At 68.8% G+C, this 215948-nt stretch carries 155 protein-coding genes, 15 tRNA genes and 4 pseudogenes; 86 read left to right on the top strand and 88 right to left on the bottom strand.

Annotation, left to right across the window (positions count from 1 at the left end):
- Nucleotides 1-14: 14 nt before the first annotated feature.
- A complete protein-coding gene (locus HUA76_RS31815) occupies nt 15-7757 on the top strand; it encodes an amino acid adenylation domain-containing protein (RefSeq protein ID WP_371823544.1) in 7743 nt (2580 codons plus the stop codon).
- Here HUA76_RS31815 and HUA76_RS31810 read toward each other — a convergent pair.
- A complete protein-coding gene (locus HUA76_RS31810) occupies nt 7754-11518 on the bottom strand; it encodes a type I polyketide synthase (RefSeq protein ID WP_174462933.1) in 3765 nt (1254 codons plus the stop codon). The two genes, HUA76_RS31815 and HUA76_RS31810, sit on opposite strands and share 4 nt — an antisense overlap.
- Before the next feature lie 104 nt (nt 11519-11622).
- Between HUA76_RS31810 and HUA76_RS31805 the strand changes: the two genes are divergently transcribed.
- Nucleotides 11623-15636, top strand: coding sequence for a non-ribosomal peptide synthetase (locus HUA76_RS31805; protein WP_174462932.1), 4014 nt, complete (start codon nt 11623-11625; stop codon nt 15634-15636).
- Between the two features lie 75 nt (nt 15637-15711).
- Here HUA76_RS31805 and HUA76_RS31800 read toward each other — a convergent pair whose 3' ends face one another.
- Complete coding sequence (locus HUA76_RS31800; RefSeq protein ID WP_371745662.1) at nt 15712-16155, bottom strand: hypothetical protein; 444 nt, start codon at nt 16153-16155, stop codon at nt 15712-15714.
- A 52-nt stretch (nt 16156-16207) separates the two neighbouring features.
- Nucleotides 16208-17860 (bottom strand): GTPase HflX, encoded by a 1653-nt coding sequence (gene hflX / locus HUA76_RS31795; protein ID WP_174454758.1) that lies wholly within the window; start codon nt 17858-17860, stop codon nt 16208-16210.
- Nucleotides 17861-18024: 164 nt separating this feature from the next.
- Here hflX and proB point away from each other — a divergent pair, with 164 nt between their 5' ends.
- Nucleotides 18025-19152 carry a glutamate 5-kinase gene (proB, locus tag HUA76_RS31790; RefSeq protein WP_371745663.1) on the top strand — a complete coding sequence of 376 codons (1128 nt, stop codon included), beginning with the start codon at nt 18025-18027 and terminating at the stop codon, nt 19150-19152.
- A gap of 25 nt (nt 19153-19177) precedes the next feature.
- On the opposite strand, the gene HUA76_RS31785 is transcribed toward proB, so the two are convergent.
- Nucleotides 19178-19642, bottom strand: a complete 465-nt coding sequence (locus tag HUA76_RS31785; protein ID WP_141642701.1) for a hypothetical protein — start codon at nt 19640-19642, stop codon at nt 19178-19180.
- A 247-nt stretch (nt 19643-19889) separates the two neighbouring features.
- Between HUA76_RS31785 and HUA76_RS31780 the strand changes: the two genes are divergently transcribed.
- The 5 genes from HUA76_RS31780 to acnA all read left to right on the top strand — a co-directional run bounded on the left by HUA76_RS31780 (nt 19890) and on the right by acnA (nt 27774).
- Nucleotides 19890-20918: a YafY family protein gene (locus tag HUA76_RS31780; RefSeq protein WP_174454759.1), complete on the top strand. Its 1029-nt coding sequence runs from the start codon at nt 19890-19892 to the stop codon at nt 20916-20918.
- Nucleotides 20915-21844 carry a WYL domain-containing protein gene (locus HUA76_RS31775; RefSeq protein ID WP_174462931.1) on the top strand — a complete coding sequence of 310 codons (930 nt, stop codon included), beginning with the start codon at nt 20915-20917 and terminating at the stop codon, nt 21842-21844. The genes HUA76_RS31780 and HUA76_RS31775 overlap by 4 nt, the downstream gene beginning before the upstream one ends.
- Before the next feature lie 7 nt (nt 21845-21851).
- On the top strand, nt 21852-23444 hold the full coding sequence (locus tag HUA76_RS31770; RefSeq protein ID WP_141642698.1) for an FHA domain-containing protein: 1593 nt from the start codon (nt 21852-21854) through the stop codon (nt 23442-23444).
- Nucleotides 23445-23563: 119 nt separating this feature from the next.
- Entirely contained in the window at nt 23564-24832 is a 1269-nt protein-coding gene (locus tag HUA76_RS31765; protein WP_174462930.1) for a phosphatidylserine/phosphatidylglycerophosphate/cardiolipin synthase family protein, read from the top strand.
- A 209-nt stretch (nt 24833-25041) separates the two neighbouring features.
- Nucleotides 25042-27774 (top strand): aconitate hydratase AcnA, encoded by a 2733-nt coding sequence (acnA, locus tag HUA76_RS31760; protein WP_141642697.1) that lies wholly within the window; start codon nt 25042-25044, stop codon nt 27772-27774.
- 96 nt (nt 27775-27870) lie between these two features.
- Here acnA and HUA76_RS31755 read toward each other — a convergent pair whose 3' ends face one another.
- From HUA76_RS31755 to HUA76_RS31730, 6 genes are all read right to left on the bottom strand, one after another.
- Nucleotides 27871-28293, bottom strand: coding sequence for an HD domain-containing protein (locus HUA76_RS31755; protein ID WP_174462929.1), 423 nt, complete (start codon nt 28291-28293; stop codon nt 27871-27873).
- 54 nt (nt 28294-28347) lie between these two features.
- Nucleotides 28348-28965 (bottom strand): hypothetical protein, encoded by a 618-nt coding sequence (locus HUA76_RS31750; protein WP_174454761.1) that lies wholly within the window; start codon nt 28963-28965, stop codon nt 28348-28350.
- 5 nt (nt 28966-28970) lie between these two features.
- Nucleotides 28971-30047: a PilW family protein gene (locus tag HUA76_RS31745; RefSeq protein ID WP_141642694.1), complete on the bottom strand. Its 1077-nt coding sequence runs from the start codon at nt 30045-30047 to the stop codon at nt 28971-28973.
- Entirely contained in the window at nt 30044-30625 is a 582-nt protein-coding gene (locus HUA76_RS31740; RefSeq protein ID WP_174454763.1) for a type II secretion system protein J, read from the bottom strand. The genes HUA76_RS31745 and HUA76_RS31740 overlap by 4 nt, the downstream gene beginning before the upstream one ends.
- Entirely contained in the window at nt 30622-34863 is a 4242-nt protein-coding gene (locus HUA76_RS31735) for a hypothetical protein (protein WP_174454764.1), read from the bottom strand. Before HUA76_RS31735 ends, HUA76_RS31740 begins: the two co-directional genes overlap by 4 nt.
- Nucleotides 34864-35075: 212 nt before the next feature.
- Nucleotides 35076-35450 (bottom strand): peptide chain release factor-like protein, encoded by a 375-nt coding sequence (locus HUA76_RS31730; RefSeq protein ID WP_141642691.1) that lies wholly within the window; start codon nt 35448-35450, stop codon nt 35076-35078.
- A 256-nt stretch (nt 35451-35706) separates the two neighbouring features.
- On the opposite strand from HUA76_RS31730, the gene HUA76_RS31725 reads away from it, so the two are divergent.
- Together HUA76_RS31725 and HUA76_RS31720 are read left to right on the top strand one after the other, a co-directional pair.
- The gene (locus tag HUA76_RS31725) at nt 35707-36255 is read left to right on the top strand and encodes a YceI family protein (RefSeq protein WP_141642690.1); all 549 of its coding nucleotides are present in this window, start codon (nt 35707-35709) and stop codon (nt 36253-36255) included.
- A gap of 161 nt (nt 36256-36416) precedes the next feature.
- Complete coding sequence (locus tag HUA76_RS31720) at nt 36417-37112, top strand: pirin family protein (protein ID WP_174454765.1); 696 nt, start codon at nt 36417-36419, stop codon at nt 37110-37112.
- A gap of 88 nt (nt 37113-37200) precedes the next feature.
- Here HUA76_RS31720 and HUA76_RS31715 read toward each other — a convergent pair whose 3' ends face one another.
- The gene (locus HUA76_RS31715; RefSeq protein WP_174466611.1) at nt 37201-37905 is read right to left on the bottom strand and encodes a hypothetical protein; all 705 of its coding nucleotides are present in this window, start codon (nt 37903-37905) and stop codon (nt 37201-37203) included.
- Nucleotides 37906-38183: 278 nt separating this feature from the next.
- Here HUA76_RS31715 and HUA76_RS31710 point away from each other — a divergent pair, with 278 nt between their 5' ends.
- The gene (locus HUA76_RS31710; RefSeq protein WP_174462928.1) at nt 38184-39443 is read left to right on the top strand and encodes a VWA domain-containing protein; all 1260 of its coding nucleotides are present in this window, start codon (nt 38184-38186) and stop codon (nt 39441-39443) included.
- A gap of 66 nt (nt 39444-39509) precedes the next feature.
- Here HUA76_RS31710 and HUA76_RS31705 read toward each other — a convergent pair whose 3' ends face one another.
- The 4 genes from HUA76_RS31705 to HUA76_RS31690 all read right to left on the bottom strand — a co-directional run bounded on the left by HUA76_RS31705 (nt 39510) and on the right by HUA76_RS31690 (nt 42813).
- Nucleotides 39510-41165, bottom strand: coding sequence for a hypothetical protein (locus HUA76_RS31705; RefSeq protein WP_174454767.1), 1656 nt, complete (start codon nt 41163-41165; stop codon nt 39510-39512).
- Nucleotides 41162-41980, bottom strand: a complete 819-nt coding sequence (locus HUA76_RS31700) for an ABC transporter ATP-binding protein (RefSeq protein WP_141642686.1) — start codon at nt 41978-41980, stop codon at nt 41162-41164. Before HUA76_RS31700 ends, HUA76_RS31705 begins: the two co-directional genes overlap by 4 nt.
- 71 nt (nt 41981-42051) lie before the next feature.
- Nucleotides 42052-42429, bottom strand: coding sequence for a response regulator (locus tag HUA76_RS31695; RefSeq protein WP_141642685.1), 378 nt, complete (start codon nt 42427-42429; stop codon nt 42052-42054).
- 141 nt (nt 42430-42570) lie between these two features.
- Nucleotides 42571-42813: a hypothetical protein gene (locus tag HUA76_RS31690; protein ID WP_141642684.1), complete on the bottom strand. Its 243-nt coding sequence runs from the start codon at nt 42811-42813 to the stop codon at nt 42571-42573.
- A gap of 296 nt (nt 42814-43109) precedes the next feature.
- Between HUA76_RS31690 and HUA76_RS31685 the strand changes: the two genes are divergently transcribed.
- Nucleotides 43110-43388: a hypothetical protein gene (locus HUA76_RS31685; protein ID WP_141642683.1), complete on the top strand. Its 279-nt coding sequence runs from the start codon at nt 43110-43112 to the stop codon at nt 43386-43388.
- A gap of 111 nt (nt 43389-43499) precedes the next feature.
- Here HUA76_RS31685 and HUA76_RS31680 read toward each other — a convergent pair whose 3' ends face one another.
- From HUA76_RS31680 to ggt, 3 genes are all read right to left on the bottom strand, one after another.
- Entirely contained in the window at nt 43500-45395 is a 1896-nt protein-coding gene (locus HUA76_RS31680) for a M3 family metallopeptidase (RefSeq protein WP_174462994.1), read from the bottom strand.
- A 333-nt stretch (nt 45396-45728) separates the two neighbouring features.
- Nucleotides 45729-46511 carry a TatD family hydrolase gene (locus HUA76_RS31675; RefSeq protein WP_174454768.1) on the bottom strand — a complete coding sequence of 261 codons (783 nt, stop codon included), beginning with the start codon at nt 46509-46511 and terminating at the stop codon, nt 45729-45731.
- Between the two features lie 4 nt (nt 46512-46515).
- Entirely contained in the window at nt 46516-48225 is a 1710-nt protein-coding gene (ggt, locus tag HUA76_RS31670; protein WP_174462993.1) for a gamma-glutamyltransferase, read from the bottom strand.
- 551 nt (nt 48226-48776) lie between these two features.
- On the opposite strand from ggt, the gene glmU reads away from it, so the two are divergent.
- Nucleotides 48777-50186, top strand: coding sequence for a bifunctional UDP-N-acetylglucosamine diphosphorylase/glucosamine-1-phosphate N-acetyltransferase GlmU (glmU, locus tag HUA76_RS31665; RefSeq protein WP_220137960.1), 1410 nt, complete (start codon nt 48777-48779; stop codon nt 50184-50186).
- A 109-nt stretch (nt 50187-50295) separates the two neighbouring features.
- Nucleotides 50296-52131: a glutamine--fructose-6-phosphate transaminase (isomerizing) gene (gene glmS / locus HUA76_RS31660; protein ID WP_141649119.1), complete on the top strand. Its 1836-nt coding sequence runs from the start codon at nt 50296-50298 to the stop codon at nt 52129-52131.
- 102 nt (nt 52132-52233) lie between these two features.
- On the opposite strand, the gene HUA76_RS31655 is transcribed toward glmS, so the two are convergent.
- Genes HUA76_RS31655 through HUA76_RS31640 form a run of 4 tightly spaced genes read right to left on the bottom strand, consistent with a single transcriptional unit; the run spans nt 52234 to nt 54246 of the window.
- Nucleotides 52234-52683: a hypothetical protein gene (locus tag HUA76_RS31655; protein ID WP_174462927.1), complete on the bottom strand. Its 450-nt coding sequence runs from the start codon at nt 52681-52683 to the stop codon at nt 52234-52236.
- The gene (locus HUA76_RS31650; RefSeq protein WP_141648873.1) at nt 52680-53174 is read right to left on the bottom strand and encodes a DUF3106 domain-containing protein; all 495 of its coding nucleotides are present in this window, start codon (nt 53172-53174) and stop codon (nt 52680-52682) included. Before HUA76_RS31650 ends, HUA76_RS31655 begins: the two co-directional genes overlap by 4 nt.
- The gene (locus HUA76_RS31645) at nt 53171-53647 is read right to left on the bottom strand and encodes an anti-sigma factor (protein ID WP_174462926.1); all 477 of its coding nucleotides are present in this window, start codon (nt 53645-53647) and stop codon (nt 53171-53173) included. Before HUA76_RS31645 ends, HUA76_RS31650 begins: the two co-directional genes overlap by 4 nt.
- Nucleotides 53644-54246: an RNA polymerase sigma factor gene (locus HUA76_RS31640; protein ID WP_371823543.1), complete on the bottom strand. Its 603-nt coding sequence runs from the start codon at nt 54244-54246 to the stop codon at nt 53644-53646. Before HUA76_RS31640 ends, HUA76_RS31645 begins: the two co-directional genes overlap by 4 nt.
- 84 nt (nt 54247-54330) lie before the next feature.
- Here HUA76_RS31640 and HUA76_RS31635 point away from each other — a divergent pair, with 84 nt between their 5' ends.
- From HUA76_RS31635 to HUA76_RS31610, 6 genes are all read left to right on the top strand, one after another.
- Nucleotides 54331-55104, top strand: a complete 774-nt coding sequence (locus tag HUA76_RS31635; RefSeq protein WP_174462924.1) for a hypothetical protein — start codon at nt 54331-54333, stop codon at nt 55102-55104.
- 117 nt (nt 55105-55221) lie between these two features.
- Entirely contained in the window at nt 55222-56313 is a 1092-nt protein-coding gene (gene recA / locus HUA76_RS31630) for a recombinase RecA (RefSeq protein WP_141648877.1), read from the top strand.
- 237 nt (nt 56314-56550) lie between these two features.
- The gene (locus HUA76_RS31625) at nt 56551-58707 is read left to right on the top strand and encodes an alkaline phosphatase (protein WP_246137822.1); all 2157 of its coding nucleotides are present in this window, start codon (nt 56551-56553) and stop codon (nt 58705-58707) included.
- Between the two features lie 205 nt (nt 58708-58912).
- Nucleotides 58913-59077, top strand: coding sequence for a class I lanthipeptide (locus HUA76_RS31620; RefSeq protein ID WP_174454774.1), 165 nt, complete (start codon nt 58913-58915; stop codon nt 59075-59077).
- Nucleotides 59078-59208: 131 nt separating this feature from the next.
- Complete coding sequence (locus tag HUA76_RS31615) at nt 59209-59754, top strand: GNAT family N-acetyltransferase (protein ID WP_174462922.1); 546 nt, start codon at nt 59209-59211, stop codon at nt 59752-59754.
- A gap of 45 nt (nt 59755-59799) precedes the next feature.
- Nucleotides 59800-62196: a Tex family protein gene (locus HUA76_RS31610; RefSeq protein WP_174462921.1), complete on the top strand. Its 2397-nt coding sequence runs from the start codon at nt 59800-59802 to the stop codon at nt 62194-62196.
- A gap of 94 nt (nt 62197-62290) precedes the next feature.
- Here the strand turns inward: HUA76_RS31610 and HUA76_RS31605 are convergent, their stop codons facing one another.
- The 3 genes from HUA76_RS31605 to HUA76_RS31595 all read right to left on the bottom strand — a co-directional run bounded on the left by HUA76_RS31605 (nt 62291) and on the right by HUA76_RS31595 (nt 65863).
- Complete coding sequence (locus HUA76_RS31605; protein ID WP_174462920.1) at nt 62291-62581, bottom strand: hypothetical protein; 291 nt, start codon at nt 62579-62581, stop codon at nt 62291-62293.
- A 307-nt stretch (nt 62582-62888) separates the two neighbouring features.
- Entirely contained in the window at nt 62889-64007 is a 1119-nt protein-coding gene (locus tag HUA76_RS31600) for a hypothetical protein (protein ID WP_174454778.1), read from the bottom strand.
- Nucleotides 64007-65863 (bottom strand): HSP90 family protein, encoded by a 1857-nt coding sequence (locus HUA76_RS31595; RefSeq protein WP_174454779.1) that lies wholly within the window; start codon nt 65861-65863, stop codon nt 64007-64009. Before HUA76_RS31595 ends, HUA76_RS31600 begins: the two co-directional genes overlap by 1 nt.
- Before the next feature lie 229 nt (nt 65864-66092).
- On the opposite strand from HUA76_RS31595, the gene HUA76_RS31590 reads away from it, so the two are divergent.
- Together HUA76_RS31590 and HUA76_RS31585 are read left to right on the top strand one after the other, a co-directional pair.
- Nucleotides 66093-66953, top strand: coding sequence for a metal-dependent hydrolase (locus HUA76_RS31590; RefSeq protein ID WP_174462919.1), 861 nt, complete (start codon nt 66093-66095; stop codon nt 66951-66953).
- A gap of 225 nt (nt 66954-67178) precedes the next feature.
- A complete protein-coding gene (locus HUA76_RS31585) occupies nt 67179-68504 on the top strand; it encodes a TerB family tellurite resistance protein (protein WP_254614606.1) in 1326 nt (441 codons plus the stop codon).
- A gap of 75 nt (nt 68505-68579) precedes the next feature.
- Here the strand turns inward: HUA76_RS31585 and HUA76_RS31580 are convergent, their stop codons facing one another.
- Nucleotides 68580-68783: a hypothetical protein gene (locus HUA76_RS31580; protein WP_141648459.1), complete on the bottom strand. Its 204-nt coding sequence runs from the start codon at nt 68781-68783 to the stop codon at nt 68580-68582.
- Nucleotides 68784-69093: 310 nt separating this feature from the next.
- On the opposite strand from HUA76_RS31580, the gene HUA76_RS31575 reads away from it, so the two are divergent.
- Together HUA76_RS31575 and HUA76_RS31570 are read left to right on the top strand one after the other, a co-directional pair.
- Complete coding sequence (locus HUA76_RS31575; protein WP_174454781.1) at nt 69094-69810, top strand: alpha/beta hydrolase; 717 nt, start codon at nt 69094-69096, stop codon at nt 69808-69810.
- A gap of 22 nt (nt 69811-69832) precedes the next feature.
- A complete protein-coding gene (locus HUA76_RS31570; RefSeq protein ID WP_174454782.1) occupies nt 69833-71953 on the top strand; it encodes an FUSC family protein in 2121 nt (706 codons plus the stop codon).
- A gap of 172 nt (nt 71954-72125) precedes the next feature.
- Here HUA76_RS31570 and HUA76_RS31565 read toward each other — a convergent pair whose 3' ends face one another.
- Complete coding sequence (locus tag HUA76_RS31565) at nt 72126-73574, bottom strand: HEAT repeat domain-containing protein (RefSeq protein WP_305794253.1); 1449 nt, start codon at nt 73572-73574, stop codon at nt 72126-72128.
- A 251-nt stretch (nt 73575-73825) separates the two neighbouring features.
- On the opposite strand from HUA76_RS31565, the gene HUA76_RS31560 reads away from it, so the two are divergent.
- Genes HUA76_RS31560 through rsmB form a run of 4 tightly spaced genes read left to right on the top strand, consistent with a single transcriptional unit; the run spans nt 73826 to nt 77690 of the window.
- Nucleotides 73826-74407, top strand: coding sequence for a signal protein (locus HUA76_RS31560; protein ID WP_141648463.1), 582 nt, complete (start codon nt 73826-73828; stop codon nt 74405-74407).
- 28 nt (nt 74408-74435) lie between these two features.
- Nucleotides 74436-75371 carry a methionyl-tRNA formyltransferase gene (gene fmt, locus HUA76_RS31555; RefSeq protein WP_174462916.1) on the top strand — a complete coding sequence of 312 codons (936 nt, stop codon included), beginning with the start codon at nt 74436-74438 and terminating at the stop codon, nt 75369-75371.
- A 43-nt stretch (nt 75372-75414) separates the two neighbouring features.
- Entirely contained in the window at nt 75415-76377 is a 963-nt protein-coding gene (locus HUA76_RS31550; protein WP_254614605.1) for a type II 3-dehydroquinate dehydratase, read from the top strand.
- Complete coding sequence (rsmB, locus tag HUA76_RS31545; protein ID WP_174462915.1) at nt 76374-77690, top strand: 16S rRNA (cytosine(967)-C(5))-methyltransferase RsmB; 1317 nt, start codon at nt 76374-76376, stop codon at nt 77688-77690. The genes HUA76_RS31550 and rsmB overlap by 4 nt, the downstream gene beginning before the upstream one ends.
- 3 nt (nt 77691-77693) lie before the next feature.
- Here rsmB and HUA76_RS31540 read toward each other — a convergent pair whose 3' ends face one another.
- Together HUA76_RS31540 and HUA76_RS31535 are read right to left on the bottom strand one after the other, a co-directional pair.
- On the bottom strand, nt 77694-78599 hold the full coding sequence (locus HUA76_RS31540) for a LysR family transcriptional regulator (protein WP_141648466.1): 906 nt from the start codon (nt 78597-78599) through the stop codon (nt 77694-77696).
- A 149-nt stretch (nt 78600-78748) separates the two neighbouring features.
- Nucleotides 78749-79042, bottom strand: a complete 294-nt coding sequence (locus tag HUA76_RS31535; RefSeq protein WP_174454785.1) for a hypothetical protein — start codon at nt 79040-79042, stop codon at nt 78749-78751.
- Nucleotides 79043-79117: 75 nt separating this feature from the next.
- On the opposite strand from HUA76_RS31535, the gene HUA76_RS31530 reads away from it, so the two are divergent.
- Nucleotides 79118-80215 carry an MJ1255/VC2487 family glycosyltransferase gene (locus tag HUA76_RS31530; RefSeq protein WP_254614604.1) on the top strand — a complete coding sequence of 366 codons (1098 nt, stop codon included), beginning with the start codon at nt 79118-79120 and terminating at the stop codon, nt 80213-80215.
- A 9-nt stretch (nt 80216-80224) separates the two neighbouring features.
- On the opposite strand, the gene HUA76_RS31525 is transcribed toward HUA76_RS31530, so the two are convergent.
- Together HUA76_RS31525 and HUA76_RS31520 are read right to left on the bottom strand one after the other, a co-directional pair.
- Complete coding sequence (locus tag HUA76_RS31525; RefSeq protein WP_174462913.1) at nt 80225-81274, bottom strand: SDR family oxidoreductase; 1050 nt, start codon at nt 81272-81274, stop codon at nt 80225-80227.
- Between the two features lie 21 nt (nt 81275-81295).
- A complete protein-coding gene (locus HUA76_RS31520; protein WP_141646500.1) occupies nt 81296-81772 on the bottom strand; it encodes a peroxiredoxin in 477 nt (158 codons plus the stop codon).
- A gap of 165 nt (nt 81773-81937) precedes the next feature.
- Between HUA76_RS31520 and HUA76_RS31515 the strand changes: the two genes are divergently transcribed.
- The 3 genes from HUA76_RS31515 to HUA76_RS31505 all read left to right on the top strand — a co-directional run bounded on the left by HUA76_RS31515 (nt 81938) and on the right by HUA76_RS31505 (nt 85455).
- The gene (locus HUA76_RS31515; RefSeq protein WP_174462912.1) at nt 81938-83056 is read left to right on the top strand and encodes an aminotransferase class I/II-fold pyridoxal phosphate-dependent enzyme; all 1119 of its coding nucleotides are present in this window, start codon (nt 81938-81940) and stop codon (nt 83054-83056) included.
- Between the two features lie 194 nt (nt 83057-83250).
- On the top strand, nt 83251-84135 hold the full coding sequence (locus HUA76_RS31510) for a hypothetical protein (RefSeq protein ID WP_174454789.1): 885 nt from the start codon (nt 83251-83253) through the stop codon (nt 84133-84135).
- 21 nt (nt 84136-84156) lie between these two features.
- Complete coding sequence (locus HUA76_RS31505; RefSeq protein ID WP_174454790.1) at nt 84157-85455, top strand: choice-of-anchor X domain-containing protein; 1299 nt, start codon at nt 84157-84159, stop codon at nt 85453-85455.
- 69 nt (nt 85456-85524) lie between these two features.
- Here the strand turns inward: HUA76_RS31505 and HUA76_RS31500 are convergent, their stop codons facing one another.
- Nucleotides 85525-86682, bottom strand: coding sequence for a hypothetical protein (locus tag HUA76_RS31500; RefSeq protein ID WP_174462911.1), 1158 nt, complete (start codon nt 86680-86682; stop codon nt 85525-85527).
- A gap of 335 nt (nt 86683-87017) precedes the next feature.
- Here HUA76_RS31500 and HUA76_RS31495 point away from each other — a divergent pair, with 335 nt between their 5' ends.
- Nucleotides 87018-87764: a PP2C family serine/threonine-protein phosphatase gene (locus tag HUA76_RS31495; RefSeq protein WP_174454792.1), complete on the top strand. Its 747-nt coding sequence runs from the start codon at nt 87018-87020 to the stop codon at nt 87762-87764.
- A 147-nt stretch (nt 87765-87911) separates the two neighbouring features.
- The gene (locus HUA76_RS31490; RefSeq protein ID WP_174462910.1) at nt 87912-89738 is read left to right on the top strand and encodes a methyl-accepting chemotaxis protein; all 1827 of its coding nucleotides are present in this window, start codon (nt 87912-87914) and stop codon (nt 89736-89738) included.
- 25 nt (nt 89739-89763) lie between these two features.
- On the opposite strand, the gene HUA76_RS31485 is transcribed toward HUA76_RS31490, so the two are convergent.
- Together HUA76_RS31485 and HUA76_RS31480 are read right to left on the bottom strand one after the other, a co-directional pair.
- Nucleotides 89764-90525: an SDR family NAD(P)-dependent oxidoreductase gene (locus tag HUA76_RS31485; RefSeq protein WP_141646495.1), complete on the bottom strand. Its 762-nt coding sequence runs from the start codon at nt 90523-90525 to the stop codon at nt 89764-89766.
- Nucleotides 90526-90576: 51 nt separating this feature from the next.
- Complete coding sequence (locus tag HUA76_RS31480) at nt 90577-91383, bottom strand: sterol desaturase family protein (protein ID WP_174462909.1); 807 nt, start codon at nt 91381-91383, stop codon at nt 90577-90579.
- 109 nt (nt 91384-91492) lie between these two features.
- On the opposite strand from HUA76_RS31480, the gene HUA76_RS31475 reads away from it, so the two are divergent.
- Entirely contained in the window at nt 91493-92674 is a 1182-nt protein-coding gene (locus tag HUA76_RS31475; RefSeq protein WP_174462908.1) for an acyl-CoA dehydrogenase family protein, read from the top strand.
- A 70-nt stretch (nt 92675-92744) separates the two neighbouring features.
- Here the strand turns inward: HUA76_RS31475 and HUA76_RS31470 are convergent, their stop codons facing one another.
- Nucleotides 92745-93644, bottom strand: coding sequence for a DUF2058 family protein (locus HUA76_RS31470; RefSeq protein WP_174462907.1), 900 nt, complete (start codon nt 93642-93644; stop codon nt 92745-92747).
- Nucleotides 93645-93750: 106 nt separating this feature from the next.
- Here HUA76_RS31470 and HUA76_RS31465 point away from each other — a divergent pair, with 106 nt between their 5' ends.
- From HUA76_RS31465 to HUA76_RS31455, 3 genes are all read left to right on the top strand, one after another.
- Nucleotides 93751-94788: a hypothetical protein gene (locus HUA76_RS31465; RefSeq protein WP_141646491.1), complete on the top strand. Its 1038-nt coding sequence runs from the start codon at nt 93751-93753 to the stop codon at nt 94786-94788.
- A gap of 327 nt (nt 94789-95115) precedes the next feature.
- Nucleotides 95116-95643: a hypothetical protein gene (locus HUA76_RS31460; RefSeq protein ID WP_141646490.1), complete on the top strand. Its 528-nt coding sequence runs from the start codon at nt 95116-95118 to the stop codon at nt 95641-95643.
- Nucleotides 95644-95789: 146 nt separating this feature from the next.
- Nucleotides 95790-96134 carry a hypothetical protein gene (locus HUA76_RS31455; RefSeq protein WP_141646503.1) on the top strand — a complete coding sequence of 115 codons (345 nt, stop codon included), beginning with the start codon at nt 95790-95792 and terminating at the stop codon, nt 96132-96134.
- Between the two features lie 18 nt (nt 96135-96152).
- On the opposite strand, the gene HUA76_RS31450 is transcribed toward HUA76_RS31455, so the two are convergent.
- Nucleotides 96153-97673, bottom strand: coding sequence for a peptidase M3 (locus HUA76_RS31450; RefSeq protein WP_174462906.1), 1521 nt, complete (start codon nt 97671-97673; stop codon nt 96153-96155).
- A gap of 174 nt (nt 97674-97847) precedes the next feature.
- Between HUA76_RS31450 and HUA76_RS31445 the strand changes: the two genes are divergently transcribed.
- The gene (locus tag HUA76_RS31445) at nt 97848-98768 is read left to right on the top strand and encodes an RluA family pseudouridine synthase (RefSeq protein ID WP_174454796.1); all 921 of its coding nucleotides are present in this window, start codon (nt 97848-97850) and stop codon (nt 98766-98768) included.
- Here HUA76_RS31445 and HUA76_RS31440 read toward each other — a convergent pair.
- Nucleotides 98719-99165, bottom strand: a complete 447-nt coding sequence (locus HUA76_RS31440; RefSeq protein ID WP_174454878.1) for a glycosyltransferase — start codon at nt 99163-99165, stop codon at nt 98719-98721. The two genes, HUA76_RS31445 and HUA76_RS31440, sit on opposite strands and share 50 nt — an antisense overlap.
- A 2731-nt stretch (nt 99166-101896) precedes the next feature.
- Between HUA76_RS31440 and HUA76_RS31435 the strand changes: the two genes are divergently transcribed.
- A complete protein-coding gene (locus HUA76_RS31435; protein ID WP_174462905.1) occupies nt 101897-105661 on the top strand; it encodes a hypothetical protein in 3765 nt (1254 codons plus the stop codon).
- A gap of 3 nt (nt 105662-105664) precedes the next feature.
- Here HUA76_RS31435 and HUA76_RS31430 read toward each other — a convergent pair whose 3' ends face one another.
- Nucleotides 105665-106516, bottom strand: a complete 852-nt coding sequence (locus HUA76_RS31430; protein ID WP_141648657.1) for a hypothetical protein — start codon at nt 106514-106516, stop codon at nt 105665-105667.
- A gap of 60 nt (nt 106517-106576) precedes the next feature.
- Here HUA76_RS31430 and galU point away from each other — a divergent pair, with 60 nt between their 5' ends.
- The 3 genes from galU (at nt 106577) to HUA76_RS31415 (ending at nt 109035) form a co-directional block, all read left to right on the top strand.
- The gene (galU, locus tag HUA76_RS31425; protein WP_174454797.1) at nt 106577-107479 is read left to right on the top strand and encodes a UTP--glucose-1-phosphate uridylyltransferase GalU; all 903 of its coding nucleotides are present in this window, start codon (nt 106577-106579) and stop codon (nt 107477-107479) included.
- Nucleotides 107476-108231, top strand: a complete 756-nt coding sequence (locus tag HUA76_RS31420; protein ID WP_141648655.1) for a hypothetical protein — start codon at nt 107476-107478, stop codon at nt 108229-108231. Before galU ends, HUA76_RS31420 begins: the two co-directional genes overlap by 4 nt.
- A gap of 180 nt (nt 108232-108411) precedes the next feature.
- Nucleotides 108412-109035, top strand: a complete 624-nt coding sequence (locus HUA76_RS31415; RefSeq protein ID WP_174454798.1) for a glutathione S-transferase family protein — start codon at nt 108412-108414, stop codon at nt 109033-109035.
- Nucleotides 109036-109103: 68 nt separating this feature from the next.
- On the opposite strand, the gene HUA76_RS31410 is transcribed toward HUA76_RS31415, so the two are convergent.
- Nucleotides 109104-109763, bottom strand: coding sequence for an N-acetyltransferase (locus tag HUA76_RS31410; RefSeq protein WP_174462904.1), 660 nt, complete (start codon nt 109761-109763; stop codon nt 109104-109106).
- Nucleotides 109764-109891: 128 nt separating this feature from the next.
- Between HUA76_RS31410 and HUA76_RS31405 the strand changes: the two genes are divergently transcribed.
- From HUA76_RS31405 to def, 5 genes are all read left to right on the top strand, one after another.
- On the top strand, nt 109892-110443 hold the full coding sequence (locus tag HUA76_RS31405) for a GNAT family N-acetyltransferase (RefSeq protein ID WP_174462903.1): 552 nt from the start codon (nt 109892-109894) through the stop codon (nt 110441-110443).
- A gap of 156 nt (nt 110444-110599) precedes the next feature.
- Entirely contained in the window at nt 110600-113656 is a 3057-nt protein-coding gene (locus HUA76_RS31400; RefSeq protein WP_174462902.1) for a sensor histidine kinase, read from the top strand.
- Nucleotides 113657-113869: 213 nt separating this feature from the next.
- Complete coding sequence (gene priA / locus HUA76_RS31395; RefSeq protein WP_174462901.1) at nt 113870-116263, top strand: primosomal protein N'; 2394 nt, start codon at nt 113870-113872, stop codon at nt 116261-116263.
- Between the two features lie 15 nt (nt 116264-116278).
- Entirely contained in the window at nt 116279-123496 is a 7218-nt protein-coding gene (locus tag HUA76_RS31390; RefSeq protein ID WP_174462868.1) for a DnaJ domain-containing protein, read from the top strand.
- An 88-nt stretch (nt 123497-123584) separates the two neighbouring features.
- Nucleotides 123585-124118, top strand: a complete 534-nt coding sequence (gene def / locus HUA76_RS31385; protein WP_141648714.1) for a peptide deformylase — start codon at nt 123585-123587, stop codon at nt 124116-124118.
- Here def and nth read toward each other — a convergent pair.
- Nucleotides 124072-124794, bottom strand: a complete 723-nt coding sequence (gene nth, locus HUA76_RS31380) for an endonuclease III (protein ID WP_371823542.1) — start codon at nt 124792-124794, stop codon at nt 124072-124074. The two genes, def and nth, sit on opposite strands and share 47 nt — an antisense overlap.
- A gap of 48 nt (nt 124795-124842) precedes the next feature.
- On the opposite strand from nth, the gene ltaE reads away from it, so the two are divergent.
- Nucleotides 124843-125868, top strand: a complete 1026-nt coding sequence (gene ltaE, locus HUA76_RS31375) for a low-specificity L-threonine aldolase (RefSeq protein WP_174454803.1) — start codon at nt 124843-124845, stop codon at nt 125866-125868.
- A gap of 157 nt (nt 125869-126025) precedes the next feature.
- Nucleotides 126026-126991 carry a M23 family metallopeptidase gene (locus HUA76_RS31370; protein WP_174462900.1) on the top strand — a complete coding sequence of 322 codons (966 nt, stop codon included), beginning with the start codon at nt 126026-126028 and terminating at the stop codon, nt 126989-126991.
- A gap of 113 nt (nt 126992-127104) precedes the next feature.
- Here the strand turns inward: HUA76_RS31370 and HUA76_RS31365 are convergent, their stop codons facing one another.
- On the bottom strand, nt 127105-127374 hold the full coding sequence (locus HUA76_RS31365) for an HU family DNA-binding protein (protein ID WP_002635502.1): 270 nt from the start codon (nt 127372-127374) through the stop codon (nt 127105-127107).
- Between the two features lie 327 nt (nt 127375-127701).
- On the opposite strand from HUA76_RS31365, the gene HUA76_RS31360 reads away from it, so the two are divergent.
- A complete protein-coding gene (locus HUA76_RS31360) occupies nt 127702-129534 on the top strand; it encodes a DUF1565 domain-containing protein (protein ID WP_254614633.1) in 1833 nt (610 codons plus the stop codon).
- Here HUA76_RS31360 and HUA76_RS31355 read toward each other — a convergent pair whose 3' ends face one another.
- Nucleotides 129535-130659 (bottom strand): alpha/beta fold hydrolase, encoded by a 1125-nt coding sequence (locus HUA76_RS31355; protein ID WP_141647768.1) that lies wholly within the window; start codon nt 130657-130659, stop codon nt 129535-129537.
- 119 nt (nt 130660-130778) lie between these two features.
- Between HUA76_RS31355 and pssA the strand changes: the two genes are divergently transcribed.
- The 4 genes from pssA (at nt 130779) to HUA76_RS31335 (ending at nt 135173) form a co-directional block, all read left to right on the top strand.
- The gene (gene pssA, locus HUA76_RS31350; protein ID WP_141647767.1) at nt 130779-131639 is read left to right on the top strand and encodes a CDP-diacylglycerol--serine O-phosphatidyltransferase; all 861 of its coding nucleotides are present in this window, start codon (nt 130779-130781) and stop codon (nt 131637-131639) included.
- 246 nt (nt 131640-131885) lie between these two features.
- Nucleotides 131886-133148, top strand: a complete 1263-nt coding sequence (locus tag HUA76_RS31345) for a CinA family nicotinamide mononucleotide deamidase-related protein (protein WP_174462899.1) — start codon at nt 131886-131888, stop codon at nt 133146-133148.
- Nucleotides 133145-134611: a hypothetical protein gene (locus tag HUA76_RS31340; RefSeq protein WP_174462898.1), complete on the top strand. Its 1467-nt coding sequence runs from the start codon at nt 133145-133147 to the stop codon at nt 134609-134611. The genes HUA76_RS31345 and HUA76_RS31340 overlap by 4 nt, the downstream gene beginning before the upstream one ends.
- A 58-nt stretch (nt 134612-134669) precedes the next feature.
- Entirely contained in the window at nt 134670-135173 is a 504-nt protein-coding gene (locus tag HUA76_RS31335; RefSeq protein WP_141647764.1) for a DUF1285 domain-containing protein, read from the top strand.
- On the opposite strand, the gene recA (HUA76_RS31330) is transcribed toward HUA76_RS31335, so the two are convergent.
- Nucleotides 135170-136198 (bottom strand): recombinase RecA, encoded by a 1029-nt coding sequence (gene recA, locus HUA76_RS31330; protein ID WP_174454809.1) that lies wholly within the window; start codon nt 136196-136198, stop codon nt 135170-135172. The genes HUA76_RS31335 and recA (HUA76_RS31330) overlap by 4 nt on opposite strands.
- A gap of 491 nt (nt 136199-136689) precedes the next feature.
- Between recA (HUA76_RS31330) and HUA76_RS31325 the strand changes: the two genes are divergently transcribed.
- Nucleotides 136690-138072, top strand: coding sequence for an NAD(P)/FAD-dependent oxidoreductase (locus HUA76_RS31325; RefSeq protein ID WP_174454810.1), 1383 nt, complete (start codon nt 136690-136692; stop codon nt 138070-138072).
- Between the two features lie 12 nt (nt 138073-138084).
- On the opposite strand, the gene HUA76_RS31320 is transcribed toward HUA76_RS31325, so the two are convergent.
- Nucleotides 138085-139713 (bottom strand): YifB family Mg chelatase-like AAA ATPase, encoded by a 1629-nt coding sequence (locus HUA76_RS31320; RefSeq protein WP_174462897.1) that lies wholly within the window; start codon nt 139711-139713, stop codon nt 138085-138087.
- Nucleotides 139714-139998: 285 nt separating this feature from the next.
- On the opposite strand from HUA76_RS31320, the gene HUA76_RS31315 reads away from it, so the two are divergent.
- Nucleotides 139999-140589, top strand: a complete 591-nt coding sequence (locus HUA76_RS31315) for a hypothetical protein (RefSeq protein WP_246137702.1) — start codon at nt 139999-140001, stop codon at nt 140587-140589.
- Here the strand turns inward: HUA76_RS31315 and HUA76_RS31310 are convergent.
- From HUA76_RS31310 to HUA76_RS31290, 5 genes are all read right to left on the bottom strand, one after another.
- Nucleotides 140490-141113 (bottom strand): DUF2378 family protein, encoded by a 624-nt coding sequence (locus HUA76_RS31310; protein ID WP_141647759.1) that lies wholly within the window; start codon nt 141111-141113, stop codon nt 140490-140492. The two genes, HUA76_RS31315 and HUA76_RS31310, sit on opposite strands and share 100 nt — an antisense overlap.
- A gap of 80 nt (nt 141114-141193) precedes the next feature.
- Nucleotides 141194-141700 carry a biopolymer transporter ExbD gene (locus HUA76_RS31305; RefSeq protein WP_141647758.1) on the bottom strand — a complete coding sequence of 169 codons (507 nt, stop codon included), beginning with the start codon at nt 141698-141700 and terminating at the stop codon, nt 141194-141196.
- Nucleotides 141700-142113, bottom strand: a complete 414-nt coding sequence (locus HUA76_RS31300; protein ID WP_141647757.1) for a biopolymer transporter ExbD — start codon at nt 142111-142113, stop codon at nt 141700-141702. The genes HUA76_RS31305 and HUA76_RS31300 overlap by 1 nt, the downstream gene beginning before the upstream one ends.
- A 128-nt stretch (nt 142114-142241) precedes the next feature.
- Nucleotides 142242-142925: a MotA/TolQ/ExbB proton channel family protein gene (locus tag HUA76_RS31295; RefSeq protein WP_141647756.1), complete on the bottom strand. Its 684-nt coding sequence runs from the start codon at nt 142923-142925 to the stop codon at nt 142242-142244.
- A 68-nt stretch (nt 142926-142993) separates the two neighbouring features.
- Complete coding sequence (locus tag HUA76_RS31290; RefSeq protein ID WP_174462896.1) at nt 142994-143746, bottom strand: energy transducer TonB; 753 nt, start codon at nt 143744-143746, stop codon at nt 142994-142996.
- Nucleotides 143747-143977: 231 nt separating this feature from the next.
- On the opposite strand from HUA76_RS31290, the gene HUA76_RS31285 reads away from it, so the two are divergent.
- From HUA76_RS31285 to HUA76_RS31270, 4 genes are all read left to right on the top strand, one after another.
- The gene (locus HUA76_RS31285; RefSeq protein WP_174462895.1) at nt 143978-147190 is read left to right on the top strand and encodes a TonB-dependent receptor; all 3213 of its coding nucleotides are present in this window, start codon (nt 143978-143980) and stop codon (nt 147188-147190) included.
- Between the two features lie 36 nt (nt 147191-147226).
- Nucleotides 147227-147943, top strand: a complete 717-nt coding sequence (locus HUA76_RS31280; protein ID WP_174454814.1) for a hypothetical protein — start codon at nt 147227-147229, stop codon at nt 147941-147943.
- A 137-nt stretch (nt 147944-148080) separates the two neighbouring features.
- Entirely contained in the window at nt 148081-149625 is a 1545-nt protein-coding gene (locus tag HUA76_RS31275; RefSeq protein ID WP_141646520.1) for a radical SAM protein, read from the top strand.
- A gap of 94 nt (nt 149626-149719) precedes the next feature.
- The gene (locus HUA76_RS31270; RefSeq protein WP_174462894.1) at nt 149720-150637 is read left to right on the top strand and encodes a hypothetical protein; all 918 of its coding nucleotides are present in this window, start codon (nt 149720-149722) and stop codon (nt 150635-150637) included.
- 303 nt (nt 150638-150940) lie between these two features.
- On the opposite strand, the gene HUA76_RS31265 is transcribed toward HUA76_RS31270, so the two are convergent.
- Both HUA76_RS31265 and HUA76_RS31260 read right to left on the bottom strand, forming a co-directional pair.
- Nucleotides 150941-151663, bottom strand: a complete 723-nt coding sequence (locus HUA76_RS31265) for a hypothetical protein (RefSeq protein ID WP_254614601.1) — start codon at nt 151661-151663, stop codon at nt 150941-150943.
- Between the two features lie 3 nt (nt 151664-151666).
- A complete protein-coding gene (locus HUA76_RS31260) occupies nt 151667-152245 on the bottom strand; it encodes a DUF4920 domain-containing protein (RefSeq protein ID WP_174462893.1) in 579 nt (192 codons plus the stop codon).
- An 89-nt stretch (nt 152246-152334) separates the two neighbouring features.
- On the opposite strand from HUA76_RS31260, the gene HUA76_RS31255 reads away from it, so the two are divergent.
- Both HUA76_RS31255 and plsY read left to right on the top strand, forming a co-directional pair.
- Nucleotides 152335-152766 carry a DUF2752 domain-containing protein gene (locus HUA76_RS31255; RefSeq protein ID WP_141646518.1) on the top strand — a complete coding sequence of 144 codons (432 nt, stop codon included), beginning with the start codon at nt 152335-152337 and terminating at the stop codon, nt 152764-152766.
- A gap of 9 nt (nt 152767-152775) precedes the next feature.
- Nucleotides 152776-153354: a glycerol-3-phosphate 1-O-acyltransferase PlsY gene (plsY, locus tag HUA76_RS31250; RefSeq protein ID WP_141646517.1), complete on the top strand. Its 579-nt coding sequence runs from the start codon at nt 152776-152778 to the stop codon at nt 153352-153354.
- Here the strand turns inward: plsY and HUA76_RS31245 are convergent.
- The 3 genes from HUA76_RS31245 to HUA76_RS31235 form a co-directional block, all read right to left on the bottom strand.
- Nucleotides 153271-154518 (bottom strand): class I SAM-dependent RNA methyltransferase, encoded by a 1248-nt coding sequence (locus HUA76_RS31245; RefSeq protein WP_141646516.1) that lies wholly within the window; start codon nt 154516-154518, stop codon nt 153271-153273. The two genes, plsY and HUA76_RS31245, sit on opposite strands and share 84 nt — an antisense overlap.
- Nucleotides 154519-154569: 51 nt before the next feature.
- Nucleotides 154570-154854, bottom strand: coding sequence for an antibiotic biosynthesis monooxygenase (locus HUA76_RS31240; RefSeq protein WP_141646515.1), 285 nt, complete (start codon nt 154852-154854; stop codon nt 154570-154572).
- Between the two features lie 105 nt (nt 154855-154959).
- Entirely contained in the window at nt 154960-158031 is a 3072-nt protein-coding gene (locus tag HUA76_RS31235) for a DNA translocase FtsK 4TM domain-containing protein (protein WP_174462892.1), read from the bottom strand.
- A gap of 203 nt (nt 158032-158234) precedes the next feature.
- Here HUA76_RS31235 and HUA76_RS31230 point away from each other — a divergent pair, with 203 nt between their 5' ends.
- Genes HUA76_RS31230 through gatB form a run of 4 tightly spaced genes read left to right on the top strand, consistent with a single transcriptional unit; the run spans nt 158235 to nt 161827 of the window.
- Nucleotides 158235-158564 (top strand): zf-TFIIB domain-containing protein, encoded by a 330-nt coding sequence (locus tag HUA76_RS31230; protein ID WP_141646513.1) that lies wholly within the window; start codon nt 158235-158237, stop codon nt 158562-158564.
- 25 nt (nt 158565-158589) lie between these two features.
- Nucleotides 158590-158877: an Asp-tRNA(Asn)/Glu-tRNA(Gln) amidotransferase subunit GatC gene (gene gatC, locus HUA76_RS31225; RefSeq protein ID WP_141646512.1), complete on the top strand. Its 288-nt coding sequence runs from the start codon at nt 158590-158592 to the stop codon at nt 158875-158877.
- Nucleotides 158878-158897: 20 nt separating this feature from the next.
- Nucleotides 158898-160358, top strand: a complete 1461-nt coding sequence (gene gatA, locus HUA76_RS31220; RefSeq protein WP_174462891.1) for an Asp-tRNA(Asn)/Glu-tRNA(Gln) amidotransferase subunit GatA — start codon at nt 158898-158900, stop codon at nt 160356-160358.
- Between the two features lie 29 nt (nt 160359-160387).
- Entirely contained in the window at nt 160388-161827 is a 1440-nt protein-coding gene (gene gatB / locus HUA76_RS31215) for an Asp-tRNA(Asn)/Glu-tRNA(Gln) amidotransferase subunit GatB (protein WP_174462890.1), read from the top strand.
- Here the strand turns inward: gatB and HUA76_RS31210 are convergent, their stop codons facing one another.
- Nucleotides 161828-162892 (bottom strand): carbon-nitrogen hydrolase family protein, encoded by a 1065-nt coding sequence (locus HUA76_RS31210; RefSeq protein WP_174462889.1) that lies wholly within the window; start codon nt 162890-162892, stop codon nt 161828-161830.
- Nucleotides 162893-162954: 62 nt separating this feature from the next.
- Nucleotides 162955-163917: an isopenicillin N synthase family oxygenase gene (locus tag HUA76_RS31205; protein ID WP_174454823.1), complete on the bottom strand. Its 963-nt coding sequence runs from the start codon at nt 163915-163917 to the stop codon at nt 162955-162957.
- Nucleotides 163918-164095: 178 nt separating this feature from the next.
- Here HUA76_RS31205 and HUA76_RS45735 point away from each other — a divergent pair, with 178 nt between their 5' ends.
- Nucleotides 164096-166633 (top strand): protein kinase, encoded by a 2538-nt coding sequence (locus HUA76_RS45735; protein ID WP_254614600.1) that lies wholly within the window; start codon nt 164096-164098, stop codon nt 166631-166633.
- Nucleotides 166634-166671: 38 nt separating this feature from the next.
- Here HUA76_RS45735 and HUA76_RS31190 read toward each other — a convergent pair whose 3' ends face one another.
- Nucleotides 166672-167031 (bottom strand): hypothetical protein, encoded by a 360-nt coding sequence (locus HUA76_RS31190; RefSeq protein WP_141646507.1) that lies wholly within the window; start codon nt 167029-167031, stop codon nt 166672-166674.
- Between the two features lie 260 nt (nt 167032-167291).
- Here HUA76_RS31190 and rplU point away from each other — a divergent pair, with 260 nt between their 5' ends.
- The 6 genes from rplU to HUA76_RS45730 all read left to right on the top strand — a co-directional run bounded on the left by rplU (nt 167292) and on the right by HUA76_RS45730 (nt 173027).
- Nucleotides 167292-167600, top strand: coding sequence for a 50S ribosomal protein L21 (gene rplU / locus HUA76_RS31185; RefSeq protein WP_141646506.1), 309 nt, complete (start codon nt 167292-167294; stop codon nt 167598-167600).
- Between the two features lie 38 nt (nt 167601-167638).
- Nucleotides 167639-167911 (top strand): 50S ribosomal protein L27, encoded by a 273-nt coding sequence (rpmA, locus tag HUA76_RS31180; protein ID WP_141646505.1) that lies wholly within the window; start codon nt 167639-167641, stop codon nt 167909-167911.
- Between the two features lie 129 nt (nt 167912-168040).
- Nucleotides 168041-169561: a GTPase ObgE gene (obgE, locus tag HUA76_RS31175; protein WP_174462888.1), complete on the top strand. Its 1521-nt coding sequence runs from the start codon at nt 168041-168043 to the stop codon at nt 169559-169561.
- Nucleotides 169562-169565: 4 nt separating this feature from the next.
- A complete protein-coding gene (locus tag HUA76_RS31170; RefSeq protein WP_141646006.1) occupies nt 169566-170246 on the top strand; it encodes an RNA methyltransferase in 681 nt (226 codons plus the stop codon).
- Between the two features lie 77 nt (nt 170247-170323).
- Nucleotides 170324-171220 carry an outer membrane lipoprotein carrier protein LolA gene (locus HUA76_RS31165; RefSeq protein WP_174462887.1) on the top strand — a complete coding sequence of 299 codons (897 nt, stop codon included), beginning with the start codon at nt 170324-170326 and terminating at the stop codon, nt 171218-171220.
- Between the two features lie 10 nt (nt 171221-171230).
- A complete protein-coding gene (locus HUA76_RS45730) occupies nt 171231-173027 on the top strand; it encodes a hypothetical protein (protein WP_371823541.1) in 1797 nt (598 codons plus the stop codon).
- A 102-nt stretch (nt 173028-173129) separates the two neighbouring features.
- On the opposite strand, the gene rimO is transcribed toward HUA76_RS45730, so the two are convergent.
- From rimO to HUA76_RS31120, 7 genes are all read right to left on the bottom strand, one after another.
- Nucleotides 173130-174527, bottom strand: coding sequence for a 30S ribosomal protein S12 methylthiotransferase RimO (rimO, locus tag HUA76_RS31150; RefSeq protein ID WP_217440474.1), 1398 nt, complete (start codon nt 174525-174527; stop codon nt 173130-173132).
- A gap of 32 nt (nt 174528-174559) precedes the next feature.
- Nucleotides 174560-175672 carry a hypothetical protein gene (locus HUA76_RS31145; protein ID WP_174462886.1) on the bottom strand — a complete coding sequence of 371 codons (1113 nt, stop codon included), beginning with the start codon at nt 175670-175672 and terminating at the stop codon, nt 174560-174562.
- Between the two features lie 8 nt (nt 175673-175680).
- Nucleotides 175681-176178, bottom strand: coding sequence for a YajQ family cyclic di-GMP-binding protein (locus tag HUA76_RS31140; protein ID WP_141646009.1), 498 nt, complete (start codon nt 176176-176178; stop codon nt 175681-175683).
- A gap of 24 nt (nt 176179-176202) precedes the next feature.
- Complete coding sequence (locus HUA76_RS31135; RefSeq protein ID WP_141646010.1) at nt 176203-177843, bottom strand: ribonuclease J; 1641 nt, start codon at nt 177841-177843, stop codon at nt 176203-176205.
- A gap of 58 nt (nt 177844-177901) precedes the next feature.
- Nucleotides 177902-178342 carry a hypothetical protein gene (locus HUA76_RS31130; protein WP_174462885.1) on the bottom strand — a complete coding sequence of 147 codons (441 nt, stop codon included), beginning with the start codon at nt 178340-178342 and terminating at the stop codon, nt 177902-177904.
- Nucleotides 178343-178486: 144 nt separating this feature from the next.
- Nucleotides 178487-181288: a tetratricopeptide repeat protein gene (locus HUA76_RS31125; RefSeq protein ID WP_371823540.1), complete on the bottom strand. Its 2802-nt coding sequence runs from the start codon at nt 181286-181288 to the stop codon at nt 178487-178489.
- A 1182-nt stretch (nt 181289-182470) separates the two neighbouring features.
- Nucleotides 182471-183685, bottom strand: a complete 1215-nt coding sequence (locus HUA76_RS31120) for a polysaccharide deacetylase family protein (protein ID WP_174462884.1) — start codon at nt 183683-183685, stop codon at nt 182471-182473.
- Nucleotides 183686-183908: 223 nt separating this feature from the next.
- Here HUA76_RS31120 and HUA76_RS31115 point away from each other — a divergent pair, with 223 nt between their 5' ends.
- Entirely contained in the window at nt 183909-184481 is a 573-nt protein-coding gene (locus HUA76_RS31115) for a hypothetical protein (protein WP_174462883.1), read from the top strand.
- A 313-nt stretch (nt 184482-184794) separates the two neighbouring features.
- Nucleotides 184795-188841 carry a CARDB domain-containing protein gene (locus HUA76_RS31110; protein ID WP_174462882.1) on the top strand — a complete coding sequence of 1349 codons (4047 nt, stop codon included), beginning with the start codon at nt 184795-184797 and terminating at the stop codon, nt 188839-188841.
- 63 nt (nt 188842-188904) lie between these two features.
- On the opposite strand, the gene HUA76_RS31105 is transcribed toward HUA76_RS31110, so the two are convergent.
- From HUA76_RS31105 to HUA76_RS31020, 18 genes are all read right to left on the bottom strand, one after another.
- A complete protein-coding gene (locus HUA76_RS31105; RefSeq protein ID WP_174454830.1) occupies nt 188905-191724 on the bottom strand; it encodes an AAA family ATPase in 2820 nt (939 codons plus the stop codon).
- A 123-nt stretch (nt 191725-191847) separates the two neighbouring features.
- The gene (locus tag HUA76_RS31100; protein WP_174462881.1) at nt 191848-192465 is read right to left on the bottom strand and encodes a cytochrome C; all 618 of its coding nucleotides are present in this window, start codon (nt 192463-192465) and stop codon (nt 191848-191850) included.
- Between the two features lie 254 nt (nt 192466-192719).
- Nucleotides 192720-192804: transfer RNA gene (locus HUA76_RS31095), tRNA-Ser, on the bottom strand.
- A 253-nt stretch (nt 192805-193057) separates the two neighbouring features.
- The gene (locus HUA76_RS31090) at nt 193058-193600 is read right to left on the bottom strand and encodes an HNH endonuclease (RefSeq protein ID WP_141646017.1); all 543 of its coding nucleotides are present in this window, start codon (nt 193598-193600) and stop codon (nt 193058-193060) included.
- A 20-nt stretch (nt 193601-193620) separates the two neighbouring features.
- Nucleotides 193621-193694: transfer RNA gene (locus tag HUA76_RS31085), tRNA-Leu, on the bottom strand.
- 55 nt (nt 193695-193749) lie between these two features.
- Nucleotides 193750-193823, bottom strand: a tRNA-Leu gene (locus HUA76_RS31080).
- A gap of 100 nt (nt 193824-193923) precedes the next feature.
- Nucleotides 193924-193994 (bottom strand) — tRNA-Met (locus HUA76_RS31075).
- 18 nt (nt 193995-194012) lie between these two features.
- Nucleotides 194013-194087: transfer RNA gene (locus tag HUA76_RS31070), tRNA-Arg, on the bottom strand.
- A 21-nt stretch (nt 194088-194108) separates the two neighbouring features.
- Nucleotides 194109-194182: transfer RNA gene (locus HUA76_RS31065), tRNA-Arg, on the bottom strand.
- A gap of 6 nt (nt 194183-194188) precedes the next feature.
- Nucleotides 194189-194260 (bottom strand) — tRNA-Ala (locus tag HUA76_RS31060).
- Nucleotides 194261-194291: 31 nt separating this feature from the next.
- Nucleotides 194292-194365: transfer RNA gene (locus HUA76_RS31055), tRNA-Thr, on the bottom strand.
- A 100-nt stretch (nt 194366-194465) separates the two neighbouring features.
- Nucleotides 194466-194538: transfer RNA gene (locus HUA76_RS31050), tRNA-Phe, on the bottom strand.
- A 13-nt stretch (nt 194539-194551) separates the two neighbouring features.
- Nucleotides 194552-194621 (bottom strand) — tRNA-Cys (locus tag HUA76_RS31045).
- Nucleotides 194622-194640: 19 nt separating this feature from the next.
- Nucleotides 194641-194712 (bottom strand) — tRNA-Asn (locus HUA76_RS31040).
- Nucleotides 194713-194731: 19 nt separating this feature from the next.
- Nucleotides 194732-194804, bottom strand: a tRNA-Gln gene (locus tag HUA76_RS31035).
- Between the two features lie 5 nt (nt 194805-194809).
- A tRNA-Lys gene (locus tag HUA76_RS31030) sits at nt 194810-194880 on the bottom strand.
- Between the two features lie 287 nt (nt 194881-195167).
- Entirely contained in the window at nt 195168-195326 is a 159-nt protein-coding gene (locus tag HUA76_RS31025; RefSeq protein WP_174454832.1) for a hypothetical protein, read from the bottom strand.
- Between the two features lie 477 nt (nt 195327-195803).
- Entirely contained in the window at nt 195804-198719 is a 2916-nt protein-coding gene (locus HUA76_RS31020) for a cell wall anchor protein (RefSeq protein ID WP_174462880.1), read from the bottom strand.
- A 933-nt stretch (nt 198720-199652) separates the two neighbouring features.
- On the opposite strand from HUA76_RS31020, the pseudogene HUA76_RS46560 reads away from it, so the two are divergent.
- Nucleotides 199653-201241: pseudogene (locus HUA76_RS46560) on the top strand (IS3 family transposase).
- A gap of 408 nt (nt 201242-201649) precedes the next feature.
- Here HUA76_RS46560 and HUA76_RS31005 read toward each other — a convergent pair.
- Nucleotides 201650-201734, bottom strand: a tRNA-Tyr gene (locus tag HUA76_RS31005).
- A 468-nt stretch (nt 201735-202202) separates the two neighbouring features.
- Here HUA76_RS31005 and HUA76_RS31000 point away from each other — a divergent pair.
- Both HUA76_RS31000 and HUA76_RS30995 read left to right on the top strand, forming a co-directional pair.
- Nucleotides 202203-203447 (top strand): hypothetical protein, encoded by a 1245-nt coding sequence (locus HUA76_RS31000; protein ID WP_174462877.1) that lies wholly within the window; start codon nt 202203-202205, stop codon nt 203445-203447.
- A 297-nt stretch (nt 203448-203744) separates the two neighbouring features.
- A pseudogene (locus tag HUA76_RS30995) lies at nt 203745-203858 on the top strand (IS30 family transposase); the annotation flags it as partial.
- A gap of 382 nt (nt 203859-204240) precedes the next feature.
- Here HUA76_RS30995 and HUA76_RS30990 read toward each other — a convergent pair.
- Together HUA76_RS30990 and HUA76_RS45725 are read right to left on the bottom strand one after the other, a co-directional pair.
- Nucleotides 204241-205053 carry a hypothetical protein gene (locus HUA76_RS30990; protein WP_174462876.1) on the bottom strand — a complete coding sequence of 271 codons (813 nt, stop codon included), beginning with the start codon at nt 205051-205053 and terminating at the stop codon, nt 204241-204243.
- A gap of 483 nt (nt 205054-205536) precedes the next feature.
- Nucleotides 205537-206016 (bottom strand): annotated as a pseudogene (locus HUA76_RS45725) (AT hook motif domain protein); the annotation flags it as partial.
- Nucleotides 206017-206282: 266 nt separating this feature from the next.
- Between HUA76_RS45725 and istA the strand changes: the two are divergent.
- On the top strand, nt 206283-207872 hold the full coding sequence (istA, locus tag HUA76_RS30980; RefSeq protein ID WP_174462875.1) for an IS21 family transposase: 1590 nt from the start codon (nt 206283-206285) through the stop codon (nt 207870-207872).
- Nucleotides 207859-208626, top strand: coding sequence for an IS21-like element helper ATPase IstB (gene istB / locus HUA76_RS30975; RefSeq protein WP_163871124.1), 768 nt, complete (start codon nt 207859-207861; stop codon nt 208624-208626). The genes istA and istB overlap by 14 nt, the downstream gene beginning before the upstream one ends.
- A gap of 133 nt (nt 208627-208759) precedes the next feature.
- Here the strand turns inward: istB and HUA76_RS30970 are convergent.
- The 3 genes and pseudogenes from HUA76_RS30970 to HUA76_RS30960 all read right to left on the bottom strand — a co-directional run.
- Nucleotides 208760-209242 (bottom strand): annotated as a pseudogene (locus tag HUA76_RS30970) (AT hook motif domain protein); the annotation flags it as partial.
- 400 nt (nt 209243-209642) lie between these two features.
- Entirely contained in the window at nt 209643-210893 is a 1251-nt protein-coding gene (locus HUA76_RS30965; protein WP_174462874.1) for a hypothetical protein, read from the bottom strand.
- Nucleotides 210894-212028: 1135 nt separating this feature from the next.
- Nucleotides 212029-212114 (bottom strand) — tRNA-Phe (locus HUA76_RS30960).
- Nucleotides 212115-212378: 264 nt separating this feature from the next.
- Here HUA76_RS30960 and HUA76_RS30955 point away from each other — a divergent pair.
- The 5 genes from HUA76_RS30955 to tnpB all read left to right on the top strand — a co-directional run bounded on the left by HUA76_RS30955 (nt 212379) and on the right by tnpB (nt 215834).
- Entirely contained in the window at nt 212379-213617 is a 1239-nt protein-coding gene (locus HUA76_RS30955) for a hypothetical protein (RefSeq protein ID WP_174462873.1), read from the top strand.
- A gap of 445 nt (nt 213618-214062) precedes the next feature.
- Nucleotides 214063-214650 carry a transposase gene (locus tag HUA76_RS30950; protein ID WP_371823539.1) on the top strand — a complete coding sequence of 196 codons (588 nt, stop codon included), beginning with the start codon at nt 214063-214065 and terminating at the stop codon, nt 214648-214650.
- Between the two features lie 158 nt (nt 214651-214808).
- Complete coding sequence (locus tag HUA76_RS30945; protein ID WP_174462871.1) at nt 214809-215198, top strand: hypothetical protein; 390 nt, start codon at nt 214809-214811, stop codon at nt 215196-215198.
- Between the two features lie 91 nt (nt 215199-215289).
- A complete protein-coding gene (locus HUA76_RS30940) occupies nt 215290-215646 on the top strand; it encodes an IS66 family insertion sequence element accessory protein TnpB (RefSeq protein WP_174462870.1) in 357 nt (118 codons plus the stop codon).
- A complete protein-coding gene (gene tnpB / locus HUA76_RS30935; RefSeq protein WP_174462869.1) occupies nt 215646-215834 on the top strand; it encodes an IS66 family insertion sequence element accessory protein TnpB in 189 nt (62 codons plus the stop codon). The genes HUA76_RS30940 and tnpB overlap by 1 nt, the downstream gene beginning before the upstream one ends.
- Nucleotides 215835-215948 lie beyond the last annotated feature (114 nt).

Below are 215948 nucleotides of genomic sequence, written 5' to 3'. Positions count from 1 at the left end.
TGCCGGAGTTGCCGGTGCAGTACGCGGACTACGCGGTGTGGCAGCGGGAGTGGCTGAAGGGGGAGGTGTTGGAGGAGCAGTTGTCGTGGTGGAGGGCGAGGCTGGCGGGAGCCCCAGAGGTGCTGGAGGTGCCGACGGACCGACCGAGGCCGGCGGTGCAGGGGTATCGCGGTGCGAGCGTGGCGGTGAAGCTGTCCTCGGAGCTGAGCGAGAAGCTGAAGTGCTTGAGTCGGCAGGAGGGCGTGACGCTGTACATGACGCTGCTGGCGGGCTTCCAGGTGTTGCTGGCGCGCTACAGCGGACAGTGGGACGTGGTGGTGGGTTCGCCGGTGTCTGGGCGGACGACGAAGGAAGTGGAGGGCTTGATTGGCTTCTTCGTGAACACGCTGGTGGTGAGGACGGAGGCGTCGAGCGAGCTGACATTCCGCGAGATGTTGGGGCGTGTGAAGGAGTCGGTGCTGGGAGCCTTCGGGCACCAAGAGGTGCCGTTCGAGAAGCTGGTGGAGGCGTTGCAGTCGAGCCGTGACTTGAGTCGCGCGCCCCTGGTCCAGATTGCCTTCGGCTTGAACGGGCCCGCTGAGTTGCCGGCGCTGCCGGGGTTGTCCTCGGTTGAGGTGACGTACGAGCCGGGCATGGCGAAGTTCGACCTCGCGCTGTCGGTGCGTGAGGACGCGGAGGACCTGACGGGCTTCTGGGAACTCAACACGGACCTGTTCGACGCGGCGACCGTGGAGCGCATGGCGGCGCACTTCCAGCAAGTGCTGGAGGCGGCGGTGGAGAATCCGGAGGCGAGGCTGAACGCGCTTCCGATGTCGGGGCACCAAGAAGTGCCGGTGAAGGTGCCGGTTGTTCGTCTCCAGGCTCGGCGGTTGGACCGGCTGGCTCCGGAGGTCGTGCCGGAGGGGTTCATTGCTCCGCGGACGGCCATCGAGGAGCTGGTGGCGGCAGTCTGGGCTCCACTGCTGGGCGTGAGGCACGTGGGGGCCGAAGACAACTTCTTCGAGCGGGGAGGGCACTCGCTGCTGGTGATGCAGGTGGCCTCGCGGCTGCGCGAGGTGTTGGGCCGAGAGGTGTCGGTGCGGACGCTCTTCGAGGCGCCCACTGTCGCCACGCTGGCCAGGAGCCTGGAGAGCGGTGGTACCGGGCAAGGACGGCCAGCGCTGGTGCCCACGACTCGCACGGAGGCTCCGCCCCAGTCGTTCGCACAGCAGCGCCTGTGGTTCCTGGACCGGCTGGAGCCGAACAGCCCGCTCTACAACATTCCCCTCGCGATACGACTGACGGGGGCGATGGACGTCGCCGCCCTGGAGCGCTCCTTCCACACGTTGGTCCGTCGCCACGAGTCCCTGCGGACGACCTTCGAGCAAGGCGACCAAGGGGCGGTGCAGCACATCCAGCCCTTCGCGCCAGTGCCGCTGCGAGTGGTGGACCTGAGTGGCCTCCCTAGCGAGACCCGAGAGCAACAGGCGCTCCGACTGGGGGGCGAGGAAGGACGGCGCCCGTTCGACCTGGGAACGGGCCCGCTGCTGCGAGTGACGCTGTTGAAGCTGAGCGAGCAGGAGCACGTGTTGGTGCTGGTGCTGCACCACATCGTCGCGGACGGCTGGTCGATGGGCGTGCTCACGAAGGAGCTGGAGACGCTCTACAGCTCCTTCGTGAAGGGCGAGGCCGCAACGTTGCCGGAGTTGCCGGTGCAGTACGCGGACTACGCGGTGTGGCAGCGGGAGTGGCTGAAGGGGGAGGTGTTGGAGGAGCAGTTGTCGTGGTGGAGGGCGAGGCTGGCGGGAGCCCCAGAGGTGCTGGAGGTGCCGACGGACCGACCGAGGCCGGCGGTGCAGGGGTATCGCGGTGCGAGCGTGGCGGTGAAGCTGTCCTCGGAGCTGAGCGAGAAGCTGAAGTGCTTGAGTCGGCAGGAGGGCGTGACGCTGTACATGACGCTGCTGGCGGGCTTCCAGGTGTTGCTGGCGCGCTACAGCGGACAGTGGGACGTGGTGGTGGGTTCGCCGGTGTCTGGGCGGACGACGAAGGAAGTGGAGGGCTTGATTGGCTTCTTCGTGAACACGCTGGTGGTGAGGACGGAGGCGTCGAGCGAGCTGACATTCCGGGAGATGCTGAGGCGTGTCCGGGACGCGGTCCTGGGCGCGCTCACGCACCAGGAGGTGCCGTTCGAGAAGCTGGTGGACGCGTTGCAGTTGTCTCGCGACTTGAGCCGCTCGCCGTTGGTGCAGGTGTCCTTCGCGCTCCAGAGTGCGCCGTCGGGGGCCCTCTCGTTGCCGGGGCTCACGCAGCAGCCGATGGACCTGGGAACGAGGACCGCCAAGTTCGACCTCGCGTTGTCCATGGGAGAGGACGCGGAGGGACTGTCAGGCACCTGGGAGCTGAACACGGACCTATACGACACGGCGACCGTGGAGCGCATGGCGACGCACTACCAGCGGTTGCTGGAGGCGGTCGTCGAGGTGCCGGAGGCGACCCTGCGTGCGCTGCCGATGCCTGGGCATCGCGAGGTGCAGGAGAAGGCTGTCGGTTCCCGCATCCAGTCACGCCAAGGCGAGCGCGTGATTCCGGAGCAGGGGTTGGAGGACTTCATCGCGCCCAGGACCGCGATGGAGGAGCTGGTGGCGGAGACCTGGGTCCCGCTGCTGGGCGTGAAGCGGTTGGGCGCGGAGGACAACTTCTTCGAGCGGGGAGGGCACTCGCTGCTGGTGATGCAAGCCGCGTCGCGGCTGCGAGCGGCGTTGGGGCACGAGGTTCCGGTGCGCATGCTCTTCGAGGCACCCACGGTGTCCTCGTTGGCCACGAGTCTGTCCGTGTTGGCGCGGGGTGGGCTCGGGGTTCGGAGTCCGCCGCTGCTCCCCGCATCGCGGGTGGATGCACCACCCCTGTCTTTCGCGCAGCAGCGCTTGTGGTTCCTCGACCGGCTGGAGCCGAACAGCCCGCTCTACAACATCGCCCTGGCCGTGACGATGGAGGGCGTGCTCGACATTGGCGCGCTGGAGAAGGCGTTCCATGCGCTGGTTCACCGCCACGAGTCCCTGAGGACGACGGTCCGACAGGTTGCGCTCGGTGCGGTCCAGCACATCAGTCCTTCCATGGCGGTCCCGCTGCCCGTGGTGGACCTGCGCGGGCTGCCCGTGGAGGCCCGAGCGCATGAAGCCTTGAGGCTCGGGATGCAGGAGGAACGGCGTCCTTTCGACCTGGGCACGGGTCCGCTGCTGCGAGTGACGCTGCTGAAGCTGAGCGAGCAGGAGCATGTGCTGGTGCTGGTACTGCACCACATCGTGTCCGACGGTTGGTCGATGGGCGTGCTCACGAAGGAGCTGGAGGCGCTCTACACCGCCCATGCGAAGGGCGGGGACGCGGCGTTGCCGGAGTTGCCCGTGCAGTACGCGGACTACGCGGTGTGGCAGCGAGAGTGGCTGAAGGGGGAGGTGCTGGAGGAGCAGTTGTCGTGGTGGAGGGCGAGGTTGGAGGGCGCCCCCGAAGCGCTGGAGCTGCCGACCGACCGACCGAGGCCCGCGGTGCAGGGGCATCGTGGCGCGAGCGTGGCGGTGAGGCTGTCCTTCGAGCTGAGCGAGAAGCTGAAGCAGTTGAGCCGGCGGGAAGGTGTGACGCTGTACATGTCACTGCTGGCGGTGTTCCAGGTGCTGCTGGCGCGCTACAGCGGACAGTGGGACGTGGTGGTGGGTTCGCCGGTGTCTGGGCGGACGACGAAGGAAGTGGAGGGGCTGATTGGCTTCTTCGTGAACACGCTGGTGGTGAGGACGGAGGCGTCACGTGCGCTGACGTACCGGGAGCTGCTGGCCCAGGTCCGGGAGTCGGTGCTGGGCGCCTTCGCGCATCAGGAAGTGCCGTTCGAGAAGCTGGTGGACGCGTTGCAGTTGTCTCGAGACTTGAGCCGCTCGCCGTTGGTGCAGGTGTCCTTCGCGCTCCAGAGTGCGCCGTCGGGGGACCTGTCGTTGCCAGGGCTCGCGCTGCGTCCGCTGGACCTGGGGACGCAGGTGGCGAAGTTCGACCTCGCGTTGTCCGTGCGAGAGGACGCGGAGGGAATGGCGGGGTACTGGGTGTTCAACACGGACCTGTTCGACACGGAGACCGTGGAGCGCCTGGCCATCCACTACGAGCGGTTGCTGGAGTCCGCCGTGGCGATGCCCGAAGCGCGGCTGGATGCGCTCGGGATGCCTGGGCACATTGAAGTGCCGGAGAGGACGCCGTCCGCTCGCATCCACGCCCATCGCACGGAGCGGCAGGATTCCGAGCAGATGTCGGAGTCCTTCATCGCGCCCAGGACGGCGATGGAGGAGCGGGTGGCGGAGATCTGGGCTCCGTTGCTTGGCGTGAAGCGCGTTGGCGCGGAGGACAACTTCTTCGAGCGAGGAGGGCACTCGCTGCTGGTGATGCAGGTGGCCTCGCGGTTGCGCGAGCTGCTGGGCCGCGACGTGCCAGTGCGGGTGCTCTTCGAGGCACCCACGGTGTCCGCGCTGGCCTCTCGATTGGATGAACTCTTGAAGGACGGACTCAGGGCAGGTCGTCCAGAGTTGGTCCGCACGGAACGGACGGAGGCACTGCCTCAGTCGTTCGCGCAGCAGCGCTTGTGGTTCCTCGACCGGTTGGAGCCGGGTGGCTCGCTCTACAACATCGCGCTCGCGATGAAACTGGAGGGCGTGCTCGACGTGAAGGCTCTGGAGCGTGCCTTCAATGAGCTGGTCCGTCGTCACGAGACCCTGAGGACGACCTTCCATCAGCATGCGCAGGGGGCCGTGCAGCGCATCCACGCCGCCGCGTCCCTGCCGTTGTCCGTGGTGGACCTGAGTGGCCTCCCCGTCGAAACCCGAGAGCAAGAGGCCCTCCGACTGGGCGCCGAAGAAGGACGGCGTCCGTTCGACTTGAGCGCGGGCCCGCTGCTGCGAGTGGCGCTGCTGAAGCTGAGCGAGCAGGAGCACGTCCTGGTGCTGGTGCTGCACCACATCGTGTCCGATGGCTGGTCCACGTGGGTGCTCACGAAGGAATTGGAGACGCTCTACGGCGCCTACGTGAAGGGCGAGGCCGCGACGCTGCCGGAGTTGCCCGTGCAGTACGTGGACTACGCGGTGTGGCAGCGGGAGTGGCTGACGGGGGAGGTGCTGGAGCAGCAGTTGTCGTGGTGGGGGACGAAGCTGGCGGGAGTCCCCGAAGCGCTGGAGGTGCCCACGGACCGGCCGAGGCCGGCGGTGCAGGGGTACCAGGGCGCGAGCGTGGCGGTGAAGCTGTCCTCTGAGCTGAGCGAGAAGTTGAAGCAACTGAGCCTGCGAGAGGGCGTGACGCTGTACATGACGCTGCTGGCGGGCTTCCAGGTGCTGCTGGCGCGCTACAGCGGCCAGTGGGACGTGGTGGTGGGCTCGCCAGTGTCGGGGCGGACGACGAAGGCGGTGGAGGGGCTGATTGGCTTCTTCGTGAACACGCTGGTGGTGAGGACGGAAGCGTCGGGTGAGCTGACGTTCCGGGAGATGTTGGGGCGTGTGAAGGAGTCGGTGCTAGGGGCCTTTGGGCACCAGGAAGTGCCGTTCGAGAAGCTGGTGGAGGCGCTGAACCTGAAGCGCGACATGAGTCGCGCGCCGTTGGTCCAGGTGGTGTTCCAGCTCTTGAACACGCCTTCGGGAGACCTGTCGTTGTCCGGTCTCACGCAACGCCCGTTGGACCTGGGGCTTCGCGCCGCCAAGGTCGACCTCGCGCTGGGATTGAGAGAGACCGCCAACGGTATCGAGGGAGGCCTCGAGTTCAGCAGCGACCTGTACGACGTCGCGACCATGGAGCGCTTCGGAGAGCACCTGGAGCGCCTGCTGGAAGGCGCGGTGACCGAGCCGGGCCGGCGACTGCGAGACCTTCCGCTTCTGAGTGTGTCCTCACGGCAGTCGCTGCTGGCACGGGGCGGCAGCGAAGCGCCCTTCGAGGGTGAGTGCCTGCACCGGTTGTTCGAGGCCCAGGTCGCACGAACGCCCGAGGCTGTGGCGGTCGAGATGGAGGGGCAGACGCTGACCTACGCCCAGCTCGACCGGAGAGCCCACAAGTTGGCCACAGTGTTGCGCAAGTGGGGCGTGAGGCCCGACGTGGTGGTGGGCCTGTGCCTGGGGCCGAGCCTCGACTGGGTCGTGGCGATGCTCGCCATCCTCAAGGCGGGCGGCGCCTACCTGCCGATGGACCCGGAGCATCCACCGGAGCGCCTCGCGTACATGTTGGATGACGCGAAGGTCGCGCTGCTGGTGTCGCGCTCGGAAGAGGCGTCGCAACTCGCCTACTCGGGGGCCACCGTGTTGCTGGATGAAATCGGTGAGCTCGATGACCTGGTGGGCGCGGAGTCGCTGGCGCCCGAAGTCACGGCGCGAAACCTCGCGTATGTCATCTACACGTCGGGGAGCACAGGGCGCCCGAAGGGGACGCTGCTTGCGCACCGGGGCGCGGCGAACCTGGCTGAGTCCTTCCCCTCGGTGCTCGGCGGTCTTGGCCCGGGCGACAGGACGTTGATGTTCGCGACGGTGAGCTTCGATGCCTCCGTGGCGGAGGTCTTCCCCGCACTGCTGAACGGGGCGACGCTGGTCCTGGCGCGGCGCGCGCAGATGGCACCTGGAAGGCCATTGACGGAGTTGCTCGCGCGCGAGCGAATCTCCGTGGCGACCCTGCCGCCGTCGGTCCTGGCGATGATGCCGGTGGTCGAGCTTCCCAGGCTTCGAGTCCTGCTCTCCGCCGGCGAGTCCTGCACCGAGGAACTGGTGGCACGGTGGAGCCCGGGGCGACGTTTCATCAATGGCTATGGCCCGACGGAAGGAACGGTGGCCGCGACCTGGGGCGAGTGCTTCCCGGGAACACGTCCCACGATTGGCAGGCCGTTGCGCAACGTGGTGGTGCGGGTGATGGATGACGCGGGCAATCTGGCTCCCACGGGAGTCTGGGGCGAGCTGTACCTCGGTGGCGTGGGACTGGCGCGAGGGTACCTGGGGCGTCCGGACCTGACGGCCGAGCGCTTCGTCCCGGACCCGTATGGTGAAGGGGGACGGCTGTATCGAACGGGTGACGTGGTGCGGCTGCTCGAAGACGGAAGGTTCGAGTACCTGCGCCGCGCCGATGCCCAGGTGAAGGTGCGCGGTGTGCGCGTCGAGCCCGCGGAGGCGAGTGCCGCGCTCGCGGCGCATCCGGAGGTCCGCTCCGCCGTGGTCATGGGCCGGGAAGACACGCCGGGAGACATGCGGTTGGTGGCGTATGTGGTGCCGACGGAGGAGGCCACGTTGACGGCCGATGTGCTGCGCGCGTGGTTGAAGCGCTCATTGCCGGAGCCGTGGATTCCGTCGGTGTTCGTGGTGCTGCGCGAGTTGCCGCTCACACCGAATGGGAAGGTGGACTGGAATGCGTTGCCCTCGCCCGAGGCGCACCGGCCAGAGCTGAGCGGTGGTTACGTCGAGCCTCAAGAAGGCCTGGAGCAGGTGATCGCCCAACTGGTGGCGGAGGTGCTGAAGCTGGACCGCGTGGGCGCGGACGACAACTTCTTCGACCTGGGCGGCAACTCGCTCCTGCTCCAGATGTTGCAGATGAAGTTGGAGGAGCGACTGGGGCGCAAGGTGCCGTTGGTGTCGCTGCTCCAGTTCCCCACCGTGCGCACGCTCGCCGCTCAGTTGGGGCCCGCACCGGAGCCGGAGGCGCCTCGTCAGCCCGCGACTTCCGGAGACAGACGTGAGGGCCTCCAGCGATTGGCACAGCAGCGGCGGCGCCGGCCGGGCTCGGATTAGCGCAGCAAGCGCGCCAATTTTGCTCCGAGCACCTCGACATGGGGTGCTTGCAGCATCGTGTGGTGATCGCCAGGGACGACCTCCACGCGCGCCGCCGCGTCCAGGTCCAACCAGCCAAGCTCCGGGTGAGGTGGGAAGCCAGGAGGTGGCTGTTGGGCGCGGAAGTATTGGAACTCGCCTCCGCTCCAGCGCGGCGGCACGTAGAGACTCAATGCCCGCGTGTTCGCGCGCAGCACGTCCAGTTGTCTGCGGGCCGCTTCGAATTCCGAGAAGGGGGGCTCGATACCGTCCCGCGCCGCTTCCTCCTGGAGCAGGCGGAACTGCTCTTCGACGGACAAGTCCTTCGGCCACTCGGTGGAAGGTGTGAACGTCTTCCCCGCGCGGAAGGTCAGCAGCGAGACCTGGTCCGCGAGTTCCACGGAGACGTGCCCAGGTGGCGGCGTGTCCAGGAGCGCGCAAAGGGGCACGCTGTCGCCTTCAGCCGACAGTCGGCGCGCCATCTCGTAGGCGATGGTTCCACCCAGGGATGCACCCACGAGCAGATAGGGACCTCGGGGCCGTACGGTGCGAAGCGCAGTGAGGTAGTGCTCCGCCATCTGCTCCACGGTGGTGTGGCACGTGGTGCCCGAGTTGAGTCCCACAGACTCGAAGCCGTACATGGGCCGCTCGGGAGCGAGGTGTCTCGCCAGCTCACGGTAGAAGAGCACCTGTCCACCGGCTGCATGCACGAAGAAGACGGGCACCCCGTGAGTTCCCTCCTGGAGTCGCACGAGGCAACTGGGGGCCGTGGGTGCGGTGTCGCGAGCACCTTCTCCAATGCGCGCGGCGAGTCGCGCGATGGTGGGAGATTCCAGCACGGCCTTCAGTGGAAGCCGCGCTCCAAGTCGGTCCTCGATACGGGCACTCAATCGCAAGGCGAGGAGGGAGTCGCCACCCAGCGCGAAGAAGTCGTCATGGATGCCGATGTTCTCCAGGTGGAACGTGAGCCGGAAGCACTCGAGCAACACCTGCTCCGTGGCATCGCGAGGCGCCGAGGCGCGCGGGCCCTCGTCGCGACCCATGGCGGGCCGCACTTCTTCGCGGGCTTCCACGGCACGAGTGGTCGAGGGCGCCGTGGGAGCCGTGGCGGGCTCAATCCAGTGTCGCTCCCGGTCGAAGCTGTAGCCCGGCAGTGGGACGCGTCGGCGCCGCTCTCCGGCGCGGAAGCGCTCCCAGTCGATGGTGATGCCCGCGAGCCAGGCCTCTCCGAGTGACGCGAGTGGATGCGGGGGCTGCTCGGCGGAGGCGGACGCCAACGTGGAGAGGACGGGCTGCGAGGTGCGGGTCGGATGTCGCCGCGCGAGCGAAGACAGCGCCGTGCCCGGGCCAACTTCGATGAAGGCGCGGTCTCCCGTGGAGAGCAGCAGGTGAAGTCCGTCGGAGAAGCGGACTGTCTCGCGCAGATGGCGGCACCAGTACAGTGGGTCCGCTGCTTCGCGCTCGCCGAGCCAGCGCCCGGTGACGCTCGACACCACGGGCAACTTGGGGGCACGGGGGGAGAAGCGGGAGACCACGCGTGCGAAGTCCGCCAGATGTGGTTCGAGCATCACCGAGTGCGCCGCGCGACTCATACGCAGTCTCCGCGTCTCGACGCCTCGCGTGGCGAGCGCGGTCTCCAGGGCATCGAGCGCCTCCAGCGGGCCCGAGAGGACGCAGTCGGAGGGTGTGTTGATGGCCGCCACGGACAGCAGGGGATTCAGCAGGGGCTCCACCTGGGCCAGCGGCGCGAGGACCGCCGTCATCCCGCCAGGAGGGAGCCGCTCCATGATTCTGCCGCGCGCGGCGACCAGCTCCAACGCCTCTTCGAGCGTGAAGACTCCGGCCAGACAGGCCGCGACGTACTCGCCCAGGGAATGGCCGAACAGCGCCTCGGGCTGGACACCCCGGGACAGCCAGAGCTGCGCCAGCGCCCAGTCACAGGTGAACAGCGCCGCCTGGGTCCACACCGGACGTGCCAGCTCACGAGCCGCCGTGTCGTAGCGCTCCGGGGGCGCGAACATCACCTCGCGCAGGTCACCACCGAGCGGGGCATGCAGCAATGCGGCACATCGGTCCACGGCTTCGCGGAACGCGGGCTCACCGAGCAGCTCCGCGCCCATGTTCACTCGCTGCGTGCCTCCGCCCGGGAACAGGAAGACGGCGCTTCTTCGCTCTGCTTCATCGAAGGCGGTGCGAGGTCGAAGTGGGTCGCCCTGGTGCCTCAAGCGCGCGGAGGTCTCCGAGAGCGTGCTCGCGGTGACGAAGCGTCGCCAGCCGAAGCGATTGCGTCCGACTTGAAGGGTGTGGGCCACGTCCGCGAGCGCGGCCTGGGTGTGGCCCAGGTGCTCGGACAGCTCCGTGGTCATCCGCTCCAGCGCGGTCTCGGACCTGGCCGACAGCAACACCAGTTGTTGTTCCGCACGAGGCGGGTCGCTCGCCGGAGTGGGGGCCTCTTCGAGCACGACGTGTACGTTGGTGCCGCCCATGCCGAACGAACTCACCCCCGCGCGTCGAGGGCCCGCGCTGTTCCAGGGACGAGGCTCGGCCACGACGTAGAAGGGACTGCCCGCGAGCTCCAGCAGGGGATTGGGCTGACGGAAGTGGACGGTGGGCGGAAGCTGTCGGTGCTCCAGCGCCAGCACCGCCTTGATGAGTCCGGACACTCCGGCCGCCGCGTCGAGATGGCCCAGGTTGCTCTTCACCGAGCCCAGGCCGATGGTGCCGGGGGCCACGCCTTGGAAGACCTGCTTGAGCGCGGTGACCTCGACAGGGTCTCCCAGCGGCGTGCCCGTGCCGTGGGCTTCGATGAAGGAGATGGAGCGGGGTTCGACTCCGGCCAGGGCCAGTGCATCGCTGATGGCGGCGACCTGCCCGGAGACGGACGGCGCGGTGAAGCCCGCCTTGCTGCTGCCATCGTTGTTGGCGGCGGAGCCGAGGATGACCGCGCGAATCGGGTCTCCATCCGCGAGCGCGTCCTCCAGTCGCTTGAGGAGCACCACGCCGACACCGTTGCCCGGCACGGTGCCCGCCGCCTGGGAGTCGAAGGCGCGGCAGTGTCCATCAGGTGAGGAGATGCCTCCCTCCTGCGTGGGGTACGCGACGAGCTGCGGAGAGCGCACGGCCGCGCCTCCCGCGAGCGCGAGGTTGCACTCCCCCGCGAGCAGCGCCTGACAGGCGAGGTGCACCGCGGTCAGCGATGTGGAGCACGCCGTCTGCACCGTCATCGCGGGCCCGGTGAGGTTCAGCTTGTAGGCCACGCGCGTCGCCAGGAAGTCGCTGTGCGTCCCGAGGATGCTCTCCGTCCAGTCGCTGGAGCGCCGCTCCATGCTGGGCAGGACGTTCGTCAGGAGATAGGTGCTGAGCGAAGCGCCGCCATAGATGCCCACGTGCAGCGGCCGGGCCCGCGCGGCATACCCCGCGGACTCGAGCGCCCCCCAACAGCACTCCATGAAGAGGCGTTGCTGGGGGTCGAGCTGCTCGGCCTCGCGAGGGGAGTAGCCGAAGAAGCGCGCGTCGAAGAGGTCGGCATCCGCGATGACACCCGCCGCCGCGACCCAACCTTCGTCCGAGGGAAGTCCGGCCTTCGCGCGCTGCTCGGCATCCAGCACCGTGACGGATTCAACGCCCGAGATGAGGTTGGACCAGAAGCGCCGTGCGTCCGAAGCGCCCGGAAAGCGCAGCGACAGCCCGACGATGGCGATAGCCGTCGGGCCGGGCGGCTCATGAGACACGTTCTCACCCATCCCCGGACTAGAGCATGGCTGGATGCGCGAGTTGAACGTGGATGGCCTCGTACGCTGATAAAACTGATTTAAGCTGGAATAACAGTCGCTGCGGAGGGTCCGCCATGAGTGCGCCCGAGGTGAAGCGAGAGGTAGTGAAGGTGCGTGGCCTGCCCCCGTTGGTGCCCGTGCCGAGGGACTCGCCTCCGCCGTTGTCCTTCGCCCAGCAGCGCCTGTGGTTCCTCGCGCAGGTGGACGCGGGTGGCTACTCCTACAACGTGCCCTTCTTCGCGCGACTGAAGGGACGGCTCGACGTGGTGGCGCTCGAGCGCGCCCTGTCGGCGCTGGTGATGCGGCATGAAGTCCTGCGCACCACGTTTGGTGAAGAGGCGGGGCGGCCGGTGCAGCGCATCGCGCCCGACGCCGCGGTGACGTTGCTCGTGGAGCCCGTGGCAGGAGAGGACGAGGTCCTGCGCCACGCCGAGGCAGAGGCGCGTCGCCCGTTCGACCTGAGCGCCGGGCCGATGCTGCGCGCGCGGTTGTTGAGGGTGAGCGAGGACGAGCACGTGCTGATGTTGATGCTCCATCACGTCTCGTGTGACGGATGGTCCATGGGGGTGATGGAGCGCGAGCTGCGCGAGCTGTATGGCGCCTTCACCGAGGGACGCGCGCCGACGTTGCCCGGGTTGGCGGTGCAGTACGCGGACTATGCGCTGTGGCAGCGCGAGTGGCTGAAGGGGGAAGTGCTGGAGTCGCAGCTCGCGTGGTGGAAGGCGCTGCTGTCGGGAGCCTCGCCCGCGCTGGAGCTGCCCGTGGACCGGCCGAGGCCGCCGGTGCAGACGTTTCAGGGGGCTACTGTGGTGATGCCCCTCTCGCCGTCGCTCTCGCAAGCGGTGAAGACGCGAGGCCGCGCCGAGGGTGTGACGCCGTTCATGCTGTTGCTGGCGGGCTTCCAGGTGTTGCTGTCCCGGTACAGCGGCCAACGGGACGTGGTGGTGGGGATGCCCATCTCCGGGCGGAACCGACGCGAGTTGGAGAGCCTCATCGGTTTCTTCGTCAACACGCTCGCGCCGAGGCTGGACGTGGATGGGGAGGAGTCCTTCCGGGCGATGCTCGGACGGGTGCATCGGATGTGTCTGGGGGCCTACTCGAATCAGGACGTCCCGTTCGAGACGGTGGTCGAGGCGATGCGGCCGGTTCGGGACTTGAGTCGTTCACCGTTGTTCCAGGTGATGTTCGTCATCGAGGGACCGCGCGCCCTGCCGTCCCTGCCCGGGCTCACGGCGAGTCAGGTGGTCTTCGACTCCGGCATGGCGAAGTTCGACCTCACGTTCTTCCTGCGAGAGACGGCCGAGGGCTGGGTCGGAATCTGGGAGTACAACAAGGCGCTGTTCGACGAGGCGACCCTGCGGCGGATGGCGGGTCACTACGTCACGCTGATGGAGGGACTCCTCGCGGACCCAGGGCGCCGCGTCGGCGATGTGTCGTTGCTGGATGATGCGGAGCGGCGCGCGTTGCTGCGTGAGTGGAGTGGACGCGCGGATTCGAGCGCCGTGCCCGGCTTGATGCACGCGTGGGTCGAGGCGCAGGTGATGCGCTCGCCCGATGCCGTGGCCGTGACGGACGGACAGTCGTCGCTGACGTACGCGAGCCTGGAGCGGCGTGCGAATCAGCTCGCGCATCACCTGCTGGCGTTGGGCGTACGGCCCGGAGGCACGGTGGGCCTGTGCCTGGAGCGGGCCTCCCTGGAGATGCCGGTGGCGGTGCTGGCGACGCTGAAGGCCGGCGCGGCCTTCCTCCCGTTGGACCCGAGCTATCCATCACAGCGCCTGGAGCAGATGTTGGAGGACACGGGTGCGCCCGTGGTGCTGGTGCACGGTGCGCTGGAGCGCGCGTTGCCCGAGCGCACGGGGACACGGCGCGTCCGGTTGGAAGAGGAGGCGGGACGGATCGAGGCGCGGCCCATGCACGCTCCGGCCGTTCCGCTCTCACCGGAGACTCCCTGTTACTTCGTCTACACGTCGGGGAGCACGGGGCGGCCGAAGGGCATCCTCATGTCCCATCGCGCGGTGGGGAACATGCTGCGCTGGTTGCTCGCGCGCACCGTGGACGCGGGAGCGACGACGCTCCAGTTCGCCTCGCTGAACTTCGATGTGTCGTTCCAGGAGTTGTTCGGGACGTGGTGCCTGGGAGGCACCGTGCTGCTCGTGGGGGAGGAGGAGCGAAGGGACCCGGTGGCCTTGCTGCGACGCATGGTGACTCACGGCGTGGGGCGGTTGTACCTGCCCTTCGTGGCGCTCCAGGCGTTGTGCGAGGTGGCGCAACACGAAGCCGTGCTGCCGCCGCTGCGCGAAGTGGTGACGGCGGGTGAGCAGCTGCAGGTGACTCCCGCGCTGGTGTCCTTCTTCGAGCGGCTGCCGGGGTGCGTGCTGGAGAATCAGTACGGCCCTTCGGAGGCCCACGTCGTCACGGCCTGGAGGGCGCATGGACCGCCCGCGACGTGGCCCGCGCTGCCTCCGGTAGGCGTGCCCATCTCGAACGTGAAGGTGTACGTGCTCGACGAGCGGGGTGCTCCGAGTCCCGTGGGTGTGGTGGGAGAGGTGTACGTCGGGGGCGCGAGTCTCGCGCACGGTTACTGGGAGCGGGCGGAGCTGACGGCGGACCGGTTCATTCCGGATGCGCTGAGTGACGAGCCGGGCGCGAGGCTGTACCGCACGGGGGACAAGGCGCGGTGGTTGGGGGATGGGAATCTGGAGTTCCTGGGGCGGGTGGACGGGCAGGTGAAGGTGCGCGGCTTCCGAGTGGAGCTGGGCGAGGTGGAGGTGGCGCTGAAGGCGCTGCCGGGTGTGAAGGACGCGGTGGTGGTGGTGCAGCAGGAGGAGGGTGGGGAGAAGCGACTGGTGGGCTACGTGGTGCACGCGGAGCCGTGGGACGCGGAGGCGTTGAGGTCGCGACTGGAGCAACGGCTGCCGGAGTACCTGGTGCCGAGTGTCCTGGTGCGCCTGGAGGCCCTGCCGCTGGCTCCCACGGGCAAGGTGGACCGCAAGGCGCTGCCCGCACCGGGACGCCATCAGCTCGCGTCACGGAGGGCGCACGAAGGTCCGCGCGACGAGCTGGAGCGGATGCTGGTGCGCGTGTGGGAAGAGGTGCTGGGCGTGAGCCCCGTGGGGGTGACAGAGGACTTCTTCGCGCTGGGCGGCCACTCGCTGATGGCCATTCGATTGCTCGCACGCATCCGGGGCGCGGTGGGCAGGGTGCTGCCGGTGGCAACGCTCTTCCATCGCGCGACGGTGGAACATGTCGCGTCCGTGTTGCGTCGGGAGTCCGCGATGTCCGCTTGGAGTCCGCTGGTGCGATTGCAGGAGGGACAGGGACAGCGGCCCTTCTTCTGTGTGCACGCGGTGGGCGGAACGGTCCTGAGTTACGCGGAGCTGGCGAAGTCGTTGGGTCCCGAGCAGCCGTTCTTCGGGCTCCAGTCGCAGGGGCTGGAGGGAGATGTGCCTCCGTGCGAGCTCATCCCGGAGATGGCGAGCCTCTATCTCTCAGCGATGAGGGAGGTTCAGCCACGCGGGCCGTATCGGCTCGGAGGTTGGTCGATGGGGGCCAGCATCGCGTGGGAGATGGCGCACCAGCTCCAGCAGCAAGGCGAGCGGATAGAGGTGCTCGCGCTCATCGACGGCTTCGTGCGTCCGTTCGATGGAGAGGGCGCGGCGCCTGGGCACGATGAGGCCCGGCGCTTCGGCGCGATGTTCTACACGGACCTGATGCGCGCGGCGGGGAACGCTGTCGCGATGACCGACGAGGAACTCGCGCGAGAGGACCCCGAGACGCTGATGCGCACCCTGGCGGCGGCGAACCCGAGCGGAGTCCAGTCACTCGAAGCCCTGCGCCGGGTCTTCGAGGTGAACCTCCTGGCGGCGTGGCGCTACGTGCCGGCTCCCTACTCGGGGCCTGTCATCTCCATCGAGGCCACGGGCACCACGCGTGTGCACGGCTGGGAGCAGGTGGCGACGGGCGAACTCACCGTCCACGCGATTCCGGGTGACCACTACTCCATCTTGCGCGGCCCCGACGTGACACGGCTCGCGTCACTGCTTCGTGAGCACCTCGGGCGGGCTCGAGACCTCACGACGCGGTGAGGATGGCGGCATCCCGGAATCGCATCCCAGGCTCGAATGGCACGCCGCCGGATGCTCGAAGCAACCCCGGACCGCTCAGTACCGGCGGACGCTCGGCTCCGGGCCGGAGCCTCGGATGCGCCAGACGGTGAGGCGCTGCGAGTTGGTGTGGCTCACCACCATGCCGTCCTGCTGCATCTGCTCCAGCAGGCGGTTCGTCTTCAGTCGGTCCAGTCCCACGGCCTTCGCCAGGACGTCACCGGGGAGGCCGGTGATGTTGCGGCGCAGCTCGTTGACGATGGCCTTCTTGAACTCGTTCTTCTGCAGGCCGTCCAGGTCCTGCGTCTTCCACGCCTGGAGGACGCCCGCGGTGATGAGCACCAGCGTCAGCACCGCCACCAGCGGGTAGATGATGTGGCTGTTCTGCTCCAGAATCTCGAAGTACTTCGGAGACATGGAGGAGACAGGACGGGTGTAGTCCGGAACTATCTGCGCGAGCAGGCCGGAGAGCTGCAAGGACAATGCGGGAAAGGTCGCCACGGCTCCCCAACTCTAGGGGGAGCCGCGCCTGCCCCGCAACTCGCACGCCGCGTCAGATGACGCCCATGGCCTCGGAGGCGCCCTCGGCGAACAGCGTCGTGTCCGCCTTGGCCAACAACGTGGCGAGCCCCTCGCGCGACTGGGCGCTGATGGCCACCCCGCCCCGCGAGCGCAACAGCGCCTCCACTTCCTCCGCCGGCATCAGGTCCGCCTTGTTCCAGACCATCAACCGGGGCTTCTCCATCAAATCCAGCGACGAGAGGATCTTCTCCACTGCCTCCACCTGCTCGTCCCGCGCCGGGTCCGCCGCGTCCACCACGTGCAGCAGCAGCGTCGCGTCGTACAGCTCTTCCAGCGTGGCGCGGAAGGCCGCCACCAGGTCCTTGGGCAGGTCCCTGATGAAGCCCACCGTGTCGGTGATGATGACCTCGCGCTCCTGAGGGAAGCGCAGCCGGCGGCTCGTCGGGTCCAGCGTGGCGAACAGCTTGTTCTCCGCCAGCACCTGCGCGTTGGTAATCGCGTTGAGCAGCGTGGACTTGCCCGCGTTGGTGTAGCCGACGATGGAGATGACCGGCAGCTCGCGCCGGTTGCGCTGTGCACGCCGCACGCTGCGCTCCTTCCCAATCGCGTCGATGCGCTTCTCCAGATGCGTGATTCGCTCGCGCACCCGGCGTCGGTCGATTTCGAGCTTCGTCTCGCCAGGGCCTCGCCCGCCGATTCCACCCGCGAGCCGGCTGAGCGAGTCGTCGCTCTGCACCAGCCGGGGCAGCCGGTACTTCAGCTGCGCCAGCTCCACCTGGAGCTTGCCCTCCGCGCTCTGTGCCCGCTGCGCGAAGATGTCGAGGATGAGCTGCGTGCGGTCCAGAATCTTGAGGCTGGTGGCCTCGCCGATGTGGCGCCCCTGCGAGGGGGTGAGGTCCTTGTCGAAGATGAGCAGGTCCACCATGGACTGCATGGAGCGCAGGTTGAGGTCTTCCAACTTGCCCCGGCCGATGAGGTAGCGAGGGTCCGCCTCGCGCTTCACCTGGAGCACGCTGTCGACGACCTCCACCCCCGCGGTGCGGGCCAGCTCGCGCAGCTCCGCGAGGCTCGCTTCCGCCCGCCCCCGGTTCCCGTCCAGGCACACCGCGACGAGGATGGCCTTCTCCCGCCCGCCCACCGCGCGCGCCGCCGCCTTGCGGCTGAACTCCTCCTCCAGCGCGCCCAGCGTGTCCGTCAGGTCCGGCTGCTCGCCGTGTACGGAGGGCAGGGTGGAGACGTGCCAGAACTCGCCGGTGCCGTTCTCCGGCACCAGATAGGCGTAGTGCAGCACGCCCGGCAGGCCCTCCTGGCCCACGCCCACGGCGGCCACGCAATCCAGGCGCAGGAGCGCGAGGTCCGTCAGGTCGTCCTTGGTGAGCGGTTCGCTCTTGAGGTGCGTATGCACCAGCCGCAGGCCACGCAGACGCACCTGGCCCGCGCGGGCACGGCCAATGTCGGGCAACTCGAGCTTGTGGGCGTTGCCCACCACCACGTGCTCGATTTCACCCTTGCGGTTGATGAGCACGCCCACCTGGCGGTTCGTCTCGTGGGACAGCTCGGTGAGGTGGCGGGCGAGCTCGGGCGACACGATTTCGTGTGGAGACACGCGCCGGCGGAAGGTGTTGCGCAGCCGGTGTTGCTCGTTCGCCTTGAGGCCCAGGGTGTTGCCGAAGATTTCCTTCAAACGCTTGCTCCTCTGACGAGGACCGGCCGTCCTCGTCCTTCCCGGCACTGTATACGGCGCCGCGTCCGGGTGGCTGACACCGCCGTTGCCGGCCGGATTGCCGGAACCGTAGTGAACACACGGCCCTTGCGCGCTGTTTCCATTTCCGTCCTAGGCTGCCGTGCGTGAGTCACTCGGGACGTAACGCCCTGCGCGCCGCGAAGCGCGTGGTCGTGAAGATCGGCACCAACGCCCTCACCCATGCCACCGGCCGCTTCAACCGCGAGCACTTCGTGGCGCTGGGCAGGGACTTGCTGTGGGCGGCCCAGGGCCGCGAGCTGGTGGTGGTGTCCAGCGGCGCCATCGCCCTGGGCGTGGAGCGACTGGGCCTGTCCGCTCGGCCGAGGGACATCCCAGGCAAGCAGGCGTGCGCCGCGGTGGGACAGAGCCGGCTCATGCAGGCCTACGAGGACGTCTTCGGGGGGCAGGGGCAGGTGGTGGCGCAGGTGCTCCTCACCCACGAGGACATGCGTGACAGGCGGCGCTACCTCAACGTGAAGCACACGCTGGAGCGCCTGCTGTCCGCCAGTGTGGTGCCCGTCATCAACGAGAACGACACCGTCTCCGTGGATGAGCTGAAGTTCGGCGACAACGACACGCTCGCGGGACTGGTCGCGGGCGTGGTGGAGGCCGATGCCCTCGTGCTCCTCTCCGACGTGGATGGCCTGCACACCGCCGACCCGCGACGGGACGCGGGGGCCCGCCTGCTGGAGACGGTGGAGGCGGTGACTCCCGAGGTCCTGGCACTCGCCGGAGGCACCTCCAGTGGCGTGGGCACGGGCGGCATGGCGACCAAGGTCCGCGCCGTCGCGAGCGCCGCGGAGCAGGGCATCCGGGGCGTCATCACCTCCGGCTCCGTGCCCGGCCGCCTGCGCGCCGTGCTGGAGGGCGAGCCCGTGGGCACCCTCTTCGAACCCACGGGAGCGCGCAGGGGTTCGCGTGCCGCGTGGATTGCCCATGCGCTGCGCCCGCTGGGCACACTCACCGTGGATGCCGGGGCACGCGAGGCCATCGTCCAGGGCAAGCGCAGCCTGCTGCCCAGCGGGGTGCGCGGCGTGGAGGGGGACTTCGACCGGGGCGACCCGGTGGATCTGGCGGACGAGTCGGGAGCGGTGTTCGCGCGGGGCCTCGCCTCGTACGACGCCCTGGAGCTGAGGCGCATCGCCGGACGGCGGACGTCCGACATCGAGTCGGTGCTGGGCTACCGCTACCTGGACGAAGCCGTGCACCGCGACGACCTGGCGGTGCTCTAGCGCTGCTGGACGGGAGGGACGCGGGTCAGATGGAGCAGGCGGAGGAGCCGTTGCCGCCATCCGTGCCCAGCTGCATCAGCGCGCGGAACTCCGGAGAGTCCACCTTCATCAGGAGCAGGGACACTTCCAGCTCCCCGGGCACGCGGCCGAGCTGCAGCTTGCGCTGCTGCCCGTGGAGGAGCGCGAGCTCGGAGTGGCCCTTGGCTTCTGGCAGGAGCAGGTCCAACTGGAGGAGGAACGATTCGCCGTCCGCGCGGGGCATCAGCACCAGTCGGTAGTCGGCGAGCGGAGCTCCGGGCCGGCGGCGCTCGGCGCGCAGCGTGCGACCCGTCTCTCCCAGGAGCTTGGGCTGGGCCACCAGTCGGCCTTCGCGCCAGACTTCCACGGCGAAGTAGAGAGGCTCGGCTCCAGCGGACGAAGGCATCACCCCACAGGCCAGCCCCAACAGCAGTGCCAGCCCGGCAACCACGTTACGGAAGGTGCGGTACATGGTGAGGTCCCTTCTGAAGCTGGCGCAGGAATATCCCAAGTCGCGCCCGTAGTGCGAGCCCTCCTTGGGAGGTCTTCGGGTTCCTACCCGAATGACAAATATCACACAGATGAATACCTGCTTGCCTGTTCAGTCAAGGCCAGCTAACTGCCTGCCCCCCTCGCCGACCGGGCCGCTGTTTCCCACTGTCACGTACCCCTTCCTTGACCCCCCGGGGTCCGCCCGGCATCGTCGCCGATCTTCCCGAATGGACCGCACCGAACGCATCCTCGACCTCGTAGCCCTCTTGCTCGACGCCCGCGAGCCCATCTCATGGGCGGAGCTGCGCGAGCACTTCCCCGCTGACTACGGAGGTTCGGACGACGCCGCCGAGCGCAAGTTCGAGCGCGACAAGGCGGAGCTGGTGGAACTGGGCTTTCCGCTCACCTACGTCCAGGGCGATGACGAGCGCCGCGATGGCTACATCGTGGACCGTGACGCCTACTACCTGCCGGAGGCGGACCTGACGAAGGAGGAGCTGGCCGTGCTCTACGCCGCCGGCTCCGCGGCGCTCGCGTCCGGCGTCTTCCCCGGCAGGGATGACCTGGCGCACGCGCTGCGCAAGATTGGCTTCTTCGCGGGCGAGTCGCTGCCCACGCCCAGGGTCCGCATGGAGCTGGGCGCCACCCAGGCGGGACAGGAGAAGGAGGTCTCCGCCCGCCTCGAGCAGCTCTGGGACGCCTGCGCCTCGCGCAAGTGGGTGGAGATGTCCTACGCCAGCCCCAAGCACCCGGGCACCACGCAGCGCAAGGTGGACCCCTACGGGCTCGCGTTGCGGCGGGGCGTCTGGACGCTCGTGGGCCACTGCCACCTGCGCGGCGGCCTGCGCACGTTCCATGTCCACCGCGTGCGCGAGCTGAAGGCGAACACCGCCCGTCCTCGCACGCCGGACTTCCAGGTGCCGGAGGACTTCTCGCTCGACAACCACGTGGCGTACTTCCCGTGGCAGCACCGCTTCCACGAGCCGCTGGAGGTCGTGCTGCGGCTGTCGGGTGCGCTGGCGTCGCGCGCCTCGGGCCTGTTCCCGGGCGCGGTGCTGGAGCCGGTGGCGGAGGGCGGTGTCACGCTCGCGCGGCTGAAGGTGAGCTTCCTGGATGGGCTCACGCGCTTCTGCCTCTCGCTGGGGGCGGACTGTGTCGTGGAGGGGCCGGAGAGTGCCCGGTCGCGGCTGCGGGAGATGGCCGCGCGCGTCGCCAACCGTCACGCGGACGCGCTGGAAGACAAGGTGAGCGCATGAGCAACGTCCACGAGCGGCTCCGCCGCCTGCTGTTCCTCGTCCCGTATGTGTCCAAGCACCCCGGCGTCACGGTGGAGGCGCTCGCGCGAGCCCTCAACATCAGCCGCGAGGACCTGCTGGAGGAGCTGGACCTGCTCACGTGCGTGGGCCGGCCACCCTTCAACCCGGACGACTACATCGACATCTACGTGGACAATGACCGCGTCTACGTGGACCTGGACCAGCGCCTGTTCGCGCCGCCCCGGCTGACCGCGGGAGAGGCCGCCGCGCTGGCCGCCTCGGCGGAGCTGTTGCGCCCGGCCTCCGGCGACGCGCTCCAGAGCGCCCTCCAGAAGCTGGAGCATGTGCTCCCACCCCAGGTGCGTGAGCGCTACCGGGAGATGTACCGGAAGATTGACGCCTCCACGGAGGCGCCCCAGGCGCTGGGGCCGCTCACCCGCGCCATTCTCGAAAGACGAGAAGTCACGTTCGGCTATGCCAGCCCGGGCCGGGCCGCCGAGCCGCGCCGGGTGCGTCCGTATGAGCTGCTCAGCCACCGGGGACAGTGGTATCTCCAGGGCTTCTGCCACACCCGGCAGGACGCTCGCCTGTTCCGGCTGGACCGGATGGAAGACCTCACCGTTACCGAAACGCCATTTCTCCCCCCGCCCGACGCCCGGGCGGACGTTCCCAACCCGGCCCGGAGCAGCTCCGAGGCGTCCGTGCGCGTGCGGTTCTCGCCCGTGGCGGCGCCCTATGTGAAGGAGCGCTTCGGCCAGGACGCTCGCCCGCTGGCCGATGGGGGCGTGGAAGTCCTCGTGGCCGGTGACAGCGAGCGCTGGCTCACGCAGTGGGTGCTGTCGTTTGGCGGCGAGGCGGAGGTGATGGAACCGGTCTCCGCGCGAGCGGCCGTTGCCCGAGCGGCGCGTGCCTCGATAGGATTGTAGGGCCCCCATGCCTTTCCAGCTGACGATCTCCGAGGGAAAAGACGCCGGCAAGGAGTTCGTCTTCGACCAGGACTCCGTGCTCATCGGTCGTACGTCCGAATGTGACGTCGTGCTGTACGACCCGGGCGTGTCCCGCAAACATTGCCGCCTGTTCCTCGACGGCGACGCCTACAGCGTCGAGGACCAGGGCAGCGCCAACGGCACCTTGCTCAACGGCACTGCGGTGCAGACGCAGGCCCTGGAGGACGGCGACAAGCTGACCCTGGGGCCGGTGACGTTCGTCTTCGCCCTGATGACGGATGAGCCCTCCACCGGCGAGGAGGAAGTGCCCGCCGGGGCGGAGGACGGCGCGAACAGCACCCGCATCGTCTCCGTGGACGCGCTGAAGCGTCAGCGCAACAAGGGCGTGGCCCTGGCTCCCGAGGGCGCGGACGAGGAGGCCCTGGAGGAGATGCGCCAGGGCGCCACGCGCAACAACCTGCGAGCGCTGCGGCCCGCGGGGCAGAGTGGCGCACGCGCGGCGCTGGCCGCGTCGTCGGAGCCCGCGGCCATCGAGAAGGCACCCTCGTCGGCCCCCGTGCCTCGCCGTCCTCCGGCGACCTCCTCCGCGCCCGTGCGCGCGCGGCCGTCCTCCAATGCCGGTGCGGGCAGCGGCCTGTCCGCCGCCGAGCGCGCCCGCATCCGCCGTGAGTCTCCGGGCCTGGTGGCGAGCGCGAAGCTGTTCTGGGCGGACGCGAGCAACATGGTGCGCGGCGGCCTGGTGGGCGGCGCTGTCACCGTGGTGCTGGGACTCTTCGGCCTGTTGTACTGGCTGGTGCTCAGCGGCGCGGACACGGGACCGGTGGGCGAGGAGCCCTCGGTGCTCACCCAGCAGCCCATCCGCGACTCGTTCGGCCTGGGGCCCGACGTGACCTGGGCCCGGGCGGACATGAAGATTTTCGAGTGGGAGTACACCGCCGCCACCAAGGCCGTGGTCATCCTCCACTACCAGTCGCAGGGCATCTCCAAGGACGAGGTGATGGTCAGCGTCAACGGCGTGGACGTGGGCAAGGTGCCCCCGGACACGCTGGCCAGCCAGGACCGCTCGCTGGAGCTGATGATTCCGTCCCAGCACCTGAAGAAGGGCGAGCCCAACCGCATCGTCTTCGACAACACCAAGAATCCGCCGGGCGAGGACCCCTGGCGTATCTGGAACGTGTGGGTCGAGCGCGCGCTGTTGCCGGACCTGCTGCCCGAGGAGCTGCTGCGTCAGGCCACCGAGTCCTACAAGCGCGGCCGGAAGAACAACGACACGCCGGACATTGGCGCCCGCAACCGCTACGAGGCGTGGAAGTCCTTCCGCGAGGCGTGGCTGATGCTGGAGGCCCACCCGGAGCCCAAGCCGGACCTCTACTACGAGGCCCAGGAGCGCATGAAGGTGGCGCAGCAGGAGCTGGACCGGACCTGCGCCAAGCTGCTGCTGGAGGTGGAGGGCTACTACAACCAGGGCAACTACAAGGCCGCTTCCGCCACCCTGGACCACGTGAAGCAGTACTTCCCGGAGTTTGACCAGCCGTGTGCCACCCGCGCCGAGAACAAGCGCGGAGAGTACGGGCTGTAGCCGCCCCCCAGCTTTCGCGAGCTTGCACCGTCCCGCACCGGACGGTGCATCACCCTGGAGGGCCGTTCAGGCGGCCCTTCGGGTTGCCGCTCCGTGGCGCCGTCCTCACCGTGAGGACCATGCGCGACCTGGAGGTGATGAGCGAGAGGACGGGAGTGTCGGGAGAGGCGCTTCCCAAGCCCGGCTGTGCCCAGAGCCCCCTGCCAGAGCGAGCGCCCGTCTGGAGCCCCGGTGTCTCCGGCCTGCTCCTGGCGCGCTACTACCTGCCGCGCGGCCACGCGGTGACTCGGGGCAACGCGTGCGTGCTCCTGCGCGACGGCGTGGAGGCGTATCCGGCGATGCTGGAGGCCATCCGGCGGGCCCGGCGCTATATCCGCCTGGAGACGTACATGTTCATCACCGACGCCGTCGGTGAGCTGTTCGGCACGGCGCTCGCGGAGGCCGCCGAGCGCGGCGTGCACGTGAAGGTGCTCTACGACGCGGTGGGCTCCTGGACGAGCCGGAAGGGCTACTTCGAGGAGCTGCGCCAGCGCGGCGTGGACATCCGCCCCTTCAAGCCCTTCAACCTGTCGCACGGCTGGCGACACCTGCTGCGCCGGGACCACCGCAAAATCCTCGTCGTGGACGGCGAGGTCGCCTTCACCGGCGGGGTGAACATCTCCGCGCACTGGGCCCCGGAAGGGGAGGGCGCCGGGTGGCGCGACGACGTGCTGCGAATCGAGGGCCCCGCGGTGCACGCCCTGGAGCGGCGCTTCCTGGCCACCTGGCGGATGATGTTCCAGAACCGCATCCACCGCTGGGCGTCCGGGCTGCAGCACCGCCTGCGCCGGCGTCGGGCCGCGTCCCCGCGAGGCGCCACGGGGCTGGCGGTGCTGTCCAGCCGGCGGAGCATCCACCGCGCCTATCTGCACGCCATCCAGCGCTCCCGGCGCAGCGTGCTCATCGCCGCGGCGTACTTCGTGCCGGACCGCAAGCTCGTCGCCGCCCTGCGCGACGCGGCCCGGCGGGGCGTGGAGGTGAGCCTGCTCCTCAACGCCCGCAGCGACCACCCCCTGCTGGAGTTCGTCACCCGGGCCTTCTACGAGAAGCTCCTGGGGGCGGGGGTGCGCATCTTCGAGTGGCAGCGCGGTGTGCTCCACGCGAAGACGGCCGTGGTGGACGGGGCCTGGGGCACCATCGGCTCCTTCAACCTGGAGCGGCTGAGCCTGGCCTTCAACCACGAGGTGAACGCCGTGTTCGCCGACCCCAAGCTGGGCCAGGAACTGGAGGACTCCTTCCGAGCGGACTGCGGTGATTGCCGCGAGGTGACGCTGGCGGAATTCCGCCGCCGGCCCCTCTGGCGCAAGCTGCTGGAGCGCGCCCTGTACAGCCTGCGCAAGGTGTTCTGAGGGACGCGGTCTTGTCCCCGGCCCGCCGCGCCGTTACGGACAGGGTGTCTCAGACGACATTCCCCAGGGGGACGCATGGTTCCGATGAGCGGGGCTGGACTCTTGCTGGGTCAACAGTCCATCGCCGGATGCGCGTGCAGGAACCCTTTGCAACGCGTCAAAGGCGATCCTAGAAGTCCCCACATCCTGCGCACGGAAGGGCACCGCACATGACCGACAGTTTCGGCACGAAGTCCAAGCTCCAGGTGGGCTCGGCCACCTATGACTACTTCAGCCTGAGCAAGCTGGCCAAGGCACATCCCTCGGTGGATCGCCTTCCCTTCTCGTTGAAGGTGCTGCTGGAGAACCTGCTGCGCAACGAGGATGGCCGCGTCGTCAAGCGTGAGCACGTCGAGAAGATGCTGGCGTGGGACCCCAAGGCCACCCCGGACGTGGAGATTTCCTTCCACCCCGCGCGCGTGCTCCTCCAGGACTTCACCGGCGTGCCCGCCGTGGTGGACATGGCGGCGATGCGCGAGGCCCTGGCCACCATGGGTGGCGACCCCGCCAAAATCAATCCGCGCAACCCCGCCGACCTGGTCATCGACCACTCGGTGCAGATCGACTCCTTCGCCACGACGGCGGCCTTCAAGGAGAACGCGGAGCTGGAGTTCGAGCGCAACCGCGAGCGCTACGCCTTCCTGCGCTGGGGACAGAGCGCGTTCAAGGGCTTTGGCGTCGTCCCGCCGGACATCGGCATCTGCCACCAGGTGAATCTGGAGTTCCTGGCGCAGGTGACGTTCCGTCAGGGCACCACGGTGTACCCGGACACGCTGGTGGGCACCGACAGCCACACGACGATGATCAACGGCCTGGGCGTGGTGGGCTGGGGCGTGGGCGGCATCGAGGCGGAGGCCGCGCTGCTCGGCCAGCCGATTACGATGCTCATCCCCCAGGTGGTGGGCTTCAAGCTCACCGGCGCGCTGCCCGCGGGCGCCACCGCGACGGACCTGGTGCTCACCGTCACGCAGATGCTTCGCAAGAAGGGCGTGGTCGGCAAGTTCGTGGAGTTCTTCGGCACCGGCCTCAAGGGCCTGTCCCTCCCGGACCGCGCCACCATCGCGAACATGGCGCCCGAGTACGGGGCGACCATCGGCTTCTTCCCCGTGGACGAGGAGAGCCTCAACTACCTGCGCTTCACCGGCCGTCCCGACGCCGTCGTCGCCCTCACGGAGTCCTACGCCAAGGAGCAGGGCCTGTGGCGCAAGGATGACGCGCCGGAGCCGCTCTTCACCGACACGCTGGAGCTGGACCTGGCCACGGTGGTCCCCAGCCTCGCGGGCCCCAAGCGTCCGCAGGACCGCGTCCCGCTGACGGACATGAAGTCCGGCTACGAGAAGTCGCTCGTGGAGATGCTCGCGGCCGGCAAGAGCAAGGGCGAGGACGACGAGGGTGGCGGCAAGGCCAAGGCCCCCGCGGCCCAGGTCCCTCCTGAGCGGCTGGCGCAGACCGTCACCGTGAAGCAGGGCCGGGAGAGCTACCAACTGGGCCACGGCGCGGTGGTGATTGCGTCGATTACGTCCTGCACCAACACGTCCAACCCGGCGGTGCTGGTGGGCGCGGGCCTGCTCGCGAAGAAGGCCGTGGAGAAGGGCCTCAACCCCAAGCCCTGGGTGAAGACGAGCCTGGCGCCTGGCAGCCGCGTCGTCACCGAGTACCTGCGTGACTCGGGCCTGTTGCCCTACCTGGAGGCCGTCGGCTTCCACGTGGTGGGCTACGGCTGCACCACGTGCATCGGCAACTCCGGTCCGCTGACGGAGCCCGTCGCCAACGCCGTCGTCGAGGGAGACCTCGTCGTCGCCGCGGTGCTCTCCGGCAACCGCAACTTCGAGGGCCGCATCAACCCGCACGTGCGCATGAACTACCTGGCCAGCCCTCCGCTGGTGGTGGCCTACGCGCTCGCCGGCGAGGTGGGGCTGGACATGGACAAGGAGCCGCTGGGCCTGGACCCCAATGGCCGCCCCGTGTTCCTCAAGGACATCTGGCCCACCAACGAGGAAATCAAGACGGTCATCCGCGCGTCGGTGAAGCCCGAGCAGTTCCGCAGCCAGTACGCCAACGCCATGGACGGCGACGCGCTCTGGCAGCAGCTGCCCGTGGGCAAGGGCTCCACGTTCCAGTGGGACATCAAGTCCACCTACGTGCGCAAGCCGCCCTTCTTCGAGAACCTCCCGAAGGAGCCCAAGGCCACGCAGGACATCAAGGGCGCGCGCGTGCTGGCGCTCCTGGGTGACTCCGTGACGACGGACCACATCTCGCCCGCAGGCAACATCGCCAAGACGAGCCCGGCGGCCAAGTACCTGATGGCGGAGGGCGTGGAGCCCAAGGACTTCAACTCCTACGGCGCGCGTCGCGGCAACCACGAGGTGATGGTGCGCGGCACCTTCGCCAACATCCGCCTGAAGAACCTGCTCGTGCCCGGCGTGGAGGGTGGCGTCACCGTGCACATCCCCACCCGCGAGCGGATGAGCATCTACGACGCCTCCATGAAGTACCAGGCGGACAACACCGCGCTGGTGGTGCTGGCCGGCGCCGAGTACGGCACGGGCTCCAGCCGTGACTGGGCGGCCAAGGGCACGCAGTTGCTCGGCGTGAAGGCCGTCATCGCCAAGAGCTTCGAGCGCATCCACCGCTCCAACCTCGTGGGCATGGGCGTGCTGCCCCTGCAGTTCGAGGCGGGCCAGGACGCGCAGTCGCTCGGCCTCACCGGCCACGAGACGTTCGAAATCACGGGCATCGCGCAGGATTTGGCGCCGCAGAAGAAGCTCACCGTGAAGGCCACGGGTGAGGGCGGCACCAAGGAGTTCACCGCGGTGTGCCGCATCGACACGCCGAACGAGCTCGACTACTACCGGCACGGCGGCATCCTCCAGTACGTGCTGCGCCAGCTCGCGAAGGCGTAGTCCCGGAAGACAGAGACCGGCACCCGCTTTCCTCGGCGGGTGCGGGACTCGCACAGCGGCCCGGAGTGCCCATGTGGCGCTCCGGGCCGTCGTGTCTCAGAGCTCCTTGAGCCGGGCCCAGGCGGCGCGGTAGCGGGCCAGCCGCTCCGTGTCCTTGGCCGTCACCGCGGTGAGCCGGCGCACGTCCATGTTGTCTTCCAGGTCCGCGAGCTTCACCCGCCGCGCCAGCGCGTCCGGACGCAGGCGCTCGATGAAGGCCTCGTACGTCTCGTGCTCCCGCCGCGTGAGGCCCTCCAGCGCGCGCAGCACTTGCTCCGGATATCCCTGCTCCCGCAGCCGCTCCAGCGTCCAGGGCGTGTCCTCCACCACGTCGTGAAGGATTGCGACGGTGCGCTCCTCCTCCGTCTCCAGCCGCATCATCAGCCGCAGCGGGTGCAGGATGTAGGGCTGGCCCGCCTTGTCCCGCTGGCCGCGGTGCGCCTCCACGGCGAGGGCAATCGCGTCTTCGAGGGTGGGCATTCCAGGTGTCCTTCGTGAGGCGCGGCGTCGAGGTCGGCGGAAGTCAGGGCCGCGTCAGTTGTGGTTGCCGGAGCCCGTTCCCGTGGTGCCCTGGGACGTGTTGGCGCCGCCTCCGCCGTTGTAGCTGAGCAGTCCCTCGAGCGCGAGGGTGGTGGGGCTCTGCGTCCCGTCGCTGCGGCGGGGGCGCAGCGTCTTGGAGATGCACACCGCGCCAACGACGACCACCTGGTCATTGTCGCGCCGCCAGTTGGGGGCGACGGGGTCGAACTCGTCCTCGTTGTCGCGGATGTAGAGGTACACGTCGTCCTCGCCGTCACCGTCCACGTCGGCGAAGAGGGCGCGCTTCGCGGTGCGCAGCGCGGTGGAGAACGGGTCCGCGGGCGTCGGGTTGAACGTGGAGCGCACCGGGTCGTGGATGGTCGGCGCGGCGAGATAGGTGTTCCAGTTCGAGTAGTTGCGCCCGTAGTAGCTGCGCGCGAGCTGGAGACCGCTCTCCGCGCAGCTCTGCCGCTGGCCGGTGCGGCTGCTGGCGACGGCGCGCACGCGCTCACCGCCCGCGTACACCATGAGGCTGGCGACCAGGCCCAGCAGCACGGTGACGAGCATGACCACGACAATCAACGTGGCGCCGCGAGCGGCGCGGTGGAAGGGCTTGCGCGACTTGGGGCTCATGGCGCTCACAGGTTGGCGGCCGCCAGGTTGGGCAGCTCCAGACGGCGGGTGTAGAGGCTGCGGTAGAAGCCATCCGCGGCGACGGCGGCCGGCGGCACGTGGTTCTCCGTGGTGATGGGCTTGTCGTCCGCCAGCACCGCGGTGCTCTGCGTGTTGCGGCGCGGGTTGCGGCCGGTGGCCACCACGCTGACGCGCACCGTGCGCAGGCCCGGCTCGAAGCCGGAGCCCAGCCCGTGCCGCCACGTGTACTGGGACGGGTCCTCCTGGCCCGAGGCGTCGAAGCCGAAGGCCACCTGCAGGTCCTCCACGTTCTCCTGCACGACGAAGGGCGGGGTCGCCGCCGGCTCCGAGAAGGGCCTGCCCAGCGCATCCGCCACCAGCCTGCCTTCCGTGCGCAAGAGCGACGGCCGTCCCGACGTGGGGTGGGGGCCGATGAAGAAGTGCACCAGCCGCACCGGATAGACGAGGTCCCCGCTCTGGTAGCCGCCCTTCTCCGGCGCGTTGGAGAAGCCCACCGTCCCCGCCTCGGCGTAGTTCACCTGGCCCGGCACGCCTGGAGACGGCGGGGTGACGACGATGTTGGAGATGAGCGCGGCGCTCGTCATGTTGCTGACCAGGTGGAGCGAGGTCGGCTTGAGGCTCTGCGTGCACGTCACCTGGAGCGCGCCTGTGCCGGGGCGCACCACGGAGACCGCGGCGCCGGGCGTGACGCAGGGCTCGCCCAGGTAGTCGCGGTCCGGCACCACCAGCCACAAGTCGTCGCTGCCGTTGGCGGTGGGCGTGTTGGGAGTGGTGCCCAGGCCGGTGGTGCCGTCGCGGCCGAAGATGGCGCTGACACGCACGGGCACACCGGCCTGCCGCACCCAGATGCCGCCGGGCGCGCCCGCGCCGGCCTGGCGCACCATGCTCATGATGGCCTCGCCCGCGAACCGGGAGGCGTCATGGCTGTCGGCCGTGTGCTCCGTGTTGTGGACGATGCGGCTGCCCGCCATCATCAGCGCCGCCGCGGCCGCGATGATGATGGCCGTGAGGGCCAGGGCGACCATCGTCTCCAGCAGGGTCATTCCTCGCCGGGCTCTCATTGGACGAACACCTCGTTGTGGAACTGGGCGCGCTCCGCGGTGTCGCCCTTGCGCACGACGCGGGTCCAGACCGTCACGGGCCGCGAGCCCGCGGGAAGGAGCGCGGAGGCCGCGGTGGGCACGTCGAGCGGCAGGCCGGTCGTCACGAGAATCTCCCGGCAGTACGTGCCGTCCGGCAGCGAGGCGTCGTTGCACGCCGTGTTGGCGGGGATGCCCGCGAGCGGCTCCACCTGGCCGGTGGCGGACAGCTTGAAGTACGCCCCGGAGCTGGGGTCACCGGCCACGGGCACGCTCGGGTCCGCCCGCCACGGCGCGGTGCCGGGAGCAATCTTGGTGGGGGCCAGCGTGGGACGCGCCACCGCCTGCGCGAGCAGCGGGCCCTTGGCGGCCAGCCACAGCCGCTGCGTGCTCGCCTCGAGCAGGTGTCGCTTCACCTGGAGCAACTGCCCGTCGTGCACGTCGCGCGAGGCGAACACCATTCCGCCCACCGCGCCGGTGGCGGCGAGCGCCAACACCATCATCGCGATGAGCACTTCGATGAGACTGGAGCCCCGAGGGGCGCGAGGATGTGAGTTCATTCGAAGAACCTCTGGCTCCAGTTGAGCAGCCGGAAGATGAAGCCACCCTGGCCATTGACGCGCAGTTCCTCGTTCGGGCTGGAGGGGCCCTTGGCGCCGGAGTTGTCGATGCGCGTGTTGGTGATGCGGCTGACCTCCAGCCCCACCACGTAGTCTTGCGACGAGGCGCCGTTCTCGCGGTGGTACACCGTGACGCCTCCGAAGTTGGCCAGGTTCAGGCCGGACAGGTTCGTGGCCGCGGCGCTGGCCGAGGTGGCGGTGTTGCCCAAATCCAGCTTCCAGGTGTTGCCGGACATCATCCCGTCGAGCGCCATCAGGTCGCCCAGCTTCCCGTTGGCCGTGCTGAAGTACGCGGTGCGTCCCGCAACGGTGATGTTGCCGTAGATGTGTCGGGGACCCGCGAAGGACAGGGGGAAGGGGGCGGGCTCCTGGAGCACGCCCTGGTTCTCGGCCAGGGTGTGCGCGCTCGAGGCCGTAATCGGGGCGTTGTTCAGCTTGAAGCCGTCCACGCCCATGGGCAGCCGCCGCTTGCGGTCCAGCATCGCCAGGTGCACCTGGCCCGCGGCACCCGGCTGCACCCAGTCCACGCCGCCCGTGCCCACCATGGCGATGAGCTCACCCTCGTAGCCCTTCAGGGCGGTGCCGGTGGTGATGTCCTGCGGCAGCCGCGCCAGCGCCACGTTGGTGGTGATGGGCCGGCGCTCGGTGTCGGTGGAGTCGGTGTCCAGCGCGGAGTACTTGCACGGCGATGTCTCCGAGCACGAGGGGCCCAGGCGCAGCACGTTGGAGTTCTGCCCGGTGGCGCCGTCCAGCTCCCACAGCCGTCCCTCCATGTCGCCCACGTACAGGCGCGAGGCGCCGCCTGTGTCCGTCAGCACGGTGGGCGCGGTGGGCGAGGTGTTGTCCACCCAGCTCTGCGTGTAGTCCTGCTCCCACTGCCACAGCTTCTGGCCGGTGGCGGCGTCGATGGCGAAGACCTCCATGCCGAACGCGGGCGCGCCGGAGGCGCCCGAGCTGCTGGAGGCGACGAACACGGCATAGACGGGCTCCAGGCCCTGGCGCACCACGCCCACGGACAGACCGCGCGTGCCGCCCAGGCCCCCGTAGTTGTAGAGGCCGGAGGGCTCACGGCCCGGGTCCGCCTGGGGCGCCATGAGGAAGCGCGCGTCCTTCTCCTTCCACTTCACCGCCCACTGCGTGCCGCCCGTGTCGCGGTCCGCCAGCTCCACCGGCGCGAACGCCGGGACGGCGCCCGTCTGCGCGTGGCTGCCCACCAGGTGCCACAGCAGCACCGGGCGCAACGGGTTCGTGATGTCCATGGCGAACAAGTCCCGGCCCGGGTTGCCCACGTTGGCCACGAGCACCGTGTGCCACTCGCGCTTGCCGCTGCCCACGAAGTCCGCGAAGACGTCCATCACCACCGGCGCGCTGTTGACGCGCGCGTTGTTGCTGCGCAGCCACGGAATCTGCGTGGCCGGCAGGAAGCTCCACAGCTCCGTGCCCCGAGCCGGCGTCGCGCCGCCGAGGAAGCTCTGGCTCCAGTTCTTCGGGAAGGCGGAGGCCGCGGGGCTGACGTTCGGGAAGGACAGCGTCTCCGCCGGGCCGTCGTAGCCAGCGCCGCCCGACACGTAGAAGGCGTGGAGCTGGCCGTCCAGGCCCGCCGCGTACGCCACGGTGGGGCGGGGCGCGCCCTGGTCCGGGATGTTCGCGCTGGCCTTCACCACCGCGGGCGCGGAGTGGACGAAGCCGCCCAGGTGCGCGCGGTTGTCCGCCTCGTCGTTGTTGCACTGGCTGTCGGAGGGCTCGAGGATGGGCGTGCCCGAGGCGTCGTTCCCCGAGCTGGTGGCGATGCAGAAGCCGCGCACGCGCTGGAGCAGCTGCGCCACCGCGTCGAAGTCCGCGGTGTGCTTCGCCTTGTTGACGGCCTCCGTGCTCTGCCCGAAGTCGGTGCCCGGCAGCTGCGGGGAGTACTGCACCGCCTGCTGCAAGTCGCACACGCCATCGCCCGTCGGGGTGGTGATGAAGTCGAAGCGCGACGTGCCGTCGGGGTTCTGGGCCTCGCCCAGCTTCAGCACGTCCACGCAGCCCGAGTTGGGGGCGGTGCCGTAGTTGGCGTTGATGTCGGTGCCGTCCACGTTTTGCGGCTTCCAGCCCACCTGGAGCACCCCGCGCGGAGCGCGCAGGCCAGCGCCCAGCGAGGGATTGGTCCGCACCTGTCCACCGAAGTAGGTGAAGAGGTTGCGCTCGCCGGGGCGGGGCAGCGCGGTGTCCGCGTCCCACAGGGTGGAGGAGTCCAGGTTGCTCTCGCCCGTGGCGAGCGCGTCGCCGCCGATGAGCGAGTGGGCGCGCAGGTGGCCCGGGAAGTATGGGAACACCCACTGCGAACCCTGGGCGTGCACGTACGTGTCCACGCCGGGCGGATAACCCGACACCGCGTCGTAGGTGGCCGCGAACACCAGGGCGCGAGACCCGTCGGAGTCGCTGCCGTTGGTGTCGTCGAAGGCGACGGGCGCGGAGAGGGCGCGCTCGCTGCTCAGGGGCTCGGAGCCGAGGTTGAGCAGCGTGTTGAGCACGATGCGCGTGCCGGGGACGCTCGACTTGAAGTCGTGGCCCGCGAGATAGACGATGGTCGCCTTCTTCGGGTCATTGTCCTTCTGGTTGAAGCTGAAGAAGTCGTGCCCGCGCCGGTTGTCCTCCGCGACCTGGGCGGCGTTGTCGAAGACGTGCTCGTCCTTGTGGCCGTACCAGCTCACCGCCAGACGGCGCACCCCGTCCTTGTAAGTCACGCGGTAGTTCTCCGTGTGGCCCACCACGCTGTTGAAGCGGAAGTCTCCCATCTGGGAGAACGGGTCTCCGGCGTTGGGGTAGAGGATGCATTCCTGCCGGTTGGCCAGCGGCTGGGCCATGTAGTCCGGGTCCGTGCAGTTGCGCCCGTCCCAGTCATCGCCATCGCTGAGCTTGTTGTACTGGAAGTTGCTCGCCCCCTGGAACCGGGAGCTGAGCACCGGCGTGTTGTCCGGGCGCCTCGTCGTCTCGTAGGACCAGATGCTCGCGCACTCGGCGAACAGGCCGTTGCCGCGCTGGTTGGTGAAGTGCGCGATGTTGTTGAGGGCGTTCTCGCGCTGCGTCGTCGCGCCGTCGCCGTTGGCCACGTACTCATTGCGGGCTTCGTTTCCGATTTCCCAGTGGGGCGCCCAGAACACCTTGTAGCGAGGCTTCTGGGTGACGGGGTCCACCGCGTTGAGCAGCCCCTTGGTGAAGGTGGCCGTGGAGATGAGGTCCACGTTGGCGTGGAGCGCGTCGTAGATGAGGCCGGGCTTCTTGTTGTTGAGCGTGCAGCCCGACGTCGTCCCCTCGGGGCAACCACCGGCTCCCGGGAAGTCCAGGCCCGCGTTGCGCAGGTAGTCGTCCAACATGCCGCCCTTCACCAGGGGGTCTCCGTTGCTGTTCTTGCCGTCGGACAAGTCCAGCAGGGCGATTCTGGGCGGGACGCGGTTGATGCGGCGGGCCACTGGCGCGGTGAACTCGATGGTGGCCTGGTGCATGCGCACGTGGTGGCAGCCGCTGTTGTTCTTGAAGGTGGCGCAGTCGTTCGCGCACGCGGTGCGGAACTTCTCCGGGGACAGGTCGCCGGTGCCGTCGCGGATGAAGTCGATGACGTACTTGGCATCCGCCGCGTCGATGATGAAGGCGCCGCCCATGTACCGCACCGTGCTGAAGCGCGGGCCGGTGACGGTGTTGTTCAGCGTCGCGGCGGTGAAGAACGGGCGGGCGTTGGCGGCCGTGGTGGTGAAGTTCTCGATGGCGCCGTACGGATAGATGCCGGTGGCGGGGAGCGCGCTGCCGTAGTTCACCGGCACCACGGGCTGCTCCGCGGTGTTGGTGATGGTGAAGTCGCAGCCGTCGTTCCACCGCGTGTCGTTGACGGGCGCCGGCGGTGTGTGGCGGTTGGTGGGCACGCACCGGTTGGGCGACGCCTTCAAATCATTGATGGCCAGATACACCGTCACCGGGTGGCTGGCGTTGGCGCCTCCTGGCTGGTTCGACTGGAGGATGCGCCACACCAGTCCGTACGCGGACAGCGAGCCGCAGCCCCGCTGGAAGGTGGCCTGCTCGGGAATGATGAGCGCGCCGCGACTGAAGGTGACGAGGTCCGTCGCCGAGGCGGGCAGTGCCACCAGCAAGGACATGGCGACGAGCGCGCGCCACAGCGTGGAAGAAGGGGGCCGAGGAGTCATGGGGTGCTCCCACCGGGGGTGAACCGACCCAATCCGGGTCAGCTTCGCCACCTCTCTGCACGCCATATGCCCGGGTGCGCCGCGCGCTCGCCCCGAGGACCGCCTCGAAAAATTGCCAGTGCGCCTGTACGCCTGGGAGGTGTGCGGCTATGCAAAGTTTGCGAGTCCGCAATCGTTTGCGTAGCAGCGCCTTCAGGGGTGCGGGGCTGGTTTCACCAGTCCGACTTGCCCCGCAGCGTCTTCTTCTCCGACGTGCGCTTCTTGCCTTCCAGGCGTCGGCGCTTGGCGCCCGCGGTGGGGCGCGTGGCCCTGCGGACCTTGGGCACGAAGGTGAGGGCGCGCAGGCCCTCTCGGAGTCGGTCCAACGCGACGCCCTTGTTCTGAGTCTGGCTGCGGCGCTCGGTGGCGGTGACGGAGAGCTCCGTGGCGCCGTGGGTGAGGCGCACGCCGCTGGCGGTGGTGTTGCGGTGCTGGCCGCCCGGACCGGAGGCGATGAAGTAGTCCACCTCGCACGCCTTCAGCAGGGCCTCGTCATCGAGCGCCAGGGCGTCCAGCGCGGCTTGTCGGCGTATCGGTGAGGTGGTCATGGCGTCTCTCAAAGTAGCCCTCGACGCCCGTGCCGTGCACCGACTGACTGCTCCCGCCCGGCGCGTACGCGGGCCCTCGGAGGCTCCCTGGTTTCCATCCTTCCGGGGGCGCTCTCTTCTTGAGAGGGTGATTGTATCAAATTGATATGGATGGTGGGCGTTCCCGAGGCGTTCTTAAGTAATTCCAGTGGGTTGGGGTGTGGCCCGGCTGTTGCTCTATGGGTGGCCAGACGCGGTAAGCACAGGAGAAACGAACATGGCCATCAAGACCTGGCAGCTGGATACGACGCACACGACGGTGGGTTTCATGGTTCGCCACATGGTGGTGGCGAAGGTGCACGGCCGCTTCACGCGGTTCGAGGGCAAGGTGGAGGTGAATGGGGATGACCTGGCGCAGGGCTCGGCCGAGGTGAAGATTGACGTGTCGAGCATCGACACGGGCGTGGAGCAGCGTGACAACCACCTGCGCTCGCCGGACTTCTTCGACGCGGCGGCCTTCCCCAAGCTCATCTTCCGCAGCAAGCGCGTGCAGGACGCGGGCAAGGGCCACTACCGCGTGGTGGGTGACCTGACGATTCGCGACGTCACGCGCGAAGTGGTGCTGGAGACGGAGCTGCTCGGGAAGGTGAAGGACCCGTGGGGCAACGAGCGACTGGCCTTCCAGGCGAGCACCAGCATCGACCGCAAGGACTTCGGCCTCTCATGGAACCAGGCGCTGGAGGCAGGCGGGCTGCTGGTGGGTGAGCGTGTGGATATCACCCTGGACGTGCAGGCGGTGGCGGTGGCGGCGGAGAAGGCGGCGTGAAGAAGCCGACGGCGGGACGCCCGCTCACCCGAAGGTCCGTGGCGGGCGGGTTGGTGGTCGGTGCTTCGGGCCTCGTGGGTGGCGGGCTCCTGTCGCGCCCCGCAACGCGGGGTGGGGTTGATGCATCTGAGTTGCAGTTTTAAAGGAAAGGGAGGCAGGCGATGATCTTCGTTCGAAATGCAGAGGAAAGAGGCCATGCCAACCACGGCTGGTTGGACACGCACCACACGTTCTCCTTCGCGGACTACTACGACCCGGACTTCATGGGGTACAGGACGCTGAGGGTCATCAACGAGGACACGGTGGCGCCCAACCGCGGGTTCGGGATGCACCCGCACCGGGACATGGAGATCATCACCTACGTGCTGGGCGGCCAGGTGGAGCACCGCGACAGCATGGGGACCGAGGCGGTCATCAAGCCCGGCGAGGTGCAGCGGATGAGCGCGGGGACGGGCGTGGTGCACAGCGAGATGAACAACTTCTCGGAGCCGCTGCACATGCTGCAGATCTGGGTCGTCCCGAGCGAGAAGGGCCTGAAGCCGGGTTACGAGCAGAAGGCGTTCGACGTGAAGGAGCGCCAGGGCCGCTTCCGGGTGGTGGCGTCGCCGGATGGGCGGGAGGGCTCGCTGACGGTGCACCAGGACCTGGTGCTGCACGGCACGCTGCTGGGCGCGGGTGAGAAGGCGGAGTACGCGCTCGCTCCGGGACGGCACGCGTGGCTGCAGGTGGCGCGGGGTTCGGGCACCCTCAACGGGGTGAAGGTGAAGGCGGGCGACGGGGTGGCGGTGTCGGCCGAGGACAAGCTGGTGCTCACCGCCGAGGCGCCGGTGGAGGCCCTGCTGTTCGACATGGCCTGAGCGTACGAATCTGGGCCGGGTGGCGAGGGCTGAGAGGCCCCTGCTCCCCGGCCCTCGTGCGTTTCGAGGGGCGGGCGTGTCGTCCCGACTAGCGGATGTTGAGCGTGAGGCCCGTCTTGGCCTGGCGTCCGTCCTCGCTGGTGGCGATGACGGTGATGGGTACGGGGAGTCGCGTGAGGCTGCTCTGCGTGTAGATGAGGAAGTTGACGGTGGTCTGGTCCGCGGCGACGACCACGGGCTGGGCGGAGATTCTCCGGGTGGGCGACTCGACGGTGAGCGTCACCGGACCGGCGAACGGGGCAATCCGGTTCACCGTGACTCCGACGAACTCGTTCGCGCCCGCGAGCACGGTGATCTGCCGGGGCTCCAGGGTGATGGAGAAATCTGGCTGCGCCACGGTCGGCGGAAGGACGACGACGTAGAACGTGGCGCCCGACGCGAAGTCCTTCACGCTGTCCGTCGCCAGCAGCAGCATCCGCTGGGTGCCGGTGACCTGGATGTCCTGGGCGACGGCGACGGTGACGGGCGTGGTGATGGTCGTCTCGCCCTCGGGGAGCACGACCTCGGGCGTGAGGGTGATGCCGTCGGGTTGGGACTCCAGATTCACCCGGAGCTCTCCGGGCTGGTCTCCCACGCGGTCCAGCGTCAGGTCGAACTGCGCGGACTCACCTGGCATGAGGCTGACCGCTTCAGGCGCGGTGATTTGGACCCGGTAGTAAGGCGAGTTGCTGTTGCAGGAGGCGGCGAACAGGCAGCCGAGGATGAAGAGGCTTCGGCGGATGACGGGCATCATGGTCGTGGGTCTCCCGGGGTCGTCGCAGCATGAAACCCCCGTCTCCGTCGGGCAAGCCGGCTGGAAGGCCAGCGTGCGCGGAGCGACACCGGCCGTGCGCTCTGGAAAAGACGTGAGGGGCTTCGTGGGGAAAGTGACGACGTCCAACCCTCGCTGGGGCCGGACATTCCTTGGGGCGAGGTGTGGGGACCGGAGGACTCGTGTCGGGGACGTAGAACTTCGGGCGGGGTGGTTCGTTCACTGAGACGAACAGACCCCTTCCATTCCCGGAGTACTTCATGGACCTCAAGTCCCTGTCGCGGGCCGTGCTGTCGGCCGCGCTCGCCACCAGTTTGTCCGCTGCCCCCGCCCTGGCCGAGTCCGCCGTCCCCGTGCGGCCTGGCGCCGTGGCTCCCAAGGCGCCCCCAGCGGTGAAGCCTTCCCAGGAGCAGCCCCCGGCGGTGAAGCCCATCCAGGAGGCGCCGCCCCAGGACGCGAAGGTGAAGGCGCCCCGCCCTGAAATCGAGGTGGTCTTCGTGCTCGACACCACGGGCTCGATGAGCGGCCTGCTGGAGGGCGCGAAGGCGAAAATCTACTCCATCGCGTCTCGCATCGCGCAGGGCCGGCCCACGCCGCACCTGAAGGTCGGCCTGGTGGCGTACCGCGACGTGGGGGACGACTATGTGACGAAGCGGTTCGACCTGAGCGACGACCTGGACACGGTGTTCGCGAACCTGCGGCGCTTCGAGGCGGGCGGCGGAGGCGACACGCCCGAGCACGTGGGCCGGGGTCTGGGCGAGGCGGTGTCGAAGCTGTCGTGGAACCAGGACCGGTCGGTGATGAAGGCCATCTTCCTGGTGGGCGACGCGCCTCCGGCGAAGCACAACGACGACTGGGACTTCAAGCACTGGGCCAAGCGCGCCCGCGAGCAGCACATCGTGGTGAACACCGTGCGTTGCGGCTCGGACGAGGAGACGCAGACGGCGTGGAAGTACGTGGCGAAGCTGACGGACGGCACGTTCGACTCCATCGACCAGTCGGGCGGCATGGTGGCGGTGGCGACGCCGTATGACGCGGAGCTGGCGAAGGTGAACTCGGCGCTGGCGTCGAAGACGCTCTACACGGGCAAGGCGGAGGTGCAGACGGCGAACAAGGCCCGCGCCGAGGCCATGGCGGAGCTGGCTCCGGAGGCCGCGGCCGAGCGCATCAGCTACATGCGCAAGACGAGCGGCAGCGGCTCGCCTGGTGCGCCCGCGCCGAGCAGCGCGCCCAAGGCCGTGGGCGGAGCGGTGGACCTGGTCTCCGCGCCCGCGGCGCTGGCGAGCGTGCGTGACGACGAACTGCCCTCGGAGCTGAAGGGCCTGAGCGTGGAGGGGCGGGCGAAGAAGGTGAAGCAGCTCGCCGACGAGAAGAAGGACCTGGAGACGCAGGCGTCCAAGCTCGCCGCCGAGCGCGAGGCGTGGCTCGCGAAGAACCGTCCGGAGAAGGAGGACGCCTTCGACGCCAACGTGATGAAGGGCGTCAAGGCCCAGGCCGCCAAGCACGGCGTGGCGTACTGAGCCGCGCTTCGCTCGAGACACCCAGGGGCCGTGGTTCGCCTTTCCAGGCGGCCACGGCCCTTTTCGCTATTCGCGCGTCACCGCCTGGAGGATGACTTCGCGGCGCCGGTCCAGCAGGCGCAGCGCCAGGGGCAGCGAGCCCCGGTAGATGACCAGGTTGAGGCCCGCGCACAGGGCAATCATCGCCGCGGACTGCCAGGAAGGGCCGTCCTTCCCCGCCAGCTTCAACGCCCAGCCAAAGGGCATGCAGCCGACGCTCGCCGCGACGATGCCCAGCATGGACGCCGTCAGCGGCACCTTGTCGCGCCGCTTGAGGCTCGCGTGGAACTTCACCGGGAAGTAGAGCGAGAGGAAGTTGCCGGCGGCCATCAGCACCGGCACGACGCCCAGCACCGCGGCCAGGGCGCACGCGATGTCCACCGCCGTCCCGAAGCCGAAGTACACCCGGTAGAAGACGGCCACCATCAGCGCCATGCCGAGCGCCGCCGCCGCCTGCACCTGATTCTTCGCGCGCAGCACGTCCGCCAGGTCCAACGGCGCCGCGAGGAACGCCGCGAAGCCCTGGCCGTCATAGGCGAAGGTGTTCTGGGAGAACGTCGACGCAATCACCACCGCGCCGTAGATGCACAGGCCGCCCATCAGCCACGCGTCCGCGGAGCGACCCAGCAGGAAGACGAACAAGTCCCGCCCGGACAGGAGCTTCAGGAGGATGGCCAGGATGAAGGGCACCGACGCGAGCAGGCGCGCGCGCGGGTTGCGCCACAAGTCCAGCGCCTCGCGCGTCACCAGCGTGGAGAAGCGCGTGCGCGTGCGCTCGAACGGGTTGCTGTCCTTCGCGTCCTTCATCTGCGGCCCCGCGCGTCCCGACTGCCGGTGGAAGCGCATCAGCAGCGCGTATGCCACCGCCATGCCCACGGCCGCGAAGAACAGCAGGCCCAACGCCTCCGCCATCGCCACGCGCGGGCGGAACCAGGCGAGCTGTCCCAGGCCGTCTCCGAAGAAGCCCGGAGGCACGCGCCCCAGCGCCACCGCCGCGTTGATGATGAGCGACATGTCCAGCGCGTCCACGCCGTCCTCGCCCACCGCCGTCAGCCACGAGGTGTCGATGGGCGGAATGAACGACGCGGCGATGAGGAACGCCAGCAGGCCGCCGCCCATGATTTCCGCGCTGCGCTTCTCTCGCAGCACGTTGATGACGGCGTACAGCGCCACGCGGCTCCACGCGGCGCAGAGGAACGCGAACAACACGTAGAGCACCACCGCCAGCCACGGTGCCCACAAGGGATAGACGGACGCGAAGCCCAGCGCGGCGCCCGTGAGCGGCGCGTAGAACACCAGCGCGCGCGGCTCGAAGAGGCTGGCCACCGTGGAGGCGATGAGCAGTCGGAACGGGGAGATGGGGAAGGCCGCGTACCGGCTCAGCTCCGAGTGGTCATCCACGCCAGCGGACAACAGCGGCCAGGTCACCCACACGGAGAAGGTGACGAAGCACAGCAGGTTGAGGATGAAGTAGGGCCAGACGTCGCTCTCCACGACGGGCTTGAGCCGCATCAGTGCGAAGAAGAACAGGCCGAAGAACAGGCCCGGCGCGCTCGACGCGACGAACGAGCCCACCGCGAGCAGGCGGCTCTTGCCCGGCCCCTGGTTCAACCCGATGTTGAAGCGCAGCCCCCACAACAGCCACAGGTGCCGGAAGAAACCGGGAACGGCGGGGCGGCTCATGCCGGCTCCCGCAGCGGGACGACGGGAGCGGGGGCCTCGCCGTAGAACGACAGCCGCGCGTTGCGCGACGACGGCACGGCGATGAGCTTCTCGAACACCGCCTCCAGCGAAGAACAGTCGTAGCGCTGGAGCAGGGAGGACACCGGTCCCTGGTCCAGCATGCGTCCGGCCTGGATGATGCCCGCGTGGGTGGCCAGCCGGTCCGCGATCTCCAGCACATGCGTGGTGAGCAGCAGCGTGACGCCGCGCCGGCTCAGCTCGCGCAAGAGTTCGCGGATGACGCCCGCCGCCAGCACGTCGATGCCCTCGAAGGGTTCGTCCAGCAACACCAGCTCCGGTGCGTGGATCAACGCCGCGGCGATGGCGAGCCGCCGCCGCATGCCCTTGGAGTACTCGGAGACGAGCGAGCCCGCCTTGTACGTCAGCTCCGTCAGCTCCAGGAGCTCCGTGGCCCGCGCCCCGGCCTCGTCGCCGTCCAGGCCGTACATGCGCGCGCAGAAGGTGAGGTACTGCCTGCCGGTGAGCCGCTCGAAGAGGCTCAGCTCCTCCGGCACCACGCCCACGCGGCGCTTCACCTCCATGGGCTTTTGCACCGCGTCCACGCCGAGCATGCGGATGGAGCCCGCGTCGGGGCCGTACACGCCTGTCAGGAGCGCGATGCTGGTGGACTTCCCGGCGCCGTTGGGGCCCAGGTACGCATAGAAGGCCCCCTTGGGTATCTGGAGGTCCAGGCCGTTGAGCGCGGTGAAGCCACCAAAGCGCTTGATCAGCCCGCGCGCGTCGACGGCGAGGTCATCGGAAGGGGAGGGCGTCATGAAGTGACGCCATCACACCCGAGCCCGGCCCCCGGCGACAATCCCCACCCGGCGCGCCGGGCACGGAATCCTCAGTGGACGAAGGCCATCTCCGGCGGGCCGACAATCTGCTGCACCGTCATCCGCACCTTGTCCAGGTCCACGGGCTTGGAGATGTAGCCGGCCGCGCCCACCAGCTCCGCCTCCCACTCGAAGCCGTAGCCGGAGATGATGATGATGGGCAGCCCCCGGGCACGCGGCATCTTCTTCAGCGCGTCCAGGAGTCCCCATCCGCTCATCACCGGCATGCGCAGGTCGAGCAACACGGCGGCGGGCATGTCGCCCTCCAGATGGTCCAGCGCTTCGCGGCCGTTGGCGGCCTGAACGGTTCGGTAACCCATCTCCTCGAGGGCATCGCAGATGAGCGTGCGGTGACTCGCGTCGTCATCGACGACCAGGATGTGGGACATGGCAGGGCCTCAGAGGGGAGCTGCGGCGTCTCGGACCGCGGGATTCTATGGGCGGCAAGATGGGAACGGGGAGTTCATTCCGGAAGGGGGCGCCCCACTTTTCAACAGCCAACCACCCTCGCGATGCAACCCGCTTCGCGGCTACTCCTGGGGCTTCTTCTCCAGGTCTCCGGACCCGTCTGCCCCGTGGTCCGTCCGCCGCAGATACGTGTTGTGCGCATAGCCCTGGCGCGACAACCGCTGCGACTCGATGGCGTCCGCGACCTTCGTGCACACCTGTCCCAGCAGGCGCAAGGACTCCGCCAGCAGCTTCTCGGCGTGGTCCTGGGCGTCGGCGGCGGCGATGGTGGTTCGCTCTTTGCGGAACAGCCCTGGCAACTTCATCCCTCCGAATCTAGGAGACCCCGCCGTCAGGCGCCACCGCCCTTGGGGCCCCTTCAGCCCCCCAGGGACCTGTCCCGGCCTCGGACTCGGCGCCACCTCGCTCCCTTGACAGGATTGACCGGCTGGCAAATTTACATTTTTGAGCAGACCTCGCCTGCGACACCCTCTCCAGCCCCGGAACTGTCGTGTAACCCACGGGAATTCATAGGGCTTAACGAATTTTCAAGTGGGGGGATGACATCGAGTTAATTCGTCCCTACATTGCTTCTCGTCTCATTGCTGCGGAGGAGACGCGCATGGCTTACGACGGCGAGCTGGTGAAGATGGAGAACGGTCGCTGGGCGCGGTTCCAGCGGTGCCAGGTGTACCGCCCGGGTGTGGCGGACGCGGGCGAGACGATGCTGCTGATCGCCGTGGAGCTCGAGGAGCGCTACCAGCTCCTCCTCGACGGGGCGGCGGATTCCCTGGCCCAGTACCGCTACCAGGGCGTGCCCGTGCAGGTCCGGTTGGATCCGGACGCGCAGGCCATCACCCTTCAGCCGGAAGTGGCCGCATCCGTACCCGCCGTGCACTGATGCCGCGCTCCCCGTGAGCGCGCCGGTGCGGGTTTGACGGATTCACAACACAAGGGGCCTCGCGATTCACATCGCGGGGCCCTTTGAATTTACAGCCCCCGGCGGGCTGCGTCAGCGACCCTCCAGCCAGCGCGAGTACGCCCCGAAGTCGTAGCCCCGGCCGAGGAAGTCCCGGACCAGGTCCGCGGCGTCCTTGGAGCCCCCCGGCGCCAGCACGGTGTCGCGGTAGCGGTGGGCGGTCTCCACGTCCATCAGCCCGTGCTCCTCGAAGGGCGTGAGCAGGTCCCTCGCGATGACGAGCGACCAGAGGTACGCGTAGTAGAGCGCCGAGTAGTCGCCATCCAACTGGGTGAAGGCGAGGTGGGCGTACGTGCCGTTGACGGCGCGGAAGGGCAGGTAGCGCTCCTGGAGCGCCAGGACGCTCGCGGTGGAGTCGGTGCCCTCGGGGTTGCCGGCGTGCAGATTGAGGCTGACGGCGGCGTAGAAGAGCTGCTGGCGCACCCAGAGCCCCTTGCCGAAGGAGTCCGCGCGGCGCATGCGGGAGATGAGGTCGGCGGGCAGCGGCGCGTCCGTGTCGATGTGGTGGGCGAAGCGCTGGAGTGACTCCACGCTCCAGGCCCACTCCTCCAGCACCTGCGCGGGGGCCTCCACGAAGTCGACCTCGGTGCGCGTGCCGGACAGCCCGGCCCAGCGGGCGCGGCCGCCCAGCACGTGGTGCAGCAGGTGGCCGAACTCGTGGAAGAAGGTGCGCACCTCGGAGTGCTGGAGCAGCGCGGGCCGCGTGCCGGGGCGGGGGAAGTTGCATGTCAGCACGCCCTCCGGCAGGGACCTGCCCGCGCGGCCCATGGCCAGGTCCCACTGCGCGGCGTGGGTGTACTTGCCGGGGCGCGGGTGCATGTCCAGGTAGAAGCGGCCCCGGCGCTCGGTGCCCTCGTAGACGTCCCAGACCTCCACGTCCGGGTGCCAGACGGGGGCGTCCGGCACGCGTCGGTAGGTGAGCCCGAAGAGGCTGGCGGTGAGGTCCAGCACGCCCTGCTTCACGCGCGTGTATTCGAAGTAGGGCCGCAGCTCGCGCGAGTCGAAGCGGTACTGCTCGGCGCGCACCCGGTCCTCCAGCCACGCCTGCTCCCATGGCTCCACGTGGGTGGCGTCGGGCACCTGCTCACGCTTGCGCGCGAGCAGCGTGGCGTACTCCCCGCGCATGCGGCCGTCGACGGCGGCGGCCAGCTCCTCGATGAAGTCCGCCGCCACCTGCTGTCGGCGCACCATCTTGTCCTCGGCCGCGTAGGCCGCCCAGCTCGGGTAGCCCAGCAGCGTGGCCAGCGCGTGGCGCGCCTGGAGCATCCGCGCGAGCGTGTCCAGGTTGCGCGGATGTCCCCGGCGCCGTCCCAGGCGCCACAGCGCCTCGCGCGCGGCCGTGTCGCGCGCATACGTCATGAAGGGCCCCAGGTCCGAGGAGTCCGTGGCCAGGCGCACGCGGCCATCGGGGCCGGGCGGGTGGGCGCGGACGTAGTCCTCCGGCAGGCCCGCCAGCGCTGACGGGGCCACGTCCAGGTGACGCACGTCCTCGTGGATGTGGCGGCTGAACTCCTGGCCCAGGACGATGAGCTCCTCCTGGAGCACGCGCACCCGCTCCCGCGTGGCTTCGTCCCGGTCCACGCCCGCGCGCTGGAAGCCCTTGAGCACCCGCGCCACCCAGCGGCGGGTCAGCGCGTCCTGACCCTCCAACTCCAACGAGGCCAGCACGTCGTAGACGCGGCGGTCCAACGAGATGTCCGTGCGCACCCGCTCCACGGCCTGCTCACACCGCTCCGCGGCGGCCCGGAAGGCGCCGTCCGGGTGCACGTTGGCGCCGATGCCAGACCGGCCGACCGCGTCGTCCAGGAGCGCCACGGCGTCGTCATAGGTGGTGAGCAGGGCCTGGGTCGCCAGGCGCCGGGCGCCGGGCGCCGTCAGTCGCGCCACCGCGCCACGGGCCTCCTGGATGTCGCGCCGACACGCTTCCATGAAGCGCTCGGGTGTGGCGGCGAGCAGGCGGCCGGCTTCCGGCGCGGGCGCCCCCCGCGTGTCGCCCGTGCGAACGGAGGGCCGGGTCGACGCACCCCCGCACCCCACGAACATGACGGCGGCGACGATGACGAACGTGGAACGCAAAGGGCCCTCCCGAACCGGAGTGTGAAAGCAGCGGCGGAGCCTGGGGCTTCCCCGTATGCGCTCTCGCCAATGAGGACGGATTGGGGTGTCTTTTGTTGCAAAAATTCAACCCGACTGGAGTCAGGAAGTGAATCGACCTGCCCTGAAGTGTGAGTCGGTGTGAAGGGCGGCACAGACGTGTGTGGCTCAGGTGCCCACCTGGAAGAAGCGGGCGGCGTTGTCCCGGGCGACGCGGCGCACGACGCGTTCGGAGAGGCGGGCCTTGGAGAGCAGGTTGGCCACGCGGGCCAGGCCCAGGATGTCACCGGCGCCGTCACCGGCGTCGGAGTTGAGCACCAGTCGTTCGCTGCCCAGCTTGCGCACCAGCGCGACGGCGCGCTCGGCGGCGAGTGCCTCCGGGTGCAGCGTGAGTCCGGCCCAGTGGCCCACTTCCAGGATGGTGCGCACGGTGCGCGCGGTGGCGTGGTCCACCAGCACGCGCGAGGGCAGCACGCCGGACTGGCGCAGCAGAATCAGGATGCGGCGCGTGTGGCGCTCCTTGTCCGCCAGGGGCGTGTGCACGACGACGCGCAGCTTGAGGCTTCGCGCCAGCGCGAGCTGCTCCAGGAAGGCCTCTTCTTCTTCCTCTCCGCCCGCGTGCAGCCCTGTCTCGCCCAGGGCGACGACGCGGCCGCCCTGGAAGTAGTCGGGCAGCGCGGAGAGGACCTCCGACAGGCCGCGCCGGGGGATGCAGCGCGGGTGGACACCCAACGCGGCGTAGGCGCGGATGCCCACCTTCTCCAGCCGGGGGAGTTGCCGCTCCACCACGTCGTCGAAGTGGCGCAGCAGGGCCTTGGACGTGGGCTCCGGGAAGTGGTGCGCCACCACGAGCGCCCGCTCCACTCCGAAGAAACGCATCGACTCGAGGTCCTGATCGCTCAGGCCTTCCGGGTGCAGGTGCGCGTCGAAGATGGGCAGGGGCTCGGGCACGGTCTCAATCCTGTCCCAGGGAGAGGCCCTCGTTGCGCGGGTCGCTCGCGGAGAAGCGCAGTCCTGTCTTCGGGTCGATGAACACCGCCTCCGCGTCGCCCCACTGGTCCACGCGTCGCACCTTGTGCCCCTTGGCCTCCAGCGCCGACAGTGTGGCCGGCTCCAGGCCCCACTTGTCCACCCACAACTCGTCCGGCAGGTACTGGTGGTGGACGCGGCCTTCATTCACCGCGCGCGCCACGTCCATGCCGCTGTCCACCATGTTGCTGATGACCTGGATGACGGTGGTGGGGATGGTGGACCCGCCCGGGCTGCCCACCGCGAGCATGACGCGCTTGGGGTCCTCCTTGGAGAACACCAGCGTGGGCGACATGGAGGACTGGGGCACCTTGCCGGGCTGAATCGCGTTGGGCTCGCCGGTGACGAGTCCGTACGCGTTGGGCACGCCGGGCTGCGCGGCGAAGTCGTCCATCTCGTCGTTCAGCAGCACGCCGGTGCCCTTGGCGACGACGCACGAGCCGAAGCCGTAGTTCACCGTGGCCGTCAGCGCCACCGTGTTGCCCTGCTTGTCCACGACGGAGATGTGCGTGGTGTTCTTGCGCTCCGGCTCCGGCGTCAGCGTCACCGGCTTGTCCGTCAGCGTGGAGCCCTGCGTGCCCGCCGTCTGGGGCAGGAGCGCCAGGCTGGACGTCACCTTCTTCGGGTCGATGGAGCCCGCCAGGTCCGCGATGTGCCCCTTGGAGATGAGCCGCGCGGTGGGCACGTCGGCGAAGTCCGGGTCCCCCAGGTATTTGGCGCGGTCCACGTACGCGCGCCGCAGCGCCTCCACGTACAGGTGCAGGGCCTCCGGGTCCCTGAAGCCGAAGCCCTGGGGCCGCAGTTGCTCCATGGCGCCCAGCACCTGGAGCACCGCCACGCCGCCCGCGCTCGGCGGAGGCATGGTGAGGATGCGGTGGCCGCGGTAGCTGCCCTCCAGCGGCTCGCGCTTGCGCGTCTTGTAGGACGCCAGGTCCTCCAGCGTGAGCACGCCGCCGCCCGCCTGCACCGTGTCGACGATGCCCTTGGCCACCGCGCCCGAGTAGAAGCCCTTGGGGCCGCTCTTGGCGATGCTCGTGAGCGTGCGCGCCAGGTCCGGCTGGCGCAGCAGGTGGCCGATGGGCGGGACGACGTGTTCGCCCTGCTCGTTCTTGACGAGGAAGACGCGGGTCGCCTCCGGGTCCTTGCGCAGACACTCCAGCCGGCCCTCGGCCATGCTGCGGTAGCGCGGCGTCACCCACAGGCCCTTGCGCGCCGCTTCGATGGCCGGCGCCAGGACAACGGACGGGGGCAGAGTGCCGTGCGTCTTGAGCAGCTCCAGATATCCCGCCACCGCGCCCGGCACGGCGACGGCCAGCACGCCGTCCGTGGACAGCCCCGGCACCACCTTGCCGTCCTTCAGGAACATGTCCCGCGTGGCCGCCTTGGGCGCCACCTCGCGGAAGTCCAGCACCCGCGTCGCGCCGGACTTCGCGTCGTGCACCAGCGCGAAGCCGCCGCCGCCCACCCCCGAGTGGTACGGCCCGACGACCGCCGCCACGAAGGCCGCCGCCACCGCCGCGTCCACCGCGTTGCCGCCCTTGTCGAGCATCTTCAAGGCCGCTTCGCTGGCCGGCGGATACGCCGTGGCCACCGCGCCACCCCGGTACGGCCGCGCCGCGTGCGCCACACACGCCATCAATACGAGCGCCACCGCCAGCCCTCGCACCGTCGCCTCCAGCACCCTCGCGCTCGTGCGCGGGGCTTGCTTCTCGAAGCTCGTGTCGTTCACGGGAAAGTCCCCTCCTGGGGGCGCAATCAATACCTTGTGGCTGGCCTTCGTCGCGGATGTTGTGTTACCCGGCGGACACTCACCCACACCTGGGGGCCGGGACTCGGGGGCGCCGCACCGACTACACCTCTCCCGGTATGCACGAACTGTCCGCACCGGACCATGATTTCAACTCAGCAACAATTTTCCTCTTGGATTGTTTTTCAAGAGGGTGCATCCTTCCCCGGTCATGAGTCGCGACTGGGGGAGCAAATGAGCGCACCGGTCACACCTGAGAAACCGACCCGGTCCGGGTCTGTTCCGCCCTCGGGGCGGGTCACGCTCTTTCTCAAGCCGAGCTTCGGAATCACGGTGAAGAGCAACGCGCTGTGCGTGGCCGTGAGCGCGAAGCCGCGACCTGACAACACCTCCGAGACTTCGGAGCCTCGCGCGGTTGACGACTCGATTCCCTGTCCCTAATTCTCCGCCGCATGACAGCTCTGTCGGCGGTGGTGTTGTGTGCGGGCAAGGGCACGCGGATGAAGTCGAAGAAGGCGAAAGTCCTTCACGCCATCCTCGGAAAGCCCCTGTGCGCATATCCCCTCAAGCGAGCGCTCGAGCTTGGCGCCTCCACGGTGGTGCCCGTCGTGGGCCATCAATCGGAGAGCGTGGAGAAGGAAGTCCGGGCGTTGTTTCCGGACGCGCCCCTGCGCTTCGCGCTCCAGCGTGAGCAGCGCGGGACGGCGGACGCGGTGCGCTCTGCGGAAGAGGCCCTGAAGGGGTTCTCCGGCCGGGTCCTCATCCTGTACGGGGATGTGCCCCTGCTCCGTCGTGAAACGCTGGCGGCGCTGCTCGCCGCGCACGACGAGGCGGGCGGGGTGCTGGCGATGGTGACGACGATGCTCGACGACCCCACCGGCTACGGCCGCGTCCTTCGCGAGGGGGGCCGGGTGGTGCGGGTGGTGGAGCAGAAGGACGCCACCGCCGAGCAGCGCGCGGTGAAGGAGTGCAACGCGGGCATCTACTCCGTCGACGCGGCCTTCCTCTGGAAGGCGCTGGCCGAAATCAAACCGAACAATGCGCAGGGTGAGTACTACCTGACGGACCTGGTGGAGCTCGCCTCGAAGCAGGGTCGCGTGGGCACCGTGGACGTGGACGCCACGGAGACCGCGGGCGTGAATGACAAGGTGGAGCTGGCGGCGCGGGCGCGGGTGCTCCAGCGCCGCATCAACGAGGCGCACATGCGCGCCGGCGTTACCTTGTTGGACCCCGACACGACCTTCATCGAAGAGGACGTGGTGGTGGGCGCCGACAGCGAGGTGGGCCCCGGGGTGGTGCTGACGGCGGGCACCGTGGTGGGAGAGAACGTCACCATCGGCCCCGGCTGTGTGGTGAGCGCCTCCACCGTGGCGGACGGCTCCGTGCTCAAGCCCTACTCCGTGTTGGAGGAGGCGAAGGTCGGCGTGCGGAACGTCATTGGCCCGTTCGCTCGCCTGCGTCCCGGGACGGAGCTGGCCGAGGATGTGCATCTGGGTAACTTCGTGGAAACGAAGAAGGCGCAGATCGGCAAGGGGACCAAGGCCAACCACCTGACTTATCTGGGTGACGCCAAGATTGGCGCGGGCTGCAACGTGGGCGCGGGCACCATCACCTGTAACTATGACGGGGTGAACAAGAGCCTCACGGAGCTGGGAGACGGCGTCTTCATCGGCTCCGACACGCAGCTCGTCGCTCCCGTGAAGGTGGGGGACGGCGCCTACGTGGGGGCGGGCACCACGGTGACGAAAAATGTGCCGCCCGGCAGCCTCGCTGTGTCACGCGCGCCACAGGTGACGAAGGAAGGCTGGGTGGCCGCGAAGAAGGCGCGCCGCGCGGCGAAGGGCGGTTGAGCGCGGGCGTGGCTCTTGCTTGGGGAGCGGCCTGACAGCCACTCCCAGAGAAGTATGGGTATCCCTCGGTTTGCTCCGGCGGGCGTGGGCGTGAGAGAGAGGTCTGAATATGTGCGGGATTGTTGGTTACGTCGGTGACAAGGAATCGGCTCCCATCCTGGTGTCCGGGCTCAAGAAGCTCGAGTACCGGGGGTATGACTCGGCGGGCGTCGCGGTGGTCAATCGCAACCAGCTCAACGTGGTGCGCGCCACGGGGAAGCTGCGCAACCTGGAGAACCGGGTGGTGGCGGACCAGCCGCAAGGCAACATCGGCATTGGCCACACCCGTTGGGCCACGCACGGCCGTCCCTCGGACGAGAACGCGCACCCGCACACGTACAAGAACGTCGCGGTGGTCCACAACGGCATCATCGAGAACCACCTGTCACTGAAGGCGCAGCTTCGCGCCAAGGGCCACGTGTTCTCGTCGGAGACGGACACGGAGGTCTTCGCCCACCTCATCTCGGATGAGCTGGAGGCCGGCAAGGAGCTGCCGGACGCGGTGCGCGGGGCCATTGACCAGGTGAAGGGCACGTACGCGCTGGCGGTGGTGAGCGCGACGGACCCCCACCGCATCGTCTGCACGAAGAACGCGTCGCCCATGGTGCTGGGACTGAGCGAGGGGCAGAACTTCATCGCCAGCGACGTGCCCGCGGTGCTCGAGCACACGCGCGACATCGTCTACATGGAGGAGGGTGACCTGGCCATCGTCACCGCCGCCAAGGTGGACATCTTCAACCGCCAGGGTCAGCCGGTGAACCGCGCCACCCGCCGCATCGACTGGACGCCGATGATGGCGGAGAAGGGCGGCTACAAGCACTTCATGCACAAGGAGATCTGGGAGCAGCCCCGCGCCGTCGCGGACACGCTGCGCGGCCGGATGCTCCTGACCGAGGGCGACGTCCACTTCGAGGGCTGGAACATGACGCCCGAGAAGGTCCGCTCGCTGACGAAAATCACCATCCTGGCGTGCGGAACGTCGTGGCACTCGGGCGTGGCCGGCAAGCACATGATTGAGACGCTGGCGCGGCTCCCGGTGGAAGTGGAGCTGGCGAGCGAGTTCCGCTACCGCGACCCGATTGTCGAGTCCTCGCACCTGGCCATCGCCATCAGCCAGTCGGGTGAGACGGCGGACACGCTGGCGGCGTTCAAGGAGGCCAAGGCGCGCGGGGCCACGGCGATGGCCATCTGCAACGTCATTGGCAGCGCGATGACGCGCGAGGCGGAGTTCTCCGTCCTCACCAACGCCGGTCCGGAGATTGGCGTCGCGTCCACCAAGGCGTTCACCACGCAGCTGGTGGCTCTCTACCTGCTGGCGGTGAAGCTGGGCCGCATGCGCGGCACGCTGTCCGTGGCGGCGGCGCAGGAGCACCTCACCCATCTGACGGAAATCCCGAAGATGATTGAAGAGGTGCTCAAGTGCGAGCCGGCCGTGAAGCGCGTGGCCCGTGAGTTCATGAACTCGCAGGACTTCCTCTTCCTCGGTCGCGGCCCCATGCACCCGGTGGCGCTGGAGGGCGCGCTGAAGCTGAAGGAGATTTCGTACATCCACGCGGAGGGCTACGCGGGTGGCGAGATGAAGCACGGCCCGATTGCGCTCATCGACGAGAAGATGCCGGTGGTGGTCATCGCGCCGAAGAAGCCGCACGTGGCCTACGAGAAGATCATCGGCAACATCGAGGAGGTCCGCGCGCGCGGCGGCAAGGTCATCGCCGTCATCGACGAGGACGACGACCAGGTGGGCGGGCTCGCCGACCACGTCATCCGGGTTCCGGCGGCGTGCGCGCTGCTCGCGCCCGTGATTGCCACCATTCCGCTCCAGCTCCTCGCGTACCACGTGGCGGAGATGCGCGGGAATGACGTGGACCAGCCGCGCAACCTCGCCAAGAGTGTGACGGTGGAGTAGCCGCCGCTCGAGCGTCCCTGACGCACGCGAAGCCCGGGTTCCCCTCGAGGGAGCTCGGGCTTTCGTCGTTTTCGAGAGGACTTGGTGCCGGGCGGGGAGCGCTCAGTCCTGTTGGGCCAGCTCCATCAGCAGCTCCAGGTCCTCGGCGGCGTCCATGCTCTCCAGCAGCTCCAGGTTCTCCACCACCTCGCGGTCCTCCTCTGACAGGGCTGTCGCGGGTCGGGTGGGCTCACGCGACGGAGTCCTGGCGGGGACCGGGGGGAGGGGAGCTTCCTCGGTGCGAGGAGTCTCCGACGGGCCCTCGCCAAGGGTGCGCGGGGCTCCCGCGTGCCCAGGAGTGGGGTCCGAGCGCGCGGAGGCGGAGGAGGCGAGCGCGGTGCCGACGAAGGGCCGCGCGTCACGCTTCATCGTGGGTGTCGGGCGCGTGGAGACAGTGCGCGCGGTGCCGACGAGGGGCCTCGCGTCTCGCTCCGGCGTCGGCGCCGACCGCGCGGCGGCCACCGGGGCCGCCAGGAGCATCATGAACAACACGAGCGGCGAGGCGGGGCTCACCTGCGCCGCCTCTCGCGCACGCGCTCCCGCATCTCCTGGCGCTGCTCGGGCGTCATCTGCCGCCAGCGGCGCATGTTCTCCATGAGCTGCTCGCGCCGCTCCGGGTTCTCCCGCAGGTAGGCCTTCATCCGCTGGCGCATCGCGGCGCGCCGCTCCGGGTCCATCTTCCTCAGCTCGCGCGCCTGCTCACGCAGGGCCTGCCGTTCGGCGACGTTGAGCTTGCGCAGCTCCCGCTGGTTGGCGCGCAGTCGCTCGCGCTCCTCGGGGGGCAGCTTGCGCCAGCGCTCCAGGTTGCCCCGAATGCGCGTCTGCTCGTCCTTCGGCAGCGACTTGAACTCGCGCAGCTTTCCGCGCAGCGCTTGCTTCTGCTCCGGCGTCATCTTCTCGAAGCGCTCGGCGGCCGTCGCCGGACGCTCCGTCTCCGCGCGCGCGGCCGCGCCCGTCAGCAGCGCCACCCCCAGGCCCAGCGCCATCCACGTCCGGCCCGTCATTGCGCCACCTCCAGTTCGTGGAGGCTCGCGACGACCTCCAGGTCCTCGGGACTGTCGAGCCCCAACAGCTCGTAGTCCTCGACCAGCTCCAGGTTCGCCGCCAGCTCCATCACCGCCGGGTCCTCCAGCTCCTCGGGTGCCTCGGGGCCCGGCCCCACCACCACCAGCGCCAGCCCCACCGCCACGGCCAGCCCCGCGGAGGGCACCAGCACCGCCGGGCGCAGCAACGTCCGCAGCCGCTCCCACCACGGCACCGGCAGCGCATCCAGCTTCGCCAGCACCGCGCGCCTCGTGTCCACCGAGGGCACGAAGTCCGGCAACTCCGCCACCCTTGCCACCGTGTGGCGCAGGAGCGCCTCCGTCGCGCGGCACCCGGTGCAGCCGCCCAGGTGGGATGCGACTTGCTCGCGGCGGGCCGCGGGCAGCTCGCCGTCCACGTAGGCCGTGAGGTCTTCCTCGAAATGACAGCTCATGCCCTGCTCCTCGCGGGCACGGTGCCCGCCTGCAGCTCTTCAATCCTGCGCGCCACCGCCAGCGTCGCCCGGTGGATGAGGCTCTTCACGGCGGACTCGCTCGCCTCCAGCGCCTCCGCGATGTCCCGGTAGGCCATGCCCTCGAAGCGGCACATGGTGAAGGCCGCGCGCTCCCGGTCACTCATGTCGCGGAGCGCGTTGCCCACCGCCTGCTCCAGCTCCCGTCCCGCCAGCGCCTGGTCCGGCCTGTCGCCGTCCGGCCCCGCCATCTCCACGCCTCCGGTCTCCTCGCCGTCCGGCGCCTCGGTGGACGTGTGGGCCACGCGGTACTCCCCGCGCCGTACTTCGTTGAGGCAGTGATTGGTGGCCACCCGGAACAGGAACGTCTTGAAGCGCGCCGTGGGCTGGTACGCCTTCGCGTTGCGGTAGAGCTTCACGAAGATGTCCTGCGTCAGCTCCTCCGCGCGCTCCCTGTCTCCCACGAAGCGGAAGGCGAAACGCGCCACGCTCGCATGGTAGCGGTCGAACAGCCAGGCGAACGCCCGACGGTCCCCTGCGGCCACCTTCAGCATCGCCTGTGCGTCCGAATCCACGTCCACGGTCGACTTCAACCCCGTTACCCGCAAGAAGTTGCGGACACCGTCTCTTTGAACCGCGCGGGACTCCGTGGATACAGTCTCCCCGTGTCGGACGCCACGCGCACACATCCACCCAGCTCCAGACCCGAGGAGGGCGCGGACGAGGAGCGTCTGGCGGACCTCGCCGCCTGGGCACCTCCTCCGTCAGAGGCGGCCGGACGGCCCACGCCTCCGGTGGAGCTGCCCCTGCCCCTGCTGGTGCGGGTGGAGCAGGCCGTGGGGGCCTCCCAGGCGGAGCGGCCCGAGGCGGCCGCGCGCCTCAATGAAGCCCTGAAGCAGTTGGGGACCGGGGGCGGGGAGCGGCAGGTGGCGGACACCCTGCACCGGCTGCTTGACGGCGGAAGGCTGGACGGACTGGTGGACGCCGAGGGGCGCTCCTGCCGCGCGGTGGCGGTGGAGGCGCTCCTGTCCCTGGGCTTTCCCTACGCCCTGGAAGTCGAGCCCGACGACCTCAAGCACCTGCGCGCCAACACCGCGGCCCGGCCCGGCGGCCGCAAGAGCGTCTTCGATTTCGGGGCTGGAGTGCCCGCCACGGTGCTCACCGGCGGGCTGCTGGCCCAGGTCCTCGAGGAGCTGCTGCGGCCGGGCACCGTCGAAGGCACGGTGACCTTGCAGGTGGGCCTGAGCGTGCTGGCGATGATGGCCTTGTGGCTTGCCCCGCCTCGCAGTCCCGTGTACCGGCTGGGCCTGGGCCTGCTGGCCCTCGTGTCGGGCTACGGGCTGCTGTTGGCCCTGGGGTCGGCCGGCCACGCCGGGGGGCTGTGGGCAGGTGTGGCAGGCGCGGTCGCCGTCCTCCTGGCTGCCCTCCGCGAGAGCTAGCTGACCGACAGGATGCAACACGGATGTCAGACGGGTGGACTAGGGTCTACCCATCGCGTACTAAAAGCGCGTTCAGGTGAGCCGGGGTGGCTCGCCAATACAAGGAGCTCAAGTCAAATGGCCGTGAATCAGGAGAAGGAAAAGGCGATCGAGCTGGCGATGTCCGCGGTGGAGCGCCAGTTCGGTAAGGGTTCGATCATGCGGCTCGGCAACGACGAGCCGCTGATGCACGACGTGCAGGCCATTTCGACGGGCTCGATTTCCTTGGACATCGCCTTGGGCGTGGGCGGCGTGCCGAAGGGCCGAATCATCGAGATTTTCGGACCGGAGTCCTCCGGCAAGACGACGCTGTGTCTCCACATCGTCGCGGAGGCGCAGAAGCGCGGTGGCATCTGCGGCTACGTGGACGCGGAGCACGCGCTGGACGTGGGCTATGCGCGCAAGCTGGGCGTGCGCACCGACGACCTGCTCCTGAGCCAGCCGGACACCGGTGAGCAGGCGCTCGAAATCGCGGAGATGCTGGTGCGCTCGGGCGCCATCGACGTGCTGGTGGTGGACTCGGTGGCCGCGCTCGTCCCCAAGGCGGAGCTCGAGGGCGAGATGGGCGATGCGCACATGGGCGTGCAGGCGCGCCTCATGAGCCAGGCGCTGCGCAAGCTCACGGGCACCATCTCCAAGAGCCAGACGTGCGTCATCTTCATCAACCAGATCCGCATGAAGATTGGCGTGATGTTCGGCAACCCGGAGACGACGACGGGCGGCAACGCGCTGAAGTTCTACGCGTCGCAGCGCATGGACATCCGCCGCATCGGCGCCATCAAGAACGGCGATAACGTGGTGGGCAGCCGCACCCGCGTGAAGGTCGTGAAGAACAAGGTGGCCCCTCCGTTCAAGGAGGTCGAGTTCGACATCATGTACGGCTCGGGCATCTCCCGTGAGGGCGACCTCATCGACCTGGCCTCCAACGACAACATCGTGGAGAAGAGCGGCAGTTGGTTCTCCTTCAATGGAGAGCGCATCGGTCAGGGCCGTGAGAACGCGAAGGACTACCTGCGGGAGCACCCGGAGGTGGCGAAGGAGATTGAGGCGCGCGTGCTGGAGAAGTACGGCATCGCGAAGGGCCCGGGCGCCGCCGCCGCTCCCGCCGCGGAGGAGGCTCCCGCCGAGGCCACCACCGAGAAGCGCCCGCGCGTGAAGGCCGTGAAGTGAGTCGGTGACGGCGGCTCCTCGCGAGCCGCCTCTCGACACGCCGTTCGGGGCTGTCCTCTCCAGTCGAGGGCAGCCCCGTCGTGTTTCATGCGGGCCGCGTGAGTCGCATGCGTCGCGGAGTGCTGACACGGTGCGTTGTGTCGGAGGCGTGGCGGGGATGTTTCCGGAGTGATGGACGAGGGCCGTAGACTCGCGCGCGCTGGTCCTTCACCCGCGCTCCATTTCGGGAGTCCCGCCTTGTTCGACAGATTGAAGCGTCGCAGCTTCCTGCAGGCCGTGGTTGCCGTCGCGGCAAGCACCTCATTCGGCTGTTCCGACGACGACACGCAGACCCATGACGGTGCGAAGTACTTCCCTCAGTCCATCTGTTCGGGAGATCCGCGTCCGGACAGCGTGGTGTTGTGGGTGCGCGCGGTGAACCCCGACAACGCGGGCGCGGATGCGCCGGTGCGGCTGGAGGTGTCGACGAGCGAGAGCTTCTCGAGCCTGGTGTTGGACAGGAGCTTCACGGCGCTGGTGGCGAATGACCATGCGCTGAAGGTGAAGGTGACGAACCTGTCGCCGCGCACGACGTACTACTACCGCTTCACCTTCGAGACGGGCGGGCAGAAGTACACGACGGCGACGGGCCGCACCCGCACGGCGCCGGCGGCCGGGGACGACGTGGCGGTGAAGTTCGCCTTCGCCAGCTGCCAGGACTACATCGGCCGTTACTACAACGCGTGGCAGCGGCTGCTGCAGCTCGACGAGGACCTGGACTTCGTCGTGTTCCTCGGCGACTACGTCTACGAGACGACGGGCGACCCGTCCTTCCAGTCGGGCGGCGACACCCGGACGGTGAAGTTCAGCGAGCCGGAGAAGGCGCTGAAGGTGGGCACGGGGCTGAGGGCCTTCTTCGCGGCCAACTCGCTGTCCAACTACCGCGACCTCTACAAGACGCTGCGCACGGACAAAATCATCCAGAAGGTCCACGAGCGCTACCCGTTCATCGTCATCTGGGACGACCACGAGTTCTCCGACGACAGCTGGGGGCCCAACGCGACGTACCTGGATGGGCGCGCGTCGGAGCTGCAGTTGGAGCGCAAGCAGAACTCGGAGCGGGCCTTCTTCGAGTACATCCCGCTGGACAACACGAACTCGGCGGAGGGCGCCATGGACCCGGCGGCCGCGCCGGTGTACCCGAACACGCGCGTCTACCGTGACTTCGAGTTCGGCAAGGCGCTGAAGCTGGCGGTGGCCGACTACCGCACCTTCCGTCCGGACCACCTCATCCCCGAGGACGCGTACCCGGGCCGGGTGGCGGTGCCCGCGCAGCTGCTGGCCGTGGCGCTGCCGAACCTGCCCGCGCCGGTGCAGGCGCTGCTCCAGTCGGAGACGTTCGCCTACGTGGACATCGACGCGGCGGAGCACGCCGTGCAGAAGGCGGTGTTGCAGGGCGCGTACGTGCAGCAGGCGATGGGCGCGGGCCTCACCCAGGCGGAGGCCACGGAGAAGGCCGGGTCATGGGTGAAGGGCGGTCAGTCGCTCTTCTACGTCAACCAGGTGCTGACGGCGGTGAACACCGCGCGCGTGGCGGCGCAGCAGCCGGCGATTCCGCTGCTCTCCGCGACGGGCGCGCCCCGGGGTCTGGCCTACGTGCACATGGGCAAGGCGGGCCTGTTCGGCATCCAGGGCTCGCGCTACATCGTGGTGAAGCCCATCTATGACTTGTTCTCGCGCCTCACCTATGGGGCCTCGCAGGGCGCCACGGAGGACGTGCTCGGCCAGGCGCAGCAGGCGTGGCTCCAGACGCAGCTGCAGTCGACCAACACCTGGAAGATTGTCGTCAGCTCCGTGTCGATGACGTCCATGGTGTTCGACCTGTCCGACAAGCCGGACATCGGTGAAGCGACGCTGCGTCAGGCGTTCTACTTCAGCGTGGACCAGTGGGACGGCTTCCCCACGAAGAAGGAGGAGCTGCTGGCGTTCGTCCGGGCGAACCAGGTGAAGAACGCGATGTTCATCTCCGGCGACATCCACGCGTCGTTCGCGTCGGAGGAGTCGGGCGTGCCCACGCTGACTGCGCCCGCGATTACCTCCGGCTCCATCAAGGAGCTGGCGGGTCTGGCCGTCTTCGGCGCGGGCTACGCGCCCAACAGCCCCATCTACAAGTACGTCGTCACGCAGTTGAACGATTCGCTCATGGCCTCCAACCCGGGCATGCGCTACGTCAATGGTGACGAGCACGGCTTCGTGGTGATGGAGCTCAAGGGCACGCAGGCGCTGGCCTCCTACCACCTCATCCCCAGCTCCGAGGTGGCCAAGGACTACTCGTTCAAGACGGACAGCGAGCTCGCGGCGAAGTTCACGCGCGTGGACTTCCGCATCGAGAACGGGACGATTACCAAACTCTGATGACGTGACACTCGCTCTCGCCACGCGAGGGGGGGACGAGGGCCGCGCCGGGAGCCAGGACGCTCCGGTGGCGGCCCTCGCCGCGTCTCGGGCGTGAGTGTCTTCGCACCCAGGTGTGCGGGATTCGGCGTCCGTCTAACCTGACGAATGGCCGAGCCAAGGGGCTCGGTGCGGTGTGTTGCATTCACCAGGACTCGGAGACGCCATGACTGCGCAAAGCATCAAGAAGCTGTCGCTGAAGAAGGAGACCCTTCGCACCCTGGACGTGAATCAGCTGGGGCAGCTCGAGGGGGCGGTGGGCGGGACTACGCCTGCCATCACCATCCCCGTCATCATCATCGCCACCATCATCGCCTCAAACGCCGACTGACGTCGGCGTGACTCCGTAGGGCCCTTCGAGGCACGAGCGCCGCTGGCCTTGAGGTCGGCGGCTCTCCGGCGGAGCGAGGGGCGCCGCCGTGGAAGCAGTCCTCCGAGGTGGAACGCGTTAGAAGTCGGGCCATGACGACTGGCTCCTCGGCTTCGGACCTCCTCCTCGTTCCCGCCCGGCCCGAGCATGTGGACTTCTGGATGTCGCTGCGCGCGGAAGCCGCCGCGCGGCGCTACGTGGACACCGAGGAGGACTCGCCGGAGACGCTGGTGAAGCGCATCCTGGAGGCGAGTTCGCTGGAGGAGCCTCGGGCGAAGGGGTTTCGCTGGTTCGTGCGGTACCAGGACGCGTGGGTGGGCACGGTGTCCGCTCGGGACGTGTCCCGGGAGCATGGCCGGGCGCAGCTGGGCTACATGTTGTCGGAGGCGTACCACGGGCGCGGGTTGGGCTCGCGCGCGGTGGGGATGATGCTGGAGCGCCTCTTCACCTTGCCCTTCCTGGAGCGGGTGTGGCTGACGACGCTGTCGGAGAACCTGGCGTCCCAGGGCGTGGCGCGCAAGCTGGGCTTCACGCTGGAGGGGACGATGCGCGGGCACTGCATGCTGCGCGGGGAGCGCAAGGACCAGCAATACTGGGGACTGTTGTGCTCTGAGTGGGAGTCCCGACAGCGCGGGTGACGTGCGCTGGGAGCCGCGTGGGGACCGGGTTATAGAAGGGGCGTCATGCACGCCTACGCCGCTGAGTTGTCGCAGGAGCTGGGGCTCCGGCCCGAGCAGGTGGACCGCACCCTGGCGCTGAACGCCGACGGAGCCACCGTTCCCTTCATCGCGCGCTATCGCAAGGAAGTCACGGGAGGGCTGGACGAGGTTCAAATCCAGACCATCCTCGACAAGGCCTCCGAGCGCACCGAGCTGGACTCGCGCCGCGACACGATTCTGCGCTCCGTGGAGGAGCAGGGGAAGTTGACGCCGGAGCTGGCGAAGGCGCTTAAGGCGGCCAAGACGCGCACCGAGCTGGAGGACCTGTACCTGCCGTACAAGCCCAAGCGCCGCACGCGCGCGGCCATCGCTCGGGAGAAAGGGCTGGAGCCCCTGGCGGACCTCCTGTGGAAGCAGGAGGGGAAGCGGGGCGAGGACGCGGACGCGAAGGTGCGCCCCTTCGTCAACGCGGAGAAAGAGGTGCCGGACCTGGCGGCGGCGCTCGCGGGCGCGCGCGACATCTGCGCGGAGCGGGTGAGCGAGGACGCGGGTCTGCGCCGCGCGACGCGCGAGGTGTGCGCGAAGCGGGGCACGCTGCGCTCGGACGTGGTGCCCGCGAAGAAGAACGAGCCCACCAAGTTCGAGAACTACTACGGCCACGAGGAGCCCCTGTCCCAGGCCCCGTCGCACCGCGTGCTGGCGCTCTTGCGCGGTGAGGAGGAGGGCGTGTTGAAGGTGAAGCTCAACATGCCGGATGACGAGGTGAAGGCGCTGCTCGGTGGGCGCGTGGTGACGAAGCCACAGTCCCTCTTCGCCTCGGAGCTGCGCGCCGCGGTGGATGACAGTTGGGAGCGACTGTTGGGGCCGTCGCTGGAGTCGGAGCTGCGCGCGGAGCTGAAGGAGCGCGCGGACAAGGGCGCCATTGGCGTCTTCGGGGAGAACCTGCGGCACCTGCTGCTCACCGCTCCGGCGGGCGCGCGCGCGGTGCTCGCGTTGGACCCGGGCCTGCGCACGGGAATCAAACTGGCCATGCTGGACAACACGGGCAGCGTGGCGGAGACGGTGACGCTCTACTCGGAGCGCGGCGCGGACGAGCGGGTGCGCGCGGCGAAGCTGCTGTCGGCCGTGGTGCAGAAGCACAAGCCGGAGCTCATCGCCGTGGGCAACGGGACGGGCAGCCGCGAGGCGGAGACCTTCGTGCGCGACACGCTCAAGGCCCTGGGCTCGCAGGTGCCGGTGGTGTCGGTGAGCGAGCAGGGCGCGTCCATCTACTCGGCATCCGAGGTGGCCCGTGACGAGTTCCCGGAAATGGACGTCAGCCTGCGGGGCGCGGTGTCCATTGGCCGGCGCTTGCAGGACCCGCTCGCGGAGCTGGTGAAGATAGACCCGAAGAGCATCGGCGTCGGGCAGTACCAGCACGACGTGGACCAGGGGCTCTTGAAGAAGAAGCTGGGCGAGGTGGTGGACTCGTGCGTGAACGCGGTGGGCGTGGATGTGAACACCGCCTCACCGCAGTTGCTGGAGCACGTGTCCGGCGTGGGCCCGTCGCTGGCGAAGAAGCTGGTGGCGCACCGGGCCTCGAAGGGGCGCTTCACCACGCGGCGGGAGTTGCTGAAGGTGAGCGGCCTGGGGCCGAAGACGTTCGAACAGGCGGCGGGCTTCCTGCGCGTGCGAGGGCCGGAGCCGCTGGACTCGAGCGCGGTGCATCCGGAGCGTTACTCGGTGGTGGAGCGCATGGCGAAGGACCTGGGCGTGGAGGTGGGCTCGCTCGTGGGGAACGCGGCGCTGGTGCGGAAAATCGACCCCAAGCGCTACCTGGGCCCGGACCTGGGAGAGCTGACGCTGAAGGACATCCTCGCGGAGCTGGAGAAGCCGAGCAGGGACCCTCGCGGCGACTTCACCGCGCCGGTGATGCGTGACGACCTGCGCACGCTGGAGGACGTGAAGGAGGGCATGGTGCTCCAGGGGGTGGTGACGAACGTCACCGCGTTCGGCGCCTTCGTGGACGTGGGCGTGCACCAAGATGGCCTTGTCCACGTGTCCCAGATTTCGACGAAGTTCGTGAAGGACCCCTCCGAGGTGGTGAAGGTGGGGGACCGGCTGACGGTGCGTGTGCTCACCGTGGATTTGCAGCGCAAGCGACTGGCGCTGTCGGTGCGCGCGGCGCAGGAGGGTGGCACGCCGCAGCCTTCGGGCCGACCCGCCGTGGGTGGCGCGTCGGGCGCGGGGCGGATGACGGACCGGGGCGGAGAACGGCCCTCGGGCTCGGGTGGCGGAGGGAAGGGGGCTTCCGGTGCGCGTCCGGGCGGGCAGGGCGCGGGCTCGCAGTCTGGAGGTCAGCGGCCGGGTTCGGGCGGGAGCGACAAGGACAAGAAGGGCCCGGAGCCGTTCAACAACCCGTTCAAGAACCTCAAGCGCTGAGTGGGGGCTGTCGAGACGCCTGGAAGTACGCCCCGCCGGTGGACCTTGGCGGGGCGTGACGTCTGTCTATGGGTGCGGCGCCAATGGCTGACGGCTAGGGGTAACCCCAGCAGGCGCCATTGTGGCCGTTGTAGCCAATGGACCTGCAGAAGGCGAACGCCGCCGAGGCGCAGTTGCCGTAGCCGACCGTGGAGACATGTCCAACCACGTACCAGTAGTTGATGGTGTCGTTGCATTCCGCGAAGCAGTAGTTGTTGCCGTCATAGCCACTACAGGCGGCGAACGCGCTGACGTTGTTGCCGTCCTCCGACGTCGTGTCGGGCGACATCTGCTCCTGGGCGGGCGGCGTGACGGGCTCCGTCGTGCCTCCCTCGTCCAACTCCATACCACCACAAGCCGTAGCGACCACTGCGAACACCGTCAGGAGGGAAAGCCTTACGAGATGCATGGTGCGTCCTGTCTGACTTCGAGGGTCCGGCGGAATGGCAATCATCCGTCGGGGCGCCTGGGATGGGCGCGCGCTATTGATATGTGAAAGTCCATGGGATGGAAGTGCGAGGCCCGCAATGACTCGCAAGGACTGATGCCTTATTCACAGACGCAATGCGGCAAAGTCAGGATTTCGGTCAATTCCGGTTCGGGCCGCGCGCGCGTCCGCGGGCCCCTAAGGGCAGCCCGCGTCACGCCGTGCGTCAATCGAGCGGGTGCTCGCGCACTTCTTCCGCGAGCCGCTGGATTCGCGCGAGCCGCCGCGCGTAGCGGTCCGTGCCGTTGCGCGTGTCGAAGCGCGTGGCGATGTCCTTCGCCTGCTTGAGCATCCACGCGTGCAGCGCCTTCACTTCGTACCCGCCGTCGGCGCGATGCTCTGGGAATGCCTTGGTCAGCCGCAGGCTCACCACGTCCCGGTCTCCCGTCGCCTTCACGCGCTCCAGGAGGAACGTCGCCGCCACGAGGAAGATGAAGCGGTCATTGAAGCTCCCGTGGTCCAGCGTCCACTCCAGGTGTTTCTCCAGCAGCGCCAGCCCGCGCGCCAGGTTCCCCGTCAGCGTGAGGAACTCGATGTGGTCGCCCACCGTGGCCAGGAAGTCGCGGTTCTTCGACGTCAGGCTGTAGCCCCGGCGATGCATCTCCGCCGCCCGCTCCAGCTCGCCCAGCTTGAACAGCGGATACAAGAGCGTGCCCAGCGTGAGGTGCGGAATCTCCGCGCACTTCACCCGCCCCTCCAGGATGGGCTTCGCCTTGCGCAGCGCCTGCTCCCACTCGCCCTTCTCGACGTGGTGGTCCAGTTCGTCATCCAGCTCGCACGCGCGGCAGTCCGTCAGGTGGTCCCTGGGCGTCGCGAGCCAGGAGGCCCACAACCGGTCCACCTCCGCCGCGTCGTCGCCCATGTCCCGCGCCGTCTGGTAGCGCAGCTTCAGCACCGAGCGCTTGCCGGCATCCACCTTGGTGAAGCACTGCTCGATGTCGTCCAGCGCGTCGGTAATCTGCTTGCGCGAGATGTGGGGGAACTCCTTGATGCGCCCCACCACCCACTTCTGCTTCCAGAGCAGGCCCTCCGGCTCGAAGCGCTCCGGGTCCTTCTTCTGCTGGCCCCGGCACCACGCGAAGGCCACCAGCGCCTTGTCCGGGTAGCCGCCGAAGGTCGCCGCGTCGATGAGGTCGTCGCGGAGCTGATAGCCCATGTCCACGTCGCCGTGGGAGTCGGCCATCCGCACCGCCTCTTCCAGCAGCTTCACCTTGCTCTCGCTCGACTTCTGCTTGCCCGCCCGGTCCCACAGCGCCTGGGCCTCCTCGCGCCAGTCGCCGGCCATCAGTGCAGCCCTCCCGAGCCCACGCCCCCGTCACCCTCTCCGCCGCCCGAGCCTCCCGTGCCGAGCTGCGCGGAGATGAGCCCCAGCAACCCCTGGTTGAGCAGCGTCATCTCCTGCGCGTTCAACGGGTGCTGACCCAGCAGCAACGCCTGCACGTAGAGCATCTCCACCGACAGCTTCATCATGTTCCGGTCCGTCACCGCCGAAAGCCGCCGCACCACCGGGTTGTGCAGGTTGAAGCACAGCTGCGCCGGCTCGCCGCCCGCCGCCGCCATGACCCCCTCCAGCACGCTCGCGTAGAGGTCGTCGGACTCGTCCCGCGCGCGCTCGGCGTCACGTCGGAAGGAGCCCTCCTCGTCCGCGCTGTAGAGCGTGGGCACCTCCGCCGGGAAGAACTTCTTCACCACCACGCCGCAGTGGAACGGGGCCAGCACCTGCTCGGCCGTGCGCAACAGCGGGAAGACCGCGTCGCGCTCGTCCATCGTCAGCTCCTCGAAGCTCTGCGGCAGGTCCGCCGCTGAGAAGGGCTCCACCTGCGCGCCCTCCACCACGTGCGGCAGCTTCTCCAGGAGTGCCGCGTCGTGCGTGTACGCCGCGTTGATGATGCACAGCCCCTGCGCCCCCGCCACGCGCGCCACCTGACGGAATCCGTCCAACGTCGCCGTGAAGCGCACCACCGGGTACGCGCGCCGGTACTCCGCCAGCGTCGTCACCCCCAGCGACGTCTCGAAGGGCAGCCAGCCAATCACCAGCCGGTAGAAGTCGTCGTCGTCGAGCGCCAGGGCCTTGATGCTCAGCCCGTGCAGACCAATCAGCCGCTGCAGCGCGCGCGGGTCCTCGTGCGCCAGGTCCACCAGGTACTTGCGCAGCCCGTGGCCCAGCGCCTCGCGCGCCTGGGCGAGCGCGCCGTCCTCGTAGAAGGACTCGCGGCTGGCGGTGGGGCGCAGCGCGTTGGCGTTCACCACGCACTTCACGAAGAACGCCCACTCCGGCAGCAGGTTCTCCGCGCTCTCCGACAAGAGCATGTGCTTCAGGTACACGCGGTGCTTCTGCTTGGAGTTGAAGTGCGGAGAGGCCGGGAGCACGAAGGCCACCCCATCCACGTCTCCCGCCTGCGAGCGCAGCGGGATGCAATCGATGAAGTCCGTCTCGAAGACCTCGCGCCCGTACTCCAGCATCGCCTTGCGTCGCTCGCTCGCGCTCTCGTAGTCGCGGCGCCAGGGCGCGCCATCCAGGTCCAGCCGCTCCTGCTCCGCGCCCACGGTGAGCTGGATGGGGAAGGGCAGCAGGCCGCCGTAGTGCCGGCCAAGCTGGCGCAGCCGCTCCGGGGCGAACCACTCCACCATGTCCGCGCGAGCGACGAGGAACACCTGGGTGCCCGGCCGCTCCAGCGGGTGCTCGGATACCCGCACGGCGTACGTGCCGTCGTGCCGGCCGCGCCACTCCAGCGTGCGTCCATCCCCGCGCGCCGAGCGAGTCACCAGCAGCAGCTCGTCGCAGACCATGAAGCACGACAGGAGGCCGATGCCGAACTGGCCGATGAAGTCCTTGCGCCGGTCTTCCAGGGCCTCGCGCTTGGAGGACTCGCCGATGGTGGCCAGGAAGCGGTGGATTTCTTCTTCCGTCAGTCCGACGCCGTCGTCGCTGAAGACGAGGGTGGGAGGCCCGCCATCCTGTTTCTCCACCAGCTCGAGGCGGACGGTGCCTTGGTGTTCCGGTTCCAGGTGCTGCCGGGCGCGGATGGCGTCGGTGGCGTTCTGGAGCAGCTCTCGGAGGTAGACGCCCGGGGAGCTGTAGAGGTGGTGGGACAGGAGGTCGATGACCCCGCGGAGGCTGACTTGGAATCGGTGGTCCACGGCTGTCCCGACGTTAGCCCAGGGGACGGCCCGGGCGGGGAAGGAACCTCCTGCGGTTTTCGAGATTGCGGCGACCCGGCCGTCGAGGCATCTGTCGCCCCAGGGGCAGGCGATTCACCCAGGCCCTTGAATGGCCGCCCGGACAGTGCCAAGCGGCGGCTCGGCCGGGGCGTGCCGTGAGGGCACCCCGGCGTCACGTCGTGATTTTTCGACCCGAGAGAGGACAACCATGCGGAACGAGCTCGTGGCAGTCGCGGTGGGAGCGCTGGTGACGTTCGCGGGGGTGGCCCATGCACAGGGCGCTCCGGCGCAGGGCACCCCGGCCCAGGGCGCGGCGGCGCCGAAGAAGGCGGAGGCCGTGAAGGCTCCGGCCGTGGCGAAGGGCAAGACGGAGGTGACGTGGTGGGGCCACGCGGCGTTCGTCATCCGCACCCCGGGCGGAGCGGTGATTGCCATCGACCCGTGGCTCACCAACCCCAAGGCGCCCAAGGACACCGCGCAGCCGGAGGCGCTCGACGCCATCCTCGTCAGCCACGGCCACTTCGACCACGTGGGCGAGACGAAGGCGCTGGCGCAGAAGACGGGCGCGAAGGTGTTCGGCTCGTTCGAGCTGGTGAATCTGTTGGGCCTGCCTGAAGCGCAGTCGGTGGGCGCCAACGCGGGCGGGACGTTCCAGGTGAAGGACGCCACCATCCACCTGGTGCAGGCGGTGCACTCCAGCAGCTACCAGTCGGACCCCAAGGGCCCGTCGCACTACGCGGGCGCGCCGCTCGGGTACGTGATTCAAATCGAGAAGGGTCCCACCCTGTACCACGCGGGTGACACCGGTCCTTTCGCGGGCATGGAGCTCATCGCCACCCAGTTCAAGCCCACCGTGGCGATGCTGCCCATCGGCGGGCACTTCACCATGGGCCCCGCGGAGGCGGCGCAGGCGGCGCGGCTGTTGAAGGCGCAGACGATTGTCCCCATGCACTACGGCACCTTCCCGCTGCTCCAGGGCAACCCGGACGCGCTCAAGGGTGAGCTGAAGAAGCTGCGCGGCGCGGCGAAGGTGATGGACCTGGAGCCCGGGAAGTCCACGGCGCTGTAGGCCGGGCTTTTCGTCCGGGGCGGCACTCTTCCGGGACCGTAGAAGTCCCGGTTCTGAGGCCGCTGACTCCGGGCGGTCAATCCCCCGAAGGGTGGGTGGAATCCCGGGGGCGGGTGGGTTACATCCGCCGGACCGTCACGAGGCGGGTCCGGGGGTGTTCCGGTGTTGGATTTCAGCAAGGCGGGGTGGCTCACTCCGCTCCTCAATGAAGCGGTCGCCGCTCACATGGGCACGCCCGCTTCGGAGGAGACCGCCTTGCATCTGGGCTCGGGACGCGCCCGTGCCCGGGCGTACCTGCGGCGCACCCTTCGCGCCAGTGGGCTCTTGTACGGCACGCCGGCGGACCCTCCCGAGTCCCTGGAGGCGGGTCCGGACACGGAGCTGCATGCGCGGGCGCTGGAGGATCAGCTCTTCCACGCGGTGGTGCGGACGCTGGCGACGCTGGCGCTGGAGCTGGCGCGGCACGTGGGTGCGCCGGCCGGACCTCGGGGCGAGCAGCTGCTGGTCCTCTTCGCGGTGCTGTCCGGTGAGCTGGAGCTGGCGTCGACGCTGGCCGGGCAGCTCGCGGTGGGCAAGCCGGTGACGAAGCGGCAGGTGGCGAAGGTGGAGGTGGCGCTGCGCAAGCGCGAGCCCACGTTGGCCGGAGACCCGGTGTACGGGCTGGTGCTGCACAACGGCGCGCAGTACGCGGACGCGCAGCTGTTCTGCCGGCAGGCCATCGACTACTTCGCGAGCGGGCGGTTGTTGAAGGAGCAGGTGCGGCGGCGCTCCGACTTCGCGGCGAAGCAGAAGGCGCTGCTGGTGGACGTGCTGACGGGGCTGGCGTGTGTGGACCGGCAGCCGGGCACACCCGCGCGGCGGGCCATTCTCAAGCAGGTGGAGGATTTGAAGCTGCCGGCGGCGATGGCCTCCGAGCTGAAGGCGGCGGTGAAGCAGTCCTTCGAGCGACGGCGCTCCGTGCGGGACGTGGTGCGCCAGGTGCGCAGCGTGGACATGCGGCACTTCCTGCTGGAGCAGACGCTGTTGGCGGCGCTGGTGGATGGCCGGCGCACGCGGCGCGAGCGGGCCTTCATCGACGAACTGGCGGACGCGCTGCACGTGCCGAAAGAGGAGCTGCGGCGGCTGGAGCTGGAGATGGCGGAGTTCTATGCGCGCCACCGCTCCATCGTCGATGTGTTCACCGTGAGGGACGCGGCGAGCGCCATGGGCGACGACATGGTCGCCGGCATGCAGGAGACGCTGGAGAAGAACTTCTACCGGCTGATGCAGGAGGTCCGCGAGACGGGCGACCTGGCGGTGCTGGTGGCGAAGCTGGCGCGGCGACAGAAGCTCACGGAGGACGAGCGGCACCGCATGCGCGCGCAGCTCATCGACGTGGCCAAGGCGATTCCCGCGCTCGCCATCTTCGCGGCGCCCGGAGGCTTCCTGCTCCTGGCCGCGCTGGCCAAGTTGTTGCCGTTCAGCCTGCTGCCCAGCTCGTTCCAGGACGAGGCGCCCGCGCCCTTCCCGGACGACGCGGAGGACTACGGGCCGGAGCGCGAAGCAGGGTAGGGACAGCACCAGGGCGCGAGGTGGCGACGCCCTGGCTGCGGACTCCGTGTTCAACGGTGCGGAGGGCCCGGCCCGCTACAGGTCGATGGTGCAGATGCACATCCCGTTGAAGCAGGTGCCGGTGGCTCCCGACAGGCTGCATTGGTGCTGGCACAAGCTCCTGCTGCAGATGCCCGGGAGGGTCGGTCCCGCGGATTCAGTCGGCAACGGGTTTGCTCCCACGCTGAAGCCTCCGCCCAGTCCCACCATCAGTGCCGCGCTCATCATGATTCGACGCATGTTTCCTCCCATGCGCGGAGGGTTCCGCGCGGGAGGGCTACCCGGTTGACCGGGGGCTCATTTCCGGCCGGATACAGGCGGTCAGGGATGTTTGTCTTTTCGATGCCATCCGAGCCGCTCGGGAATGGTTGTCGCGAGACCTCGGGGAACGGCCGTTCACCTTGTCGGGGCCTGGGACACGTCGAGCGCCCGCCCGCCGGGCTGCCCTGTTTCTTCGAGAGAGGGTGCTGCCAGAAGCGCGGACGGGTCCCAGCTTTACCGGGCGGACCCGGGCCCATGCGGTGGCCTGCTTTTCGCGGGAGGCGTGTCGATGCGCGTACACCAGCGTGACGTGGAGGTGGGCGTGGGCGGACGTCTGCTCTCGGGGCGGCTCATCGTTCCCGAGCGAGCGAGCGGGCTCGTCATCCTCGCGGGAGATGCGGACTCGCCGCGAGCCGACGCGAACGGCGGCGGCAGTGGTCTCCAGGGTGTCCTGCATGCGGCGGGGCTCGCGACGCTGTGGCTGGAGTTGCGCACCGCGGACGAGGAGCTGGCCGAGGACTGGACGCTGCGACAGGGCTCTCACGTGGAGCTCATCGCGCACCGGTTGGAGGTGGCTCGCGACTGGCTCCAGCGTGACGAGAGCCTCTCGTTGCTTCCGGTGGGCTACCTCGGCACGGGTCTGGGGTCGGCCGCCGTGTTCGTGGCCGCCGCGCATCAGCCCGGAGGCGTGCAGGCCGTGGTGACGTTGGGCGGCCGACCCGACAAGGCCGGTGCGCTCCTCGCGGACGTGCGGGTGCCCACGTTGCTCATCGGTGCGGGCGACGACGCGGACCGGGTGTCGCTGGTCCGGGGTGTGTTCGACAGGCTCCCTCCGAAGACACGCAAGGCGCTCCAGTTGCTCGACGGCGCCTCGCGAGGTTTTCCCGAGCCAGTCCCGCTCGCCTCCGCTGGGCGCATGGCCACGGCCTGGTTCTCCGACTGCTTCCGCGCCGCGGCGGGCCCCGGAGTTCTGGAGTGGACGGGCGAACAGGACGGAGCCGTGTGACGACGGGGACCTTCTTCGCTCCATGAACTCGCTCAGGCGTCACGTCGAGTCGTTCGTCCGACTGGAGCCCGCGCGTCCCGCGTTGGGAGCGGGCCTTCGCGCCGCGCTCGCCGTCGGCGTGCCCATGGTGGTCGCCGCGACGCAGCACCTGCCCGCCGCGACCTGGGTGGGCATGGCGGGCCTCTTCGTCACGCTCGTGGACCGGGGTGGCCCCTATCGCGACAGGGCGGTCACCATGGGGGCCATGACGCTGTTGGGCGCGGTGATGGGACTCGTCTCCGCCTGGCCACTGCCGTCATGGGCCGCCGTGTTGTTCACCTTCGCCTGGGTGACGGCTTGCGGCTTCGCGCGCTCGTATGGAGACACCCCCGGGTTGATGGGCGTGGTGCTCGCCAACTACACGGTGGTGTCGCTGGCGCTGCCGGCGCATGACTTCGCCGCCGCTCTGTCCCGCTCCGGATTGTTCATCCTGGGGGGCTTGTGGGCGATGATGCTGGCGCTGGTGCTGTGGCCGCTGCGGCCCTATCGCCCCGCGCGCTTCGCCATCGCCCGCTGTTATCGCGACCTGGCGGACCGCGCGGAGGCGGTCGGAAAGTGGCCGCTCGAGGGCCCCACCGCGCCCCCCAATCTGGTGGAGGTCGTCGACTGGGAGTCGCGCGTGCGCCAGTCGCTGGAGGAGGCCCGAGGCGTGCTGGCGTCCACCCGTCGCGAGCGAGCAGGGGAGAGCGACCGGGGTGAACACCTGCTGGTGCTGCTGGAAGGCGCGGACGCGGTGCTCACGTTGCTGGTGGCGCTGCCAGAGACGCTGGAGGTGGCGCCTCGCGAGTCGCGCTACCACGCCCTGCGCGCGGAGGTGCAGCGCGCGCTCTCGGAGCACTCGCGGGACTTGCGGCACATCGCTCGCGCCCTGGAGCAGGAGAAGGGGGAGTCGGAGCCCTCGACGTGGAATGCCGAGCGCGTGCGGCGCGCCCTGGCGGCGCAGGTGGCCGAGGGCGGTCTGCCCGACTCGGCTCGCGCGGCGTACTCGCATGCGGAGGCGTTGCTGGTCCGGTTGCGGGAGTACACCGAGGCCCTGCTGGAGGTGGCCAACCACCTGGAGGACGGTCGCCCCGTCGAGTCGGACCTGCCCATGGGGCCTCATCCCGCCTCGCTGAAGGGCCGTCCCTTGCTGGAGCCGCTGCGGGACAATCTGGGCACGGACTCCGTCATCTTCCGCCATGCGCTGAGGCTGGGCGTCACAGCCGCGCTCGCCACCGCGCTCGTGCGGGGGCTGGGGTTGGACCATGGCTATTGGGTCATCATCACCGTCATCGTCGTGCTCCAGCCCTATTCGGGGATGACGTTCCAGAGAGGGTTGCAGCGCGCGGCGGGGACGTTGTTGGGTGGTGCGCTGGCGGCGGGGCTCGTCGCATTGGTCAGGGACCCGGCCGTGCTGCTGGGGGCCATCATGGTGTTCTTCGCCGTGGCCATCGCGGTGAAGCCGATGAGTCTCTCCTTCTTCCAGGTGTTGCTCGCCCCCGCGCTGGTGCTGCTGGCTGAAATCCAGACGGGCGACTGGGAGCTGGCGGGGGTGCGCATCGCCAACACGATGATTGGCGGTGCCATCGCGCTCGTGGGCGCGCGGCTGTTGTGGCCCAGTCCGGAGCATGTTCGCTTCCCGGAGCAGGTGGCGAACGCGCTGCGCGCCGACCGCGAGTATCTGTTGAGCGTGGCCTCCGCGCGCTCGGACGCGGAGCCGGAGGTGCGCGAGGCACGGCGCAAGCTGGGCTTGCAGTTGCTGTCCGCCGAGGCGTCGTTCCAGCGGCTGCTCACCGAGTACCAGGGCTCATCGAGGCAACTGGAGCCAGCGATGGCCCTGCTCGCGTATGCGCGCCGCTTCGGCGCCGCCGTGACGGCGCTGGCCGCGAGCCGTCAGTGGCACGAGAAGCAGGACTTGTCCCCCGTGGCGAGCTACGCGGGGAGCGTGTTGGAGGACCTGGCGCTCGCGGTGGAGCACCGCCGCGCGCCGTCCCCGTTGCCTCGGACCGCGTCGACGCACGAGAGCACGGATGTGCTGTCTCGCACCCAGATGGACCGACTGGTGCGCCAGCTCACCGTGCTCCACCACGCCACGGTGCGCGCGGCGCCCCAGTTGTCTCCGTAGCGCGGCGCCTGTTGCGGGGAGCGCCGCTTGGTGATGCGTGGCGTCGAGTGGGCTCCGTCGAGCGACGCCTCATCGCGGAGAGCGCCGCCTGGTGATGTGTGGCGTCGAGTGTGCTCCGTCGAGCGACGCCTCATCGCGGAGAGCGCCGCTCGATGGCCCTGCTCATGACCTCTCAGGTGCGCTCGATGCGCATCAGCAGGCGACGGAGGTCCTCGTTGACGCTGGCGAGCTGCGTGACGCCTTGCTCCTCCTGGAGCTGCTTGCGCAGGTCCGGCAGCGTGGTGTCACGCACCTTCTTCGCCGCGTCCTTCGAGCCGTCCAGCAGCCACCCCGTCGCGAGGATGAAGGCCAGCCGCACCTCCGTGTCGCGCTCTCCCAGCTTCGCGGCGAGCGCGGGCACGTGCTCGCCCGAGCCCGTGCGGCCCACTTCCAGCGCGGCCCGCTCCAGCATCGGCTTGCTCGCCTTGTCCATGCGCTGCACCCAGCAGCCCGCGTTGCCCGAACAGGCCTGCCCCGCCTCCAGCAGCGCCGCGTGCCCCGTCACGATGTCCGCGCGCTTCTTGCCCAGCGCCGCCGCGTCGTCGCAGCCTTCCTCGCCCGTCGCCTTGCAGTCGGCCGCGGTGCGCGCCGGCTCCGCCGCGGCGATCTTCTGGAGCAGCGGCAGTTCGCGCGCATCGCCGAGCATGGCCAGGCCCTTCACCGCGATTTCACGCGAGTACCAGTCGCCGGTGCCCGCGGCCTTCTCCAGCGCGGGCAGCGCGTCGCGTCCGCCCAGGCGCACCAGCGCGCGCACGTACGCGTCACGCACCGTCGGGTCCGTCTCCAGCACCAGCGTGGACAGCGGCTTCACCGCCTCCGGCGCCCGCAGCCGGCCCAGCGCATCCGCCGCCTGCATCCGCACCAGCGACTGAATCTGCACGTCCGAGTGCGAGAACGTCAGCAGCTTGAGCAGCGGCTCCACCGCGCGCTTCTCGCGCAAGTCGCCCAGCACCGTCGCCGCCTTCATGGGATAGCTGGCCGGGTTGACGCCGTTCGTCTTCGCCCAGGCGAGCAGCTCCGAGTCACGCCCCTCCAGCGCAGGCAGCAGCGCGTCCGCCGCGGGCTGGCCCAGTTGGTACAGCGCGAAGCTGCTCTCCACGTAGAAGGACTTGCCCTTGCGCTCCTTCGTCAGCATCCGGATGAGCGCGGGCGCCGCGCGGCCGTCGCCGATGTGGCCCAGCGCCTCGATGGCCTTCTTGTTGAGGAAGGGCTCCACGCCCTCGTCCGTGGCCAGGACGATGAGCGGCTCCACCGCCTCCTTCGCCTTCATCGTCCCCAGCACCTGGATGGCTTCGATGCGCGCATAGGTGTCCTTCGCGCGCAGCAGCGGCACCAGCGCGGGCACCGCGCGCACGTCACCGATGGCACCCAGCGCCGTCACCATCGCCTTGTTGGCCAATTGCGCGGACATGTCTCCCGCCGCCGGGTCGATGGCCGCCGACAGCGGCTCCACCGACGAGGCGTGATGCACGTCGCCAATCGCCCGGGCCAGCGCCGCCTTCACCTCCGGCTTGCGCTCCTGCGACAGCGCTTCGTGCAGCATGGGCAGGAAGGTTTCAGTGACCTTCGTCTTCGAACGCATCGCCTCGATGAGGCGTACCCGATCTTCAGCGCGCCGCGTTTGCTGCAGCGTCCCTTCCCAGTACTCGGGCGTGTTGGGGTCCGATTTGCACCCTGTGAGACAGAGGATTGCTGCGGCAACACACCACGCTGCGATGGGGCGGCTCATGCAGGCTCCTGGACGTCTGCGGGGTTGTCCTGTCCGCCGTCGTAAACCTCCTGTCACGAAGGAAGCAAATCAGCCGCGGCACCTGGGGTACGCTGGTCAACGACATGTCCGACGACATTCACAACGCGTCGCGCCCGGGCTACACCCGCCGGACGTACCTGCTCGACCGGGAGTTCCAGCTCAAGTACATCCTTCTACTGGCCGGCATGGGCGCGGGCAGCCTGGGGGTGTTCGGAGCGCTGGCCTACCGGCTCCACGTGTCCTCCGTGAGCGCGGGAGTGGACGGCGGGCCGTCGCTTCTATGGCTCACCGCGTTGGGCTCCGCGGGGCTCGGCGTGCTGCTGGGCCTGTTCGGTCTGCTGTTCACCCACCGGGTCGCCGGCCCCGTGCATGTGATGAGTCTCTATGTCGCGGCCCTGGCCGCCGGGCGCTACCCCCGGCTGCGCCCGCTGCGGAAGAAGGATGAGCTGAAGCGCTTCTTCGACCGGTTCAGCGAGGCGGTGGACCGCATCCGCCAGCGCGAGGCCGACGAGGCGCATGCCCTGGAGGTGGCGCTGGCCGCGCTCAAGCCCGTGGCCACCACCCCCGAGGCCCGCGAGGCGCTGGAGACGCTGAACCAGCTGCACACGCGCAAACGTCAAGCAGTGGACAATCCCACCGGGGGCACCTTCAAGTCCGTGGCTTGAAGCGTCGCCGCAGGAGAACCGCAACACCATGAGCCGACCCCGCATCATCTTCATGGGCACGCCCGACTTCGCCGTGTCCTCGCTCGAAGCCTGCTTCGACCTGGGCGAAGTCGTCGCTGTCGTCACCCAGCCGGACAAGCCCAAGGGCCGGGGCAACACGCTGACGGCGCCGCCCGTGAAGGAGCTGGCGCTGGCGCGAGGTGTGCCCGTGTTCCAGCCCGTCAAGCTGCGCACGCCCCCGTTCGCCGAGGAGCTGCGCCGCTTCGAGGCCGACGTGTGCGTGGTGACGGCCTACGGTCGCATCCTCCCGAAGGACATCCTCGACCTGCCCAGGATGGGCTGCGTCAACGTGCACGGCTCGCTGCTGCCGCGCTTCCGGGGCGCCGCGCCGATTCAGTGGTCGATTGCCTACGGCGACACCGAGACGGGCGTCACGCTGATGGTGATGGACGAGGGCCTGGACACCGGCCCCATGCTCGCGCTGAAGCGGCTGCCCATTGGCCCGGAGGACACGAGCGCGACCATGTACCCGAAGCTCGCGGCGCTCGGGGGAGCGCTGCTGCGCGAGTCGCTGCCGGCGTACCTGAGCGGTGAGCTGAAGCCCGTGCCCCAGCCCTCGGAGGGCATGGTGCTGGCGCCCATCATCGAGAAGGACGAGGGGAAGCTGGACTTCAACCGTCCCGCCATCGCGCTGGAGCGGCGGTTGCGCGCCTTCACGCCGTGGCCGGGGGCGTTCACCACGCTGGGCGGCAAGCTGGTGAAGATTCACCGCGTGCGCGTGGCGGAGGGGCAGGGCGCGCCGGGCACGGTGCTGGCGGCGGGGCCGGAGGGGCTGGAGGTGGCGTGCGGCGAGGGCTCGCTCGTGCTGCTGGACATCCAGCCGGAGGGCAAGCGGGTGATGAAGGCGGCGGAGTTCCTCATGGGCCACAAGCTGGCCGTGGGCAGCCAGCCGTTCGGCACCTAGGGGATATGTCGCGGACGGGACGCGCTTTTTCGAGTACAGGCGGATGGGCATGAGACTGCTGGTGTTGCATGGGCCGAACCTGAACCTGCTGGGTGTGCGCGATGGCACGCGCGGGCTGTCGGACCTGGATACCGCGCTGCGCGCGCGGGCCAGGGAACTGGGACTGACGCTGAAAATCGTCCAGTCCAACCACGAGGGCGTGCTGCTGGACACGCTCGCCGCCGAGCGCGAGGCGGTGGAGGGCATCCTCATCAACCCCGCGAGCCTCTTCGGCTCGTACGCCCTCAAGGAAGGGCTGGAGGCGGTGGGCCTGCCCGCCATCGAGGTGCTGCTGCGTCCCCCCGCCCGCGAGTCCGTCGTCGGGGAGGCATGTGTCCTCCAGGTGCACGGCGCCGGCGGTGGCTTCGAGCCCTACCTGGAAGCGCTGGACACCTTCGCCAGCGGCGTCTTCACCCCTGGCAAGCCGGAGCCGAAGAAGTCCCTGGGCCGCAAGCAGGAGGGCGAAAGCCCGGCGGCGGCGAAGTCCGCCTCCTCCGGTGCAGGCAAGTCGATGGGCCGCAAGGGTGCCTCGGAGACGACGGGGGCCGCGCTCGTGCGAGTCCCCGCGAAGCCGCTGGCGCTTCCGTCGGGGCAGGGTGCTTCCGGTTCTGGCAAGTCGATTGGACGCAAGCCGTCCGCCGCGAAGTCCGACGTCGCGGAGTCCTCCAAATCCGGCAAGACGCTGGGCCGCGGGTCGAAGTCGGTGGCGTCGACGACGGACCTGCTCACGCGGGTGCTGGTGCGCCAGAAGATTTCGGACCGGCTCGCCGGAAAGCTCACCGCCTCCGAGCTGTCCACCTGGGCGCGCTCACGATACGAGGCCATCCAAGGCGGCTCGCCCGCCGAGCATGGCCAGAGGGACTTGCTGGAAGACAGTCTCCAGCGCCTCACGCTGTCCCACCTCCCCTCGACGAAGCTCTCGGATGAGCAGCTCGTGGACTTGATGACTCGGCTCGACGAAGGATGAATCCCCGCGCACTCGCCATCCTCGTGTTGGCGCGCGTCCGAGCAACGGACGCCTATCTCAATGTGGTGCTCGACACGATGTTGTCGGAGTCACCCCCCAAGGACCCGCGTGACGCGGGGCTCGCCACGGAGCTGGCGTATGGCACCACGCGCCGGCAGCTCGCGCTGGACTACGCCATCACCCGCTTCGCCGACCGCAAGCTGGAAGCCATGGAGGACCGCGTGCTGGCGGCCCTTCGCATTGGCGCGTACCAGATATTCCACACCCGCGTGCCCGCGCGCGCCGCCGTGGCGGAGACGGTGCAGGCCCTGAAGGAAGTGGGACTCACCCGCGCCGCCGGCTTCACCAACGCCATCCTCCGAAAGCTCGCGGAGCTGCCCGCGCCGCCGCTGCCCTCGCCCACGGACGTCGCCCACCACCTGTCGGTGCGTGAGAGTCATCCCCAGTGGCTGGTGGAGCGCTGGCTGCGCCAGTTCGGCCGCGAGCGCGCCGAGTCCATGCTGGTGGCGGACAACCAGTCCCCGCCGGTGGTGATTCGCGCCAACACGTCCAAGGTGACGCGCGACGCGCTGCTCACGCAGTTGCAGGAAGTGGGCGTCGAAGCGAAGGCCGCGACGATTTCACCCCTGGGCATCATCCTGCCGCCGGTGGGCCGCATCGAGGATGTGTACGGCTACTCGGAGGGGTTGTGGCAGGTGCAGGACGAGGCCGCCCAGCTCGTCGGCGTGTACGGCGCCATTCCCGACAACGCGCGCGTGCTCGACGTGTGCGCGGCCCCGGGCGGCAAGTCCTGCCACCAGGCGCAGTCGCACGACGTCGTCGCCGTGGACCTGCACGCCCACAAGCTGCGCAAGATTGAGTCGGAGGTGAAGCGCCTGGGCCTGACGTCGCGCCTGAAGGCCTACGCGCACGACGCCTCGGAGCCCTTCCCGGAAGCCTGGGGCGAGTTCCACGCGATGTTGGTGGATGCGCCGTGCTCGGGGCTGGGCACGCTGCGCAGACACCCGGAGCTGCGCTACCGCCGCAAGGAGGAGGACGTCTCGCGACTGGCGGCGCTCCAGCGGCGCATCCTGGAGAACTGCCAGGAGGCGGTGCCGGCCGGCGGACTGCTCGTCTACGCGGTGTGCACGCTGGAGCCGCAAGAGGGGCAGGACCAGGTGGAGATGTTCCTGCGCAGCCACCCGGAGTGGACGGCCGAGCCGCCCGTGCTGCCGGGCCTCAAGTTGCCGCTCACCCAGGCGTACTTGAGGACCCTGCCAGGTCCGGAGGGCTTCGACGGGTTCTTCGCCGCGCGCCTCCGGAAGATGTACTAGCGACTACGTGTCCTCGGCGACCGGCAGGTTGGCGGCGGCCTTGAACGCCTCCAACACCGCCGCCGAGGCGCGGTCCAGGTACTTGCCCTTGCGGATGAGCAGGCCGATGGGGCGCGACACGGGGCCTTCCGCGAAGGGCTTGGCCACCAGCGAGCCGCCCTTCACCTCGCCCTGCGCGGTGGACACGGGGAGGATGGCGACGCCCAGGCCCATCTCCACCGCCCGCTTGATGGTCTCCACGTTGTCCATCTCCATCACCGGGTTGATGTCGATGTTCTTCTCGCGGAAGAGCCTGTCCAGCGCCTTGCGCGTGGGCGCCTCGCGGTCGAACGCGATGAAGGGCACGCCGGACAGCGCGGTGAGGCTCACCTTCTGCTTGGAGGCGAAGGGGTGGTTGGGGGCGCAGACGATGGCGAGCTTGTCGTCGCGGAACGGGAGGATGTCCACGCCCGCGCGCGGCTGCGGATAGGCGACGATGCCAATCTCCGCCGCGCCCAGAATCACGTCGTCGTAGACTTGGTCATTGCGCCGGTAGTTCAGGCGCATGTTCACCTTGGGGTGCGCCTTGAGCAGCTGCTTCTGCACGGCGTTCAGCTCGTGCAGGCCCACCGAGTAGATGGTGGACACGGTGCTGGTGCCGGCCACCTCCGTGGCCTGCTCGCGAATCTCCTGCTCCACCTCCGCGAAGCGCGCGAGGATTTCCTTGCACCCACGAAACAGCCGCTCGCCCGCGGGCGTCGGCGTCACCTGCCGGGCACTGCGCGACAGGAGCTTCTGCTCGTAGCGGTTCTCCAACGCGCGAATCTGCTGACTGACCGCCGACTGCGTCACGTGGTTGAGCTGGGCCGCTCGCGAAAAGGAACCCGTCTCCACCACGTCACAGAACATTTTCAGGGACTCGAGCTGCATGGGCCGCTCCCTACTCCCAAACCTAATGGCCAGGCCACTATTAATTAGTCAGCCTACGTCACGCCGCCAAATGCTCTAACCCCTCGGCCAGGCCGGTTGCCCGGCGGAGGACGGAAGAGGGCCTCGCGCCGAGTGGCCGTCCGAGGGCTTCAGGGCGCGTCGGGAGGGGTGGGCGGGCGCCGACGCAGCAGGACGAAGAGGGCGGCGGCCAGGGCCACCAGCGCGCCGCCAAAGCGGGTCTGGAAGCGGCCCATCTCATGGGCGGCCTGCTGGAGCAGCTCGCACTCGGGGCCGGACAGCTGGGTGCAGTCCAGGGTGCCGAAGACCCCCTTCACTCCGGCGGCGAGCAGCCCGAGTCCTCCCAGGAACATGCCGCCCGCGAGTCCCAGCGCGGCGGCGCGCGGGAGGGAGGGCTTCGGGGGCGGAGGTGGGGAGGAGGGCATGGTGGGTGGGTAGCTATAGCCGCGGGGGCAGGGCGGGCTCAACGGGGGCGGGCGGGGGCGCGTATGCTTCCGCGCATGCGAATCCTCTACGGTGTCGTCGGCGAAGGCATGGGCCATGCGACGCGCTCCCGGGTGCTGCTCGAGGCGCTCACGAAGGAGCACGAGGTCCACATCGTCGTCTCAGGCCGGGCCCAGGACTACCTGGCCAAGCGCTTCCAGAACGTGCACGGCATCTGGGGCCTGACGCTGGCGTACGAAGGCAACTCCGTGAAGAAGTGGCAGACGGTGTTGCAGAACCTGACGGGCGCGGTGAAGGGCTTCCCGCAGAACGTGCGCCAGTACTTCGAGCTGGTGGACGACTTCAAGCCGGACGTCGTCGTCAGCGACTTCGAGACGTTCAGCTACCTGTTCGCGAAGACGCACCGGTTGCCCGTCATCAGCGTGGACAACATGCAGGTCATCAACCGCTGCCAGCACGAGCCCGCGCTCCTGGCCGGATATGAGGACAGCTACGAGACGTCGCGCGCCATCGTGAAGGCGAAGCTGCCGGGCGCCTTCCACTACCTCGTCACCACGTTCTTCTATCCGCCCTTGCGCAAGCGGCGCACCACGCTGGCCCCGTCGATTCTGCGCCCGGAAATCATCGAGGCGAAGTCGGAGCCGGGAGAGCACCTGCTGGTGTACCAGACGTCCACGACGAACACGGCGCTGCCGGACATCCTCAAGGCCGCGGGCATCCCCTGCCGGGTGTACGGCCTGCGTCGGGATATCAGCGAGGACCTGGTGGACGGCAACCTCACGTACCGGCCGTTCAGCGAGAAGGGCTTCATCGACGACTTGCGCACGTCGCGCGGCGTGGTGGCCAGCGGCGGCTTCACGCTGATGAGCGAGGCCGTCTACTTGAAGAAGCCCATGCTCAGCATCCCGCTGGAGGGCCAGTTCGAGCAGATCATCAACGCCCTGTATCTGGAGAAGCTGGGGTACGGGATGTACGTGAAGGCGCTGACGGTGGACGCGCTCAAGGAGTTCCTCTCGCGGGTGCCGCGCTGCGAGGAGGCGCTCAAGGGCTACGAGCAGGAGGGCAACACGAAGATGATTGCCGCCCTGCGCGAGCAGCTGGCCCTGGCGTACGAGCACCGGGGCCACTGGGCCATGGAGATGGCGCAGGACTGAGGTGCCCGCCTAGTGGAGCGGGACGTCCATCTCGTTGTTCCGCTCCGCCGCGCGGCGTGACAGCTCCGTGAGCCAGGAGCGGGTGAGGGGCGTCTCGCTGTCCGCGCCGGTGTGCGAGTCCTGGCCGCTGCTCTGGGGCAGCCGCCGGTTGGTCCAGGCCAGGAGCGCCGCGGTCAATTCGGGCGCGAGCACCCGGCCCACCGCGCCCAGCTTCGCGGCCAGGCCCACCAGCAGCTCCGCGTCGCCCCGGCGGCAGGCGTCCAGAATCAGGCGCGCGGCGCGCTCGGCGCTCACCGACAGCCCGGGCAGCGAGTCGCCCACGGCGAACCACGCGTACTCCGCCTCGTTCTGGCCCTTGAAGCGCGCGTTGCGCGGGCTGCCCGTGCGCATCAGTCCCGGGCACACGGTGGTGACGAAGATGCCGTCCTGACGCAGCTCCGCGCGCAGGCCGTCCGACAGGCCCACCAGCGCGAACTTGCTCGCCGAGTAGGGCATGAGGTGCGGGACGCTGAGTCTGCCGCCCACGGAGGCGATGTTGACGATGCGCCCCTCGCCTCGCTGCTTCATCTCCGGCAGCACCGCCAGCGTCGTGTACAGCGCGCCCCACAGGTGCGTGTCCATGGCGTCCTGGAAGTCCTCCACCGTCATGGACTCCAGCGGCCCCACCTGGATGACGCCCGCGTTGTTGATGAGCACGTCCACCGCGCCCCAGCGCTCGTGCACCGCGCTCACCGTGGCCTCCACCTGCACCGGGTCCCTCACGTCACAGGGCAGGGCGAGCACCTGCGCGCCGCCGCGCTCCAGCTCCTCCCGCGCCCGCTCCAGCGCCGCCTCATCCCTGCCGCACAGGGCCACGCGCGCCCCTGCCTTCACCAGCCTGCGCGCGAGCACCAGCCCCAGGCCTCGCGAGCCGCCGGTGATGAGCACCGTGCGCCCGTTGAACGAGTAGCGGATGCGCAGCAGCGCCTTGCGCAGGCCGAGCGCCGCGCCGATACCCGCCGCCGCCAGCGTGCCCGGGGTGAAGCGGGGGGCCTGCCTGTCCTTGCGCCAGTCAGCCATGTGGGAGCCCTCCGGAAGGCCTCAGGGCGCGGGAGCGCCGGCCGAGGTGTCGTACTGGGTGAAGCGGTCCAGCACCGGGCGCACCTGGCGTACCGCGTCCTTGCCGGCGAAGTGGTGGCGGAGCCGGCGGTCCGCGTCGAAGACGAGCCACGCGGGGGTCTGCTTCACGCCGTACGCCTGGGCCATGGAGCCGTCATCCACGGCGATGGGATAGACGAGCCCGTGCTCGCGCGCGAACGCCTCCACCGCGTTGGTGTCGCGCAGCTCCCTGGCGGAGTGGGTGACGTCCACGCCGATGACCTTGAGGCCCCGAGGACCGAACTCCGCGAGGAAGCGCTTGAGCGCCGCGAAGTCATTGGCGTGGGCGTCCGAGGCCATGGAGAAGAAGTGGAGGAGCACGGGCAGTTCGTCGAGCTCCGAGACATGGACGGGGGCGTTGATCCACCCTCCATCCGGGTCCAGCAGCGTGAGGGGGATGTCGTGCGTTGGCGTGGGCATTCGGGCTCCCGCGATAGGGCCTGCGTCTGAAGGTCGCCCCTCAAGCTATGCATCCAGGGGAGTCCTCCAGGGCTTGCACCGGGGTGTCGACTGCCTGGCCGGAGGAGGGCGCGCGAGGCGGGTGGCGCTGGACGGACGGCGGCCAAGAGGGCAGACAGTCGCTTCATGCGCATCCCCGACTTCAAGCTGGAGCGGTACTTCGCGCGCTGGGAGTTCGCCGCGCCCTACACCCTGTGCTCCTCGGACATCGAGGGCTGGAAGATGCGGGAGCTGCTGGCGCTCGCCGAGCCGGACGCCCTGGCCCGCTGGGAGGAGCTGACGCTCGGCTACACCGAGGCCCCGGGCCTGCCCGCGCTGCGGCTGGAAATCGCCGCGCTCTACCAGGGCGTGGCGCCCGAACAGGTGCTGACCTTCGCCGGCGCCCAGGAGGCTGTCTTCATCCTGATGAACGTGCTGCTGGGCCCGGGAGACCACGCCGTCGTCACCTGGCCCGGCTACCAGTCCCTGCACGAAGTGGCGCGCGCCACCGGCGCGGACGTGACGCTGCTGCCGCTGCGCGAGGAGGACGGCTGGGCGCTGGATGTGGACGCCCTGCGCCGCGCGCTCAAGCCCCAGACGCGAATCGTCGTGGTGAACTTCCCTCACAATCCGACGGGCGCGCTGCCGGACCGGAAGACCTTCCAGGCGCTGTGCGCGTTGTGCGACGAGCGCGGCATCTACCTCTTGTCCGACGAGGTGTACCGGCTGCTGGAGCATGACCCGAAGGACCTGCTGCCCGCCGCCGTCGAGCTGTCGCCGCGCGCCTTCAGCCTGGGCGTCATGTCCAAGGCGTTCGGGCTGGCGGGGCTGCGCGTGGGGTGGCTTGTCTGTCGCGACGAGGACGTGCTGCGCCGGTGCATGGCGTACAAGGACTACACCACCATCTGCAACAGCGCCCCCAGCGAGGTGCTCGCCCTCATCGCCCTGCGCTCGAAGGAGCGGGTGCTGGCGCGAAGCCGCGCGTTGCTCGCCTCCAACCTGGCCCTGCTGGACGCGTTCTTCGCGCGCCACGCGGACACCTTCCACTGGGTGCGTCCGCGCGCCGGAAGCGTGGCCTTTCCGCGCCTGCTGCGAGAGCAACACGTGGCCCGGTTCACCGATGCGCTCGTGCAACGAGAAGGCGTGCTGTTGCTACCCGGTGACGTCTACGACTTCCCCGGCAATCACTTCCGTCTGGGGTTGGGTCGCACCAGCCTGCCGGAAGCCCTGACACGCCTGGAGCGCTTCGTCACCGACACCCGGTGAGGCGATGACGCGATGGGTCAGAGTGGCTGACGCCTTACGCCAGAGGGCGACGCATTGCGTCAGGTTTTGCGTCAGCTTCCTGGTTTCCGTGTTCTCGACCTTTTACACCCTGAGACTCTAGAGTGAGCGCTTCCCCGTCGGGTCCCCCACCTGGCGAGAGCTGTTCCCCCTACTCCCGAGCGGAGGCGTTCACGATGAAGAAGCTGATGGGTACGGCGATTGCCGCGGCCACGCTGTTGGTTGGCACGCAGGCTGCCGCCACCAATTACACGCTGTGGATTCACGGTCGGAACGGCGGCGGTACGCAGGCCGGGAACTACGGCGACTTCAGCTACTGGGGCCCTGCGGGTACCGCGGCGGGCGTGAACAAGAAGGCCGTGAATTGGAACGGCAAGGAGCGCATCGGCGGGCAGAACGCGCGCGTGCGTGACGCGCTGGACTGTTACTGCACGGGGAACAACTGGTGCTACATCGCCTCGCACAGCGCGGGCAATCTCCAGATTGGCTATGCGCTGTCGCTGTATGGCGGCTCGGCGCGGAGCAAGAAGAACGCGACGCCCAACGCGAGCGGCGTGTGTGGCAACACGGATGGCAGCACGCAGACGGGCTGGAACATCAAGTGGGTGAACGTGGCGTCCGGCGCTGGCGGCGGCAGCGAGCTGGCGGACGTGGGTGAGTGGGCGGTGAGCGAGCCGCTGGTGAGTGACCTGGTCACCACCACGTCGCGGGCCATGTACAACCACAACACCACGCGCAGCGTCTGGTTCTACATGTTCGCTGGTGCGAAGGGCACGCTCTACTCGGGCATCCTCCCCGGGCAGGACGACGAGGCGGTGTCGTACCACTCCACGGGCGGCGTGTCGGGCAGCTCCGGCAGCTCGCAGTGCAACCCGGGCGACTGGTTCTGTGGCGGCACGCTGAACACCGGCACCGCGAACACGAGCGACGGCCGCGCGAAGTGGAGCTTCCACACCGTGTCCCTGCGCGATGACGGCGAGTCGTTCAACCACTACGCCAACGGCAACTGGGGTGGCATCGTCGCCAAGGTCCGCGAGGACGTGGTGAAGTACGCGTACTGAGTCTGTCGCCCTGATGCAGCCATGACGCCCAACAGCCCTGCTCCTGCTCCTGTCTCCCGCCCGCGCCGTCTCGGGTGGGTCTTCCTGGTGATGACCCTGGCCGTGGGTGGGCTGGGGTGGTGGAGCTGGAGCCGGGAGGCTGGCGAGGAGGAGGCTCCGAGCGAGCCTCCTGTCCTGGCGGAGGGCCAGAATCGCGAGGCTGGAGAAGCCCCGCCGAAGTCGGGGTTCGTCGGGCGCGGCGCGGCGTTGGAGCGACGCTCGTCGCCGGGCACGGAGGACATGCGGGTCTCCGTGCTGAGCCCCGAGCAGCGCGAGCGCCTGGAGCGGCGGGAGCTGTGGACGGCTCGGCTGGAGCGGGCGAAGCAGACGCTGGAGTCCTACGTGTCCGCGACGCGTTATCCGCCGCAGTCCCGCTCCATCCGGGAGCATCCGGACCAGGTGGTGCTCGCGGAGCCGGAGCGCACGCGCCCGTTGAGTCGCGAGCACGCGGACGTGCAGCTCCGGTTGAAGCAGGACCGGGTCTTCGTGGTGAGCGACGAGGCGGTGCACTTCTTCGTCTCGTGTGAGGACGCGCAGCGCGCGCCCAGGCCCTGTCAGGTGTTGTCCGCGTCCGCGCACGAGGCCGAACACGTGCAAGGCGCGGGGGGTGTGCCCGCCGTGCCCGTGGCCTTCACGGACGATGGCGCCGCGGGTGACGCGCTCGCGGGGGACGGCATCTTCACGGGGCGGTTCCAGCCGTCGAAGCAGGGCTTCCCGCTGTACTCGGGCACGCTGCGCGTGGACGTGCGGGTGCGCTCGGACAAGGCCGAGGGCATGGCGTTCCTGGACATCCTGTACACGCCTTCTCCGCCGGCGACCTTCACGGGCAGGGTGCGTGAGGCGCTGGCGGACGGCTCGCTGCTGCTCTACCTGGGCATCCACGTGCGCAAGGCGGGGCGATATGTCGTGGCCGGACGCATCGACAACGAGAGCGGCGAGCCCTTCGCGCATGTCTCCTTCAACGAGGAGCTGAAGGAGGGGGTGCAGGAGGTGAAGCTCACCGTCTTCGGCAAGCTGGTCCTCGACGAGGCGCCGACCTTCCCCCTGCAGCTGCGCGACGTGGAGGGCTTCCTGCTCAAGGAGTCAGGGGACCCGGACCGCGAGCTGATGACCACGATGCGTGGCTATGTCCACACCACGAAGGAATATCCGGCGACGTCCTTCTCGCCCGATGAGTGGCAGAGCGAGGAGCGCAGTCGCAACCGGAACGAATTCATCCGCGACGTCGAGGAGGCGCAGCGGCAACTCGACGCGACGCTCGGCGAGGAAAAGCGTCCCTGAGTCGCGGGTGGGTCCTCCGACGTGACGGTGACGCCCGTTGGGGCGTCGTGGAGCGGCACGGCTCGCGCTTCAGGCGACGCCCGGCTCGTGAGAGTCCACCGGCGTGGGCTCCGTGGAGACAGCGGAGACCTCGGGCTCGATGGACGTCGCGCCCCGCTGCTCCGCCAGCAGTTGCGCCTGCGGCGCGGCCTGCTCCGCGAAGGTCTCACCCGGAGCCGAGGCCTGCTCCGTGTTGGACGGGGCGACCGCCACCGACTCCTCGAAGCTGTCGCCGACCGTCGCGCTCTGCTCCGTGAGGAACTGCCCGAGCACCGAGGCCGGCTCCGCCGGTTGTGCGTCGGGCTGGAGCTCCACGGCGTCCGCCACCACGTCCACACCCTGCGCTCCGAGCGCGGAGACCACGGGGACGCTGGCCGCGACGGGGTTGGCCGCGAGCGAGCCGAGCACGCCCGCGAGGGCCGCGTCCGCCGGGCCAAACTCTTCCTCCGGAACCAGGTCGCCCAGGTCGCTCAGGTCCGCGAGGAACTCCTCCGGTCCCGCGGGCCGCACGGACGCCCCCATCAACTCCCCGGACGCATACCGCGCCGCGGCCAGGCCCTCCACGGCGCTTCCACCCGGCATCACGCCGCCGATGGCCGAGGGGCTGTCCTCGAACGAGTCCAGGTCCAGGTTCAGGTCCAGCATGGGGTCCGCCCGCCCAGAGGAGCCAGGAGGGTCCATCATGAACAGCAGATCCTCCGGCGCATCCACGCTGGGCGAGGAGGTGTCCAGGTTGTGGAGCTCCCACGCCGCCTCGTCGGGCGAGAGGATGTCGGAAGCATCCGGCGCGTCCGCGCCCCCGCGCCTCGACGCCCGCCCCACTGCGCCGCCCGTGTCACGCGGCGCACCCAGCGCGGAAGGCAGCTGGGAGCCGAGCACCTGCGCGTAGCGGGGCGCGGCGGGCTCGAACGAACTCTCGCCGGAGAACACGCGCAGCGACGCATGATCCAGGTTGCGCGCCGAGCCGGTTTCCTCCGCCTCGTCCGGGTCGAACGAAGACAAGAGGGCATCGGCGCCATCCGCGCCGTCCGCCTGGAAGTCGCTCTCGTCGGAGTAGCCCCGGCGGATCTTCGACACGGGGTCCAGGGACTCGCTCTGGGTGAGCGGGGACACGCTGGTGTCCACGTCGAGCGAGGTGCGTCGCAGCGAGGACAGGATGCTCGAGGACAAACGGCGGATGGAAGTCATCGGACACCTCCCGGGGCGCACACGTCGGACATCATCGTCATTGTCGTCGTCCCCGGGTGAAAGTTGCCAGGGGCCCCGCGTGGGGTCCCCACCCACCCTGAAAGAGGGGAGTCCGCACCCATCACCTGTGGGGTCGCCACCCCTCCCACTGGCCAACGTTTCCGGATGCAGGGCGCTTGCAACGTCCGCCACCGAACGAGTGCGGGGCGGGCGCCGAGGTCGGCTGGCACTCACGCTCCAGACACCGCAAAAAGAGAGGTATCCGTAGTGGGCGCTCGCCTGGGGATGGGCGCTGGCCTCCCGCTTGCTGGGGAGAGGCTCGAGGAGGCGGTGTCATGCTGCGTATCGAAAGCGCGGGACAGACCCATATCGGTCGCCGGCCCCACAACGAGGACTCCTACTGTGTCCTGCCGGAGCTGGGGCTGTACGTGGTCGCGGATGGGCTGGGTGGGCAGGAGGGCGGCGAGGTGGCGAGCCGCTGTGTCGTGGACACCTTCGCGGGCCTGGGGCATCGGTGGGAGCGCGAGCGGGAGGCGGTGTGGCCGGAAGTCGCCGACCCCCGCCGCACGCGCGAGGAGAACCTGCTGGCGGCGTGCTCGCAGCTGGCCCAGCGAAACCTCCAGGCCCAGCGCGTGGGCCGGCTGAGCGAGATGGCCTCCACGGTGGTGGCGCTGGCGTTGGGGCAGGAGGGCGCGGCGGTGGCCCACGTGGGGGACAGCCGGCTGTACCGGCTGCGGGGCGGCAGGTTGGAGTCGCTGACCCGGGACCACTCGTTCATCGAGGAGCTGAAGGACGTGGGCATGGAGCCTCCGGGGGGCGCCTCCAACTGGCGGCACCTCATCACCCGCGCGCTCGGGACGGACAACGCGGAGCCCACGCTGCAGCGACTTCACGCGGAGCCTGGGGACGTCTTCCTGTTGTGTTCGGACGGCCTCTACGAGCCGCTGGGGATGGACGGGCTGGCGCGGCGCCTGTCGCTGTCCTCCGCGCGTGAGGTCTGCGACGCGCTGGTGGCGGATGCCTTCGAGGCGGGAGGCAAGGACAACATCACCGCCGTGGTGTTGCGCGTCGCCGACGCTTGAGGCGCAGGTCAGTGGAGGTGGGAGGGTCAGCCGGAGGGCGCCGGGTCATCCACGCCTTACTGCTCAAGCCTGGAAGCTTGGGGTAGGGTGTGGCTTCTGGGGTTCCCCCACCCTGGTCATTTCCCCTCACGTCCGACACCGCAGCGCATGACGCACAGCCTCGCCGCTCGTCTGACCATCGCCATCACCCTGGTCATCCTGGCCCTCACCGCGCTCTGCGTGACGTTCACGGGCGTCGTGCTGCGCTCCCGGATGGACACGGAGCTGGCCCAGGCGCTTACCCATGACGAGTCCGCCTGGAGCCGGTTGGTGGCCCAGGAGGCTCGGACACTGAAGGTCCTGCTGCGCAGCGCCGCGGCGAATACCCAGCTTCGCGCGCTGCTCTCCGGTGCGACGGTGGACGCGAAGGCGCTCCAGACGTTCTCCGAGGAGCAGAAGGCCCTGGTGTCGGTGGAGCTGTTGCTCATCACCACGCCGGAGGGCGGGCTGCTCGCGGGTTCGTACCGGGAGCCGCTGCCCGCGCTCGCGCAACTGGTGCGGAGCGGTGCGCCTGGGGTGCTCTTCGTGGGCGAGGCGGCCTACTGGACGGTGTCCCGGCCGGTGGAGGTGGACGGACGCGCGGTGGGGCACCTGGTGTTGGGGAGTCGGTTCGACGATGCGCCGCTGAAGGACTTGAGGAATCAGCGGGGCGTGGAGCTGCTGCTGCGCGTGGGCCCGAGGTTGGTGGCCCGGTCCGTGGACGTCGTGGCCCCGGAGGCCTTGCTGGCGGCGGTGGACGCGGACGTGGAAGAGGGGCGCGTGGACGTGGAGGACTCGTCGTTCCGCGTGGCGCGCCTGCCGGTGGGGCAGGGGTTGGAGCTGGTGCTCGCGCGGGACGAGAAGACGGAGGCGTCGCGTTTCGGCACGGCGGTGCTGCTCATCGTCGGGTTGGGGCTGTTCACTGCGCTGGCGGCGGGCGGTGTGATTTTCCTGCTCGTGCGACGGATGACGAGCCCCCTGCGGGAGCTGACGGCGGCGGCGGCGCGGGTGGTGGCGGAGGGCGACTTCCGGGGCACGCTGGAGGTTCACTCGCGAGACGAGATTGGCCGGCTGGCCGCGTCGTTCGCGGAGATGATGGTGCAGCTGCGTTCGCTGCTGATGGCGCTGAAGGGCTCGGCCGAGCAGCTCGAGTCCGCCGCCGCGCAGCTCACTGATTCCGCGTCGATACAGAACGAGGCGGTGTCCCAGCAGGCGGTGGCGCTGCACGAGACGCAGATGGCGGCGCAGCAGCTCCAGGAGTCCTCCCGGGCGGCGGCCAGGCGCGTGGAGACCATCCAGCGCGAGGCGGAGAAGGCGAGCGGCTTCGGTCAGGCCGGCGAGGCGGCGGTGTCTGGCAGCGTGGGGGGACTCACGCACATCCGCTCGCACGTCGAGCAGATTGGCCGCACCATCACCGTGTTGCATCAGCGCACGCGACTGGTGGGCGACATCACCCGCACGGTGAAGGACCTGGCGGACCAGTCCAACGTGCTGGCGTTGAACGCCTCCATCGAGGCGGCGCGCAGTGGCGACCAGGGGCGGGCCTTCTCCGTGGTGGCGCGGCAGATGCGCTCACTGGCGGACCAGTCCGCGGGAGCGACGACGCGCGTGCAGGGCATCCTGGGCGACATCGGCCGGGCCATCTCCGAAGCCGTGCGCATCAGTGAGGGTGGGGCGCGCGAAGTGGAGGGAGGGCTGGAGCAGGTGCAGGCGGCGGGTGAGAGCCTGCGCTCGCTGGCCGGCATCATCCAGAGCAACGGCCAGACGGTGCGGAGCATCTCCGATGCCGTGCGCCAGCAGGACGCGGGCATCGCGGAGCTGTTCGCCGCGCTCAGCTCCATGGCGGACGTGGCGGACCAGATTGTCGACCGCATGGCGGCCAGTGAACAGGCCGCCATCCAGCTCTCCGCCGCTTCGGGCGAGCTGAGCGCCATCGTCGGCCGCTACCAGCTCTGAGGTTTCACGTCCGTCGAGGCGCGCTTCAGCCCAGCTCACCACCGTCGATGGCGTGAGCGGCACCCGTGATGGCGCCCGCCGCGTCCGACGCGAGGAAGAGGCACAGCGCCGCCACCTCCTCCGGCTGGACGATGCGGCCCATGGCGTTCATCGATGCCAGGGCCTCGCGCGCCTGCTCTCCGGTGCGACCCGTCGTGTGTGAAATCGCCGCCGTCGCGTTGGAGAACATGTCCGTCTCCACCCAGCCCGGGTTCACCGCGTTCACCGTCACCTGCTTCTTCGCGTACTCCACAGCCAGCGCGCGCGTCAGGCCCAGCAGCGCGTGCTTGGAGGCGCAGTAGGCGGACGTGTATTTCATCCCGCGCACGGCGGCCATGGAGCCGATGTTGATGACCCGGCCACCTCCGGCCTGCGCCATGGCGGGCATCAGCTCGCGGCAAAGCAGGAAGGGGGCCGTCACGTTGATGGCCATCACCCGCGCCAGGTCCGCGGTGCTCGTCTTCGTCAGCGGTGCGGACACGGTGATGCCCGCGTTGTTCACGAGCACGCCCGGGGCCCCTTCCGCGAGAATCGTCTTCGTCGCCGCGACCAGCGCGGCCTCGTCCGCCACGTCCACGACGAGGGGCCGGATGCTGTCTCCGCCCTCCTTCACGAGCACCGCGAGCGCATCCGCGGCGCGGGCCAAAGCCCAGACGCGATAGCCCTCACGCGCGAAGGTCAACGCCACGGCGCGGCCAATGCCTCGGCTCGCGCCCGTCACCACCACGGTCTTCTGGATCGTCGTCATGCGCGGCAGCCTAGCGCCCCAGGCCGGCACGGGCACGCCCGACGACACGACTCACGCGGTGGGGGCGAGCACCGCGACGGGCGCCTGGGGCCGCAGCCGCTCCCCCACGCGCTCCAGCCCCTCGCCAGCCCGCGCGCGGGCATGCACCTGGGGATAGTCGTCGAACGCCGTGCCCAGCCACCGGTCCAGCACCGTGGTGTACAGGCCGTAGTGGCCCTGGTGCCGGGCGTGGTGCATGGCGTGGAAGGTGGGCGTGAGGACCTGTCGCCCGAGCCACGTGGACACGAAGCGCTCCGGCAGCCACTCGGTGTTCCCATGGCCCACCACGTTGAGCACGTAGTTGGCGAGGATGTAGAGCATCACCCCCGCCTGGGTGACGGGCATCACCTCCAGCGCCAGGATGACAAGGCCGAAGTTGCCCGCCAGCAGCACCACGCGCTCCACCAGCGAGAAGGACAGCGAGGTCAGCGGATTCGTCACCTGCGCCACATGGTGCTGCGCGTGGAACCGGTAGAGCACGCGGGTGTGCAGCAGGCGGTGCGTGGCGTAGAACCACACCTCGAAGCCCACGAAGAGAAAGGCGAAGGTCGCCACCGTGGCGCCCACGCTGAAGGGTGCCAGTCGCGACTGGTACACGACGCGGAACGCGGCGACGAGCACCGCGTCGAAGACCAACACCCGCACCGCCGCCCACGCCTCGCTGCGAAGTTGTCCCGGCGCCAGCGGCTTGCGGTAGACGCGCCGCCGCGCCCCGGCCTGGAGCCCGGCCGCCCACCATCCCAGGCCCACCATCGACACCTTCAGCGTCCCCGACACGCCCAGGACGAAGGGGAACAGCGCCATGAATGCGTGCACCATCGTGCTCCACCTCCGGCCCTTGCCGCCGACACCCCATGTTAACCCCCCGGAGGCAGGCGCGGTTGCGGGGGCGTTTGACGCTCCTGGAGGCGGGCGTTAGGACGGCGCCATGGCACGCGCGGACATCACTGACTTGTTCCGGCTGGACGACCTGCTGTCCCCCGAGGAGAAGGCCGCTCGCGACACGGTGGCCGCCTTCGTGGACCGCGAAGTGCTGCCCATCATCGGCGGGCACTTTCGCGATGGCACCTTCCCATTCCACCTGGTCCCCCAGCTCGCGGAGATGGGCGTGCTGGGAGCCAACCTCCAGGGCTACGGCTGCGCGGGGATGAACACCGTCAGCTACGGCCTCATCCTCCAGGAGCTGGAGCGGGGAGACTCGGGGCTGCGCTCCTTCGCCTCCGTGCAGGGCTCGCTCTGCATGTTTCCCATCCATGCGTATGGCAGCGATGAGCAGAAGGAGCGCTTCCTGCCGGGCATGGCCAAAGGGCGCGTCATCGGGTGCTTCGGCCTCACCGAGCCGGATTTCGGCTCCAACCCTGGAGGCATGCGCACCCGCGCGCGCAAGGACGGCGACGACTACGTACTCAACGGCACCAAGACGTGGATTACCAACGGCGCCATCGCCGACGTCGCGGTGGTGTGGGCGAAGACGGACGACGGCGGCCCCGAGTCCGTCCGAGGCTTCCTGGTGGAGAAGGGCATGCCCGGCTTCACCGCGCGGGACATCCCCGGCAAGTTCTCCCTGCGCGCGTCCATCACCAGCGAGCTGTCCTTCCAGGACGTGCGGGTGCCCGCGCGCAACGTGCTGCCCGGCGTGGTGGGCCTGCGAGGCCCCTTGTCCTGTCTCAACAACGCGCGGTTGGGCATCGCCTTCGCTGTCACCGGCGCGGCCATCGCCTGCTTCGAGGGCGCTCGCGAGTACTCCCTGTCCCGCGCGTCGTTCAACGGCAAGCCCGTGGCCGGCTACCAGCTCACGCAGGAGAAGCTGGCGGACATGCTCCAGGACATCGTCAAGGCGCAGCTCGTGGGCCTGCGCGTGGCGCGGCTCAAGGACGAGGGCAAGGTGACGCCCGTCATGGTGAGCCTGGCCAAGCGCAACAACGTGAAGAGCGCGCTCGACATCGCCCGCGTGGCGCGGAGCATCTACGGCGCCAATGGCATCACCGATGCGTACCCACCAGTGCGCCACATGCTGAATCTCGAATCGGTCTTCACCTACGAGGGCACCCACGAGGTGCACACGCTGGTGCTCGGCAAGGCCATCACCGGAATCGACGCCTTCGACTGACGCCCGCGTGATGCCTCCCCTCATCCCAGTCGAGCGGGAGAGGGGAGGGCCATCACAGGCGAAGCCGAGGTCAGCCCTGGCTCTCGCCGCCCTCGGCCTTCGGGGCTTCTTCGGCCGTCGTCGCCTCGGCTTCGGTCGGAGCGGACGTTTCGGCGCCTTCCTCCGAGGCGGTCTCCGTGCCTTCCGCCGAGGCCTCGTCGGACAGCTCCGGCGCGGTGCCAGCGGCTTCCGCCGCCTGCTGCGCCTTGAGCTCCTCGTCGTTCATGAAGCCGACGGGGTTGTCCTTCCGGTTGAAGAAGCGCACCGCCTTCTTCGAGAGCGCGAACATCTGCTCGGCCGCCGCGGCGGGCACCAGCGAGTGCTCGATTTGCGCCGGGTCCGGACGCTCCACCACGCCGAGCTCGCCGTCCTCCAGCCGCTTGGCCTGCTCCGGCGTCAACTCCATCCGCCGCAGCTTGCCCTTGCGGGTCATGAAGTAGAACGCCGTCTCCCCGGGCTCCAGCGGCACCTGCGAGCCCAGCACGAGCTCGCGCAGCGCCTTGTCCAGCTCCACCTGGCGCTTGGATTCGGCGCGCTGGTAGGCCTTGGAGCCGGGCATGGGGGGCAGCTTGGGAATGGGCTTCTCGGCCACGGCGGCGGGACGCCCGTGCTGGGGCGCTCCACCTCCGCCACCGCCACCGGGCCGGAACGAGCCACCATGACGGGGCGCACCGCCACCACCAGGGCGGCCACCACCGGGACGTCCGCCACCCTCTCGGGGGCCGGGGCCACGGTCCTCGCTCCGGGGTGACGGGCCACCGGATGTCCGGTTCTCGTCACGCCGGGGCGGAGGACGGTTGCCGCCTGGACGTCCGCCCTCCTGGGGCTGGGGCCTCCGGGCTTCCGTCTGGCTGGTTGCCGCATCAGCCTTCTTGGACTGTTCCTCGGTGACGAGGCCCGCCTTCAACAACTTGTCGCGCAGGTTCTGCATGAGAAGGGCGTTCTATCCCTTGCACGGCCGCACGCAAGCCGCTGCTTGCCGCTCTTGTATGCGCCACGTAACTTGCCGCCCCCGTGGTACCCCCTCCGGAGGAGTCGTGAGCCGTCTGAAGAAGTCCGCCGTCACCCTCGCCTTGGCGCTGGCCGCCGCCAGTTGCTCGGACCCGGTCGACAAGGCGGCCAAGGCGCGCATCTTCTCGCCGGAGGACCCTCCCAAGGTGGTCGCCTCCGCCCAGCAGAAGCTCCCGCCGGAGGATGTCGCGGAAAACCCTCAGGTGGCCCGCCGAATCCTCGGCATGGACGCCGCCGAAATCACCGAGCGGCTGGGTCCCCACCGCTACCAGGCCACCCTCGGCTACGAGTGGACCTCCGCCGAGTCCAACCCCGTGAAGCTCACCGAGACGCGCACGTTCCGCGCGGGGCCCGGGGGTGTCAGCGGCGACTTCCACGGCGTGCTGGAGAACTCGAGGGACCAGGGCCTGGAGGTCATGCGAGTGGGGGGACAGGTGTTCGCCCGCAACCGGTATGGCCCGTTCCGTCAGCGCCTTCGCGACCGCGGCATGGCCGAGCGCACCCGCACGGAGCTGACCGGCGCCATCCGCGACTTCGACATCCTCTTCCAGGGGCGGCTCAAGCTCGCCCCGCAGGGCACCGTCACCTATGAAGGGCGCACGGCGTGGCGCTACGTGGTGACGCTGGCCCCGGCCACGGAGGGCGATGCGTCCCGACCGCTGCCGGCGCTGTTCCAGTCCAAGGGGGGCTCGGACGAGACGACGCGTCGGCGCGCGAACTTCTTCGCCCACCGGCTGCCGCGCTCGCTGGATGGCGAGGTGCTGGTGGACGCGGCCACCTCCGTGGTCCTCAAGGCCCGGCTGGATGGGCGCGTCGGGGTGCCGTCGGAGAAGACGCCCGAGGCGGCGGAGTTGCGGCTGACCTTGGAGGCGTCCCTGTCGGAGCTGGGCAAGGACCCGAGGCTTGCGCCGCCCGAGGAGTTCCTCCCCGACGCGGACAAGCCCCAGGGCATCGCCGACGCGCTGGACCGCTTCGGCATCGAGCGCGCGAAGCCCGAGGGTGCCAAGAGCACGACGCCGGGTGAGGCGCCGCCCGAGCCCGAGGACGAGGCCGCGCCGGAGTAGTTCGTCGAGCGGGTGGGGCGCCCGGTGGGCGTCCTACTGATGCCGCCGTGCCGGAGTCGTTCGTCGAGCGGGCGGGTCGCCTGGGTGGGCGTCCTCCCGGAGCGGCCCCGGAGGCGTCGTCCGTTGAACGAGTGGGCCTCCTCCCGAGGAGGCCTCCTTCGAGCCGGACAAGCGAGTCATGGGAGCCAGGCGCGCGGGTCGTCCGAGCCAGGCCGCCTGCCCTGACCCCATCGCCCGGACACCCGTGGCAGGGGCGCCAACGCGCCTCTCAAGCCCCTGGATTCACGCGGGTTTCCGGGTGGCGTGTGCCTTGCTCTCCCCGGGCCCATGCGCTGTCTCCGCCTCCTGCTCCTGTGCCTGTGCGGGCTCGTCACGCCGCTCGCGAGGGCGGAGCCTCCTTCTCGCAGTCTGGGCGTCACCGTGTTCCCGGTGGGGGCGTTCGTCCTGAAGGACCCGGACGGGCGGCGGGAGGTGGGCTACAGCGCCGGGCTGGCCTGGAGCTATCGCCGGGAGCAGTCCCTCCTGGAGGTGGGCGGACACGTGGCCTCCAACCGCCGGCTCACCGAGGCGACCCCCATGTCCCTGCGAATCACGATTCCCGAAGCACGCCGGGTCCGCCCGTACCTGGGGCTGGGGGTGAGCCTCCTGGTGTCCCACGGCCGGGAAGGGGAGGAGCCGCCGCGTGTTCTCCAATTGGGGCCGGAGCTGTGCGGGGGAATGGACGTGGAGCTGGGACGCCGGCTTTTCCTGTCCGCCCAGGCCCGCTACCAGAACTTCTCCGCCAGCGGGTCTCCCTTTTCCGGGCGGCGCCAGGCGCTCTCCACCGCGTTCCTGGGACTGGGAATGCACCTGTAGGCACCCTCTGGCGCTACAGGGCGGGAGCGACCTGTTGGAAGAAAATTTGCGCCAACTCTTGCGTCCTCTACAATCCCCGACGGTTGCGGCTCGGACGCGTCCGACATGCTCGGATGTTCAGCGGACTGCACAACAAGGGAGCGGAGATGGAGCGCAAGGTCGGGAGTAGCACGGTGACGGCCAAGGAGGTCAAGGCGGCGCTGGAGAAGACGCGCACGCTCACGGCCGAGGAGGAGAAGGCGCTGCGCATGCGGCATGGCGCCGGCGCTTCCAGCACGCGAGCCCCGCTTCCGCGCGCTGCCGGTGACAACGAAGAGCTGGGCGACGAGCTGCTCGTCATCGAGATGCAGTTGATGAAGGCCATGCGCGCGCGCGCCGCGGCCAAGACGCCGGCCACCAAGGCGGCGGCGCCCGAAGCACCCCGTGCTCGCGAGACGGCCGCCAACCCGACGAAGGACAAGATCGTCCGGGCGCTGCGCAAGAAGAAGTAGTCGCTCGCGCAGCCACCACTACCGGTTGAGGATGGCCACGAGGCGCTCCCCCGCCTCGGGCAATGCCAGCGGCGTGCCCGACACCTCCGTGGCCAGTCCTTCCGCGTCATCCGTTCCACCCCGAGCGTACAGCCCCTTCAGCCAGGTGGCGGCGTTCGGGTTCCTCCAGAAGTCCTCGTTGAAGCGCTCGGTGAGGCGCGTGGTGAGTCGGGCCTCCAGGGCCCAGGCTCGCAGGTAGTGCGCCACGTAGAGCTGGGGGTCCACGTCGTACAGGTAGAACCCGGGATGTGGCTCCGCGAAGAGGGCGCGGCGCTGGCCGTCGGCGTACTCGTCGGCGCGCTCGGTGGACGGGCCCTTCCTGCAGAGCGACAGCTCGTAGGACAGCTTCGCGCAGTGGCGGCGCAGCACGCTGAGCGACTGGAATGCGGCCATCCGCGCGGTGTCGCGCGCGAGCATCGTGGCGAGGCCCAGGTAGCGCTTGAGCCAATCGGAGGACAGCAGCAGTCGCTCGAAGACGGCGGCGTGCGCTTCCGTCACGGCCGCGTCGCCCAGGCGGCGCAGCTCCATGGGCAGGTCCTCCGCGACATGCGCGCGGTGGTGGGCGTGGCCCAGCTCGTGGAGCAGGCTGCCCACGGCATCGAGTCCGCCGCGCGGCTGGAGCACCAGCCGGATGTCGTCCGGCACGCGGATGGTGACGACGAAGGGGCGGGGTGACTTGCCAGGGCGGTCCTCCTCGTCCAGGTGGATGCGGCCTCCGGCGTTGGGCGTGAAGCCCCACTCGCCCATCCACTGGCGCACCGCGGGCCACGCATCCTCGCGGCGGAAGTGCTCGTCCAGCCATGGCGCCTGAAGCGCGGCCTGGACGTCATGCCGACGCGCATCACCACCAGGCAGGGGCCGCAGTTGCGGGTCCGTCTTCCTGAGCACGTAGGCGAACACGTCGCGGTAGGCGTCCTCGGTGCGCTTCAGCGTCTGCTCGGCGGCCTCGGCGAGCTTCGCGTAGGCGATGCCGGTGACGTCCTCGCGCAGGGACGGATAGTCCTGGGCGCCCAGTCGCTCGGCGGTGAGCAGGGCGGCTTCGCGGCGGTCGCCATAGGGGCTTCGGTGTTCCCAGAGGTAGTTGCCGACGGCGCGCTCCAGGCCGGCGCGGCGGGCACGATTCGGTTCGTGGGGGAGTCGCCCCATGGCCCCGGTGAAGTTGAAGGACTCGTCGTCGACGTTGAGCACCGCGTTGGCTTCCACGGTGGCCATGGCCTGGGCGGCACGGGCGGCGAGGGCCTCTTCCACCTGGGTGGCCACCAGCTCGCGCACGAGTTGGATGCGGCGGGCGGCGAGGACGTCGTTCTTGGCTCGGGCCTTGGCGAGCGCCTCGCTGGCGGCGACGAAGGTGTCCGGGGCGGACAGCTCCGGGAAGGAGGCGTGGAGGCTCGCGATGGGAAGCTCTCGCGCGAGGCCGGCACCATGCCGGTACTGAAGGGTGGCCAGCTCGGCGAGGAAATCGTCCAGCCGTGTGCGGACGGCGTGTAGGGGGCGGTCCATGGGGCGCGGACCGTACCAGGGCTGGCGAGCACAAAGGGCCGAGGGTGGGATGCTCCGTCGCTTGTTGGCCCCTGGAGGACAGGTGAATCCCAGCGAGCGAGCAGGCTCCGGCTTGTGGTTCGCCGTGCCTTTCTGTAGCGAGCAGCCCGGCATTGGAAGTGTGTGAGGTGGGCCGTGAAGCGTCGGACATTCCGGGCGGAAGGCGCGCGGGCGGTGGTGGAGGCGGTGGCCGCGGAGCTCGGCTTGCCCGTGGAGCAGGCGCGTGGGCTGGTGGAGGTGGGCGCCGTGTACGTGGCCGGGCGGCGCTGCCGGGATGTGAAGGCGCGGCTGGCCCCCGGGCAGGTGGTGGCGGTGGTGCTGGAGGAGGGAGGGCAGAGCCCGCTGGAGAAGGCCCCCGACGCCCCCACGTTCCGCGTGTTGCATGAGGACGCGGAGGTCCTCGCCGTGGACAAGCCGCCGGGGCTCCCCGCGCAGCCCACGGAGGCGCGCGTGGGAGGCAGCCTGGTGGACCAGGTGAGTGGCTACCTGGGACGCGAGGCGGGACTGGTGCACCGGTTGGACCGGGAGACCTCGGGGGTGACGGTGTTCGGCAAGACGCCCCAGGCGACGTCGGCGCTGGCGGCGGAGTTCCGGGAGGGTCGGGCGCGCAAGCGCTACGTGGCGGCCACTGGCCCTGGGCTGCCCGCATCGGGGACGGTGGACCTGCCGTTGTCGAAGGACCCGTCGCGTCCGGGGCGCTGGCGAGCGACTCGCGCGGCGAACGGCGTGCCCGCGCTGACGCACTTCCGCACGCTGTACGCGGGGCCGGAGTTCTGTGTGGTGGAGCTGTTGCCCCAGACGGGACGCACGCACCAGCTGCGGGCGCACCTGACGGCGCTTGGCGCGCCCATTCTCGGGGACTCGCGCTATGGCGGCGCGGAGCGGGCGGGAGGCGTCGACGCGGCCCGCTGCCTGTTGCATGCGCAGGCGCTGGAGCTGGCGCATCCGCGCACGGGAACGCCGCTGCGAGTGGAGGCTCCGGCGCCCGAGGACCTGCTGCGCTTCTTCACCCTCGTGGGCGTCGCGGTTCCCCAGGGGACCGTGCCCGAGAAGTGAAGGGGCTCACCGGGGTTTCGTCCGGCCGGGCCACACGGGGCAGGTCGGGCTCGGCCTCCAGGGCGGCCACACCTGGCATGAGGCGGTGGGGGAGGGCGTCGTCGTCCGCATCCATCCGGGCGAGGTCGAGGGCTTCCCGGAGCGCCCGGTTCAGGTCCGCCACCAGACCTGGGCCGCCGCCGTCAAGTTGCTCCATCCCTGGGTCGTGGGCGGCCAGTCCCGCCAGGACGGTGAGGGTGCCCGCCGAGCCACCGTCGACAGCAGGCAGCCGAAGGTCCTGGAGAGTGCCTTTCAGGAGGCTCGCCGTCGCTCGGGCCACGGGGGCCTCGGCATTTCGAGCGGGAAGAATGACGGTGACAACCGGGATGGCCGTCGTTGTGTAGACTGCCGCACCCATGGGTGGCGTGAGAAACGGCAAGGACGCCGGCACGCCGGAGCCCGCGGCCGTCCGACAGGAGGTGCCGCGAACCGGCATGCTCGAGGTCGGGTCGACGGACGATGCGGAAGTCGGGGTGGCTCGCCACCTTGGTGCCGCTGTGCGCTGGCTGCGCGAAGGTGCGCCCTCGCGGGCCTTCGAGGAGCTGGAGAAAGCCGGCCGGACCCTTCCCATGTCGCCGCGCCTGGCCGCGGGGCTCGTTCGCTTCGCGCGACTCGCGGGTGTCGAGGCTGTTGCCATCGGGTTGCTGGATTCCGTTCCCGCCACCGCATCCGCCGAGGTGCGTCGCGCTGTACGGCGTCAGCTCGCGCGGGTGTTGCGCAAGACAAACCAGGCACCCCGAGCAGTCTTGGTGCTGGAGGCCCTGGTGGGAGAGTTCCCCGAGGAGCGCCGCGCGCGGCGGGTCCTCGATGTGCTCCGCGCCAGGGGTGGGGTGAGCGGAGGGCGCGCACCGTCGCCGACGAGCGCGGTGCTGGAGAAGCTGCCCACGAAGAAGTCGGGCGTGCAGGCCATGGCGGTCTGGGAAGAGGACGAGGTCGACTACCACGCGGCGACGGTGGTCGACGTCACGGGTGCGACGTCGGGTCCGCCTGCCGTGGTTTCGCTGCCGCGTACGCTCACGATGGAGCTGGCGCGGGTGCAGTTCCAGGTGGAGGGCCCGCCCCTCGGGTTGTCGATGGTGGGGGCGTCGCCTGGAGTGGGCTCCGGTCGGGGAGAGCCTCCCGAGGTTGGAAGCATGTCGGAGGCTCCGACCACCGTGGTGCCGCGCGCGGCGGAGGCCGTGTCGCTGGAGGATGCGTCTTCAGCGCGTTCCGTGCAGGCGCCTACGTTGCCGGCGAGTGCGCCGGTGGTGCCGTGGGATGTGGACCCGACCGAGTCGGTGCCGAGCGCGGGGGCCTCGTCGGGGCAAGAGTCCTCGGAGCAGGGGCTGCGCGACAGCGGCCTGTCTGTGGAGTCCGCGCCGTCACGTGCGAAGTCGGAGGCTGTGGCGAGTGGGGTGGTTCATGCTCCCGCCACGGAGGCTTCGGCGGAGCTGTCGTTGTCGAGGGACGCAGGTCCCGGAGCTGTGCGAGGCGTGGCGGGGAGTGATGCGTCGGGTTCGTTGCTGAATGCGGCTCCGGCGATGGAGCGGCTCGACAAAGAGGCTTCTCCGACCGAGGCGGATTCAATCGCGGGGGCGAGTGCCACGGGGACGTTGCCGACCGAACCGGCTCCGCGTGCTGGGCAAGGTGACGAGGCGGCTACATCGAGCAATGCAGTCCCGCGTGCTGCGGCAGCCTTCTCGAAGGAACCGTCGAACAACGGAGCCCTGAGTGGACCGGGTGACGCGGAAGTTTTGCCGAGCGACGTATCGTCAACTGGGCTCAGCGACGCAGAGGTCTCGCGCAACAAGGCGGCTTCAACAGCACCCAGCGACATAGCGGCTACGCCCAGCAAGCAGGCTTCAACAGGGGCCAGCGACGCAGCGGCGACGCCCAACAAGCAGGCTTCAACAGGGACCAGCGACGCAGCGGCTTCGCCCAATAAGTTGGTTTCACCTGGGCCGAGTGGCGCAGCGACTCTGACGAGCGAAGTGGCTTCAGCCGGGCCGAGTGGCGCAGCGCCCCTGGCGAGCGAGCTGGCTTCACCTGGGCAGAGAGGCGCAGCGCCTCTATCGAGCGACGTGGCTTCAGCCGGACAGAGTGGTGCGGCGCCTCTACCGAGCGAGATGGCTTTAACTGGGCCCAGCGGCGTGGATGCCTCGCCCAACAAAGCTGCTGCAACTGGGCCTCTCGATGAGGAGGCCCTTCCCAACAAGGCGGCATCAACCAGGCAGAGTGGCGCAGAGGCTCTTCCGAGCGAGTCGGCTTCAACTGGAACTCGCGATTCGGGGGCTCCGCCCAACAAGGCGGCTTCAACCAGTCAGAGTGGCGCGGACGCCTTGCCGACCGGAGCCGCATCGAGTGCCGGGCTGAGTGAAGTGGAAGCCTCTCTGTCCGAGGTGGCTTCCTCAACCTCATCGAGTAGTGCGGCCGTCGGAACGAAGGCACGCGCCGGGGTAGGGCAATCCGAGCATCAGGTCGTGGCGGGTGCGAAGCCGACGGACTCAGTCGCTTCGCCAGCCCGTACTGCATCAAGCGCTGCCCATCCTCGCCTGGGACACGCCTCGACACAGGTCGCGTCGAGCTTGGAGTTGACCGTTCCGACGGCTTCGCCCATCGGAGCCGAGCCGAGCGTGAGTCGGACCGATGCGTTGGCTCTGCCTCTCGATGCCGAGTCCATCGCGGGCCGCGCTGACACGGGGGCTTCCTCAAGTCCGTCCCCGGCAAGCACGAACCTGACTGACGAGATGGCTTCGTCGTCTCGTGCCGCGTCGAGCGATGAGGCTGCTCCTCCGGCGGATGCGGCCCCTGGGTCCACTCGGGCCCTGGCGGACGAGTCCCCGACCGAAGCCGACCTCCGCGCGAAGACCCAGGTGGAGATGCCGGCGGTCAGGGTCGAAGACCTGTCTTTCCCCTGGGATGTTCCCCCGCAGGAAGCGCCACCACCGGCGCGCTCCGCTGCTGGAAGCCCAGGCCGCTCCTCGAAGGGGAAGCCTGCCTTCGCGAGCCCGCCCCCCGTGCTGCACCCGGTGGGCACGGAGCCCGCTCGCTCCAGGACGCAGCCAGCGCCATCCATCACGAGAGCTGAAGAGGCTCCGCGTTCGGAGACGATGGAGGTTCCTCTCGCCGACCTCTTCGCCGCACTGGGCGGCGCACCGCCCGGTATGTCGGCACCGGTCCGCGCGGAGCCCGTGCCCCGGAACATGGGCAGCCCCGCCACCGTGCCGCCGTCCCGAACGGGGCGACCTGGGCCCGTGGAGTCCACTCCTGGCGAGGACGCGGAGGAACTGGCGCGTTCGCAGAAGCTGGAGGCGCAGTTCGTCGCGCGTCGGGCCTGGCGTGAACTGGCCCAGCTGTACCTCAAGCGCGCGGACCGCGCGAAGGACCCCGTGGCGCGGGCGGAGGCGCTGACGCGGCTCGCGGAGGTGATGGAGACCGAGCTCCAGGACCCCGCTGGCGCCGCGCGCATGTACCGGGAGATCGTCGAGCTGACCGGTGACCGGGCCGCGCTGCGTGAGCAGGTGCGGTTGCTGGCCTCGCGTGACGACGCGTCGCTGGTTCGGCGTGCGCTCGATGAGGCGATTCAGCATGCGAAGACGGGCCGCGCACGCGCCACGGCTCTGCTGACCCGAGGAGAGCGCTGGCTCCACATGGGGGAGCCGCAGAAGGCCCGCGCGGATTTCGAGGCCTCGGAGGCGCTTGTGCCGGGGCTGATTCCCGCGCTCGCGGGCCTTCTGCTGTGCGTCGAGGACGCGGAGCGCTCAGTCATCGCGACACGCCTTCGCTCGGTGCTCGCCACCACGCCGCGCCGGGCGGCTGACCGCGCGGAGGCGCTCCGGGTGCTCGCGCGTACGGCGGAGGAACAGCTCGATGATTCGCGCCTGGCTCAGTGGGCCTGGGGCGAGGTGCTCATCGAGATTCCCGACAGTGAGCAGGCCCGCGAGCGGCTCCTATGGCTCGCGCGAGAGCTGGGGGACATGGCGGCGCTCGGGCAGCTTCTTCGCGCCCAGATTGCGCGCGAGTCGCGGGGGCCCGTCGCGCGGCAGTCCCGCCTGGAGTTGGTGGCCACGCTGGAGTCGTCGGGAGACAGCGAGGCCGCGCTGAACGAGCTGCGTCAGGCAGTGCGCTTCGAGCCAGGGCACAAGGAAGCGTGGCTGCTGCTCGTGGAGCGCCTGCTGGCGCGCGACAACAAGGGTGAGGCGGCCTGGGCGCTCGAGAATGCGGCCACGGCGACGGAGGACGAACTCGAACGCGAGCAGACCTGGGACAGGCTGGCGCGCATGTGGCGTGAGTCGCTCCGGAATCCCGAGCGCGCGCAGGTCTATGCAAGGCGCGCGGAAGGGCTGAGGCTCGCGCGTGAGGAGCGGGAGGCGGCTCCCCCCGAGCCTCCTCGCAGCGCGACACCTCGCCGTGAGCCGAGCGGACCCAAGTCACCGCTCGTTCCGTTGCCCGTGGCGACGACGTCTCTCGTCGCGGCCGGGCGCGATGACTTGTCCGAAGAAATTACGTCGACCTCGGACCCCAGTGTTTCTCCTGGTGGGGCCGCGGTGGAAGGCTCGGAGCGTTCGCCGGCGCCGCGTGGTGAGAAGGGCGGCGCCTCACAAGCCTCCGTGGCTGCGAGTGTCTCGGCGGCGCGCGGGGACAAGGGACCGGGCGCGGCTCAGCGGCAAGAGAAGGCGACGATTCCTCAAGGGGCCGTTTCTGCTCGAGGTGGCGCGTCCGACGCTCGCGAGGAGCGGGGCGGATCGCCATCTGGAGGGCAAGGCGCTTCGGTCGCGCGCGGTGAGAAGGGGCCTGTGCTCACAGGCGGAGCCACTGCGCAGGGCAGTGCAGGAGGAGCGCGCCCGGAGAAGTCGCCGCCGCCTTCTGGCACTTCCTCCGCGTCGGGGGCTGTCGCTGAGCAAGGCGCGAGGTTGGCGGCGCCTGTGAGTGCAGCTGCCGCGCAAAGTGATGCAGCGAGCGCCCGGGGTGAGAGGGCAGCACCTGCCCGGGCCGAGGGTGTTCGCGCCGAGAAGCCCGCCGCGTCTGGTGCACGCGGCGAGCAGCCTGTCGCGTCCGGTGAACGCATCGAGAAGAACGCCGCGTCTGGCGGACGCGCCGAGAAGCCTGCCTCGTCCGGCGAACGCACCGAGCAGCCCGTCGGGTCCGGCGCACGCGCCGAGCAGCCCGTCGCGTCCAGTGCCCGCGCCGAGAGGCCCACGTCTTCTCGGGCCGATGGCGCACGCGCCGAGAAGCCCGCACCTGCTGGGGCCACGGGAGCGCGCGCCGAGAAGCCCGCCGTACGTACCGAGAAGCCCGCAGCTGCCCGGGCCGAGGGCGACCACGCCGAGCATCCGGCACCTGCCGGAGCTACGGGAGCGCGCACCGAGAAGCCCTCCGTACGCGCCGAGAAACCCGCGCGCCCACCGGGTCGCGCGCAAGAGTCGCGCGAGGATCCACTGGGCTCATTGGGCCCGGAGCTCGACAGACCCGCGCCGTCGGGGTCGACGGTGGCCTTCGGCGCGAATGTCCCCGTGCGCGCGGACAAGCCCGCCGAAGCAAAAGCCCCCGCCGCCCCGCCGCCTCGCGCATCCGCTCCTCGCGCCGAACGTCCCCCCGCGCCCCCGGCCCCTCCGGCCGACAGTGCCCCTCCCGCGCGCGCCCAGGGCACCGCGCGTCCCGCGAGCCCTCCAGAATCCCCCCGAGGCGGCAAGGCCATCGACCTCATGAGCGGCAAGCCCATGGACCTCGATGCCGCGTCCGTCCCCGAAACGCGCGTCATCTCCTGGGAAGCCCCGCCGGGACGCATGGACCCCGTGCGCCGCGTCCTCCGTGGCTCTCGCCCCGAGGGCACCTCGGCCGGTCCCGCGCCGGGCCGCACCTTCATCTCGAAGCCCGCCGCGCAATCCGAGCGTCCCTCCGTGGGCGCCGCCGAGACGCGCGAGAACCCCATCGTCGTCCCCGAGCCCGCTCCACCGGCCGACACCGAGCCCGAGGTCTTCCGCCAGCTCCGCGAGCGCCCCCTCGACACCGTCTCCTACGCGAACCTCGCCGACTTCTTCGACACCCGAGGCGACGCCCCTCGCGCCGCCCTCATGCGCGAAATCGTCGAGGCCCTCGCCGGCCGCGACGTCCCCGTGTCTCGACTCCAGCGGCCCTCCCTCACCGCCGACGAGCGCGCGGGCCTGCGTCACCCCGGACTGCGGACCTCCTCGGGTGAACTGCTCGCATGCTCGGGTATCGCCCTCTGTCGCCTCTTCCCCGCCCAGGGCCGCGCCGCCGACGCCTCCGAACCCCTGCGCGCCGTCGCGGGCCCGGGCGCTCCCGCCGTCCTCGACGCCCTGCACACCTCCGCGCGAGTGCTCGCGGTGAACCTGCCGGAGCTCGTGCTCGCCGAGGACGATGGTCCGCCCTTCACCGCCGTCCACACCGACAAGCCTCGCCTGCTCGTGGGCCGCGCGGTGATTCGCCAGGCCCTGCCCGCCGCCGAGCTGCGCTTCCACGCAGGCCGTGCCCTGCTGTCGCTGTCACCCGATCTGCTCGCCCTGCGCGCGCTCAAGGGCGCCCAGCTCCTGCGCGCCCTGGCCCTGCTGTCCACCGTCCTCAAGAACCCGAAGGACTCCAGCGCGGACGCCCGGCTCGTGCGCGAAACGCTGTCCCCGCGCGCCCTGGAGCGCACCCTCGAGCTGCTGGATTCCGGCACCCGGGACTTCAACGCCTCGTCCCTCGCGGACGCCGCGCGAGACTCCGCCAACCGCGCGGGCCTGGTGGCCTGCGGTGGTGTGGGGCCGGCGGTGACGGTGATTCGCTCCCGTCGCTCGCAGGACTCGGAGCTGGTGGAGCTGCTGCGCTTCGCCGCGTCCGAGCGCTACCTCGCCCTGCGCGCTCCCCGCTGAAGCTCAGTTCATCTGCATGCGGATGGTGAGCGCCAGCATGCGGCTCTTCTCGCCACCCATCTCGTACCGGTACGCCAGGTCCAGACCGCCGCCCGTCTCGGTCATGAAGCCCAGGCCCGTGCTCAGCCGCGACGTGCGCGTGAAGCCGTCATACGAATAGCCCGCACGCAGCGGAACCTGCATCCCGAGGATGTACTCCAGGCCACCGCTGTACGTGAGCGTCGTCTTGTCGTTCGTCTCGAAGTCCGCGCGCACGTCACCGGCCACCGTCAACATCCCCGAGTTGATGCCGAGATGACCCGTGTAGTACCGCGTCAGCTCCACGTTGTTGGTGTTGATGAGGTTGTGCCCGGACACCCCGGCCACCAGTGACTGGGACAGCCGGAACAACAGGCCCGTGTCAACTGTCACCGAGTTGGCATATCGGTCCATGCCACTCATCCGGAGGTAGCGCGCCGCGGCACCAATCAGGATGCCCGGGGTCAATGGAAACCCCACGCCCAGCGAGCTGAGATGGGCGGTGGTGCGAGCGCCGCCGCGTCCCAGGCTGACCCAGTGGTAGTCCATCCCCATGGCCAGTTTGCTGGTGGCGCCGTCGATGACGGAGACGCCGAGCACGCCCTCCTTGATGCGGTGGTCCCAGGCCGCTGTCCCCTCGACGCGGTAGGCCGGATACAGGGCCATGGCGGCGGGGTTGCCCAGGATGGCCTCCGTGCCCAGGCCGAGGGCGCGGTAGGCGCCGCCCATGCCATAGGCGCGTGCGCTCATGACGTCCCTCAGGTCCTCCGAGGGCTGGGCCAGGGCGGCGGTGGAGACACACACGGCGAACAGCAGCACGACGGGGCGGAGCGACATGGGGCCATCATCCTAACCAGCTTGATGGGGTGGGTGGGCGCCAATAGATTCCCTGGCCCCATGTCCGCCAACGCACCGAAGGCAGAGCCCCTTATCCGTAAGTGTGTCATCCCGGCAGCCGGGCTGGGCACGCGCTTTCTTCCCGCCACGAAGTCCGTGCCCAAGGAGATGTTGCCCATCGTCGACACTCCCACCCTCCAGTACATCGTGGAGGAGGCGGTGTCCGCCGGCATCGAGGATGTCGTCCTCATCAATGGCCGCGGCAAGGGCGCCATCGAGGACCACTTCGACATCGCCTTCGAACTGGAGACCACGCTGCGCGCCCGGGGCAAGACGGCGGACGCGGACAAGCTGCGCGCCATCGCCGACCTGGTCCGGGTCGTCAGCATCCGCCAGAAGGAGCCCAAGGGCCTGGGCCACGCGGTGCTGTGCGCCAAGAGCGCCATCGGCAACGAGCCCTTCGGCGTGCTGCTGGGCGACGACATGATTGACGCCGAGGAGCCGGGCATCCGCCAGCTCGCTCGCGTGTTCCGCCAGTACAACCAGGCCGTCATCGCGCTGATGGAAGTGCCCGATGACGAGACGCACATGTACGGCATCGCCGCCGGCACGGACCTGGGCGACGGCGTCATCCGCATCGACCGCGTCGTGGAGAAGCCGAAGAAGGGCACCGCGCCCTCCAACCTCGCCGTCATCGGCCGCTATGTGCTGCCCCCGGAAATCTTCCCCATCCTGGAGCAGCAGACGCCGGGCGTGGGCGGGGAAATCCAGCTCACCGACGGCCTGGCCACGCTCCAGCAGTCGCACGGTCTGTTGGGGTACAAATTCAAGGGTCAGCGCTATGACGCGGGCGACAAGGTGGGATACCTGAAGGCGAACATCGCCTACGCCCTCAAGCGCCCCGAGCTGCGGGGCGGGTTGCTCGAGTACATGCGTGAGGTCGTGAAGACGGAGAAGCCGTGAAGCGCATCGTCGCACTCGTCGCAGTCCTGCTGTCCTTCACCGCTGCCGCCTACGTGCTGCCGGGAGGCTCCATCCTCCGGCGCATGGTGGGGGAGCGGGACGAACTGAAGCTCTCCGGGCTGCGAGTGGAAGGCTCGCTGAGCTTCAGTGGCCCCGGGGTGAAGGAGGCGGGCTCGGCGCTGGGCACCGCGACGGACCGTCCCGACGTGCAGGGCGACGGCGTGCTGTACCTGCGCATGCCGGGCCGCTGCCGCTTCGAGGCCTCGGTGCCGGACGGCAACGCGCGCACCGCCGTGGTGCAGGTGGCGGGGCGTCGCCGGCTGGAGGGCAATGACATCCCGTCGCTCTCCGTGCTCGTCGCGCAGGTGTGCCCGCTCTTCGCCGCGGGCGGCGGGCCGGTGCAGCAGCTCAAGGAGTCGGTGCAGCAGTACCTTCAGGGGCTGGGTGTCGACACGTCCCGCACGGGCCTGGCGCGCTTCAGTGGAGAGGTCGCGTATGTGCTCGGCGACCAGGCCGAGGGGCGTCCCCAGTTCTGGGTGTACAAGGACTCCTTCCGCCCCGCGCGGCTGCGTTACACGGACTCCGCCAAGGTCGCGTGGGACGTGCGCTTCCTGGACTACAACTCGCCCGCGGTGGGTGAGGCGATGCCGCGCAGCATCGAGGTGTGGCGCGGTGACCAGCGCGTCGTGCGCTTCACCGCGCTGAAGGGCGACACCCGGGCCACGGTGCCCGACAAGCTCTTCACGCCGTAGTCACCGGGACACCGCCGACACTTCCGCCGGGGCGTTGACGCGTCACGGTGGTGGAGCGGCGGTGTTCACGGCGCGGACCTTCCTTCCTGATTCGCTTGCGACGTCCGGGGGCGCGATGAAGAGTCGCGCCGCCCGGCCGGGGCCTTCGCGGCCCTGGACGCCGACAGAGGGAGAACGCACATGAAGGTCTACGGCCACCCGATGAGCATCTGTACGCGCAAGGTCCTCACCACGCTGCTGGAGAAGGGGCAGGAGGCCCAGTTCGTCCTCGTGGACCTGGGCAAGGGTGAGCAGAAGCACCCCTCGCACCTGGCGCGCCATCCCTTCGGTGTCGTGCCCGCCTTCGAGGACGACGGCTTCATCCTCTACGAGTCGCGCGCCATCATCCGCTATCTGGACCGCAAGCTGCCGGGGGTCTCTCTCACGCCATCCCAGCCGCATGCCTATGGGCTGATGGAGCAGTTCATCGGCGTGGAGCAGAGCTACTTCAGCCCCGCGGCCTTCAAGGTCATCTGGGAGCGCGTCTTCAAGCCGCACATGGGTGGCGGCGCCGCGGATGAGTCCCGGGTGCAGGAGGGCCGCGCGGGCGTGGACAAGGTGTTCGGCATCCTCGAGCCGATGCTGGCGAAGCAGCCCTATCTCGCGGGAGACAGCTTCTCGCTCGCGGACGTGTCGTGGATGCCGGAGCTGGAGTTCCTGGTCGCGGCCGGTGAGCAGGGCCTGTTCGACAAGCACCCGAGCGTGGCCGCGTGGTGGAAGCGCATCAGCAGCCGGCCCTCGTGGAAGAAGGTCGCCCACGGATAGGTCTCGTCCGGGGCGGTGAGGGGCAAGCCCGCACGCGCTCGTCGTGCGCGGGCCCGTGCTCCGACGGCCTACGCCGTGCGCGCCGTCTCCTCGGGCCCCATGCCGGAGCGCGCCTCTGGGGGACGCCACATGAACCACTGGGGCGGTCCTCCGTCGAAGCACGGCTCGGTGCGCTGCAGGTCGAAGCCGAAGCCCAGGTACCAGTCGCGGTTGGCCGCCTTGGCCGTCTCCAGGAAGCAAGGCGCGTGGGTCTCCTCGGCCAGCGCCAGGCCCGCGCGCATCAAGCGAACGCCCAGCCCGCGTCCCTGATGCGCCGGGTCCACCGCGATGGTGGCCAGATACCAGTGGGTGGGCGTGTGCGGGTGGTAGCGCTCCAGCCTCGCCAGCGCCTGGAGTGCCAGCCGCGCGCGTCCCGGAAAGTGACGCAGGCCCGCCCAGACAGTGGGCAGGAAGCCCGCCTGTCTGCCGAGTGACTGGGGGAAAGCCCCCGGCCGCAGCCACGCGGCCACGCCCGTCAGCCGTCCGTCCTCGACGGTGGCATGCACCACGCCATGCTCCAGACAGTCGCGCACCGTGGCGACGTAGAAGGCCGAGGCCACCCGTGCGCGCTTCTCCGAGGGGCCCGGAAACAGCTCCGCGAGGAAGGGGTAGTCATCGAAGGCCCGTGCGCACAGCGGCCCCACCTGCTCCAGCAACTCCGGTCCGAGGTTCTGGATGCTCACCGTCATGATGGAGCAACTGTAGACCGACCCTGGGCACGCCCGCCCGTGTCGCGGACAATGACCCGCGCGAGTCGCGCCTCGCTGAACTCCGACCGATGTCCTGCCGTCGGGCGCGCGCCGTCGAGCCGATGCCCATGTCTTCCTCCGACTCCCACTCCCGCGTCGCCATCCTCCCCGCCACGCTGGAGGACGGCGCACGGTTCGCCGCGCTCGAACGGGCCTCTGGTGAGCTGTTCCGTCAGCTCGACGACCTGGCCTGGATTGCCGACGACGACGTCATGGAGGAGGCCGACCACCGCCCGTTCATCCTGGCGCGCACGGTGTGGGTGGCCCGGGACGCGGAAGCGGGCGTCGTGGGCTTCCTCACCGCGCAGGCGGTGGGCTCCGCGCTGCATGTCTGGCAGATGGCGGTGCACCCCTCTCATCAGCGGCGGGGCCTGGGCCGCGCGTTGCTCCGGGCCGCCGCCGCGCATGCCCGCGAGGCGGGCCTGTCCACCCTCACCTTGACCACGTTCCGCGACGTGCCCTGGAACGAGCCCTTCTATGTCGGGCTCGGGTTCACCCGCATTCCGGACGACGCACTGGATGACCGGCTCAAGGAAGTGTTGGAGCACGAAGCGAGGGCGGGCCTGCCGCGAGAGCGGCGCTGTGCGCTGTGGCTCGACCCGCGAGTGATGGTGGACTGAGGACTCGTGCGCCGCGCTGCCTGGACGCACGCGTGCTCGCCTGCTCGGCGGCGCCATGGTGCGGGGACTCGTTCTATGGTGGCCCGTGAGATGTGCGTTCGAACGTGGCAAGGGCGAGGACGGGCCATCCGGTGCTTGGGCGGAAGTAGAAGTCGGATGGGATTGATGTACGGCCTCCTGCTCGCGCTCGTGCTGGGCGGACCCGGAATCGCGTCCGCCGAGCCTCCTGCCCGGATGACGACGCTCCGGGATTTCCACCACACCGCGTGGACGCAGAAGGATGGAGCCCCCTCCGGAATCTGGGCCATGGCCCAGACGGTCGACGGCTGGCTGTGGCTGGGGACGGCGTCGGGCCTGTACCGCTTCGACGGTGTCCGGTTCGAACGTCACGACTTGTTGCCCCCGGACAGCACCGCGTCGCGCTCCATCAGCGTGTTGCAAGCCACCACGAACGGGGACCTCTGGGTCGCGTATTCCTTCGGCGGCGCCAGTGTCCGCAAGGCGTCCGGGGAAATTCTCCAGTTCTTCCCGGGGGGCTTGCCCCAGGGCTCGCCCGTGGAGTCCTTCGAGGAGGATGGGGACGGGCGTCCGTGGGCCATCACCCCTCAGGGGCTCTACGTCTTCGAGCAGGGCGCGTGGTCACCCGGGGACCTCGGCTGGGGGCTGGCCCGGATTTATTGGAACGCGCTCACGCGGGACCGGAGCGGCGGACTGTGGGTGACGGGCGACGGTGGCACGTACGTGCTTCGTCCGGGGGCTCGCCGCTTCGAGCGGGTGGAGACGCCTGGGCCCACCCTGTGGGGAATGTGGCTGGTTCATGACGGCACCTTCTGGAAGGCCGACGACCAGGGGTTCAGTCCCCTGCGCGGCCCGGGTCTGCCCGAGCCCTCGGGCTCCGCTCCCGTCAGTCCCTTCCAGGGGGCGACCTCCCAGGACACGCTGTTCGACCGGGACGGCGCCATGTGGCTGTGTGGCTGCGTCAATTCCGGCATCTGTCGCGACGCGAAGCCCCATGCGGTCGGCAAGCCGTTCCAGCGCCGGGTGGTGACGGGCGACGTCTTCGGCGCGAGAGACGGACTCTCATCCGACTCGGCGATGACGCTGCTCGAGGACCGCGAGGGCAACATCTGGGTGGGTTCCCAGTTGGGGCTGGACCGCTTCCGCCGGAACGACGTGGCCGCCGTCCGCTTCCCCAACCACGTCAACTACTTCGCGCTCATCGCCGACCGCGACGGCGGGATGTGGACGGGCAGCGCGACGCGCCTGAAGACCCTGGACAAGTGGTGGCGGCTGGACGCCGAGCCGGTCCTGGTTCCCGGCATCGAAGGTGAAATCACCGCGACCGCGCTGGACACGGACGGCAGCCTCCTCCTGGGCGGCTCCGAGGGCTTCTGGCGCTTCAACCCGGGCCGCATCGAGTCCCTGTCCCGCCCCGAGAAGGAGCATGAGCAGCGCATCCAGGCCATCGTGCGCGACGCGGCGGGGAAGCTGTGGGTGTCGTTCCGTGCCTCGACGGTGTACCGGCTGGATGGCGACACGTGGACTCCGAAAGGCGGCATCGCGGCGCTCCCCGATTTGCCGCCTGCTCGCGCAGTGCTCGATGGCCAGGGGCGTGTCTGGTTCGGCTACAGCGCCAACCAGCTCGCCATCATGGAGGGCCCGCGGGTCCGCACGTTCACGGAAGCGCACGGCCTGCGCACGGGCACGGTGACCGCCATCCTCCCGGGGGAGACCACGCTGGTGGGCGGCGCGTTGGGGCTGGCCGCGTTCGATGGTGAGCGGTTCCGGCCGTTGCAGGCGACCCGGCCGGAGGCGCTGACGGGCATCACCGGCTTGCTGGAGACGAAGGACGGCACGCTGTGGCTCAACGGCCATGCGGGCGGCGTGCGCATCGCGGCGGAAGACCTGCGGCGGGCGCTGAAGGACTCGGCGTATCCGATGCCCGTCGAGCTCTTCGACATGAACGACGGCATGCCGGGCGGCGCGCAGCAGGTCCGTCCACTGCCCACCCTGGTGGAGGGTGGAGACGGCAGGCTCTGGTTCGCCGCCGCCAACGGATTGGGTTGGATTGACCCGAGCCACATCCAACGCAACTCCGTGGCGCCTCCGGTCGTGATTCGCTCGGTGGCGACAGGCGATTCGACGTACGCGTCGGCGCTCACGCTCCATCTGCCGCCGCGCACGCGGGAGCTGCGCATCGCCTACAGCGCGCTGGCGTTGGGGATGCCGGAGCGCGTGGTGTTCCGCTATCGGCTCCACGGCGTGGATGACGGCTGGAAGGACGCGGGCCAACGACGGGAGGCCACCTATACGAACCTGGGCCCCGGCCCGTATCGCTTCCAGGTGATGGCCGCCAACGAGGACGGCGTCTGGAACGAGCAGGGCGCCACGCTCGACTTCGAAATCGAGCCGACCTTCTTCCAGACGGGTGCGTTCATCGCGCTGTGTGTCCTGGGCGCCCTGGTGGCCCTGTGGCTCCTGTATGCCTTGCGGCTGTGGCAGGTGACGCGGCGGCTGCGGATGCGACTGGAGGAACGGCACGCGGAGCGCGAGCGCATCGCCCGGGAGCTGCACGACACGCTGTTGCAGGGCATCCAGGCGCTCGTGCTCAACGTCCACGTGGTGACCTCGCGGTTGCCGGCGGGAGAGATGCGCCTTGGGCTCCAGAGCGCGTTGGACCGGGCGGACGACATGCTGACGGAGGGACGCGACAGGGTCAGCGCGTTGCGCGACACCCGTCAGGGTCAGGACGACCTGGCCGCGGCTTTCGCGTCGTTGATGCGTGACTTCGACGAACGGGAAGGGCCCCAACTGCGCATGGTGGTCAAGGGAGCCGCGCGCACGCTGGAACCGCTGGTCGCCGATGAGCTCTACCGCATCGGCCGCGAGGCCATTGGCAACGCCTTCGTGCATTCCCGCGCGCGCGAGGTGGAGGTCAGCCTGCTGTTCGAGCCCCCGGAGTTGCGGCTGTGCGTGCGCGATGACGGCAGTGGCATCGACTCCGCCACCCTGGACCAGGGTGGCCGGGCGGGCCACTGGGGCTTGCGCGGCATGAGGGAGCGGGCCGCGAAGGTGGGCGGTCGGTTGGACATCGTCAGCCGCGAAGGTGCCGGCACGGAAATCGTCGTCGCGGTGCGCGCGGACCGTGCCTACCTGCGCCACCCGCTGGAGGGCTGGCGTCGCCTGTTGCGCCCGTGGTCGGGCCGTCGCTGACGGACTTTGTTCGGAAGCGGTGCTTTGCGTTCGTCCTTCGCACGCCCGGGCGGGTGGCGTGCGAGCAGGCCTCCCCAGGGAGTGGCGCCGTGGCCTCGTGAGCCCCACGCGCGGAGCCGTGGACCTGGGGGCCGGGCCATGTCAGACAGCCCTGGCACTGTGGTTCCCGGTAGCAGGACGGACGGGGCAGGGGCGGTGGTTGAAGGGAGTGCCATGGAGCAGCGACCCTTGTGGGAAGAGCCGACGGAGAGCGCGGCGGAGGCGCCCTCCACCACGGGTTCCATGGCGGTGCGTACCTCGGGTGCGAGGCGTCGCCGGGAACTGTCCCAACCGGAACAGGCCGCTACAGTGCCGCCCGCAGTGAGCGAGAGTCCTCCCGTCCTGGCGTCCGTCGCCGTTGCTCGCCCCGTCCGGGGTGAATTCACGTACTCCGTGCCGGAGGCGCTCACGGGCCAGCTCGCGCCCGGGCAGCGCGTGCTGGTGCCCTTCGGCCGAGGCACCGCGCTGGGTTTCTACCTGGGGCCCGCGAACAAGCCCCTGGGGGAGAAGGTCCGGCTCAAGCCCATCCAGCGCGTGCTGGAGGACTCGCCCTCGTTGCCGAAGGACCTCATCGCGCTGTTGCGCTTCGCGGCCGAGCACTACCGCTATCCGCTGGGAGAGGTCATCCGCGGCGCCCTGCCTCCCGGGCTGTCGAAGCCCCTGGACGAGAAGGAAGCGAAGCCGGACGTGCAGCAGTTCGCGGTGGCGCTCGTGAGCGAGGTGCCGCCGGCGCTCGCTCGCGCGCATGCGCAGTCCGCGGTGCTCGCGTATCTGCTGGCCGTGGGGGGCAGTGCTCCGCTGGAGGAGGTGAGCCACGCCATCCCGGGCGCACGAGAACTCTTGAAGAGCCTGGCCAAGAAGGGGCTGGCTCGCATCGACGAGAAGAAGCTGGAGGCGGGGGTGAAGGAGGGCCTGATTCAGGGCCGGCCGGACCGCCTCACGCTGGAGCAGGACGCGGCGGGTGTCGAGCTGCGTGGGGCCCTGGACACAGGGGTGTTCCAGCCGTTCCTGCTCCACGGCGTCACGGGCAGCGGGAAGACGGAGGTGTACCTGCGCGCGGCGGAGCATGCGCTGTCCCTGGGCAAGGGCAGCCTCATCCTCGTGCCGGAAATCGCGCTGACGCCGCAGTTGGTGGGGCGCTTCCGCAGCCGCTTCGGCGCGGAGGTGGCGGTGCTGCACTCGGCGCTGAAGGACCGGGAGCGGCTGTTCCACTGGCAGGCGCTGCGCCGGGGCGACGTGAAGATTGCCGTCGGCGTGCGCTCGGCGGTGTTCGCCCCGGTGGAGAACCTGGGGCTCATCGTCGTGGACGAGGAGCATGACCCGTCCTTCAAGCAGGACGACAGCCTTCGCTACCAGGCGCGCGACCTGGCGGTGGTGCGCGGCAAGCAGGCCGGGGCGGTGGTGGTGCTGGGCTCGGCCACGCCGGCGCTGGAGACGCTGGAGAACGTGAAGCGCGGGCGCTACCGGCTCCTGGAGCTCAAGCGCCGCGTGGATGACCGGCCCATGCCCACCATCGAACTGGTGGACCTGCGTCAGGAGCGGCCCCGCGAGGGCATGGTGACGGAGGAGGCGCCCATCCTGAGTCCGCCGCTGCTGGCGGCGATGGAGGAGACGCTGGGGCGAGGGCAGCAGGTCATCCTCTTCCTGAACCGCCGGGGGCACAGCACGGTGCTCCTGTGCGAGGTATGTGGGCTGTCGCTCAAGTGCAGCGCGTGCGACGTGTGCCTCACGCATCACCGCTCCCAGAACCGGGTGGTGTGCCACTACTGCGGGCTGGCGATGCCGGTGCCGGAGCGGTGCCTGGAGTGTACGGGCCCCATGCTGAAGCTGGGTATCGGCACCGAGCGGGTGGAGGCGGAGGTGCTGGAGCGCATGCCCACGGCGCGGGTGGCGCGGTTGGACAGGGACTCGGCGACGAGCGCGGAGCGGCTGACGGAGATGCTGGCGTCGTTCGCCCGGCGGGAGCTGGACGTGCTGGTGGGCACGCAGATGGTGGCCAAGGGGCACGACTTCCCGGGCGTGACGCTGGTGTGTGTCGTCATGGCGGACACGTCCCTGGCGATTCCCGACTTTCGAGCCTCCGAGCGGACCTTCCACCTGTTGACCCAGGTGTCGGGGCGGGCGGGGCGGGGCAAGGACCCGGGTCGGGTGCTGGTGCAGACGTACAACCCGGACGCGGAGCCGGTGAAGCGGGTGCTGGCCCATGACTTCGATGGGTTCGCCCAGCAGGAGCTGGAGTGGCGCAAGGCGCTGGCGTATCCGCCCTTCGCGCGCATGGCGTCCATCCGGTTGGAGGGGGAGCACCCGGAGCAGACGGCCAGCGTGGCCCGGCACCTGGGGAACCTCGTCACCAAGAACATGCCTCCGGCGTCGGTGGGGGTGCGGCTTCTGGGGCCGGCCCTGGCGCCCATCGCCAAAATCCGGGGCAAGACGCGCTGGCAGTTGCTCCTGAAGGGGCCGACGCATGTGGCGCTTGCCCCGCTGCTCGCCAGGGTGGAGGCGGCCCTGGTTGACGTTCCTTCGGCGGTGAAGGTCGTGATCGACGTGGATCCGGGGGCCATGCTGTAGACTCGGTGCCCCCCCATGGGCGCACCGGTCCTCCTCGTCCACGACGACATCGCCACCATCGCCGCAGTGCGGCGTCTGCTCACCCGTGACGGGCACGAGGTCATCCTCGCCACGTCCGCCGCGGATGCGCTCATTGCCTACGGGCATCACCTGCCGGCGCTCATCGTGCTGGCCCCTGGCGTGGAGAGTGGCCGGGGTCGGCTGGTGTTGGAGGAATTGCTCCAGCATCCGGACGGGAATGTCGCCCGGGTGTTGCTCCTGGGCGAGGCCATCGAGGGGTTCAGTGCGCCTGTGGCGCCGTTGCCCCTGGATGGGACGAGCTTCGTGGCGCAGGTGGACACGCTCATCCGCGCGCCGTCGGAGGCGGACGCGTGGCACGTGCTGGAGAACCGGAGTCTGCCGGGAGTCCGAGGGGATGGGGTGGGAGGCGGGGAGGGCTCGGAGGCGTGGCACGCGACGGGGCCAGGGTCGGTGGGTGGGGACCCCACGCTGGCGAATGCGCTGTTCGGGGACCTGGCGCCACTGCACCAGACGGACTGGGAGCTGGCGGCGATGACGCGCGAGGAGCGGACGGCGCGCGCCGAGGAGCGGGAGCATCGCTCGCCGCTCGACGTGCAGGCGACGCTGGAGCAGGCGCACCAGGAGGTGGAGGCCGCGGCGATGGCGTCCATCCAATCCGCGCGAGGAGGCGAGGACTGGGGCGCGGCCGTGGCGGGCGGCGAGGGCGAGGCTTTTGATGAGGGTGCGCTGTCCGCGGGCGAGATGTTCCGGGCGGAAGGGGATGACGCGGGCGCCGGGGCCGTGGCGAGCGCCGACGCAGGTGCTGCCGCTGATGCGTATGCAACTGGCGCTGATGGCGGGGCTTCCGCCGAGGGCTACGGTGGTGCTTCTCCCGAGGGGTATGACGCAGGGGCGTACGGTGGCGGTGCCGCCCCAGAGGGGCATGACCCCGGTGCGTACGGAGAGGGTGCTTCTCCCGAGGGATATGACCCCGGTGTGAACGGTGGTGGTGCCGCTCCCGAGGGCTATGACCCCGGTGCGTCCGGTGGTGCTTCTCCCGAGGGGTATGACGCAGGAGCGTACGGAGGTGGTGCCTCTCCCGAGGGTCATGACCTCGGTGCATACGAAGGTGAGTCCTCTCCCGAGGGGCATGACCTCGGTGCGTACGGTGGTGCTTCTCCCGAGGGTTATGACGCAGGAGCGTATGGAGGTGGTGTCTCTCCCGAGGGTCATGACCTCGGTGCGTCCGGTGGTGCTTCTCCCGAGGGGTATGACGCAGGGGCGTACGGAGGTGGTGCCTCTCCCGAGGGTCATGACCTCGGTGCGTACGAAGGAGAGGCCTCTCCTGAGGGTCATGACCCCAGCACATACGGTGGTGCCTCACCTGATGGTCATGACGCAGGTGCGTACGGTGGTGCCTCCCCTGAGGGATATGACCCGGGGGCTGTCTCTCCCGAGGGTCATGACGCAGGTGCGTACGGTGGTGCTACCCCCGAGGGATATGACCCCGAGGCTGCCTCCCCCGAGGGGTATGACTCCGGTGCATACGGTGGTGCTTCTCCCGAGGGCTACGACCCTGGTGCGTACGGTGGTGCTACCCCCGAGGGATATGACCTCGGGGCTGCCGCCCCCGAGGGTCATGACGCAGGTGCATACGGTGGTGCTTCCCCCGAGGGCTACGGCCCAGGTGATGCCTCCTCGGAGGTTCATGCCTCCGGCGCGTACGAGGCGGGCACGGCGACCGGCTACGACTCCCCGGCGCATGGAACAAGCTCGGAGCCCTACGGCGCGGAGGGATATGAGGCGGGTGCGTATGGCGGAGACTCGCTGACGGGATACGACTCCACCGAGCCAGCCGGGGCCTCGGAGTCCTACGGCGCGGATGGCTCGACGGCGAGTGCCTACGAGCACGGAGGCGCGGGTTTCGCGGAGGGCACGCTGGGCCCGGACGCGTTGGCCGCGGCCGGCGGGCAGGACCTGGATGGTGCCGCGACGGATGCGCTGGATGAAGCGGCGATGGACGCGGCGTACGGGACCGACGAAGCGTCGACTGCTCCGAGCGCGGACATTGCTCCGGCGAGCGAAGGCGCATCATCGCTGGGACTCGAAGGGTGGGGCGGGCAGTCCGGGCAGGGAAATGTCGCGACCCCCGGGAGCTTGGATGATGCGTTCTCCGAGGGCTTCGCAAGCGCGGTGACGGGTGACGGGAGCCCGGGTGGAGTGAGTGGTCCTCCCACGGTCCTGTATGGCGTGAGTACTCCAGAAGCTGGGGCACTGACGGACTGGACGGCTGCACAGCCGGATGCGGGAGGTGAGGTCGAAGCCTCTCCGCCACTGGGGAGACTCGCCTGGACAGAGGAGGCCGTTTCCGCGCCGGCGTCACGGCCGGTGGCGGTGGCGCCTCGGCTCGGGGACGAGGGGTTCTTCGACGTCGACACTCCAGCGTCCTCGCAGGGAGATGCGCTCTCCGCGGCCGAAGCAGAGCTGGCCGCCATGCGCGATGTGGGAGCACGGCCGTCCGTGCCGCTCGAGGCCTCACCGTGGACGGAGTTGCCACCGGACCCCGAGGTCGAGAACTCCGCGAAGGATTTCGCCGAAGTCGACGATGTGTCTCAGGCGCCGAAGGGAGAGCCAGTCGCGGAGGCGTCGACCGAAATCGAATCCGCGCCGACCGACGGAGCGGAAGAGGAGAGCCTGCCCGCCTCGCCGTGGGACGTATTGGAGGCGGAGCTTCAGGCCAAGGTTCGACAGGATGACCCGACAGGTGCTCCCGTTGAGCCCCCGGCCGCAAGTGTTGGCGCGGACTGGTTTGACTCGGAGCCGGCTGGTGCGGAGGCTGCGGCGGTAGCGAGTGCTCCCACTGACGCAGCTTCGGTGGACGCATCGGCGAGCGAGCCCGAAGGGCAATCACGGGCCGAGGCCACCGATGAATCGGCGGACGGGTCTGGCGCGGAGCCAGGAGCCGAGGCCGCCGGAGCGAACGAGGCGACGGACTGGTCTGGCGCGGAGCCAGAGGCCGCCGGAGCGAACGAGGCGACGGACTGGTCTGGCGCGGAGCCAGAGGCCGCCAGAGCGAACGAAGCGACGGACTGGTCTGGCGCGGAGCCCGGAGCCGAGGCGTCTGGCGCAAACGAGGCGACGGACTGGTCCGGAGCAGAGCCCGGAGTCGAGGCCTCTGGCGCGAACGACTCGACGGACTGGTCCGGAGCGGAGCCCGGAGCCGAGGCAGCCAGAGCAAACGAGTCGACGGACTGGTCCGGAGCGGAGCCCGAGGCTGCCGGAGCAAACGAGTCGACGGACTGGTCCGGAGCGGAGCCCGGATCGGAGCCTTCCAGCGCGGATGTGGCCGGGGGCTGGTTCGATTCTGAAACAGGTGACGTGCAGTCTCCGACGGGCACTGTCTCCGATTCGCTCCCCACGGAAGTCGAAGGCGTCGCGTCGCTCGATGCGAGTCATCACGCCACGGATGCGGCTGTCCTCGCGGCCGACGGTGTCACGGCGACGGCGTCGGACGCCTCGGCGGGATGGTTCGACTCCGAGCCGGAGGGCGCCGCGCCAGTCGACTCGTCCCCTGGCTCTGTGTGGTTCGACTCGAACACGGCAGACACCGCCTCGGACGTGTCTGGCCAGGCAAGCCAGCACACGACGGCGCCGGGGGCTGAGTACTGGCCCGCGTCCACCGAATCGGAGTCGGTACACAGGGCGGACACGGAGCCTGAAGGCGCCGTGGAGGACACGTCCCTTCCCGAGTCGAACGCCCGGCCGGAGGAGTTCGAGAAGCAACTGGAGGAAGCGCATGAGCGCGTCCGCTCACTGAGGGCCTCGCTGGAGCAGGAGCTCGCGTTTCGTCAGGACGCCGAGCGTCGAATCGAGGAGTCGCGCGAGCTCAGCGAGTCCCTGCGAGGTGTCCTGGATCGCGAAGCGGCCCTGCGCGTGGAAGCCGAGGCCGTGCGCGACCGGAACGGAGAGCTGTTCCAGTCGTTTCAGGCGCGTCTCGCCGAATTGGAAGAGGAGCACGCGCGAGAGGCCACGCTGCGTGCGGAAGTGGAGCAGCAGCTCGACGAGGCTCGTGCGCGGGAGTCGGAGTTCGCGACGGCCCAGGCTCGAGAAGAGAGCCAGCGGCGAGAGCTCGAAGCGGAGCTGGAGCTGTCGCGGCGGCGAGAGTCCGAGCAGGACGTTCGGAGTGGCTCCGAGGTGGAGTCCCTCCGCACGGAGCTCGCGGACCTCCAGGAGCGTCTGGACGCGGCGGAGGCTCGAGCGGAAGCCGAGGCCCAGGCGCGTGCGACGGTGGACGCCGCCGCGAAGGCGGCCTTGGCGCGCATCGAGACGCGCGAGCAGGACTTCATCGAGCTGCGGGGCCTGCTGGATGCCGCGGCGACGGAAGCCCGAGAGCTCACGCGGTTGAGGGTGGAAGACCTCGCGCGAGTGGAGGCCAGGGCGAAGGAGGCGCTCCTCGCGAGGGACGATGCGCAGGAGCGTGCCGACCAGGAATCCCTGGCACGAGCCGATGTCCAGTCGCGTCTCGTGGAGTTGGAGGCGAGGCTTCAGGAGACGGAGACGCGAGAGGCGGCGGCGGCGCAGGCGCTGAAGGAAATCGAGATTCGGCTCGAATCCGAGGCGGCGGGACGGGTCGAGTCCGAGTCGCGTGCCGAGACGGAGGCGCAGTCACGTCGGAGCCTGGAAGCGCGCGTGAAGTCCGCGGAGGTGGCCCTGGTCGAAGCGGAGGCCCGGGCGGGAGCAGAGGCCCTGGCGCGAGCGGAGGCAGAGGCCCGCGCGGCGACGGCGGATGCGGAGCGAATCGAAGCGGAGACGCGCGCGAAGATGGAATCGCGTGCGCGCGCGGAGGCGGAGGCCCAGGCGGAGCTGGATTCCAGGGCGCGGAACGAAGCCGAGGTGAGAGCAGAGTCCGAGACCCGTGCTCGCGAGGAACTGGAGTCTCGGACGAAGGCGGAGGTCCTCGCGCTCGCGGAGCTGGAGTCCCAGGCTTCGACCGAGGCGAGGGAGCGTCTCGAACAAGAGGTCCAGGCCCGAGCCGAGGCGGAAGCCCGAGCGAAATCCGAGGCCAATCACCGCGCGGAGGCTGAGGCACGCGCGGAGATTGAAGCCCAGAACCGAGCCGAAGCCGAGGAGCGGGCTGAGTCCGAAGCGAAGCAGCGCGAGGAATCCGAGGAGCGGGCCGAGTCCGAAGCGAAGCAGCGCAAGGAAGCCGAGGAGCGGGCCGACTCCGAAGCGAAGCAGCGCAAGGAAGCCGAGGCGCGTGCCGAGTCCGAAGTGAAGCGGCGCGAGGAAGCCGAAGCGCGGGCGGAGTCCGAAGCGAAGCAGCGTGAGGAGGCCGAGGCCCGAGCCGAAGCCGAGGCGAAGCAGGGCGAGGCCGCGGAGGCCCATGCGGAGGCCGAAGCCAGGCAGCGCACGGAGCTCGAGACGCGAGCGGAGTCCGAGGCGAAGCAGCGCGAGGAAGCCGAGGCGCGGGCGGAGTCCGAGGCCCGACAGCGAGCGGAGTCCGAGGCTCGAGCGGAGGCGGAAGCACGGCTGCGAGCCGAAGCCGAGGCCCAAGCGGAGTCCGAAGCGAAGCAGCGAGCCGAAGCCGAGGCCCGCGCGGAGACGGAAGCACGCCTGCGCGCAGAAGCCGAGGCTCGAGCGGAGTCCGATGCGAAGCAACGCGTCGTCGCGGAGACGCGAGCGGAGTCGGAGTCGAGGCAGCGCGCGGAGGCGGAGTCCCGCGCCGCAGCCGAAGCCGAGGTCCGAGCGGAGGCGGAGCTTCGCGCCCAGAAGGCCGCACAGGCGCTGACCGATGCGGAAGCGCGCGCCAAGACCGAGGGCCGTCACCGCACCGCGCTGGAAGTACGCCTGGACGCCGAAGCGCGTCAGCGCGAGGCCATCGAGACCCGCATCGAGGAACAGACCCAGGCGCGAACCGAAGCTGAGTCGCTGTCCGCTCGCCTCGCCGAGCAACTCGCCCAGCTCCAATCTCGCCTGGAGCAAACGGAAGCGGACCTGTCCCAGGTGCGGACGGAGCGTGAGGAAGCGCGCCAGTCCTTGGAGGCACTGCACGCGGAGAAGGCTCGATTGGAAGCGGACTCCGCAGAGGAGCGAGCCCGGTCCGAGCGCGAGCGCCTGGAGTTGGAGGAACGAGGCCACCGCGAGGCCGAGGAGGCCGCCGCGCATGCCCGTGCGGCCCTGCTCCCCCTGGAGGCCCCACCGGGGCGCCCCGAACTCGCGGTATCCCGCAGCGGCAGTGTCACCCAGGAGGGCTTGTCCCGACTGGTGCTCCGACTCTGCGAGGCGCGCATGGAGGTGCGCCTGGAGCTGAAGGTGATGAACGCGCTGCGCGTGTTGTGGCTCCGGGATGGCTCGCTCGTGGGGGCTGTCTCCTCCGCGTCGGGTGAGTCGCTCATCGACCGTGCCCGCGCGGATGGCCTCATCGACGCGCGGCAGGAGGGCGAGCTGCGGCTGGTGCGCAGCGCCACCACCGGCGCGCTGCTCGACGCGCTCCGAGGCCGAGGCTATCTGCGCGAGTCCGAGTCCGTACCGCTGGTGCAGCGCTACACGGAGCAGGTCTTCCTGGATGCCCTGGCCGAGCCCTCCACGCTGTACCGGTTGGTGCAGGAGCCGGCGCCGCACGAGGTGGCGCTCGCCGCCGCCACGCGCCCGCCGCTGTTCCTGCTGGCGGAGGCCCTGCGCAACACGCTGACCGCCGAGTCCCTGCTGGCGTCCGCTGGCGGACTCCGCGCCCGAGTCGCCCGAGGTGACCTGCACCTCGCGCCCGACGACTTCGGCCTGCCTCCCAAGGACTTGCAGCTGCTGTCCCAGGTGGATGGTGAGCACACGGTGGAGGCGCTGTTGTTGGGGGCGGGTGTGCCGCAGGACTCGGCCTTGAAGGCGCTCTCGGTGGCGAGGACGCTGGGGCTCATCATCCTGCGGCCCGCGGACGCGGATGACTCCGGAGAGCTACCGCCCGAGCTGGACGTCCGTCGGCTGGAAGCGAAGTTCGAGGAGATTCAGGACGCGGACTACTTCACCGTGCTGGGGCTGGCACGCACGGCGGGTAGCGAGGAGGTCAAGCGGGCCTACGAGCTGCTCGCCGCCGAGTTCCACCCGCTGCGTTTCGCGGGGCATCCGGACCCGGCGCTCCAGCACCGCGCGCAGCAGATTCGGGGTGTGTTGTCCGAAGCCGCCCAGGCCCTGGGGGATGACCGACTGCGCTCCGAGTACGCACGCAGCCTGCTCGACTGACAGGGGGTGGACGTCCCGTGCGCCGGGGCGGGGGAGGGCTGCCCGCACGGGGTTGCCCGTGCGCGCGGGGGGAGTTAAGAGGGCCTCCATGGTTCGTGAGATCCTCATCTGGCCCGACCCCATCCTGAAGCAGAAGGCCAAGCCCGTGACGAAGGTGGACGACTCCACCCGCGCGCTGGTGAAGGACATGTTCGAGACGATGTACGCCGCCGACGGCGTGGGACTCGCGGCGCCGCAGATTGGCGTGCTCCAGCGCGTCATCGTCCTGGACACCACGCCGCGTCAGCCCGAGTCCAAGCCCCTGGCGATGATCAACCCGGAGCTCGTCGCGCTCGAGGGTGAGACGACCTACAACGAGGGCTGCCTCTCCCTCCCCGGTGAGTCGGAGGACGTGGACCGCGCCGCCGTCGTCACGGTGAAGTACCTGGACGTGGACGGTCAGGAGCAGACGCTGCGCTGTGACGAGCTGCTCGCCATCGCCGTGCAGCACGAGACGGACCACCTGAATGGCACCGTCTTCGTGGACCACGTCTCCACGCTGAAGCGCGAGTTCATCCGCAAGCGGATGAAGAAGCTCAAGGCTTCGCGCGAGAGCGAGCTGAACCCTTCGGCTTCTCGGTAGTCGCTCGGGCCACGCCCTTCTTGGGGCACAGCTCGGCCACGACGCACCGGTCGCACTCGGGGGAGCGGGCAAAACACGTCCGCCTCCCGTGCCACACCAGGAGCTGGTGGCCTTTCGTCCACCAGGGGATGGGCAGCACGGACCGCATGTCCGTCTCCACCTTGTCCGGGTCCTCGTGCGTGGTGAAGCCGAGCCGGTACGCGAGCCGTTTCACGTGGGTGTCGACCGGGAAGGCATCGTCGCCGCCCAGGTGGATGCACACGACGCCCGCCGTCTTTCGGCCCACGCCGGGCAGCTCCGCGAGCGTGTCGCGCTGGAGCGGCACCTGGCCGCCATGTTCCCCCACGAGGATTTTCGCCGCCGCGACGATGTTCTTCGCCTTGGCGCGGTACAGGCCGCAGGTGCGGATGAAGGGCTCCACGTCGGCGGGTTGGACCTCCGCGTAGGCGTGCGCGTTGGGGAAGCGCTGGAATAGGGCGGGGGTCACCATGTTGACCCGCTTGTCCGTGCACTGGGCGGAGAGCATCACCGCCACGAGCAGCTCCAGGGGGGAGCGGAAATCCAGCTCGATGTGGGCATCGGGCATGGAGGCTTCCAGCCGCTCCATGACCTTCACCGCGCGCTCACGCTTCGCCGCCGTTGTCTCACGTCCGGGCACGCGGCCGTTGTATGTCACCCCTGTCGTGCCCCCAAGTCCTGGCTGTCGCCACCCCGCGGGAGAACCATGAAGCCCATCGACTTTCGCTCCGACACCGTCACCAAGCCCACCGCCGGTATGCGCCGAGCCATCGCGGAAGCGGAGGTGGGGGACGACGTCTACGGCGAGGACCCCACGGTGCTGCGCCTGGAGGCCCGGGTGGCGGAGCGGCTCGGGCTCGAGGCGGCCGTCTTCGTACCCTCGGGCACGCAGGCCAACCAGGTGGCCATCGGCGCGCACTGCCGGGCGGGGGACGAGGTGCTGACCGAGGCGGGCAGTCACATCCTTCACTACGAGGGCGGCGCGGTGCCGGCGCTGTGGGGCGTGCAGCCGCAGCCGCTGCCGGGTGAGCGGGGCTTGCTGACGCCGGAGGACGTGGCGGCGGCGGTGCGCGAGGACAACATGCACAACCCGCGCACGCGGCTGCTGTCGTTGGAGAACACGCACAATCGCGGCGGGGGCTCGGTGTGGCCGGTGGAGCGCTTCCGCGCGGTGGTGGAGGTCGCACGCAAGGCGGGGCTGGCGGTGCACCTGGATGGTGCGCGCCTGTTCAACGCGGAGGTGGCGGCGGGTGTGCCCGCGTCGACGTGGGCGAGGCTGACGGACACGACGTCGGTGTGTTTCTCGAAGGGGCTGGGGGCGCCGGTGGGCTCGGCGCTGGCGGGCCGCGCGGACCTCATCAAGGAGGCGCGTCGGCTGCGCAAGCGGCTGGGTGGAGGCATGCGGCAGGCGGGCATCCTGGCCGCGGCGGCGCTGTACGCGTTGGACCACCATGTGGAGCGGCTCGCCGAGGACCATGCGAATGCGCGCCGACTCGCGGCGGCGCTGGCCGAGGTGCCGGGAGTGAAGGTGGACACGGCGCGGGTGGAGACGAACATGGTGTTCGCGGAGTTCGACCGCCCGGCCCTGGAGATGGTGACGCTGCTGGGGGGACACGGCGTGCTGACGAACCCGGCGGGGGGACCGCGCTCGGTGAGGTTGGTGACGCACCTGGACCTGTCCGCGGCGGACATCGACGAATCGGTCGCGCGCATCCGGCGAGCATTGGCGTAGGCCGCCGGTCGCCACGCGGGGCTCAACGAAGGGGCGAGGTTTTCCGGGCCGCGAATCTGTCCGCCCCCCGGGTTGCTTGCTCGCTTCCGCTCCGGGCGAAGCCGTGGCTGCTGGGCGAGGGAAGGCACCGAGCGGAGCGTGGTAGGCTCGCCGGGCCGTGCGTCGACTCCGCCTCCTCGCCTTCGTCAGCGTCTGTGCCTGCTCCACCCCTCGGTCGGAGCAGAAGATGAGCTTCGATGAGGTCTACGAGACCCCGGAGCGGTCCTCCGCGGAGCCGTCCTCGTCACCTGTCCCCGCCTCGCCGGGTGGACGTGTACGCCTGGCCGCGCCCGAGCCCTCCATGGAACTCCAGGAGGCCCTGGAGTCCTTCAGGGAGCGGGCCCGTGGGCACCGTCGGAAGGTGGCGCGGGGTGGGCCCATGCCGTTGGGGCAGGTGGAGAGCTGGGAGTTGATGAACGGGATGTTGGATGCGTTCCTGGCGCGCGCGGTGGAGCGCACGGACTCCCGCGACGTGGAGCGAGCCCGAGGCGTCCTGGAGGCCGAGCTGGAGCAGGACGGCAGGACGTATGGCGACATGCCTGGAGCCCTGGCGGAGGCCGTGGTGCTGAGGGTCGGGCGGCTCGCGGTGCGCATGGCGGAGCTGCGGCGGCTGGAGCATCCGGAGGAGGTCAACGGACTGCCCCGACTGGCCTGGCCCGTGGATCCGGTGACCATCACCAGCGTCTTCGGCCAGCGCTGGCACCCCATCCTGGGCGAGCAGCGGCGCCACCTCGGCGTGGACCTGGCGGCGAAGCAGGGTCAGGTCGTCTACACGGCGACGAAGGGTGTGGTGTTGCGTGCGGGGTGGAACGGCGACCACGGCCTCCAGGTGGAGGTGCAGCACGATGGGCGCTGGTTGACGCGCTACAGCCACCTGTCCCGGGTGTTGGTGGAGCCGGGGGAGATTCTCGAGCGGGGCCATGCGGTGGGGCTGGCCGGCGAGACGGGGCTGGCCACGGGCGTGCACCTGCACTTCGAGCTGTGGCGGGACGGGGAGGTGATGGACCCCCTGGACGCGCTTGGGGACGAGGGCGAAGGGCGTCTGGAGGCGCCGCCGATGGCGCGGGGTGGTGCGGGCTTGTGAGCCCGCAACGCATCAGGGGCGCCACCGGCTTGAGGTAGCGCCCCTGAGGGGAGTGCCCGGTTCATCGCGAGTCCCTGGGACGCCACGGCATGAACCGGGGTGGCGTCAGCGACTCACAGCGAGTTCTTCAGCTCCTTGGCCGGACGGAAGCCAATGGTCTTCGAGGCCTTCAGCTTCATCATCTCGTTGGTCTGCGGGTTGCGAATCTTCCGCGCCTTGCGGGAACGCACCGACCAGGTTCCGAAGCCGGGGTAGCTGAATCGCGCGTCCTTCTTCACCGCCTTGCCGATGTTGGTGAAGACGATGTCGAGGATCTGCGCCGCCGACTTCTTGGTGAGACGTGTCTGCGCCGCCACCACCTCGACGAGCTCTGCCTTGGTCATTACGCCCCTCCGTCCTGCGTTGTCTGGCCTTGAATGCGCGTAAGCCAACCGGTGGTAACAAATCGCTCTTTTCCCTGTCAATGCTGACCGCGCTCCGAGGCCGGAAAATCGGCCTCCGGACGAAAAGTTGGCTCGGTGAAACACCGGGCGTAGACAGAGGGAGAAATCCGCACCCGAGACACCGACACACCGTGTGGAATCAGGGTGTCGAAAACAATTGGGTTGATCGTGATTTGAAGAAAGTCTTTGAGATTTCGATCACTTGGCGTGTGTTGCTGATCGCGCCTGGGTCGGGGTGGGCGGGAATGGACTAGGGTTTCCACCTGCGTGCGCTTCCGAACGTTTCCGACGTTGATGATCCTGACGCTGGGCGCCTGCCGGGGCCCGGGGCTCCCCGTGGGCGGAGGGGCCACCCCTGGGCGGGAGCAGGTCCGTGTCGAGGTGTGGGTGGACGCGGCGTGGTGGCGGCCCGGGGATGGTTCCAGGGAGCGGCCCTTGAGGTCGCTGGCGGAGGCGCTGGCCCGGCCGGGTCCGCTGACGGTGCACCTGGCGGCGGGAGCGTACCGGGGCCCCTTCACCCTGCCCGAGGATGTCCGGCTGGAGGGCGAGGGACCCGGCACGGTGCTGCTGGTGGAAGCCCCGCAGGGCACGGTGCTGCGTGCCGCCGGGCCATCGGGTGGGGCGGAGGGACCCGAGGAGCCAGTGCCGAGCGCCGCCGGGCCATCGGGTGGGGCGGAAGGGCCTGCGAGTGATGGGCAGCGTGTGCTCCCGCCGATTTCTCCAGGCTTGCAGGGCTTGCCGTTTCGGCCCGAGGGGCATGGTGGCTTCCCGTGGACCTCCCCAGGGCAGCAGGGCGTGCCGTCTCAGTCCGTGGGGCATGGTGGCTTCCCGTTGAGCCCCTTGGGCCCGCGGGGCTTGGTCGCGGCGTCGAGTGGGTCTCCGTTGAATGCCACGGATCCGCAGGACCTTTCGTCGCCAGCCACGGGAACGGGGGGAGTCCTGTTGCGGAACCTGGAGGTGCGGGGCGGAACCTGGGGCCTGGAGGTGACGGGCGGCGGGCGCGTCTTGGTGGAGAACGTGGGTTTCAGCGGCCAGCGCCAGGGCGCGGTGCGGGTGACATCCGGAAGGTTCGACGCGGTGGATGCACGCTTCGAGGCCACCGTGTCGGAGACCGTGGGTGTCCTGCTCGACGCGCCCGAAGAGGCTCCGTCTCCACCGTCATCCCGGGACGCGTGGCTGCGAGGAACCTCCTTCACGGGCCCCTTCCGTCGCGCGGTCCGCGTCCGAGGTGCCGAGTCTCGGGTGCTGCTGGAGGACGTGCGCTTCACGGGGCCGGTGACGGCGGTGGGGATGGATGGTGGGCACGCGGAGGTCCGCCGTGCGGTGTCGGAAGGCGGCCGAGGCGCGGCCTTCTCGGTGGTGGAGGGCAGCCTGGTGATGGAGGACGTGCGAGTGCGGGGGCACGAACTCGCGGTCTCCGCCATGCGTGCGCTGCGTCTGGAGGTGCGGGGGCTCTTCTCAGTGGGCGCCGAACGGGCGGGATTGGGCGTGGTCGCCTCGCGCGGCGTGCTGCTGGAGGACGTGGTGGTGCGCGGCAGTGGCAGCCACGGTGCGTTCCAGCTCACGGGCTCGGAGGTGGAGGCGCGGCGCCTCCATGTGGAGGATGCCGCCGAGTACGGAGTGGTGGCGGTCGGCGGAAGCCTGAGGCTCACGGGCGGCACCGTGGTGGGCGTGCGCTCGGTGGATGGCATCACCGGAGACGGACTGCACCTGCGTCAGGTGCGCGCGGATGTGGAGGGCGTGGTGATTCGGCGAACCACGGGGGCCTGCGTCCTCGCGGCGCAGAACGCGCGAGTGTCCCTGCGCGACGCGGAACTGGAGCAGTGCGGGCAAGCGGCGCTGCTGGTGGACACGCTCGCGAGGCTGGACGCCACGGGAGTGGAAGCTCGAGACAGCGGTGAGACGGTGCTGGCGGCGATGGGTGATGGCGACCTGCGCGTGGACGCGCTCCTGGTACGGGGGGCCAGCCAGGGCCTCATCTGGGCCGAGTGCACGGGAGACACCCGGGTGCGACTGGGGCGCATCCGCACGGAGGACCGGAGGGGAGAGGAGGCGCCGTGTGTGGAGCGCCTCGCCGAGCCTAGGCCCGGCCCGCGCTGATCACGCGGGAGGCGGCGCGGGCGCGTCGGCGGAATCCAGGGGCGTGGCGTGCTTCTCCAGCCACTCACGGATGACGGGATACACCTCCTGGGGCGCGCCCTTGCCGAACACGAGGTCTCCGTGCCCGTAGTCCAGCGCGTCTCCCCGGTCCCTGCCGAAGACGTGCAGCGTGCGGTCCTCGGCGGTGACGAGGGCGAACTGGCTCTCCACGTTCTCGGCGGTGGCCAGCCGGTCCGCGCTCCCGCCCATGACGAGGATGGGGAGCTGGAGGCGGGAGATGCCGGCGCGCCAGTCACGGGTGCGGTCGAACGAGCGGAACGCGTCATGCTCAATCCAGTCCTGGAACTGGAGCAGCACCTTGCGGCTCATCGACGACATCATGTTCGCGTAGACCTGCCGCTGGATGCGCGGAGGGATGTGCAGGGGATTCACCACCAGGTCCGACAGCGGGAGCGTCACGTAGCCGAGGAAGGGCGCGAGGCTTGCGCTCATCCACTCCTGCCGGAAGCGCGCGGGCCATGCCGCGCGGACGCCCAGCGAGATGAGCGTGCGCAGGAAGGGCTCCGACTTGAAGTGCACGGGGGCGCCGAGCGTGAGCAGTCCCGACAGCTTCGCTCCTTCCGGGCCTTGCGCCAGGGCATAGCCCACGAGCCCTCCCAGCGAATGCCCGAGCCAGAAGGCCCGCTTCGCGCCCGTCTCCTTCAGGGCCAGCTCCAGCAGTGCGGGGCCGTCCTGGAGGATGTGGTCATCGATGGTGAAGTCCGTGTACCGCCGGCCACGGGGGGGCAGGCGCGAGTGCCCGGTGCCGCGCCATTCGACGCTGAAGCAGTCGAAACCCGCCTCCGCCAGATAGTGGGCGACGGAATAGGGGGGCTCGAAGTCGAAGGTGTACCGGTTGGCGGCCAGTCCATGGCACAGCAGCACCGGCTCCTCGAAGCGCCGCACGGGGGCGCGCCGGGCGTGGACCGCCAGTTCCCATCCATCCGCGCACTGGGCCTTGAGGGCCTGGGGCAGCGGGGTGCGCAGCCGGTACCACCGCCGCACGAGCGCCACCCACAGGACATTGCCCATGACCACGACCAGGCTGGCGACCAGCACCCACACGACCCATCGCCAGTCTCCCATGTTGCCCTCCTGGATGACCCCTCGGTCTGACGGTGCCTCGAATAAAACCCTGCTAAGGTCCGTTCACCCGCCGTCCTGTTGCCAGGAACTCACGGGCATCAGAGGAAGTCGAGGGAGCGATGAAGTTACGGAAACTGATGTTCGTGCTGCCGAACCTCTTCACTGTCACGTCCATCTTCTGTGGCTTCTACGCCATCACGCTGTGCGCGGGTGAAGCGGGTCCTGTCCAGCTCTATCAGGCCGCGCTGGCCATCTTCTTCGCGATGTTCTTCGACGGGTTCGACGGTCGCGTCGCCCGGTTGACGAAGACGCAGAGCGACTTCGGTGTGCAGCTCGACAGTCTGGCGGACGTCGTCTCGTTCGGGGCGGCTCCGGCGCTGTTGGTCTACAAGTGGGCGTTGGCGCCGCTGGGCTTCGCGGGGCTGTTCATCTCCTTCGCGTTCGCCGCGTGCGGCGCGCTGCGGCTGGCGCGCTTCAACGTGCTGGCGGCGCGCAATCCGCATGGCGGGGGTGGGCGCTTCTTCGTGGGCCTGCCGATTCCCCTGGCCGCGGGCATGCTCGTCTCGGTCATCATCTCCCACCACGTGGCCTCGCGAGGCGAGCCGCTGCACGAGTCGGCCGTTGTCCCGGTGGCGGTCGCGGTGGTGGGACTGGCGCTGCTGATGGTGTCGACGGTGCGTTACCGCACCTTCAAGGACACCCGTCCCAGTCGCAAGAGCGCGGGTGTGTTCACATTGATGGTGGTCGGCGGTGTGGCCATCGCGACGCAGTACCATCCCGCGTGGTTGTTGGTGGCCTGCTGTGGTGCGTACCTCGCGCTGGGGTTGGTGGAGTCCGCGGTGCAGGTGCGCACGCATCTGGCGGCGCGCAAGGTGGCCGCCGGCTCCACGGCTGTCGCCGCCGTCATCGACGACGAGGATGATGACGAAGAGGCCGAGGACGGTACCGGTCCGGGCAACGACGGGCCCGCCTTCCTCTGACCGAACGAGCGGAGTCGGAGCCCTCCTTCTGGGCGGCCGACACCCGCTCGACGACGCCACGGCGCGAGTGCCGAGACCTCGCCCGAAGGCGGTGCTCGCCGTGCAGACGTGCCCGCCACCGAGGAAGCAGGCACGAGCCCGCGCCGAGGGAAGGCGGGCGTCCGGACGCGGTCCTGGCGGGTGAGCGAGCGCGGAGATGCTTCCGTCCGTGCCGAGGCTGACAGGTGCCGCTAGGATGCGCGACCCATGCGCGTCGAGTTGCTGTGCACTGGTGACGAGCTGGTCACCGGCCTCATCACGGATACGAACAGCACCTACCTTGAGTCCCGTCTCTTCGACTTGGGCGTCAAGGTGGAGCGGGTGGTGTTGGTGGGCGACGTCCGCCCCGACATCACCCAGGCGTTGCTGGAGGCGTCGTCCCGGGCGGAGGTGGTGGTGGTCTCCGGCGGGTTGGGACCGACCGCGGACGACTTCACGCTGGAGTGCGCCGCCGCCGCCGCGGGTGTCCCGTTCGACGAGGACGCACGGGTGCTTGGCTGGCTGCAAGAGCGCTATGCGGCCCGGGGTCTCCCCATCAACCCGAGCGCGCTGCGCATGGCCCGTATCCCTCGCGGCAGCGAGCCGGTACGCAATCTGGTGGGCTCCGCGCCCCTCGTCATCCTCACGCTGGGACGTTGTCGCCTGTTCTTCCTGCCCGGCGTGCCGCGTGAGTTCCGCGCCCTGCTGGATGGAGAGGTGCTGCCACGCATCCAGGCGGAGCTGGAGGCCAGACCCGGTCGAGTCTTCCGTGCCTTCCGCCTGTTGCGCACGGTGGGGCTTCCCGAGTCGGAAATGGACCTCGCCGTGGCGCCCCTGGCTTCGAGCCACCCCCGGGTGGTGTTCGGCTTCCGAACGCACGCACCGGAGAATCACCTCAAGCTGATGGCGGAGGCGCCCTCGCAGACCGAGGCTGATGGTGCGCTGGCGGCCGCCGAGGTCGACTGCCGACGGGTGTTGGGTGCCCGCGTCTTCGGCGCGGACGGGGACGAGTACGCCCCGGTGCTGCTGGACGTGCTGGGCCGCGCGGGCGCCACGCTGGCGACGGCGGAGAGCTGTACGGGGGGCCTCATCGCCCAGTGGCTCACGGCGGTGGCGGGAGCCAGCACCGTCTTCGTCGGAGGGGCGGTGGTGTACTCGGAGAAGATGAAGTCCGCATGGGTGGGTGTTCCACCCGAGATTCTCGAGCGTCATTCCGCCGTGTCCTCCCAGACGGCCATCGCCATGGCCGAGGGCGCGCGTGCCGCCTGCGGCACCACATATGGTTTGTCCGTGACAGGGTACGCGGGGCCTGGGGGAGGAACTCCCGAGGACCCCGTGGGCACCGTGTACTGCGCGCTCGCGGGCCCGGACCTGGTGACCCGGTGTGAGCGCATGTCCTTTTCCGGAGACAGAGAGCGCGTGCGGCTCTTCGCTGCCTCCCACACGCTGGAGATGCTGCGACAGCACCTGCTGTCCGCCGCCCGCCTATGAGTCGCTCCAAGTCCAAGCGCCAAGAGCCATCCACCCCCGAGCCCGGTGTGACGGGCCCGGCCCCAGAGGAGTCGGCCATCCCAGCTCCCGAGTCGCCCGCGGAGGCCACTGCCCCCTCCACGCAGAGCGCGCCCTCGCTTTCGGGAGGCGCGCCCGGTGCCATGCTTCGCGTGTGGTTCGCCGCCTACCGCGTGGAGGTGCTGCTGTTCGTGGTGGCGTTCGTCGTGCTCTCGAGCTTCAGCTCCCAGCGCTTCCTGCGCCAGAGCGCGGCGCCGCACTTCATCTACCAGGCCCAGTCGTGGTTGGAGGGGCGGCTGGACGTGGACCCCCAGGTCCTCCCCAATCTGGAGGACTGGGCCTGTGTGCGTCAGATGGGTGGCGAGAAGGTCCGCTGCGAGGGCCGGCCGCTTCCCGATGACCGCTGGTTCGTGAGCTTCCCATCCTTCCCCGCCGTGGCGATGCTGCCCTTCGTCGCGCTGCACGGGTATCAGTTCAACGACACCTCGTTCGGCGTCATCGTTGGCGCGTTGGCGGTGGCGCTCTTCTATTCGCTGCTGCGCTTCCTGGCGAAGGAAGGTGAAACGGCGCGCACCCGCGATGAGAACGTCGTGCTCGCGCTCACACTCGCCTTCGGCACGTTGTTCTTCTACTGCGCCATACGTGGCGAGGTGTGGTTCAGCGCCGAGGTCATGGGCGTGGCCCTCACCTGCCTCTACGTGCGCAACGCCCTGCGTGCCCACCGGCCTGGCCTGGCCGGAGTGTTCTTCTCCATGGCCACGCTCACGCGCACGCCGCTGTTCTTCGCGGGTCTCTTCTTCGTGCTGGAGGCGCTGTGCCCGGGCCCCGGGCCTCGGCTGGAGCAACTCAAGGCCCTGGGGCGCAACTGGAAGCCGGCGGCGCGAAAGGTGGGCTTGTTCGCGCTGGGCGCCGCACCGCTGGGGCTGCTGGCCGCTGGCTACAACGTGTATCGCTTCGGCCGATTGAGCGAGTTCGGCCACGCCTTCCTCTTCAACAACCGCGTCAACGTGGACATCGACCGGTGGGGCCTCTTCCACTGGGAATACCTGGGGCGCAACCTGGAGGCCGCCTTCCTCAAGTGGCCGTCGCTGTCGCTGGCGCCGCTCAAGCTCGGCTATGACCCCCGAGGGCTCACGTTGTTGCTGACGCTGCCCTTGCTCGTCTTCCTGCTGATTCCGAAGCTGAGACCGCGCCTGCACTGGCCGCTGTGGCTCACCGTGGCCGTGTGCGCGCTGCCAGGGCTCTTCTACCAGAACACGGGTTACATGCAGTTCGGCTTCCGCTTCAGTCTGGACTACACGCCCTATCTCTTGCTGCTCTTCGCCATTGGCGGCTGGTCGCTGCGCCAGCGCGTGGTGCTGGCGACGCTGGCGCTGGGCGTGCTGGTGAACTTCTGGGGCGCGGTGGCCTTCCGGGGCTACACGGAGCTTGTCCGGAACTGGTAGGGCAGTGGAGCCCGAGGGCTTGAATCCCCCAGGCTCCGCGCGCAGATAGAAAGAGGCCATGCAACCTCCCACCGGACAGCCTCCTGCCGGCAAGCGCTGGCACACCCGCGAGGACAGCGGCATCCGCCTCGATGCCCGCCTGCGCTGGTGGCACGACGACGAGCCCATCGAGCATCCGAAAATCATCGAGCTCTTCAACGCTTCCCTCATCCTGGACGACACGGGCCGCTACCAGCTCCGCATCGGCAATGACTGGTGCTTCGTGCAGGTGGCGGATGCCGCGTACGAGGTGCGGACCGTGGACGTCACGCCGGAGGAACGCGTGTCCATCCGGTTGAGTGACCGCACCGCCGAGGTGTTGGACCTCTCCACCCTGGCCGCGGAGTCCGATGGGGTCCTGACCTGTCGCGTGAAGCAGGGCAGGGCCAAGGCGCGCTTCTCCCGGGACGCGCAGTACCAACTCGGCCAGTTGTTGGAGCCGGCTCCCGAGGGTGGGTTGCTGTTGTGCGCGGGTGAGCGTCGCTATCCCGTGGCCCTCACCCTGGATGAGCTGGCTGGCTAGGCCGCTGCCTCCACGGGCGCGGTGGGGCAGGGGAGGGGCGGCGTACCCGCCAGTTCCCGGGCCAGCGTCTCCAGGGCGTCGGGGTGCTCACGCAGCCATTCCACCGCGCGTTCCCGTCCCTGTCCGATGCGCTCTCCCCGCAGGCTGAAGTGGCTGCCGGCCTTGTCGATGAGGCCCGAGGCCACGCCCAGGTCGAGCACCTCGCCTGTGCGGTGGATGCCGCTGCCGTACAGCAGGTCGAACTCCGCTTCCTGGAAGGGCGGGGCGACCTTGTTCTTCACCACCTTCACGCGGGCCCTCGAGCCCACCACGGCGTCTCCGTCCTTGATGTTGCCCGTGCGGCGAATCTCCAGCCGAACCGAGGAGTAGAACTTCAAGGCGTTGCCGCCCGTGGTGGTCTCCGGGTTGCCGAACATCACCCCAATCTTCATGCGAATCTGATTGATGAAGACGATGCAGGTGCCCGAGCGACTCACCGCGCCCGTGAGCTTGCGCAGGGCCTGGCTCATCAGCCGCGCCTGCACGCCCATGTGCGCGTCTCCCATCTCCCCTTCGATTTCCGCGCGGGGCACCAGCGCCGCCACCGAGTCCACGACGATGAGGTCCACGGCTCCGGAGCGCACGAGTTGCTCGGTGATTTCCAGCGCCTGCTCACCGGTATCCGGCTGTGAGACCAACAACTCCTCCACGCGCACGCCCAGCTTGCGCGCGTAGTGGATGTCGAGCGCGTGCTCCGCGTCGATGAAGGCCGCCACGCCTCCCGCAGCCTGGACCTGCGCAATCGCATGCAAGGTGAGTGTCGTCTTGCCCGACGACTCGTTGCCGAACACCTCCACCACGCGCCCTCGGGGATAGCCGCCCACACCGAGGGCCCGGTCGAGTCCCACGGAGCCCGTCGGAATCACCGCGACCTTCTGTTCGTGCGCGTCAGCCCCCAGCGTCATCACCGAGCCTCGCCCGAACTGCTTCTCGATGGATGCCACCGCCGCCGCCACTGCCTTCAGCTTCTCCGTCAGCTTGCTCATCGACACCCTCGCCGCCCTGTCCTTGTGACTGTGCTGCGTTCCTTCTCCTCCGGATGGAGGTGACGGACGCATCGGCGTGGGGATGAGCAACGTGCATGCCGGGGGCGTGCTCCCCTGGAGCGCGCGTGACGAGGTGTCCGCGAGGCCGGTGGAGTGTCCCGGATGGTGGAGGGTGCGCGCGGCGAGCCCGCACATGTCCTTCGGGCCCCGACAGGCTCGGCGCGCGTCTCCGGGGCGGACACCTCCATTGCACCGCCGATGTCCCGGTGCCATCGCGGGAGAGCCACACGCGCGTCGCCCGATACCCCCCGCGAAGCCGCGGTGAGCGGGGACTGCATGGGCTTGCAGATGAGACTGTGGGGGCTCCCAGTCTTTCGCTTAATGCCTCGCATTATCGTGCGATTCATCTGGAGCAGGGGGGCGCTCGGTTGCTCGTCGGGGGCACGGCGCTTTGCGTTGAAGTTTGGAGGGGGCGGCATGACCTTTCCCTCGTGAAAACCCAACGCGAAGACCTGCCTCATGTGGTCATCCTCGGTGGAGGGTTCGCCGGGCTCAGCGCCGCGCGGCAGCTCGTCAAGGCGCCTGTCCGCATCACGCTGGTGGACCGACACAACCACCACCTCTTCCAGCCGCTGCTGTACCAGGTGGCCACGGCGACGTTGAGTCCCAGTGAGATTGCCGCACCCCTGCGCGGGCTCCTGGGTCCCAAGGGCGTGGCGGTGGTGCTGGCGGACGTGACGGGTGTGGACACCGCGGGCAAGCGGGTGCTGCTGTCGGATGGCGAACTGAAGTACGACTACCTCGTCATCGCCACGGGGGCGACGCACTCGTATTTCGGCAATGACCATTGGGCGCCTTTCGCCCCTGGCCTCAAGTCCATCGAGGATGCGGTGGAGATTCGGCGTCGCGTCCTGCTGGCCTACGAGATGGCCGAGCGGGAGACGGACCCGAGCATCCGCCGGGCGCTGCTCAACTTCGTCATCATCGGTGCGGGGCCCACGGGCGTGGAGATGGCGGGCTCGCTGGCGGAGATAAGTCGGAGCTCCTTGACGGGAGACTTCAAGAACATCGACACGCGCGACGCGCGCATCATCCTCATCGAGGGGCTGGGCAAGGTCCTGCCCGTGTATCCCGACGACCTCGCCGCGCAGGCCCGCCGCACGCTGGAGAAGCTGGGCGTGGAGGTCCGCACGGGCGCCCGGGTGACGAACATCGACGAGTCAGGTGTCTACATCGGCACGGAACACATCGCGGCCCGCACGGTGCTCTGGGCCGCGGGTGTCGCCGCCTCGCCGGTGGCGCGTTCGTTGGGTGCTCCGCTGGACCGCGCGGGCCGGGTGAACGTGACGCCCGAGCTGACAGTGCCGGGGCATGAGGATGTCTTCGTCGTGGGAGACCTCGCCTCGCTCAAACAGGCGGATGGCACGCCTGTGCCAGGGCTCGCGCCCGCGGCGATGCAGGAAGGCAAGCACGCGGCCCACAACATCCTCCGTCGGCTCCGGGGCCAGCCGATGGTGCCGTTCAAGTACTGGGACAGAGGCTCCTACGCGGTGATTGGTCGCGGCCACGCGGTGGGAATCGCCTTCCGCCGCTTCAAGCAATCGGGCTTCCTCGCCTGGTCGGCCTGGCTCTTCATCCACCTGATGTTCCTCATCGGCTTCCGCAGCAAGCTGGCGGTGATGCTCGACTGGGCCTATTCGTATCTGACGTTCAACAAGTCGGCCCGCATCATCACCGGCCCCGCGCCTCGGTTGGATCAGCTCCGTCTCCCGAGCTCGACCACCCGCGGCGAGCAGATACTGCTGACGGACGCGGAGCCCTCGACACACGGCGCCGCATCCTCGCGGGGGCTGGCTCCTCCGTCCTCGCACTGAGCCTTCGCCGCGTCAGGGGCGCTCGGGTGGCCCCGTTCCGGAAGGAGTCACCGGCCAGCGGGAACCGGAACGGGAGGGCGGGGTGCCGCCGTGCGTGTTGGCGTGCAGCCACCCACGCCGGTCCAGTGCCCTGCAGTCAATGGCGAGTTGCATGTCCACGTCCTCGATGCGCCCGTGTCCTTCCAGGTCTGCCCGAGTCAGGGCCAGCTTGAGCAGCCGGTCATGCGCGCGTGCGGACAGGCCGTGGTGACGCACCGCCAGCTCGAGCATCCGTTCCGCTCGCGGGCTCAGGACGCAATGGCGTCGCAGCAGATGTGAGGGAAGCTGGGCGTTGCAGTGCACGCTGGGCTCGTCACGGTAGCGTTCCCGTTGGCGTTGCCGCGCGGTCTCCACGCGCTCCCGGTGGTGGAGGCTCGTGGTCTCCTTCGGCTCCGCGCGCGCCAGGTGGTGGTACTCCACCGGGCGCGTCTGCAGTGTGATGTCGACACGGTCCAGAAGAGGTCCGCTGACTCGCGCGTGGTAGTCGAACACCCGATGCTCGGGACATGTGCAGGTGTGGCCCGGCACGTTGAAGTAGCCGCACGGGCAGGGGTTCATCGCCGCCACCAGCATCACCTGACACGGATAGCTGATGTTCTGGTTCGCCCGTGCGAGGTGGATGACCCCTTCCTCCAGCGGTTGGCGCAGCACCTCCAGCACGTTTCGTCGGAACTCCGGCAACTCGTCCAGGAACAGCACGCCGTGGTGCGCCAGGGAGAGTTCGCCGGGGCGCGCCAGGGGGCCTCCGCCGACGAGGCCCGCATCGGAGAGGGTGTGGTGCGGCGCGCGGAAGGGCCGTGCTCGCACCAGTGAGTGTCCCGCGTTGAGCAGCCCCAACACCGAATAGACCTTCGTCACCTCGAGCGCCTCGGCGAAGGTCATCGCCGGAAGAATGCTGGGCAGGCGACGTGCGAGCATCGTCTTGCCGGAGCCTGGTGGTCCGCACATCAGCACGTTGTGCCCACCCGCGGCCGCCAGCTCCAGGGCGAGCTTGAGCTCGGGTTGTCCCCGCACGTCCGCCATGTCGGGCTCGGGCCGCCCTTGCGGCGCCGCGGCGGAGGGACCTTCGCGGCGGAAGGGCGTGATGACGTGGGTGCCCGCGAGGTGGTCCACCGCTTCGCGCAGGCTTGTCACCGGGAGCACCGTCAGTCCCTCGACGAGCGCGGCTTCGGCCGCATTGGCCGCGGGCACCATGACGCCCTCGAAGCCCCGGTCCCTCGCCGCCACCGCGAGTGGCAACACTCCCTTGATGGGCTTGAGCGAGCCGTCCAGCGACAGCTCTCCACCGAAGAGGTAGCGAGCCAGGGGCCCGTCCTCGAGCAGCTTCGCCGCCGCCAGCACGCCCAGGGCGATGGGCAGCTCGAACGCCACCCCGTCCTTGCGCAAGTCCGCGGGCGCCAGGTTCACGGTGATGCGCTTCTGCGGCAGCTCGAAGCCCGTGTTCTTCAGCGCGGACACGACGCGCACCTTCGACTCCCGCACCGCGCCCTCTGGCAGCCCCACCACGTTGAAGTAGGGAAGCCCGAGCGCCATGTCGACCTCGCACTCCACCACCACCGCGTCGATACCCATCAACGCCCCCGACCGCACCCTCGCCAGCATGTCCCCGCCCTCTCCCTCAGACGTCGCGACCTTCGCGGAGCAACCCGCGTACCGACGGCGTCCCGAGGCGACGGCCCTTCGAATCCAATCTCCCCAGGCGGATGCCCATCCCGAGGGCCCGCGCGTCACGATTCCAGATGCACTGGATTAGTGAAGGTGGGTCTAGCCAGGGCGGGTGCCTCTTGGGTACCTTGGCGGGTATCTGGGGAATGCATGGGGGAGATGACGCGCATGGGGTCGCAGGTCATTCATCGGCGCCGTCCGGTCCGTATCCGTCGGGCTGACATGAAGCGAGGCCAGCGGATGAAGGTGGCCTTCGCGATGTTCCGCTTCTGCCTCTACGGCATGGTGGGACTCAGCTCGGAGATCTTCTTCTACAACCTGGTGCGCATCTCCCGGGACGTGCCCATCCTCGGGACGCTGTTCCAGTTCCAGTGGCAGGTGGACGACCGGCTGGGGCTCAACGCCATCTGGAACACGCCCAACATCACGGCCTATGGCCAGTGCTCGCTGTGGATGTTCCTCATCTATGGCGTCGCGTGCTTCTGCTTCGTGGAGCCCGTCTACCGCTGGATGCTCTACCAGCACGCCAGCTTGCGAGCCGTCGTCTACGGCGTCGGCATCCTGCTCTTCGAGGCCTTCAGCGGGCTGATGCTGGAGCGGCTCACGGGCTACCGCATCTGGTACTACGCGGACGCGGGCGCCATCTTCTGGGAGATGACGTCGCTCTACATCCTGCCCATCTGGATGGTGACGGGGCTCATCGCCGAGTTCATCTACAGGGAGCTGATGGACCCGGACCTCATGGCGGCCTTGGAGTCCCCGCTGCCCGCGACGCCGGAGGAGACCGAGGCCTCCTTCCAGTTGATGCGATAGGTGCAGGCGTGGCCGTCGTAGCCGGACGGCTCCACCTTCACGTCCTGTGCGCCGGCCACCCGCAGTCCCGCGTGGATGATGCCGGCGGTGAAGTCCGGGTAGTCACCCACCTCGTTCATCCACAACTCGAACTGGGTGGGAGTGAGCTCCACCAGCTTCGACTCGGTGTAGTTGTTGCCCGCCCGGAAGTTCTGTGTGGCCCGCATGAGCGTCCGGCGAGGCCCCAGCACGCGCAGCAGCGACAGCACCGCGCGGCCCAGCATGGTCTCCCGGAAGCCCTCGATATAGGCCTCGCCGAGCTTCCATGTACCGGGGCCGATGGCTTCCTGGGGAAAGAGCTCTTCCGCGGCGATGCGCAGGAAGGCCATCCACGACGGGAAAGCGTAGGCGGGACGAAGCTTCTGGTCCACGTCGAGCCCCGCCTGGCGCAGGCGACTCTTGCACGCGGGCGTCAGCCGCCCGTGCAGCGCGCGCAGGAAGAGGGCTTCGATGGTCTGTTCAAAGACGAGAAGCTCGTCAGCCATGAGAAGTGAACTCTAGCCGACGAGCTTCTGATTGTGAACCGCGACTCCAACCCTGAGCGTAGGGCTCCGGGCGGAGGTTTTCAGGGAGTCGGCGTCGGAGCGGGCGCCGGAGTGCCGGTGTCCACCTGCGTACCCTGGATGATGGCGTTCGACGGCAGCTCGGTCGCCATGGCGAGGACCTTCGCGCCGGCGCCCTTCGCGCCATCCATGGCCACGATGAGGCGGCCGTAGTTGGTCGCATCGTCCGCCATGAAGAAGACGACCTTCTCGTCCGCTTTCTTCGCCGCGAGCATCCGCTTGAGCCGGTTGACGTAGTCGGCCGTGGGCACCTTCTCCGTGTTGATGGAGTAGCCGCCGTCCTTGTCCAGCAGGACCACCAGCTGCTGGTTATTCGGGTCTTCCGGCGGCGGCTGATCCTCCACCTCGGTGTCCGGCACGCGCACCAGGATGTCCTTCTCCAGGAGGGGCGTGACGACCATGAAGATGATGAGGAGCACCAACACCACGTCCACCAGCGGCGTGACGTTGATCTCCGAGTTGGGCGGCGTTTGCGGCTTCACCCACTGACGCTGCTTGTGGCCCGCCATTACTTCTTCTCCTCGACGCCGAGCGCGATCTGCTTGGCCTTGGCCTTGCGGGCCACGTCCAGCACCCTGCGCACGTCGCCCACGTTCACCGTGTTGTCGCCCTTGAGCAGGATCTTCTTGCCCGGGTCCTTCGCCAGCTCCTGCGTCAGTCGGTCCTGAAGCGCCTGCTCGTCCACCTGGTCATTCTCCAGGAACACCTTCTTGTCCGGAGTGATGGAGACGTAGAGAGGGTCTGAGTCCTTGCCCTTCTCCTTCTCGATTTCGGTGGCCTTCGGCAGCTCCACGGACTTGCCGCGCTGGAGCATGGGAGTGACGACCATGAAGATGATGAGGAGCACCAACACCACGTCCACCAGCGGTGTGACGTTGATCTCGCTCTTGATGCCCCCCTTGGGGCCAGCTGACATTCCCATGCGTTTAACCTGCTTCCAGGTGGTGGAAGCCCGCCGTCCCGGGTGGCGTCGCAGGCCCCCGGACTTCAGGGGCCGCGTTCACGTCGGGAGGCGGGCCTCGGGTCGTCCCCGGGCTCGCCGGTGACTGCTCAGGCCGCGTGCGAGGAGTGCGCGCCGCCGCCCATGTGGCGGGCGACCACGTCGAGGAACTCGTTGGAGGACTCGGAGATGTCCACCGAGCGAGCATCCACCCAGCCCTGCAGGAAGTTGTAGGCCATCACCGCGGGGATGGCGACCAACAGACCGAAGGCCGTGGTGATGAGCGCCTCGGCGATACCGGCCGAGATGGTGCCCAGACCGCCGGAGCCGGCCGCCGCCATGAGCTGGAAGGCGTTGACGATACCCATCGTCGTGCCGAGCAGACCCACGAACGGAGCCGTGGAGCCGACCGTGGCCAGCAGGCCCAGGCCGCGCTTCATGCTCTGAACCTCGCGCTGCGCCTGACGCTCGAGCGCCCGCGCCACCGACTCCACCGCGATGTCCTTGTTGTTGGGGCTGATCCGGTACGCGGTGAGGCCGGAGTTGATCACCCGACCCAGGTGACCCACGTCCTTGCCCAGGTTCGTGTTGGCCGCGGTGGTCAGGTCGCCCTTCGCCAGGATGGCACCCATCTTGGCGGCGAAGTTGCGGCTGTCGGACCGGGTCTTGCGGAAGACGATCATCCGCTCCGCCATCACGACCAGGGACGCCACCGACATGATGGCCAGGGTGAAGATGATCATACGGGCGAAGGTGCCCGTGTGGTGCCAAATATCGATGAGAGTGAATTGCATGGCTTGATTAAGCGCTCCTCCTCACGAGCGCGGGGTGGTCGGCGGTGCTTCTCTACGGCGCGCCCGGATCAGCGCGGAAGCTTCAGATTCAGGGTGAAGGTGTAATCCACCTGGACCGGACGGCCCTGGAACGTGACGGGCTTGTAGCGTGACGAGGTCAGGGCGTCCATGACGGCCTGTTCCATGTGGGGCAGGGGCTTGATGATTCGGCAGCGCTCCACTCGACCTTCCACGGTGATGACGCACTTGACGATCATCGTGCCCTGCACGCGGGACTCGAGCGCCTCGCGCGTGTACTCGGGCTGCGGGCCGGAGACCTTCTCCGGACGCGTCATGCCCGCACCGAACGGCAGCACTTCCGTCCCCGTCCCGCCCAGCTGCCCGCCGACCACGCCGCCAATCACGCCACCCACGACGCCGCCCACCACACCGCCGGCGACACCGCCCTCGACGCCACCCTCGACCTGCTCCTCGCTGGCCTCCTCTGGAGCCTCTTCCGGCTCTTCGGCCGGCTCGGCCTCCTTGGGGATCTCTTTCGGGATCTCCTTGGGCTGGACGATGGTGTCGGGCTTCTTGGGCTTCTTGGGCGTCGTCTTCGGCTTGGTGCTCGCCGCCGGGGGAGGAGGCGGCGGGGGAGGAGGCGGCGGGGCCATGGTGGCCTTCAACGTCACCTCGATCTCCTTCTCCTCCTCGACCGGTTCCCTCGTCGACAGGAAGTAGGCCACGCCGAACAAAGCGACGTGCAGGATCACGGAGATGGTGGTCCCCACGCCGAACCGCGCTCTGGGCGCCTGACCGCGGTCAAGGACTGAATCAAACATGTACTAGACTCCTCATCACCAGTGGACACCCACCACGCCCCGCCCGGCTGAAAGGGCGCGCTACCATACAGAAACGCGTTCCGGGTTCAAGCAAGCACGGTCAAGGGTAACTGACGTGATCGCGCAATTGCCCCACTGGTTACCAAAAAGCAACGGTCTATTGACAACTGCTTGACCTCGGATATTTTCCCCAGTCATTTTCGGTTGCAGCCCACCTTGGAGGGGTCTGGTATGCACTTGAACCGAGTGCTCCGGGAAACCGGAGTTGTCCTGGCCGCAGGTCTGCTTTATGGATCGGCGGCTTTCGCGCAGTCGAGCACGATGATCGGTACTGTCATCGACGCTCAAAGCCGGCAGCCTGTTCCTGACGTTGTTGTCACCGCGACCTCGCCCAACCTTCAGGGTGAGCAGACCGTGGTTACCGACGCTCAGGGCAACTACCGTATTCCCCAGCTGCCGCCTGGTGTTTACACCCTGCGGTTCGAGAAAGAGCAGTTCAAGCCGTACGCACGTTCTGACGTCCAGCTGCGTCTGAACCGCACCATCCGCGTCAACGTCGAGCTGCTCCCCGAGTCCCTCGGTGAAGTGGTGGAGATCGTCGGCGCGCCGCCGACCATCGACGTGGGCTCCACGACCACGGGCGTCAACGTGGATCAGGAGTTCATCAAGCGCATCGCCGTGGCCCGTCCGGGTGGCAAGGGAGGAGCGGCTCGCTCCTTCGAGTCCCTGGCCGAGCTGGCGCCTGGCGCCCAGAACGACCAGTACGGTGTGTCCATCAACGGCGCGACCTCGCCTGAGAACGGGTACGTGGTGGACGGTCTGTCCACGAACGACCCCGCCTACGGCGTGAACGCCAGCCCGATGAGCATCGAGTTCGTGCAGGACGTGAACATCATCACCGGCGGTTACCTGCCGGAGTTCGGTCGCTCCACGGGCGGTGTCATCAACGCGGTGACCCGGTCTGGTTCCAACGAGTTCCACGGTTCCGTGTTCGCGAACTGGACGCCGGGAACCTTCGAAGGCACCCGCAAGCAGGTCCAGGAAGAGGGCACTGTCATCAGTGGCCTCAACGAGCTGCAGAACCTGGGTGACTTCGGCGCGACCCTCGGTGGCCCGATCCTCAAGGACAAGCTGTGGTTCTTCGCCGGTTTCGCGCCGTCGTTCACGCGCTACCAGCACACCCGCACGCTGAACGCCATCCGGCTGAACGCGGACGGCACCTCGGTGACCAACGACGAGGGCTTCACCGTCGTCGACCCCATCGCGGGCTCTGACCGTCAGTACTACGCCGACACCCGGACCGTGCAGTACATGGGTAAGTTGACGTACCTCATCAACCAGGACCACAACGTCTCGATCGCCCTCAACGGCACTCCGACGACGACCGGTGGCATGGGCAAGCTGAGCATCAACCCGCAGTCCGGTGGTCTGCCGGGCGCGCTGTCCTCCCGTCCTGGCGACTTCGCCTTCACGGAGACCAACGCGAACGCCACGTCGCTGGCCCTGAAGTACGCGGGCGCGTTCATGGACAAGAAGGTCCTGGTCGACGCGAACCTCGGCTGGTTCCACCAGACGGCGTCCACCCTTCCGGCGGACGGCAGCAAGATCGGCTCGTCGCAGGGCCTTGCGGGCTACTCCCGCATGCTCTACAACTTCGAGCGCCGGCTGACGGTGTTCGAGAACCTGCCCGCGGGGCAGGAAGCGGCATGCGATCCGCTGGAGACGGTCGACGAGAACGGCGACCCGGTCTCGGTCGAGCGTTGCCCCGTGACGGGCTACACGCTGGGTGGTCCCGGCTTGATGTCCGACGCGAAGCTGGACCGCTACCAGATCAACGCGAAGGCCACGTACCTGCTGAACGCGCTCGGCACCCACGTGCTGAAGGCCGGTGTCGACACCGAGTTCCTGTCGTACGACCAGCTCAAGGCGTACGGCGGTGGCGTGTACTTCCAGGAGAATCGCCCGTACACGGGTGCGACCCTCAACGGGCAGCCCTACACGGAGAGCATCGCGGTTCATGACTACCGCCGCTACGGCTACCAGGCGTCCCCTGACAGCCCCATCACCCAGCTGACCCAGCAGTCGAAGACCACCAGCACCACGGTCGGTGGCTTCCTGCAGGACTCCTGGTCCATCGCCAACCGCGTCACGCTGAACCTCGGCGTGCGCTACGACGTGCAGGCGATGTACGGCGGTGATGGCGATCTGGCCCTCATCCTCGGCAACCAGTGGTCGCCCCGTATCGGCGCCATCGTCGACCCGTTCGCCAACGGCCGCACGAAGTTCTTCGTGAACTTCGCCCGGTACTACGAGCAGGTTCCGCTGAACATGCTCGACCGCGCGTTCCCGGGTGAGCGTCGTTACGAGGCCCGCCGCGCCATGGTGGAGCCGGGTGAGTCGGGTGGTTGCGACCCGTCCAGCCGCGAGAGCCAGGAGACGGAGTGCCGGGATCCCAACTACGTCCTCGGTCAGCCGGAGAGCAGCCGTAACCCGAACCGCCTCTTCACGGGCGGCAAGGTGGAGAACGAGCCGATCGATCCGGACATCAACCCCCAGTCGTCCGACGAAATCGTCGTCGGCGGCGAGTACGAGCTCATCGCGAACACCCGCGTGGGCGCCAGCTACACCCACCGCGACATGAACATGGTCATCGAGGACATGAGCCGCGATGACGGTCGCTCGTACTTCCTCGGCAACCCGGGCAGCGGCTTCGCCAAGGAGTTCCCGAAGCCGGAGCGTAACTACGACAACGTCACCGTCTACCTGAACCGCACGTTCTCGGACGGCTGGCTGGCCCAGGCGAACTACACCTGGTCCCGTCTGTACGGTAACTACCCCGGTCTGTTCCGCCCGGAGACGGCTCAGCTCGACCCGAACATCCTGTCGGACTTCGACCTCATCAGCCTCCTGGCGAACCGCACGGGTCTGCTCCCGTTCGACCGTACCCACCAGATCAAGGTGTTCGGCGCGAAGGAGTTCAACTTCACCAACGAGCTCTCCGCGAGCATCGGTCTGTCCTACCGCGGCAACTCCGGCACGCCGATCAACTACTTCGGTGCCCACGCTCTCTACGGTTCGGACGAGTCCTTCGTCCTCCCCCGTGGCGCGGGTGGCCGTACGCCCTGGCTGAACGTCATTGACTCCAACATTGGCGTCAACTACCGCGTCAGCAAGGACAGCGTGATCTCCGTGACCCTCGACGTCTTCAACCTCTTCAACTTCCAGGGCGTCAGCACGGTGGACCAGACGTACACCCTGCTCAGCGTCGCCCCGATCCCGAACGGCAAGCCCAGCGACCTGCCGGGCAACGTGACGTGGCAGGAAGGCGAGGAGCGCACGGAGCCGTTCGGTAGCGTGGACGGAGACGTCAACCCCAACTTCAAGAACCCGACCAGCTACCAGCCGCCGCGGCAGATGCGCCTTGGCGTCCGGTACACGTTCTAGTCTCTGGCCACTCACGGAACCGGGATTTCAAGTCACATGACCAAGAACATTTTCAATGCTGCGATGGTCCTTGTTGGCACGGCGAGCGTGCTGACGGGCTGCAACTTCGACCAGCCAGAGGCGCCCTGCTTCGTGCAGGACAACGCCAACTGGGTGGTCAAGTACGATGCGGTGGACTCCCCCACCCTCGTCAACGGTGGTGGTGCTTGCACCATCGTTGCTCCCCCTGGAGAGTTGCTCGGCGTCTTCAAGTTCAACGACCCGGACAACCTGAACAACTCGCTGCTCACGATTCGTCCCAACGGCCTGGCGAGCATCGCGAGCCGGGATCCTGGGGCCCCCTCGGAGCAGACGGCGCTGGGTGCGCTCGCTACGGAGCCTGATGACAAGGACTTCTGCGCGGCCCCCTCGCTGTCGGCGGCCACCGTCAATGCCGCGGCGACCAGCACCGCCGCGGCGACGACGATCCGCTACGAGTACACCAACGTGGATGTCTACGCGGCTCCGTTCGCGCCCGGCACCCAGCTGAAGGGTGAGCTGAAGTACACGAAGGATGGTTGCGCCTCGAACTACACCATGCGTGCCCTGTGGCCCGCGATTGCGTGCAGTCCGTCGGATGCGACTTCTTGCGGTCCGGACTCGGGTCTGAACCCCGATTTCGCCGCGGAGTGCCTCACGATTCGATTCAACGCGGACGGGACGCCGGCGGCGTCGTACTGCGTTCCTTCGAAGCAGGTTCCGTCCTTCAGGTAGTCGTTCAACGCTGAACAGCGCCACCTGACAGGTGGCGCCTCGCGGCCCCGCCAGCCCTCCTCAAGGAGTGGACTGACGGGGCCGCGGTGTTTGATGGGCTGTACCTGTCTGTCAGGGTTGTTTCTGTCTGGAGGAACATGGAGGGCCGTTACTCACTCATCCACCACGTCCGCTCGCTGTTGGACGACGAAGAAGGCACCCTCTACAAGGAGGCTCCCTTCCGTGTGGCCCTCTGCTACCCGAGCCCCTACCACGTGGGGATGAGCTCGCTGGGCTTCCAGGCCATCTACCGGGAGGTTCACGAGCACCCGGGTGCCACCGCCGAGCGCGCCTTCCTTCCGGATGACGTGGAGGCGTTCAAGCGCACCCGGACACCGTTGTTCACCTGGGAGTCCCAGGCTCCGGTCTCCAGCTTCGCGATGCTGGCGTTCTCCGTGGCGTATGAGCTGGAGCTGACGGGGTTCTTCACGATGCTGGAGTTGGCGGGGCTGCCCGTGCTGGCGGAGGAGCGCCGGGATGGGCGCCATCCCCTGGTCGTGGCGGGAGGGCCCCTGACGTTCTCCAACCCGGATCCGCTGGAGCCCTTCGTGGACGTGCTCGTCCAGGGCGAGGCGGAAGACCTCATGCACGTGCTGGTGGAGGCGGCGGCCACGATGGAGCGCGAGGCCCTGCTGGACCACCTGGCACGCATCCCTGGCTTTCGTGTGCCGGGGCGCGGAGGCCAGCGCTACCACGTGGCTCGGGCCACGGATTCGAGGCTGCCTGCTCGCACGCAGATCATCACCCCGCATACCGAGCTGCGCTCGATGTTCCTCATCGAGCCGGAGCGGGGGTGCTCGCGCGGCTGCCACTACTGCGTCATGCGCCGCACGACGAACGGGGGCATGCGCACGGTGCCTCCAGAGCGGGTGCTGTCGCTGATCCCCGCGCACGCCCGGAGGGTGGGCCTGGTGGGCGCGGCGGTGACGGATCATCCGCGCATCGTCGAACTGCTGCGCACGCTCGTGGACGCGGGGAAGGAAGTCGGGGTGTCGTCACTCCGGGCGGATCGGCTGACGCAGGAGCTGGTGGATCAGCTCCGCCGGGGTGGGGCGACCAACCTGACGGTGGCGGCGGACGGGGCCTCGCAGCGCATGCGGGACATGGTGGACCGCAAGCACTCGGAGGAACAGATTGTCCGTGCGGCGGGGTACGCCCGCACGGCGGGCATGAAGCAGCTCAAGGTCTACAACGTCGTGGGGCTTCCCTTCGAAGGGGACGAGGACATCGACGAATTGATCCGCTTCACCTCGGAGCTGTCTCGCATCCTTCCCGTGGCGTTGGGGGTGGCACCCTTCGTGGCCAAGCGGAACACGCCGCTGGACGGGGCACCCTTCGCGGGCATCAAGGAGGTCGAGAATCGGCTGGAGAGGCTGCGCAAGGGCCTGCGTGGACGCGCCGAGGTGCGTCCCACGTCCGCCCGATGGGCGTGGGTGGAGTACATGCTGGCCCAATGTGGCCCGGAGGGTGGGCTGGCGGCGATGGACGCCTGGCGTGCTGGGGGGAGCTTCGCGGCCTGGAAGAAGGCCTTCGAGGCCCGGGGCTGTGAGCCCTATCTGGCGCGTCGGGTGGAGGACGGGCGGCGCAACCCCGTCCATTGGCCCACCGTCCCGAAGATGGCGCCCCCCGCGTCCGCCGCGTGACGGGGAGGTGCAAGTGCCGCTGCACTGCGGGCTCCGCTTCCGCTAGAAGTCCGCATGCGCCGATGGCCGGCGCCCAGGGGCAGCGGAGAACCAGGTGAGCGCGCAGCGTGTGGACAAGGCGTGGCAGCAGAAGGGCCTGAAGGAGTACTCGACGGAGGCCCTGGTCGGAACGCTCGGTCACTACGGTATTCCCGTGGCCGAGGAGGACTTCCGAAAGCTCTCGGAGACGACCTTCCCGCTGGGCATCGCCCAACAGTGGAAGGCCCAGTGGAAGGGCACGGGCCCCTTCAAGGACTTCGTGGTGGCGGCGCCGGTGGAGCTGTGGCGCCGCTGGCTGCCGGACCGCGTGGCGCCGTACGAGCTGACGGATACGCTCGCCTCGCTCATGAAGTCGCTGCTCCAGTTGCTCAACGGCGCGGCGGACGCTCCGGTGGCTCCGGCCTTCGAGAAGATGAACGGCCTGCGCGCGCGACTGCCCGTGGATGACAAGGGCGGGCCCCAGGAGCGCTTCATGCAGGAGGCGCTGGCGCCGTTCTCGGAGAAGGACGCGGAGCTGTTCGACAGCCTCGCGGAGACGCTCGCCCGTTCGGGGCACGGGGCTCACGCGGAGTCGTTCGCGGACCTGGAGGAGTTCTTCCTGCCGGACCGCAAGGGCATCTCCCGCGCCATGGTGCGCGCGGCGCGCGGCGAGCAGGACGCGGCCGTGTCGGACCTGGTGAAGCTGACCGAGGACACGGCGCGTACGCCCATCGCTCGGATTCTGGCCGTGGACGGCCTCATCCACCTGAAGGCGAATGGTCCCGCCGCTTCGGCTGGCCGCATGCTGCTGGAGTGGGCCGAGTCGACCAAGGACCTGCACCTGGCGCTGGACCTCGTTCCCCGTCTGGAGCACGTCTACAAGGCGCAGAACGACCGCGTCTCCCTGCTGGACCTGGTGCGCACGGCCGACCGCCTCAATGCGGAGCACGACCGCATCCATCCCGGCCACACCCGTCACCGTCACGGGCGCTGAAGCCAGCACCTCGCGGCGCGCGGGCGAGTGCTCGCGCGTCGCGCCCAGAAGGGCAGGGCGCGCCACCGGCGCCTCCAGAGGCATCCGTGAACGCGAAGACGGTGAGGCGCATGCGATGAGGAGTCGCTCGCGGCGCACCCCACCGCGAGGCGCCTCCGGCGACCGTGATGGGCTCGCGAGGCGCATGCGACGAGGTATTGCTCTCGTCATACTGCCCCGCGAAGTCCCTCAGGCGAACGGGTGAGCTCGCGACGAAGTCGGCGAGGGATGCCCTCGTGACCGTCGATGTGCCCTGGAGCGGCTCTACTCGGCGGTGTTCGAGCCCGGGCTCCGCGCCTGACTCGCCGGTTGTTTGCGCCGCGCCTTCTTCTTTGGAGAGGTCGCGGCCTCCTCGGCCCGCGCGGTCGCTTGCTCGGCGGAGGTCTCGCCGCCGCCCTCCGTCAGCGCCGTCGTCGGAGGTGAATCCGGCGAGGCGACCTCGCCTTCCAGCGCGGCGACTTCCTGGGTCGCCAGGGGCGTCGAGCGCTTCAACGGAATCTTGAGCACCCGGGGCACGCCTTCCACGACGTCTCGCGTGGGCACCACCGCGCCCACCGTCGTGTAGCGGATGGCGCCTGTCTGGGTGAAGGCGTGCTTGAGCGTGTACTCCTTCGCGCGTGGCAGGAACCAGTCACGCACTGCCTTGAGGGGCATCACGTGCAGCTCTCCCTGCGAGAGGAAGACGTACACGAGGAGGTCCGCGCCGCTGTAGAGGAAGCAGCCTGGCGTGTCCTTCTCCAGGTTGGAGACCAGCTCGAAGAAGTAGCGGCGTCGGGTGGCGTTGCGGTCGCCCTTCACCTCGATGCCGCGCACCTCTCCCGTCGGCAGCTCCCAGAGGAGGTCCACGCCACGGTGCTGGAAGCGCGGGTCCGACTGCACGTCATGCACGCGCGAGCCCGGCTCCGTCTCCAGCAACCACGTCCGAGCGTGTTGCACGGCGCGGTCCGCCGCGCCCTGCACGCCCCTCATGCTGAAGCTGCGCGCCATGTCCTAGCGGCGCAGCTCAACGCCCGTCGCGACGAGCTGAACCTCGCGCGGCTTGCCGTCAGTGCCACGCGGGACGATGGCGCCTTCCGCCTCGTAGTGCGACGCGTGGCCCTCGCTCAGCTCCGCCACCTTCACCACGCCCTCCACGCGCGCCTGCGAGCCCGCCGAGTCCAGCGGGACGAAGAAGCCGTAGTCCTTGAACGTCACGCGCACGCCCGGCCCCTTGGCCTGGGGGTCCGTCGCCAGCTCCATCCAGCAGCCCTTCTTCTCGCACGCCTTGCGCACCGTGCCCTCGAGCCGCACCGTCTTGCCATCATGGGGCTGGGGCTTCGCCAGCAGGTCCGCGAGCTTCACGGGAGATGCGCCCTTGAGCGCCTCGCCCCGGGTGAGCTTCCAGTTCTCCTGCGCGGCGGCGGGTGCCGCGGCGGCGGTCGCCTCGGGCTTGGGCGCTGCCTTGGCGGCCTCGGCGGGGTGGTGACAGTCGGCCGCCGCGGCCTTGTCCTTGGCGGGCGTCTTGTCGCCGGCGAACGCAATCAGGGGAACAGCGACCAGCAGCATCAGGGACGTGCGGAGCGAGTTCATGACTCGCTCGCTTAGCCAAAACTCGTTGCCCCGGCAAGGCGGCGCCCGTACTAGAGTGGGACTCCCGCACACCTCTGGGCGAGGCGCGCATGAAGGTCTTCCTCCCTCCTCGCAATCGACGCCTCGGCACCGTGGACTACCTGGGGCTCATCGGCCTCGTGGGGCTGCTCGTGGCCCGGTACATCCCCGTGGCGAAGCTCATCCCCTTCTGGGGCTGTGTGCTGCGCGAGCGGACAGGCTGGCCCTGCCTCGGCTGTGGGCTGACGCGCGCAGCCGACCGCTTCGCCCACTTCAACTTCGAGGGGGCCTGGGAGGCCAACCCCCTGGGGACGGTGGCCGCCTTCCTGTTCGCCCTGGCGGTCGTGGTGACGGTGCTGCACCTCGTCTTCGCCGTCCCCATCCCCGAAATCCGACTCTCGCCCCGGGAGTGGAAGGTGTTCCAGATGGTGATGCCCGCCATCCTCCTGGTGAATTACGCCTACGTGGTGGTGAAGACGCGCTTCCCCCACCTGCTGCTATAGCGTGGGGTCGTGACTTTCGCGCTCGTCCTGCTGGGCTACTTCGCCGGCTCCATTCCCTTCGGTGTCCTGCTGACGCGATGGCTGCGTGGCGTGGACGTGCGCCAGAGCGGCAGCGGCAACATCGGCGCCACCAACGTCACCCGCGTCGCGGGCAAGAAGCTGGGCGCGGTGGTGCTCGTGCTGGACGCGGTGAAGGGCGCGCTGCCCGTCGCGCTCGCGCTGCAGCTCGTGCCGGACCTTCCCACGGTGCACGTGCTGGTGGGCCTGGCCGCGGTGCTGGGCCACGTCTATCCGGTGTGGCTCAAGCTGCACGGCGGCAAGGGCGTGGCCACCGCGCTGGGCGTGCTGCTGGTGCTCGCTCCGCTGGCCGCGCTGGCCGCGGGTGCCGCGTACATCACCTTCTTCGCGGTGTGGCGGGTCAGCTCCCTGGGCTCGCTCGCGGCCGGAGCCACGGCGGTGGGCACGTCGGCCTTCACCGCCCGGGCCCCGGAGTACACCGGCCTCTCAGCTGTCCTCTTCGCCCTCATGCTGTGGACGCACCGGAGCAACATTGGCCGGCTGCTTCGGCGCACGGAGCGGCGCTTCTGAGTTTTCGTCCAGGTGGCTGCTGCCCGCGGCCCGGTAGCCGAGCAACGTGCATTCGATGGGGCCGTTCCACATCTCCCGGCGCGCGGAGGGACGCGTATGGAACGCGCTCTCGAAGGCCGGGTTGCCGGAGAGCACCCAGACGCGCCAGCCTGGCACGCGCAGGGACTCGCCCAGCTTGTAATAGAAGCTCTTCATGCCCTTCTGTCCGCCGGAGCCCGTGAGCCGGTCTCCATAGGGCGGATTGGTGAGCAGCAGGCCACTGGCGGCGGGCAGGTGCGGCAGGTCTGTCGCGTCAGCTTCGGCGAGGATGATTTCCTCCGACAGCCGTGCGGCCTGCACGTTGCGCTGGGCGGCCTCCAGGGCCTCCGGGTCCTTGTCGAAGCCCCAGATGGGGACCTCCACCTTGCGCTCGTTGCGGCGGGCATCCGCGCGCAGGTCCACGAGCAGCTCCTTCGCGCGCGGGCCGATGACGGGCCAGCGCTCCACCGCGAAGTCGCGGTTGAGTCCGGGCGCTCGGCGACGGGCCATCATCCCGCCTTCAATCAGCAGCGTGCCGGAGCCGCACATCGGGTCCACCAGCGCCTCTTCGCCCGTGTAGTGCGCGGCGCGCAGCACGGCGGCGGCCAGCGTCTCCTTGAGCGGCGCGACGGTGGGCCGCACGCGGTAGCCCCGGCGATTCAACGCGTCGCCGCACAGGTCCAACGACAGCGACAGCGTCTCGCGCGACAGGTGCGCGACCACGCTCACGTCCGGGTTCTTCGTGTTCACGTCCGGACGCGTGCCGACCTTGGTGCGCATCCGGTCGACGATGGCGTCCTTCACCTTGAGCGCCACGAAGCCCGAGTGGCTGTGCTCGCTGTCCTTCAGCGTGGCATCCACCGCGAACGTCGTGGTGGGCGTCAGGTGCTCCTCCCACGGGACGCTCGCGGCGGCTTCGTACAGGCCCTCCGCGCCGTGGGCCTCGAAGGTGCCCAGCGGGTAGAGGATGCGCATGGCGATGCGGGACCAGAGGCAGACCATGAGGGCCTCGTCCAGCGAGGCCATGAAGCGGACTCCACCGCGGTCCTGACGGATGCGGCGCGCGCCAAGCTCCTTGAGCTCGTCCGCGAGAAGGTCTTCGGTGCCGCGAGCCGTGGTGGCGAAAAGGGCGATGCGTTCAGCCATAAGACACCGCCCTTAGACGACCTGGGACTGCTTGGGAACCCACAAGACGCCTCAGGTGCCCACCACCTCGTAGATGGCGAACGTCGCCCCGTCCTGCTCGGCGCTGGCCTCCTTGGCGCGCCGGAAGTCCTCCGACTGGAAATAGCTCCGCATCGCCTCCTTGTCCCGCCAGCGCGTCACCAGCAGGAGCTCCGGCGAGCGCTCGAAGGACCGCAGCACCTCCAGCCCCAGGAACCCGTCATGGGTGTCCACCCGCCGCGCGCGCTCCTGGAAGCGGGCAATCAGGCGCTCGGCCTCCTCAGGGGCGGGGCGGAAGCGGGAGATGGCGACAATCATGGGCGCTCACCTGGGCTGTCGTGAGGTGGGGGAAACGAAGAGGGGGCGCCCGGACCGCTCCGGACACCCCCACGATGAACAATCGGGGCCGCTTTCCTGGCGGCCCTACATGGCTCCGGCGCCGGGCATGTCGCCCACACCCCGGATGAGTACCTCGCGGGGCTTGGCGCCATCCGCCGCGCCCACCACACCGTCGCGCTCCATGCGCTCAATCATTCGAGCGGCGCGGTTGTAGCCGATGCGCATCTTGCGCTGAAGCATGGAGATGGAGACGGCCCGCATCTCGCTGACCGTCGCGAGCGCCTGGTCGTACAGCTCGTCGGACAGCTCGTCCTCTTCGCCACCAGACTCCACGTCCTCGTCGCGCGGCTTGAGGATGGACTCGTCGAAGACAGGCTTGCCCTGGGCCTTGAGGTGGTCCACCGCCTTCTTGATTTCGTTCTCCGACACGTAGGCGCCGTGCACGCGCTGCAGGTGCGCGCTCGTGGGCGGCATGATGAGCATGTCGCCCATGCCCAGCAGGGCCTCCGCGCCCACCGTGCCCAGAATCGTCATCGAGTCCGGCTTGGAGCGCAGCATGAAGCTGATGCGCGTGGGGAAGTTCGCCTTGATGACGCCGGTGACGACGTCCGTGGACGGACGCTGCGTGGCGACCATCAGGTGGATGCCGGACGCACGCGCCATCTGCGCCAGGCGCGCCACGTAGGTCTCCACCTCGCGGCTGGCCACCATCATCAAATCCGCCAGCTCGTCGATGATGACCACGATGTACGGCAGCTTCTTGAGCTCCTTCTTCTCCGGCTTGTCGCCTGCCGAGACGAAGGGCACGTCCGACTCGTCGTCGGCCTCGGCTTCCACCTCGGGCACTTCGTCCGGCGCGTCGGACCCCTGCGCCTCGTGCAGCTCGTCGTCGTCCCGAGGCACGGCCACGCCCAGTCCGTCCCCGCTCGAGGCGGGCTTGTCGCCGCCCTCCACGTCGAGCACGAGCATCTTCTTGGGCTTCGACTTCTTCTTCGGGGCGGCCTCGGGAGTGCCCGACGCGCCCTTCACCTCGGTGGCGGAGCTCTCCACCAGCTTGTTGTAGCCGGCGATGTTGCGCACGCCCGCCTCGGAAAGCAGCTGGTAGCGGCGCTCCATCTCCTCCACGGCCCAGCGCAGCGCGAGCGCCGCCTTCTTCGGGTCCGTCACGACGGGCAGGAGCAGATGCGGGATGCCCTCGTAGATGGAGAGCTCCAGCATCTTCGGGTCCACCATGATGAAGCGGACCTCCTCCGGTGTGGACTTGAGGAGGATGCTCATGATCATGGAGTTGACGGCCACCGACTTGCCGGAGCCGGTGGTGCCGGCGATGAGCAGGTGGGGCGCCTTGGCCAGGTCGAAGACATACGGCATGCCCTCGATGTCCTTGCCCACGCACATGGTCAGCTTGCTGGCGCTCTTGATGAAGGCGTCCTGCTCGGCGATCTCCTTGAGGTAGACGGTCTCCCGGTCCTTGTTGGGAACCTCGATGCCTACCACTCCCTTGCCGGGGATGGGCGCGACGATGCGCACGCGCATCGCCTCCATGGCCATGGCCAGGTCGTCCGCGAGCGCGGCGATCTTGCTCACCTTGATGCCCGGTCCCGGCAGGAACTCGTACATGGTGACGACGGGGCCGGGACGAATCTCCACCACCTCGCCGACGATGCCGAAGTCGGCCAGCTTCGCGCGCAGCTTCTCCGCCGTGGAGAGGAAGGCGTCCTTGTCCAGCTCGGAGCGCTCCTGCTTGTCGCACTCCAGGACGTCCAGCGGCGGCAGCGAGAAGCTCTTGCGGTCACCCACGAACTCGAACTGGTCCTGGGCCTTCTTTCCGGTGGGCGCGGCCAGCGCCTTGGGCGCAACGATGAGCGGCATGCGCGCCGCCGCCGGGGTGGCGGGCGCGGGAGCCGGGGCAGGGGCCTGCGCGACGGGCTGAGGCGCCGGCGCGGCGATGATGGGGGCCGCGGGCGCGGGCTCGTGGCTCTCCGGCAGCGCGGCGACGGGCGGCGTGCCCGGACCGGTGACGATGTTCGGAGTCTTCCGGCGGCTCCTCGGGGGCTCGACACCCTCGGGGACAATCGGGGTGGAGTGGGGCGCGGGCGCGAGGAACGACGCGGCCCAGGCCGGGTCCGCTCCGGGCGCGGGACGCTTCTCGGCGCGCAGCGCGAGCCTGTTGTCGGCGGGCAGGGCCGGCGAGGACGTGGGCGGCAGCGAGTCCGTCTCGGCGGGGAGCGGCAGTGCCTTGCGCTTCTCCCCCTTCTCGCGACCGTCCTTGAGGGCCAGCTTCGCGGCGAGGGCCTGCTCCTTCTCGTTCTGCCGGGCCAGGCGCACGGCCTCCTCGGCCATGGCCTCCGCCTCGGCGGCTTCGGCCTCTTCGGCGGCGCGCTCGGCCTCGGCCAGCTCTTCCTCATCCGCTTCGATTTGCGCGAGGAACGCGGCCTCCTCCAGCTTCTCCTCCGCGGCGCGCTCCTGACGGACCTTGTAGGACGCCTTCTGGGCCTCCCAGAAGACGTTCGCGGACTCGGCGACGCGGCGGCCCAGCACGCTCAGGCCCGCCCACACCAGCGAGCACAGCTTGAAGAACGTGTACTGCGTCCCGACGATGAGGGCGGCGGCGCTGATGGCCGTCACCAGGATGACGGTGCCGACCGTGGAGAACAGTCCCTCCATCACCCCACCCAGGCCGGCGCCCAGCGCGCCACCCGGCGGGTGCGCCCAGCCCTTGTCCCCGGCGAACATGAGCTGCGCCAGGACGGAGATGCTCACGGTCAGCAGCACGAGGCTGATGATTTGAGGACCCCGCTTGCGCTCGCGGCTGCCCACGAAGAGCACCATGGCCGTGTAGAGCCCACCTACGGGGGCCAGGTAGGCGCACACGCCCAGCATCCCTCGCAGCGTCTCCGCGATGAGGTGGCCCATGGGGCCCACCGCGTTGCGGAAGCCCGGTCCGACCCTGTCATGGGCGTCGAATGTGGCGACCGCCAACAGGGACAAGAGCGACGCCGCGAGCAGGAACACGCCGGTGATGGCACGCCCCGCGCTGCCGTCGCCTCCCTCGGCGCCCGCCTTCCGTCGCTTGTCCGCGAGCGCCTTGCGACGCGTCGCGATCTCCTGACGGGAGAGTACCGCCTTTTCCGCCCGACCCTTCTTCGCCGTCATGACCTTCTTCCCTCTGCGCGTCTCAGCCGCGTAGCGGGCTGTAGCAATGCCCGTCGCGAGTGTAGGGAGGGAGGGGGTCTGGTCAATTTTCCGGCAGTCGCTCCAGCCCGGGCGGAAGGTGCCGGACACGGGGCCTACATTTCGGCTGCACCCTCCACCAGAGGGGGTATGGTGCCGCCACGATTTCTTGGAGGAGCATCGCCATGGCAGACACCGACAAGCCGTCCTCGAGCGAGGAAGAGTACTTCGCCCGGGAGGACATCGAAAAGAAGCGCAAGCTGGCGCTCCAGCAGGCCGCGGAGACGGCGGAGAAGCAGCGCGAGGACCTCAAGAAGCTCCACTGGATGAAGTGCCCCAAGTGCGGCATGGACCTCCAGACGCTCAAGCAGGGCAACATCGAGCTGGAGACGTGCTTCAACTGCGGCGGCGTCTTCCTGGACTCCGGTGAGCTGGAGCAGTTGATGGCGCACCACGGCCACGAGGGCAGTGGCAAGGTGATGGGCGCCATCCTGAACCTCTTCAAGCGCAAGTAGTCACTCGCGGTCGGAGGCTCCACGCATGGCCCTCACGCTCGAGCAGGTGCGACATGTGGCCACGCTTGCGCGGCTGGCGCTGACTCCCGAGGAGGAGCAGCGCCTGTCCACGCAGCTGTCGGCGGTGCTGGACGCGGTGACGCAGTTGCAGTCGTTGGATGTGGAGAACGTGGAGCCCACGTCGCACGCCACGCTGACGGCCTCGCTCCTGCGGGAGGACGTGACGCGGCCTTCGCTGCCTCCCGAGAAGTCGCTGGCCAACGCCCCGGCGAAGTCGGGCACGTCCTTCGCGGTGCCCAAAATCATCGAGTAGTCCGAGGGGAGCCCCACGTCATGCAGCTCACGGACCTGACGATGCTGGAGCTCGCGGAGAAGCTGGCCGCGGGTCAGGTGTCCTCCGTGGAAGCCACCCGCGCGTGTCTGGAGCGCATCCAGCGGGTGGACCCGAAGATTCGCGCCTTCCTGCGCGTGGACGAGGCCGGTGCCCTGGCCGCCGCCGAGGCCAGTGATGCGCGCCGCAATGCGGGCACTCCGGCAAGTCCCCTGGACGGCGTGCCCGTGGGCCTCAAGGACCTCTTCCTCACCGAGGGGCTGGAGACCACCGCCGGCTCGCGCGTGCTGGAGGGCTTCGTGCCGCCGCTGGACGCGACGGTGGTGCGCCTGTTGCGCGAGGCGGGCCTGCCGCTGTTGGGCAAGCTCAACCTGGATGAGTTCGCGATGGGCTCCTCCAATGAGTCCAGTGCCTACTTCCCCACGCACAATCCCTGGGATGTGACACGCACGCCGGGAGGCTCCTCGGGAGGCTCGGCGGCGGCGGTGGCCGCGCGTGAGGTGTTCGGCGCGCTGGGTACGGACACGGGTGGCTCCATCCGCCAGCCCGCGGCCTTCACCAACACGGTGGGCCTCAAGCCCACGTATGGGCGCGTGTCGCGCTACGGCGTCATCGCCTATGCCTCGTCGCTGGACCAGCCCGGGCCGATGACGCGCACGGTGTCGGACGCGGCGGCGCTGCTTCAAATCCTGGCGCGGCATGACCCACGGGACTCCACGTCCGCGCCGGTGAAGACGCCGGACTATTCGGCGGAGCTGGAGCAGGGCGTGCGCGGGCTGAAGCTGGGCGTGCCGCGCGAGTACTTCGCCCAGGGCATGGAGGAGGAAGTGGAGGCCTCCGTGCGCGCGGCCTTGCGCGAGTATGAGCGCCTGGGCGCGACGCTGGTGGACGTGTCGCTGCCGCATACGAAGTACGCGCTGGCGACGTACTACCTCATCGCTCCCGCCGAGGCGTCCAGCAACCTGGCCCGCTACGACGGTGTGCGCTACGGCCTCAGGGCCAAGGACGCGCGCGGCCTCAAGGAGCTGTACTCGCTGACGCGCGAGCGGGGCTTCGGGCCGGAGGTGAAGCGCCGCATCATGCTGGGCACCTACGCGCTGTCCGCCGGCTACTACGACGCCTACTACCTGCGCGCGCAGAAGGTCCGCACCCTCATCCGCGAGGACTTCACGCGCGTCTTCCAGGAGGTGGATGCGCTGGTGGCCCCCATCTCCCCAGTGGCGCCGTTCAAGCTGGGCGAGAAGGTGGATGACCCGCTGTCCATGTACCTGATGGACGTCTACACGCTGCCCTGCAACCTGGCGGGCGTGCCGGGCCTGTCGGTGCCCTGCGGCTTCACGAAGGCGGGGCTGCCGGTGGGACTCCAGATTCTGGGACGGGCCTTCGACGAGGCCCTCCTCTTGCGCATCGCTCGGGCCTTCGAGCGCGAGCACGACTTCTTCCGCCGCCTCGCGCCCGTCTAGGGCACGAGGTCCGCATCGGTGACACCGCCATGCCCGTGAGCGATTTCCAGCCCGTCATCGGCCTCGAGGTCCACGCGCAGCTCCTCACGCAGTCGAAGATTTTCTGCGGCTGCTCCACCGCGTTCGGCGCGGAGCCCAATCGCAACACCTGTCCGGTGTGCCTGGGCATGCCCGGCGTGTTGCCCGTGCTCAACGAGCGCGTCGTCGACTTCGCCATCCGTACGGGCCTGGCGCTCGAGTGCCGCGTCAACGCGAAGAGCGTGTGGAGCCGGAAGAACTACTTCTATCCGGACCTGCCCAAGGGCTACCAGATTACGCAGTACGACCTGCCCATCTGCGAGTACGGCAAGCTGCTCATCGACACGCCGCAGGGCGAGAAGCTCATCCGCGTGCGCCGCATCCACATGGAGGAGGACGCGGGCAAGAGCGTGCATGACGCGGGCGGGGGGCAGAGCCTGGTGGACCTCAACCGCGCGGGCGTGCCGCTGCTGGAAATCGTCAGCGAGCCGGACCTGCGCGACGCGGACGAGGCGGTGGAGTACCTCAAGGCGCTGCGCGACGTGCTCGTGTACCTGGGCGTCAACGACGGCAACCTGGACGAGGGCAGCTTCCGATGCGACGCCAACGTGTCGGTGATGCCCAAGGGCTCCGACACCTATGGCCAGCGCTGCGAGCTGAAGAACCTCAACTCGTTCCGCTTCGTGAAGCAGGCCATCGAGTACGAGATTTCGCGGCAGGTGGATGTCATCGAGTCCGGCGGGAAGGTGGACCAGGAGACGCGCCTGTGGGACGTCAACAAGGGCGTCTCTCGCTCCATGCGCAGCAAGGAGGACGCGCACGACTACCGGTACTTCCCGGAGCCGGATCTCCCGCCGCTGCACGTGACGACGGAGGTCATCGAGGCGGTGGGCCACGAACTACCGGAGCTGCCTCGCGCGAAGCTCCAGCGCTTCGTGAGTCAGTACGGCCTGCCCGCGTATGACGCGCGCATCCTCACCGCGGAGCGCCCGCTCGCGGACTTCTTCGAGGCGTGCGCCGAGCGCTACCCCGACGCGAAGAAGCTCTCCAACTGGTTCCTCGGGGAGCTGCTGCGGCTCTTGAAGGAAGAGGGCTCGACGGTGACCTCGGTGCGCTTCACGCCCGTGCAGTTGGCGGAGTTGCTGGGCGCGGTGGACCAGGGCACGGTGTCCGCGAATGCGGGCAAGGACGTGCTGGCGGAGATGTTCCGCACGGGCCGCTCGGCCTCGGACATCATCGTGGAGAAGGGCCTCGCTCAGGTGAGCGACACGGGTGCCATCGAGGCCGTGGTGGACGACATCCTCGCGAAGAACGCGGGCGAGATTGAGAAGTACCGCGCGGGCAAGAAGCAGGTGTTCGGCTTCTTCGTGGGCCAGGTGATGCGAGCCATGAAGGGCAAGGGCAACCCCGCGCTCGTCAACGAGCTGCTCAAGAAGAAGCTCGGCGACTGATTACGCGGGACACGCGGGCACGGTGACGTGGAGCACGTCCTCGTCCCGTGGGTTCTCCGCGCGCGCGAGCACCCGTGGCTGTGCATCGTCCGTGCGTTCGAGGATGAGCGAGGGCGCCTCGAAGTGGTTGTCGAACAGGCCTCCTACGAGCTGGGCCGTCACGGTGTAGCGGACCCGGCGGAAGCTGGAGAGCTGGGAGGCAAGGCCCTCGTCGAACCACTGCTCGCTTCCCGCGCGTGGGTTGTCTCCCGTCGAGTCGAAGGGCCACGGTGAGTCCCACGGCCACGGGTTGGCGGATGGGTGGGCGAGGATGTCCGCACCCAAGGCGTCCAGGTACTGCGCGCAGGGGACGAACCAGGGTTCCTTCGTGGTGTGGGGCTTTCGGAAGGCGTCGTAGCCCAACAGCGTTCCCAGTCGGCCGAAGGGTGTGGCGAGCACGGTCAGGTCCTCGGGCCGTCCGGGGCTCAGGTGCAGCACGTCCTCGCGCCCGGGCACCAGGTTCACCTTGCGCGTCACCGCCACGCAGTGGCCCTCGGGGTTGAAGGTGTGGCTGGTGTTGTACGTGCGCGCGCCTCGGGGCTCGAAGTCCGGGGTGCCGAATCCTCGCCTGTTGTCCGGGAGCAACGCGCTGCCCGCCACCACCCACAGGCCGAAGTCCCGGGCGATGCCGGAGAACGTCTCGTGCACCACGCGATGCACGCGGGCGGCGAGCGCGGCGTAGAGGCACTCTTCTCGCGTCGGAGGCTGGAGTGTTCTCCAGGCGCGCCACATTGGCCCCCACTCGGCCAGCGCCACTCGCCGCATGGCGCTTCGAGTCGTCGTGTGGCGCCGCACGCGGGGCAGGTGGCCCATCATCCCCAGCGGCGCGCCCACCAGCTCTGGCCACACCGCGAGGGCGGGATGAAGAGGACGGCCAGAGGTGTCGCGCGCCCGCAGGCCATCGATTCGTGCCGCGAGCGCACGGTGCTTCGCGGTGAAGGCAGCGGGGGACGCGTAGTCCTCGAGCGCGATTCGGGGCTGGAGGGCGAACAGCTCGACGTGCGTGGGGGAGAGGGCGTCGTCCACGAATGGGCCAGGGCAACCGGTGGGGCGCGAGCTTGCGCCGTCCACCGGGCGGAAGCGTGTGCCTACTTCAAGAGTCCGTTCTCCCGCAGACGCTGTTGCAGGAAGGCGCCCGCGGTGATGGGCGCGTGGCGGGCCGGGTTGTCCGGCGTCTCGGTGCTGGGCAGCGGCTTGAGCACGCAGTCCGAGAACGGATGCACGAAGAAGGGCAGCGAGTAGCGGACCGTGTCCTCGTCCGTGCTCTTCGGATTCACCACCCGGTGCGTGGTGGCGGGGATGACCTCGTTCGTCACGCGGCTGAGCATGTCGCCGGAGTCCACGACAATCTGCCCGCGCAGCGTGTCCACGGGCAGCCACTCGCCGTCGCGCGTGAGCAGCTCCAGGCCGGACGCGGTGCCTTCGCACAGCAGGGTGATGAGGTTGATGTCCTCGTGCTCGGCGGCGCGGACTCCACCCGGGATGAAGCGCTCGCGCAGCGGCGGATAGTGGATGAGCCGCAGCACCGAGTTGCCGTCGGTGGCCATGTCACTGAACGTCGTGCGCGCCACGCCGAAGAACTCCGCCAGGGCCTGGAGCATGACGCCGGCGGCGCCATCCAGCTCGCGGAAGAGCGACAGGGTGTTCTCGCGGAAGGAGGGCACTTCCCCGGGCCACACGTTGGCGCCGTAGTCCTTCAGGTACGGGTGGCCGGCTGGAAGCTCGCGGCCCACGTGCCAGAACTCCTTCAGGTCCCCCACCTTGCGGTCCTTCGCGTGCTCCTTGCCGAAGCCGGTGTAGCCGCGCTGGCCCGCCAGTTCCGGCACCGCGTAGCGCGTCTTCACGTCCTCCGGGAGCTGGAACAGTCGCTCCACGTCCGAGTAGGTGCGGCGGATGAGCGCGTCGTCGATGCCATGGCCGACGATGGAGACGAAGCCGAACTCCCTCAACCCCTCACCGAAGACTTGTACGAAACGAGCGCGCTCGGTGGGTGTGCCGCTTCGGTAGTGGGACAGGTCGAGGAGGGGGATGCGGCGTGAGGTTCCGGACATGGGCTGCGCACTCTAATCGAGCGTGATGGATTGTCGGCATCGACAGCGTCGGCCGGCGGACCGTCTTCATGTACCGCGGCGCTGGCTTGCGTCACACCAGCCGACATCCTCGCGGGCCGCCAGTGGTCAGCTCGGGACGGGAATGTCCAGATTAGCAGGGCAGGCCCGGGGGAGTGGCATGGCCGAGGTGAGCAGCGGTGATGCGTGCGAGGCGTGCGGCCAGCGACATGGGTCGGCGACGTCTTGCTCGACACTGGTTCGCGCGGAAGGAGAGGGGCCGGCGCCCAGGCCGAGGTGCCCCGTGGCGAGCGAGGAAGCAGACCCCTTGGTGGGCGCTCGTCTGGGCAGCTTCCGACTGGTGCGCCGATTGGGGCGCGGCGGCATGGGGACGGTGTACCTGGGCGAGCACGTGTCCATCGGCAGTCGGGTGGCGGTGAAGGTCCTGCACGAGCACCTGGCCATGTACCCGGAGCTGGTGCAGCGCTTTCACGCGGAGGCTCGGGCCGTCAATGTCATCGGCCACGAGAACATCGTCAGCATCTTCGACCTGAACGCGGGGCCGCCCCGGCCGTACCTCATCATGGAGTACCTGGACGGCGCGCCGCTGTCGGCTTGGGTCGGCACGCCGCTGCCCGCACCGGCGGTGGTGTCGGTGCTCTCGCAGGTGTGCGACGCGCTCCAGGCCGCGCACTTGAGTGGAATCGTCCACCGCGACCTCAAGCCGGACAACATCTTCCTGGTGCGGCGCGGGCGGGGCACGCCCTTCGTGAAGGTGCTCGACTTCGGCATCGCGAAGCTGGCGGATGCGAACATGCCGCAGACCCACGCCGGCATCATCGTGGGCACACCCGAGTACATGGCCCCGGAGCAGTCACTCAGTCGTCGCGTGGACGGGCGCGCGGACCTGTATGCGTTGGGCGTCATCGCCTATCAGCTGGTCACCGGGCGCCTGCCCTTCGAGGACGAGGGGCTGACGGCGCAGCTCGTGGCCCATCAGATGCGGGCGCCGCCGCCGCCTCGCTCGGTGCATGCGGCGGTCCCCGTGGCGTTGGAGCGGGTCATCCTGCGGACCCTGGCCAAGGCGCCCGAGGAGCGGTACGCGACGGCTGCCATCCTGCGCGCGGCCCTGGAGGGAGCGCTGGCGGAAGAGGCGCGTGCGCGCACGAAGCCGGCGCGTCCTCCCGGGACTCCGCCAGCGCCCGTCAGGACGGTTCCTCCCGCTATCTCACCGGAAATCGTCGTGATGGAGGACGCCATGGCGCCCTGGTCGCCGGCGCCTCGGCCCGTGTCTCCGGGGTGGGCCTCGTCGCCTCCGCGGAGTGCGCCGGTAGCGCCTCCGCGTCTGGCTCCTCCGGGGCCTGTCGCGAGTCGTGAGGGCGCCGCGCGCGCGGGCATGCCCGTCGGCGCGGGGACACCGCCTTCGCCAGTGGCCGTCGCGAGTCGTGAGGTGGGTCCTCGCGCGGGCATGCCGTTCGGCGCGGGGACACCGCCTTCGCCAGCGGCCATCGCGAGTCGTGAGGTTGGTCCCCGCACGGGCATGCCCGTCGGCACGGGGACACCGCCTGCGCCAGTGGCCATCGCGAGCCGAGAGGGCGCTCCGCGCGTGGTCATTCCCGTCGGCCTGGGGACGCCGCCTGCGCCAGTGGCCATCGCGAGCCGAGAGGGAGCTCCGCGCGTGGGCGACCCTGTCGGCATGGGGGCACCGTCCGCGCAGGCTCTCGTGCCGATGTCCGTCGCGAGTCGTGGCGGTGTTCCGAGCGTGGGCGCAGCCCTCGGGAGTGGGACTCCTTCATCGAGGGCACGCACGGTGGAGCTGCCGGTGCGCGTGGTGTTGCGGCCCGGGGAGACGCCGGTGTGGCTGACGGGCTCGGACCTGTCGCGCGGAGGGCTGTTCCTGCGCAGCGAGGGGGTGCTGCCACCCATCTTCGCGCGGCTGCCCATGGTGCTGGAGCTGGACTCCGGGCCGCAGTCCGTCGTCTGCGAGGTGGTGCGCCACGTTCCGGAGGAACAGGCTCGCGTCTGGGGCATGGCCACGGGCTTCGGCGTCCAGTTCGTCGAAGCCACGCTGGCGCTCAAGGCCTCCGTGGACGCGCTCCTGCGAGCAGGTCCCAACCGCCGTCCACCTCCTCCACTCGTGCCCATGGCGGACGACGCGGAAGCCGCGCACGTGCTGGAGTCGTACCGGACGCGGCTCGCGGGGGACCACTACGCGGTGCTGGCCGTGCCCCCTGACCTGGAAATGGGCGCCCTGCGCACCCGCACACGCGAGGCCCGTGGCTCCTTGGAGTCGCTGCGCCAGCGGCCTTTGTCACCCTCGCAGTGCCTGCTGCTCGACTCGGTGCTGGGCCGGCTGCATGAGGCCGGAGACGTCCTGGGCACGGTGACTCAGCGGGCGCTGTATGACGCCTGGCGGGGCAATCACCGAGGTGTCGCCCGATGTCTGGAGGCGGGGCTCACGTCGGAGCAGCTCGATTCCCTCCGGCGGGAGTTCCTCGCGCGCAGGCCCCAGTCCGCGGGGATGGCGCGTGTGCACTATCTCTCCGGCTCCGCGCTGGAGCGTGAAGGGCAACTGTCGCGTGCCCTGGAGACCTACGAGCGGGGGCTGGCGCTGGACCCGCTCGAGTCGAGCCTCCACCACCGTTACCGCACCGTCCGCCGGGCGCTGGATGCTCGCGGCGCCTCGGAGCGCACCAACGACAGGACCCGACCTTCCTGACGGAAGACCGGGCCCGGTGAAGCGCGAGGAGCGGGCGACTACCCGCCAGCGGCGGCGGCGCAGGTGGCGCTGATGCCCTCGGTGCGGTCGAAACAGTCGCTGAACTGGTCAATCCACTCCACTTCGCTGCCCACCCTGCAGTCCGGCAGATCCTGGATGCAGTCGGCCAGGTCGCTCAGCCGGTCCTTGTCGCTGTCCGAGCAGGCATCCAGCGCGTCCTCGCAGACGCCCTTGTCGAAGGTGTCCTCCTCCTCACCCCCCGTATCCGTGCCGCAGGCCGACACCTTCTCCTCCAGGGCCTTGTTCGCGTCCTCCAGGTCATCGCAGGCGTTTCCGCCGCAGCCGGCGCCGAACAAAAGGGTGACGGCGGCCATCAGGCCGAACATGAATTTCTTCATTGTGGAATTCCCCCCCGGGGGACAGTCAGATTGGTTGGACGGTGATCGGCCGGGCTTGCTCTGGCCGGACCATCAGGTAGGGTCGCCCTTTCCCAGGGGCAATCTGGACTGCCGGACGAGATGATCCAGCAACCGTCTTGACTCCCCAGGGCATCTCCCGTAAATCCGGCCGTCCTTTGCGCCACAGGGCGGTCCGTCCGTCCGAAATGCGCGGCCGATTCCACGGGTTGACCCAACCCGAAGCTGACAGGGGTTAGACGATGTACGCAGTGATTCGCACGGGCGGAAAGCAGTACCGCGTCGCCGAGGGCGATGTCCTCCGGATCGAGAAGATTACCGGCGACATCGGGGCCGAGGTGTCCTTTACCGATGTCCTGCTGCTGGGCGGCACGGATAGCCCCAAGGTGGGCCGTCCCACGGTCTCCGGCGCTCGCGTCGTGGGCAAGGTGCTCGCGCAGGACAAGCACCGCCGCGTCCTCCATTTCCGCAAGGAGAAGGAGGGCTGGACCCGTCGCCGTGGCCATCGCCAGCCGTATACCGAGGTGAAGGTCACCTCCATCTCCGGCTAGTCCGGACGGTTTCACCTCAACTTCAGGAGCAAGGTGTCATGGCCCATAAAAAGGGACAGGGTTCTTCGCGAAACGGTCGCGATTCCAACCCGCAGTACCGCGGCGTGAAGGTGTACGGCGGCCAGGAAGTCTCGGCTGGCAGCATCCTGGTTCGCCAGGTCGGCACGGTCATCCACGCGGGGTCGAACGTGAAGCTCGGCCGCGACTTCACCCTCTATTCGGTGGTGGACGGCATCGTGAAGTACGAGCGCCTGGGCCGCGACCGCAAGAAGGTCTCGGTCTATCCGGCCGCCGAGCAGGCCAGCGCCTGACGGTAACCCGGCCTCACAGGGCCGGTCGCCGCGAGGCATCCACGAGCGGGTCGCTTCTCCAGTCCACGCGCCCTTTCCGGCGCCCAGGACGCGAGGCGGCCCGCTCTGCGTTTTTCAGGAGACGCTTTCATGAAGTTCGTCGATGAGGTCCGCATCTTCGTGAAGGCGGGCGATGGCGGTAACGGCTCCGTGTCCTTCCGGCGTGAGAAGTTCATCGAGCGCGGTGGGCCCAATGGAGGAGACGGCGGCAACGGTGGCTCCGTCATCTTCGTGGGAGACCCCCAGCTCACCACGCTGCTGGACTACCGCTATCAGCAGCACCACCGCGCCAAGAATGGCGAACACGGCATGGGCAGCGACTGCAACGGTCGCGCGGCCGACGACATGATCCTCCGCGTGCCGGTGGGCACGCTGGTGAAGGACCACCACACCGAAGAGTTGCTGGTGGACCTGAGCGAGCCGGGCCAGCGCTGGGTGGCGGCCAAGGGCGGGCGGGGTGGGTTGGGCAACATGAACTTCGCGACCTCGACGCGGCAGACCCCGCGCTTCGCCCAGGACGGGACGAAGGGCGAGGAAGTCACGTTGCGGCTGGAGCTGAAGCTGCTGGCGGACGTGGGCCTGTTGGGCTTCCCCAACGCGGGCAAGAGCACGTTCATCTCGCGGGTGAGCCGGGCCCGGCCGAAGATCGCCGACTACCCGTTCACCACGCTGGTCCCCAACCTGGGCATGGTCCAGTACAAGAACGACCTGTCGTTCGTGATGGCGGACATCCCCGGCATCATCGAGGGCGCCAGCGAGGGCGTGGGTCTGGGGCACCAGTTCCTGCGCCACGTCGAGCGGTGCAAGGTGTTGATCCACCTCATCGACATGGGCGCGGAGGGTGAGGGCCGCGAGCCGCTGCACGACTTCGACGTGCTCAACCGTGAGCTGGCGAAGTACAGCGCGGAGCTGGCGAGCCGGCCGCAGGTGGTCGCCGCCAACAAGCTGGACCTGCCGGATGCGCAGGCGCGTCTGGAGGCGTTCCGCGAGGCGCTGCGCGAGCGCGGCATCCGCGTGTACCCGGTGTCCTGCGCCACGGGCGAGGGCATGCCGGCGCTGATGGACTCGGTGGCGGAGGTGCTGTTCACCGGTCGCACCGAAAAGCTGCATGTCGAGGCTCCGCCCCGAGCGAAGGGCGCGAGCAACAAGTCCGTGGCCAAGGCCGCGATTGCCAAGGTGCGCGAGACCCTCTCCAAGGGTACCGCCGCCGTGGTGAAGGCGACCGCCGCGAAGCTGGGGCGGGCGAAGAGCGCTGCTGTGAAGAGTGCTCCCACGAAGCAAGGCAGTGCGAAGGGAGCTCATGTGAAGACGACTCTGGTGAAGCAGGCCGCGGTGGCGAAGGCGGCGACGAAGGCTTCGGCGAAGAAGAGCGCTGGGGCGAAGAAGGCGGCGGCGACGAAGGCCCCCGCGAAGAAGGCCGCTGCCGCGAAGAAGGCTCCGGCGAAGAAGGCCGCTGTCGCGAAGAAGTCCGCGGCGAAGAAGGCTCCGGCGAAGAAGGCCGCTGCCGCGAAGAAGTCGACGACGAAGGCCGTGGCGAAGAAGGGCACCTCGGCGAAGAGGGCCTCTGCCGCGAAGAAGCCCGCGTCGCGCAAGTCAGGCGGAAGGGGCTGAGACGATGGCTGGCGGCGGTCCTCGGTACGAGCGCTTCGAGAAGGACAAGTTGGAGCCGGAGCAGTTCCTGCTCGATGTGCGCAAGGAGAAGATCGACCGCGTCGTCAGCCAGCGTACGCGCAACTTCACGGTCGTCCTGGACCGGCTGGAGGACAGCTTCAACATGGCCGCGGTGCTACGCACCTGCGAGTCCATGGGGGTCCAGGAAGTCCACGTCGTCATCAACCCGGAGGCACCCTTCCTGCCGAACTCGAGGGTGGCTCAGGGCTGCGACAAGTGGCTGGACGTGAAGCTCTACAAGTCCTTCGGCGAGTGTCGCGAACACCTGAAGTCGCGGGGCTTCCAGTTGTACGCCGCCGCCATCCGTGACGGTGCCACCAGCCTGTATTCGCTGCGCTTCGACGGGAAGGTGGCCATCGTCCTCGGCAACGAGCGCTACGGGGTGAGCGACGACGTGCTCAACGCCGTGGACGGGACGTTCTGGATTCCGATGCGGGGCTTCAGCCAGAGCCTCAACATCTCCGCCGCTGCCTCGGCGTGTGTCAGCCGGGCGATTGCCTGGCGGGATGAGCACCTGGCGGGGGGCTCTGGAGACCTGTCGCCGGACGAGGCGCAGGAGCTCCGCGAGCGCTTCTACGTGCTGGCCATCAAACAGAGGAAGCGGATCTTCAAGAAGCAGCCATGAATGCCGGCCCCCCGGGGCGCGTCGGTATGGGGTAGATGGACGCGGTGGGCCTACCCGGCCCCCTGGAGACGCACGCCATGTTCCTGGAAACCCTGCTCGCCACGCTCCTGTCCGCGCAAGCGGTGCCCCAGACCTCCTCCTCGCAGGCCGTCCCCACGCAGCCCGTCCTGGTGGCCCAGGGCGCGCCGGCGGGCGCTGGAAAGCCCACGGTGCCGCCTCCCACGGGCGGCGCGGCCAAGGCTCCCGCAGCCCAGCAGGGCGTGAATCCGGTGACGCCCGCCGCGAAGCCGCCCGCCACCGAGTCAGGCAAGCCGGCCACGACGCCCCCTCAGAGCGCGCCGGACACGAAGCCCGCCGTGAAGGCCACGGCGCCGATGACGCCCGAGGTGAAGTCCCTGGTGGACCGGATGCAGGCCTTCTACGAGAAGACCGGCGACTTCAAGGCGGGCTTCCGGCAGGACTACAAGTACAAGACCTTCCGGCGCACGCAGACGTCCGAGGGTGTCGTGTCCTACAAGAAGCCCGGGCTGATGCGGTGGGAGTACCAGAAGCCCTCCGTGCGCACCTTCGTGCTCGCCGGCAACAAGATCTACGCGTACGACCCGACGGCCCAGTCGCTCACGGTGGCCAACGTGGACACGAGCCAGCTCTCCGCCTCGGTGACGTTCCTTTTCGGACAGGGCAGGCTCGCGGACGAGTTCGCCATCAGCAAGGGGGCCTGCAAGGACTGCAAGGGCACGCTGCTGGTGTTGGATCCGCTGAAGGTGGAGCCCCGCTTCAAGCAGGTCCGGCTGGAGGTGGACCCCGCGTCGGCGCAGGTGCTGAAGAGCACCGTGGTGGATCCGGACGGCAGCGAGAACACCATCTCCTTCCTGGACCTGAAGACGAACGTGGGCATCTCCGCGGACAGCTTCAAGATGGACGTGCCGGACGACACTCGCGTGGATGACTTCACCAAGCAGAAGAAGCAGTAACCTGCGCGCCGTGCGCGGCGCGTTCCTGCTCTGGGTGGGTTTGAGTGTGGTGGGGGCTGGGTGTCACCGGGAGGTGGCGTCCGGCCCTTCACGTTCCGAGGGACTGACGGGGCGGACGCTGCCGCTGCTGGCGTCGCCAGCGCTGCGCCTCACCGTCGCGGGGAGGCTCGGGACTCGTGTCGTCCCGGTGGTGCTGGACGTGGCGAGGCCCTTGTCGATGGTCTCCCAGGAGTGCTTCGACGGAGGTCCTCCCGCGCCTGATGGCACCGTGCGCGCACCTGAAATCGCGGGAGGCTTCAGGGCCTGGCCGGTGGTGCCGCTGCCCGTGCTCACCGTGGGAGGGGCTTCGGTGCCGCTGCGCACCGCGGGGCTGTCGGGTGAGAAGCCCTGCTCATTGACGCTGGGTTCGGACGTGCTGGAGCCCTATGCGCTCACGGTGGATCCGCTGCGGCGAGAGGTGACCTTCACCGCGTCGCGTCCGCGTGAGGCGCAACCGGCGGCGGAGGTGGCTTCGGATGCCGCGCGGGAAGTGCACCGCGTGGAGCTCAGTCGCGAGCCGGTGGGCGACTGGCCCCTCCTGGCGGTGCGGGTGTCTCAGGGGGAGGCGGAGCTCACCGGACCCTTCGTGCTCACCACGCGCGAGCCCTTCTCGCGCATCGCGGTGGGGCCCGCCGAGGCGCAGGGGCTGCAACCCTTGGAGACGGTCGCGCATCTGCCGCCGCGCACCTTCGCGGTGGACTCGGTGGACGTGGCGGAGGGCGTGGGCGCGCGGCCGCTGGTGGTGGAGGCGGCGGGACGATGGGACTCGCCGAGCAGCCTGGGACGGCTGGGGCCTGACGTGTGGGGGCGCTTCACCGCGACGCTGGATGCGAAGGGCGGGGTGCTGGTGCTGCGGCGTCCACGAGTCCGAGCAGTGGACGAGACTGAAGTGGGTTCGGTGTCATCACCACGGGCGGGGAGGGCGGAGGGACCCGATGCGTCCGCGACTTCACCACGGTCCACGACGACGGAAGGCGCAGGAGGGATGGGGGCGAGCGCATCCTCGACGCCGTCCGCGGGGACAGTCGGTGCCGCACCAGTGCCTTCAGGGGGCACTGCCTCGTCTCCGTCACGCTCCACGACATCCCCTGCTGCGACAACTGGCACTGCACCAAGGGCTTCGGGCACCGCTTCACCTTCGCCCGAGTCACCAGCACGGCCCACGGCGTCGGCGGCCCCCACGGCGCAGGCTCCTGGTGGCACCTCGCCCTCAACATCGTCGGAGCCGGCACGTCCGGCGACTCCGAGCCCTGTCGCCAGGCGACAGCAGTGCACCGATGCGCACGGCGTCTTCAGCGAAGAGGCCTGCTACGGCCTGCACGTGCGCAAGGAACCCGAGGGCGGCATCTCCGTGGTGGGCGCGGTGTTCCGCGACCTGCCCGAAGGCGGACGCCTCCATTTGGAGCCAGTGGGCGCGGATGGCCAGCGGTTGGAGTCCGGGTGCGGAATCGGCCTGAGCTTCCCGGCCACCAGTCGCGGTTTGACGACTCAGCACCGCCTGCCGTGGCCGTCGCTCGCACATGCCCTGCCCGTGTGCCACGCGGCGCTCGTTCAGGCGCGAGGCTTCAACCTGGCGCTCTTCGAGGAGGGCAGTCAGCCTGAGTGCCCCACGGCGTGCGCCTTCGTCACCGAGACGTCCTCGCGCCGCACGGTGTGCGAGTGCCAGCCCACGCCCCTGGGAGAAGGGGTCGCCGCGCCATCCCGCAAGGCACCGTCTCGCGAACCACCGCGCGAGGAGCGCGAGCTGGAGCCGGAAGATCCACGGTAGCTCCAGCGCTCCGCACCCAGCGGTTCAACACTCCGCTGGATACCTCCGACGAACTCCCGGGCCACTTCGCGATTCACGCGGCGGCGGCCCGGGAAGAACCACCTACTCCAGCCGGGTCACAGGCCGGGGCGCGGGCACCAGCTTCACCGGCGCCGGGTGCGCGTCGCGAGCGGTGTGCTGCCGCTGCTTCGGGTCCGGGCGCTCCACCACGCGAGCCACCAGGTCGTAGTCGTGCGCTTCCGTCACCTCCACGGTGACCAGCTCACCCGGGTACGCCAGGCCGTCGTTGATGTAGACGAGCCCGTCGATGTCCGGCGCCTGACCCTGGTGCCGACCCACGAGCAGGTGCTCCGTCTCCGGCGCGGGGCCTTCCACCAGCACCTCCAGACGCTTGCCGACGAGCTTCTTGTTCTGCTCGCGGTTGATGCGCTTCTGGATGGCCATCACCTCGCGCCACCGGCGCTCGATGGTCTTCTGCGGCACCTTGTCCGGCAGGTCGAACGCCGCCGTGCCTTCCTCGTCGGAGTACTGGAAGACGCCCAGGCGCTCGAAGCGCTGCGTCTTCACGAACTCCTTCAACATCTCGAAGTCCTCTTCCGTCTCGCCCGGAAGGCCGACGATGAGCGAGGTGCGCATCACCAGCCCAGGCACGCGCTCGCGCAGCTTCGTCAAGAGGCCCTTGAGGAACTCCGAGTTGCGGCCACGCTTCATCGACAGGAGCAGCTTGTCGCTGACGTGCTGCACCGGCATGTCCAGGTAGCGGGCAATCTTCGGCTCCGACGCCATCACGTCGATGAGCTCGTCCGGGAACACGCGCGGATAGGCGTAGTGCAGCCGAATCCACTTCACGTCCACCTGCACCAGCGCCTTGAGCAGGTCATGCAGCTTCGGACGGCCCGGCAGGTCATGCCCGTACGCCGTCAGGTCCTGCGCGACGAGGTTCAGCTCCTGCACGCCGCTGTCCGCCAGTCGCCGGGCCTCGATCATGATGTCGTCGATGGGCCGCGAGCGCTGTCCACCACGCAGCGTGGGGATGATGCAGAACGCGCAGGCGTTGTCGCAGCCCTCGGACACCTTGAGGTACGCGGTGTACTTCGGCATCGAGTTGATGCGCGGCGTGTTCGCGTCGTGGATGTAGTCGGGGTCCGGAATCACCTGACGCGGAGAGGCCTCGGCCGCCAGCAGGTCGCCAATCTGGGCATAGGCGCTGGTGCCCAGGAAGTGGTCCACCTCCGGCATCTCCTTCGCCAGCTCCTCGCCGTAGCGCTGGGACAGACACCCCGTCACCACCAGGGTGCTGCAGCTGCCCGACTTCTTCAGCTCGGCCATCTCCAGGATGGAGTCCACGGACTCCTGCTTGGCGGGACCGATGAAGGCACAGGTATTGACGACGATGACCTGGGCCTCGGACGCTTCCTGCACCAGCGTGTATCCGCGGTGCTTCAACGTGCCGAGCATCACCTCGGAGTCCACCCGGTTCTTCGGGCAGCCGAGGGTCATCATGTACAGGTTCTTGGTTGGTTCCACCGCGTCTACCTATTTCCAAGCTCGGTTCGCGTGAAGTGGTCACCACTCCAGGCAAAGTTCATGGTCGCGCCGTTCGAGTAACGGATGGTCAACCCGTCCTCTTCATCCAGCTCCACCGAGGAGGCTCGCCCCAGGGCGCACGTAGCAGCCGGCCACTCGAGCACCCGAGCCGCCGTCTTCCCCGTCACGATGTAAAACCCCAGTCGAAGCTCCTTTTCGGCGTCACATTGACCCGCGACGGCATAGGGATTCTTCCCGGAGAGCACCGTAACGACCGGTCGCCCGTCCGGCAGGCTCAACGTGTCTGGCACATTCACGTTCACCGACGCGGCCTTCAGCGGGTCCGTCACCACCAGCTCGCGCAGCGTCTCCGGCGTCAGCTCCTCGTCACCCTGCGCCCAGGCCGGATAGCTGAGCAGGTCCCAGCCCAGCCAGCCCGTGGCCGCGGGCTCCAGCGCGGTGACGTGCTCCGGCGGCTTGAGCTTGAGCGCCTTGCGCGGCTCGTCCGGCAGCCTCAGCGCGTCGCCGACCATGGTGCCGCTCTGGCAGTTGGAGACAGGCACCGCCTTGGTGCCCGCGCCGTCCTGGTCCTCGTAGGTGATGCACAGGTCCATCACCATCGGGTCCCGAGCGGAGAAGCGCGGCAGCGCGCGCACCGGCACCGCGGCCACCAGCGACAGCGTGTTGCCCCGACGCTCCACCGCGCCATTCACCTTCTGCTGCGCGAACTCCGGCGTGCCGCTGTCCGCACCCGACGCGCGCTTGCCGTCGAAGCCGAAGCGCCACGTGTAGCCCGTCGTCAGCGGCCCGGTGTCCGGGAAGTAGATGGACAGCGTGAGCACATCGCCCGCGAGGAGCTGATCATCCTTGGCGTCCACGCCCACATAGAGCGTGTCCTTGCGGAAGCCCACCTTGGCGGTGAAGGACGCGCTGGCGCCTTCGGTGTCCAGGGACTTGAGCGCCAGCGGCGAGGTGAAGCCCTTGAGGCCTCCCTGGAAGCGCGGCGGCTTGGTCATGTTGGGCACCGGCCGTGACGGACGGGGCGCTTCTTCCTGGGCGGAGGCGATGGCCGGAACGCAGAGCATCCAGCAGAGGGACAGGGCAGCAGCGGCTCGCATGGGCTTGTTCAATCGCGGAAGTTGGTGAACTGCATGTCCAGCTTCAGTCGGTCCTGCTCCCCACGGAACAGGGCGATGGCGGCCTGGAGGTCATCCCGGTTCTTGCCGGTGACACGCAGCTGGTCGGCCTGGATGGAGCCCTGCACCTTCATCTTCGAATCCTTCAACAGCTTCACCAGCTCCTTGGACTTCTCCACCGGGATGCCCTGCTGGAGCTTGATGACCTGCTTCACGTTGTGCAGCCCCGTCTTCTCGATGTCGCCGTACTCGAGCGCGCGCAGGCTGATGTTCCGCTTGGCCAGCTTCACCAGGAGGACCTCCTTGGCGGCCTGGACGCGCTCCTCGCTGTTGGCCTTCACGGTGATGGCCGTGTGGTCCGGAGCGACGAGGACGTCCGCCTGGGTGCCCTGGAAGTCATAGCGGGTGCTGAGCTCCTTCTTGGTCTGATTGACCGCGTTGTCGAGCTCGGCGAGGTCGATTTTCGAGACGACATCGAACGAGGGCATGGGCAGCAGCGGCCCTTAACATACCTACACCCTGACGACCATGGGCACCACCAGGGGGCGCTTGGAGGTGTACAGCCGGAACGCACGGCGCACCACCCGGGTGAGTTCCTCTCTCACCAGGGCGTCGTCACCTCGGAGCTGGACGGACAGCTCCTCGAAGAGCGTCCGGGCCTCCTGGGCCACCCGGGGGAGGATCACCTGTTCGTCCAGTGACAGCCCCTGGCCGGAGAGTTGCGGGCCACCCAGCAGCTTCTGGGTGTCGCGCTGGAGCACGATGACGGCGGCCACCAGCCCCGTCTCGGACAGGCGCACCCGCTCGTGGAGTGTGTCCGCCGTCACCATGCCCCCTCCGAAGCGGTCCTTGAAGATGCGCCCGGAAGTCACGCTGCCGGTGAAGCGGCCGCGCCCCTCCTCGAAGCCGACGATGTCTCCGTCCTGGGCCAGCAGGCACTGCGCGGGCTCCATCCCCGACTCCCGGGCGGTGGCCAGATGTCGGTGGAGGTGGCGGCCCTCGCCATGGACGGGGATGAAGTGGCGCGGCTTCACCAGCTCCAGCACGCGCTGCTGCTGGGGGCGGCTGGCGTGGCCGGACACGTGGACGCCGGGCTCCACCTGCGCGTAGGCGACGCGCGCGCCGCGCCATTGGAGCTGGTCGATGAGGGCGCCCACGCCGCGCTCGTTGCCGGGGATGGCTCGCGAGCTGAGGACGACCAGGTCACCCGGGCCCAGCTTGAACGGGCCATCACCGGCGGCGAGCTGGGACAGGCCCGCTCGCGGCTCGCCCTGCGCTCCGGTGGTGAGCACCAGCACGCGCTGCTGCGGCAGCTGCGGCACCGTGTCCAGGTGCACGAAGAGCGAGTCGGGCACGTCCAGGTAGCCCAGCTCGCGCGCCATCTCCACGTTGCGCACCATGCTGCGGCCCTGGAGCGCGACCTTGCGGCCCAGTCGCTCGGCGAGGGCCAGCAGGTGCCGCACGCGGTGCAGGTTGGAGGAGAAGAGGGCGACGACGATGCGGCCGGTGGCGTCCTTGAAGAGGCGCTCGAAGGTCTGCTCGACGACGCGCTCGCTGCCGGTCTCCTCCGTCAGCTCGGAGTTGGTGGAGTCCGACAGGAGGCACAGCACGCCTTCCTCGCCCGCCTCACCCCAGCGCTCCAGGTCCGTGCGCAGCCCGTCGATGGGGTCCGGGTCCAGCTTGAAGTCACCCGTGTGGATGAAGGTGCCTTCGGGCGTGCGGATGATGAAGCCCACCGCGTCCGGCACGGTGTGCGTCACGCGACTGGCCTCGACCTTGAACATGGTGCCGACGGCGAAGGGCTCGCGCGGCTCGATTTCGCGCAGGTCCGCCTCGATGCCCAGCTCGCTCAAGCGGTGGCGCGCCATGGCCAGCGTGAAGCGCGTGCCGTAGACGGGGACGTTCACCTCGCCGAGCAGGTAGGGAAGCGCACCCAGGTGGTCCTCGTGGCCGTGGGTGAGCACCACGCCCTTGAGCTGGGCGGCGTTCTGCTTCAGGTGGGTGAAGTCCGGGATGATGATGTCGACACCCGGCATCCCCTCCGAGGGGAACATCAGGCCGGCGTCGATGAGAAGCATCTCCCCGCGACAGGCGATGACCAGGGAGTTGAGGCCGATTTCTCCCAGGCCGCCCAGGGGAATGACTTGAAGCATTGGGAAGAGTCTAAAGACTCCCCCCGTCGCGCGCGTTGGAAAGTTGCGCGGTGACTGGCTAGGTGATGCGGATGGGCAGGCCGCAGCCGCGCACCGCCCCCGTGGGACAGCCGGGGGTGCCGAAGATGTCCGGGCGGTGGAGCCAGGGCTTGATGCGGGTGCCGGTCCAGGGCTCCAGCTTCGTCTTGGGAACCCAGGGCGCCAGGCCCAGCGGGCGGGAGGGCGGTCGGGGCCGGCTGGTGATGCGAATGGGCAGTCCCGAACCCGTTGGCTGAGGCCCGACGAACTTGTCGGCCTGGGGACCGTCCCGTTGGGTGCCCGGCTTGGGAGCCGCCGGCCACTGCTTCAGCAGCGAGGGCTCGCGGAGCAGGCGTCCGAGCAGCTTCAACTGCGGAAAGAGCGCCTTGAAGCTCGCCGTGCGAGCCGAGGCCGCGGACAGGGGAGAGGCTGGACGCGGACCGGTTCTGGCGGCGGACTTCGGCGAAGACTCAATGCGCATGACGCACCCCCGTGCGCGGTACCGACGTGAAAAGGCCCGCACTTGGAGTATCGGCGGATGTGGCGCGAAGGTGCTTCGCTCCGACGTGATGGGGGCGTCCCTGATGAACAGGAGACATGACGCGGAGCGTCCTGTCCTGGGGATTCAGGGGGCCGGGGTGGAGCGCCCGCTCATCCACGTCTTGACGCGCTGGGCCTCGGTGGACCAGCCAGCGGGCTCCGCGCCGTAGAAGCCCAGGGCCTGCTGGGCGAGGGCACGTGCGCGGGAGGCTTCGTGGGTGGGCAGGGCGCGGGCCAGGGCGAAGCGGGTGGCGGCGAGTCCGTCTCCCGGGCCGGGGGTGGCGGTGCGCAGGGCCAACGCGCGCTCCAGGGTGGCGCGAGCCTCGCGCGGCTTGCCCAGGGCGAGCTGGGCGAGTCCGAGCGTGGTGAGCGGCGCGGCCTGGTCGGGATGGCCCTTCTGGAAGGCCTCGTAGGCCTGGGTGCTGCGTTGGGCCAGATCCACGGCGTCGCGGGTGCGGCCCTCGCTCAGGGCGAGCTCCGCCAGCAGGGCCTGGTCCGAGGCGGTCTCCGGATGCGAGGGGCCATGGGTCTCCAGGTCCAGCGCGAGGGCCCGCTCACGCAGCTTCCGCGCTTCGGCGTAGCGACGGAGCGATTCCAATGCGGTGGCGAGATTGTTGAGGGGATAGCTGAGCGTGGCGCTGTTCGCGCCCATCGCCCGCTCCTCCAGGGCGACGGCCTGCTCGAGGAAGGGAATGGCCTCCTCGAAGCGGCGGCTGACCGTCAGATGGTAGCCCACCGCGTTGGCGGCCATCGCCGTCTGGGGATGGTCTGGGCCCATCACTTCCTTCGTCGTCTCCAGCACGCGGCGCAGCAGTCGCGCGGTGTGCTCGGCCTCGGGAGTGCGGGAGAGGGACGCGGCCTGATTGCGCAGGGACTCGAGCGTGAGCAGGTGCACGGCGCCGTGGGCCTGCTCTCGCAGCATGGCGGAGCGGCCGAAGGCCTCGGCGGCCTGTGCGTACTGGCCTCGGAGGAAGGCGTTGCGCGCGAGGCTCGTCTGGAGCAAGGCCTCCAGGTCCGGGGTGCCACCCGCGCGCTCGATGCAGGACTTCGCCTGCGCGATGCTCCACTCCTCCATTGCGGGCGTCTGGGACAGGGTCGTCACCAGTCGCGCGGCGGCGCGTGCGGCCACTTCATCGTGGCGCGTGGCCTGTGCGGTGAGCAGGGCCTCGCGCAGGGCCTTCTGCGCGCGAGGCTCGTCTCCGAGCACCAGTCCGAGCCGGCCTTCCAGCTCCAGGGCCTCCGCGAGCACCGGCCGGTAGTCGAGTGCGCGGGCCTGCCCCAGCGTCGCCTTCAGCTCCTCGTTGGCCTGCTCATATCGGCCGGCGTCGACGAGCGCGGTGGTGCGGTCCAGGCCGGCGCGGATTTTCTCCACGCGCTGGCGCTGCTCGGGAGATTCGGGGAGTCCCAGGCGCAGGGCATCCACGTTCGCGCAGTCGGCGACGGAGGGCAGGCGCTGGGCCGCGTCCAGCGAGGTGGTGAGCGACTCCGCGTCGGTCTGCGCGAGCACGCCGACCACGGCGTCGAGCGTGGAGCGACGGCGCTCCAGGCAGGCCATGCGCAGCGACAGCACGGCGTCCGACTGGTGGCCGTGCACGCGTGTCGCCTCGCAGGCCTCCTGATGCATGCCGGCCCACTCCTGGGCGAAGGCGTCCAGGCTCTGTGCCACGCGGGAGAAGAACTCGGGGGCCTGGGGTTTGTTCGTGGCGGCGAAGGCCCGGCTCACGGTGTCCTTGCGTGAGGTGTCCCAGATGCCGGCCAGTCGAGCCTCGGCGCCCAGACATGGGGCGTGGCGACGGTTGCCCATCCACCAGGTGACGCCCATGAAGCCATAGATGAGGAGGAAGCCGGCGGCCAGGATGCTCCGGCGTCGCCACGCCACGGACGGGTCCTTGCCGAGCTCGGTCAGCAGTGCCTCCATGGACGGGTAGCGCTCGTCAGGCGTGGGCGCGAGGCCTCGGGTGATGGCGCGGAACAGCCAGGCGGGGACGTGGCAGCTGCGTGGGGGTTGGCGCACGCGGTTGGCGAGGGACTCCTGGAGGTAGGCGGTGGCTTGTTTCCCTTCGAAGGGGAGCTGGCCGTAGAGGGCCTCGTAGAGCGAGGCGCAGAAGCTGAACTGGTCGCCGCGTGCGTCGGTGCGGCCGTCCTCGTGTTGCTCGGGCGGCATGTACGCGGGCGTGCCCATGACGAGGCCCGCCTCGGTGAGCGGAGACTCGAGCAGGTCGTCGTCGCGCAGCGCGAGTCGTGAGGGCTTGGTGGCACGCCCTTCCTCCATGGCGTCCAGGTCGGCGGTGTTGCGAGCCAGGCCGAAGTCCGTCACCTGGGCGCGGCCGTCCCGGTTGACGAGCACGTTGGCGGGCTTGAAGTCGCGGTGGACGAGTCCGGCCGCGTGAGCGGCGGCGAGTCCGCGTCCCGCCTGACGGAAGAGGTCGAGCACGTCGCGCCACGAGCGATGTTCGGCGCGCAGCCAGTGGCGCAGGGACAGGCCCTCGACCAGCTCCATGGTGATGAAGACGCGACCGGCGAAGGTGCCCGCGTCGTAGACGGAGACGACGTTGGGGTGGGACAGGCGGGCCATGGCCTGGGCTTCGCGCAACAGGCGAGAGGCGCCGTCGGTGCGGACCACGGTGTTGGCGTCCGGGTGGAGCAGCTTGATGGCTACTCGGCGATGCAGGTCCGGGTCATAGGCGCTGTAGACGACGCCCATGCCGCCGGAGCCCAGCTTGTCGAGGATGTGGTAGCGGCCCACCGAGGCGCGCGATGACGTCTCCGAGGCGTCGCCCTTGCGAGCGGAGTCATTGAAGGGAGGGCTGGACCGCCCTGGTGCGCCTTGCGCGGGTGGAGGGATGCGGACGCTCGAGCCCAGTGGTGGGGCGGGAGGTGGTGCCACCCATGTGCCCGCGCCCGCGGGTGGTAGCGGCGGTGGCGCAATCAAGGTTCCTGGGGCGGCGACAGGAGCGCGCGGGTTCGCCGCGACGGCCGAAGGTGCGGCCTGTGGCGTTGCGTTGCTGGGCGCAGACGAGGATTGCGCGCGCGAACTCGCTCCGATGGAAGACCGGGGAGGAGGAGCGCCTTGTGGGCTCTCGTTCGAGGCCGCCGATGAGGACCTGCCACGAGAGCCCGCCACGACGGATGCAGGAGCAACTGCCTGAGGGCTCGTGCTGGCGGGAGGCTGTGTTGCTGCACCCGATTTTCCCGAGGTGCTGGCGGAGGACTGTGGAGTCGCTGCGCGCCCGCGCGCTCCAGCGGATGTTTGAGGCGGCGGCGTGGAGGTCCTCGAGCCAGCCGAGCCTTGAATCGGTGCCACCACCGTGCCTGCCTCGGAAGGGCGTCGTGGGGGTGGCGCAATCAGTGTCCCCGCATCGGCGGGCAACTGCGGCTCGGATTCGCTCGCAGAGGCCTCATCCGTGAGGAATTGCGGACCATCGCGGTGATGGAATCCCTCGTCAGTCGAAGCCGGGGATGTGAGGCCAAGGCCCGATTCCATCGCGCCGCGCAGGTCGGAGTCCACCAGCGTGCTGGCCCTGTGCGCGGAGGGCGACGGCAAGGCGGGGAGGAGCGGAACGGAGGCCTCGTGTTCGCGGGTCTCCGCGGAGACTCCGGACGCGGGTGAGGGCAGTGGAGCGGGCCTGTCCACTGTTGTGCTGTCATTGGCCACGCGAGCGGCACGAGCGGTCCGGATGGGCTCAGTGGGCAGGTCGAGGTCGGAGACCTCTCCGAGCAGCGCCGCGCGAGGGATGGCCAGGTCCGTGGCCTCATCCTGGGGCGGCGTGACTCGATGAGCGGCGGTGCCGGGCGGTGTCACGCGACCCAGGAGCGCCGCGCACTGGCGGCAGCCCTCCGCATGGCGCCGCAATCGCTGTGCGTCCACGGCGGAGAGCATTCCGGTGGCCAGCGCCCGCGCGGTCTTCTCATCGAAGCAGGACACGACCGGGATGTTCCACCACGCGGCAGGTTCCTGAGAAGGGGGCCTCCTCAAGTGGCCCGGTAGGTTTTGACCTGGGCTTGCAACGATTCAGCCCGAACGTGCCGCGGCGCGGCGGAAAGCCTCTCCGCCACGCCCCGAATCCCTTCACCGGGGGATGAGCGAAATGTCATCCAGGTACACCGCCGCCTGGTCCTCTCCAGAGTCGTCCTGGAAGTACAGGTCGCGCAGCGTGCCCGACGTCGCCCCCATGTCATCGAGCGACAGCGTCACCTTTCTCCACTCGCCCGCGACCAGCGGCCCGCCCAGGGCCGCATCCAGCCGCGCCGTCCCGAGCACGTCCGTGCCGTCATGCAGCAGGACTCTCACCGACTGTCCCCCGGTGGTACCGCCGTGGACCCACAGTTCGATGGATTGGTAACCCGCGATGTCCACGCCCGAGTGATGCAGGAGCACGCCCGCCCACGTGTCCGGCTCGAAGCGGATGGAGGCCGTGCCCGCGTGGACGATGGCCGTCTCGTCCAGCGAATGCTCCGCCCAGCTCCAATCCGCGAAGCCGCTCTCCAGGGCATCGCCGTAGATGGACAGTCCCGCGGACGGCTCCGGCGTGGTGCGGCCCTCCATCAGCGCCAGGCCTTGCGACAGCGTCACGGTGCGCGCGCCGCGCAGGCGGATGTGCTCCAGGATGGCCGTGAAGCTCGACGTCCGGTACTGCGTGTCGCGCGTGGGAGTTCCATCGACGAACTCGTGGAAGACGAGGATGAGCCAGCTCTTCTCCGCGAGCGCCTGGTCAATCCAACCTTGCACCGTGCTCACCGGAATGTTGCGCGCCACGTCGTTGCCCCGCAGCTCGTAGACGATGGTGTCGCGGAAGTTGCGCCCGGCGTTCACCGTGCGGCTGCTGGAGTATTGCTGCCGGATGGCGGCGAGCACGGTGGAGTCATAGCGCCCGTAGGGGATGACGAAGTCGGGCACCGTGGCCAATCCCAGATTGTCCACCAGCCAGTCCCGCGAGTCCCGCAGCTCCGAGAGGAGCTCCGGCGCGGAAAGCGTGGTCAGGTCCGGGTGGGTCAACGTGTGGCTGGCAATGCCGTTGCCTTCGGCGACGAGCGTCTGTACTTGTGCGGTGCTCATGTAGCCACCCCATCCCTGGGCGAGCGCCTGGGTGATGAGGGCGTACGTGGCGGGGATGTTCCTCGCGTTGAGCGCGGGCCGGGCCTTGTCGTACTGCGTGGACCAGCCGTCATCCAGCGTGATGGTGACCATGCCCTGCTCAAAGGGCTGGGCCGCGAACGCGGACGTACGGAACGTCACCACCAACAGTACGACAATGAATCGCAACAGCGGGAACTGCTCAATCATGGACATCCCCCCGCGCCTCATGCGGCGCGGTGCGGGCGATAGCAGAGGTCCGTGATGCCAGGCAACCGAGCAGGCACACACGAGTCGTGTGGCCTGGTGAGCGGCTGTGCCGTGGAGCCAACGGCGGACGCCGCCAGGGATTCGGGCCGGAGGCGGTGGTGTTCGGGATGTGTTCGTAGATACCGCCGCACCCCCGACAGCGTCTTTTGAAAGGACACGTCACATGAAGAAGTTCGCCGCGCTCGTAGGTCTGCTGGGCGTCCTGGGAGTCCTGCCCGCGCATGCCGCCGAGCTCAAGGACGTGTTTGGAAAAGAAGTCCCTATCGGAAAGGGGCGGCCTACCGTGGTGCTGTATGCCAACAAGGGCACCCGGGATGAGCTGCGAGAGCACGCCTACCAGTTCGTCTACGACGTGCGAGCGGTCAAACCCATCGTCGTGGTCCGCGTGGACCTGCGGGACGTCCCCGGCCTCTTCAAGGGCATGGCGAAGGGGGAGATTCGCAAGAGCCACGCGGAGTCGCTCGGCCTCATGCGCGACCTCTTCCAGCGGCACGGCGAGTCGCCGCCCCCCGAACTCGACTCCTCACTCTTCATGGTCGCCGACAGCAAGGGAGAACCGCACCAGTCGGTGGGGCTGAAGAAGGGCTTCAAGACGGTCTACGCGCAGGTGCTGGACCCCGCGGGTCAGGAACTGGCGCGCGGTCCCTTCCCCCAAAGCGCGGGCACGCTTGGCAGGGCCGTGGCCACCTCGCCCACCTCGCCCGCGCCCGCACGGCTGGCAGGCGTGGTTCGCTGACACGCTGAAGCCCTCGTGGATTCGATACACGACACATTTGGAAACATTCAGGTGTCGACTTCGCCCCGTTTGTTTCATGAAACCTCAAGCTCCGAGAGAAGGTTGGGTTTGACGGAGTCTTTTCGGACTTCATGAGGCTTCCCTGGGAGTAATACCTCCCAGGCACTTCCGGCACTTTCAGTCTTCCTGCTACGCACTTACAGCGCGTGCCTGGAGCATGAAGCGGCGTCCGCCGCGTCGCTCCGCAGGCCAAGCAACGGGAGACTTCATGAAGAGGCTGGAGTGGAGCGCGACCGCCACGAGGTGGCTGGTCATGGGTTTGTTTGTCGGTGTGAGCGCGGGATGTTCGGGCGGAGAGCCTGCCCAGGAGCAGCCCACACTGGAGACGGCGTCGAGCCCCCTGAACCCCGGGCCTGACCTGGTGGTGACGGGAGTCCGAGGCCCCGCGAGCGTCTTCGCGGCTGACTCGTTCACCACGACGGTGACGGTCTGCAACCAGGGCACGACATACGCGAACCGAGGCTCCACGGTGGCGGTGTTGCTGTCCCTGGACAACGTGCTCTCCCCTCTGACGACCACGCCTCCTCCGGCGGACCAGTCCCTGGTGGGGCAGGAGACGCTCCATGAGACGCTGGAGGCGGGCCAGTGCGCGGACGTCCGAGTGACGGGCACGTCCTGGTTGCCTCCGGCGGCGCAGGGCGATGGTGCCTACTTTCTGGGCGCCATCGTCGACACGAATCAGTCCGTGGCGGAGGTCAACGAGAACAACAACGCGAATGCGCAGACGCGCATCGGCGTGGGCAACCGGCCGGACCTCGTCATCACCGAGCTGTCGAGCCCTCCCAGCGTGCCGCAAGGCGGGTATTTCACCGTGGCGGTGACGGTGTGCAACCAGGGCACCGCGAGCGTCCCCTCGGTCCGCACCCAGCTCTTCCTGTCGACCGACAACGTGCTGACGCCGACCGGCCCGGGTGCTCCCGCCATGGACCAGTCGCCGATCGGTGAAGTGCAAACCCAGATGCCGCTGAACGCGGGCGCATGTGTCCGTCGCAGCGTCTCTGTCTGGGCATCGCTGCCTCCCGCGGGACAGGGTGACGGGGCGTACTACCTGGGCGCCATCGTCGATGACCCGGCGTCGGTGCAGGAGCTGCGCGAGGACAACAACGCCTACGCGAAGGAGCGCATCGGCGTGGGCAACAAGCCCGACCTCATCATCACCGAGCTGCGCGGGCCCGCCAGCGTGTTGGACAACCAGGGCTTCGACGTCCAGGTGCGGGTATGCAACCAGGGGACGACCTATGCCCCGGGGCATTCGGCGCGACTCTTCTTGTCGACGGACGACGTGCTGACGCCGACCGGCCCGGGTGCTCCCGCCATGGACCAGTCGCCTGTGGGCTCGGTGCAGCTCCCCCTGTTGAACCCGGGGCAGTGTGTGACGCGCACCGTGGCCGCCCAGGCATGGCTGCCTCCCGCGGGGCAGGGCGCGGGCGCCTACTTCCTGGGAGCCATCGTGGATGACCCGTCCTCCGTGCAGGAGCTTCGCGAGGACAACAACAGCTACGCGAAGGAGCGCATCGGCGTGGGCAGTCGGCCGGACCTCGTGGTCACCGCGATGACGTCGCAGGCGAGCATGAACACGGGGCAGGCCACCGCCGTCAGCGTGACGGTGTGCAACCAGGGCACGACGATGAGCAACTCGTCGTGGACCAACCTGTACCTCTCGCTCGATGCGGTGCTGACGCCCATGAACCCCATGGGCCCTCCCGCGAATGACCAGTCGCCGCTGGGCGGACTCCAGATTCCGTCGCTGAATCCCGGGCAGTGCGTGACGCGCGGCGACAGCTTCTGGCCCTCGCTTCCGCCGATTCCCACGAATGCCACCGCGTTCTACCTGGCCGCCATCGTGGACGAGTCCGGCTTCGTGCAGGAGCTGCGCGAGGACAACAACATCTTCGTGAACGGCCTCGTGGGCCTGGGCAACCGCCCGGACCTCGTCGTCACCGAGCTGAGCGTGCCGCCGACCCTTTCGCCCGGCCAGTCCTTCACCGCCACGGCGACGGTGTGCAACCAGGGCACCCTCTCCAGCAACGCGACGCAGGCGCAGCTCTACCTGTCGATGGACACGTCGCTGACGCCGATGATGGTCGGTCCAGGGGGCTCGCCTCCGACGGACCAGGCGCCGTTGGGAATGGTCAGCGTGCCCCCGCTGAGCGCGGGGCAGTGCGCGACGCGCAGCACGTCTGCCTGGGTGAACTACCCCATGGATGGGCAAGGCGAAGGGGCCTACTACGTGGGGGCCATCGTGGACGAGCAGGGCTCCGTGCTGGAGCTGCGTGAGGACAACAATGCCTTCGTGAAGGGCCTCGTCGGCGTGGGCAACCGAGCGGACCTCGTCATCACCGCGATGACCGGACCGGCGAGCATCACCTCCGGCCAGAACTTCACGGCGACGGTGACGTTCTGCAACCAGGGCCTCCAGTCCAGCCCCTCGACGCAGGCGCAGCTCTACCTGTCGACGGACACGTCGCTGACGCCGCTGTCGTCTGGCCCTGGCGGTCCTCCGTCGGACCAGATGCCGCTGGGCTCCCTGTCCGTGCCCTCGCTGAACGCAGGGGTGTGCCTGACGCGGAGCGGCTCATTCTATGGAAGCCCGCCGCCGGACGGGGCGGGGGACGGCGCCTACTACCTGGGGGCCATCGTCGATGACCCGAGCTCCGTGCAGGAGTTGCGCGAGGACAACAACGCCTTCGTGAAGGGGCTCATCGGCGTGGGCAACCGGCCGGACCTCGTCGTCACCGGGCTGAACGTGCCGCAGGCCCTCCAGAATGGTCAGTCCTTCACCGCCGCGGTGACGGTGTGCAACCAGGGCACGCAGGCGAGCATGTCGACGCAGGCGCAAATCTACGTGTCGATGGACACCGTGTTGACCCCGATGCCGTACGGGCCCGGTGGCTCCCCTGCGACGGACCAGTCGCCGGTGGGAGGTGTCTCCGTGCCGTCGCTGAATCCGGGACAGTGCGCGACGCGCTCGACGACGGGCTGGGCCGGGCTGCCGCCGGACGCGCAGGGCGATGGGGCGTACTACCTGGGAGTCCTCGTCGATGACCCGTCCTCGGTGCAGGAGCTTCGCGAGGACAACAACAGCTTCGTGAAGGGCCCCATCGGCATTGGCAATCGGCCGGACCTGGTCATCACCGCGATGACCGCGCCCACGAGCGCGTCCATCAACCAGCCGTTCACCCTCGGCGTGACGGTATGCAACCGGGGAACGGTGCCCAGCAACTCGACGGCGGCTCGCCTCTTCCTGTCGATGGACGCCGCGCTGACGTCGATGTCGCCACCCGGCTCTCCCGCCGCGGACCAGTCCGAGGTCGCGAACGTGAGCATCCCCTCGCTGGCGGTGGGGCAGTGCGCCACGCGCTCCGCGAGCGCGACCGCGTGGCTGCCGCCAGATGCGCAGGGTGACGGTGCGTACTACGTGGGAGCCCTCGTCGATGACCCGTCCTCGGTGCAGGAGCTGCGCGAGGACAACAACACCTTCGTGAAGGGGCTCATCGGCGTGGGCAGTCGCTCGGACCTGGTCATCACCGCGATGACCTCGCCCACGAGTGTGACTCAGGGGCAGGCCTTCACCGCGACGGTGACGGTGTGCAACCAGGGCACCCAGTCCAGCACCTCCACGAGCACGCAACTGGTCCTGTCGCTGGATGACGCACTGTCCCTGTCGGTGTCGCCGCCCGCGTTGGACCAGATGGTGATTGGCTCGGTGGACGTGCCAGCCCTGCTCGCGGCCCAGTGCGTGACGCGCAGCGCGAGCGTCAACGCCTATGCGCCCCCGGCTGGTGAGGGCACTGCCTTTTACCTGGGCGCGCTCGTGGACTCGAGCGGCGGAGTGCAGGAGTTGCGCGAGGACAACAACACCTTCGTGAAGGGCCTTATCGGCGTGGGGACGAGGCCGGACCTCGTCATCACGTCGCTGACGGGGCCTGTCTCCATCCTCGTGGGCAACACCCTCACCTCGACGGTGCGGGTCTGCAACCAGGGCACGCAGGCGAGCAGCCCTGGCTGGGTGTCGCTCTACCTGTCCGTCGATACGAGCCTCGCTCCGGAGCCTTCCATGCCGGGGCCGGGGAGCAGCGCCAACATGGACCAGCGTGAGCTGGGGGGCACGAATGTCATCGCCCTGAACCCGGGCGACTGCATCACCCAGAGTCTGAACGTGACGGCCCACCTGCCGCAGGACGCGATGGGGCAGGGTGGCTCCTACTTCCTGGGCGCCTACGCGGACCCGTACCAGTCACAGCCGGAGCTGCGCGAGGACAACAACTCCCGGACCATCGCGCTCCAGGTCACCTTGTAGCTCGCTGACAGTCATTGGAGGGGACGGGGCGGGATGGCCCGTCCCCTCGCTTCTTCCAGCCGCTCAGCTCCCCAGCGGTGGCTCCGTCGGGGGGCGCGAAATCCACGCGGCGATGAACACGTCCAGCTCGCCGCGCAGCACGTCCTTCACGCGCGGAGTCCCGGCTCCGGTGCGAGGGTCCTCTACCCGGGCGCTGCGGCCCAGGTAGTAGCGCCGCGCCTCGTCCGTGCTGCCGCCCTGTCCGGCCACCACGCGCGCGGCGATGTCCTTCAGCTCGTCCAACTCGCCCGCGCCGGTGAGCGTCAGCACGCGTCCGGTGGACTCATCCTTCACCGTGACCTCCGTGCGCACGCGCTGGAGGTAGGCGCCCTCGTGACTCTTCACCGGCCGGCCGAGCACCTCCAGCAGCTCCAGCTCCTCCTCGGAGAGAGCGCCGCCCCGGTGCACGCGGACATAGGCGCGCTGGCGCTTCTCGTCTTCCAGCCGTCGATGCAGGCCCGCCTCACCCGCGAGGAAGCCATAGGCCCCGGGGCCGGCGATGCGCACCACCACGCGAGCCGGCTCCTCGGCTTCCGCCACCGCAACGGCCTCGTAGCCGCGCCGCTGTGCCCAGCCCAGGTACATGGTGGCCAGCTCCTGCACCCACGCCTCCTGCGTCTCCGCCGAGTCGCTCGCGCAGATGTCCACCAGGGCCTCGGTGTCCTGCGTGGTGGCGCCGGACGCGTGGAGTGCCTCGGCCATCTGCACCTCGCGCGCGACGTCTTCGACCTGTCGCGCCGCGGAGGCCAGCTGCACCTCGTTCTTCGCCTCGCGCACCAGGCGCCGTCCGAAGAGACACGCGGCCTCCAGGCGCTCCAGTTCGTTGAGGTGGGCCTCCACCGTCCGGAAGGCCCGGATGACATCCGCCGCGTGCGTGGGGTCGTCCCAGAGGTTGGGCGCCTGTGTCTCCGTCAGCAGGGCGGCTCGGCGCTCCTCCATCTCCGGCCGTCCCGCGGAGGCCGCCAGCGAGCGGGCCTTGCCCACCAGCCGGTCCATCTCCACGAGGAGCGACTTGCGGTCCAACCGCCGCTTCACCGGTGCGGCGCGCGCGGACGGCAGCAGCAACTGCGCGGTGGGCGAGGGCGGCGGCGCTGCGGGCTCGGCCACCGCGATGACCCGGCCTCCGACGCGTGCTTCCACGCGCACGGGGGTGCCAGGAGGCAGGGGCTTGCGCGCAATCTCCACGGCCAGCGCCGCGGTGAGCGTCTTCTCGATTTCCCGTTGGAGGTAGCGCGCGCCGAACTGGGGCGAGTAGCCGCGCTCCACGAGGCGGTCGACGACCTCGGGTGTCACCTCCACGTCCAGGGAGCGCGCGCGGATGCCCTCGCGCTCCAGCACGCGGCCCACCTCTCGCTGCGCGATTTTCCGGATGTCCACTTTGGACAGCGGCTGGAAGTGACAGATGGCATCGAAGCGGTTGAGGAACTCCGGCCGGAACGCCTCGCCGATGCGGCGGTCGACCTCCGACACCATCTCGTCCGCGCGCTTGGTGCCGGCGAAACCCATGGCGGGCTCCCGGTACACCTCCGCGCCCACGTTGGACGTGGCGACGATGAGGGTGTTGTTGCACGAGACGACCTCGCCCGCGCCGTTGACGAACGTGCCCTCATCGAAGAGCTGGAGGAAGCGGTCATGCACGCTGCGCGCGGCCTTCTCGAACTCGTCGAGCAGCAGCACGGAGAACACCTTGCCATCCAGGAGCGCGCTCAGCTCTCCGCGACGTGTCTCCAGCGCTGGTGCCCAGGACGCGCCGAAGGGCACGCTCTCGTCGCCGTCGTTGGGATAGTCCGCCATGTTCAGGCGCACCAGCCTGTCCGCGGAGCCGAAGAGGTACTCGGCCAGCAGCTTCGCGAGCTGCGTCTTCCCCACGCCCGTGGGGCCCGCGAACAGGAACACGCCCAGCGGTCGGCGCGGGTCGTTCAGTCCCGCCTTGAGCAGCGCCACCGAGCGCAACACCGCGCCCACCGCGTCCGTCTGGCCGAGCAGTCGCTCTCCGAAGAAGCGCTCCGTCTCCTCCAGGTCCAGCGGCATCGCGTCGTCCACCACGAAGCGTGGCAGGCGCGTGGCGGCACAGAAGCGGGTGAGCACGTCCTCCGGACCCACGTGGTCCTTGGCCGCGCCCGCGGCCTCCGCCGCCGTCTCCTTCAAGAGCTCGATGGCCTTGCGCGGCATGCGCTGCGCCAGCAGGAACTTGGCCGACAGGCGCAGGGCCAGGTCACACGCGGCCGGGTCGATGGGCAGGCGCAGCTCGCGCTCCAGCTCCTCCGCCACCCGGCCCAGCACCCAGCGCGCCTTCTCCAGGGGAGGCTCGTGCAGGGGGAGCAGGTGCAGTCGCTCCGCCAGCGCCTCGTCGGAGCGCAGCAGCTCCTGCACACGCTTGGGCTCCGTCTCGAAAATGAAGCGCATGCCGCCGGTGCGCAGCGCGCGCACGGCCACGGGGGCCAGGGGCCCGCCCAGCGCCGCTGGCAGGTCTCGGATGTAGACGATGGGACAGGGGTGCCGCGCCAGGTGGGCCAGCAGCTCCTCGAAGCTCTCGGCGGCCTGGCGGTGGGTGCTTCGCGCCAGGATGTTGGCGATGGACACCTCCACCAGGCGCGACTGCGCCAGCTCCGAGTCCACGCGCCCCTCGGCGATGCGGCGCGCCACTTCCTGCACGAGCGCGCTCTTGCCCACGCCGGGGTCTCCCGCCAGCAGCGGGTGCTTGCCACCGCGCGTCAGCAGCCCCAGAACCTCCGTCACCGCGGCGTCCACGCCATGCGCGGCCGGCAGCCGGCCCTCTCGGGCCATCGCGGTCAGGTCCCGGTCGATGAGTCGCTCCTGGTCCTCGCTCTTCCTCGTCGCCATCTCGTCAACCGCCCCCTCGCCGGAGCACGCACTCTAACCGCTGAACCGCCGAGGTGAGCGCGCAATCCCGGCGAGCAGCCGGAAGCCCCTGGAGCGCGGGGCCAGACGGACGCGACGTGCGCGTCAGGGATACGGCTGAGGCGGCACGGGCGTGGGCACACTCCCGGGCTGAGCCGCGGGGATGGCCCGGAGGTATTCGTAGACGGCCCTCAGGTCCGCGTCCCGCATCTTCGCGAAGATGGGCCAGGGCATCACCTGCAGCAGCGCGCCGCCAGGCTCCCGGCCCGTGCGCATCAACGCCAGGAAGGCCTCATACGTGAGGCCCGACGGCAGCCCCTGCGCATCCGGGGTGATGTTCCGCGAGACGATTCCCGTGCCGAAGGGTCTCCCCCCCGCCAGGAAGTTCGCGGTGTTGATCTGCTCTGGCTGTCCCTGAAAGGGGTCCCCACCCGCCGAGTAGGGTGGGTAGGTGTGGCAGTCGGTGCATCCTCCCTGGGAGTTGACGATGTAGCTGCCCAGGCCCACGAGGTTCCGGTCCAAGCCTGTGAGGTTGAGCGTCACGGGGGAGATGACCAGGCCCTTTTCGATGCGCTCCTGGTCCTCGGCGCCCACGGGCGTCTGGGTCTGTTGGTTCTGCGAGTCCGACGAGGAGCTCGACCCGCACCCTCCCGCCAACACACCCGCGAGCGCGAAGAGGGCCCATCCCCTCGCCACGCGGCGCCCCGTCCTGAAATCCTTCATGTGTGCTTCCTTTCCCTTCACCGGATGTCCCGGTCGGGATGGAGGCTAGGGACGCTGGGGCGAGGGGCCATGCTGCGTGCCGGTGTCAGCCCGGCGTTGCCCCGTGCACAGGTCGGGACAAAGGCTGCCCTGGGGGGCAGCGAGAGCGGAAGTCGGAGGACTCGAACCTCAAGCCGGAAGGCCGGCTCGCACCCGGTAGCAGCGGGGCCTGGCGCCATCGCCAGTCCAACTTCCAATCAGACAGGTGAAGCGAACGGAACACGGTGGAGTCGAACCACGAGCCCCGAAGGGCCCTCCTGGTTTCCAGCCAGGCGGCCGGCCACCCGGCCCGCATGCTCCAAGACACAACGGAAGACAGGGGACTCGAACCCCGAGCGCGTCATGCACCCGCACCGCTTTCGAAACGGGCCGCCGGCCTCCGGCGTCGGTCTTCCAGAAAGTCGCCGGCAGCAGCGCACCCGCCTGCCGGCTCGCGGGGAGGTCCACGGGCGGGAGGCCGCCTCTGGCGGACCTCCTCATCCCCTCCAGGCGCACTGTCCTGGGATGGGCGGGGACGGGGGCCACCTCCGGTGGACCCCCTTCACCTGGAACCTCATGCCTCCAGCTCGCCATGCCAGTACGCCACGTCCCTCAGGAACTTGGCCCACGACATGGGCATGCCCTGCTCGAAGACGAACGTCAGGTGCATCGCGTCCGGCAGCTTCTTGGGCTTCACCGGGGCGCAGCGCAGCGCCATCTTCGCGTGCTCCGGAGTCCGGTTGCCCTTGCGCTGGTTGCAGGGCACGCACGCGATGACGACGTTGTCCCAGGACGTCCGGCCACCCTGGGCCCGCGGCAGGACGTGGTCATACGTCGCCTCCGCGCGCGACACCTTCAAGCCGCAGTACTGGCAGCGGCAGCGGTCTCGCAGGTAGACGTTCTCCCGGCTGAACTTCACGCCCTTGGGGCCCTTGCGCAGCCCGCGGAAGAAGCGAATGACGGAGGGCATGCGAATCTCCACCGTCACCGAGCGCACGAAGCGGTCCTCGTACTCCTCGACCACCTCGACCTTGCCCTGGAAGATGAGCATCACCGCGCGCTGCCAGGGAATCCGCGCGACGGGCTCGAAGGACTGACTGAGAACCAGCGTCTCCATGACGCAACGCCTTTCGGTTGTATCCGCGGCGAGATTCGAACTCGCACTGGGCCGGGTTTGAGCCGGCGGCCTCTCCCGTTTGGGCTACGCGGACGGACTTCGGGAGTTCCTGCTGACTTGCGACTGCGGGCTACGGACTGCGACGACAGTGCCGGTGGCGGGAGTCGAACCCGCAACCTCCAGGTTCTCGACCTGGCACCTCTACCTATTGGGCTACACCGGCAAGACTGCGGGGATACGAGTGCACGCCCCGGGGATCGAACCCGGCGAAAACGGTGTGTGGGACCGTCGCCGTCTCCAGCTGGCTCGGCGTGCAGGAAGAGTTGCGGAGCAGGGAGTCGAACCCTGGAGGCCAGGCTTATGAGGCCCGGTGAGGCACCAGCCTCTCCCCGCAGAAAATGTGAAACGTGTGTGCTCCCGGCAGGACTCGAACCTGCGACCGTGCGCTTAGGACGCGCCTGCTCTGAATCCACTGAGCTACGGAAGCGGATGGCACAAATGAAGCGAGTGCCCCTGGCAGGGATTGAACCTGCGACCTCACGGTTCGGAACCGTGCGCTCTCATCCACTGAGCTACAAGGGCATGAAGTGGATCCGCCGGGACTCGAACCCGGAACCCCTCGGGTGCAAACCGAGTGCTCTCCCATTGAGCCACGAACCCATGTGACGACTGCACTGCGTGTTGCGTGAAGTGCCCCCGGTCGGGTTCGAACCGACAACCCCCGGTTTACGAAACCGGTGCTGCTACCAGTTGAGCTACAGGGGCGAAACGAGCAGGCCGCCAGGGAGTTGAACCCCGCGCGCTCGGATTTGGAGTCCAAGCTGCTCCCGGAGCGCGGCCTATGAAGATGAAGCGTGCTGCCAAGTGCCGACCCTCGGAATCGAACCGAGTCCTCCCGCTCTTCAGACGGGCGCGCGGACCACCTACGCCAGGTCGGCAATGATGAAGATGAGGCCAGTACGGGAGTCGAACCCGTCCCAAACGGTTTTGCAGACCGTTGCCACCCCGGGCGGAACTGGCCATTAGTGTGTGTCGCAAAGCTCCCCAGGAGGGATTCGAACCCTCAACTTCGCGGTTAACAGCCGCGCGCTCTGCCATTGAGCTACCGGGGAATGTGCTGCGTGAAGAGAGAACCGGAGGCAGGAATTGCACCTGCACCTGCGGAGTCAGAATCCGCCATCCTCGCTAGTTAGACGACCCCGGTATGAGTACCTCCGGAGGGATTCGAACCCTCGCCGTCCGCTTAAGAGGCGGATGCTCTTCCAATGAGCTACGGAGGCAGATTGCTTGCCGCCCCGGATGCGCGCGGGCGGCATACATTCACCACGACGATTCAGTTGTCAGAGACCTTGAGGCTGTCGGGTACTCGAACGCGAGCCAGGATTCCTGGCGCACGGACGCGAATCCGGCCCTCGAGCTGTGACTCGTGATGCGGTGTGGCTGTGCGTGGCTGGCCACGCCGGTGTTGAATGGGGACGCTGGGAGCCCAGAAAGCCGAGAGGCCGGGTCCCCTGGATGGGAGCCCGGCCTCTGCGTGGCTTGGCGCGCCAGTGAAGGAGCGCGAGCGTCAGCAGGGTACGGGCGGAGGGCCGCCAAGCCGGTCAAATCCCACGAGGGACTTCGAGGCGAAGCTCACAAGGGAGCAGGAGGCGGCACCGAACTGGGGCCAGAGGTTGTTGCGATAGCTGCGCTTCATCGGGTTCGTCCGCGTCGTCAACGTCGTCATGGTCGCCGCTCCTTTCGGGGAGACTCTACGGCGGGTGATTTTCGTTCCTGACAAGGCCCGATTATTTGAGCTTCACGGCCGTGGCCCCCGGTTTCAGGGAAGTTGTCGCCTCGGCTGACGTGCCGAGTTGATGACGCCTTGGGGGCGAGAGCAGGCAGGACGCAGCGCCGTGGCCATGGTCTCCATCGCGTGGACTCCCTCGCAGCGGGCGCAGCTGCCCCGCGGGTTCGCAAGGAGTCTGACGCGGAGACCTCCGTGCCGCACGGCGCGTCCGAGGAGAGGCATCTGGCCCGGCGATGCGCGCGGGGGCCGGTGCTCATGCTCCGGCCCGCGGGTGTGCCTGGGCTTCAAGCGGGACGCCGTGTGTACGACCGCGTGAACGGCGGCACCGAGCGCGAGCTCCCAACTCGGAGCAGCAAGGCCGGCCATGGGGACGTGCCCCCCACCGGCCTTGCTCCTCGGCGTGTCGACGCGGTCCTACTGCAGGGGCACGCGCTTGAGCTTGAAGGGCGAGGGGCTCTCGCTCATCGTGAAGTAGCTCGCGCCGTTGGCCTCGTACTCGATCGCCTCACCCTGGCCCTCGGTGGTGTCGGTCAGCGTGACGGGCGTCGCGAAGACGGCCGACTCGAAGCCAAGTCCCGGCGTCGCACGGAACTCGTAGACAGTGCGGTAGGTGCGAAGGAGGAAGCGATCCGCGCATGGGTGGATCGCCGCCGCGGTCGCGGCCGAGAAGTTGGCGTCTCCGTTCAGCGGCAGCTGGATCGTGTGGACGTGGATCAGCGTGGCCTGCACACCCGGCGTCAGCGGCTGGGGGAACTTGTACACGCCGCTCTGCCCCGTGCCTCCGTTCTTGGTGACGACGTAGATGTCCCCGGTGGTGGGGTGCACCATCAGCGACTCCGCGTCCTTCGCGCCGTCCGGATAGACGAACGGGAAGGCCTCGGCGACGAGCCCCCCCGAGGTCTGGCCGTTGGCGAGAGCCGGCTCGGGCACGCGGTAGATCGTGAACGACGTGGGGCTGCCACCCGCAGGGAAGTTGGCGCTCCACTTCCCGATGTCACCGATGAAGATGCACGAGCCGCTCGGGCAGGGCCCGGTTGCGAGGTCCTCCCAGTCGGCCGGCGTCACGTTGGTCACGTTGAACGTGCCGATCGTGCTCGCGTTGAGCGTGTTGATCGCGATGATCGCGGTGGTGTCCTCGTTGTGCACGTAGAGCGCGTTGCCGACCACGCGGCTCGCGGCCAGGCCCGAGGGCTCCACGATTTCCGGCGCGGTCACGGTGCCCTGGAGCGTGAAGGTGCTCGCGTACGTGTCGCCGACCATGCAGGCGGGGGCGTTGGCGGCGCGCAGGACGATCACGTGCGCGGTGTTGGTCTGCACGAACGCGGAGCTGCCGGAGAGGCCCGCCTGGAGGCCCGGCGCGGTGAGCGACCGGTAGGCCGCATTGAAGAGCAGTCCATTGGCGTGACCCAGGCACGCGTCGAAGGCCTCGGTGAAGCCGAGCGGCGGCTCGATGCGGGTGGCAGGGCAGGTGGCGTCCGGCCAGACCTGTGAGCCGTACCAGACGGCGAGGCCACCCGCGCTGCCGGTCACCACGTCGGGCACGGTGAACGACGCGGAGTCGCCGTTCTTCTGGCCTGCGTGCACGTCGATTGGCTGGACCGGATCGACGCCGCTGAAGGCTTCCACGCTCCCCGCCATGTGGGTGGACGCGTCCAGTTCGAACGCGTAGCTCGCAGGCTCGGAGGCGCCCGCGACGCGGTAGAAGATCCAGGTGCGGATGGCCCAGGCGCTCTGCTCCGAGCGCAGGAACGTCCAGCCGGCGGGCGGCGTGACGGTCGCGGAGATGTTGTTGCGCACGGTCACCCGCGCGATGAGCGCGTCGTTGGCCGCGGTCCCCGACGGCTTGGGGATCGACAGCGAAGCGAGCGACAGGCCGCTGTGGTGCGAGCTCCCACGCAACGCGACCCCCGAGGACGGCGCGACCTCGGCGCGGCGAAGGGCGACGACCTGCGCGACGTTGGTCTCGGCGAACGTCGAGCTCCCGTTGAACGGTCCCTGGAGGCCGGCACCGGCGAGGGGCATGAAGGCGGCGTTGAAGACGAGGCCCTGGGACGAGGACACCAAGCAGGTGTCGTAGGTCTCGGCGAAGCCCACGGGGGGCTCGATCGCCGGGGTCGGACACGCGGCGCCGGTCCACGTCTGCGCGCCGAACCAGACGGCAGCCCCGCCCGCGGTCGAGGTGCTCAGCTGCGGCGTCGTGAAGGCCGTCGAGCCGCTGTTGCTCTTGCCGGCGTGCGTGTCGATCGGGTTGGCCGGATCGACGCCGGCATACGCCACGAGGTTGCCGACGAGGTAGCTCGCGATGGAACTCTGGAACGTGTGGCTCGCGGGCTCGCTGGCGGTGGCGACGCGGACGAAGACCCAGCCGCGGATGCTCCAGGTGCTCATGTCGGTGCGCACCAGCGTCCAACCTGCAGGCGGGGTGAGCTCGGCGCCGATCTGGTTCCGGTTCGCAAGGTGCGCAAGCAGCACGTTACCGGCGGCGACGCCCGGAGGGCTCGAGAGGGTCAGGCTGGTGACCGTCTTGCCGCTCGCGTGCGTGGTGCCGACGAGGGAGATCTCCTTGGTGGCCGGCGGCTGGAGGGGGCGCAGCACCACCGCGTGCGTGATGTTGGTGTTGGGGAGCGTGGAGCTGCCGGTGAAGGCGGGCTGGGCACCTGCGGCCCCGAGCTCCGAGGTGGCGGCGCTGTGCAGCACGCCGTGCGACGACGAGACGAGGCAGGTGTCGAGCTGCTCGGTGAAGCCCGTCGGAGGGGTGTGGACCGCGGGGCACGCGGCGCCTCCCCAGACCTGGGCCGAGAACCACACTGCGAGGCCGTTCGCGGACGACGTGGTGGCGACGGGCAGCGCGAGGCTCGCGCTGTTGCCATTCTTCTGGCCCACGTGCACGTCGAACGGCTGGAGCGGATCCGCGCCCGACACCGCGACCAGGGTGGCCGCCATGGAGCTGGCGAGGTCGAGGGTGAAGGTGTGACTGCTCGGCTCGGCCGCGCTGGCCACGCGGAGGAATAGCCAGGACTTGATGGCCGAGGCGCTCTGCTCGGAGCGCAGCAGCGTCCAGCCAGCGGGTGGGGTAGCGACGGCTGTGACGGCCTCGCGATTGCTCAGCTGCATCACCAGCACATCTCCGGCGGCCGTACCGACGGGGGTGGGAATGGAGAGGGTGGTGGTGGCCAGGCCGCTCGCGCTGGTGGTTCCTCGCACGGAGAGGGTGGAGAGGCCCTGGGCCGTCGTCGCATCCTGTACGTCGTCGGGCTGCGCGAGCTCAGTCGTTTCACAGGCGGCCATCAGTAGGGCGGCCGCGAGCCACAGACTTCGGATTGGGGTCATGGGGTTTTGATCAGGTGTCGACTCACTGGACTGGAGGTCCGGGAATCGGCCATGTGAAGGACCCCGCAGCGCGAAGCGCAATCGACTGTCATGACACGGGAAAGCTACCGTGAAATGGCTTGGATCGTCGGGTGTCATCGAAAAAAGGTGGCAGTCCTGTCCATGCGGTCACGCGGAGTACTTTGAAAACGCGAAGCCCAAAGATATCTGCGCACGGTGCAAGGGCCGAAGGGCGGTCGGCACCCCGAGGGGTGGGCCTCCAGGCAAGCCTCGTGACCGTGGCTGTGACCGGCTCGTGACATCAGCAGAACGGTGCTGACATCCTGTAATCTGGAGCGTGCCTGGAACTGTGGGCTTCGTCGAGCTCGTGGGGCACGAAGCCCTTGAAGTCACTGGCATTTGGGACGACCGCCGCTACCTGGACATGGCCCTTCTGACTTCAACCCCAGACACCGCTGAATGATGCAGCCAAGGAGCTTTCCTCCCCCGTTCCCCCTCCGAACCAACTACACACGATTCGGGACTTGACCGGCGCCGGGGGCGCGGCTCATCGGCTACCCGCTTCAGCCTGGGGCGCGCAGGCCGGCCCTCCGTAGGGGCCGTGCCCGCCTCGCGACGCCCCTGCGGAAGCCTGCAATGCATGTAAGGAATGAAACCGGAGAGCAGAGAGAGCAGCCTTCCTGGAGACCTTGGAGCGGAGAATTGAGAGTCTCAGGAAATTGTGTTAACCGCTGTCCCAACGGTTAACAGCACCTGTTAACCGCTCTCGGTTCGTCTCTCCCCCGATTGGGCGAAAGAAAGCCCAATCCGCAGCCGAACGGATGGGCAATCAGGCTCTGGGCGATAGAGGGTAGCCCCCTGTGTCAGGGAAGAAGTCGCCTCGGCTGAGATGCCGAGCTGACCACCCGAAGGGGGCGAGTGCAGGCGGTTGAAGTGCCGTACACAGACGCATTCAAGGCGCAGATGGTGAAGCGGATGGTGGGACCGAGCGCGGTGAATGCCTCGACACTGGCCCGGCAGGTGGGAGTGTCCCAACCGACGTTGTCGCAGTGGTTGCGAGCGGCGAATAGGGTAGCGGCCATGGCGCCCCCGTCCGACGAGAAGAAGTCCGCCCCGCCCGCTGGGCCGAAGAAGTGGACACCCGAGGAGAAGCTGCGCGTGCTGGCGGCGGCCCAGGCGCTCAAAGGCGAGGAGTTGGGGGCGTTGCTGCGTGGAGAGGGGCTGCATGAAGCGCAGCTGCGAGAGTGGCAGCAGGCGGCCGCGGGGGCGCTCTCAGGCACGGCGAGCGAGCCGCTGCCGGCCAAGGAGCGCAAGCGGCTGGCCGCCGCCGAGAAGCGGGTGAAGGAGCTCGAGCGGGAGCTGCACCGCAAGGAGAAGGCGCTGGCGGAGACGGCGGCGCTGTTGGTGCTCGAAAAAAAACTTCAGGCGATGGGGTGGGACGACAGGCACTCGGGCGACGAGGACGACGCAGCGGACGAGAAGAGCGAGAAATGACGCTCGCCCACGTCGACGAGGCCCTGGAGAGGGGCGTGCGCCTGGAGGCCATCTGCGAGCGGCTCGGGGTGGCCCCGCGCACCATTCAGCGTTGGAGGAAGCCAGCCACGGCGGAGGACCGGCGGTGCGGACCACATACCCGTCCGGCCAACCGGCTGTCCGAGGCGGAGCGGCGCCGAATCCTGGCGGTGGCCAACAGCGAGGAGTTCCGGGACGCCTCGCCCAAGCAGATAGTCCCCAGACTGGCGGACCAGGGCGAGTACGTCGCCAGCGAAGCGAGTTTCTACCGGGTGCTGCGCGAAGCGGGGCAACTGGCTCACCGAGGCCATGCCAGGGCGCCCACGCCCAGGCCCCGGGCCGAGCACACCGCCACCGGGCCCAACCAGGTCTGGAGTTGGGATATCACCTACCTGAAGGGCCCGGTGAAGGGCGCCTTCCTCTACCTGTACCTGGTGGTGGACGTCTTCAGCCGGCGAATCATGGGCTTCGCGGTGCACGAAGAGGAGTCGTCCGAGCATGCCTCGGTCCTCATCCGCCGCTCTTGGCAGCAGGCCGGCTGCCCCGAGGGGCTGGTGCTGCATTCGGACAACGGCGGCCCGATGAAGGGCGCCACGCTGCTGGCCACCTTGCAGTACCTGGGCGTCACCCCGTCCTTCAGCCGGCCCCGCGTCTCGGACGACAATGCCTTCTCCGAGGCTCTCTTCCGCACGCTGAAGTACCGCCCCAGCTTCCCCCGGCGGCCCTTTGCGTCCGTCGAGGATGCGCACGCCTGGGTGACGCGCTTCGTGGACTGGTACAACACCGAGCACCGACACTCCGCCATCCGCTTCATCACGCCCGACGACAGGCACTTCTGCCGTGAGGCCACGCTGCTGGCTCGACGCCACCGGGTATACCAACGCGCCCGAGCCAGTCACCCCGAACGCTGGAGCCGCGACACTCGCAACTGGACGCCAGCAGGCCCCGTCCGTCTCGGCCCCTCTCCGAACCTCACCCCGGCCGTGCAGGAGTTGAAGCGCATCGGCTGAACCCTCTCACGCGACATCTACCTTGACGCTCACCGGTAGAGAGTGTCCTCTGAATTGTCGTGGGGCAAAACCCCTAATGATTCAGGGATTTAAGCGCGAGTGTCTAGCGCAATCCATCGCGCGACTCGTGTTAACCGAAACGGCCCTGCCAGTTTGCAGGGCCTTTCAATCAGCTCCCCGAATGAGACTCTGTGCGAACTCGTTCTCTGTTTTTCTCTAGAGAACTCGAACCCTCTGCGCCGCAGAATGGTGAGTGATATTCAGGGGTTTGAGGATTGAGCCGGCGGTTGTCCTTCGATTGGGGTCCGATTGGTGCTGTGAACTTCGACAGGGCGCCGTCACTAGACGGCGTCGCTGCAGGGGTGAAGCCGGTGCGCCTGCGTGGTGACGGACCACGCTCGTGCTGCATGGGGACGCTGGGAGGTGAACCCAGTGGGCCCTGTCGGGCTCGGGCTCTACAGGCCCGCGCGCCTCCCTAGCGCTCTACATCCCCAGGAGGAGCAGGAGCCCTGAAAGCCGAGGCGACTTCTTCCCTGACACAGGGGGTCAGAAGGGGGCGCCCCGCTGCGGCCCCTGGTGCGGCCAGATGACCCGCGCGTGCGCGAGCAACGCGTCCCCAACCCTCCCTGAGTTAGGCTTCAGGGCCCACAAAAATACGAACGGCCCCAAGTCACCCAGGGGCCGTTCGTTTTGTCACTTCAGAGGCAGGTCGAGACCATCACGGCAAGAACTGCTGCGTCGTGATTTGCTGCACTGTCGAGCCCTGCAATGTCTTGTATTGAATGGTGATGCTGCGCCGTCGGGAGCCACTGCAGAACAGCGGGGCCCAACTTCATTGATTGTCTCAATCATGTAAAAGCTGTAATCATGTTAAAGCCGGGAAATTAAATAGACAATTGACACGGTAAATTGCAAAGGTGCGGTTGGCACGACGCCAATGCTTTCCACACAAAGGAATTCCATGTCCAAGCTTCATCAGACCCTGTTGACCGCTTCCGTCGCGCTCCTCGGGTTGAACGGTTGTGGCGGCGCCGACCTCCCGGAAGCGGAGACGGCCAGCACCCGCCAGGGCGTGGAAGTGGCAACGGCCATTCCCCTCCCAATCCCCGCCTGCTCGCTTCTCCCTGATACGGACGGCGACGCCGTCTGCGACATCGTGGAGACGCTGCTGGGCACCAACCCCAACAACCCCGACACGGACGGGGACCGGCTCAACGACTACGCGGAGTCGTTCGGCTTCGGCGGCGGCCTGGACCTGACGGCCCTCGGCGCGAACGCGCGCAGGAAGGACATCTTCATCGAGGCGGACTACTACCCGGGGCAGCAGCCGACCCAGGCGATGCTGAACCGCGTCATCACGGCCTTCGCCAACGCGCCAGTGTCGAACCCGGATGGCTCCACGGGCATCACGCTGCACGTGGTGGTGGACCAGCAGATCACCGCAGCGGACGCGGACCTGGACCTGAGCCCCGTGTGGACGGACTTCGACGTCATCAAGGGCAAGTACTTCGCCGCGAACCGCGCGCCCTACTTCCACTACATGCTGTTCGCGAACCGGTACGACGGCGGCAACTCCAGCGGCATCTCGCGCGGCATCCCCGCGCATGACTTCGTGGTGACGCTGGGCTTCATCGGCGGCGGCACGGAGCTGCAGCGGGCCGGAACCCTGATGCACGAGCTGGGGCACAACATCGGCCTGCGGCACGGCGGCACCGACAACGCCAACTACAAGCCCAACTACCTGAGCGTCATGAACTACCAGTACCAGTTCGATGGCTTCGGCATTGGCGGCTTGAACAACGTGTTCGACTACTCGCGCGTGCAGGTGGCCGCCTTCAGCGAGCTGAGCATCAACGAGGTCGCCGCGTTCACGCCCGTCGCCCCGACGACCGAGGCGGACCTCGCGAAGATCAGCGCGCTTCGCTTCAACGGCGTCCAGGTCGTCGGCAACGCCAGCGCCAACCTGGACTTCAATAACAATGGGACCATCCAGGCTGCGTCCTACTCTCGGGACCTCGACGGCTCCGGCGCCAGCAACTTCCCCGCGTCGCAGAACGACTGGCTGGCGCTGGCGTATGACGGCGGCGGGCAGATTGGCTTCGCCACGTCGGGCCTCACCCAGGACCTGGGACGCGCGGAGCTGTTCCTCGTCGCCCCCGAGAAGATGGAGCCCTGCCTCACCGTGCCCGAGCGCGACGCCCGCTAACCCGCTTCAGATAAATCGGTGAACCATGCTCGGAGAGGGAGCGGATGACCTCTCCGAGTGCGCGGCCTTGACGGACCCTGCTGAAACGGATGGGTTCCACGGCGTCCATGCTCGGGCCGGCTGACTCCGACACGGCCCGGGGCTCATCGTTCGAGCCCTGTGAGTTGTATGTGGCTCGTAGAGTGCGCACTATATTTGGTCGCCAGTTGGAGTTGTACGAATCGTTTCTAATACGACGGGGTCACTTCCCGTGCTCTCCGAGGGCACCTCTCGCGCCGGAGACCTCTGAGAGCCCTCTCCGGCAAGCAACTCGACGCCATCGCGCACGAACTCAACGGGCGCCCGCGTCAAACGCTTGCATGGCGAACGCCTGCCGAAGTATTCGCGTTAGCTGTCGCGACGACCGTTTGAGACCGCCCTCACGTGCAGCTCCTTGCGAGGTTTCGGTCGCATTTCAAAAAATGCTTGGGATGCTGGTTTGACCGGCGCTATGGCCGAATGTCGGACCTGCATGGAGGCTCAGTCTACGGGCGATGCAGAACCTGGTGCTCGTAGCGGGTGCGTGCCACGCCGCTAAGCCCATGCAGGCAGGTGTGCGGCGGATGCAGACTTGTCGCAAGCCCCCACACAGGGCGCAAAGCGCTCGGGCGCGAGCCCCGGGCTGGAGCCGAAAGCCTGCGCCTTCCACACGGAGACGCCATGACGGATAAGCGCAGGCGGCCCGAGAGTCGCAAGTCGCCGGAGAAATTCCCGCGAGAGGCCATGCAGTTCGGCATCCGAGGGTCATGCGTCGTTAGGGGGTCCAAATCTGGTCAAACGACTTTTGGTCTGGGTGCATTCTGTTGAAATACCTCATTGATGGATTTATCTCCATGGAGGGGGCGCCTGAGGTGGGGATTATCGTAAGCGCCAACTTGCCTGTCTTGATGCCAATTGTTCCCTTGAACGAGTAACCGCCGGTGGGGGCAGTAATCGAGGTGTCTAGTTCAAACGAGAACCCGTCATCGTCATATTTCGCGTTCCTGATTTGTCCGCTTACGGAGGGCGCGGCAACCGCTTCGAATGCTTCGTGCCCGAGGGAGTAAATGAATACTCCAAGAGCCGACTCGGCTACTCCATTGGGCAAGACTAATGTGCATGACCGCTGATAGTCGCCCTTGTAGCGCCACTTCCCTGCCCAGATGGCATGCCTTAGCATGCGCAGCGATGTTATGGAGTCCTTTTTTGATTCAAGCTTTTCCTTGAATCCATCGGTGACAAGCATGTACCGTGAGTAGTGTGGTATGAATTTGCCGGCCCGCTTGTGGGCTTGGATTTTTGCTACAACCTTGGCGCGTTGGTCATCGTCGAAGAGAGACTTGATTATTCCGTCGACAGTCTCTTCTGTTGCGGCGTGGGCTACGCCGACAAAGGCCGGCTCCGCCCAGAACGTAAAGTCGCGAATGATGCCTTGGAAGCCGTCAACGACTTGTATGGTTGTGTCTCGGGCGTCGCCGCGCACTGCGTCATATACCGCGGCAGTATAGTGGTACAGTGTTCCCAGGACTGGAATCTTATCCACCACGTTCGGAATGGCCGAGGCCAGCTTGTCTATTGAAAAAGTCATGAGGCGTTCTCCTTCATCTGTGTCTACGTTTCTTGGGGGTGGTAGGGGTGTCCGTTGTCCATGACTATCGCTGGGGTTGGAGCTCTCTTCGAACAGATTGGGTTCCCCCGGCTTGGTCGTGGCCACCTCTGGGATGCATGTGCGGTGCCGATATGGGGCGTGTGGATTCTTGCCCATGCAGCCGGCGACTGCTGGGGCATGAGGTGTTCGTTGACGCGTCATTGACGCGTCATTGACGTGTCAATTTGTGTGGGCTCTGGAAGTCGGTGTGGGCGAATTCGCCATCATAGGGCTTCTGCCGAATGTGGCGCGCGAGCAGGGAGCGAGGACCCTTGAGGTGGCACACTTCATCAGCGCCTATGCCCAGAGAGACCTGGGGTGCCCAGCCAACTTTGAGACCATCTCTAGGCTGTGTCGTTTGAGAAGGCGTCGCCGGTCGGTCCTTGGAGAAAGTCTGGACCTATTTGGGCGCAGAGTCTCCTGCTAGAGATGCGCGGGCGCGTTCGTTTCTGTATTGCTCAATGTGTCGGGGGCGAGCTGTTCACCGCCCGACGTGCTCACCACCTCTGGCCGTCTGCCACTGTCCTCCACCTCGGCGTCCACCTCGCCGCGCTCGGCGGGTGTCGTCTCGCATGCAGCTCGTAGGGCATGGGCATGCCGAGCCTGGAGTCCCTCCAGCGAGAAGCTGGCGTGCAGTTCCTGGCGGGAGTCGGCGCCGCCTTGGACGAACTCCTTCAGGCGCACCATGGTGTTGAAGTCGGTGGGGTTGTCGACGCGCACGCGGCCCTCCGCGAAGCCGAGGAGGTAGCCGTCAATCATCTTCAGGGCGTCGTCCTTGGAGACGGCGATGGCGGTGGCGCGCAGCTCGATGAGCTTCGCATCCGCCTTGGTGGCGATGCGAGTCTTGGCCTCCTCGCGGCGGCGCAGGCAGTTGTGCTCCTTCGCGTAGTTGGCTGTGACGGACCGGGGTAATGGATCGCAGGCGGGTCACTCAAGCTGTTCGTAGCGGGGTCGGCCAAGCGGATCGCCCCGGGGTCGGCCAAGCGGACCGCAAGTCGGAGCAGTCGGGACGGCGGTTTGCCCACCCCAGAGACAGTTGGAAGAAACGCGGCCGGCGGGTGGGGTGAGCGCCTACCCGGCCAGTCATCCCGTGCATCCTCGCGAGTCCACGAGCACCGCCCCCGCGGTGCGCCCAGGGACGCGCGCGGATGAGCTACCGGAGAGTCGACATGGACAGGTTGAGAGAGTTGGTGCGGTTGCACCGCATGGGGACGGGTGCGCGCGAAGTGGCCCGGCTGTTGGGCATGGGGCCGAATACGGAGAGGGCATATCGCGCGGCGCTCATGGCGGCTGGCGCACTGGAAGGCCCCGTGGACGAGGTGCCTGAGCTGGAAGCGCTCAAGGCGCTGGTGCAGGAGCACCTGCCCTCCAAGGTGTCACCGCAGCAGACGTCCTCGCTGGTGCCTTGGCGGGAGCGAGTGGAGGCACTGCTGGGCCAGGGGCTGGGGCCTCGTGCCATCCACGACAGGCTCCGGCTGGAGGTGGAGGGCTTCGCGGCGAGCGCCTCGGCGGTGAAGCGCATGGTGCGACAGCTGCGCAAGGTGCGAGGCGTCCGGGCCGAGGACGTGGCCATCCCCGTCGTGACGTCGCCAGGGGAGGTGGCGCAGGTGGACTTCGGCTACGTCGGCAAGCTGCTGTGCCCCAGGCAGAAGGTGGCGCGCAAGGCGTGGGTATTCGTCCTGGTGCTGGCGCACAGCCGCTACCTGGTGGCCGACGTCGTCTTCGAGCAGTCGCTGCCGACATGGCTGCGGCTGCACGTGGACGCCTTCGAGCAGTTGGGCGGCGTGGTGGAGACGGTGGTACCGGACAATCTGAAGGCCGCCGTGTTGCGCGCGGCCTTCACTCCGGACGAGCCGTCCGCCCTCAATCGCAGCTACCGGGAGGTAGCCCGGCACTACGGCTTCAAGGTGGACCCGACACCGCCGTACGCGCCGCAGAAGAAGGGCAAGGTGGAAGCGGGCGTCAAGTACGTCCAGTCCAACTTCTTCAAGGGCCGAGACGGCCAGGACGTCGACGTCGTCCGTGCTGACTTGAAGAAGTGGCTGGCGGAAGTCGCCAACGTCCGGTGGCATGGGAAGACGGGCCGGCGTCCGGTGGACGTCTTCCGCGAGGAGGAGCTGCCCGCACTCCGGCCCCTGCCCACCCGACGCTTCACGCCTGTCGTCTGGAAGGCCACGCGCGTGCATCAGGACAGCCACGTCCTCTTCGACAGGCGCTTCTACTCGGTGCCCTGGCGCCTTGTCGGCAGCGACGTCTGGCTGCGCGTCACCGACGCCAGTCTCGAGGTGTATGCGGACGACGTGCGCGTCGCCACCCATACCCGGCGCGGCACCGGCCTCTACACCACCCACGAGGAGCACCCGCCCCAGCACCGTGCAGACTTGCGTCACCGCAGCCGCGGCTACTGGGAAGGCCGCGCCGCCCGGCTGGGAGACGAGGTGCTCACCTACGTGCGCGCCGTCTTCGACTCCGACGAGGTGCTGTCGCAGCTGCGCGCCGTGCAGGCCATGGTGACTCACCTGGAGACCTTCCCTCCCGAGCGCGCACGCGCCGCCGCACGGCGCGCGCACTACTACGGCACGTACAGCTACGGGGGCCTCAAGAATCTGCTGCGCCAGGGGCTGGACTTGCAACCCCTGCCGCTGGCGCTCGCCACCCCGGCGACGGCCTCTCTCACTCAGCCGCGCTTCGCACGCAGCGTGGCCGAGCTGCTGCACCACCCCGCCGTGCCCCAGGAGCCCGAAATTGAGCCCCACTGACGAGCTGATTCCCATGCTCAAGAAGCTGCGCCTGTCCGGTGTCCTCCAGTCTCTTCAACTGCGCACCCAGCAGGCCGTGGACGACAACCTCTCCCACTCCGAATTCCTCTACCGGCTGCTGAGCGACGAGGTGGAGCGTCGCGATTCCAAGCAGCTTTCCCAGCGCGTGCGTCGCGCCTCCTTCGAGCACGCCAGGACGCTCGAGGACTTCGACTTCCACTTCAACCCCAGCGTGCCCAAAGCCAAGGTGCTGGAGCTGGGCACGTGCGGCTTCCTGGAGCGCCACGACAACGTGCTCGTCGTCGGTCCCACCGGCGTCGGCAAGTCTCACCTGGCCCAAGCTCTCGGTCACCGTGCTTGCCGTGCTGGCTACAGCACCCTCTACGTCGGCACCCACGAGTTGCTCATGCAACTGAGGGCCGCACGGGGCGACGGTAGCTACGAGAAGCGCCTGTTGCGCTTCACCTCTCCAGACTTGCTCATCATCGATGACCTCGGCCTTCGCGGGCTGACGCAGGATGAGCCGGTGGACCTCTACGAGGTCGTCCGCCAGAGGTACGAGCGCAAGAGCACCGTCATCACCTCCAACCGGGCGATTGAAGAGTGGCCTCCGCTCTTCGGCGACCCGCTGATGGCCAGTGCCGCCATGGACCGACTGCTCCACCACGCGCACGTCCTGGTCATCGAAGGCGACAGCTATCGCAATCCACCCCCTGCCCGACGCCGCAAGCCCACCGCCGCGGAGGCCCGTTAGACAACAGCGTGGATCCGCTTGGCCGACCCCAAACTCGTCACCGCCGTGAACTCGAACAACGGCTCTCTGACGAACTCACCAGGGCGATCCGCTTGGCCGACCCTCACGCGGTCCATGCCCCCGGTCCTTGACAGTTGGCGACGAGTGAGGTCGCGACACCGAAGCGCTCGGCCAGCTCGCGGTACGAGGCGTAGCTCGTCGTGGTGGAGCCGTCGGGGAGCGTCTTCACGTCGCCGAAGACGAGGGCGCGGTCCAGCTCCTGGCGCGGGAGAGCGGGCTCCTCGGACTTCCGGGGGCGGCCCGTCTTGCGCTTCGGAGGTGGGGGCGGTGGTGCTTCGGTCGGCGCGGGCGTCTCGGCTGGCTGCTGGCCCGCGAGGAGGCGCTTGCGGCGGCCGAGGCAGTCGTGCTGCTGGGCGTACTTGGCGACGGCGCTGTGGGCGACACCGAAGCGCTCAGCCAGCTCGCGCAGGGAGGGGAAACGTCTCTTCACACGGCCCCGCGTGGTGGGCACCTCCTCGCCTTCCACGAGGAGTCTGTCCACCTCGTCATGGGGAAGCCGAGGGCCTTCGGCCTTGGTGGGGCGCCCCAGCTTCTTCGGGGGCTTCTTCTGGGTCATGCCTTCCCTCATGGACTGGTACAACACCGAGCACCGACATTCGGCCATCCGCTTCGCCACTCCCGACGACAGGCACTTTGGTCGTGATACGGCACTGCTGGCTCGACGCCACGGAGTGTACCAGCGTGCCCGAGCCCGTCACCCCGAGCGCTGGAGTCGCGGCACGCGCGATGGGACGCCGGCAGGCCCCGTGCGCCTCAACCCGGCTCCCAGCCTCTCTCTCTGCTTCTGCAGGAAGTGCGGGGCGCAGGCTGAGCCCTTTCACGCGACAACTCCCTTGCCGCTCACCGAGACCCTCAAGCCTGTCTCCATGCCTACTTGAGGGAGCAGCCACGCCCGCCGGGGCCCGTTCAGCCGGCCCTGGCGGTGGGCTTCGACTCTTCAGAGACGGGAGGCGGACTTACGGGGCGTGGTCCGGATCCCCGGGGAGGCAGGGTTCCATCTTCTCGGGGGGAACGAGGAAGCGCTCCTCGCGGTCCAGATGCCGGGACATGCCCGGCGTGCCGAAGCCAATCTGGCCGCCGTCATAGATCAGAACCGCCCAGTCGTTCTGCGACACGGGGTACACATCCGTCGCGACGCCGTTGCGGTTGAAGTCCAACGCAATGGCGTTGAAGTCGTATTGGCGGTTGTTGTTGAAGTCGACGAAGTCGGCTGCGGAGAACATCGCCACCTGGGCGTTGTTGAAGCGCAGCCCGTAGTACCTAGCCAGTTCCGACCCGGTGGACGGGGCGACGGCCGCGAACGCGGTGAGCTCATTGACGGCCGCCTCGTTGATGGAATCCACGTGCACACGCGAGTAGTCGAGCGCGCCGAACGTGCCGCCCAGTTCGAATCCATAGAACTGGTATTCGTAGTTCATGATGCTCAGGTAGTTGGGCTTGTAGTTGGCCTCGTCATTGCCACCGTGGCGCAGGCCCAGGTTGTGCCCCAGTTCGTGCATGAAGGTGCCGGCCTGCTGTTGCTCGGTGCCGTTGAAAGAGCCCAACGTCATCAGGAAGTCCTGCGCGGGGAGGCCGCGCGAGATACCGCTGGAGAAGTTCCCGTCGTACTGGTGCGCGAACACCGCGTAGTGAAAGTAGGGCGCGCGGGCGGCGGCGAAGTACTTATTCTTGATGACGTCGAATTCCGTCCACACGGGGCTCAGGTTCATGTCCGCGTCCGCGGCGGCGATCTGCTGATCCAGCAACAGGTGGAGCGTGATGCCTGTAGACCCATCCGGATTGCTCACCGGCGCGCTGGCGAAAGCCGTGATGACCTTGTCCAGCGTGGCCTGGCTGGGTCTGAGGTTGGGGTAATAGTCCACCTCCACGAAGATGTCCTTCTTGCGCGCGTTGGCGCCGAGGGCACTCAAATCCAAGCCGCCGAAGCCGAACGTCTCTACGTAGTCGCTGAGGCCATCCCCATCCGTGTCAGCCTTGTTGGGATCGGTTCTCAACACAGCCTCCACGATGTCACAGATGCCGTCACCGTCTGCATCCAGTGAGGTCAGGAGGCAGCCGACAGGGAGCGGGAGAGGCACTGCCGCTGCCACCACCTCAGCCTGGCGGGTGCTGCTCTGTTCCAGGGCCGGAGGGGCCGCTTCGCCACAGGCACTCAAACCAAGGAAAGCCAGAGCGGCTGTCAGCAGACGCTTATGAAGGTGCGGCATTGTCGTCCTTTGTGTCAAGGATTGGCGTTGCGCCAATCGCCGACATTGTCGCTGGATGCGCATGGAATTGGAACTGGCGTTGTTGGTATTGAGCGGCTTCCGCGGGGCTGCTCGTGTCTGGCCAGAAGTACTGGAAAAAGACATGTGGGCCGTCACGCTTTGTGTAGCGCTTTCGTTCCAGACTCCGACATCAGTCGAGGGACGTCCGCGCTCCAGGCACGAGCCACGTCATGCTCGTGTCCTGGCCCGCACGAAGTGGTGGTAGGCGATGGCCACGCTGGCGCCGCTCGCCTTGCGGATGCCCTTGATGGTCGTCGCCGCCCACCTCACCCTTCACGGATTGCGAATCGCGGGCCTTGGGCATGGGAGGCCAGAGTCGCAGAGGACCCCGCTGGCAGTGGTTGTTCCCGGGGCTGAGCGAGGATCGGTGGCGCTGCGAGAGTTGGGGCCGCCGGGGAGGCAGGGCAGGAGCGCGCTGGTCGGCCCTCCGTAGGGGCCGTTCACGCTTCGCGCCTTCCCTTCGGAAGCCTGCAAAGCATGTAAGAGACGAAACCGGAAGGCAGAGAGAGCGGCCGTCCTGGAAGCCCTAGAGCGGAGAAGTGAGACTCTCAGGGAATTGTGTTAACCGGTGCCCCAACGGTTAACAGCACCTGTTAACCGCTCTCGGTTGTTCTCTCCCCAGATCGGGCGAAAGAGAGCCCCAGAAAGCCCAATCCGCGGCCGAATGGATGGGCAATCGCGTTCTGCGTCGCAGCGCGTAGAGAGTGTCCTCTGAATCGTCGTGGGGTGAAAACTCTTGTAATTCAGGGGCTTAAGCGCGAGTGTCTGGCGCAATCCATCGCGCGACTCGTGTTAACCGAAAAGGCCCTGCCAGTTTGCAGGGCCTTTCAATCAGCTCCCCAAGAGAAACTCTGCGCGAACTTGTTCTCGGCGTCTCTCTAAAGAGTGCGACGGGAAACATGAGAGACATCCTGGGGTTGGATGAAGTCAGGAAAATTCGGGGTCCGATTGGTGGGCCGCGAACTTCTGTAGACAGGCTTTGCTCCTGCTCCTTCTGAGCCAGGTCTTGCTGGTCTCATTGTGCGATGGCTCGTGATGCGATGTGGCAGCGAGCACCAAGCTACGTGCTTGAGTATGGGGACGCAGGGAGTTGAACCCAGAAGGCCCTGTCGGGCCCGGGCTCTTCAGACCCGCGCGTCTTCCCTGGCGCTCTGCGTCCCCTGAGGGGCAGGCGCCCTGAAAGCCGAGGGGCCAGGTCCCCCGGATGGGAGCCCGGCCGATGCATGGCTTGGCGCGCTTGGTGGCGGCATCCTTTCGAGCTTCAGGTGGCCCGAAAATCCCAGAGCATGTCAGCTGGGCGAGCATGGTGTCCCACCCCCCGCCACCGACCCCTCGCACGCAAATTCCTTTAGTTTCAGTGACGCATGATGCGTTCGCCTTGGGGCTTGACCCCACCACAGCCAGCACGCACACAATCTCGCTTCGATGTCACTGAACGATCTACTTACCGCGCTTCGTGGTCCCTCGGGCCTCGGCCCGCCGCCGGGAGTCGCGCTCGCGGCGGTGGCCGGCTGTGAGTACCTCCCGCCGAAGAAGGTCGCGCGTGCCGATCTGCAGGCGCTGCGCGACCTTCTGCCCGCGCTGCCCGACGACCTGCGCGACGGCCTCGTCGCCGTCAATCGCATGCGACTGCGCTGGCCCGGCGGTCAGATTCAGCTCCAGGCGATCAAGGCGCTGGTGGACGCGCTGGTCCGGCACGTCGCGCACCCGACGCAGGACCCGCTGCTTCGCGAAGGACTGCTCCCGCTCGCGTGCACCTCGCATCGTGGGCACCATGTGCACACGTGCGCGCGATTCGTGGAGGGCAGCTATGAGCTCGTGCTCGCGCTGGACACGAAGCGCTGGACGCTGCCGTTTCGGCTGGAGGAGTACCTCGCGCTGGCGATTCGTTGCGCCGGGGCGCCGTTATGGCCGCTACTCGTCGCCGAGGCCGCTCGCCGCGAGCTCGGACTGACCGGATCATTCGAAGCGCTCGAGCGAGAGGTCGCCGGGCTCCTGGTGGCGACCTCGCCGGGGGTCGACTGGCACGCCGAACTCGCACAGGCCGTGGCCGGCCGAGCATGGATGCGACCGGAAAGGCCCGGGAAGGGGCGGCTGCTCGTGGATGGCGGCGCGCCGATGTCGAGCGAGATGATCGCTGCGCACCTGATTCTCGGTCATCCCGTACCGGCGGGTGTGCTGAACTTCTATCGGCAGCTTGACGGGACCGTCCTCTCGTGGCGCAGAGACGGCCTGTTCGCGGACTCACGCATCTCCGGCTATATGGACCTGTTCTGGCGCAAGGAGTCTCTCGTCGCCAAATACCTCGGAGACAGTCGGCTGAACGGGCGCCCCGAGGGAAAGTACCGGGTGCTCGTCTACGGCGAATACCCAATCTTCATCGATATGGCGGCCCTGGACCTCTATCCGCTGTATCACTGGAACTACTCCGAACGGTCGCTTCATCGCATACGCCTGACCTTCGATGAATACATGCTCAGGTTCATGCGCTGTGGTGCCGTCCAGCGCTGGGAGCGGCTGTTTGCGGACGGCTTCGCGGCGGACACCCCTGTGCAACAGGACATACTGCGTGCCGTTCGAACGGTCTGCCTCGACCAGGAGCTCGAGAGCTTCCTGGCCCCCACGGCGCGAGCGGACCGCCGGGCCGTCGCTGCGGCGCTGTGACAGAGGCTCCGGCGGATGCCGGGCCCAGCACCATCGCCCGCGCCGCACCACCGGGACAGGCGAATCCGAGAGCACGCCTCCGAGCATGCGATGGGTGTGCCTACCCCAAATTCGGTCGCTGCGTCATGAGTGCGTCAAAATGTGCGTCATGACGTGAGCGATGCGCATGACGAGCCGCTGGGTCCTCTTTTCCCTTTGATAGAGGTCGGAATTGCGCCCGGCTCAGACGCCTCAATACCTCTCTGGGTCGTGTCCCTATAAGTGTGTAGATGTCGAGCAGGGGCGAGCGGAAAAGAGGGAAGCTCCTCGGTGAAACCAACCGAGACGGTCCTCCTTTGGCGAGGAGGCCGAGAAGTTCCCCGCCGTGGACGATACAGACTTTGCCGCGCCCTCGCACGAGGAGGTGCGCACCGACGTGCGAGCCCTCTTCCTGGGAGCCATCCGCATGACGCTGGAGATGCTGCTGGAGGAGGAGATTCGAGGCCTGGTGGGCGCGGGGCGCTGGCAACAGGTGGCGGGGCGCAAGGACCAACGCAACGGCAGCTACCTGCGAGGCCTGCTGACGTCCATGGGGCACCTTGAAGTGGCTGTGCTGGAGGCGACCTTCAAGAAGCGCGGGTCTTCGATCCACCCGAGCGCGGAGAAGCGCGGGATTGGAGGGCCGCGCATCAACGCTCGAGGTGCCGAAAACTGGCGGCAGGGGAGCCTTGAGCCACGCTGGGCGGCAGAAGTGGACGAGATGAGCGACCTGGAGGAAGGCCAGGCCGCCGGACAAATGGAGTCGCCACCTCTCCGCGACAGACAGCAACAAGAGGCGCCCGTGTCACGAAAGCGTCCACCCGGAGGCCCGGGTGCACGAGCTTCGAGAGCGAGAGTGCTGTCATTGCGGGGAATTGTTCTGGCTCTGTCGGAGGTGCGACAGGGGCCAAGCCTACTGTCACGACAGGTGCCGCACGCTGGCCCGCAGAGCGCAGTGGCGCAATGCGAGCCGTGCCTATCGGGCGAGCCTCAACCCTTCTGTGGTGCGCCGTGATGCGGCGGCCCGCAAAGCAGCACAACGCGCACGGCAGCGAGCGCGGAAAGTCACACATCCAGGTTCAAGCCAAACGGAGGCGGGCGTAACAAAAGCCGCACGTGTGCCCCGCGAGCCGGATGCGCCGGCCGCCAGGCGCCGTCTGGAGGTGGCTCTCTATGTCTTCACCGCCGCTGTGGCTGACGCTCGAGGCGCATACCCCATACACCCAAATCCTTCTCTCCGTGCCCAAGCGGGGCACCGTCCTCAAGGCCCGCCTGCCACCCGTACCAGCGATGACTCCAGCCGTGTCCCTGCTGGTGGAGTCTCTCAGTGCCTGGTACGGCATGCCCCTCTACGCTGTCGTCGATGCCGACGCGCAGGAGGCCCGCCTCCAGCCTGGGTTGTGGGCGAAGCTGTTGGGAGACCTGGCCTTCAACCCCAACATCGCCGTCGAGTGGACGTCTCTGCAGTGCCCACCCCCGCCCCGTGACAGGTTTCTCGAGTGGGAAGGCTTTGCGTCGGCCCGGCGGTTGCTCACCCGCGCGGCGACGGGGCAGCAGCGATGATTTCGCCTGAGATTGGCGCTGAAATGAGACGCCTTGTAACCGACCGACGGCGGGCGTCCTGAGTTGAGCGCGCCTTGCGGGTTCTTGGGGCATGCGACGACCCAATCCGGATGAGTGGCCGAAGTTGGTGGAGGAATTCGAGACGAGTGGGCTGCAGCAGAAGGAATTCGTGGCCAAGCACGACCTGCCCTTGGGCACGCTGCAGTACTGGCTCTACAAGAAGCGCAAGAAGCGGGGCCTCCGGGCGTCAGAATTGGCTGCCGAATCGGTCGCCGCCTTTCTCCCTCTGGAGGTTGTAGCGTCGCCCGCGCCGCAGGCGCGGGAGAGCTTCTTTGAAGTCGCCACCGTGGGCGGCCTCGTGCTGCGCTTCCCGGTGGGCGCGGACACGGCCTACGTCGCGCGGCTCCTCGCAACCCTCGCGAGTGCGGGCACGGCGGCGAGCACCTGATGTTGCTACGGCTTCCTCGGACGGTGCACATCCTGCTGGCGCGAGAGCCCGTCGACATGCGCAAGAGCATCGATGGCTTGGCGGCCGTCGTGCGCATGGCGTGGCAGGAGGACCTCTATGCGGGCCACCTCTTCGTCTTCGTGTCGCGCCGAGGAGACAGGGTGAAAGTCCTCAGCTGGGAAAGGTAGCGCGCAATGCGGTCGACACTGCAAGCGATTTGGAAGAAGTCACCATCACCATGGCGGTCCATCCCTTCCGCGGCAGACGGTTTCCAGTCCTGCGTGCCGACCGCGACGTGCAGG

It is taken from the genome of Myxococcus sp. CA056 (genome assembly GCF_013336715.1).
Classification (GTDB): Bacteria; Myxococcota; Myxococcia; order Myxococcales; family Myxococcaceae; genus Myxococcus; species Myxococcus llanfairpwllgwyngyllgogerychwyrndrobwllllantysiliogogogochensis.
Note: the sequence above shows the minus strand (reverse complement) of the source record. Positions and strands in the feature narration are given on the sequence as shown.

Excerpts from the sequence above, each read along its gene's own strand:
- HUA76_RS31285 (WP_174462895.1), top strand. The coding sequence starts at position 143,978 with ATGCACTTGAACCGAGTGCTCCGGGAAACCGGAGTTGTCCTGGCCGCA.
- HUA76_RS31355 (WP_141647768.1), bottom strand. The coding sequence starts at position 130,659 with ATGGGAGACTGGCGATGGGTCGTGTGGGTGCTGGTCGCCAGCCTGGTC.
- HUA76_RS31585 (WP_254614606.1), top strand. The coding sequence starts at position 67,179 with ATGGGCACGCCCGCTTCGGAGGAGACCGCCTTGCATCTGGGCTCGGGA.
- HUA76_RS31480 (WP_174462909.1), bottom strand. The coding sequence starts at position 91,383 with ATGGTGCACGCATTCATGGCGCTGTTCCCCTTCGTCCTGGGCGTGTCG.
- HUA76_RS31245 (WP_141646516.1), bottom strand. The coding sequence starts at position 154,518 with ATGGCTGAACGCATCGCCCTTTTCGCCACCACGGCTCGCGGCACCGAA.
- HUA76_RS31450 (WP_174462906.1), bottom strand. The coding sequence starts at position 97,673 with ATGGACCGCCCCCTACACGCCGTCCGCACACGGCTGGACGATTTCCTC.
- HUA76_RS31115 (WP_174462883.1), top strand. The coding sequence starts at position 183,909 with ATGAAGAAGTTCGCCGCGCTCGTAGGTCTGCTGGGCGTCCTGGGAGTC.
- gatA (WP_174462891.1), top strand. The coding sequence starts at position 158,898 with ATGCAGCTCACGGACCTGACGATGCTGGAGCTCGCGGAGAAGCTGGCC.
- istA (WP_174462875.1), top strand. The coding sequence starts at position 206,283 with ATGGACAGGTTGAGAGAGTTGGTGCGGTTGCACCGCATGGGGACGGGT.
- HUA76_RS30965 (WP_174462874.1), bottom strand. The coding sequence starts at position 210,893 with ATGCCGCACCTTCATAAGCGTCTGCTGACAGCCGCTCTGGCTTTCCTT.
- HUA76_RS31755 (WP_174462929.1), bottom strand. The coding sequence starts at position 28,293 with ATGCCCACCCTCGAAGACGCGATTGCCCTCGCCGTGGAGGCGCACCGC.
- HUA76_RS31000 (WP_174462877.1), top strand. The coding sequence starts at position 202,203 with ATGTCCAAGCTTCATCAGACCCTGTTGACCGCTTCCGTCGCGCTCCTC.
- HUA76_RS31135 (WP_141646010.1), bottom strand. The coding sequence starts at position 177,843 with ATGCTTCAAGTCATTCCCCTGGGCGGCCTGGGAGAAATCGGCCTCAAC.
- HUA76_RS31280 (WP_174454814.1), top strand. The coding sequence starts at position 147,227 with ATGACCAAGAACATTTTCAATGCTGCGATGGTCCTTGTTGGCACGGCG.
- HUA76_RS31320 (WP_174462897.1), bottom strand. The coding sequence starts at position 139,713 with ATGCTGGCGAGGGTGCGGTCGGGGGCGTTGATGGGTATCGACGCGGTG.
- rsmB (WP_174462915.1), top strand. The coding sequence starts at position 76,374 with ATGAATCCCCGCGCACTCGCCATCCTCGTGTTGGCGCGCGTCCGAGCA.
- HUA76_RS31485 (WP_141646495.1), bottom strand. The coding sequence starts at position 90,525 with ATGACGACGATCCAGAAGACCGTGGTGGTGACGGGCGCGAGCCGAGGC.
- HUA76_RS31725 (WP_141642690.1), top strand. The coding sequence starts at position 35,707 with ATGGCCATCAAGACCTGGCAGCTGGATACGACGCACACGACGGTGGGT.
- gatB (WP_174462890.1), top strand. The coding sequence starts at position 160,388 with ATGCCCGTGAGCGATTTCCAGCCCGTCATCGGCCTCGAGGTCCACGCG.
- HUA76_RS31170 (WP_141646006.1), top strand. The coding sequence starts at position 169,566 with ATGGCTGGCGGCGGTCCTCGGTACGAGCGCTTCGAGAAGGACAAGTTG.
- HUA76_RS31565 (WP_305794253.1), bottom strand. The coding sequence starts at position 73,574 with ATGCGTTCGAAGACGAAGGTCACTGAAACCTTCCTGCCCATGCTGCAC.
- HUA76_RS31100 (WP_174462881.1), bottom strand. The coding sequence starts at position 192,465 with ATGAAGGATTTCAGGACGGGGCGCCGCGTGGCGAGGGGATGGGCCCTC.
- HUA76_RS30945 (WP_174462871.1), top strand. The coding sequence starts at position 214,809 with ATGTCTTCACCGCCGCTGTGGCTGACGCTCGAGGCGCATACCCCATAC.
- glmS (WP_141649119.1), top strand. The coding sequence starts at position 50,296 with ATGTGCGGGATTGTTGGTTACGTCGGTGACAAGGAATCGGCTCCCATC.
- HUA76_RS31435 (WP_174462905.1), top strand. The coding sequence starts at position 101,897 with ATGGAGGTTCCTCTCGCCGACCTCTTCGCCGCACTGGGCGGCGCACCG.
- HUA76_RS31620 (WP_174454774.1), top strand. The coding sequence starts at position 58,913 with ATGACTGCGCAAAGCATCAAGAAGCTGTCGCTGAAGAAGGAGACCCTT.
- HUA76_RS30990 (WP_174462876.1), bottom strand. The coding sequence starts at position 205,053 with ATGACTTTTTCAATAGACAAGCTGGCCTCGGCCATTCCGAACGTGGTG.
- HUA76_RS31440 (WP_174454878.1), bottom strand. The coding sequence starts at position 99,165 with ATGGGTGCGGCAGTCTACACAACGACGGCCATCCCGGTTGTCACCGTC.
- HUA76_RS31775 (WP_174462931.1), top strand. The coding sequence starts at position 20,915 with ATGAGCAACGTCCACGAGCGGCTCCGCCGCCTGCTGTTCCTCGTCCCG.
- HUA76_RS31400 (WP_174462902.1), top strand. The coding sequence starts at position 110,600 with ATGGGATTGATGTACGGCCTCCTGCTCGCGCTCGTGCTGGGCGGACCC.
- obgE (WP_174462888.1), top strand. The coding sequence starts at position 168,041 with ATGAAGTTCGTCGATGAGGTCCGCATCTTCGTGAAGGCGGGCGATGGC.
- HUA76_RS31645 (WP_174462926.1), bottom strand. The coding sequence starts at position 53,647 with ATGAGCTGTCATTTCGAGGAAGACCTCACGGCCTACGTGGACGGCGAG.
- HUA76_RS31290 (WP_174462896.1), bottom strand. The coding sequence starts at position 143,746 with ATGTTTGATTCAGTCCTTGACCGCGGTCAGGCGCCCAGAGCGCGGTTC.
- HUA76_RS31495 (WP_174454792.1), top strand. The coding sequence starts at position 87,018 with ATGCTGCGTATCGAAAGCGCGGGACAGACCCATATCGGTCGCCGGCCC.
- HUA76_RS31165 (WP_174462887.1), top strand. The coding sequence starts at position 170,324 with ATGTTCCTGGAAACCCTGCTCGCCACGCTCCTGTCCGCGCAAGCGGTG.
- HUA76_RS31190 (WP_141646507.1), bottom strand. The coding sequence starts at position 167,031 with ATGAAGAAATTCATGTTCGGCCTGATGGCCGCCGTCACCCTTTTGTTC.
- HUA76_RS31460 (WP_141646490.1), top strand. The coding sequence starts at position 95,116 with ATGCGCTGTCTCCGCCTCCTGCTCCTGTGCCTGTGCGGGCTCGTCACG.
- HUA76_RS31390 (WP_174462868.1), top strand. The coding sequence starts at position 116,279 with ATGGGCGCACCGGTCCTCCTCGTCCACGACGACATCGCCACCATCGCC.
- HUA76_RS31805 (WP_174462932.1), top strand. The coding sequence starts at position 11,623 with ATGAGTGCGCCCGAGGTGAAGCGAGAGGTAGTGAAGGTGCGTGGCCTG.
- HUA76_RS31490 (WP_174462910.1), top strand. The coding sequence starts at position 87,912 with ATGACGCACAGCCTCGCCGCTCGTCTGACCATCGCCATCACCCTGGTC.
- HUA76_RS31275 (WP_141646520.1), top strand. The coding sequence starts at position 148,081 with ATGGAGGGCCGTTACTCACTCATCCACCACGTCCGCTCGCTGTTGGAC.
- HUA76_RS31430 (WP_141648657.1), bottom strand. The coding sequence starts at position 106,516 with ATGTCGCTCCGCCCCGTCGTGCTGCTGTTCGCCGTGTGTGTCTCCACC.
- HUA76_RS31265 (WP_254614601.1), bottom strand. The coding sequence starts at position 151,663 with ATGGCGCGCAGCTTCAGCATGAGGGGCGTGCAGGGCGCGGCGGACCGC.
- HUA76_RS30955 (WP_174462873.1), top strand. The coding sequence starts at position 212,379 with ATGTCACTGAACGATCTACTTACCGCGCTTCGTGGTCCCTCGGGCCTC.
- HUA76_RS31730 (WP_141642691.1), bottom strand. The coding sequence starts at position 35,450 with ATGACCACCTCACCGATACGCCGACAAGCCGCGCTGGACGCCCTGGCG.
- HUA76_RS31550 (WP_254614605.1), top strand. The coding sequence starts at position 75,415 with ATGGGCATGAGACTGCTGGTGTTGCATGGGCCGAACCTGAACCTGCTG.
- HUA76_RS31570 (WP_174454782.1), top strand. The coding sequence starts at position 69,833 with ATGAACTCGCTCAGGCGTCACGTCGAGTCGTTCGTCCGACTGGAGCCC.
- HUA76_RS31090 (WP_141646017.1), bottom strand. The coding sequence starts at position 193,600 with ATGGAGACGCTGGTTCTCAGTCAGTCCTTCGAGCCCGTCGCGCGGATT.
- HUA76_RS31540 (WP_141648466.1), bottom strand. The coding sequence starts at position 78,599 with ATGCAGCTCGAGTCCCTGAAAATGTTCTGTGACGTGGTGGAGACGGGT.
- recA (WP_141648877.1), top strand. The coding sequence starts at position 55,222 with ATGGCCGTGAATCAGGAGAAGGAAAAGGCGATCGAGCTGGCGATGTCC.
- ggt (WP_174462993.1), bottom strand. The coding sequence starts at position 48,225 with ATGGCGTGTGTGGCGCACGCGGCGCGGCCGTACCGGGGTGGCGCGGTG.
- recA (WP_174454809.1), bottom strand. The coding sequence starts at position 136,198 with ATGAGCAAGCTGACGGAGAAGCTGAAGGCAGTGGCGGCGGCGGTGGCA.
- HUA76_RS31715 (WP_174466611.1), bottom strand. The coding sequence starts at position 37,905 with ATGATGCCCGTCATCCGCCGAAGCCTCTTCATCCTCGGCTGCCTGTTC.
- HUA76_RS31705 (WP_174454767.1), bottom strand. The coding sequence starts at position 41,165 with ATGAGCCGCCCCGCCGTTCCCGGTTTCTTCCGGCACCTGTGGCTGTTG.
- HUA76_RS31345 (WP_174462899.1), top strand. The coding sequence starts at position 131,886 with ATGCGCGTCGAGTTGCTGTGCACTGGTGACGAGCTGGTCACCGGCCTC.
- HUA76_RS31120 (WP_174462884.1), bottom strand. The coding sequence starts at position 183,685 with ATGATTGAGCAGTTCCCGCTGTTGCGATTCATTGTCGTACTGTTGGTG.
- HUA76_RS31300 (WP_141647757.1), bottom strand. The coding sequence starts at position 142,113 with ATGGGAATGTCAGCTGGCCCCAAGGGGGGCATCAAGAGCGAGATCAAC.
- galU (WP_174454797.1), top strand. The coding sequence starts at position 106,577 with ATGTCCGCCAACGCACCGAAGGCAGAGCCCCTTATCCGTAAGTGTGTC.
- ltaE (WP_174454803.1), top strand. The coding sequence starts at position 124,843 with ATGAAGCCCATCGACTTTCGCTCCGACACCGTCACCAAGCCCACCGCC.
- HUA76_RS31810 (WP_174462933.1), bottom strand. The coding sequence starts at position 11,518 with ATGGGTGAGAACGTGTCTCATGAGCCGCCCGGCCCGACGGCTATCGCC.
- HUA76_RS31600 (WP_174454778.1), bottom strand. The coding sequence starts at position 64,007 with ATGGCCGGCGACTGGCGCGAGGAGGCCCAGGCGCTGTGGGACCGGGCG.
- HUA76_RS45735 (WP_254614600.1), top strand. The coding sequence starts at position 164,096 with ATGGCCGAGGTGAGCAGCGGTGATGCGTGCGAGGCGTGCGGCCAGCGA.
- HUA76_RS31520 (WP_141646500.1), bottom strand. The coding sequence starts at position 81,772 with ATGCCCACGCCAACGCACGACATCCCCCTCACGCTGCTGGACCCGGAT.
- HUA76_RS31700 (WP_141642686.1), bottom strand. The coding sequence starts at position 41,980 with ATGACGCCCTCCCCTTCCGATGACCTCGCCGTCGACGCGCGCGGGCTG.
- HUA76_RS31505 (WP_174454790.1), top strand. The coding sequence starts at position 84,157 with ATGACGCCCAACAGCCCTGCTCCTGCTCCTGTCTCCCGCCCGCGCCGT.
- pssA (WP_141647767.1), top strand. The coding sequence starts at position 130,779 with ATGAAGTTACGGAAACTGATGTTCGTGCTGCCGAACCTCTTCACTGTC.
- acnA (WP_141642697.1), top strand. The coding sequence starts at position 25,042 with ATGACCGACAGTTTCGGCACGAAGTCCAAGCTCCAGGTGGGCTCGGCC.
- HUA76_RS31025 (WP_174454832.1), bottom strand. The coding sequence starts at position 195,326 with ATGACGACGTTGACGACGCGGACGAACCCGATGAAGCGCAGCTATCGC.
- HUA76_RS31610 (WP_174462921.1), top strand. The coding sequence starts at position 59,800 with ATGCACGCCTACGCCGCTGAGTTGTCGCAGGAGCTGGGGCTCCGGCCC.
- HUA76_RS31500 (WP_174462911.1), bottom strand. The coding sequence starts at position 86,682 with ATGACTTCCATCCGCCGTTTGTCCTCGAGCATCCTGTCCTCGCTGCGA.
- HUA76_RS31530 (WP_254614604.1), top strand. The coding sequence starts at position 79,118 with ATGCGAATCCTCTACGGTGTCGTCGGCGAAGGCATGGGCCATGCGACG.
- HUA76_RS31475 (WP_174462908.1), top strand. The coding sequence starts at position 91,493 with ATGGCACGCGCGGACATCACTGACTTGTTCCGGCTGGACGACCTGCTG.
- HUA76_RS31335 (WP_141647764.1), top strand. The coding sequence starts at position 134,670 with ATGCAACCTCCCACCGGACAGCCTCCTGCCGGCAAGCGCTGGCACACC.
- HUA76_RS31510 (WP_174454789.1), top strand. The coding sequence starts at position 83,251 with ATGAAGAAGCTGATGGGTACGGCGATTGCCGCGGCCACGCTGTTGGTT.
- HUA76_RS31145 (WP_174462886.1), bottom strand. The coding sequence starts at position 175,672 with ATGCGAGCCGCTGCTGCCCTGTCCCTCTGCTGGATGCTCTGCGTTCCG.
- HUA76_RS31365 (WP_002635502.1), bottom strand. The coding sequence starts at position 127,374 with ATGACCAAGGCAGAGCTCGTCGAGGTGGTGGCGGCGCAGACACGTCTC.
- HUA76_RS31130 (WP_174462885.1), bottom strand. The coding sequence starts at position 178,342 with ATGCGCATTGAGTCTTCGCCGAAGTCCGCCGCCAGAACCGGTCCGCGT.
- HUA76_RS31785 (WP_141642701.1), bottom strand. The coding sequence starts at position 19,642 with ATGTACCGCACCTTCCGTAACGTGGTTGCCGGGCTGGCACTGCTGTTG.
- HUA76_RS31405 (WP_174462903.1), top strand. The coding sequence starts at position 109,892 with ATGTCTTCCTCCGACTCCCACTCCCGCGTCGCCATCCTCCCCGCCACG.
- rplU (WP_141646506.1), top strand. The coding sequence starts at position 167,292 with ATGTACGCAGTGATTCGCACGGGCGGAAAGCAGTACCGCGTCGCCGAG.
- HUA76_RS31340 (WP_174462898.1), top strand. The coding sequence starts at position 133,145 with ATGAGTCGCTCCAAGTCCAAGCGCCAAGAGCCATCCACCCCCGAGCCC.
- HUA76_RS30940 (WP_174462870.1), top strand. The coding sequence starts at position 215,290 with ATGCGACGACCCAATCCGGATGAGTGGCCGAAGTTGGTGGAGGAATTC.
- HUA76_RS31105 (WP_174454830.1), bottom strand. The coding sequence starts at position 191,724 with ATGGCGACGAGGAAGAGCGAGGACCAGGAGCGACTCATCGACCGGGAC.
- HUA76_RS31735 (WP_174454764.1), bottom strand. The coding sequence starts at position 34,863 with ATGACTCCTCGGCCCCCTTCTTCCACGCTGTGGCGCGCGCTCGTCGCC.
- HUA76_RS31770 (WP_141642698.1), top strand. The coding sequence starts at position 21,852 with ATGCCTTTCCAGCTGACGATCTCCGAGGGAAAAGACGCCGGCAAGGAG.
- rpmA (WP_141646505.1), top strand. The coding sequence starts at position 167,639 with ATGGCCCATAAAAAGGGACAGGGTTCTTCGCGAAACGGTCGCGATTCC.
- rimO (WP_217440474.1), bottom strand. The coding sequence starts at position 174,527 with ATGACCCTCGGCTGCCCGAAGAACCGGGTGGACTCCGAGGTGATGCTC.
- HUA76_RS30950 (WP_371823539.1), top strand. The coding sequence starts at position 214,063 with ATGACGCTGGAGATGCTGCTGGAGGAGGAGATTCGAGGCCTGGTGGGC.
- HUA76_RS31230 (WP_141646513.1), top strand. The coding sequence starts at position 158,235 with ATGGCAGACACCGACAAGCCGTCCTCGAGCGAGGAAGAGTACTTCGCC.
- HUA76_RS31575 (WP_174454781.1), top strand. The coding sequence starts at position 69,094 with ATGCGCGTACACCAGCGTGACGTGGAGGTGGGCGTGGGCGGACGTCTG.
- HUA76_RS31745 (WP_141642694.1), bottom strand. The coding sequence starts at position 30,047 with ATGAGAGCCCGGCGAGGAATGACCCTGCTGGAGACGATGGTCGCCCTG.
- HUA76_RS31305 (WP_141647758.1), bottom strand. The coding sequence starts at position 141,700 with ATGGCGGGCCACAAGCAGCGTCAGTGGGTGAAGCCGCAAACGCCGCCC.
- HUA76_RS31470 (WP_174462907.1), bottom strand. The coding sequence starts at position 93,644 with ATGCAGAACCTGCGCGACAAGTTGTTGAAGGCGGGCCTCGTCACCGAG.
- HUA76_RS31580 (WP_141648459.1), bottom strand. The coding sequence starts at position 68,783 with ATGCGTCGAATCATGATGAGCGCGGCACTGATGGTGGGACTGGGCGGA.
- HUA76_RS31515 (WP_174462912.1), top strand. The coding sequence starts at position 81,938 with ATGCGCATCCCCGACTTCAAGCTGGAGCGGTACTTCGCGCGCTGGGAG.
- HUA76_RS31765 (WP_174462930.1), top strand. The coding sequence starts at position 23,564 with ATGCGCGACCTGGAGGTGATGAGCGAGAGGACGGGAGTGTCGGGAGAG.
- HUA76_RS31455 (WP_141646503.1), top strand. The coding sequence starts at position 95,790 with ATGGAGCGCAAGGTCGGGAGTAGCACGGTGACGGCCAAGGAGGTCAAG.
- HUA76_RS31205 (WP_174454823.1), bottom strand. The coding sequence starts at position 163,917 with ATGTCCGGAACCTCACGCCGCATCCCCCTCCTCGACCTGTCCCACTAC.
- HUA76_RS31560 (WP_141648463.1), top strand. The coding sequence starts at position 73,826 with ATGTCCGACGACATTCACAACGCGTCGCGCCCGGGCTACACCCGCCGG.
- HUA76_RS31680 (WP_174462994.1), bottom strand. The coding sequence starts at position 45,395 with ATGGAAGCGTGTCGGCGCGACATCCAGGAGGCCCGTGGCGCGGTGGCG.
- HUA76_RS31235 (WP_174462892.1), bottom strand. The coding sequence starts at position 158,031 with ATGACGGCGAAGAAGGGTCGGGCGGAAAAGGCGGTACTCTCCCGTCAG.
- HUA76_RS31295 (WP_141647756.1), bottom strand. The coding sequence starts at position 142,925 with ATGCAATTCACTCTCATCGATATTTGGCACCACACGGGCACCTTCGCC.
- HUA76_RS31690 (WP_141642684.1), bottom strand. The coding sequence starts at position 42,813 with ATGAAGTTGCCAGGGCTGTTCCGCAAAGAGCGAACCACCATCGCCGCC.
- HUA76_RS31415 (WP_174454798.1), top strand. The coding sequence starts at position 108,412 with ATGAAGGTCTACGGCCACCCGATGAGCATCTGTACGCGCAAGGTCCTC.
- HUA76_RS31605 (WP_174462920.1), bottom strand. The coding sequence starts at position 62,581 with ATGGAGTTGGACGAGGGAGGCACGACGGAGCCCGTCACGCCGCCCGCC.
- HUA76_RS31310 (WP_141647759.1), bottom strand. The coding sequence starts at position 141,113 with ATGGCTGACGAGCTTCTCGTCTTTGAACAGACCATCGAAGCCCTCTTC.
- HUA76_RS31255 (WP_141646518.1), top strand. The coding sequence starts at position 152,335 with ATGAAGGTCTTCCTCCCTCCTCGCAATCGACGCCTCGGCACCGTGGAC.
- HUA76_RS31140 (WP_141646009.1), bottom strand. The coding sequence starts at position 176,178 with ATGCCCTCGTTCGATGTCGTCTCGAAAATCGACCTCGCCGAGCTCGAC.
- HUA76_RS31590 (WP_174462919.1), top strand. The coding sequence starts at position 66,093 with ATGCGGAACGAGCTCGTGGCAGTCGCGGTGGGAGCGCTGGTGACGTTC.
- HUA76_RS31260 (WP_174462893.1), bottom strand. The coding sequence starts at position 152,245 with ATGAACTCGCTCCGCACGTCCCTGATGCTGCTGGTCGCTGTTCCCCTG.
- tnpB (WP_174462869.1), top strand. The coding sequence starts at position 215,646 with ATGTTGCTACGGCTTCCTCGGACGGTGCACATCCTGCTGGCGCGAGAG.
- HUA76_RS31685 (WP_141642683.1), top strand. The coding sequence starts at position 43,110 with ATGGCTTACGACGGCGAGCTGGTGAAGATGGAGAACGGTCGCTGGGCG.
- HUA76_RS31695 (WP_141642685.1), bottom strand. The coding sequence starts at position 42,429 with ATGTCCCACATCCTGGTCGTCGATGACGACGCGAGTCACCGCACGCTC.
- HUA76_RS31240 (WP_141646515.1), bottom strand. The coding sequence starts at position 154,854 with ATGATTGTCGCCATCTCCCGCTTCCGCCCCGCCCCTGAGGAGGCCGAG.
- HUA76_RS31410 (WP_174462904.1), bottom strand. The coding sequence starts at position 109,763 with ATGACGGTGAGCATCCAGAACCTCGGACCGGAGTTGCTGGAGCAGGTG.
- HUA76_RS31020 (WP_174462880.1), bottom strand. The coding sequence starts at position 198,719 with ATGACCCCAATCCGAAGTCTGTGGCTCGCGGCCGCCCTACTGATGGCC.
- HUA76_RS31720 (WP_174454765.1), top strand. The coding sequence starts at position 36,417 with ATGATCTTCGTTCGAAATGCAGAGGAAAGAGGCCATGCCAACCACGGC.
- HUA76_RS31650 (WP_141648873.1), bottom strand. The coding sequence starts at position 53,174 with ATGACGGGCCGGACGTGGATGGCGCTGGGCCTGGGGGTGGCGCTGCTG.
- priA (WP_174462901.1), top strand. The coding sequence starts at position 113,870 with ATGGAGCAGCGACCCTTGTGGGAAGAGCCGACGGAGAGCGCGGCGGAG.
- HUA76_RS31615 (WP_174462922.1), top strand. The coding sequence starts at position 59,209 with ATGACGACTGGCTCCTCGGCTTCGGACCTCCTCCTCGTTCCCGCCCGG.
- HUA76_RS31750 (WP_174454761.1), bottom strand. The coding sequence starts at position 28,965 with ATGAGCCCCAAGTCGCGCAAGCCCTTCCACCGCGCCGCTCGCGGCGCC.
- HUA76_RS31110 (WP_174462882.1), top strand. The coding sequence starts at position 184,795 with ATGGGTTTGTTTGTCGGTGTGAGCGCGGGATGTTCGGGCGGAGAGCCT.
- HUA76_RS31525 (WP_174462913.1), bottom strand. The coding sequence starts at position 81,274 with ATGGCTGACTGGCGCAAGGACAGGCAGGCCCCCCGCTTCACCCCGGGC.
- def (WP_141648714.1), top strand. The coding sequence starts at position 123,585 with ATGGTTCGTGAGATCCTCATCTGGCCCGACCCCATCCTGAAGCAGAAG.
- HUA76_RS31535 (WP_174454785.1), bottom strand. The coding sequence starts at position 79,042 with ATGCCCTCCTCCCCACCTCCGCCCCCGAAGCCCTCCCTCCCGCGCGCC.
- HUA76_RS31710 (WP_174462928.1), top strand. The coding sequence starts at position 38,184 with ATGGACCTCAAGTCCCTGTCGCGGGCCGTGCTGTCGGCCGCGCTCGCC.
- fmt (WP_174462916.1), top strand. The coding sequence starts at position 74,436 with ATGAGCCGACCCCGCATCATCTTCATGGGCACGCCCGACTTCGCCGTG.
- HUA76_RS31780 (WP_174454759.1), top strand. The coding sequence starts at position 19,890 with ATGGACCGCACCGAACGCATCCTCGACCTCGTAGCCCTCTTGCTCGAC.
- HUA76_RS31315 (WP_246137702.1), top strand. The coding sequence starts at position 139,999 with ATGAAGCGAGGCCAGCGGATGAAGGTGGCCTTCGCGATGTTCCGCTTC.
- HUA76_RS31740 (WP_174454763.1), bottom strand. The coding sequence starts at position 30,625 with ATGAACTCACATCCTCGCGCCCCTCGGGGCTCCAGTCTCATCGAAGTG.
- gatC (WP_141646512.1), top strand. The coding sequence starts at position 158,590 with ATGGCCCTCACGCTCGAGCAGGTGCGACATGTGGCCACGCTTGCGCGG.